The sequence below is a fragment of the Bacillus sp. 3G2 genome, assembly GCF_044324725.1.
GTDB lineage: Bacteria > Bacillota > Bacilli > Bacillales > Bacillaceae_G > Bacillus_A > Bacillus_A mobilis.
This window is the reverse complement of sequence record NZ_CP172246.1, coordinates 2,734,101-2,964,786: the sequence shown is the minus strand read 5'-3', so window position 1 is coordinate 2,964,786 and position 230,686 is coordinate 2,734,101. Positions and strand designations below refer to the sequence as shown.

Sequence of the window (230,686 nt, the reverse complement as noted above, 5' to 3'; positions counted from 1 at the left end):
AATTATGACTATGATTTTCGGGTTAGGTATGTTATTGCTAATCGTAATGGTATTCTCATTAATACCAAAGAGCACTTCGCTAGAGGATACAAACGAAATAATTAAAACACAAAGCATGTGGTTTGTTTTAATGAAAGCTATAACTCTTTCTTTCATTGCTCCTATCTGTGAAGAAATTTTGTTCAGAGGCTTTATTCTTAGTCGTTTTACATATAAATTCGGAATAAAAAAAGCAGTTATATTCTCTTCCATCTGCTTCGGTGTTTTGCATCTAAACAATGTATTTGGAACCACAATATTCGGGATTATTTCTTGTTTGATGTACTTAAAAACTAAAAGTTTATTCCCTTCTATAATAGCTCACATGGTTAATAATATAATTGTAGCTTTAAGAGATATCTTTTCTGCTTTAAAATCTACAACTACAAGCACATCTTCAGCACAACCTGAATTAACTATCATTCTTTTAATGTCTGTTGTGCTAATAACAATTGGATTAATGTGGATTATTCCTTTTATTAGAAGACATTCTGAACTATTAAGATATGATAGTTTACCGCCTTTAAAGTACACCACAACCTAATTAAATTTGTTATGGTGTATAAAAACAGTAATAGAAGTTTTGAGTAGTAAACGTAATCACTTGTAATACAGAAAAGGATAGATAAGGCTAAAATCCCTTTATCTATCCTTTTCTCTCATATATTATGTGAAGGATTTTTTTGTTTTGGGGTTAATTTGTTTTCTTAGGTTGATGGGGATGGGGTGGGACCCCTTTTAGCAAAAACGGGGTGGAAATGATGAGTATAAACAGTTTTGTGAGATTGATACAGGACGAATTATTAAAAGAGGTAAGTATTAGAAGTGAGGATGAATTCGAGCCTGTAGTAGTTAAAGATATTCCTAGACTTTGGAAGTGTTTAGGGATAGGTAATTATGCCGCAGTATTTATGCACAAAGAATATAAAGATTGGGTAGTGAAAGTTTACGCACGAGAAGGAGAAGGAATTGAAAAAGAGTCGGAAGTATATCGAAGAATCGGAAATCATCCTTCTTATTCGAAGCTTATATATAAAGGAGAAAATTTCATAGTATTGAAGCGTTTAAAAGAAATTACCTTATACGATGCCCTTCATAAGGGGATTAAAATTCCTAAGCAGGTGATCTTTGATATCAATGAAGCTTTAGAATATGCGAGGGAACAAGGATTAACACCTTGTGATGTTCACGGGAAAAATGTGATGATGGAAAACGGAAGAGGATATGTAGTCGATGTATCTGATTTTTTAAAAACAAAAGAAGATAGTAAGTGGAGAGACCTAGTAAAGGCATATTTTATATTTTATTTGCCTTTCATTTATAAATTTCCATTCCCTATTAAAATACCGTATTTTATGTTAAACATTGTTAGACATTCGTATAGAAAATATAAGAAGCTTAAAAAGAATTTCAAATGACTCAATCACCACATCTTTTGAATTCCCTGAACGTGCTAAACTTAAGCAAAAAATTAACCATCCTATGCAAGAAAGTTGAGGCAGCTAAAAGCATATGTTTTATTGAAAGGGTGTGATTGAATTATGGAACGGCCGAATTGGGGAATTGGAGGATTAGTATTTGTTGGCTGCATGTTTCTTGGCGGCGGAGTGGGATCTATATTAGGCGATACGCATGCTGGATGGCTAGTAGGGATGGGGGCTGGATTTATTGGGATGGCTTTAACGAGACTGATCAGAAAGTAATATAACGGGATTCTTCTTCGGGTAAATAAGGAAATATGTATGTAAGTAATTCATGGTATAGGAGCCCTATACATTATAGTTAGAAACTTCGCTTTTCTAAATTTCTCCATACATAGATATGATTCTCAAGTCGGAGGACGGCACCTTAGGGTGTTTTTTTTATGCTTTCTAAAAATGCCTTACCATATAATAGACTTCGTTAGATTCCGATAATCTTTTTTGTAATAGAATAGATTCATTACCGTTTCAGACTTAAGTATTCATTCATAACCTAATAGTAAAAGGGGGGATGATTCAAGGTATGGCGTGTAATGATGAATTAATTTGTCAACAGTTTGCAAGGATTATCGGTGGCCAAGAAGGATTTGCCGGTGGAAAATGCGTGGCAACAATAAATCGAGATGAAATACAAGCAACTATTTTAGGAAAACGTTTTAGAGTAACAAGTTCCTTCTCATTTGAATCAAGAGATAATAAAACTGGACGGGCATTATGTCTAGGCAGGGTAGCGCTCTTACAAAAAGAAGTCAATGGATTTGTTGCTACAATTATTAAACAAGGAATAATCGTTTCGTCTATACACAATGAGTGGTTATGTGATGATCCAAATTTGATTTACGTTAATATTGAAGACGTTGATGATCCGCTAAGTTTCGCCAGGAAAGTTAGAAGAGCGTTATGCAATTAATCGATTTATTTAGTTAAACGAGCGATATAAAAGGATCTTTAATCGAAAGATCCTTTCATACATAATATGAAGGTTTTTCCTTGTATTTCATTGATTGACTAGCAAACGAACGTAATTCCTTTGCATGAATCGATATAATAATGTCCGTTTTTATTGTAGTGTCAGTTTTTTAGTGGAAATTACATATATACGACAAATTTTGACAAAGAAATACATGTACTTTTGTTATGCTATGAAAGTTATTGATTTGTAATATATACAGGAGGATTTTTTAATGTTAAAGAAATTGTTATTATGTGCACTTATGAGCTTTTGTGTAATGGCTTTAAGTGCTTGTAAAGGTGATGAAGAAAAATTAAAAGTAGCAGAGGATGAGCAAAAAATAGATGAAGATAAAAAAGTAGCAGAGGAAGAAAAACGTAAACAAGAAGAGCAACAAAGAGTAGAAGAAGAGAAGCGTAAGCAAGAAGAGCAACAAAGGGTAGAAGAAGAGAAGCGTAAGCAAGAAGAGCAACAAAGGGTGGAAGAAGAAAAACGTAAGCAAGAAGAACAAAAAAGAGCAGAAGAAGAGAAGCGTAAGCAAGAAGAGCAACAAAGAGTAGAAGAAGAGAAGCGTAAACAAGAAGAGCAGCAAAGAGTAGAAGAAGAAAAACGTAAACAACAAGAGCAGAAGACTCAGCAACAACAGTCCATACAGCAAGAGAGAACACAAAAACAAGAAAAAACAACACAAGCAACAGGTGGGAAACCAACAAGATCACAAATTTCAGTTGGCTCACATGTAGTTATTCAATTGGATAATGACTATAGTAAAACTGTAAGTGGTGTTGTGAAAGACATTTTGACGCATAGTGAAACACATACGTATGGAATTAAAGTTCGATTACAAGATGGACAAATTGGCCGTGTTCAAAGTGTTAACTAGTGAAAAAAGATTTGACGACTTTTCAAATAAATAAAAACTACAAAAAACCGGTCCTTTCGTAAAGGTACCGGTTTTTTGTAGCATGTTGCTTAGCGTACGAAATTTGCGTTTTGTTGATGTCACCACACCTCTATCAAGTTATCACATACAAGGTAATAGATGTTTTTTATAATTTGAAAAACGAGGAAACGAACTTGGAGGGAGTATGTTTGAGAAGATTAAAAGGAAATGGTTTTTAATTCTTGGCTATGGACCTATCCACCTGCTCTAATTAACTAAAAGAAGAACTTTCCCATACCGATTAGACTACTAAGCATTCCGATTCCATTCATGGTGCCTTTTCCTACTGTCAGCAAGTTTCCAAGCATTCCAGGCTGACCGTTACCTCCGTTATTCCCCCATCCCATGGGACTTATTTGACCTCCCCATCCTGGAGAATTTCCAAAAATACCCCAGTGATTATTGGTATTAAAATGAAAAGGATTGGCTGGCGGTGATAGTAAAGCGGCAATATGACCTGGTGCGAACATCCCTGTATGATTGAATGGTTGGGGCCAGGGGAGGGAAGCTTTTTGAAAATTAAAACCTGCATGGCCTGGTAATGGAGCCCAATTAGCAGGATGTCCTTGGGGCATCATCCCTGCATAATGGATTGGCTGACCTAAAGAGAAAGGAGGGGGCTGGGGATTGAAACCCGTATAATTGGCAGGTGAATCCCAACCAAATGGATAGACTCGACAACTCCAATTCTCAGGAATCTTCAGACCATCCATTCCCTCAGCTTTAGTTATTTGAGGCTGTGAATGTAATGATGACATTGAAATTTGGTTATTATATTGCTCCCCGTTTCCATTTGAATTCAAATACCAATATTGGTGCATAAGCTTATTCCCCTCACTTTAAAAATGTAATGTTAAACTTAGCCTATGTAATATTCCTTTTTATGGATGGTTACATAACTAGATTTACAAGCCCGTATTTAAATGTTTATAACGGTTTAATCAATAAAAAAAATTAAAAAGTTATGTTGAGCAAGTTGAATTGCTAAAAAGAGAATATCTATTCGAAGAGTTTGGCAAAATACTGCAAGGACAATGTATTCTTGTGCAGATATGCAAACGATTTAAACGAATCAATGGAATTTATAATGAAGGGGAAAATGAATATATGAGTGAAACATTACATAAAAGACAACCACCATATTTAATGCTTGTAATCCTTTTTATTGGCGCATTTGTTTCATTTTTAAATAACTCGCTTTTAAATGTAGCCTTGCCATCAATAATGAAGGATTTAGACATTAAAGATTATTCAACGATCCAGTGGCTGTCTACAGGGTATATGCTTGTAAGTGGTATATTAATTCCGGCATCAGCATTTTTAATAACCCGCTTCTCCAATAGGAGCTTATTTATTACATCTATGTTGATTTTTATTTTTGGTACGGCCTTAGCAGCTTTAGCACCGAACTTTGGTTTATTACTTACTGGCCGGATGGTTCAAGCAGCAGGTTCTTCAGTCATGGGGCCTTTGTTAATGAATATTATGCTAGTAAGCTTTCCAAGAGAAAAAAGGGGAACAGCAATGGGGATTTTTGGGCTAGTTATGATTACAGCTCCAGCAATTGGACCGACACTATCGGGTTATATTGTAGAGTATTATGACTGGCGTTTGCTTTTTGAAATGATTTTACCGTTAGCGATCATTAGCTTACTGTTAGGGATTTGGAAATCGGAGAATGTCATGAAACAAAATAAAAATGCAAAACTTGATTATCTCTCATTACTATTATCTTCTATCGGTTTTGGTGGTTTGTTATATGGATTCAGTTCTGCAAGCTCCGATGGTTGGACGAATAAAGTTGTTTTAACAACTTTAAGCATAGGCGCTATTGCTCTAATTGCTTTTATTATCCGTCAATTAAAAATGAATGAACCGTTATTGGATTTACGTGTTTACAAGTACCCAATGTTTGCACTTGCGTCTGTAATTGCAATTGTCAACGCAGTGGCTATGTTTTCGGGTATGATTTTAACCCCAGCTTATGTACAAAACGTCCGCGGTATTTCACCGCTGAGCTCTGGGCTCATGATGCTTCCAGGTGCGGTAATAATGGGGATTATGTCACCAATTACAGGTAAACTATTTGATAAATATGGCCCTCGTATTCTTGGTATAGTAGGACTTTCCATTACAGCCGTTTCAACTTATATGCTGGCAAACCTCCAACTCGACTCTAGTCACACACATATTATTCTTATTTACACATTGCGGATGTTTGGGATGGCGATGGTAATGATGCCACTTATGACAAATGGTCTTAATCAATTGCCAACGCGCTTAAATCCGCATGGTACAGCTGTTAATAATACAGCTCAACAAGTGTCCGGTTCGATTGGTACCGCTATTCTTGTTACGATTATGAATTCTGTAACAAAAACAAAAGCTGAAAGTCTAATGGCTGATATAGATCCAACAACCTTCACTGAAACTACGAAGGCAATATTAACTCAGAAGGCTTTATTATCCGGAATTCAATATTCGTTCTATGTAGCGCTTGGCATGAATGTTGTTGCCTTACTATTAGTCTTTTTTGTTAAACGTGTAGATACAAGTGCGGAAGCTGTCGAGAGGTTAAATCGGTCAAGTGAAACAAAACTGTAGATAATGATTTCCACAAGTTTTTTGCTGCTAAGAAACTGATAATTAAAACGGGAAAAGAACTGAAAGAAACAGTGAAATAATTACACATAATGAAAAAGGGTCTGATATTCATATCAGATCCTTTTTCATTAGCAACACAGTATCCTTGCTTATCGTATTTGTTTGAATTGATATGAGAAACTACTGGATTTCCAAATACTACAATCTTTAGCTCTCAACTTCTCATAAACATTATAATAATACGCTTTATTTTAATGTAGTATTTTTTCTGGAAGTTAGAAATCTAATAGCAACAAACAACTTAGATTACCAACCTTATAAGTAATATCATAATCGTGAATAGTTAGGGAAAAGATAAAATAAGGTAATCAATTACATATCTTTATCCCAGGAGATTCATCGCTATCTTCTTTTTATTAAATGGGATATTTTATTTCATGCTTTTTGAAAGGGTGTTTTTAATGGATAAAAAAGTATCTGCCATTCCTCAACCGAAAACATATGGATTGCTGGGGAATCTCCCATTAATCGATAAAGATAAACCGACCCTATCCTTTATCAAGATAGCGGAAGAGTATGGTCCCATTTTTCAAATTCAAACTTTAAGTGATACCATCATTGTCGTTTCTGGACATGAACTGGTAGCAGAAGTCTGTGACGAAACACGATTTGATAAAAGTATAGAGGGTGCTTTAGCGAAAGTTCGCGCCTTTGCTGGAGACGGATTATTTACAAGTGAGACTCACGAGCCTAACTGGAAAAAAGCTCATAATATTTTGATGCCTACATTCAGCCAACGGGCAATGAAAGATTATCATGCTATGATGGTCGATCTTGCCGTACAACTCGTTCAAAAATGGGCACGGCTTAATCCGAATGAAAGCGTAGATGTACCGGAGGATATGACTCGCCTTACATTGGATACAATTGGTCTATGTGGTTTTAATTATCGATTTAATAGCTTTTATCGTGAGACCCCTCATCCTTTTATTACTAGCATGAGCCGTGCTCTAGATGAGGCGATGCACCAATTACAGCGGCTGGATATAGAAGACAAACTCATGTGGAGAACGAAACGTCAATTTCAGCATGATATTCAATCTATGTTTTCTTTAGTAGATAATATTATTGCTGAACGTAAAAGTAGTGGAAATCAGGAAGAAAATGATTTACTTTCCCGTATGTTAAATGTGCAGGATCCGGAAACTGGTGAAAAATTAGATGATGAAAATATTCGTTTCCAAATTATCACTTTTTTAATAGCTGGGCATGAAACAACAAGTGGATTATTATCTTTTGCAATCTATTTTTTATTAAAGAATCCAGATAAATTGAAAAAAGCCTATGAAGAAGTAGATAGGGTTTTGACAGATCCTACTCCAACATACCAACAAGTTATGAAACTAAAGTATATCCGGATGATTTTAAATGAATCGCTACGTCTATGGCCTACTGCTCCAGCATTCAGTCTCTATGCAAAAGAAGATACAGTGATTGGTGGGAAATATCCAATTAAGAAAGGAGAAGATCGTATTTCTGTTCTTATTCCACAGTTACATAGGGATAAAGAAGCGTGGGGAGATAACGTGGAAGAATTTCAACCTGAACGATTTGAAGATCTGGATAAGGTTCCTCATCATGCTTATAAGCCATTTGGAAATGGTCAACGGGCATGTATCGGTATGCAGTTTGCACTTCATGAAGCCACACTTGTAATGGGCATGCTTCTTCAACATTTTGAATTCATTGATTATCAAGACTATCAGCTGGACGTAAAACAAACATTAACGTTAAAGCCTGGTGATTTTAAAATTAGGATTCTACCCCGAGATCGAACTATTAGCCATACTACTGTTCTTGCGCCTATAGAGGAGAAACTGAAAAACCATGAAATCGAACAGCAAGTTCAGAAGACTCCTTCTATTATTGGAGCCGATAATCTTTCGCTGCTTGTTCTGTATGGCTCGGATACAGGGGTAGCAGAAGGTATTGCAAGAGAACTAGCAGATACAGCTAGTTTAGAAGGTGTTCAAACGGAAGTGGTAGCTCTTAACGATCGAATTGGAAGTCTACCGAAAGAAGGAGCGGTTCTTATTGTAACTTCTTCTTATAATGGAAAGCCGCCAAGTAATGCAGGACAGTTTGTGCAGTGGTTGGAGGAATTAAAACCAGATGAGCTAAAAGGTCTTCAATACGCAGTTTTTGGTTGTGGAGATCATAATTGGGCGAGTACCTATCAACGAATTCCAAGATACATTGATGAGCAAATGGCTGAAAAAGGAGCAACAAGATTTTCTACACGTGGAGAAGCGGATGCAAGTGGTGATTTCGAGGAACAGCTCGAGCAATGGAAACAAAGTATGTGGTCTGATGCGATGAAGGCATTTGGGTTGGAACTTAACAAAAACATGGAGAAAGAACGCAGTACATTAAGTTTACAATTTGTTAGTCGTCTTGGAGGATCTCCTCTTGCGCGAACATATGAAGCGGTTTATGCATCTATACTAGAAAATCGTGAGCTTCAATCATCTAGCAGCGAAAGAAGCACGCGACATATTGAGATATCCTTGCCAGAAGGCGCTACGTATAAAGAAGGAGACCACCTTGGGGTGCTGCCAATTAATAGTGAGAAAAATGTCAACCGAATTTTAAAACGCTTTGGATTAAACGGAAAGGATCAAGTCATATTGAGCGCAAGTGGGCGCAGTGTAAATCACATACCCTTAGACAGTCCTGTTAGTTTATATGACCTTCTTAGTTATAGTGTAGAAGTGCAAGAAGCAGCCACTCGAGCACAAATACGAGAAATGGTGACATTCACAGCATGCCCTCCTCATAAAAAGGAATTGGAATCATTATTGGAAGAGGGAGTTTATCATGAACAAATATTAAAGAAACGTATGTCAATGTTGGATCTTCTTGAAAAGTATGAGGCTTGTGAAATCCGATTTGAACGCTTTTTAGAACTTCTTCCTGCGCTCAAACCGCGTTACTATTCTATTTCAAGCTCTCCACTCGTTGCACAGGATTGTCTGAGCATTACGGTTGGTGTTGTTAATGCACCTGCATGGAGTGGGGTAGGGACATATGAAGGAGTCGCTTCTAATTATTTAGCTCAGCGCCATAATAAAGATGAGATTATTTGTTTCATTCGAACGCCACAATCAAACTTTCAATTACCTGAAAATCCAGAAACACCAATTATCATGGTTGGACCAGGTACTGGAATTGCACCATTCCGTGGATTCTTGCAAGCGCGTCGTGTTCAAAAGCAAAAAGGTATGAACTTAGGAGAAGCACATCTATACTTTGGTTGTCGTCATCCTGAAAAGGATTATCTTTATCGTACAGAACTAGAAAATGATGAAAGAGATGGATTAATCTCTTTACATACAGCTTTTTCTCGCCTAGAAGGATATCCTAAAACATATGTACAGCATTTAATAAAAAAAGATAGAATCAATATAATTTCGTTATTAGATAATGGAGCTCATCTTTATATATGTGGTGATGGAAGTAAAATGGCCCCTGATGTAGAAGATACCCTTTGTCAAGCATATCAAGAAATTCATGAAGTTAGTGAACAAGAAGCAAGGGATTGGTTGGAACGTGTGCAAGATGAAGGGCGATATGGAAAAGATGTTTGGGCTGGTATATGAATTTTTCTTAATTAGATAAGTAATATGTGACGAATGAACTTCTTTCGAGTAAGTGAATAAGCTTATTTATATAAATCCCGTGTTTTTATTGAATACGGGATTTTTTATTTTTAATAAGCTCGGCTGATACTGTAGAGAAATAGGTAATTCATTTGACAATTAAAATGACCTACTATAATATATATGCCATAGCATATAATTAGTGAAACAAGCAAATTCACTGTGAAGAATTGACTGGTATGCGATACGCTTTTATATCTTAATTTATAGAGGTGAAACATGAACTTACATGATTTAATAGGCTATCTTGTTCATCGTACTGATGTGAAAATGACTAATTATTTTACGAAGAAATTAAAGCCGTTTGGAGTTACGCCAGAGCAGTGGGGGATTATTAGTGTTCTTTGTAGCCAAAGGGCCACTACTCAAAAAGAGTTAGCAGAAGCGATTGATAAAGATCAAACTACTGTCGTAAGAATGATTCAGTCAATGGAGAGAAAAGGGATTGTAAAGAAGGCTTTGAATGACCAAGATAGGCGTTCACACAACCTTTTTTTAACTGAAAAAGGTGACGAGTTAAAAAAAGAAATCTTGCCTGTAGTGAAAGATGCTCACCATTTTGTGACGAGTAATTTGAGCGAGGAAGAGATTAAAGTATTACAATCATTATTAAACAAATTGTATGATACACGCTATTAATATTTGTTCCTTATTGATGCTATGCTATTTATAAGGAATAAATATTGTTTTAGGTATTATACATGCTATAGCATGTAATATCTTTTTTTCGAGGGATGGGGAGACAGCTTTATTTTGTATGATATCTGATTCAGGATCACTTTTTTCCTGGTACCAGTCAAATTTTCGTATTATATATGCTATAGCATATAAATCTATCAAATAAATAAGAAAGATGTGATTGCTATTTTAATATTAATCAATGTAGTAAAAGTTGTATTATTTCTGTTCTTTTTAATGACAGGAACGAAAATTATATCTGGGAAAATGGCAGATGAGTTCAAACGATTTGGTTTACCTTCGTTTTTTAATTTCTTAACTGGAGCTTTTGAGATTGTAGGAGCGATTGGGATGTTGATAGGAATTTGGGTTCCAACAGTAGCTTTATTAGCAGGATTATTGTTAGGCGGTACGATGCTTGCAGCTGCATTAACTCTTATTGTATTAGCGAAAGATCCCTTTAAGAAAGCAATACCTGCACTTGTTTTGTTTGTTCTTAGTTTAGGGATAAGTTTGTATCACATTTTTTAAACATAGCCAAACTTTATGCGTTCAAGTTGATATTATTTTATAGATAGGGGTGTGAAAATGTATGAATGAGTTATTACTTTTCAAATTCTTAGCGTTTTTTGCTATATTGACAACAAGTATTGTGGCTGGAACAGTTTTTGCTTACTCTAATTCTGTCATGCCTGGTCTGCGTAATTCGGATGATCGTACTTTCGTTCTTTCGGTTAGACACTTTACCTCATCAGTGGCTAATCCGATTTTTCTCTTCATTTCAAACGGAGCTCTTATAGCGCAGATTGGTTTTGTTGTATTAGCCGTTTACCTACAGCAATTTGATAAAGTTATTTTAGGATCAATAGCATTGATTAGTTATGTTGCTACTTTACTGATTACTTTCACAGGAAACCTTCCGATGAATAGAGCGATTATCTCAGCTACACTACCTGTACAGGATTCTGGCTGGGAGGAACTTAGAGTCGAATTTGAATCCCGTTGGACGTTGCTGAATCACACGCGTACCTTAACATGCATTTTGAGTGTGTCGGCACTACTAGTAGCGTTACTCATTAATTAGTAGTATGGATATATTTAGATAAACAGTAAGTAACCAGACAATTCTTAAGGAATACGTCCTTGGAAAATAACTTATCGTTCCAGATAAAAAACTCATGTGGAGAAAAATGGACGATTACTACATTAACAGAGACAAACGATTCCATTTGGTCTTTCAATATATAGGCAAGAATCTCAAGTCTTAATAAATCTCTTTTTTATTCAATAAAGAATAGGGGAAGCCTTACATTAGTACTGGAATAATAGCAGTACTAACTTAAGACATTCCTATCATTCGAATCAAAATAATTATAATTAGTAAAAGAATAGGAAGAATTTTATATTAAAAATAGGAGTGAGTGAAAATGGCATATTTACTACAAGTAGATTTTCCGTTTGAAGGTCCTTTTGGTGAAGAAATGGAAAAAGCATTTCGGGATTTAGCAAAAAGTATTAACGAAGAAGAAGGGTTCCATTGGAAAATATGGACAGAGAATGAAGAAACGAAAGAAGCTGGAGGCATCTATGTATTTGAAGAAAAACAAGATGCTGAAAAATACGCGGAAATGCACAAGAACAGACTTCAAGCATCTGGTGTTAAAGATATTAGAGCAAGAATTTTTAACATCAATGAAAAGTTAACGGAACTGAATCGTGGTTATACTAAATAATTCCGACAGTCGGAGCAAGATTAAAAAGGAGGGGGATGCCCCCCTTCTTTTTTTGAATTCTTAAATTGATGGTGAGGGGGATCTCGCACAAAAAATCCCTATATAGATAGGGATTCACGTATCAGCATATAGTTCCTTGGAAAAGGATGTATTAAGTGTAACATCTGAGAGTTCTTGAATTTGTGAAATTGACGTGAAAGTACCGTGAAAAAAGTTGTATTGAAATAGTTATGTATAAAAGGGTAGGCCCCTTACTGGGAGGTAAGGGGCACAGGAAATGCAAATTTATTTGTAATTTGCTAAGTTCATTATAACATATATACCTGTCTATACATGTTACAAAATTATGAACATAACCAATGTTTAGTAACTAGGAGTAACGAAGGTTGTAGGGCTTAAGTTATTTTAATAAATCCTTGCTTTTCGTGAGATAATACTTTTTGATGAGTCATTTTGTGCATTGCATTGATTATATGACGATCAGAATTGAGGTCAAGTATTACCTCTTCACCTTTAATTCTATCAGTCTGCTTTTCCTTAATGCCTGAACCTGCACACGTACCGACTTTGTAACCAGTAAAAATACCAACTGCTATAGCAATAACTAAGCTTGATGTGATTTTAATCCACTTTTTCAAACCTCGTATCCCCTTTACTGAAGTGTACCATAAAAGAAGAGATCTATCTGTTTAATCTACATAAAGCGTCATTATCAGTAGTCAGTGATACTTTACGAGGAACTCCTTGGTCTGGCATTCTCAAAAAAGAATGAGACTGGTGCGATGATTAAACTAGAGGATTTTGCTCTATTATTCACTCCTGATTATATTCTTAATGAAAAGCTTCAATAACATATGATCATTCTTAAGAATGTCATTAAAATGTTAGTGCAGCAAAATAAATTATGTTATGATGTGAGCAAATATAAAGCTATCTAACGGAGGGATTCACATGCCGCATGTTGTGTTTCGTGGAATTACTATTGAACAATTAAAAAGCATAAGCAAGCCATTAGTAGAAGAGCTCGCAGATATCTGTGAGTGTGGTACGGATAATTTCACCTTGGAACTACCAAGTTCTACGTTTGTATTCAATGGAGAAGAAATAGAAGCGTTTCCTCTTATTGAAGTGAAATGGTTCGAGCGTGGACAGGAAATTCGGGATCGATTTGCCAAGGCCATTACTACATTTGTAATGGATTTTGGACTTCCAGAAGTAGAGGTTGTATTTACGGTTTTCACAGAATCAGCGTATTATATTAATGGGAAGCATTGTGCAAGTTAGAGCTATTTGAAAGATTTTTACCCCGCATTAACGGACAGTAAGACCCCACCTCAAAATTCAGAGGAAGCAGAGAAGTTAGGTAGGGGATCAACTGCCCGTAAAAGCCCGATTGGTTCAACTAATAATCAGTGGGGATGAACAAAACCCCCACTGATTAAAGTTTCACTTTATCTCTCCGTTTCAAAAAACTCAATCCATTCTCCGTCAGGACCAGCGAAGAATATGTAACGTGTTCCATCTGGTAATGTTTCGATTTCTTCTCCTAGTAAAAAGGTTATTTCGTGTTTCTTGAGTCTTGTGATTTCATCCACTAATGAATCCACTTTAAAGCAAATGTGATGTACTTTTCCTTCTGCCGGAAGAGAGGGGTTATAGCCTTCAATGAGTTCTAGTATCGTTTCCTTCGATTCTTCTACACCTAAAAAAGCGAGTTTTAAGTCGGGATTCGGGTGACCCATACGTTTAATGAGCTGTAAGCCAACTACTTCTTCATAAAATGAAATAGATGTTTCTAAGTTTGCGACCATAAGTCCAACGTGTTCGATTCTTCTAACTGGCATGTAGATTCCTTCTTTCTGAAAATTATATACAATATGTTATTGAAAATTAAGAAAATAAGCAAGATAAAAACCTTACAAATTTTAGCGTGTTATATGGTATAGTGAGAAAGTATGTTTGGGGAGAAGGAAGGAGATTATACGATGAATACACCTACTCAAACTCCTTCATTATCGGCAACGATGAAAGAGTGGCATTATGCATTAGCGTATGAAATTAAACATTGGAAAACGATAGGTGGTAGTAAAATTTCTATCATGAACGGTCGTTTTTTATATACAGATTATGAAAGTACAGTATACGTATTTCAGCTTATTTCGGAAGTAAGCTTACCTGAAGGTTCACCGATTCGAATTGAGTTTGATGGTGAGGAAGCGACAGGAGAAGTATTATCTGTACACGGATTAGAAATAGAACTGAAATTAAATGATTATATACAAGGTGAAATACGAGAGGCTGTTTTATACAGTGAACCGTGGCAATTGCTAGAGCAACTACAAGAGCGATTGAAAGAGGCACATAAAGATAAGTTAAAACGTAATCGTATAAAGCGTCTTGTTGATGGGACGAGCAGTCCAAAACATATTGAGAAGATGAAAAATCCGAAAAATGAATTGGCGTATCGTTCGTTTTACAATCCGACAACGTACGTGTGGGGACCACCTGGAACAGGGAAGTCTTACAATTTATCACGTATTATTTCAGCGCATTATCAAAAGGGAAAATCGGTACTTGTGCTAGCTCATAGTAATGCGGCAGTGGACGTATTAATGAGTGAAGTAACGAAGCAAATTGAGAAGAAAAAGAAATGGACGCCTGGCGAAATTGTTCGTTACGGTTATAGCCAACATGATCATATACGAAATCATGAAACGTTGCTTGCATCGAAGTTAGTTGAAACGACGAACGGATCATGGGGAGAAGAAAGACTCTATTTAGAGGAAACACGACAAGATCTTCGTGAAAAGATTTTATCATATAAAGCGACTTCTGCTGATAAGAAGCGTATACAAGAGATTGAAAGTGATCTTCGAAAGCAAAAAGCGAAAATTAAAGAAGTAGAAAAAGAATACATTGAAAATGCGAAAGTAATCGGCGCAACTTTATCGAAATGTGCCATTGATTCACTGATTTATGAGCGTACATTTGATTTAGTTGTCGTAGATGAAGTGAGTATGGCATATGTTCCGCAAATTGCATTAGCTGCATCACTTGGAAAACGCATCGTCGTATGTGGTGATTTTTTACAGTTACCTCCAATTGCGATGGCGAACCATGAACTCGTTCGAAAATGGCTCGGGGAAGATATGTTTTACCATGCCGGGATTGTTGAGTCTGTCAATAAATCAGAAGCACATCCAAACCTCTTTATGTTACAGGAACAAAGACGTATGCATGCGGATATATCGAAGTTTACAAACTCATTTATTTATAAAAATAGAGTATATGACCATCCGTCTGTTTCGGAGCGAAAAGAACTTGCGAAACTACAGCCGTTTGCAAATGAGGCGAGTGTTTTATTTGATACGAGCTTAATGGGGGCCTTTTCGTTAAAAGACGCTGCTTCAGGTTCTCGTTTTAATATTATGTCTGGTTTAGTAGCGATGCAAATGATGTTAATCGGACTGTTAGATGGCGTTCAATCGATCGGTGTTGTTACACCTTACAGAGCACAATCCCGCTTTTTATCAACGTGCATTAGAGAAATGTTGCAGAGAACGAAATATCAAAACATACCAGTTTTAGCAGCGACGGTTCATAAGTTTCAAGGTTCTGAAAGAGATATGATGATTTTTGATACGGTTGATAGCTATCCGCAAGAACGACCAGGCGTGTTATTCTTTGACCATAAAAATCATCGCCTCGTCAATGTTGCAGTGACAAGGGCGAGAGGGAAGTTCATTCAATTATCAGATTGTCATTATATGCGTAAAAATCTTTCGAGAAAACAGGCGTTGTCACAATTAACAGCTCATATAGAACGTCACGGAGATGTGTATGATCGCACGACATCAAGACAATTGTGGGAACGAAAAATATCGAAACGATTACGCTGGTTTATGGAAATGAATCTTGAGGAAACGAAAGGGCTATTAAAAGATATTTTAGCCGCAAAACGAAAAATCATAATCTCACTTCCAAGTACAAAACAAGTGGATAAACGAGTATGGCAAGCGTTAATGCGTACAAATGCGCAAATAACAGTGTATAGTGATGGACCAGTTCCGTTAAAAAATGTAAAGTTACAAAGACAAAACAAAGCATTCCCGTTTATCGTAATCGATGATGAAATCTTCTGGGCAGGGGCACCGCTCACATCTCAAATGATGTTTGAAGGTAGTACAGAATTTCCGTACGTATGTGCAAGACTGCAAGCACCCGAAACAATAGGTGTATTAAAAGGATTTTTAGATATTCGGTAAATTCGGATAGGAATTCCTTGACTTTTAATCGGAATGAACTTAGAATGAATGTAATTTAATATAATTTTATGAAAATTCTTATCACGAGAGGTGGAGGGACTGGCCCTATGATACCTCGGCAGCGGATTCGTTATGAATACTGTGCCAATTCCAGCAAGGTAACTTGAAAGATAAGAAAGAAGCTCATTTTGACTGTATATGCAGAAGCCTCTTTCTATCTTTTAGAAAGAGGCTTTTTTATGTGAAAATATAAGGGGGAAGAAAAATGGGAGCGACAGGAGTAACGTCACAAAGAAAAACAATTGAAGAGAGTATTGAAAGAAATAAGGAAAAGTACATAGAAACAAGTCACGATATTCATGCGAATCCGGAGATTGGTAACCAAGAGTTTTACGCATCAAGAACGTTGAGTTTATTACTAGGAAGCGCAGGTTTTCAATTACAACACAATATAGCTGGACATGAAACAGGTTTTATCGCGCGAAAAAGTTCAGGAAAACAAGGACCAGTTATCGCATTTTTAGCTGAGTATGACGCTTTACCAGGACTAGGTCATGCGTGTGGTCACAATTTAATTGGCACAATTAGCGTTGCGGCTGCAATCGCATTATCAGAAACGCTTGAAGAAATTGGCGGGGAAGTTGTCGTATTCGGAACGCCAGCAGAAGAAGGCGGGCCAAACGGTAGCGCAAAATCGAGTTATGTAAAAGCTGGTTTATTTAAAGATGTTGATGCGGCACTTATGATTCATCCGAGCGGAAAAACAGCGACAACGAGTCCGTCACTAGCAGTCGATCCACTTGATTTTCACTTTTACGGAAAAACAGCTCACGCCGCAGCTTCACCAGAAGAAGGAATTAACGCATTAGATGCAATTATCCAGCTGTATAACAGCATTAATGCACTTCGCCAACAACTTCCGTCAGACGTGAAAATTCATGGCGTTATTACTGAGGGCGGAAAAGCGCCTAACATTATTCCTGACTATGCCGCAGCAAGGTTCTTCATTCGCGCAGCAACAAGAAAAAGATGTGCGGAAGTAACAGAAAAAGTAAAAAATATCGCACAAGGAGCAGCGCTAGCAACAGGTGCGAAAGTAAAAATCCATCAATTCCAAAATGAAATCGATGAACTACTCGTAACAAAAATATATAACGACATCGTAGCTGAAGAACTAGAATTACTAGGTGAAGATGTAAATCGTAAAGAAAGAATCGGCATCGGCTCAACCGACGCAGGAAACGTAAGTCAAGTCGTACCAACAATTCACCCATACATTAAAATCGGTCCAGACAATTTAATTGCGCATACGAATGAATTTAGAGAAGCAGCACGTTCAGAACTTGGAGATAAAGCATTAATTACATCAGCAAAAGCACTAGCAAATACGGCGTATCGATTAATTACGGAAGAAGGACTGTTAGAGAAGGTGAAGGAAGAGTTTAGAGAGGCGCAGAGGAATCAAGGGTAAGGGGATTAAGGTGCTTTTTTCGAATACAATCTAATTAATAAGTAGAGATATAAAAAAGAACATTGAAAATCAATGTTCTTTTTTTTGTTTACTAATCATTGATTTTGTTGGTTTTTCTCACAAAGAAAAAACTTTTACTGTTAGCGGAGGATAATACGTATCCCTTTATCAGAACGACAATTTCTCCTCAAACTCACTCTTTAAAACAATTAAAGGAGACGATAATCCAAATTGCATTAAAGAGTCTAAAAATGCAGCTAGAGAATCCATCGAATCGCTCATGACCTTCATCATATAATTAAATTCCCCGCTAATTCGATATAAATCTGTTACTTCAGGAGCGGCATTACAATATTGGATAAAATCAGAGCATTGGCTCGTTTTAAACATGATGAATGCTTGAATGTTTTTATTAATTTTAGAAGGCTCAAATTTCGTTCGGTATGCAGCTATAACACCTTGATCTTCAAGTTTATTAATACGTTCTTTTACAGCAGGTTGCGTCATGGATATAATTCGCCCTATTTCTGAAACAGAAATTCTCGCATTTTCATATAACAAGTTCATTATTTTATGGTCAATTTCATCCAGTTTTACTGCATTTTGCATTGGGTTATCTCCCTTGATTTATTTTCTAAAGTAAATTGTGATTTATAACTATAATATCATAAGTGAAGGAACTAAATTACCTATAAATTTATATTTAAAATGATTGGTGTTTACATGAAAATATAAGTATAGATTTTTATTAAACGGAAATTTAGGAAGGATGGAAAAAATGAAGAATCTTGATGGGAAAGTAGCGTTAGTAACAGGGGCGAGTCGCGGTATTGGTCGGGCGATTGCGATGAGATTGGCAAACGACGGTGCATTAGTTGCAATTCACTACGGCCGAAATAAAGTAGCTGCAGATGAAACAATTCGTGAGATTGAATCTAATGGAGGAGAGGCATTCTTAATTGAAGCAGACCTCAATTCAATGGATGGTGTTAAAAAGCTAGTAGAACAATTAAAGAATGAATTACAAATAAGAGTTGGTACAGCAGAGATTGATATTTTAGTAAATAATGCAGGGATAGGTACACAAGGGACGATTGAAAATACGACAGAAGAAATTTTTGATGAAATTATGTCTGTAAATATGAAAGCACCATTCTTCTTAATTCAGCAAACATTACCGTTACTACGAGTAGAAGGGCGCATTATTAACATTTCATCAGCTGAAGTACGACTTGGTTTTACAGGGTCTATTGCATACGGTTTAAGTAAAGGTGCACTAAATACGATGACACTTCCTCTAGCTAAACATCTTGGTGAAAGAGGTATAACAGTGAATACAATTATGCCTGGATATACGAAGACAGATATAAATGCGAAATTGCTAGATGATCCTGAAATACGAAGTTTTGCTACGAATTCATCTGTTTTCGGGCGAATAGGGCAAGTTGAAGATGTTGCAGATGCAGTAGCATTCCTTGCTTCTTCTGATAGTCGCTGGGTAACGGGGCAAATTTTAGATGTTTCTGGAGGGTTTTGTTTATAGGGGCACTACTTCATACACATCAAGCTAATCAAGTGAATTACTAGTTATGAAACGATCCTTGTTTCATAACTAGTAATTTATAGAAAGGTAGGGATGATAAAGAAGTCTATTAAAACGTGATTTTTTCGCTAGGAAACTTGAATAAGGGGGCTATTTTTCATTATTCGTAATCTAAAATAATCAAATTTTATTTTACAGTAACATTAAAATAAAATTATTGACCGTGTGGTACAAAATGGAGTATTCTATTCATGTTATCTTTAAAATGAGAGGAGGATACGATTGAATAAACGCGGCAGACCTCGAGAGTTTGATTATTCCTCAATTGTAGATGTTGCAATGAAAACATTTTGGTTAAGAGGATATGAAGGGTGTTCTACACAAGATTTATGCAGTGATACAGGACTTGGAAAAGGAAGTTTATACAATACTTTCGGTAGTAAACATGAACTGTATAAACAAGTATTAGAACGCTACCATGAAATTGGGATTAAGGAACAAAGGAAATTGTTACATACTCCAATTCCAGTTAAAGAACGATTAAGTAATTTTTTTGAATGGGCATTGAAAGAAGACTTTGAGAATATGGATCAAAAAGGATGTTTATTGATTAATGCCAGTATAGAAAGTGCTAAAAACGATTTAATGGTACAAGAAATTTTCTCGAAGCATGTTGAACTTCTTAAACAAGCTATTGAAACAGTGATGGAGGAAGGATTGCAAACAGGTGAAATTTCAAAGAAGCAATCAGCTGAGGAATTAGCTAGTCTGCTTTTAAGCAGTTATTACGGATTCCGTGTTCTTAATGTATCGATGCAAAATCGGATGTTGTCTGAACAAGTTATCAAAGGAACAGTAGAGTCTATTTGTGGCGCTTAGTGCGCTCTTTTTTTGCACTATTTTTGTACCAATCATTACAATAATAAACAAGGAGTGTTTTTATGCCATCGATTATTTATTTATTAGCTTTAGCAATCTTTTGTATGACTACATCAGAATTTATGGTTGCAGGTATGATGAATGAACTTGCTCTTGCATTCCAGGTTTCTGTATCATCTATTGGGTATTTAATTTCAGCTTATGCAGGAGCAATGGTAATAGGAGGCCCCATTTTAACTGCAATCCTCTTACGGATGCGCAGCAAACAAGCATTATTGTTTTTAATGTTCGTATTTTTAATTGGTCAATCGCTCGGAGCTATTGCTTGGAACTATGATATTATGATGATTTCACGTATTATAACTGGTATTGCTTCAGCTTCAGCTTTTGGAGTTGCGATTTCCTTTTCTGCAACATTGGTCCACTCTGATTCAAGGGGAAAAGCTGCATCAATTGTACTTGCAGGTTTAATGTTCGCAACTGTATTAGGTTTACCTATAACAACCGTTATTTCGCAATATTTTGGCTGGCGTATTAGTTTTGGGGCTGTTTCTGTTCTTGTGCTAGTATCAGGGATTATGATTCAACGGTTGTTACCATCCTCTTCAAATAAAGAGCAATTAAATTGGAAAGACGAACTTCTGCGATTTAAGAATATTCATCTTTGGGCAGCTTACGTAACAAGTATGTTCATTATTGGTGGTACGTTTGCAGCATTTAGTTATTTCACTCCGATCTTTATAAATGTTACAGGATTTTCAAGCACAAGCATTCCATATTTACTTGCTCTCTATGGTAGTGCGACGGTAATTGGGAATATAATAATTGGCAAGTTCGCTGATAAATTTACAATGAAAATACTTATGGGTGGATTAATTATATTAATCATAGCGTTGTCTTTATTTGCTTTAAGTGCAGAGAATAAATACATTGCAGTTATTTCTACGATTTTTATTGGTTTAACTGGTGTAGCATTGAATCCAGCTATGGTTGCGAGGGTGATGAAAACAGCTAGTAATGGAATAATGATAAATACCGTTCATAGTTCTTTTATTACGCTAGGTATTGTTATTGGTTCGTCACTAGGTGGTCTTGGGATTAGTAAAGGATATGGTTTTGTATCTCCGCTATGGATTGGAGCTTGTTTAGCTATCCTTGGGGTAATTTCATTATTCCCATATTTACATAAGGGAAAGGCAGATTAAGATGTTTAAAATTTCTTTATATGAGGTATCGCCACATCACCATCAAGCTAATACTTTCATATCTCCCTAAATTAAAATTTTCTTTCTCTACAGATAGCTATTATTAGAAGTCTCTCATTTTTTCGTTTTGGGTGCGTTTCTTTTTCTTAAGTTGAGGGGCATGGGGTCAGTTCAACTTTATCCCGCTTTAATGGGCAGTAAGACCCCCACCTCAAAATGCAGCGAAAGCAAAGAAGTTAGGTGGGGGATCAACTGCCCATAAAAGTCCGATTGGTTCAACTAATAATCATTGGGGGATGAAGAAAACCCCCAATGAATAAAGTTTCACTTTATTCAAAATAAGATTTTTTTGCAGTAAAATCAATGTTAGTGGAACTTTTTTAATTAAATTTTTTTCAAAATTAACATAAATGCTTGCAACATTTAAATTAGTACTATATAGTTCTAGTTATGACAAAGGTAAAATTAATGAATCAAAAACGTGTGATTGAAGTAGCTGCAACATTATTTTTAGAAAAAGGGTTTGCTTATACAAGTATGGATGAATTAGTACGTGTAAGTAAAGTTTCAAAGTCTAATGTGTATTATCACTTTTCTAATAAGGAAGTATTATTAGAAGGGGTCGTTGATTATTGGATTGAAATGTATCAATCTGCAATTGATGACGTACTTTCTCAGACCCAATTTTTAGTTGAAGATCGTATCCAACTGTTTTTAAAACAATTATCACAAGGAGTTCAGTCGAGAGAGTATAAGGGGAGCTGTCCATTTATTACTCTTTATATTCAAAGTCCTAAACAGGCCACGCAAATAAAAGAAAAAATAGGTCTTTTTTTTACAGGATTACAAAAGAAAGTTTCTCTATTACTTAAACAAGGGGTAGAGAATGGAGAATTCAGAAATACGATTAATATTGATGAGGTTGCATCACTTTTTATTACAAATCTTGAAGGAGCGTTATTTATTTCAGAAACATTGAAGGATGCAACTGTAATCACGAAAACAGCAGATCATTTTTTAAAATTGCTTCGATAAAAGAAGCATTTTTTTTACATTAAATTAGTACTGATTAGTACTAAAAGGGGGATTTTATATGAGAACAGTATTTTTAACTGGTGGAACAGGCTTTATTGGAAAGCAATTAGTGAAAGAATTAGCCAAAGAAGATGTTAAAATTCTTCTTTTAGTAAGGTCGAAAAGTAAAGCAATACGCATTTTTCAAGAAAGAGGCATCTTAAAAAAGGCAGTTATGCACTTTATTGAAGGTGATTTGACGAAAATAGATTTAGGTCTAAGTGCTGAAGATAAGGAGAGGGTATTGAAAACGGATGTGATTATTCACGCAGGAGGCCCCATGGATATTCAAACGACAAGTAAAGAGGCAGCGTCCGTATTTTTAAATGGCGCCAAACACATTAGTGAATTAGCTAAAAGTATTCATCAATTGAAGGGCTTGCAACAATTTATTCATGTTGTAGGTTATATGAGTCCCTTTGATGATAAAAATAGCAAGATTGCAATTGATGTGTTTCAAGAAGGAAATAATTATTTGAAAATAAAAAATCCATATGAGAGAACAAAATTTTTAGCAGATCTTTATATCCGTCAGCACGCATCAGCAGTAGGTTATCCGCTTTCGGTAATTAATCCGCCAACTGTAGTCGGTAGTAGTAAAACAGGGGGTACAGAGCAGATAGCAGGATTAGGTTTGCTTGTGATGAGTATGCGAAGAGGGCTCATGCCAGTGATTCCTGGAGGTAAGGGATATAGGTTACCACTTATTTCAAACGATGAGCTTGCGAAGTTTATTGTGCAGGTTTTCAGATTGGAACAACCGACTATTCAAACATATACACTTGTTGAAGACAAACAGCACGATCAGAACATTGCTGAATTATTAAGTATTATGTCGGAAAGTATGAATATGAGGGCACCAAAAATCTCTGTCCCAATGCCACTTATGAAAGCAATTATGAATAGTGGGGTAAGTAAAATAACAAAAATTCCTTCTGATGGACTGAATTTTATTACAAAACGAAAATTTTCAAATGTTTCAGCGAAAAAAATTATGGGAGTAGATTGGTTTAAGAAGACGAGTGTAATGAAATTTTTCCCTGCCGTAGTAGCTGATCTGGATTATCGAATGATGTATCAAAATGGCCAGCATAATCATTTATTTAAACGAACATTATGCGATAACAATACCCTTTACCAATTACAAGGAGAGGGTAAACCGTTTATTTTATTACATGGTTTATTGAGTGATGGAGAGGATTTATTTCCTTTAGCACAAGAGCTTCATGAAAAAACTGGTCAACCTGTATGGATCTTGGATCTTCCAGGTTTGGGACGCTCTCCTTTTAAACGAGAGAAAAATCTTCTAGATGTCTATTTGAATGTAGTGAAAAAGTTATTGGAGAAAGCTACGAATGGTGCACATCTAATTGGCCATTCATTCGGTGCGTTTATTCTTCTGGAGGCATTGGTACAAGAGTACATAGATGAGAAGTATTCAATCACTTTACTTCAGCCACCTGTTGCTAAAAAAAATGCTAAATCGCTAAATGTTCCTCAATTTATGAACAAATGGACATTAAAATTGGCAACTACTAATTTGATAGAGCGATATTTATTAAGTAATGGTTTGTTTGAAAGTATGGAAAGCATCCCTGAACATTATATTAAAAAAATAAGTAACAGTTTTACTTCTCCTAGAATTTTAAATACTACGGTTCAGCTTAACAGTTTACTACTGAAAAACGATCAAGGTGATTTCAATGAAGTAACAAAGTATAATCTTCACATTATTTGGGGGGATTATGACAGAGGCTACTCTGCTCCATCGCATCTTGGTAAGGTTGATTTTGTTCCATATGGCCATCATTTTCCTCTTAGCCATCCGAGTGAAACGGCAACATTAGTAATAAAAAATAGTAATACTAGCAGATGAGAGTGTGGGATAAATAAAAGTGTGTAGTAAGATCGTTGTGTCTTTGAAATAAAGTCGTACTGTTTGGGGGCCACCTGATCTGTTAGGTTGATGGACATGGAGTACCGCCAACAAGACGCGAATTTTGCAGGCTAAGAAAAAAACAATAAGCTGTCCACATGGACAGCTTATTTACATAATTCTCGTTATTGGAAGTCAATGTTTCTGAGAATCTATAAAGTTCTAGCGCTTATTTTCAATTAGTTTTTCCAGTTCCTTTAAATACATTTCCATTCTCTGTTCTAGAATATCCTTATTTCCCATTTGCTGTTCAACCTTATAACTTAAATCCTCTTGTTTTAACAGCATATAATGTTCATGAATTTCTAATAAGATCCACAAAAGATATTCATCAATTAGTCTTTTATATAGAGAGTGGTCATTGCCTGCATACCCTTTAACAAAACCCTCTGCTATTCTGTCTAATACGTCTACACTGTTATCATAACCCCTATCTATATATCTTGGAGCGTTGGAATAAGAAGGGAGAAGAAGTTTATAACAAAAGTAAAAGTAACCAGCATACTTTACATCAAAATCTAATCTAGGATATGGATCAATAATAGAAACATTATCCTGGTGGAATACTATATTCTCAGGAGTAACATCTTGATTAACTAAAGATATTTTTTGTATCTTTTTTCCTCGAATAGAAAGGATATCCTGTATTTTTAATTCAACCTGTTTCCGATTGAATGTTAACTCTGAGTTACTTAGCTTTTCTAATGCTTTAAGATAAAAGTCATTATCTTGCTCCCATCTCTTTTGAATATCTAATGCTTCCTCCCCTTCTATATTGTCTTCGTTCCATATTAAATTTCCATACCCCTTTAGCATAGGATCTTTATCGTGCATCTCTTTATAAAATTTTCCCAACAACTGTCCTAAATATAATGATTTGTTATAGTCTAAGCTATGTAACGGCAGACTACTTCCCATAAAGCTTTCTACATTAAATATTATTTTTTCATCAATAAAGTATTTAAATTCGGTGGGACATATTCTCCAAATGCATTTGTTGGCTTGGTTATAATATGTTTTGGTTGATTCATATTCTGTAAGAAGGTGCTGTCTGGTGTAAGTTTGAAGCTGATTATATACTTTCTTTTTTTTAATTCTTATAACAAAATCTTGATTTGAAAATGTTTTTATTCTATAAACTTCATGCCATGCACCTTCTCCAACATGTATCAATTCTTTCAAATCATTTATCATTAATTGTTTTAAAATATAATCAATTTCTTTGTTAGTTAACTTTTGCATACGATATTTTCACCTCCGGATATATTTTCAAATAATTCAATTTTATCATAACTTCAATTTTTTCGTATGTATATCCTATACACTAATAGTTAACATAACGTCCTATTATCGGTAGCAAGTTTTTCATAGAATCCTTGTTTTTACTAAATTTTTTGTCTCTATGTCTATCTATCACTTATACAAGATCTTATACATCATTGATATAGCGGGGATTCTAGGGATCTTCGCTATTCTTTTTTGCATAAAATCTTGTATAAAAAAATAGTTAGATTAGTGTGTTTTACTCCGGTTCATTTCAAAATATAATTGAAAATTCATCTTTAAATTAAAAAAAGAAGTTGTTACCTTTATATATTAATATCTTCGAAATATTGTATAACAGATAATTTTTATCCCGCTTTAATGGGCAGTAAGACCCCCACCTCAAAATTCAGCGACAGCAAAGAAGTTAGGTGGGGGATCAACTGCCCATAAAAGTCCGATTGGTGAGGGCTGATTAAGTTTCACTTTATGCAACTATTGATTAGCATTGCTTATTGTGCTAACGAATCAGGCTAGTGTGGCGACCGACAAACTAAATAGTTGCTTATCCTCAATTATTAGAAGGAAAGCTCTATCATTTCGAGAATTTATTAGACATAGACGAGTGCTATAATTTTCTATATCTACATATAAGAGGTGACTACGCATGAATCAAAGACCGTCAGAAGAAGAATACGCCGGGAACTCCGGCGAATATATCCGTTTGGTACCGGACGGTAACATCATCGACATTCTGCTTACCCAGGAAAAGCAAATGACCGAGCTCCTGGCATCGTTGACCGAAAGCCAGGCCGCATATCGGTATGCGGAAGGAAAATGGACTCTGAAAGAAGTCGTGGGCCACATTGCAGACGCGGAACGCGTCATGACCTACCGCCTGCTCCGGTTCGCAAGAGGGGACCAGACGTCTCTGACTGGTTTCGATCAGGAATTGTTCATGCCTCCTTTCGGAAGTTGGACAACCGAGCAATTGGCCAAAGACTACCGGGCCGTACGGCAATCAACGATCACATTGCTGCGCGGGCTACCGGCGGAGGCGTGGACCCGAAAGGGCACAGCCAACAACCTAAGCATTACGGTGCGCGCCCTCGCGTACGGTATTGCAGGACACGAACTTCATCACATGGGGGTCATCCGAAATCGGTACTTGAGTTAATCGTCGGCTGAGGCCTTTGGAATGGAACTAACACCTCTCATACAACCTTAGATACCGTTCTTATTGGGGTCTCGCCCCACAACCATCAACTTAAGGATTTAGATTATTTTTGAAATTAAAAGCACATTACTATTCTCTTATGTTAATGAGAAAGGGTGACGTGCTTTTTATGAATATGCACCAAAAACAAGAGTTATCTTTATTTGCCAAAGCGTTATATCGATTTTTTTCATTTGGGGGTATTTGTTTTTCTTAGCTTGATGGTGATGAAGCACTACTCTATAATGGTCAAATTAAAATTTAAAACAGTTATAGAGACTCCATTCCTCGGAAATATTGTAACTATTAAGTTGTAAAAAGAACCGTAGTTTTTCATTTTTGAAGAAGCTATGGTCTTTTTTAATTGTAACAAAGATAGGATGCGAGGAAGTTTTTTTAATAAATCAAAAAAACTTGATGAATTAGTTGCATAAAGAACTAAACAGCGTATATACTATAAATATCAAAAAAAGTTGATGAAGGGAAGTGAACTACAGTGACACAAGATTTTCAGTTATATGAGAAAAAATTCAAAGCGTTGGCGGATCAAAAGCGTTTAGAGATTATGTATGAACTTTGCCAGCGAGGCCAGACTTGTGTATGTGATTTAACAGAGATTTTTGAAATGACGCAATCTAAGTTGTCCTATCACTTAAAGATTTTATTAGATGCAGGTTTAATTGTAAAAGAAACAAAAGGTACGTGGAGTTATTATGATTTAAATGATGCGGAAGTAAATAATTTATTATCAGAAGAATTATGTTGTATCTTTAGAAAAACAGGCAAAGGTAGCTGTTGTTAAAATTTTGCACTATTAATCAAAAAAAATTGATTAATAACAAATAAAGAGGAGGAATAAGCTATGAGATATGTTCACGTTGGTATAAATGTTACAGATTTAGAGAAATCTATCGAATTCTACGAAAAGGTATTTGGTGTGTCAGCAGTTAAGGTGAAAGTAGATTATGCAAAATTTTTATTAGAGACGCCAGGACTTAATTTCACGCTGAACGTAAGAGATGAAGTGAAGGGAAATCAAGTAAATCATTTCGGTTTCCAAGTGGATACAGCTGAAGAAATTACATTTCATAAAGAAAGATTAGAAAAAGAAGGGTTCTTTGCGCGTGATGAGATGGATACGACTTGTTGCTATGCGGTTCAAGATAAGTTTTGGGTAACGGATCCTGACGGGAACGAGTGGGAATTCTTTTATACAAAAGCACAGAGTGATGTTCATAAAATTGAAGATCCATCTTGTTGCACGACTTCTAACGTAGTAGAAAAAAATTCTTGTTGTTAATAGGAGATGGAAAATAAAATGAAACGTTTATCTTTTCTAGATCGATATTTAACACTATGGATTTTTCTAGCTATGGCTGTTGGGATTGGTTTAGGGTTTGTATTTCCTAGTGTAGTAGACGGACTGAATACATTACAAGTTGGAACAACGTCTATCCCGCTAGCTGTCGGTTTAATTGTCATGATGTATCCACCATTAGCAAAGGTTCGTTACGAGGAAATGGGCCGAGTATTTAAAGATGTAAAAGTATTGGTTTTATCTTTAGTACAAAACTGGATTATTGGACCTGTACTTATGTTTGTTTTAGCAATTATTTTTCTTCCGGATAAGCCAGAATACATGGTCGGACTCATTATGATTGGTTTAGCACGTTGTATTGCAATGGTAATTGTTTGGAACGACCTTGCAGATGGGGATAAAGAGTATGCAGCAGGTTTAGTAGCTTTTAACTCAGTATTCCAAATGCTGTTCTTCTCCGTTTATGCATACGTGTTTGTAACAGTCATTCCAGAATGGTTAGGAATTGAAGGGGCTATTGTCGATATTACAATGGTAGAAGTGGCAAAATCCGTATTTATCTACTTGGGAATTCCTTTTATAGCAGGTATGTTAACACGTTTTGTACTTGTTAAGTTAAAAGGAAGACAATGGTATGAAAAGGTGTTTATACCGAAGATTAGTCCACTTACATTAGTTGCATTACTATTTACAATCATCGTTATGTTCTCTTTAAAAGGGGAAATGATTGTTAGCGTACCACTAGATGTAGTAAGAATAGCGATTCCATTATTAATCTATTTTATTGTGATGTTTTTTGTTTCTTTCTTTATGGGAAGAAAAATTGGTGCAAACTATCCAGTGACAACAACGTTAGCATTTACAGCAGGTAGTAATAACTTTGAGTTAGCGATTGCTGTAGCAGTTGGTGTGTTTGGTATTCATTCAGGCGCAGCATTTGCAGCTGTTATCGGGCCATTAGTTGAAGTACCTGTAATGATTGCACTTGTAAACGTCGCTTTTTGGTTTAAACGTAAATATTTTAATGATCAACCAGTATAATTTAAAAACAAAGGCGGAAAACAACATGGAAAACAAAAAGACAATTTATTTCTTATGCACAGGAAATTCATGCCGAAGCCAAATGGCAGAAGCATGGGGGAAACAATATTTAGGTGATAAGTGGAATGTATATTCTGCAGGTATTGAAGCACACGGAGTAAATCCAAATGCTATTAAAGCGATGAAAGAAGTAAATATTGATATAACGAATCAAACATCAGATATAATTGATGCAAACATTTTAAATAACGCTGACTTAGTCGTTACGCTTTGTAGTCATGCGGATTCTGTTTGTCCGTCTACACCTCCACACGTAAATCGTGTTCATTGGGGATTCGACGATCCAGCAGGAAAAGAGTGGTCTGAATTTCAACGTGTTCGTGATGAAATTGGAGAACGTATAAAACGATTTTCTAAAATAGGGGAGTAAATAAAGGAAAGAGCCAATCTTCTATTTTATAGGTATTGGCTCTTTTTTATTGATTTAAAACAAATGTTAAAATGAATAGAGAATATTCTGTCATGGTGGTAAAGTTAGAATAGAGCGGTTTCAGGAAGGTGGTTTAACATATGATTTCTGAATTAAACATGAATGATTTTTATAAATGTAACGGTTTAGTAAATGAAAAAGGGCAATTAGAAGTAAAGGCCGTAATTGCAGGGGTGAACCCTGGTCGTATATTTGTAGATAACATCTATTCTCCTAATTCAGGACTTATCTGGTTAGGGAATAATGATGGCTTCTTTTTTATAGGAAGTGCAGAAAATGAAAAGTTTAATAATGAAATGAATAGTTTTATTGATAATGTGATAGAACCTGAGGCGAGAAAGGCTGGACTAGATTGCTTTGAAGGAATCGGGAATCATTCAAAGTGGAATAAAACAATCGAAAGAATATTTCAGCATCGTAAATTAAAGAGTTGGAATCAAAGAGTGTATATGCTAAAGGAAGAGGATTATGAAGGTAATCATGAACCTAAAATTGAACAAGGGTACACAGTGCTGAAAATGAGCAAAACGCTTTATGAAAATCAAAGAGATTCATTGAAGAACATTGAGTTTTTACAATCAAAAATTTTAGAGTTTTGGTCTTCACCGGAGCGCTTTTTCAATGAGGGAATCGGTTATTGCATTGTCTACGATGATCTAATTGTGAGTGTTTGTTTTTCAGGGTTTGTATTTGAAAATATACATTGCATAGATATTGAAACAATAGAGGGGCACAAAGGGAAAAAATTAGCTCAAAAGATAGCTCATAGTTTTGTGAAAGATTGTTTGGAGAATGACATTATTCCATATTGGGACTGTATGGAATTGAACAAGCCTTCTGTCGCAGTTGTGGAAACTGTAGGGTTTACAAATGTTTTTAATTATGTAGGATATTATTTTCCTTTTGAGTAAATTAAGTGTATTTTACAAACCTATCATCGAGGATTTTTACATGTAAGGAGAATCGGATGAAACACATAATAAAAGACGTATTAATGAATTATTTTAAAGAAATTCATTCACTAGCAGTGGAGGAAGAATTACATAAGGATAGTTGGAATACCGATCTACACTATAAAATTATGGTGAATGGAAAGCGGTATTCCGCACGGTTTATGAATAGCAAGCGAACAATCAATCCAGCCTTTGGGGCGTTATCAAACGAACAACTGATAGAGCAAGTACGGTTTACCTATTATTTACGCGAACATGAAATTCCTTTTATGCAGATAAACAAGAATAGGGCAGGAGAGCCATTTACACTTGCCGCTTGGAATGATGAACAATACCGATTTGTATTGTCTAATTGGATTGAAGGAGAACATGTTACGCATTGTACAGAAGCTATCGCAAAAGCCTTCGGAAAGGAAGCAAGAAAGATTCATGATATTTCTAATGCATTTCAAAGCTCGATTTTTCAAAAGAAATCACATTTGGATGGGTATACCCAGTTTATTCATATGCTAGAAAGTAAGGCGAGCGCATGTAAGGAATTACGGGAGTATATAAATTTAGCTACATATCATATAGAGTGCGCATATACGAGTGAATTAGAGTTTATCGTACAGACAGATTTAAATCCTTTGAATGTTTTATGGGACTCAAGTCAACAGGTAAAAGGAATTGTAGATTTTGAATCTATTGGCTATGTAGACCGCATTGAAGGATTGTCCTTTTTAATAAAATGGTATTCTCGAACAGAAGGAATACATTCGCATGAAGTTTGTTCAAATATTGCTGGTGCATTTTTAGAAGGGTATAGGGCTCATAATATTGTAAGATCAAATGATTACAAAAGACTTTCTTCGTTACTATGGCTATCCGGTAGTTTGAATTGGAATTTTGTGAAGAAAACGCTAAATGTAATAAGTGATGAGAGGGAATTAGAAGAACATTTGGAAGTTTATAGAGTGAGAGGAGAAAGACTATCTTCATTATTAATTTGTACATAACATGTATGCTCCTAATTTGGGATTTAAAAAGAAACCATAGGAGGTGTTCAAAAAATGAAAATACAAATTGTATTGTTTGATGGTTTTGGAGAACTTGTCTCCTTTGCACCTTTTGAAGTATTAAACAGAGCGATAGAAGAAGGGGCTCCGTTTACAGTTGAATTCGTTTCCAATGAACCAAAACAAGAAGTTACTACTTCGTTTGGAGTTACAGTTAAATTACATGATTTTTTACGCATGGATAATCGTCCAGATTTGTTAATTGTACCTGGTGGTGGCTGGAATCATAAAGCTGAGAACGGGGCACGAAAGCAAGCAGAGATTGGTACTTTGACCAAAATGATTAGAGAGATGCACAATGAAGGAACGATTGTTGCTGGAGTTTGTACAGGAGGTATGCTACTAGCTGCTTCTGGTATATTGAATGGTAAAAAAGCGACGATGCACCATTTGGCGCAGAATGAAATGAGTGAATATGGGGCAGAGATTCTTCCTTACAGAATTGTGGATCAAGGGGATGTTATTACTGCAAGAGGAGTCACTTCAGGAGTTGATTTGGGACTTTGGATTACGGAAAAGTTCGCAAGTTCTAAAATTGCAGCTGCTGTTGAATATAGAATGGAATACGAGCGGCGAGGTGTTGTTTGGAAGTGATTTGACTGTAATCATAGTTTTACAGGTTTTAAAGAAAAAAGCCTACTCGTATGAGTGGGCTCTTTCGTTTATATACTACTATTTTTTACAGTAATATCCTTTCTGGAAGAGGATAGAATGGACAATGTATTTTGTTTCATAGTGATAATGATTTTTATTATATATTCATAAATTCGTAAAAAGTAGTTTACAAATTTGTATCCGGCTTATATAATTTGACTCATATAAAAAAGTTTCCTTGAGGAAACTTAATTGTGAATTTACATTCATATTATATTTTTTTGTTTAAAAGTTGCCTTTGTGCAAAATAATTATATGAATGAAAAAAAGAAGGAGGAACACATAAAAAATGGATAAGGCTATAATTGTCAAAGATTTGTTTGTATCCTATCAAGGGAATCAAGTAGTTCAAAATGTTTCTTTTGAAATTGGAAAAGGAAAACTCGTTGGAATTATTGGTCCAAATGGAGCGGGGAAATCTACTTTAATGAAAGCTGTATTAGATTTAATTCCGAATGATAAGGGATATGTTCAAATTCTTGGAGAGGGTATTCGAAGCGTTAGAAAGAGTGTCGCATATGTACCCCAAAGAAGTGATATAGATTGGGACTTCCCGATAACAGTTATAGATGTTGTGTTAATTGGAACATATCCATCTTTAGGGATGATGAAAAGACCGAAGAAAGGGGAGCGGGATTGGGCATTTGAATGTTTAAAGAAAGTCGGAATGGAAGAGTTTAAACATCGCCAAATTGGTGAGCTTTCAGGCGGACAACAGCAACGTGTCTTTTTGGCGAGAGCTTTAGCGCAAAAGGCGGAAATATTCTTCTTAGATGAACCGTTTGTTGGAATAGATGTAACAAGTGAAGAAACCATTATTAAAATCCTTAGGGAGTTACGTAAAGAAGGAAAAACAATTGTCGTTGTACATCATGATTTAAGTAAAGCAGAATCGTATTTTGATAAATTACTATTATTGAATAAAAGCTTAATTCATTATGGGGAAGTACGACAAGTATTAGAACCAACTGTTATGTCAAAAGCATATGTGAATCAAGGGATATTGTTTAATCATGCAACGGGGGTACATTCATCATGAAGATTGTAGAATTTATAGATGCGTTAACGCAGTACAGTTTTCTGCAGAAGGCGCTATTAACTTCCGTTATGGTAGGCGTGATTTGTGGGGTAATAGGATGTTTTATTATTTTACGAGGCATGGCATTAATGGGTGATGCAATCTCACATGCTGTTCTTCCCGGAGTAGCGCTTTCTTATATGATTGGTATGAACTATTTCATAGGGGCTGTTTTAACTGGTGTTATTACTGCAGTTGGAATTGGGTTTGTAAGTCAAAACAGTCGAATTAAGCATGATATGGCGATAGGGATTATGTTTACATCTGTTTTTGCCGTAGGGATTATTTTAATTACCTTTATGAAGAGTAGTTCTGATTTGTATCATATTTTATTCGGAAATGTCCTGTCAGTTCGTTCTTCTGATATGTGGATGACACTTATTATCGGAGTAGTCATTATTGGGCTTGTGATGCTGTTTTACAAAGAATTACTCGTATCCACTTTTGATCCAACGATGGCGCAAAGTTACGGATTACCGAATAAATGGATTCATTATGGCTTAATGATTCTACTTACAATGGTTACAGTAGCATCGCTTCAAACTGTAGGAATTATTTTAGTTGTCGCTATGCTTATTACACCAGCGGCTACAGCGTATTTATTAACAAATCGTTTATGGGTCATGATTTATTTAGCTGCAGGTATTGGTGCACTTTCATCTGTAGTAGGGCTATATTTTAGTTTCTCTTATAATCTTGCTTCAGGTGCAACAATTGTTCTTGTCGCAACATTCTTGTTCGCATTGGCATTCTTTTTCTCACCGTCACAAGGTTTGTTTTGGAGAGCTATCAAAATTAGAAAAAATAGAGCAGAGTTGTCATAATTGATTGGAGGATAAAGATGAAATTTAAAAATGTTTTATTATCGATACTTTGTATTTTCGTATTTGCATTAACAGCGTGTTCGAGTAACACCAATGGAAAAGAAGAGGGCAGTGGAAAATTAAAAGTTGTAACTACATACTCCATTATATATGATATGGTGAAGCAAATTGGTGGAGATAAAGTTGAGATTCATAGTCTTGTTCCGATTGGAGCTAACCCGCATGAATATGATCCACTACCAAAAGATGTTATGAAAATGACAGATGCAGATATGGTACTTTACAATGGATTAAACCTTGAAGAAGGCGGAGCATGGTTTAAAAAGCTATTAAAAACGGCAAATAAATCAGAGAAAGATGCACCTGTTTATAAAGTAAGTGAAGGTGTAGAAGCTATTTACTTAGAAACAAAAGGATTAGAAAAAGAACCAGACCCACATGCATGGATGAATATTAAAAATGGTATTGTATATGCTGAAAATGTGAAAAAGGCATTAATTAAAGAAGATCCTAAAAATAAAGAGTTCTATATTAAAAATGCCGACAAGTATGTAGCAGATCTTCAAAAGTTACACGATGAGACAGTGAATAGAATTCATCAAATTCCTGAAGAAAAACGTTTCTTAATCTCTAGTGAAGGTGCTTTTAAATACTTTGGAAAAGCATATGATATGAAGACGGGATACATTTGGGAAATTAACTCAGAAAACCAAGGTACGCCAGACCAAATTAGAGATGTTGTAAGTGTAATTCAAACAAACAAAGTGCCAGCGTTATTTGTTGAAACAAGTGTAGATCGACGTAGCATGGAAACTGTTTCAAAAGAAACAAACGTGCCGATTGCAGGGACAATTTTTACAGACTCACTAGGTAAATCAGGTGAGGATGGAGATACGTATTTGAAAATGATGAAATGGAATATAGATACAATTATTAATGGGTTACAAAAGTAAAATCTAGCTATTGAAGTTTTATCCCGCTTTAATGGGCAGTAAGACCCCCACCTCAAAATGCAGCGAAAGCAAAGAAAAGAAGTTAGGTGGGGGATCAACTGCCCATAAAAGTCCGATTGGTTCAACTAATAATCAATGTGGGATGAAGAAAACCCCCACTGATTAAAGTTTCACTTTATAAAATCAGAAAGAGCCAACTCATATGAATTGGCTCTTTCTTTTATGTATTATGTTTTATTAATAATTGGGCTGAATAGAACGTTGAAACATCACACATATGATAGACGTGTATTACAATTATTAAACTATATTAATTTCATAGGCGTGAAGATGTAATCTAACCATTAACTGAAATGATAAGTGTTTGGTGCTTTCTAACTCTCGTATTCTATAAAAATTATTTGCGAAAAAGGGAATTGGATAATTTTGTCGAATTCATTTATTCTGAAAAAACAATTTTGCATTGGAACTAATTTATATCTAACAATTAGAGGAGATTAAAAATGAATCACTTTTTTGTAGAATTTGGCGAATATGAAGCAAGTGTTTGTGAATGGGGAGATAAAAGTAATCCTCAAATCATTTGTTTTCATGGTTTAGGAAGTACAAAATTAAGTTTTATAGAAATAGCGGAACGTTTAAAAGGTAACTATCATATTGTATCGTTTGATCTACCGGGACATGGAAAAACACCAAATTTTGAGAAGGATGAAGATTACGGTGCATCCCATTTAACAAATTGGGTAGTAGCATTACTTGAGCACATAGGAAAAGAAACCTTTCATATATTAGCACATTCATGGGGCGCAAGCGTTGCGCTTCACTATGCAGCAGAATGTCCAGAAAAAGTGAATAACATGGTTTTGTTAGATGGTGGTTATCATCATGGTGAAATGAATGCAGATTATTTTGCGAAGCTATATAAAGATGCGAAAGAAGGAGAGTGCCCACCGCGGTCATTAGAAGAAGAAATCACCCATTACGAGAAAGATTTTAATGAATATACTTTTGACAGTAAAGAAGCGTTCATCCAATCAGAAAAAATGGTTTACACTAGATGGTCGCCATTAATAGAACGTGCGGTTTATGACTTAATGCGAGAAGAAGATAATAAAGTGAAATGGCATGCTACTGGCGATACCGCTAGAAGTGTGATTAAATTTCAATATACGGTGTATAAAACGTTGAAATCGCATAAAATTAAAAACGATATTTTATTATTGTATTGTGATCTTCCAGATAATTATTTAAAAATAAGAGAATTGCAAATTGCGGAATTTAAGAAGCATATTGATATTACGACTAAGCTTTACATAGATACAGGGCATTTAATGCATTGGGATAGACCAGAAGAGATTGCTGCGGATGTTTTACATTGGTTCATATAAAGAAGGTCCGTTGTTCGAATTTGAGCAACGGATTTTCTTTTGAAAGACTTAATGTAGTTGTTATGGCGAGTTCCTTGTAAATAGATACAATAAAACCTAGTTATAAGTTCAAAAGGTTGTAAGCCTAATATTCATGTATCTCGGCTGTACCACATCACCATCAAGCTAATATTTTAAAGTACCCACTAAACAAAAATAGCATCAAAGTTCACTTTTATCGTTTTAGGGGCAACCTGTTCTGTTAAGTTGATGGATATGTGATGCTAACCCAATTCATTTTTTTACTTTTGTTTAATGTTTTTATTTAATTTTTCTTTTATTATCATCATGGAAATACGAATCTCATTAATCTCACTATCACTTAGTCCGTTAAACAATTGATTTATTTGTTCATCTGACTGAATATGAATTAGATCTAGTAGTTCCTCTCCTTTTTTTGTCAAAAAGAGCAAGTTTTTTCTGTTGTCTTTTAGTGAGCTTCGTTTCTCTATTAATTCTTCCTTCTCAAATCTACGTAAAATTCTACTCATATAGCTTCTGTCAATATTAAGTTCTTGCACAAGAGTATTCGCAATACACTCTGTTCTTTCGCTTATTTCAAATAGTATTCGTGTTTCGGTTAATGAATAATCTGTATCTAGAATTTGATTATTAAATAAACCAAGTACCTTTGTATAAAATCGGTTGAATTGTCTGATGTCATAAATAATTTTTTTATCCATAGAGTCTCCTTTAGTTGACTAAGTCCACGTTTAATATTAATATAACTGTACCTTTAAAATGTGGACTTAGTCAACATTTCAAGGGGCCATTTTCAAAAATCTGTCGTAATCTTTAATAAAATTTAATTGAAGGAGATCGTATATGATGATTCGAGAAATGAAAAAAGAAGACAATGCAAAAGTAAAAGAAATTATACAAGATTCATTAAAATCACTTGGATTAGCGCTTCCTGGAACAGCTTATTTTGACCCTCAACTTAATGACCTACACCAATATTATAATAATCTAAAACATGCGAACTATTGGGTAGTAGAAATGGAAGGAGAAGTTGTTGGTGGAATTGGTATAGCACCGTTTAACGAACATGATAAAGTTTGCGAATTACAAAAGCTATACTTAAGTCCAAAAGCACAAGGTTTAGGGCTTTCCAAGAAACTAATGGAAACAGCTTTGTCATTTGCCGCTACACATTATGGAAAGTGCTATTTAGAAACAATGCATGAATTAAAAACTGCATGTCTATTATATGAAAAATTTGAATTTATACTTTTAAATGAACCCCTACCAGGTTCTGAACACTCTACTATGGATGCATGGTATATAAAATCTTTAAACGCCTCTATTTGAAAAGAAAGAGCAGGAGTTGAGCGAATACAAAGCGATTTTTATAATTAAAGATTACTTTCCGTTACTGTTTCAAGCGAACAAATCACGTTTTAATAGGCTTCTTTAGTATGCCTACTTATCTATCAATTATTAGATGCGAAACAAGGATCGTTTCATATCTAGTAATTTACTTTGTTAGCTTGATGAGCATGCGGCTGTACCTATTATTAGAAAAAACGATATTTTGATGCAAAGTTATGGTACAGGCAAGAGCATTAAAGTTCTATCGCCAATTCTTTTTTTGATATAATAGATGTGAAGCAGAAAATAGATAGAAAGATACTGCTAGTCATTTATATTTAAAATGTTGGGAGATTGAACAGAGTTATGGGGACAGAAAAAGAAATTAGTTCCGCTAAATTAATATGGAAGATGACGCGCCCGCATACATTAACGGCGACGTTTTCTCCTGTAATTTTAGGAACAGTAGCATCACTTTATGTTACAGACATTCATTGGCTTTTATTTATTGCGATGATGGTTGCATGTTTAGCATTGCAAATCGCAACGAACTTATTTAATGAGTACTATGATTTCAAACGTGGATTAGATACCGCTGATTCTGTTGGCATCGGTGGTGGAATTGTCCGTCACGGATTGAAACCGAAAAATGTGTTAACAGTTGCGCTTTTATTGTATGTAGTAGCAGCAATTATTGGAGTTTATATTTGTATGAATAGCAGCTGGTGGTTAGTCGTTATCGGTTTAATCGGGATGGCGGTTGGCTATTTATATACAGGTGGTCCATTACCAATTGCGTACACTCCGTTTGGAGAATTAGTTTCTGGATTGTTGATGGGGACATGTTTTGTACTTATTGCTTTCTTTATTCAAACGAATACGATAACGATTGAAAGTGTATTGATTTCCATTCCAATTGGAATTCTAGTCGGTGCAATCAACATGTCGAATAACATCCGAGATATCGAAGAAGATATTAAAGGTGGAAGAAAGACATTAGTAATCCTCCTTGGGAGAGAAAAAGCAATCGTAACACTAGCTGTAGCATTTTTCATTGCTTATTTATGGATCGCTGTAATTGTATTGATGGGTTATATAAGCCCTTGGGCATTAGTTATGTTCCTAGGTTTGAGAAAACCAATCTCTGCCATTCAAAGCTTCCAAAAAGGAGCAAAGGATCCCGGATATATGCGCATCGCAATGAAATCAACAGCGATGACAAATACGATTTTCGGCTTTTTATTATCAGCAGGGCTATTAATTAGTTACTTGTTTTAATAAAAATATTGTTAAATGACTTAACCCCGATTTCTCCATTTTAATGTAGAGAGATTGGGGTTTTATTTTGAGTTTTTTTACGTTACAAACTATTCTCATTTGAAATGAAAATACCAATAAATTCTTCTCAATAATTGAAAATAAAATCAATCCAGATTATTATATTGTTATTGTAAATTTATTTTATTGAAGGAGGATACATTGATGAAAAGCTCAAAAGGCTCTATTGAATCAGAGATAAGCAAAGCAATTACTCACTGGGAAAAGGACTACCTAGGACGCGGGTCTATATCAGTTAAGACAGACATATTACGGGATATGATTATCGTAAATTTACAAGGTATTTTAACACCAGCTGAATATACTGTTTGCGAAACAAAAGACGGTATGCTAACGATAAAGAAAAATCGTTCAGAGTTAGTTGAATCTGGAATCGAAGATCTAAAAGAGATTATACTAGAATTAACTGGAGAGAAAGTGAAAAGCTTTCATACAGATATAAGCTCCCGTACAGGTGAACGAGTAATGATTTTTAAATTACTTCATAATCTTGAGGAAAATTTTTAAAAATAAAAAACACCTTAAGGTTAGGAAAAGGAATAAGAAACCTACAAGTTTTGCACTTTATTAACATACTAATAATTAAAAGTTTGAAGTTATTTAAGTATAATAAATCTTAAAAACTGATAAAGAAATTGACAAACTGCTTAATATGGTTTATCTTATAATTGTTTTAAAAAATTGATAGATGCTCATTTTAACAGTTTGCTATAATTAAGGCTTTAGCATTTTTTTAATATGTAATATTGACTAAATGAAAAAGTTTCTTAATTGAAAGATAGCGCATAACATAAATTGATATATTGATTGCATAATCTAGGAGATCAGAAATATACTTTTCTTTTTAATAGGAGTAATACATACATTCCTTTATAAAATGGGAGCTCTTCAAAAAACTTTATTGAAGTTAGTTGAAGTGAAACCGACAATCTCCATAATTCAATGATGATATAAAATCATTGAATTATGGAAGTTGTCGGTTTTTTTTATGGGAAAAAACGATGTACTAAAAAGAGTGAATGAAAATTGAAATTAAAAAAATTATCGTAATGAAAAGGAATTCTTACAGTTTATTTTCGTTTAGAAGGGAGTATTTACATGTTAATTTCGCTAAGTTCATCAACACTGTTAACATTATTTTTTATGGCGCTTAGCGCTTCTTCGCTAAGTGGATTATTGTTTTTACATGCAAGGATGCCTTTACGTTTTGTTCATATCCATATTGGTATCGCTGCATTGCCTTCATTGGTTTCTTTACTCGCACTTGTTAATAAGAATGGAGATAGCGTTGTAGGGCCTTGGCATTTAGATACTTTAGCTTGGTTCATGGCTTTCTTTGTTCTTACAATTGGCTTAATCATTCAGCGTTTTTCTATACGTTACTTACTGGGAGATCGCTCATATCGAAAATACTTTGCACTTTTTACATGTACTACAGGTGTATCTTCGGTTGCATGGTTAAGTAATGATCTTCGTTTTATGATTATTTGTTGGGGAGCAACTCTTATAGGGTTGGTTCTACTCATAGGTCTAAATAAAGGGTGGAAAGTAGTTAGTGAAGCAACAAAAATTTCTAGTTATTTATTTACAATAAGCTGGATCGCCTTGCTAGCAGCTATCATTTGGCTTTTTCAAGTCACTGGACAGTGGCAGTTAACATCAGTTTTAACGAATGAAAATGTAGCTCAATTTGGAACATTGGAGAAAACAGGAATTAACTTATTGATTATAGTAGCTGTGATGATTCCAGCAGCACAATGGCCTTTTCAAAGATGGTTAATTGAGTCAGCTGTTGCTCCAACTCCTGTTTCTGCTATTATGCATGCTGGTTTAGTAAATGCTGGCGGTATCATGTTAACTAGATTTTCACCTCTTTTTCATAATGATATTGCACAAATCATTTTACTAATTTTCTCTAGTATTTCTATCTTAATAGGTACAGGAATTAGCCTAGTTCAAGTTGATTATAAACGTCAGCTAGTGGGATCAACTATTGCACAAATGGGGTTTATGCTTATTCAATGCGCATTAGGAGCCTATTTAGCGGCTGTTATTCATTTAATTTTACATGGTTTGTTTAAAGCTACACTGTTTTTACAAGCTGGTTCTTCCGTACAACGTTTTGGGGCAGTGAAGCAGTCTAATGAAGAGATATCTAATTTATGGATTATGGTCGGACGTGTTTTCGGATTATGTATAGCGATTGCTTTTTGGTTTACGACTTCTAGAGAAGGGTATCAATTAGTTAGTGCGTTTATCTTAGGGTGGTCATTGTACTTTTCATGGAAACAGCTTGTTGTTTTTGGAGAGGGAAGAATGGGACGAATTGTTGGCGTATTTATTTTAGCTGGATTTTCTCTCATTTACTTTACCGTTCATAACTCGCTTTATAAATGGTTGCATACTGACATGTATCAAAATGTTCAACCTTCAGCTTCAGCCGTTATTTTTGTTATATGTCTCTTATTATTTGGTAGTGCTATTAGTACTCTCGTTACTCGTAATCAATCCTCTACAATATTTGCTGTAATGTATCTTTGGTTCGTTCGAGTAGGTGAGGCGAGACAAAAGTCAGTAGAAAGTCATCCAAGCTATCTGAAACATTATGTATCAAAGGGAGGTAATCAGTGATGAGCATATCGTCAGTAACGAAAGAAACTTTAAAAAAGAAAGATACAAACATTGAAGTACAAGAAAAGAATATGAATAATTTAGTTGAATCTGCTAGCCGAGTTGTTGCACCACTTTGGCCGATCGCTACATTTGCAGCTCATCACCCTTGGATGGGACTTGAAAAGCAATCATTTGAACAAGTCGCAAATTGGTTAAAAGAAATTCGTAATGTGGATATATATCCTAGTGCTTCTATGATTCATTCGGCAAAGGCAAAAGGGGAGATTAAGGAATCATTTTTACAAAGAGGCTTGTCTCGTTGGCTTGATTCACAATCTTTTCATATCCCGCGAAAGAAAGCGGAGCAGTTTTGCCAAGCAGCTTTAAAATTAGAGGAATTACCTTCTAGTCTATTATCATTGCCACAATTAAATAAACTAGCAGAAGAAATGAGTTATATAAATACAGGAAGTATGAAAGACTCTTCTATGCAACCTGTAAGTTCACTTATAGAGAGGCAAAAGGGTGAAAACCTATCTGATATTCTTAATTATCATATCATTAAATGGTGTAAATTATATCTTGATGACTCTGGTTCAAATTGGACGATGCCAAATCGAGAGAAAGGTTTGTATCGTGCATGGCATCACCTTATTACATTTGATCCAGCGCTCAGTAAAAATGAGCGTAAAGTTTTAAAGGATTGGCCACAAGATGCCCAGGGAGCTTTAACAAAAGCATTATCTGAACTAGGAATTTCTGAATCTAACATGCAAGCTTACCTTGAAGGACACTTGCTTGCTTTGCCTGGGTGGGCAGGAATGATACTATGGCGTTCCCAACAGTCGACTCAGGAGCAGGAACTTCTCATAGAATATTTAGCAGTTCGAATTTCTATGGAGCTGGCCATTGTCAAACCGTATTTACCTATAAAAAATCAAAAGGCTGAGAAAAAAGTTGCGATTGTTCCACTTATAGCTTCTTGGACCTATTGGGGGAATATTTCAACCCGGGAATGGTCACAAATGTCTGCAGCTGAACAACGTGAATTCTTAGCATTTGCTTATCGTTTTGATGAAAATATTCGCAGGAAACTTTGGCTGGAAGCTTGGGAACAGACGCATGCAGAGCAATTAAGGGAAAAGATTGTTGCTAAACAACGTGCAACTAATGATAAAAAACGTGTATTAGCTCAATTAGCATTCTGTATTGATGTACGTTCAGAACCGTTTCGTCGCCACCTAGAAAAATTAGGTCCGTTCGAAACGTTTGGAATAGCTGGTTTCTTTGGGTTACCAATTGCGACTAGTGAACTAGGTAGTAAAGACAGTCATCCTTCTTTGCCAGTTATATTAAAACCGAAACATCAAATCAAAGAGCTCACGGATGAAAATGAATTTAAAAATTATCAACAACGCAAGAAGATAGACAGCTCAGTAAGTCATACGTTTAAAACGATGAAACAAAATGTACTGACAAGTATGTTACTACCTGAGGTAAGTGGCCCTGTACTTGGTTTACAAATGGTGACAAGGAGTTTTGTGCCAAGAAGAGTAGGTAGTTTCATTCGTAACCTTCGTAAAATGATGTTACAAAAGCCTGATACAACATTCTCGCTTAATCATGTTCGTGATACAAAATGTGAGATACCTATCGGTTTTACGAAAGAAGAAAAAGTGAACTATGTGCGCCAAGCTTTAAAAATGGTGGGATTGACAGAAAAATTCGCGCCTTTAGTTGTAATGTGCGGCCATAGTAGTCAAAGTACGAACAACCCTTATGCTGCAGCACTTGAATGTGGTGCTTGTGGCGGAGCGGCGGGGGGATTCAATGCAAGAGTTTTTGCTGCTTTATGTAATCTTCCAGAAGTGAGAGAGGCTTTGTCTGCTGAAGGTATTAACATTCCGGAGGATACCATTTTTGCAGCAGCTGAACATAAAACAACAGTGGATGAATTGGAATGGATTTACGTCCCAGAACTTTCGGAAACTGCGCAAGAAGCATTTGATAGTATTGAGTCGGTTATGCCAAATGTGAGCCAACATGCAAATAGAGAGCGTTTAACACAATTACCTAATTTTAAAACGAAAATAAAAAATCCGAGTAAAGAGGCACATCGATTTGCAGAAGATTGGAGTGAAATACGTCCAGAATGGGGACTAGCCCGTAATGCATCTTTTATTATCGGGCAACGAGAATTAACGCAGGATTGTGACTTAGAAGGAAGGGCTTTCCTTCATAATTATGATTGGAAACAGGATGAAAGTGGCGATATATTAACTAACATCATTGCAGGACCGGGAACGGTAGCTCAGTGGATAAATCTCCAATATTACGCTTCAACTGTAGCGCCTTATTATTATGGTAGTGGAAACAAAGCAACCCAAACCGTAACGGCAGGTCTCGGTGTTATGCAAGGAAATGCAAGTGACCTGTTGCCAGGCTTACCTTGGCAATCGGTTATGCAGTCAGATAGTGAGACGTATCATTCACCACTTCGTTTACTCATTGTAATTCAAGCGCCTATTGAATATATAGAGCGTTTGCTAAATACCAATCTCACATTTCGAGAAAAAGTTCAAAATGGATGGGTTAGACTGGCGAGTGTTGATCCAGAAGGACAATGGAAAAATTGGTCATAACCATGTAATGAATAATGAACTATCCTTACTAGTTTAAAAGTTCTATAAATACAATAATGAAGAAGGAGTGCTCCATATGAATTCAAAGAATAAAAAAGTATTATTATTAACAGACATTGAACATGGAATAGAGCCTATTATCCAACAAGAAACTAATATTCAACAAGAAAACATGTTGAATATACACAGCTATGATTCTGTAATTGTACATCCTTATGGAGATATAATGAGATCTATTATTATTGCTATTTATGAAGAAAATGTGGAAGAAATTTTTGTTGTAGGAATAGAGGATAAAGCAACAGATGTAGTTAATCTACAAATTCAACGTGATTCGATAAAAAATAACAGAGAAATAGACTATCTCTTTAAAAATTGCATGCCTGAATTTTCAAGTGGTAGCCTGAATGCATGGCTAAGTGGACAAGAAAATGTTGGTGAAAATATTGAGAAGAGTATAGATATGATCCGTAATCATCCGTTAGTACCTTCTGATATTAAAGTTCATGGTTTCATGATTGATCGAACAGGTGAAAAAGAAATGGTTGCTAAAATTTCTACTAATAAAATAGTTGAAAAAGTTAATTAATCTATGAAAGGCAAATAAATTTTTATGTATAAATCGCTGTAGTATAATAAATTTTATTATATTTTAAGAATTAGAAGAGGTAGTCATGCAAAATAAAATTATTGTTATGTTTCAAAAAGATTTTCGTTTATATGATAACCCAGCTCTATTTGAGGCTGTTCAGTCTGGTGAGGTTCTTCCGGTATATGTACAAGATGAAACTTTTTCAATAGGTAGTGCATCAAAGTGGTGGTTACACCATGCTATAATAGATGTCCAAAAGCAACTTGAAGCATTGGGCTCTACTTTAATAATTCGCAAAGGAAATACACAGGAAGAAATACTTTCTCTCATAGAACAGTTAGGTATCACGGCTGTATATTGGAATATTTGTTATGATCCGGACAGATTACAATCTAATGAAAAAATGAAAATGATGTTAGAAGGTAAAGGTATTGTCTGTAAGGAATTTAATTCGCATTTATTATTAGAACCGTGGATTATAAAAAAGAAGGATAACACTGAATATAAGGTGTTTACGCCTTTTTACAATGCATTTCAAAAGCAGGTAATACCTAAACCTATTAGTAAAGTGCAGAATATAAAGGGAGAAAGCTCTTTAACATTAAGCTTATCTGTTTCAGAATTACACTTGCTTCCGACAATACCGTGGACATCCCATATTGAATCAATATGGGATCCTACAGAAGAAGGGGCATACAAAACATGTAAGAAATTTTTCTCTAGCAAATTAGTCTCTTATAGTGAAGGAAGAGATTTTCCAAATGAAAATGCTCATTCGATGTTGGCACATTATCTTTCATTTGGCCAAATATCAGTGAGATGGATGTATCATTACTTAATCAATAAAAGTACCGAAAGACAATGTAGTCTTTTTGAAAAACAAGTGAATAGTTTTATCCGTCAATTAATTTGGCGAGAGTTTTCTTATTATTTACTATATCATTATCCATTTACAGTATATAAACCTCTTAATAAGAGCTTTGAACATTTTCCGTGGAATAATGACGAGGTGTTATTAACAGTATGGCAGAAGGGTAAAACTGGTTATCCGTTTATTGATGCGGGAATGCGTGAACTATGGCAAACAGGTTTTATGCATAATCGAGCAAGAATGGCTGTAGCCTCGTTTCTTGTAAAGCATTTGTTAATTCCGTGGCAGGAAGGAGCAAAATGGTTTATGGATACACTACTAGATGCTGATATTGCAAATAATACAATGGGATGGCAATGGGTTGCTGGAAGTGGAGCAGATGCATCACCGTACTTTCGTATTTTTAATCCCATCACACAAGGAGAAAAGTTTGATAAAGATGGGGAGTATATAAGAAAATGGGTACCAGAATTAAGAGATATGCCTAATAAATATATACATAAACCTTGGGAAGCACCTGAGCATATGTTACAAAATGCCAATATAGCGCTTGGTCATACATATCCTTTGCCAGTTGTTGATCATAAGGCGGCACGAGAGAGAGCACTTTGTGCATATAAAAGTATGAAAGAATTCGTATGAAATAGATTAAACAATATGTATTTGAAATTTAAATATTAGAATGTTATCCATTAAAGGGACAGAATAATCATATAGAGTTTCTAAAACCTTCTATTGAAAAAGGAGAATGTTTATGAAAAAGTCTAGTATTATAGTGTTCTTACTAACGTATGGTTTGTTTTATGTTTCTAGTATTTTATTTCCTATTGATCGTATGTGGTACGATGCGCTAGAAAAGCCGTCTTGGACACCTTCTGGTATGACAATCGGAATAGTTTGGGCTGTCTTATATGGACTTATTGCATTAGCGGTTGCAATTATTTACAACAAATATGGATGTAAGCCAAAAACATTTTGGTTTGTATTCCTTTTAAATTATATGTGCAATCAAGCATTCAGCTACTTTCAATTCAGTCAAAAAAATTTATTTTTAGCAACAGTAGATTGTTTACTAGTCGCTATTACTACGTTACTTCTCATAGCTGTTTCTTCCAAATTATCTAAAGTATCGGCATGGTTGCTAATTCCATATTTTTTATGGTCTACATTTGCTACATATTTATCTTGGACCATTTATAGTATAAATTAAAGACGTAAATAAAAACTTGAGCATAATAAAAATGCTCGAGTTTTTATGTTTACTAATGAAAATTTAAAATATAGAATATATACATCTTAGGGAGGTCATCTTTGTGAAGAAATGGATAAAAATTATGCTGTACTCTTTATTAGGTATTTTACTTATAGGAAGTATTAGTTTTTTTGCTTGGTCTCAGTTTACTTATAAACCAACGAAAGAGGCGTTGTCGTTAGTAGATGATAAAAAAGATGAAGATCATATCGTTTTTGGAGAGAAAGATGCTAAAGTAGGGGTTATTTTTTATCAAGGAGCTAAAGTAGAAGCTGAGGCTTATAGTTACTTAGGGGAAGCTCTTGCAAAAGATGGACATTTTGTAGTAATGCCTAAGTTGCCATTAAATTTAGCGATATTTGGAATCAATGCAGTAGATAGTGTAATGGAACAGTATCCTGAAGTTCAAAAATGGTATGTTGCAGGGCATTCAATGGGAGGAGCTATGATTTCTAAGTATGCCTTTCAACATGAAGACAAGGTAGACGGGATCATTTTCTTAGGTTCGTACCCTGCAGATGATTTCTCTACGAAATCGATGCCGATGTTATCTATTTATGGAGAAGTAGACGCTTTAGCAACTGTAGAAAAAATAGAAAACAATAAAAAGTTTATGTCAAAGAATACAACTATGCACATGATAAAAGGCGGAAACCATGCTCATTTTGGCATGTATGGTGAGCAAAAGGGTGATAATGCGAGTTTAATTACGGCAAAAGCACAACGAGATGAAACAGTGAAAGTAATGGAAGAATGGCTATTAAAACAGTGATAATTAATTTAATAAATTTACAGAAAGAACTCTCCTTCCTCAAGCGATAGCCCAACGGTAGAGTAGGTAAGAGAGAGAAAAACTGGAAACAAAGAGCCCACTCATATGAGCGGGCTCTTTGTTTATATACTATCTTCTACTTGTTTTCTTATTTTCTCCGGAATATCCTTTTCAGAAATAGCCTCGTACGAGTAAACATACCTACCTTTCACATGAATTCTCAAGTAAGTTTTTCTTATGAAATCATTAGGAGTATTCGTTCCTACTGTATACTCTTCTTCATTTCCAGATTCATCAATGCCTTTTAACGAGTACATAGCTCTACCGTTCGTATGGTAATCCGGAACACCATATCCTTCCGCAACGGCATATACATTTTTTTCTTCAGTGAGTGGATTTAATATGTCTAGATCCCCGCGTAACATGAAGGGGAGTAAGTATATAAGAAGGCCTATTCCTATTATGCAAAGTATAAATTTCTTCATGATTGTTTCTCCTTTTGTTCATTTACATGATTCAGTATAGAAAAAATTTCTTATGAATTTAGAAGTGAATTTCTTAAGTTTTTCTTAAATAGGTTTTTAAAGGAGGGATAACATTGTATGGTTATTCTCTTGTGCAAATCGTGTTATGAGCTTAGATTTGCAATGATAAGTGTTTTTTCATTAGATAATTACTTTACTAATAATCGAGATGTTTGCGGATACATTTATTTTTGGGATACATAATTATATTTAGAGAATACCCAGTTACAGTATTTGAATTTTTAATAAGAAGGGATGCGAAGGAATGAACTCACAGAGACAAGGCTATGGAGGCTGGTGGCAAGGCGGACACGGTGGTTGGCCGGGTGGACACGGTGGTTGGCAAGGTGGACACGGTGGTTGGCAAGGCGGACACGGTGGTTGGCAAGGCGGACACGGTGGTTGGCCGGGTGGACACGGTGGTTGGCAAGGCGGACATGGTGGTTGGCAAGGTGGACACGGTGGTTGGCAAGGCGGACACGGTGGTTGGCAAGGTGGACACGGTGGTTGGCAAGGTGGACATGGTGGTTGGCCGGGTGGACACGGTGGTTGGCAAAGTGGACATGGATATTAAAAAGATGCTATAAAATCATTTTTTTATGCAAAGTTTGTATATTTTCATTTGTATAGTAAGTATATAGTGAAAACAGCAAAAAAATCCTGTGAAGTAAGGATTCTATTGTGATATGAACCATAAGTTTGCCGGAACGGCAAGCTGATGGTTCTTTTTGTTTGCGGCAAACTTATGCTTCCAGGATTTGAAGAATATTTTTAATGTCTCTTTTAAATAAAGTCACAGTGTTTATAAAAAAGACGCGATGTTTTGTCCCTTTGGATCTGTTTATCTAAAGGGATGTTTTTATAGTGAAAAGAAGATCTGAACTGAAAGGCGGATTAAGGAACTGTTGAGTAGCAATAAAGTTACTCCACTAAAGGGCCAGATTGTGAAATAAGAAAGGACTATTGAGGATTATTCTTGAATTTGTAAGTTATTCCTTTAAAGGGAAAATCGGAGTTAAGATTACAAGGTAGAATCATGAAAGGGGTATTCCCGTATGTTACCAATGGATAAACCTGGACAAATTGTTATTATGAACGGCACCCCTAGATCTGGGAAATCCAGCATCGCCACTGTAATCCAGAGCACATTTAAAGGTGTGTGGATGAACTTAGGAGTAGATTGGTTCATGCAAATGACCCCAGAACGCTATCAGCCAGGTATTGGATTACGTCCTGGTGGCGAGCGCCCCGATATTGAGCCCTTGGTTATACTTATGTATAAAGCCATGTATGAGTCTAATGCTACACACAGTCGTTTAGGGATAAACGTCGTAGTTGATGTCGGTCATCATGACAATTATTCCGTCCCACGGGGAATTCTGCCCGAATGTGCACGGATACTAAAGGGACTGCCAGTTATGTTTGTGGGGGTACATTGTCCAATTGAAATTATTATGAAACGACGGATAGAAACATGGAAAGTTGGTTACTCAGAAGGTGGTTCAATCCCATTACCAGTAAAACTATGGCAAGAGTCCGTCCATGAGCCCGGTATTTATGACTTAGAAATCGATACTTCAGTACTAAACCCTGAAGAGTGTGCTAATTTAATTCGCTTGAGGCTCGAAAATGGTCCACCTCCGACAGCATTTCAATTAATTGAACAAATGGGAACTGGCTAATGCTTTGTTATGGCACGGATTACAGTATAAACCGGGGTTTTTCTATGAATCAGGTGACTACTTCACTCTGATATTGTAGATCAATCTTCCATTAAAGGGCGCGATTGTTGAGCAAACACAGGTAGAAAAATGATTAAACTTTTTTATAAAAAATTATTCACTAGCAACAAATAACCCAAGCATTTTGATCAAACTTTTTTCGAAATGTTTGGGTTTCTTCTGTTGAAAAATCAATTTTTGTAGCATGCTTTTGATCAAACTTTATTACAAACCAACAGCATTCACGGCAAGCTTATGGGTTAATAATTAATCCACGGCAAAGATATACTTCCTTTCCCCGCGAATAATCAACTAAATCTCCTCAAAAACATGTGATTTCCGGCAAAGATATGCTTCCTTTAGCGGCAACTTTATGGGTAAAGTTACATCTATCCGTAAAATTAAAGCAGTGGAAATGTCAAAAGAACAAAAGACACCGCTTTTTATTATTTAAGGAGAAAGAGACTATTAAGTTTAATCGAAAATCGAAATTCCTCTTTGGAAAGAACAGCTAAAAAGAACGAGATAACATTGATTATCGACTATATCCAAAGTTAAATCTCTTATTTATAGAAGGTTATGGAGAAATAAGTAGACCGGATGAATATTATAATTCTGCTAATATCCCTGAGTGTGTTATAAATGATAGTGCTGCTTGGGTGCAAGGAAGAACGAAATAAAATTAGCAACCATATGTTTTAATAACGACTTTCTTTCTGTAATCAAAATAGAAACATCTTTATTAGGTTATATGTTTTTTAAAAGCACTCTTTGAAAAGGAGTGCTTTTTTATTTTTCTAAATAGAAATTTTCTATAAAATAAGGGGCTTTTCTTTTAAATAAATCGTTATTTGTAACACTGCTATTAAAGGAAAGTGCTCGTGACATCTCGTTAATATTGAAAAACATTAATAACCTATCGTATTAAATTTTTTGAAAATTTAGGTTTAACATCTTTAAAGTAGGTGTATTACATATTACATAACAACTAAATAAAAAAATCTAAAGGAGGAAATATACAATGCATAAGAATGAAAGAAAACCGGTGGTTCATGAATATGAAAATGAACATGAAGTAGTTATGAAAGTAAAAGAGCTAGAATTGCAAGGGATTCACCAAGATGACATTTACGTCTTAGCACATGAAAAACATCTAACAAAAAAGATTGCGGATGATACAAACATAAATACGATTGGAGTAAAAGAACAAGGATTAGGAACAAGTATTATCAACTTTTTCTCCAAAAAAGGGGACGAGCTCCGAAATCAAATGGAGGAAATGGGGTTGTCGAAGGCGGAAGCTAATTTATATGAAGAAAAACTAGATCAAGGGAGAATTTTACTTCTAGTAACAGCTGAAACACCAACGGCGACTGATAGGCAGCTGCAAAACTATCATTCTCTCTAATAGATTGCAACTTCTGATAAATAGTTAAGGTAATTATTTTAGGTTGTAGCATGGAAGAAAATAAAAGTAGAGAAGGGTGAGAGAAATGAAACATACAATATTTAAATATGCTGTGATTGGAATTACGACCGGAGTCATGGTCTCCCTATTAAAAAAAGAAAATCGGAAAGCTATACAAACAACAGGAAAAAGCGTAAAAGACAAACTAAAAGAAGGAAGCATAAAGGAAACATTAGAGAAGGTAACGGAGACAAGTAAACAATTCTCTGTAACTGCAGCTAATGTTGCAAAACAAACATTACCACAACTGCTTACAGCCACACCGGTTGTCATTTCTACTATTAAAGACTTAACAGAAAACGAAAATAATAAAAAGAAAAAAGATGAAAAGGATTACGAAATAAATCAAAATAGTAAGGACATAGACGAGGGAAAAACGAAAAATGAAAAGCAATATATGAAAGAAGGGAAAGAAGAGAGTGCTTAGATTTAATTCTAAAAATAGAAAGTGAGGAAAAAAGTATGAAATCTCTGTATGCAATTGATGTAGGAATTGGTTTTACTAAGCGGGCATATCGACAGGATGTAGATTCTGAGGTGACGATTAAGAGTGAAGCTTCCACACTAGCCCCTGTACCTAATCATGTTGAAAGTGAAGATTTAACAAAGGTAAGTTTTATAGACTTAGACTTTGCATACTACATGGGAAATGAAGCACATCAATCGGACGCTTCATTTCTCCCTCCATTTGACGAAGAAATAGAAAATTATTATGAAAGCGAACAGTTTAAACAACAAATATTTGGTTGCATTGCAAAGGATTATAAAGAAAATGTCGTGTTACCTTTAGTTGTTACCGGGCTTCCCGTTACTTGTTTTGGTAGTCAGCATGAGCAATTACAACGTGCACTAAAAAAAGAAACTTCCGTGCAAATTGATGGGAAATTTATTAATATTACGGTGGAAAATACTTTGATTCTTCAGCAACCAGTCGCTTTACATGCCTATTTCTTAAAAGAGGGAATCATTCAGGAACAAGATCGTATCTTAATTATTGATGGTGGATTTCGTACATTAGAAATGACAGATATGAAACAGAATGTCATTTTAAATCATTATGAGACGGAACTAGGATGTAGCAAGCCTTTGAAAAATATTAAAAATATCCTGCAGAATCATGCAGGGGAAAGTGTTCACTTGCATATTAACGACATACCAAAAGTATTAGAAAAAGGATATGGAGGTCAAGAAGAAAATCATCAGACGAGTCAGGTTAATACTTTGATTCAAAAAGAGTTGGATACACATTTCCAAGACGTTATGCGTGTATTACAAGAACAATTTAAGTTAGACCAGTATGACACTATTATTTGGACAGGAGGAATAGTAGATATCCACAAAAAACGAATTGAAAAAATGCAAGGTGAAATTTCTTCTTTCCGTATGGTAGACGCTTCGAAAGAGGCTGCACTTCATGGATACTATATGATTGGAAGTCAAGTATTTGACGACATCACCAATCAATCTGCATATGAATCCAAATTATAATAACGACCGAAATGAAGTTCGTTGAATTGACTTGCCAAAGTATGTGGCTTCTTTTCCACATATAAATAAGAAAAGATGACAAGTGCTTGTATAGAGGAAATGTTTAAAATTTAGAATCCAAATAACTAATATATAGGGGGTCTTCCTTGTAATAGAAGAAGACCTCCTATGCCATTTAGTTTGTAATTTAGAGGATCTAAAAACTTTTCCTCCAAGACATGAATACCTACATATAAATTTCATATTACGGATATTATTCGATCAAACATTAAACTATTCAGAAAGGAAGAATAAGATGGAATGCATAAAAATGCCGAAATGGAATTGGTATCATGTGAAAACTAGTGAACTTGAAAAACTTTCTTCTATAATCTCTCCTGATGTAACATCTTATTTCTCTCAATTTGTAAAAAAAATAAGTTCTCCTTGTGAAAATGGATTATATGTTTATACGTTTTCCCCAAGTCAGACTTGTGTATATGGTTCGTTTTTATATGATCAAGATAAAAAGGACGCCAAAATCCAAAAGTTTCTTCATTATTTCGTAGCGCATGGAATACTGATAACAGTCCAGGAAAAAGAGGAAGAGGATTTACAAAAATTACTACATAATTTCCCTATAGGTATAAAAAATTGTAATAGTTCCGCTGAAGGATTATGTGCCATCTTATCAATGTTTATATCTCACTATTTACGAAAGGTTGACTATTTTGAAAACAATTTCAGAAATGTATTATGGGATTTTTATCATCATAATAACATAGCAGTTTTAGAAAGAATTTATCATATTCGTCATGAATTATTTATGAACACACATGTGTTTCGCTTAATACAAGAAGTGTTACAAGGCTTGGAGGAAGCTTGGCTAGAAAACCTAACAAACACCCTTTGTTATAAACAAACACACGTAAAATTAGAGCGTGGATTACAACTCGTTAAAGAGTACCAAGAAGAATTAGACACGATGATTCATTTACAAGAAGTTGTTTCTTCTCATCGTGGGAATGAAATTATGAAAGCTCTTACTGTATTAACTGCTGTAAGTACGCCGTTGACAGCTTTAGGAGCATTATGGGGTATGAACTTTAAATATATGCCTGAACTAGAATGGAAATATAGCTATTTAATCGCTCTCTTATTTATTATTTTCACAACAGGGGGTATGTATTTGTATATGCGATTCAAGGGATGGACAGGTGATTTATTACGAGTAAAGAAAAAGAAATCTTTTTTTAAATCTAATTAATCTTATTTTTAAAATATATGATAGATATTAACATAAATATGGTTAGTAATATTTATGAAAGATTAGAGCTCTTCTTTTTGTAGGAGGGCTCTAATCTTTTTTAAACTATATCATATACATAGGCAGGCGCATCATCTGCAATTTGTCCCGATTCAATTTAGAATATGACAAAAGAGAACTTGCGTTAGAAGACAAGCTCTCTTTAAAAGAAATAACGTAATTGAGATACTTATATAGTAACAATTGTTTTCTTTTAATTCCATATGTCTTATGTTGAGAAATAAATTATAAGTGGCTTGATAACGCTAAAACGGATTGTTGACATAATATTTTGACGATAATATAATGAATCTCGAATTCAAGATAACTTGTAAAGGATTGGGAATTGTGAGCGTGATTAAAGATGAAAGCTTATCTTTAAAGTTACTCGTTATATTATCAAGGGCAGTACAGTCAATCATTAAACGTAGTGAAAAGGTTACAAAAATTTATGGACTTAATCCAACTGAATTTGCAGTGCTTGAGCTATACTATGCAGTAAAAGTGATCAGCCTATACAAAAACTTAGAGAGAAGTAGTATTACGTATGCGTCAAATATTTCAGAAGGTATTGAATTGATGGATACTATTTTTCCTCAGCATAAAGAGGGATTCGGCAAATATTTGGTAGTTTGGACTATATTGAGAAAAAATGATAATTGAACAGTTGAAAAAGTTAAGATATTGCACGCAGGAATTGTAAGTTTTTAGAGGTTATTTCTGTTTATTGATATCCTAATTAAATATAAATTAAATAAATAGGAGGAAAAATTAATAAATGGTAGTAAATGTATTGTAATGCAAAATGAATAAATCATGTAATTACAATTGATATAGTAGGAAAGATAGTTGTCATGTATAACGTATACATATTGTCCTTTTCATTATAAATCTTTCATAAAGCGGAGAGTGGGTATCAAGAATGGAATTACGTCATTTAGAGTATTTTATTCAAGTTTGTAATAATAATAGTTTTACTAAAGCTGCGGAAGTTCTAGGTATTTCACAGCCGACTTTAAGTCAACAAATCCGTGTGTTAGAAGGGGAACTAGATACACCTTTGTTTCATCGAGTTGGAAGAGGTATCAAAATGACAGAAGCGGGTAAGCTGCTATTTGATAAAGGAAAATTTATCATGCAGCAATTTGATGACGTTTATAATGAAATTTTTGAATTAAAGGGTGTAAAAAGAGGTGTAATTACTATAGGAGGTTTATTAGAGGATCTCACCTATTTAACACCTTATATTATGAAGTTTCAACAACATTATCCCAACATCGTAGTAAAAATTATAGAATCCGAAGTTGCTGTAAATCAAATCGTTGATAAAAATATTGATATAGGCATCACACGTAGTGCTCAAATTCCAGACACATTAACAAGCACTCTTTTGTATAGCGAAGAGCTCGTCCTTGTCATTCCAAAAAATCATCCTTTGAATGAAACATCATCGGTTTCTTTTCGAGAATTAGTAGGGCTAAGTAGAATAATGGTTTCATGTAGTTGTCGTGAATCTATAAAAATATATTGTGAGAGTTTAGGGCTATCTTTATCTGAAGCAAATATAGAAACAAAATCTTCTATTTCTCTATTGAGCCTTGTATATAATGGACATGGGGTTGCCATAATACCTCTTTCACTAGTTGATTTTGTTAATAATGATACTTTGAGCATAGTTCATATTACTGATCCAACACCAAGTCAAGATATTAATCTTATTCACTTTGATGATAAATTTTTAAGTTTTGCAGCACGTATCTTTATGCAGAATTTAAATGATCCTGAAAAAGTATCAGTATAGTAGAAGCAATCATGATTCTAGTGTAACAATTAAAAAAATCTATAAGTTTTGAGATGAAATCTATATTAAAATCAAAGGGCAGTGGATTTATATGTGTGGTGTAGTCGACCAAAAGAGAAGACTGTCAAAAACAAGTCAAGTTAATCCATCAACTCTTCGGTCTTATCGTATAGTAATACATTCCATTAGGGATATACATATCCTTATTGCACAAAGAAAACCACCGGCATTATACCGGTGGTTTTGACTTAGAAAGCAAAGCAAGTACAACCAATACCCCATTTAGTTCCATCTTTTCCTATTACGGTATGAGTGTGTTGGTGGAGAGGGTTACTGCAACTATGTAACTTGTGATCATGGGCATCGTGAGAAAGTATAGTGTGGGCTATGTTAGCACCACCATAACCATAAACTCCCGTCGGTGCCCAATCAGGTGATGCTGGTGGTAATTCAGGTGATAAATTTTTAAATTCATCATTTCCATAAACAATCTGCCCACCCATAATGGTGAGTAATGATTCAAGGTTCTTGATTTCTTCTTCTGGCACAGTAAAGTAATCAGCAGACAATACAGCAAGATCAGCAAACTGACCTACTGCAAGGGTTCCTTTTTTACCTTCATCACCAGAGAACCACGCACTTCCTTTTGAATATAATTCCAGGGCTACTTTTCTATCAAGTTTATTTTTTTCATCGTATATTGAAAGTCCACCAATGGTTTTTCCGGCAACCATCCAGTAAAGAGCGACCCAAGGGTTATAGCTAGAAACCCTAGTTGCATCACTTCCAGCGCCAACAGGTATACCTAGGTCTAACATACGATAAATTGGAGGAGTACGCTTTGCAGCTTCCTTCCCGTATAAATCAACAAAGTACTCACCTTGAAAAGCCATGCGGTCTTGGATGGCAATACCGCCATTTAAAGCTTTAACACGCTCCATACTACGATCTGAGATTGTTTCTGCATGGTCAAACCACCATCGTAGACCATTAAAAGGAATTTCTTTATTGACTTCCTCAAATACATTTAAGAAACGTGTGATTGACTCGTCATAAGTTGCATGTAAACGGAATGGCCAACGGTTTTCCACCAATAAAGAAATTACTTTCTTTAAGTCAGCTTCCATCATCGTAGCTAGTTCAGGCCGTGGCATTTGAAATTTTTCAAAATCGGCTGCTGAGAATACTAACATTTCTCCGGCACCATTCATTTTATACTTATCAGTTCCTTGACCTGGAGAAACAATTTTTGCCCATGAAGCAAAATCTTCATATTCATGATTAGGATTTTGGGTAAATAGATTATAAGCAATACGCAAAGTTAATTGTTCCTTCTCGGCTAGATGTTCAACAACTTTGTAGTCATCAGGATAATTTTGGAACCCGCCACCTGCGTCAATAGCACTTGTAATACCTAATCTATTTAATTCGCGCATAAAATGGCGAGTTGAATTAATCTGGTCGTCAAAATTAAGTATTGGTGCTTTACCCAAACTTGAATAAAGAATAGAAGCGTTAGGATTTGCAATTAAAAGGCCCGTTGGATTCCCTCGTTTATCTCGCTCAATTAAGCAGCCTGGAGGGTCTGGGGTATCTTTTGTGTATCCCAGTGCACGCAGCCCAGCACGATTTACAAGTGCTCTATCGTAAAGATGTAGCACAAAGACAGGTGTGTCTTCAGAAACAGCATTAATCTCTTCCAAAGTTGGCAACCGTCTCTCTTTAAATTGAAATTCAGACCAACCTCCAACTACTCTTACCCACTGAGGAGCAGGTGTACGCCTTGCCTGTTCTTTGAGCATTTCGAGAGCTATGGCAAGTGAAGGTACACCTTCCCATCGTAATTCCATATTATAATGAAGACCGCCACGAATAACGTGTATATGAGAGTCATTCAGGCCTGGGATAACTCTCTTTCTTTTAAGGTTTATTTTTTTTGTTTTTTCTGTGGCACTATTAAGAATCTCATCTCCACCTACTGCAGTTATTAAACCATCAGTTATGGCGATAGCAGATACCTCAGGTTGAGAGGGATCAAGGGTAGTAATTTTTCCGTTATATAAGATCATATCCGGTACATTCATATTCACACCTCGTCTACTTCCTATTATTTTGTAACCACGGATGGAATAATTTACCAAAAATCGGCATAACTACCCATGATAGCAAGGACACTATACATACAGAAACGAAAAAAGCGGACATAATAGGATTCATATGTTTTATAATAGGTCCTATCAATTTAGGAACTAACATGCTAAGAGGCCATACACCCAGAAGGGTAACGATAGACATTTTCCATTTTGACGGTGGAACTGGCGTTTTCGGAGTAACAAACCAATAAGCCAAACTGCTTTCAGTTTTGTAACTCGGATTAGTAACTTGAAATTGTTCTGCCGTTTTTAACAAATCTCGGCGAACATCTGATTCTTGCCAAGCACGTAGATGCTCATACGTATCAAAGCGAAAAATAACAGTATACTCTCTGGATGCATTATTAGGGACTATTAGATTTACACCTAAATGCCCTGGGAATTTAGTAGCTGCAGCTTCGATTTCATGTCTCCATGTTTCAAACTGTTTTTCTTTACCTTGTTGAATTTCCCATGTAACAATCGTTGTTACTGGATCGGCAGCATCCATTGTGTTCTCTGTATGAGTCTCTTCGACAGCTACTCCTTCTTGTTTCATATTTTCCTACTTGGAAGCGCGCCATGCACCATAGTATATGCGTATTCTACACCTTGACCATACGCACCAGTATGTTCCTTTACAATCTCCATTACAGCATCATAAGTGTCTTTGTGTGCCCAGTCACGTTGGTATTCAAGTAAAACTTGAATTGCTGTCACTGGAATTGCGCCGGCTTGTTCTACACGACGCATAGCAGCGTTATGTGCTGTCAAACTAGTACCACCTGAAGCATCATCAACTGCATACACCTCATAGCCAGCTTTAATTGCTTCAAGCACAGGGAATGCAAGGCAAACTTCAGTCCAAAGTGCTGCAAATATTAATTTTTTTCTACCTGTTGCTTTAACTGCTTCAACAAATTTTGGATCTTCCCAAGAATTCATTGAACTGCGTTCTATAATTTCATGGTTTGGGAATATGTCAAGAATTTGCGGCCAAAAATAACCAGAAAAGCTGCGTGTCTCAACTGTAGTAAGAATAGTAGGTACGTTAAAAGTTTTTGCTGATTTAGCAAGCAGCATAACGTTATTAATCAATGTTTGTCTATCAATACTTGCAACGCCAAAAGTCATTTGGGGCTGAAAATCAATCAAAATTAAGGCACTGTTCTCCGGATTTAACAATTCTAAATTACTCATAATAAAACGCTCCTTTTTTAATTGTTTAAAATTATTTATTGAAAGTAATGTATCTTCTGTTAATTAAAGCTCTGCTGTACTTTTTAATGTAAAATTTAGTGCTGATTTAATCAGCACTAAATCTATACGGTCTACTTTTAAAAAGTAATTTAAAGCTATTTCTTTGGAATACATTTATGCATTTTGTTTACTAAGATCGCGCTGAGCTCCCCTATAGCTTCCAATTATATTTTGATAACCTGGAAGATTACTAGCAAGTAAATTGCCAAAACCTTCAACATCGTTGCGCCAATCTCGTTGTAATTCGCAAGCTACGCTAAACCAGTTCATAAGTTGCACACCATTATGTGCCATACGCGTATTGGCAGCATCTGCAACTTGTTTGCTGAAAGTTCCTGAAGCATCAGTAACAGCAAATACTTCATATCCAGCTTTTATAGCGGAAAGTGCCGGGAAAGCAACACAAACGTCCGTAACTACGCCTGCGATGATAAGTTGTTTTTTTCCAGTTTCTTCGATTGCTTTTACAAAATCATCATTATCCCATGCGTTAATTTGTCCAGGTCGAGCTATTTTGGGTGCGTGAGGAAAGAGATCAACCAATTCTTGCATTAAAGGCCCATTAGGTCCGTTTTCAAAGCTAGTTGTTAAAATAACTGGTAAATCAAAAAACTTAGCAGTGTGAGCAAGAGCTAAAACATTGTTCTTAAATTCATTAACACCATAGTCACGTACTAGTCCGGACATAAGACCAGTTTGATGATCTACTAAAAGCACGACAGCATCATCTTTGTTAATACGAGAATAGAGATCAGTCATTATGTATTCCTCCTAAAAATTAAGTAATCGAAGAAATTTTAAACAGTGGAATATTATCCTAAATTTCTTCGTTTGTTACGATTAGTTTGTAACTAAACTGAAAGTTAATATAAGTTATAGCAGCATTCACGGAACATGAAGCGCTATACAAATTTATAGTATTTGAAAACCAATTGGTTAATCAATTCTAAATTATCTATAATTTGCATAGGTGGTAACTATAGTTATTTTCACTATAAAATGAATTGGTTTTACCTATAGATTCTATAGATAGAACGATATTGATAGTCTCCTATTTTTGTTATTAGAATTGAATAGGAGGAATGTTCAGCAAATGCTTTGTGATGAAAAAGGTATGAGATGGGGAAGTGTTCCATAAACAAAAAATGAATTCATCGGAACAATAGAGTTTCATGCTTAGCGTTCACAATATAAATGTGCATAAATAGGTTATGAGATTCATCCGGATTATTGAAGAAAAGGATATATATTAAAGGAGGTAGGAGAATGGCAAAAATTACTGTAGGAACCGAAAATCAAGCGCCAATTGAGATATATTATGAGGATCATGGCATAGGAAAACCAGTTGTACTCATTCATGGTTGGCCGTTAAGTGGTCGATCTTGGGAATACCAAGTTCCCGCTCTTGTTGAGGCTGGATACAGAGTTATAACATATGATCGTCGTGGCTTTGGAAAATCATCTCAGCCGTGGGAAGGGTATGAATATGATACCTTTACTTCTGATTTACATCAATTATTAGAACAGTTAGAGCTTCAAAATGTCACACTTGTTGGTTTTTCTATGGGTGGAGGCGAGGTAGCACGATATATTGGGAAATATGGAACGAATAGAGTAGAGAAGGCTGTATTTGCAGGAGCTGTACCGCCATTCCTGTACAAGTCTGCAGATCATCCTGAGGGTGTATTAGATGATGTAGCAATTCAAGGATTTGAAAATGGAGTAAAAAGTGATCGCTTAGCATTTCTTGATGAGTTTACGAAAGGATTTTTTGCTGCTGGAGATCGAACTGACTTAGTTAGTGAACCATTTCGACTTTACAATAGGGATATCGCTGCGGGTGCATCACCTAAAGGAACACTAGATTGTATCGCTGCTTTCAGCAAAACAGACTTCAGGGGCGATTTAGCCAAGGTTAATATACCTACCCTTGTTATTCATGGTGATTCAGATGCAACTGTACCATTTGAATATAGTGGGAAGTTAACACATGAAGCAATTCCTAATTCTAAAGTAACGTTAATAAAGGGTGGTCCACATGGGCTAAATGCAACGCATGCCAAAGAATTTAATGAAGCACTCCTATCATTTTTAAAAGACTGATTACAACTATATAATTGTTAATTGATTATTATAAACAAGTTAAAATAAAGCTTTATAAAAGATGCTCTTGGATAAATCCAGGAGCATCTTTTTAAATAGTGATATTGGGATGTTAGGTTGATAAATCTCCATTAGTTTCGAATTGAATATTCTTCTTAATAGCTAAAATGTAAGGATTAGCTTTTTTAGGTCTCTTATATGTATTTATGTATTACTATATTAATATAAAAAAATAACTTGAATAACCCTCAAAACAAAGATTTTTTGTCAGAAAAAAATAAAACATTATTAATTTTTATAATTAGTTGAATTTTTATAGAAATAATTCTCTTAATATATTAAAATAACATTGTATTATGTCAGATTTTAATTAGGGAGAGAAATTTTATGTTGAAAAAAATCATTCCAGTTGCTTTAGCAATAAGTACAGTTACTTTTACTAGTGTATTTGCTGCGCCTTCAGCACAAGCAAGTACAGAACCAAACCGCTACATAGATGTGCAAATGCTCGGTATTAACGATTTTCATGGGCAACTAGACACTGTAAAAAAGATTAACAATAAAGATGCAGGGGGAATTGAGTACTTAGGGGCTTATTTACGTGATCGTGAAAAACAAAATCCGAATACATTAAAGGTACATGCGGGCGATGTTGTTGGAGCAAGTACTCCTGTTTCAGCATTATTACAAGACGAACCTACGATTGAATTTCTAAATGATTTGAAATTCGATGTTGGGACTATAGGAAATCATGAATTTGATGAAGGTGTTGCGGAAATGAACCGCCTTATTTATGGTGGATACCATGAGAAAACAGGAAATTTTAAAGGAGCAAAATTCCCATATGTTGCTGCAAATTTCTATAATAAATCCACCGGTCGTTTATTTTTACCACCATTCACGATAAAAAAGGTGCAAGGAGTTCCAGTTGGATTTATCGGAGTCGTAACAACGGATGTTCCTAACCTTGTTATGCCTACTATGCTAAAGAATGTAGAAATTACAGATGAAGTTGAGGCTATTAACAAATCCGTAAAGCAATTACAAAAGCTAGGCGTTAAATCTATCGTTGTTCTTGCACATAACGGAGGTACAACAGATGGGAACGGCGTAACAAATGGTGATATCGTCCGATTAGCAAATGAGACTGATCCAGAAGTTGATGTTATTTTTGGTGGGCATAGCCACACTTATGTAAATGGAACTGTTAATAATAAACTTGTCGTACAAGCAAATTCTTATGGTATGGCTTTTGCTGATGTTGATGTAAAGATTGATCGTAAGACACAAGATATTGTTGAGAAAAAAGCAGAAATTGTTACAACTTACCATGAAGGCATGGAGCCTGATAAAAAAATAAAGAAGAAGATGGAGAAATATCAAGCAAAAATCGCACCTCTTGTTAATGAAGTTGTAGGTAAGTCTATTGCGCCACTAGATCGTAAACTCAATACGGCTGGTGAATCTACTCTTGGAAATTTAGTTGCTGATGCTCAGCGCGCAACAATGCAATCTCAAATTGCACTTATGAATCCTGGTGGTATTCGTAATGACTTAGATGCTGGTGATATTACATGGGGAGAGATATATGGTATTCAACCATTCGGAAATCAATTAATAAAAGTAAATTTAACAGGCCAAGACATTCGTGATATCTTAAATCAACAATGGCAAAAAGACATAACAAGAATGCTTCAAATTTCAGGGATCCAATACACTTGGGATGCAAACAAACCTAATGGAGAAAAAGTAACAAGTATTCGCTTAACAAATGGAGAAGAAATTATTCCTTCTAAAACTTACAGCGTCGTTGCTAACGCATTTCTAGCTTCAGGTGGAGATGGATTTGTATCCTTTAAAAACGGTAAAGATGCTGAAACAGGACCAACTGATTTTGAAGCATTAGTAGATTATATAAAAAAATCAAAAGAACCAATTCAGTCTATTATTGATGGAAGAATTCAAAAAATAAATTAGTTTTTTATTAATCTCAAAAACAACTAGATTACCTGTGCGCTATACTTTTTAGTGTGCGGGTAATCTATTTTTGTGGGTTTGAAATAAAGTCTTACTGTGGCCAATGGGTATACCGTCTAGATGCAGAGTGCAGAAAACAATGAAGTAAACAAAAGCTGATATCTTGAACGTACATGGAGTTTTTTTTCGGATACAAAGTGAAATAATTTTATTATGTTCCCACATATGGCAAATGTAATGTGTAAATATACCCGAAACACCAATCATTGCGCCTCATTATTCGCGATAGGATAGCTACGTAAGGTCAAAAAAGAATGGGCTAACTTTTGTGCAAAATGTAATGGAGGCTCTACCGATTGGATATGAATATACATAATTAAGGGATCCATGTACAGCCAGTGATTATGTAAAGCACTTACAATAATTCCTTGTTGTACAATGGATTTCATAAATGCAGGAATTTCTTCTTGTAGAATAGCGATTTCGCCTAAATTTAATGCATTACCATTTGGATCTAACGATTCAAAACTTACTCCGACAGGCACTACAGAAGTACTCGGTTTTCCTTGAACAAGCACCCTAAAATCGCGGTGAAAAGACACCGAACAACCACCTTGAGTTCTTTTACCTTTCCCTTTAAGTATTGTAGCAAATTGTTCACAAAGGAAATTAAAATTGTGCATAAATTCAATTCCTTTCTTGTACAAAATTATGTAATTAGAGATTCGGTTGAGGAGATACAGATAAAGTGAAACTTTAATCAGTGGGGGTTTTGTTCATCTCCCACTGATTATTAGTTGAACCAATCGGGCTTTTACTGCCCGTTAATGCGGGATAAACAATCTTTCTTCAACATACAAAAAAACAGGCTGTGATTTTAATGTATCCAATGTTTATTTTCAAAGAAATACACGCGATATTACTTGGATATTCAGAATTTCATTGAAGATGATTCATGTATCCGGGTTAATAAATTTATAAAGTATGCAATTATACGCTTTTAGTTTATGTAGGTTAGATAAATAGGTGTCTAAATTTGAGTGATAAAACTAGAAAAACAATGTTGAGAAAATAACCAATAATAATTTATTTTCTATAAACAAGCACTGCTAAATAGTACTCTTTTTCGGAATAAGTCTTTTTTATATAAGTATATTGCTACTATGAAAATATCTATTTACATTTTAAGTATAGAAAACAGTTCTTATGAATATGGAGGAAAATTCTTCAAGTTTTTCTTAATAAGATTTTAATAACGGTTATTTTAACCAAAAATTTCATAAAAATACCTTTAAAAAGAACAAGGGTTCGTATATAATAAGAACAAATGTTCTTTTGTTAGGAGTGATAACCTTGTATGATTATTCTCTTTTACCGAATCGTATTATTTTATGTGTAGATCTTCGTAGCTTTTATGCAAGCGTGTCATGTATTAAAAAAGGACTTGATCCACGATATACAAAATTGGCTGTTGTAGGAGATGTAAACCGGAGTGGATCAATCGTATTAGCAGCAACACCGCCATTAAAAGGGTTAGGAATAAAGAAGATGGCAAGATTGTACGAAATACCGAAGCGGCCAGATATTATTATTGTGAATCCAATTATGCATACGTATATGAAGTGTTCAACCTATATAACAGGCTTAGCTTTACAGTATGTTGCGCCCGAAGATTTTCATCAATATAGTATCGATGAGTTTTTTATGGACATGACCGCAAGTATTCATTTGTTTGCGAGTAATCCGTGCGATTTCGCATTAAAGTTTAAGCGAGAAATATATGAACGTACACGGATCGAAAGTACGATTGGTATTGGACCAAATTTATTATTGAGTAAAGTAGCGATGGATGTGGAAGCGAAAAAGAATAACGATGGAATAGCGCAGTGGACGTATGACGATATACCCGAGAAGTTATGGAGTATTAGACCACTCAGTAAATTTTGGGGTATATCGTATAAAACGGAAATGAAGTTAAATCGAAAAGGTATACATACGATTGGGGATTTAGCACAATACCCGTTGAAGTATTTAAAACAATCATTTGGTGTAATAGGAGAAGAATTACACTTACATAGTAACGGGATTGATTTCAGTAGAATAGCAGAAAAATACGTTCCAGCAACAACATCTATAGCAAAAAGCCAAATATTATTTCGTGATTATTCAATAGAAGAGTTCATCGTTATTTTATTAGAGCATGTAGAAGAAGTTTGTTACAGATTGAGAAGCGAAAAGAAATACGCGCAAACGATTCATTTTTCAGTTGGATATAGTAAGGAATACGGAGGAGGAATAAAAAAAGCACATACGTTAAATAGAGCAACAAATTTGACGATGGATATTTACAATGTTTGTACCTATTTTTTATACGAGAGGCATACAGGAGAGCCGATTCGATCGATAAGTCTTTCATTAACAAATTTAATACATGAAGGGGAAGAGCAAATTTCGCTTTTCGATAACATTATACAAAGAGAAAAAGAAATGAGATTAACGAAGGTTATGGACGAAATTCGAACACGATTTGGTAAGAACAGTATTTTACGTGGAATTTCCTACACAAGCGTCGCAACAGCAAGATATAGAAACACATTATTAGGAGGACATAAATCGTGATGAATGCTAATATGCCAAAAGGAAGAGGAATGGTTAAGTGGCAACCGTTTGCTAGTATGCCAGAGCAGTTCGTCTGTATTAAAGACATGATACAGGAGCAAACAAAAATCTCGCGTCCAATCTTAACGCAAGATGCCAAAGAAAGGATTGAAAATAAGCTGTTAATTTCATATTTAGGTGAAGAAGAGGTTTTACTTACATATTATAAAAATGGCTATCTATATAAAAATTACATAACAGTAGCTGATATAAATCCATTAAATAAGACGATTACTTGTACCGATGTTTTTCGTAATCAAAGAATATTAAAGTTTTGTGATGTAATTGAGATTGATTAAATTATGCTTTTCTATGCAGCAGGCTTATTTTTTCGAGCTAGTCCAGCTGCATAGAAAGGTCCGTAGGTGTTTTTTAATGGCTATTAACAGCCCTTTCAGTGGTACGAATATAACATACAAAAATTATCCTTCTGCATAAGCAATAGTTAATTATTATGCCATTATTTTTATTCTTCACTAATAAAAGGAGTAATTATCTTTTTTTCATAAGAAGATAACACAATATTCGTTGATGGAGTACCATATTGCATTGAATCATCAATAAATTGTTCTAAACTTTCTACAGAATGTGTTGCTATTTTGACAATATAGCTAATTTCTCCTGCTACTCTGTAACACTCAAGTACATCTGGATGATTGTAGCAAAAGTTAGATAATGATTTACAATTTGTTGATTTAAACAGTATAAGTGCAGAAATTGGACGATTTATTTTTTTTAGAGAAACATGTGCATGGTAACCTTCAATAATTTGTTGTTCCTCTAACTTTCGTACTCGCTCAGTTACTGACGGGGAAGATAAATGAACCGCTTCCGCTAAATCCTTCATTGATATTTTTGCATTTGACTGTAATAGTCCAACGATTTTTTTATCAATTTGATCCATAAATTATCCAACCTTTTTTTATAAAATAGAATAACCTAAATTCTTTATAAAATAAAGCCGAACAATCAAATATCCTTATTGAACTTATTTATCAGCCTTCTATACTTGTATAAAATAAGGGTAGAAGGAGGCGGTTTACGATATGAAAAAGATTTTATTATTATTAGCTGACGGTTTTGAAGCAGTAGAAGCTAGTGTATTTACAGATGTACTAGGCTGGAATAAATGGGAGGGAGATGGATCAACCGAGGTCGTAACAGTTGGTCTTCGGAATAAATTAACTTGTACTTGGAATTTTACTGTCATACCCGAAAAAACAGTTGATGATATTCAATTAGATGAGTTTGATGCGCTAGCTATTCCAGGAGGGTTTGAAGAAGCTGGTTTTTATCGGGATGCATATAGTAGAGAATTCTTACATGTTATTCAACATTTTTATGCCAAGCAGAAGCCTATTGCCAGTATTTGTGTTGCATCATTAACGCTTGGAAAAAGTGGAATTCTTGTAGGTAAAAAAGCTACCACATACAGTCATCCAACGAGTAAACGAAAAGAGCAGTTAAAGAATTTCGGTGCAATAGTACAAAATGATTTAATTGTACAAGATGGAAACATTATTACATCATCAAATCCAGGCACAGCTTTTGATGTTGCGTTTTTATTACTTGAAAAATTAACATCTAAAAAGAATGCTGAACATGTAAAGGATCTTATGGGATTTTAGGCATTTATTCTTCTTGTGAGTTTTTGGTGCTTGCTAGAAGTAAGGTGAAAAGTCGCCGTGCTCTATTTACTGAACTAGAAAAAAAGAGAAAGGGTTAATTATTACAATACTTATAATAGGAGAATTTTTATGATTATAACACTTTTCACATATATTTTGTTAGGTCTATCTTTAGCGATACCTGCAGGTGCTATGACAGTTCAAATGACGAAACAAGGAATGAGAAATGGCTTCGTACATGGTTGGTTTGTAGGTATAGGAGGAATGACTGTAGATTTATCTTTAATAGTCCTGATTTATTTAGTGAAGAGTGTCGAGTATGTAATTTAGTTTAAAATTACATGTCCATCAATTTAAGAATTATATAACGCCTTCAAACAAAACTGTCCATTTTCACTTGGAGGGATAGCATCAACAAAACGTGAATTTCGTTCACTAAGCAATTTTTCACATAGAAAAGGCCGATTCCCTGTACGCTAAGGGAATTGGCCTTTTTTATCAGTGTAAGAAACATTCAACCGTTGTTACAAAGCATCATTAAAATACGAACGTATATACTTCAATAACAGCTAATCAAATGATAAGAAAACCACTGTAGTATATTTAACCGTTTGCTAGTATGCCAGAGCAGTTCGCATGTATTAATGACATGATACAGGAGCAAACAAAGATCCTGCGTCCAATCTTAACACAAGATGCAAAAGAAAGAATTGAAAATGAGCTGTTAATTTCATATTTAGGTGAGGAAGAGGTTTTACTTACATATTATAAAAATGGCTATCTATATAAAAATTACATAACAGTAGCTGATATAAATTCGTTAAATGAGACGATTACTTGTACGGACTTTTCATAATCAAAGAATGTTTAAGTTTGGGGATGTAATGGAAGTGGATTAAAGGGCGGAAATATCTCTTCCTAACTTAATTATATCATGTAAATCAAGTTCGAAATAGACTGTTTATTCATATTGACTACTGCTACAATCAAGAACACATGCAAAGTAAGGAGAGATGTTACATGAGTTCTTTCGTTCTCGATTTTCAGGAAATAGAAAACACGCAGCTTTCGCTCGTCGGTGGGAAAGGTTTGAATTTAGGGAAATTAACAAACATTCAAGGTATACAAGTACCTGAAGGTTTTTGTGTTACAACGGTAGGATATGAAAAGGCTAGCGAGCAAAATGAAGAGCTTCAAACTTTGTTGCAGCAGCTAACCAAGTTGAAAAAGGAAGAGCGAGCTCAAATTGGTGAAATAAGTACGAAGATTAGAGAAGTTATTATGCTAGTAGAAATCCCTTCTGATGTAGTGGAAGCGGTAACTCATTATCTCTCACGTTTTGGAAATGAACATGCGTATGCCGTGCGTTCTAGTGCTACGGCTGAAGATTTACCGTATGCCTCATTTGCTGGTCAACAAGATACGTATTTGAATGTTATCGGAGAAAACGCAATTTTACAGCATGTAAGAAAGTGCTGGGCTTCTTTATTTACAGAGCGAGCAGTTATGTACCGCATGCAAAATGGTTTTGAACATAATCAAGTTTCTATATGTGTTGTCGTTCAAAAAATGGTTTTCCCTGAGGCTTCGGGCATTTTATTTACGGCTGATCCGGTTACTTCTAACCGAAAGGTGCTATCAATTGATGCAAGTTTTGGACTTGGTGAGGCGTTAGTATCAGGACTGGTTTCTGCCGATAATTATAAAGTAAAAGAAGGCGAAATTACTGAAGCGATGATAGCGACTAAAAAAGTAGCTATTTATGCTGTAAAAGAGGGCGGAACAGAGACGAAACAGATTAATCCGGCACAGCAAAAGCTTCAAACATTGTCTGAACAACAAATTTTACAACTAGCAAGTATCGGAAGGCAGATTGAAGCTTATTTTGGCTGTCCGCAAGATATTGAATGGTGTTTAGCCCATGATACATTTTATATTGTCCAAAGTCGTCCCATTACGACGTTATATCCAATCCCTGAAGAAAATGATGGGGAAAATCATGTATATATATCAGTTGGTCACCAACAAATGATGACCGATGCGATGAAACCACTAGGGTTATCTTTTTTCCTGTTAACGACTAATGCCCCTATGCGTAAAGCGGGAGGAAGGCTATTTGTGGATGCTACACAAAGATTGGCTTCACCTGCTAGCAGGGATTACCTAATAAATACGTTAGGAAAATCAGATCCGCTTATAAGAGATGCATTAACGACTGTAGTCGAGCGAGATAATTTTATTACATTGTTACCGGATGAAGAAACGGAAAAGAGTGCTAGTAAAAGTAAGCCACCAGTAAGTTCGCAACCAGAAATTGAAAGTGATCCAGCAATCGTTACGGAATTAATACAGAATAGTGAAGCATCACTTGAAGAGTTAAAACAAAATATGCAACTGAAATCAGGAGTGGACATACTTGATTTTATTTTGGAAGATATTCAGCAATTAAAGAAAGTATTGTTTAATCCGCAAAGTATAGCAGTTATTATGGCAGGTATGAATGCTTCAACATGGATCAATGAAAAAATGGAGCAATGGCTGGGCGAAAAGAATGCAGCGGACACCCTTTCTCAATCGGTGCAAAATAATATTACGTCGGAAATGGGTTTAGCATTAATGGAAGTTGCTGATGTGATTCGGCCGTACGAAGAAGTTATTGCGTATTTACAACATGTAGAAAATGATAGCTTTTTAGATGAATTCGTTCAGTTTAAAGGCGGGGAAAAAGCTCGAGAGGCAATAGATGCTTTTCTAAATAAATACGGAATGAGATGTAGTGGCGAAATCGACATTACGAAAACGCGCTGGAGTGAGAAGCCAACAACCATTATCCCGATGATTTTAAATAATATAAGAGATTTTGAATATGGTGCAAGTAAACGGAAATTTGAAGAAGGACTGCAAGAAGCTTTGAAAAAAGAAGAAGAGTTAGTAGATCGATTGCAGCATTTACCAGATGGTACACAAAAAGTAGAAGAAACGAAGCGAATGATTCGCAACATCCGTAATTGTATCGGTTATCGTGAATATCCAAAATACGGCATGATTAATCGTTATTTCATATATAAGCAGGCGTTATTGAAAGAAGCTGAGCAACTTGTGCAGAGCGGTGTCATTCATGAAGTCGATGATATATACTATTTAACTTTTGAAGAACTTCACGAAGTTGTTCGCACGAATAAATTAGATTACGAGCTTATTCATAAACAAAAAAATGAGTACAAATTATATGAAAAACTAACGCCTCCGCGAATTATGACATCTGATGGAGAAATCATTACAGGTAAATATAAACGAGAAAATATCCCGGCTGACGCGGTTGTAGGTTTGCCTGTTTCATCTGGAGTTATAGAAGGAAGAGCTCGCGTTATTTTAAACATGGAAGAAGCGAATTTAGAAGAGGGAGATATATTAGTTACTGCTTTTACTGATCCGGGCTGGACACCGTTATTTGTTTCTATAAAAGGGTTAGTCACTGAAGTTGGCGGACTTATGACGCACGGAGCAGTGATTGCACGTGAATATGGATTACCAGCAGTCGTCGGAGTAGAGAATGCTACGAAACTAATAAAAGATGGGCAACGAATTCGGGTACATGGAACAGAAGGGTATATTGAAGTGTTGTAGTTGCACCATAGATAATAAAGAGATTAATCACTATAATTAGTGACTAATCTCTTTATTTTTGTAGCTAGCAATTACTACCTGGAACATTGATGAATCAGAATGTATACCAATTCGAACGAAAGAATATTTTCAAAAATATTACAAATTCAGACAATGTATTGTAAATTATCTGAATTTTCATTATTATATAAACGTTATAACGTATTTAATATTGGGGAGGAATAGGGATGAAGAAAAAACCTTTTAAGGTGCTGTCTACGCTTGCGGCGACAGCTGTGCTTAGTTGCACATTTGGATTTAGTAGTCAATCTGTTTATGCGGCAACGCCGTCTCATACAGGAACTGTAAGTCCAATTGATGAAAATTTAGTTCAAGAGGATCGTTTAGCAGATGCGCTCAAGAAACGGGGTGTAATTAGTGAATCTGCATCGAAAGAAGACACATTAAAAGCTGTTGAAAAATACGTAGAGAAGAAAAAAGGCGAAAATGCTGGAAAAGAACCAGCAGGGGATAGTGTCTCAAGAGAAGCTTTTGACTTTTTGAAAAAAGTTAAAGATGCCAAAGCAGATGCGCAAGAAAAAGTTGATCAACCTGCTGGTGGTCCAGTAGTCGGTGAAGCGCCGGTTAAAGGGGGATTAAACGGCAAAGTACCAACTACTTCAGCGAAGCAAAAACAATATAATGGTGATGTTCGTAAAGATAAGGTTTTAGTATTGCTAGTAGAGTTTGCTGATTTTAAACATAACAATATTGATCAAGTACCAGGTTATATGTATTCAAATGATTTTAATCCAGAACATTATCAAAAAATGTTATTTGGTGATGAGCCGTTTACACTCTTTGATGGTTCAAAAGTCCCAACATTTAAACAATATTATGAAGAGCAATCTGGTGGTAGTTATACAGTCGATGGGACAGTAACAAAGTGGCTTACAGTTCCTGGTAATGCGGCGGAGTATGGCGCAGATGCCGGAGATGGTGGTCATGATAATAAAGGACCAAAAGGACCACGTGATTTTGTAAAAGAGGCATTAAATGCAGCTGTAGAAAGTGGAATCGATTTATCTGAATTTGACCAATACGATCAATATGACAATAATGGCGATGGCAATAAAAATGAACCCGATGGTCTAATTGATCATTTAATGGTTATTCACGCGGGAGTTGGACAAGATGGAGGCGGCGGTAGACTAGGTGATGACGCAATTTGGTCACATCGATGGAACCTTGGAACACCATATCCAATTGAAGGAACAAAAGCAAAGGTTGATAACTGGGGCGGGAAAATGGCAGCATACGATTACACAATTGAGCCTGAAGACGGAGCAGTTGGTGTATTCGCACATGAGTTCGGTCATGATTTAGGCCTTCCAGATGAATATGATACGAAGTACTCAGGAGCAGGTGAGCCAATTAATTCTTGGTCTGTTATGAGCGGCGGTAGTTGGGCTGGTAAAATTGCAGGTACAACGCCACCAAGTTTTTCCCCGCAAAACAAAGAGTATTTTCAAAAGAACATGGGTGGAAACTGGGCAAATATTGTAGAGGTTGACTATGATAAATTAAATCGCGGTATCGGTTTTGCGACGTACTTAGATCAAAGTGTAACAAAATCCAATCGCCCTGGTTTGATTCGCGTTAACCTACCAGATAAAGATGTGAAAAATATCCAACCTGCATTCGGTAAGAAATATTACTATAGTACAAAAGGCGATAATCTTCATACAACATTAGAAACGCCGGTGTTTGATTTGAAAAATGCAACGAATGTGAAGTTTGATTACAAAACATTGTATGAAATTGAAACGGATTATGACTTCCTTGAAGTATATGCAGTGACAGAAGATGATAAGAAAACATTAGTGGATCGAATTGGCGAAAAGAATGTGAAAAATGGCCTAGATACAACGGATGGTAACTGGGTAGATAAGTCATATGACTTAAGCCAATTTAAAGGTCAAAAAATAAAACTAGCATTCGAGTACATTACAGATGTTGGTATAGCACCGAAAGGTTTTACTCTTGATAATGCCACATTAACTGTAGATGGAAATGTTGTGTTCTCTGATGATGCAGAAGGCGAAGCAAAATTAAAATTAAATGGTTTTGTTGTATCGAACGGTTTTGAGAAAAAGAAACATAACTACTATTTAGAGTGGAGAAACTACGCTGGTGCGGATCAAGCGTTAAAGTATAGCAGTGGTGTACCATATAATACAGGTCTTGTCGTATGGTATGCAGACTCTAGCTTTACAGATAATTGGGTTGGTCTACATCCAGGAGAAGGTTTCTTAGGAGTTGTAGACTCTCACCCAGAAGCAATTGTTGGCACGCTAAACGGCAAACCAACTGTAAAAAATAGTACACGATACCAAATCGCAGATGCGGCGTTCTCCTTTAACCAAGCGCCAGCATGGAAAGTCGTATCTCCAACACGCGGAACATATGATTATAAAGGATTACCAGGTGTAACGAAGTTTGATGATTCTAAATCGTATATGAATGATTTAATCCCAGATGCAGGACGTAAATTACCGAAGCTTGGCCTGAAATTTGAAGTAGTTGGACAAGCAGATGATAATACTGCAGGTGCAGTTCGCTTATATCGTTAATAATGGAGAAGCTGTTGAAGGGGATACCTTTCAACAGCTTCTTTTCATAGAAATATGAATTTCATCTAACAATTTGTTGCTGTTCAAATTGATCAAAAAATGTTTTTATGCTGGCCGACTTATTTCTTTAAACCAGCCGCATAAAAAGGTCCATGAACTGCGATTGTAGATAAAATACGAGCAATTTCCTCAGGTGTTTCTTTTTGCCCATTATTTAACCACTGCTGAATAACACCAATATGAGCAGATGCCATATAAGAAGCTAAGTATTGGCTTGGGACAAGTAAATTCTCCTTATTAATGAGAGCCCCATTCGTATCTTCAAATATTGTTTTCCACATAAAGTCTTTCAGTTTTGTTTGGAAAGATAAATCTCCTTTTGGGCTTAATATAGCTTTCATAAAATCACTATTTTCATTTAAAAATTCAAGAACAGAAGTGATAAGTAGAAACGGCATTGTTGGAGAAGGATTGGAACCAAGATCAGCAATAACTTCAGGCAATCTCTGTTTGGCGATGCTAGAAACCTCATACATAATTTCTTCTTGGCATTTCGTCATTAAATCAAATTTATCTTGATAATGCGCATAGAAAGTACCGCGATTTATGTTTGCTTTCGTTGTAATATCTTTCACCGTAATGGCGTCAAAACCTTTTTCTTCAATTAACTCAACCAATGCATTTCGTATGGCAGTTTTTGTACGAATAACACGTAAATCTAAATTACTATCACGCAAAGTATGCCCCTCCTTCATTTTAGCCAACACATTTCAAAGATGTGTCTTATAACCGACACATTCACGGTTTTTGATTATTGTATAAGGTTCAACTCGAACATATAATTCAAATATAAATAAACAACACGTTGTTGGTTATTATAAATCAAATGATAGGAGGAGAAAAGAAAATGTTTAAAAATAAACTGTTATATGTATCACCAGCTATTGCACTACTTGTTGTTTTTATTTTTTCATTAACATTATTTCCAACTGTTCAACCTCAGCCGAAAAACTTGCCAATCGCAATTGTAAATGAGGATCAAGGAGTAGAAATTCCGAATCAACCGAAGATGAATATGGGGCAGACGATTGTTGATAATATGAAAAAGACATCAAAATCAGAGGAAGAACCTGCGGTGAAGTGGGTAGAAGTAAAAAATAAAGAAGCTGTGCAAAAAGGATTAAATAATCAAGAGTATTACGCAGCATTAGTTATTCCGAAAGACTTTAGCACAAAACAAGCATCATTACGAACACCACAGCCATCTTCTCCAGAGCTAGAAATATTCATAAATCAAGGAATGAATACAGCGGCATCAACTATGGCAGGACAAATGTTAAATGGTGTAGTTGATAATATGAACAATACTGTTCGCGCGCAACTATTAGAAGGATTGAAAGCAAAAGGAGCTACAGTAACAGCAGATCAAGTTTCAAATGTAGTAACACCGATTGCAAAGAAAGTGACAAATGTGAATGAAACCGGCAAAAATAGCGCGAATGGTAACTCGCCAATGTCTTTATTTCAGCCGTTATGGATTGCAAGTTTAGCGAGCGCAGCAATTATCTTCATTGCGATAAGTAAAATGCCAGTAGGTACAAGAAAAGAAAACTTCGTATTAAAACTAAAACAGATCATAACAGGAGCAGTTGCGACACTTGTCATTGGGTTCGGTCTTACATGGATCGCGGATGGTATGGTAGGGCTAAATATTTCGAACTTCACAGATACGGCTTTATTTCTATCCATTACATCGTTTAGTTTCTTCTTAATGATATCAGCGGTACTTTCATTAGTTGGACTAAAGGGAATCGGTGTATTCGCCCTCTTACTATTCTTCGGTGCACCGTTATTATCATTAGCGCCTGAAATGTTATCGCCATTTTACCAAGACTGGGTGTACGCATGGTTGCCAATGCAATTTATGATTGAAGGACTTAGAGAAATCTTCTTCTTCGGGAAAGGGTTAAGCTGGAGTACACCTGTAACAGTGCTCGTGTGGATTGGCGTAGTAAGTATGATGATTATTTTAGCGACTGCATTCAAACGTAGTGTAGTAAAGGAACATAAAACGGAAGTAAATGCATAAAAGATAAAAACGTTTCACTAGGAGTGAAGCGTTTTTATCTTTTTATTAACTTATAGGTTAAAGGGAATAGAAGAATTCGGATTTGCGGTTCCTTATTTTATACATGCTCCTGCTATTTCAAATTGCATAAAATGTTATGTGAAATAATGGAGGGGATACGATGGATAATTCGAATTATTATGATTGGTATAGGCAAAATGATAAGTTGATTCGTGATATTGAGAAAGCAATTAATGGAGAGTTTAGTGCAATAAGTTGCTATGCGAAATTAGCTAACATGGCTCCAAATGCGGCGGAACGAAATCAAATTCTTGAAATTCGTAACGATGAAATAAAACATTTCCATCAGTTTGTACAAATCTATACAAATTTAACTGGTCAGCAGCCGAAACCACAAATTACGGAAGAATGTCCAAATACGTACTTACAAGGATTAGAATTCGCTATACAAGATGAACAGAAGACAGTAGATTTTTACTTGGAAATTTCAGATGAAACATCGGATGCGCAACTAAAAGAGTTATTGCGCAGAATAGCTGCAGATGAACAAAATCATGCGGTGTGGTTTTTATATTATTTTGTGAAGACGAAGTGAATGAATTGGAAAATAGAAAGGGAAGTACCTTGGTTTATATGTCACAACTGAGGTGCTTTTTCTTGTTTTTTAATGAATAATATGCTTGATTAGATAATAATCATCTATTTTGTATTCGGGAAAGAAATAAGAGTATTTATGGCTTATAAGGGAGGTACAAACAAATGAAACGAGGGGTTATTGTAGATATTCCAAATGAATATGATAATCTACTTTGGAAAGTGCTAAAGCCAATCGATATTACGTTATTTGATTGGCGAGTGGAAAATGAGGAATCTTATTTCGTATTATCTGATGGGCTAGGACCGGAATTATTTTCAGAAGATAACAAGGTAATGAGTGGATTAGAATTGAAAAAATTAATAAAAGACAATATATATTATCTCATTTTTGCAGATTTAAAAGCATACCCAATAGGAGAAGTACTAGAAGAGATTGAAACATATGAAGAGTTTAAAGAAAGTAAGTGTGAATTAGTTTTACTAGTTGCGGATTGTACATACGTCACAATTTACGCTAAAGATCAAAAAGCGATTGAATTGATGTATGAAAACGCACGGAATCAAGGTTTTTACGTTGAATATGTGACAGACGAAAATGACGGTAGAACACGATTATCAGTATGGTAGTAATTTGAAAGGGGAACAGCAATATGGAGAGAAATACAGTTAAAGAATATACAATTCGAACTGCTACTGAAGAGGAAAGCGATAGCATTATTACTCTATTAAAAGAAGTAGCAGAGTGGCTACAACATAAAGAAGTGGATCAGTGGCAGTATTTGTTAGGCGGAGAAGCTACGGCGGAAATACTAGAAGGTATAAGAGAGAAATATACATATGTGGTGATGAAAGAAGATGCAATTGTCGGTACAGTTACAGTATCTCCTAAACAAAATGAATGGGATGAGCGTATTTTTGGTAAGGAGGAAGTTTCAGATTCTTTATACATTCATAGATTTGCGGTGAAACGGAAGTATAAGGGGAATGGCATTGGAGAATGGATTTTACGGTGGGTAGAAGCGAATGTACAAAATGACAAAGAGTTTTTGAAACTAGATTGTGTTGGGCATAATCGTACGTTGAATGATTTTTATAAGAAAAATGGTTTTGAATATGTTGGGAGTACAGATGGCCTTAGTAAGTTTCAAAAGAAAAGGAGAAAGTAAATGACTCAAATACATACAGATTTAGCTAAAAGGTTGATAGGGGAACAGTTTCCTGAATGGGCACATTTAGAAGTGAAGCCTGTAAAGTTTAGTGGGCATGATAATAGAACGTTCCATCTGGGTGATGAAATGAGTGTAAGATTGCCAAGTGACGCGGCATATGCACCGCAAGTAGAGAAAGAAAATAAGTGGCTACCTATATTAAGTAAAGAGCTTTCTTTACCGATTTCTGCACCAGTTGCGAAAGGAAATCCAACTGAAGAGTATCCATTGCCTTGGTCTATTAATAAGTGGATAGAAGGAGATACTGTTACGAAACAAAATGTCCGTGACCTAAATGAATTTGCGGCGGACTTAGGTTCATTTTTAGTGGAATTGCAAGCTATTGATGCGAGTAACGGCCCAATAGCTGGAGCACATAATTTTTACCGAGGCGGGCTTATATCTATATATGATGAAGAGGCGAGAGGTGCGATCGAAAATAATAAGGACGTTTTTGATGAAACTGTATTAAAGCATCTTTGGGATTTAGCCCTTCAGTCAACGTGGGAGCGTAAACCAGTTTGGGTTCATGGAGATGTTGCACCAGGAAACTTACTCGTTAAGGACGGAAAGCTTTGTGCCGTAATTGATTTTGGTATTTTAGGAGTAGGCGATCCGGCTTGTGATGCAGCGATGGCATGGACATTTTTTGATAAGAATAGCAGAAACGTATTTAAAGAAGTATTGCGCATAGATGAAGAAACATGGAATAGAGCAAGAGGATGGGCGCTTTGGAAAGCGTTAATTACATATGATGCGAATAAGACTAGTAATAAAATAGTGGCAGACGAATTGTATCGTGTCATTCAAGTGATTGTGGATGATTATGAGAAGTAGTAGAAAAAGCCTATTTTAAAATAGGCTTTTTTCTATGCTGAAATATTAGAAATGGAAAGAAGGAATCTAACATTATTATACAGAATATTTAGATAATAGGAGGTGTCGAATTTTGAGTGAAATTGAATTAAAAAGGAATGTAATTAAGACTGGGAGTGAGAAGGGGGTTATTCTCCGGTTTATACTCGCTAGTCTAGTTGGGGTGTTTATGTTTTTCGTACCAGTTACGATAAATGGTGCTTCTTCCATTATGATTGATCATATCGTATCATGGATTCGGACTTCGGTTCCGAGCGTCGTACCTTATTACGCTCTACTCGTTATGATAATGGGTGCAATCTATCCGTTTTATACGAAAAAATGGAATGCATCTATCGTAGATATTTGTTTTTCTATTTTAAAAGTAGTTGGCGTCGTTTTTGGTGTATTATATTGTTTGAAAGTAGGGCCAGCTTGGTTTTTTGCACCAGATGTAGGGCCGTTTTTGTATGAGAAACTCGTAATATCGGTAAGTTTACTCGTGCCAATTGGCTCAGCCTTTTTAGCGTTATTAGTCGGGTACGGATTACTTGAATTTATCGGTACGTTTTGCCGTCCCATTATGAGACCGTTATGGAAAACACCAGGACGATCAGCAATTGATGCGGTTGCGTCCTTTGTGGGGAGTTATTCGTTGGCTTTATTAATTACAAATCGCGTGTATAAAGAAGGAAAGTATACGACAAAAGAAGCAGCTATTATCGCTACAGGTTTTTCTACAGTATCCGCAACATTTATGATCATCATCGCAAAAACATTAGACATTATGCATTTATGGAATGTTTATTTTTGGACTACTCTCGTTGTAACATTCATCGTAACTGCTATCACCGTAAGAATCCCACCACTTAGTAGAAAACCAGATACATATGTAACGAAAGAAGGGTTCCCAGAGCCTGTTTATAAAGAAAAAATGTTAGAACGCGCTTGGGAAGACGCGCTAGAAGTATCGAAATCTGCACCGAGTATTATGAAAAATATCGCAGTGAATTTAAAAGACGGTTTTATTATGACGATGGGAATTTTGCCATCTATTATGTCAGTAGGATTAATTGGTATCGTCTTAGCGAAATTCACGCCAATATTTGATTGGATCAGTTATATTTTCTATCCATTTACGTGGGCTTTACAATTACCAGAAGCAGAACTAGCTGCTAAAGCGGCATCTGTTGGTATTGCGGAAATGTTTTTACCTTCTCTTTTAGTTGTAAGTGCACCACTTGTGACAAAGTTTGTCATTGCGGTTGTTTCGGTATCATCTATATTGTTTTTCTCAGCTTCCATTCCTTGTATTTTATCAACAGACATTCCGCTAAAAGTATCGGAACTTATTATTCTCTATGTACAAAGAACGATATTAACGTTACTTATTATTACACCGATTGCATATTTGTTGCTGTAAATTTTTAAAAGATAAAGTTATAACAAAAGAAGCCTTCTGTAAAAGGAAGGCTTCTTTTGTTTAAAAGCGGGGTATTCCCACATCACTATCAAGCTAAGAAAATCAAATATCCTAAAACGTGAAAATGTACTATTTTCTGTTTTTGTGATGTTTTTATTTGTTTTTTGAATATGACGTCATGCTTCTTAAGAAGATTCCTAGTCCTGCAAAAAAGAAACCTAAGCATAATAAGCTGCCTGGCGTGCCCCAAGTAATTTGATCTAGCATTTTTATCCCCTCCCATTTATCATTATATAGTATTTATTGGTAATTATCTAAAAATTCTTTTTCGAATGGTGTGATAGTAACGATTATCGATGAGCATTCCCAACCTATAAGGGAAGAGTATATTCGAAAAGTGATTCTTTTATTTACATTTATTTATTATTATAATACGTTATTGTTGCGTATGTTATAGTAACAACAAAGGGGGCTTACAAATGGAAATGATTCATGAAAGAGTAAAGTTACGGTTAATAGATAGTGATGATGTCGAAACTTTGTTTTCGATTGTAGAAGGAAATCGGGATATTTGGGCGTATTTAATCTCTAAAATGGATACTGCGCAAGATATGCAGCAATATGTGCAAAAAGCGATACAGGGTTATGGAAAGGGTACTCAAATACCCTTCGTTGTAGTGGATCAACAGACGAATACGATTGTAGGAAGTACACGTCTATATAGTATTTCAGTAGAAGATAAAACAGTCGAGTTAGGACAAACGTGGTATCATCCAAGTGTGCAACGTACGAGTATCAATACAGAGTGTAAGTATATGCTTCTCGAGTATGCTTTTGAAAAACTGCATATACTGAGAGTACAAATTAAGACGGATGCAAGAAACGAAAAGGCACAACGAGCAATTGAAAGGTTAGGTGCAGTAAAAGAGGGTGTGCTTAGAAATGAAAGAAAATTGCCAAGTGGTCATGTGAGAGATGCAGTTGTGTATAGTATTATCGCAAGTGAATGGCCAGTTGTGAAAGCACGTTTATTGGAAAAATTAGAATTGTATAAAGAAAAGTTATAATTCGTGTTTTGAAAGGTATATTGTTCGTGATGTATGAAAAATATACCTTTTTTCTTACAAAATGCTACTTTATTTTAATTCCTTTTGTTTCATCGTTCCCTTCTGAGAAAAAATTCGTTACAATGTAGTTGTATGGTAATAAACTTATGAATTTAAAACATGTAATGAAAACCGCAAATAAAAATGAATTGATAATCCTCAATTTTAAATGAAAACCCTTTTATACATAAATAACAAGTAAAGTTCCTTCTTTTAAATAAACTCAAACAAAACGATTTGATATAAATGTTTTTTTATAGAAGTATGGATGATGTACGGAGGCAATTACAAATGAAAGAAAATAAGAAGAGTAAGAAAAGACGAATCTTTCAAGTATTTTTACTAATGATTTGTTCTGCTATTTTATATGTAAGTTATGCAGCTTACGATATTTGGAGTTATCGTTTTAAAACAAATGATGGCGTGAAAACGGATGCTGGTATCGTACTAGGAGCGGCTTCATGGAACGGAAAACCATCTCCTGTATTTAAAGAAAGAATTAATCATGCAATTTCTTTATATAAGAACGGAGATATTAAAAAGATTATTTTTACAGGTGGTACAAAGTTCGAGGCAGAGCTTGAGGAATCGCGTACTGCAAGAGTATATGCAATGAAACAAGGTGTAAAAGACGAAGATATTTTAATTGAAACAAAATCCCTATTCACTGAAGAAAATTTAAAGAATGCGAAGGAAGTTGGAACAGAGAACGGAATACGCACATACACGATTGTAAGTGATCCACTTCATATGAAACGCGCAATGAGAATCGCAAAACATATTAATATTGAAGCGTATGCTTCACCAACGCCGACATCAGCATATAAAACGTTAGACACAGAAATACCATTCTTCTTTAAAGAATTATTCTCGTACATTGGATATGTAACCTCTTTGCCATTAAAGGCATTGAAGGGAGACTAACATAAGAAAAGAACCTATCTTAAAATAGGAACTTTTCTTATTGGTCAAAAACATTGTATTTTTATCGGAATAGTGAAACAATAGAGAGGTAGCTTCATATAATCATAATGAAAAAGTGAGCGGTTGATGAATCGAACATAAAGGAGATTATAGTATGGCACTCTCATTTGTTGAAACAGAAGAACAATCTTTCATTATTGAACAAATAAATAAATTGATTCCGAAGTTCATGGAAAGGGAGCATCAACTAAGTGAATTAGGATCATTTCCGTATGAAAATATGAGTGATTTGAAAAATATCGGATATACGAAATTAACGTTACCGAAGGAATTTGATGGTAGTGCGATTTCTTTATATGACTTCGTTTTATTTCAAGAGAAAATCGCGGAAGGCTGCGGAGCTACGGCATTATCGATTGGCTGGCATCTGGGTATTGTGAAAGAGTTAGCGGAAAATCGCTCTTGGAATGATGAGATGTTCAAATGGTTTTGCGAAGAAGTGCGTAACGGTGCACTCTTTAACCGTGCAGCAACAGAGCCAAAAACAGGAAGTCCGACGCGTGGCGGTAAGCCAGAAACGATAGCGGTTCAACAAGGCGAGAAGTGGGTTATAAATGGAAGAAAAACTTTTACAACGATGGCGCCAATACTTGATTATTTTATTATTTCAGCAAGTATTGAAGGCCGAGAAGAAGTTGGTGAGTTTGTCATTCCAAGAAATACGCTCGGTGTATCTATTGAAGAAACGTGGGATAGCGTTGCGATGCGAGGGACTGCTAGTCATGACCTTGTCTTACAAAATGTAGAGATAGAAAGTCGCTTTTTTACGAATGTATCGGGCGGGAAAGTAAAACAAAAGGGTATTGGCTGGTTGCTACATATACCAGCATGTTATTTAGGAATTGCACAAGCAGCCAGAAATTATGCAGTTCAGTTTGCGGGATCATACAAGCCAAATAGTTTAAATCATTCTATTAGTTTATTGCCGAATGTTAGAAGATTAGTTGGAGAATTAGAACTTGAGCTTATGCAAGCTCGCGTCTTTTTATATCAAATTGCGAAAAAGTACGATGAGGCAGAGGATAAACTATCATTACAAGCCGAACTAGCGGCAGTAAAATATGCCGTAACGAATGCGGCAATATCTATTGTAGATAAAGCAATGCGCATCGTAGGAGCAAAAAGTTTATCAGAAAAAAATCCGCTTCATCGCTACTATTTAAACGTCAGAGCAGGATTGCACAATCCGCCGATGGATGATGCAACACTGTCTATATTAGCGGATGCGGCGTTTCGGTCGTAATTATTTTAAACTTACATTTTATCCCGCTTTAATGGGCAGTAAGACCCCCACCTCAAAATTCAGAGAAAACAAAGAAGTTAGGTGGGGATCAACTGCTCATAAAAGTCCGATTGGTTCAGCTAATAATCAGTGGGGGATGAAGAAAGCCCCCACTGATTAAAGTTTCACTTTATTGTTTATGGGTAATATAGTTGTTTTGAAAGCACATGTTTGGTTAGTAATCGAACACGTGCTTTTTATTTGTTTGCCATCCTAAATGCATTCTTTAGCGAAATGCCCCTTATTTTCATACAATGACTTTTTAAAATTTCTGACAATAAGGTGATTGACCGCTTAAACGAATGGATCAAAGGATAGAATGACAAATCGGTCAATTTTGTGAATAGAACCTTTATGATTTGCTTGATTTGTTATGTTAATTTCATAAGTCCGACTAAAGTGATAGAATCAACTAAATGTTCGTACTGGGAAGATAGTATATAGTAGTCCAGTATTCAAAATTATTCAAAATAATAAGTGATAGGGGATAAATTACAATGGAACGAATAACTAAAGGGCTTTTATTGAAGATGTTACAAAATACTGAAGATGACGCAGTTTTTAGTTGTAGAAGACATGATAAGGATTACTAGGAGGTGAAACTTGGAAAAAGAGATATAGAAGCATACCTACATAAAACGAAACATCTAGCATGGAACAACATAAACGAATTAACCTTAGATGATAATTTATACGTGTAATTATCTAATTTCTATAACAATATTAACTACAATACCACTCCAACTGAAGGGTATAAGGAACTATCGTATAGCAGGAATAAAAATTTCAACGTCTTTTACAAAATTGATAAAGAAAAAAAGCGGTTTTCCTTTAAATTAGGTGATTTTGAAAAAGAAATAGAGCTAGTTAATAGGGAAGAGTTAACATTAGGAGACTTAGAAAAACTTGACCAAAGAATACATGATAAAGATATGGAATTTTAGACTATATTCTATGGACGCTTGTTACTACAACTGCCAGTAGTGGCCTAGTATAATTTATAAAACCAGATGCATTTATTGCATCTGGTTTCTTATTTCAGCAACAATAAGTTTCAATTGTCCAATACATACATAAAAGGAGGAGCAGTTATATCTGCTCCTCTTTTATTAAGCCATTTTTCTAGCGGATTATAGGTATTACATTTTGTGATTGTTTGTAAACTGTAAGAAATTATCTTCTTGTTTTGGAGAAATAACAGTTTTAAGGAAAAACAATGGATAGATAAGCAAATATCCATTAAATATCCACCAAGTGACATCAAAATCATTGCTATAAGCCCAAAATGCAATAGCTTGCAGACCAGAACAAAATGTTAAAATGAGCGATATTAAAGCAAGGGAACTCCAAGAAGAACGTTTCTTGTTATATAGGTATATGCTGGTTAGGCCGGTAATAGAGATTAATATATCCAGAGGGAAAAACGACCAATTCCATGCTACGATGATTGGATTATCATAATCCTTAAATGCCCAACTTTCGGGGATAAGGTGGAACATAGTAACTAGCCAATAAATAATAAACCCAATATCAGTTACAAAGAAAAACGGTTTTAAATATCTCATTCTTTCCTCCTAAAAAATTAGTTTTTATTATTCCTTAATAATGATGTGAACTATATAATCTTGTTTACCTTAGGAATCCGGAGTAATAAAACACTTATCCCAAGTGATAAAGCAAACGTCAAACTTGTAACATAAATCGTTTTCAAAATAATATTCATTTCAAGCGTACTAGACATAAGTTGTAACGCAACAATAATAGGTCCCTGAATTATATATATAGAATAACTAGAACGGCTAATTGTACTAAGTAGGGGAGTAGTAAAGTTCAATTTCTTCTTAAACAGAACTAGCAACTTTAATATTATGCCTACAAAAGTAAATGGTTCCCAAAAAGAATAATACAGCGATTCTAGAGTAACCCCACCGTAGAAGTTATCTACGTTCCCTTCATTAAAGAGGAATACAATAGGCATTGTTATGAAAGAAACTATTGAAATTCTAAAATAGATCGATGCCGTTCTTTCACTTATTTGATTCAGCCAGTTATTCCTGTATGCAATGACTCCAATTATAAATAATGCTATGTATTGAGGGAAATACCCCAGTGTGAAGTCATGTATGTATAATCGATCAGTCGGAAAGAGTAATCGAACAATAAAGTTACAGATACCCATAAATAAAATGAAAAAGAATATTTTATTTATGCCGGGGAAACTATTCTGCGGCATTTTTATTGTCGTAGTCTTTCTGATAATTGCATATGCCACAGTAAAGTAGAATAAAGCCATTACAAACCATAAATTATAAAATCCTAGAGATGAGAGATAACTTTGTTTTTTTACAAGATTGATACTTATGGGGTTTAGCACAAAGAAGTAAACAAAAGCAGGGATAAGTAGTTTAGGAACTCTATCTCTCAAAAATTTTGAAAAGCCTTTATTGTCATAAGACCTTGGTGAGAAATATGCTGCGATAAAAAAGAAGAGACCCATAAAAAAGCTTTGGCATAGCGCGTTTATTAGAGTAAGTATCGATATGGAGATGGCATCATCCGATGGCTCTATATAATACCATCCTCCAGCTCCACCATAGGCGCTACTTGTATGAAACAAGACAACTAAAATAGCAAGAAAAGCTTTCAAGTTGTTTATATAATGGAGTTTTCCATTGCTCATTTACTTATCTTCCGCCTTTCATACACCGCTACCTTTAGATGCTATACCTGCAACAAATGTATGACTTAATTTAAATTCATTGCCCTGTTGAATAAAAACATTAATTTGGTCAGTGATTTTTTGTAAAATCTCTTCTTCTTTATCTCTATCTAGTACATCTAAAAAGCCAGCTGCGGCACCAGAACGGAAAACCCATTCCATCGCATCTTCAGCAGTTTCACAAGGTAGAATTTGTTCTCCTTCCCAGCGGTCAATTGTATTTAAGCTACCTTTAGTAAACCATTTTTGAAGAACAAGAGAATCTATTGGCAAGTTTATACTAATATAACGTTGCAAATATTCAGGATGATTATTAAGAACTTGATCAAATGCCTTCATCAGAATTTCCTCAGAATCACATCTTGTTTCTATAATTCCAACTTGGCCATTAGGCTTCAGAACTCGATGAATCTCTTTAAGAAAAATAGTTGGATTCGTATAGCAAATAGCCCAACCGCACACCACTGTATCGATACTTGAACTAGGGATTTGTTTTAAAAATTCCACCATATCACCTTGGTGCATATTTACTTCCAGTCCAGAATATTTAGATATCTTACCTCGTGCGACATTTAGCATACCAGCAGATTGATCGACAGTGGAAATAGTCCCTACACCGTTTAGTCGATTAGCTACTTCCTCAGTAATAAAACCTGTTCCACATGCCAGTTCCAATACGTGTTGCCCAGGATGTATATCCATTTTATTTAGTAAACCTAGTGAATGTTGTCCCATAATACTAGAAAAGAAAGAATCATAATCATCACTAGCTTTATCGTAATCTTTGGAGCTATCTGCATATTGATTTGAAACTTTGAACCAAGCAACTTTTGCTGCTAATTTTACTTTGTTTAACATGAAATTCCCTCCGTAAATAGTTGATTAGTGATTAAAACTGATTGGTACTAACGACACTGGGATTACTGAATAGTATGATATTTGTAAAAAAACGGAAATTTAATTCCAGAATTTATGCTATCACTGCGAGAAAATTTCGTCAAGTTGGATTTATTCAAATAAAAAAGTTTACTAATGTTTCACGAAAAGTAGGTTGTAAGATTAACAATTACACTAAATAAAAGTCTTAAACACAATAACATTGAGGGGTATATTACATTTTTCTAATTAATTAACTAGAAGTAATTGACAGATAATACCATGTTGTCATATCATAATTTTCAGACGAGTCAAAAACGTCAATTATTTCCAAAAAATAAATGGGAAGGAGGATAATTCTGAGTGACAAAGTTTCAAAGGCTGAAAAAAAATCCACTAACTGGTTTGCTTATAATCGCTATGGCGGTATTTATAGATATGCTTTTATATAGTTTAGTGGTTCCTATCGTACCGTTATATGTTTCTAAATTCGGAGCTTCGCAGACTACTGTTGGAATTTTGATAAGTTGTTATGCTTTCACTTTTATAGTTTTCACCCCGATTTTAGGAGTTGTTTCTGATAAGTACGGGAGACGAGGTTCTATGCTATGGGGAATGGTAGTACTAATAGCAAGTACTTTAATGTTCGCCTTTGCAAATAACATGTACATACTGATTCTCGCAAGGTTATTACAGGGGATTGCTGCTGCTGCCACATGGACGGCTGGTTTAGCCCTTATTACTGATTTATATCCAGCTAATAAAAGAGGGAAGGCTTTAGGTACCGTAATTACTTTCATGTCTGCTGGAACGCTTTTAGGCGCTCCTGTTGGTGGATTGTTATATGAATGGGGAGGCTATCAATTACCTTTTCTACTTGCAGCGGGTATTGCTTTATTAGATGGTTTAGCAAGGATGTTTTTACTAGAAGATCCACCAAAAGATAAAGAAGCAAGTAGTGTAGACATCGTGAAAATATTTAAGGACTTTGAAGTCCTAAAAATATTCGGTGTTGTTTTACTTGGGTCTTCAGCAATCAGTATCCTTGAACCAACCTTACCTATTTATCTCATGGAAAATCTAGGTGCAAGTACAGTACATATAGGTTTTCTGTTTGGGATTACAACTCTTGCATATGGGTTAGCAAGCCCAATAGCTGGTTGGTTATCAGATAAAAGTGGGACATTCCGTATTATGATGATAGGTTTACTCATTTTGGCTGCATGCTTACCTTTCGTAACAATCCCTAACACCTTGGTATTAGAAGGGGTTGTACTATTCTTTTTAGGGGCAGCGGCTGGTTTGGTTTTAACACCTACATTACCGGAACTAGCAAATTCCGTTGACCGCCTAGGTGGAGGAGCATATGCTACTGCCTTTGCCGTATTTAATGTTGCGTATTCAGTCGGAATGATGATTGGGCCAATATTCGGTGGCTTCTTTGCAGACATGTTTAATGTATCAATCGCCCTTTATATTTTAAGTGCCTTTTTGGTCTGTTACAGCATCTCGCTAAGAATAATGAAGAGTAAACCCAAAAAGATCGAACATAAAAATTCTTTATAATAAAGTAGCCTGTTAACTTAGTTTTTTAATCTTTTTTTAGAGAAAATGGAAAAAGCAATTAAAAAATGTAGGTTAGCAGGCATAAATGGAGGATAACAATGGACATATTTAAAAAGTGTTATGATTACGATTTCATAAAAGGATTACGAGCAAATGATATGTATCCTTATTTTCAAAATATACAAGATAAATTCGGGACAGAGATAGTTGTGAATTCCAATAAGTTATTGATGGTGGGTTCTAATGATTATTTAGGATTATCTAACGATCCCCGCTTAATAGAGGCAGCTGTGGAAGCAGCTACAAGATACGGTACTTCTTCATCTGGTTCTAGGCTTTTAAACGGAACTTTATCTATTCATGAAGAATTAGAGTCACGTCTAGCAAAATTTTTAAGAAGAGATAGAGCATTGGTGTTTTCAACAGGATTTCAGACGAATTTAGGAGCAATTGCCCCTCTGCTAGGACGAAACGATTACGCAATTATAGACCGAACAGTTCATGCTTCTATTGTGGACGGTATACGTCTAGGTTATGGAAAAATGAAACGCTTCCGTCATAATGATATGGAAGACCTTGAAAGACAACTTAAAAGTTGTCCTGAAAACGCAGGTAAACTAATTATCGTTGATGGGGTATTCAGTATGGAAGGTGACCTTGCAAAGCTCAAGGAAATCGTACAATTGAAAAAGAAATATGGTGCACGTTTATTAGTGGATGATGCGCATGGTATCGGAGTACTTGGTGAAAATGGCCGTGGTACATGTGAGCATTTCGGTGTTGAATCTGATATTGACCTTATCACTGGTACATTTAGTAAATCTTTTGGTAGTTTAGGAGGATTTGTTGTTGGAGATGCTGACATTATCGATTTTATTCAGCATAACGGAAGAAGTATGATCTTTAGTGCGAGTATGACTCCATCTAGCGTAGCTGCCACAATAAAAGCAGTGGATATTATGGAAACTGAGCCTGAAAGACGCGAAAGATTAATGCAAATTACTAACAAAGTGTGCGGTGAATTAACAAGATTAGGTTTCGATATAGGTGAAACAGAAACGCCTATTATACCAATTATTATAAGAGACACCGAAAAAGCATTTTCGTATTGGCGAGGCTTAATGCAGAATGGTTTATTTACAAACCCAGTTATCTCCCCAGCAGTACCAGAAGGGACCGAATTACTACGTACATCATTTATGGCTACCCATACAGATGACCAAGTTGACGAGATCCTAAATATTTTTGAGAAGGTTGGACACGAATTTAACATAATTAATAATAAAGTAGGTACATTATCCACCAACTAATGCAAATCACCTCATACAGACGTATATGGGTAAATTAGTAATTTCCCTAGAAAACTCATTGAACAACATGTAAATTTCTGGTAAAATAGTAATTGCCTTGTCCTACTACTTCGTAGTAGTAACAAAAAACTAGAGAATTCTTTTTCTCTAGTTTTTTGTTTAAGGAAATTTTGTATCTCTCATTTAGATGATGTGATTATCCAGAGATACGGTACTTAAGTGAATTCATATATCCATATGGAAGTCCTGATTTTTTACAGTTAATTTCAAACTTAAGGAATTTCTTAGGATTAAGTAAGATACTAGATAGGATTGTTCTGTATGATCAAAGTATATTGTATAAATCGGTTTTTAGAGTATAATCTCGAAAACTAATCGAAAGAAGGAGTAACACATGAAAGACCGTATAGCACTAGTCATTGAATCATCAGCAAGAAAAGATGAACTCATGATTGCGAAAGAATTTTACAAAGCTCCAAGGAACAGATGGATCAATAATATTATTTGATACATGGAGTCTAGAGAGTTTGATGAAAGCTCAATTTATTTCTTAAGCTTCTATAACCACAGAATTATTCCATATTTGAAATGTAGCGTTTTAATTTAAATGATTATCATGATTTGGTGAATGTTGCTTGAAGGAAAACATTTCAATGTAATGCCAGTTTGGAACCTTTGTAAATAATTACTGAATTTAATCCCAAATCAATGGTCTTTCCAAATCTACCATTCGCAAATATTGTAAAAACTGACCTGCATGGACCGCATCATGATAGGCAATTCGTAATAGCATGTCGCCTAAATATCTTTGATAGCCAACATCACTTCGATCAATAAGGCGTGAATCTAGCTCAGCGATGCTTATGGATTGAACGTATTCTATGAAGTCAGTAAAGTATAGTTGTGCCAATTCAATTTCTTTTTTTACACAAGTAATTGGCTCGTTATCATACGGGATATGTATGTCATGTATTGAGCCGTTGTTTTTTAAAATCATATGATAGTAAAAAGTTGAGGTCCAAACATGACGAATCATCTCACCAAAGGACATAGCCTCATGATCAGGCTTCCAATTAAGAAAATTATCGGGAAGAGAATTCCATAATTTTTCTGAGCGCCTTCTCGTTTCTTTCAAATTTAATATACTAAAATCAATTGCATTCATAATACATTCTCCTTTACTATTAAGCTTAAAATAATTGTATCAATTTAACAGTTAGGGTATCATCGAAATATGAATGTATATCCGAATATCTCATATATAGCTAAACTAATTGCTGAACCTACAAGAGCGATTATCTTAGATTGTTTAATGAACAATCAGGCACTACCTGCTAGCGAATTGGCTTATAAGGCAAAAGTGTCACATCCAACGATTAGTTCTCATCTTTCTAAATTAGTAGAGGGGAATCTACTTACAGTTGAACAACATGGTAGACATCGTTACTATCGACTTGCTAATCAAGAGGTAGCAGAAGTTCTTGAAAAGTTAGGAACAATTGCACCAACAGTCCAAGTTCGTTCTTTAAAACAATCGGATCAACTAAAACGAATTCGTTATGCTCGAACTTGCTATGATCATCTTGCAGGCAGGCTCGGTGTAGAGATAACTGAAAAATTACTACATAGGGAATTTATAATTTTAAAGGAAGGAGACTACATTGTAACGGAACAAGGTAAGCAGTGGTTTCTGAATTTTGGAATAAATATTGAAACGGCAAATATAAAGAGAAGGATATTTGCAAAACCTTGTCTTGATTGGAGTGAACGACGCTACCATATTTCTGGTTGGTTAGGATCTGCAATAGCAAAACTATTTTTTGAACAGGAATGGATTACAAAAACGGATAAAAATCGGGCTGTTCATCTTACCCAAAAAGGTATGAAGTTATTGAAAGACCAATTAGGCATTGACATGGAAGATAAAAAAGGCCATCAAAATACAGTGCCTCCTATCGAGTAAACAGTATTAAATAACCTGAGTTCTATATTTATATAGACTCAGGTTATTTAATTTTTAAAAAAATCCTTGATAATATTTGCGCACGGCAACTTTAACCTCATTTGCCTTACGGAAAGAGGTTAAATGAAAACATAGTAGTTGAGGCAATTCTATTAAATTAGTAATCATATTACTTAAAAATTATGCGTAAGAATATAGTAAATGAAGGGAGATATAAAATGAATAAAGTGAAACTGAAAGTATTGAATGTAAGATATGTAGTGATATGTATTTTATTCACGATTATATGTATCCTCACTTCATTCTTCATTTCTAGTAATTCCAGCGTATTTAAATCATTTTATATGAATCAGTTATTAGGAACGAATTCTACTAAAGGCCTTATGTATATGATAGGAAGTGAAAACCGTTATTTCGCTGAAGAATTTCATAAAGAAAAAGGACGAGCGTCTTTGGAATCTTTTTTACTGTCACTTTCTACAAACATTAATGTAAATGATCTTCGAAGTTTATTAACCCGGGAACTTCCTAATATGAATCAATTTTATTCGGAAATATTAATTGCTGGGGAAGGAACTGATTATACGAACATTCCGGAAGAATCCAGTGTTCCTTTAGATAACATTAAAGATAAAGGTACTGCTATTGAACATCCAAAGAGTGGGAAAGAAAACAATTCTACTGGTGAAAATTCAAATACACAAAATAACGGTGAAAATAAAGTTTTTATTTATCATACACATAGTTGGGAAGCGTTTATTCCTCTCATTCCAGGTGCTTCGATACCTGACGATGCTTCCAGTACAAATAATGAAGTGAATATTACGTTTGTTGGAAACTATTTAAAACAAAAGTTAGAAGAAAAAGGAATAGGTGTTTCACATGATACGACAAATATGAGGGATTTTCTGCGAAATAAAAATTTAAATTGGGCCCAATCCTACAAAGGTTCCCGTCAAATATTACAAGATAAATTGGCACAGGATAAAAATATTATGTTTCCAATGGATCTTCATAGAGATGATGCCCGAAAGAATACTACAACAAAAAATATTAACGGAAAGAATTATGCTCGGCTTTATTTTATTTTAGGACGAGAAAATCCTAACTATGAAAAAAACAAAAAAATAGTAACGGCAATAAATTCATATTTAGACGAGAAGTATTACGGTTTAAGCCGAGGGATTTTTATTAAAGATCGTAAAAGCGGGAACGGAGTATATAATCAAGACCTTTCTCCCAATGCATTACTTATTGAAATGGGAGGGGTAGATAATACACCAGAAGAATTGTATGCGTCAGTTGACGCATTAGTAGAAGCATTTAGCTACTATTATAATGGAGTAACGAAGAAAAATAATTAAAATAAAAAGGAGTGATACCTAGTCAAAAGTGCTAGGTGTTACTCTTTTTTTGTAGAATATAAAATCACCAATAAACGTCATCGAATGAAAAAAATCTTTCTTTTCATTCTTCTTTTTACAGATTTATAGGAGAATGCTAGGTTTCTTATTTTTACTAATGTTATAATAAGAAAAAAGCACGAAAAGAGGTCATCTCATGCTAGAGGTTATTGCAACATGTTTAGAAGATGTAAAGCGAATTGAACGAGCTGGCGGGAAGCGAATTGAATTAATTTCATCTTATACAGAAGGCGGTTTAACGCCGAGTTATGCATTTATTAAAAAAGCGGTAGAAGCGGTACATATACCGATTCACGTTATGATTCGTCCGCATGCGAAGTCTTTTACATATACGGAAGAAGAAATTGAAATGATGAAGGAAGATATCATCATGGCGCAGAAGTTAGGTGCAGCTGGTGTTGTATTAGGTGTATTAAACGAACGAAATGAAGTGGATGAAGAGAAATTAGCGGATTTACTATCTGTTGTAGATGGAATAAATGTAACGTACCACCGTGCGATAGATGATATAGAAAATCCAGTAGAAGCGATGAGGATTTTAAAGAAGTTTCATAAAGTGACTCACGTGTTAACTTCAGGTGGACAAGGAAATATAGTAGAGAATATTCCGGTGCTTGCAGAAATGCAAAAGGTAAGCGAAGGTCAAATTCAACTTGTTGCTGGAGCTGGTGTGACGAAAGAAAATATAAAGCGATTGCTAGATGAAACTGGAATTACGCAAGCGCATGTCGGTACAGCGGTAAGAGAAGGGAAATCATGTTTTTCTGAAATTGATCTTAATTTAGTACAAGAATTAGTTCAAATCATACAATAAACACGTAAGGAAGAGGAGAAACGATGAAGGAAAATACGAAGAAAGAATTATTCTCATGGGCTAAAACGATAGGATTTACACTAGTATTAATCGCTATTATTCGCGGTGTTTTATTTACACCTTCATTAGTACAAGGCGAATCGATGATGCCTACTTTAGAAAATAACGAACGAGTGCTCGTGAATAAGATTGGTTATAGTATAAGTGGATTAGAGCGCTTTGATATTATCGTCTTCCACGGTAAAGAAGGGTACGATTTAGTAAAACGAGTAATTGGTTTACCAGGCGATACAGTTGAGTATAAAAACGATGTGTTATATGTAAACGGAGAAGCGATGGAAGAACCATATTTAAAAGAGTTTAAAGAAAAAGCGGCAGGCCGTGTATTAACTCCAGACTTTACGTTAGAACAAATTACAGGAAAAACGAAAGTGCCAGAAGGCCAAGTGTTTGTTTTAGGAGATAATCGTGAAGTTTCGAAAGACGGTCGTATGTTTGGATTTATTTCAGAAGATGAGATTGTCGGAAAAGGACAAGCTGTTTTCTGGCCGTTGAAACAAGTAAGAGCGTTATAAAGCATATATGGGAGAAATATTCTTCCGGTGGATTTAAATCACATTTTTTGTAAAACTGAATGTTCATTTAAGAAAGAAAGAGGTCATTTTGATTATTATTTTTCAAAATGGCCTCTGTTTATTTGAAGATCGTATTGCAAGGAGGGAATTTAAATGATAATGAAAGAAACAGAAGTTATCTTAAACAGGAAAGGAGCCAGGAAAGTAAACGAAATTCCTAAAGAGGTCTTACAATTACTACAGCAAGGGAAAGTAGAAAGTGTAAATCTAACAGAATGGCTAGCAATAAATCATATTGAACTACTTAAAAATGTCTTACCTTCAATAGGACTCAAGAAAAGTTTGGAATGTATAGTAGCTGAATTAGAAAAACAGAACGTTGAAACAGGAATGAAAGTCATACGAATAACAGGAACTTTATTGGATGAAATTATACTCAAAGAGTATGAAGGAAATAAGGAAGACATACTGTTAAAATTATCTGATCATATTTCAGATAGTGTACGATGTTGGGCAGCGTTTATGAATAAAAAATCAAATAACACATTAAAAGATACATTAACGTACATTCAACCTTTTGCGGCGGATCATCATTTTGGTGTTCGAGAAATTGCTTGGATGTCTATTAGAGAAGATCTTTCACAAAATATAGAAGAAAGTGTGGAATTGTTAGTAGAATGGGCAAAAAGTGAGGATGAGAATATTCGTAGGTTCTCTGTAGAATCTATTCGTCCTCGAGGTGTATGGAGTAAACATATTGAAGTATTAAAACAAGAACCTGAAAAAGCACTTCCCATTCTTAATTTACTTAAATCAGATCCATCAAAATATGTACAAGATTCGGTTGGGAACTGGTTAAATGATGCAAGTAAAACGAAACCAGATTGGGTATTGAACCTGTGTGAAGAATGGGAAAAGGATACTGATATAAAATCAACTAGTAGAATTATTAAAAAAGCTAAAAGAACGATTTTGAAAAATAAGTAATATGTAACTAATAGACTTGTTAGTTGTACGAAGGAACAATCAATCGTATTAAAAAAAGAATATTTTGAATAACTAGGAGAAGAGCATGTATTAATCAATACATGCTCTTTATATATTTTTTTATATTAGTGTTATGAATGAAAGGTGATCAAATTTCATTTCAAGTCTAAACTTCCGTACTTTTTATTGAAACTTTTATTCTAATAGTTTTATGGCAACATGTACTTTGGAAAGTGAACCGTCTCTATTTCTAAAAATAATTTTATATTCACCGTCAGGAAGCCAATCAGTCCAGTGAATATCGAATTCGCTTATTGCTTGTTCCCCAGGTTTTAAAGTTCCGTCAATCATCCAAGCACCTTTAGCGTTATACAAAGTATAACTAAAAGGAGAATCACCTGTATTACGTACAAGAACGCTTAAGTTATCTCCATTAAAATAGTTGAAATTATAAGTGGTTGATCCGAAAAATGCAACGTCTTCGTTAGTTATGGCACGTTGTTCAATTTGAGAGTTTAGCTTCGTATCCTCATTTGTCGCAAATATTACATTATAACCTATACAAAAAGATAACATAATAGCGGGAATCATTAGCAACTTTTTCAAAAGAAACACTCCTTATATTTAGTTTTATGTATATTATGATAAACAAAATGCATTAAGAATGTAATAACTTGATGTAAAAATTTACAAATTAATGTAATTATTTACGTTTTTAAAATCACTGACAAATATATCGGATCATGAGCTTGAAAAAAATATTGATAGAATTGAAAGAATATTTTATAATTTTAAATTATATATTTGTTTCGAAATACGGAATTAAAGTTCCGAAATTCGGAACAAGAGGGAGATAGAATGAGTATAAATAAAACGGCAGTTAAGACAATGGATATTTTAGAGTTGTTTTATGAGCATGAAGAGCTAAGTTTAACAGAGATGGTCCAGCTTACGAGTATGCCGAAAACATCTGTTTATCGTTTAATTGGCTCGTTAGAAGAAATGGAGTTTTTACAAAAAAACGAGAAGGGGAAATATTGTCTCGGGGTCGTTTTTTTACGCTTCGGACAACTTGTTTCACAAAGATTATCCGTAAGAAATATTGCGATTCCCTATATGAAAGAGCTTAGAGATAGTTTAGGGCAGGCGGTTAATTTAATTATTCAAGATGGTAATGATGCGATTTATGTGGAAAAGATGGAAGGTGCTCAGCCTGTACGCGTGTATACAGCGGTGGGAAGAAGAGCACCACTTTATGCAGGTGCATGTCCGAGAATTTTACTATCGTATTTCTCTGAGGAAGAGAAAAGAAAATACATAGAGGAAACGGACTTAAAACAGTTTGCGGATGGAACCATTGTGGATAAGGAACAATTGCTAGAAGTGTTACAAATGGCGAAAAAGGAAGGACACACGATTAGCTACTCTGAGTTAGAAAATCATACAGCCGCTATAGCAGCGCCCATTTTTGCAAGTGATGGAACGGTTGTAGCGGGGATTAGTATTTCGGGATTAGCAATTGAGTACAGCGAAAGTAACATTTCATATTTTATTGCGAAGGTGAAAGAAACAGCACATCGCATTTCGAAAGAACTCGGCTTTTTGGCATAGAAAGAGGGAGTGGGATGAAATTTTCTGCGTTAGGGGATCAAGCAATTATTGTTACATTTGGTGAAGAAATGGGGATGGAGACATACGAAAAAGTGCAGCGATTGTTTCAAGCGTTAAGGCAGCATCCGTTTACAGGAATGGTTGAATGTGTGCCATCTTTCACTTCATTAGCTGTCTACTACAATGTATACGAAGTATGGAAGCGAAATGGGAGAAGTGAAGGGCCGTATCATTACGTTTGTCAATATATAAAAGAGCTGTGTGATTCGTATAAAGAAGAAGTGAACCAAGATGTGAAACATATTTCTATACCTGTTTGCTACGGGGGAGAATATGGACCTGATTTAGAAGAGGTCGCGCATTGTAGCGGATTACGAGCAGAGGATGTCATTCGTATACATAGTGAAACAACATATTTTGTGTATATGTTAGGTTTTACACCTGGATTCCCGTATTTAGGAGGACTATCAAAAGAACTAGAAACACCTAGAAAAGAAACGCCACGCTTACAAATACCTGCTGGTTCGGTAGGCATTGGTGGAAATCAAACAGGTATATATCCGCTTGAAACGCCGGGCGGATGGAATATTATTGGCCGAACACCCATTTCATTATTTAATCCAGAAGAAGAAACACCAACCTATATTCAAAGCGGTATGTATTTACGATTTATCCCAATAACGAAGGAAGAGTACGTATCACTTGAGGGGGCTAAAGAATGGATGTAGAGGTTTTACATGCAGGAATGTTTACAACAGTCCAAGATTTAGGGCGATCTCATTATCAACAATACGGTGTACCAGTTGGCGGGGCCATGGATCAAAGTGCACTTCGGATGATCAATATGTTGGTCGGTAATGAAGAGAATGAAGCAGGACTCGAAATGACAATTATGGGACCTAAATTGTTAATTAAAAAAACGACTTTACTTGCGGTTGGCGGAGCGGATATGGAACCTTTACTGAATGGGAAGCGTATTCCATTATGGCGTCCCATTTTAGCAGAAGAAGGTAGCATGCTTTGCTTCGGAAAAGTGAAAAGCGGTTGCAGAGCGTATGTGACTTTTGCAGGCGGTATACATATTGATCGTACGATGGGAAGCAAAAGTACTTACATACGTGCTGCGATTGGTGGTATAGAAGGAAGGATGCTGAAAAAAGGAGATTATTTTCAAATTGGTACGCACTCAGAATTAGCGAGTCGTTTCATTCAAGACTTACAAAAAGATGAGCGAATCAAAACAAAATGGGTAATTAGCAGCAGCGTACTGCCAAAGTATATGAAATATCCTAAGCTGCGTGTCATAACTGGTTTTGAATATGATCAATTTACAGAAGAAAGTATAAGGGCATTTTTTACGAAAGAGTATAAAGTATCTAATTACGCTGACCGAATGGGTTATAGAGTTGAGGGAGAAGTTTTAAATAGAGTGGAAGAAAAAGAGATTTTATCGAGTCCCGTTACATTTGGGACCATTCAAATTCCAAATGGTGGACAGCCAATTATATTAATGGCAGATAGGCAAACGACAGGTGGCTATCCGAGAATGGGCAATATTATTTCAGTAGATTTACCACTTCTTGCTCAATTAAAACCGGGGGACTATGTTTCTTTTGAGAAAATTACGCTGGAAGAAGCGGAACAATTGTACATAGAACAAGAAGTAAATATGAATCTATTAAAGAAATTCATCGCTTTACGAAGCTGACATTAGGAGGGGAATATCGTGACGACAATCGATTTAAACTGTGATTTAGGAGAAAGTTTTGGAGCTTATAAAATGGGGAATGATGATGAAATTCTTCCGTTCGTTTCCTCTATAAACGTTGCTTGTGGTTTTCATGCGGGTGATCCGACTGTAATGAGGCAAACGGTTGAAAAGGCACTGCAGCATAATGTAGCAATTGGCGCGCATCCTGGTTTTCCTGATTTAATTGGATTTGGAAGAAGAAATATGAACGTTTCACCAAATGAAATATACGACTATGTATTGTATCAAATCGGTGCATTAGACGCTTTTGTGAAAGCAGCAGGCGGGAAAATGCATCATGTGAAACCACACGGTGCTTTATATAATATGGCGGCGACTAATCCGGAAATTGCAGGTGCAATCGCAAAAGCAATTTATCATAGTAATCCAAATCTATTATTTTACGGATTAGCAAATAGTGAGGCGTTTATACAGGCTGCGGAAAAATACAATATAACCCTCGTACAAGAAGCTTTTGCTGATCGGACGTATAAGCAAGATGGGACATTAACGAGCCGGACAGAAGAAAATGCGCTCATAAAAAATGAAGACGAAGCGATAAAGCAAGTGCTTCAAATGGTGAGAGAGGGCTATGTAAACGCGGTGAATGGAGAGAAAGTGACAGTTCAAGCGCAAACGATTTGTTTACACGGCGATGGAGAGAAAGCGGTTCAATTTGCGGGAAGAATATACAGAACATTCGAACTTAATGGTGTTTCAATTTGTGCACCGAAATAAAGCGGGATAAAAAATAGGGGGAAGTGCTGGAATGATTAAATTAATCGGGATACTACTTGTTGCAGTGGGCTTTTTATTTAGATTAAATACACTATTAGTAGTTATGGTTGCAGGTATTGTTACTGGTATGGTTTCAGGATTAAGCTTTTATGATGTGATCAGCATGTTCGGTAAATTTTTCATAGAAAATAGATATATGTCTATGCCAATTATACTAACTTTACCGGTAATTGGAATTTTAGAGCGTTACGGTTTAAAAGAAAGAGCAGAAGCACTTATAACGAAATCAAAAGGAGCAACAACTGGAAGAGTATTAATGTCATATTTTACGATAAGAGAATCATCAGCAGCACTTGGACTGAATATTGGTGGTCATGCGCAAACAGTAAGACCGCTTGTTGCGCCAATGGCAGAGGGAGCTGCGCAAGGTAAATATGGTAAGCTACCTGAAAAGTTAAGAGAAAAGATTAAAGCAAACGCAGCAGCTGCGGAAAATACAGCTTGGTTTTTCGGAGAGGATATATTTATCGCGACTGGTGCGATTTTATTAATGAAAGGATTCTTCGATTCAGTAGGTATGCATGTTGGTGTATGGGATATGGCGCTTTGGGGTATTCCAACTGCAATATCAGCGCTTATTGTGAGCTGGATCAGATTTAGAAGATTTGATAAATATATAGAGAAAACGATGAAATCAAAAGAAAAAGAAGAGAAGGAGGCAATATAAAATGAACATTATCACAATGGATACAATTTATTACGTATTAGGTATAATCGTTGCCTTTATCGCTGTTCGTATTGCATTTGATCGGGAACATCCAAATCGATTTGGTTCTAGCTTATTTTGGGCGTTATTTGCAGTTACATTTTTATTCGGAAATGTAATCCCTTCGTTTTACGTTGGCTGTATCGTGCTAGCTATGGTCGTATTAGCTTCATTAAACAAAGTAACAAAATCAGAGGAGAAAGAAGTACCAGTACAAGAACGTGTAAAACATGCTGAGAAATTAAAAAATAAAGTTTTCATGCCTGCACTATTAATTCCTATATTTACAATTATCGGTACGTTAACGTTAGGAAAAATCAAATGGGGAAATGTTTCCCTTGTTGATCCAGATAAAGTAACGCTAGTAGCATTAGCACTAGGAGCATTACTTGCATTCGTTGCCGCGATGCGTATTACAAAGTCGAAAATAACAACGCCTGTACAAGAAGGAAGCAGATTATTACAAGCTGTCGGCTGGGCTGTTATATTACCACAAATGTTAGCAGCACTTGGCGGTATTTTCGCAAAGTCTGGCGTTGGACAAGTCGTTTCTGATTTAGTCGGACAAGTATTACCGACAGAGTATCCGTTCGTTGCTGTTATGGCATATTGTTTAGGAATGATGCTCTTTACAGTCGTAATGGGAAATGCATTCGCAGCGTTTGCCGTAATTACTGGCGGAATTGGTTTACCTTTAATTGTACAAATGCACGGAGGAAATCCGGCAATTATGGCAGCACTCGGTATGTTTGCTGGATATTGCGGAACGCTACTTACTCCAATGGCAGCAAACTTTAATATCGTTCCGGCAATGCTTTTAGAGCTAAAAGATAAGAATGCAGTTATTAAAGCGCAAGTACCAATTGCTCTTTCCATCTTTATTATCAATATGTTTATTATGTACGGCCTTGTATATCGTTTCTAATTAGGAGGGAAAACTATGAAAACAGTATTATTAACAGGGTTCGACCCGTTCGGCGGAGAAAGCATCAATCCAGCTTGGGAAGTCGCAAAAAGTTTGCATGAAAAAACAATCGGAGAATACAAGATTATTAGTAAACAAGTACCAACTGTATTTCATAAATCAATACAAGTTTTAAAAGAATATATAGAAGAACTAACACCGGAAATAATTATATGTATCGGACAAGCTGGGGGCAGACCAGATATTACGGTAGAGCGTGTCGCAATTAATATTGATGATGCAAGAATTGCTGACAATGAAGGGAATCAGCCAGTAGATGTGCCGGTTATAGAAGAAGGACCGGCTGCTTATTGGTCTACACTTCCGATGAAAGCAATTGTAAAAAGACTTCACGAAGAAGGGATACCAGCTTCCGTTTCACAAACAGCAGGTACATTCGTTTGTAATCATTTATTCTACGGTCTCATGCATGAACTAGAGAAACAGGATAAGAAAATAAAAGGCGGATTTATTCATATTCCGTTCCTACCAGAGCAAGCGAGTAACTATCCAGGCCAACCGAGTATGTCACTTTCTACTATTCGTAAAGGGATAGAATTGGCAGTTGAGATAACGACGACGGTTGAGGTGGATATTGTGGAAGTTGGGGGTACGACACATTAAGTAAGATGTTGGGGTAGTACCGAAGTGCGTATGTAGTTGTTATTTTTGTTTGAAGGAAAGATGTATCGTTAGGTTGATAATGATAGGATACATTGCACATTTTAAACTCTCCTATTTTCATGTATAATTATTATAAAAATCGGAATTTTTAAAAATGAGGTGGGTATCTTGAAAAGTTTTGGTATGTTAGTAATCTCTACCGTGCTTTCAGCGGGCCTATTATATTATAATGCTCAATCCTTTTATAATATGTTTGCCTCTGGAAATACATATTATTGGGTAAACGGTATCCTAGCAGTAATCTTCTTTGTATTCCTTTACAAAAATGCAAAAGATATCATCAAGAAAAACTATATAAAATAAGGAAGTTTAAAGAGTTCTTTATACAAAGACAACACCTCCTGTAAACAACTGGTATAATAAGTATAGCAATATACATAGAGGTGATTTTTGTGCAATTTGAAGAAGTACGTTCAATTTTAGAAAAAGCGAAGAAAATTACAGTGTTAACAGGTGCTGGTGCAAGTACGGAAAGTGGTATCCCAGATTTCCGTTCAGCAAATGGATTGTATGCCGATGCGAATGTGGAAATGTATTTATCAAGGGGATATTATAATAGGAGTCCGAAAGAATTTTGGAAGCATTATAAAGAAATCTTTCAAATTAATACGTTTCATCAATATAAACCAAATCACGGCCATCGCTTTTTAGCTGAATTAGAAGAACAAGGGAAAGATATTACGATTTTAACGCAAAATATTGACGGTTTACATCAATTAGGCGGTAGTAAGCATGTCATTGATTTACATGGAACACTTCAAACAGCACATTGTCCGAAGTGTAAAGCGGGATATGATTTGCAGTATATGATTGATCATGAAGTGCCTCGCTGCGAGAAGTGTAATTTCATTTTAAATCCAGACGTTGTTTTATATGGAGATACATTGCCGCAATATCAAAATGCGATAACACGTTTATATGAAACAGATGTATTTATCGTTATGGGAACGTCATTAAAAGTGCAACCCGTCGCTTCATTCCCGCAAATCGCAAAGAGGGAAATAGGGGCAACGACAATTTTAGTAAATGAAGAGTTAACAGGGCAAGAATATAACTTTGATTTTGTTTTTCAAAATAAGATTGGTGAGTTTGTTGACGGGGTATCTTCAATGAAATAAGTTATCGAAAAAACTGAGGTATTCACCTCAGTTTTTTATTTGGGTAATCACTGTTTAAAACATTTCAATAATGTAGCAACCACATCTCTATAACCTATAAAAAAGGTTTTGGTTGGCACAATAGCAGAATAGGAAGAAATGTTTTCTTTAGCGAATACACAGTCGTCATATAGTAAACTAATATGTAGCTGTTGTAAAGGTTCTATTTCGTTTTGCTTTAAGTATAAAACTAAGTCATTATAAAGTTGCGTGCTATACTCACTTACAGACCATTCTAATGAAAGCTGACCTGCTATGCTAGTCCACCATACTTTAAAACTACATACTAATTCTTTAAAGGAGTCTTCATTACATAATTGAGTGTCAAAAAGTTTTTCATAAAAGATATGGTTTTCCTCATGAAAAATTTGTAAATCATATCGGTCGTTAGCAATTTGTTTACGAAGTGTATGCCATAATTCTTTGAAATTATCTTCAAAGTCAGTAGAGAAATTTACTTGTTTTGCTATATAAGGAAATCTCAAATTTTCCTTTTTCTCTTTTTGGTTAAGATACATATTTTGAATATAAATCATAAAGTTTAAACAAAATGATGTATTAGTATGTATTGTAAATAAATCTGTCATTTCATTTTCTCCTTAGTAGTGTCTTTTATTGTAGTATACAAAGAAATGTAAATGAATGGTATGAAAAAACAATCTTATACACGCTTTCTTTCAGAAGAAAATTCATGTAATGGCGATTTAAGGGAATGGTAATAAATAGGTTATAAAATTAAAATACTGAAAATTAAATCTTTTATTTCTTTAGTAATTAATATAAAATTCTATATATATCATATAAATAAATTTGATACATAATGGTTCTGTGTAGAAATGTTAATAGAATGAAGCGAGGGAGCGAAATGAGACAGAAAAAGGAGCAGAAGAAACAATCGAAAAAGAAAAAGACTCATATTCCTTTTCGATTAAATGTACTATTTTTTATCGTCTTTCTTTTATTTTCAGCTATTATAATTCAATTAGGTAAAGTACAAATCATTGATGGAGAAACGTATAGAAATGAAGTGAACAAAAAGGAAGATGTAACGGTAAGCACTCCTGTTCCTAGAGGGAAAATGTTTGATCGGCAAGGTCAAGTGATTGTAAATAATAAACCACTACGAACCGTTACATATACGAAAATGAAAGGAGTAGATTCGAAAGAAGTTTTACAAGTAGCAAGACAGTTAGCTCAGCTAATAGAAATGTCGCCAGAAGATATAGCTAAGTTAACAGAAACCGATAAAAAAGATTTTTGGATGCAGTTAAATGAAAAACGAGCAGCAGAAAAAGTAACGAAAGAAGATGAGAGTGCATTTAGGAAGCAAGAGATTGAGGGGAAAGAATTAGATAAAAAAGTTGAAGAGTTGCGCCGTGAAAGAATTACGCCAGAAGAATTAAGCGAACTATCAAAAGAGGATCTAGAAGTACTAGCAATTAAAAGTAGGATGAATGCGGGATATAAAATGACGCCGCAAATTGTAAAAAAAGATGTAAGTCAAAATGAATATGCAATCGTAAGTGAAAGATTGGCAATTTTGCCAGGCGTGGATACGACAGTGGATTGGGAACGAGAATACCCAAATGATAAAATACTTCGTTCTATCCTTGGTAGCGTTTCTACTGAAAATGAGGGTTTGCCGAGAGAACAGTTAGATTATTATTTAGTGCGTGATTATAACCGAAATGATCGCATTGGTAAGAGTTATATCGAGAAACAGTACGAAGATGCATTACATGGAACGAAAGAACAGTCTAGAAATATTACGGATAAAGCGGGAAATATTATTCGGACAGAAAAAGTGACTGAAGGAAAAAGTGGAAATAATTTAATGTTAACAGTGGATATGGAGTTACAGAAAAAAGTAGAGGAAAGCCTTGAAAAGAATTTACGAGCATTTCATTCGGCAGAGCCAATGATGGATCGTGCGTTCGTTGTAATGATGAACCCGAAAAATGGGCAAATATTATCAATGGGTGGAAAGAAAATTGTAAATAAAGATGGCGGTATGCAAATAGAAGACTTTGCTTTAGGAACGATGACAAGTTCTTATGAGTTAGGGTCAACTGTGAAAGGGGCTACTTTATTAGCCGGATATCAAACTGAAACAATTAAGCCGTATACGCATTTCTTTGATGCACCAATGTATTTTAAAGGAAGTTCTAAGCCAAAGAAATCGTGGAAAGACTTTGGTGACATTGATGATTTAAGAGCTTTACAAGTTTCATCGAATGTGTACATGTTTAACACTGCTTTAAAAATGGCAGGTGTAAATTATGTACCAAACAATCCGTTAGACATTAAACGAGAGACATTTAATAAAATGCGTTACTACTTTAGACAGTTCGGATTAGGTGTACCGACTGGAATTGACTTACCGAATGAATCGATTGGTCAAATGGGGAGAACTGATAACATACCGGGTTTCTTACTTGATTATGCGATTGGACAGTACGATACATATACGCCGCTGCAACTTGCTCAATATATTTCAACAATTGCAAACGGCGGTTACCGAATGAAACCACAAATTGTACAAGAAGTGAGAGAGCAACCACATAAACCAGAGGATGTTGGAAAAGTTGTTCGCTCTATTGAACCGGTTATTTTAAATCGAGTGGATATGGACACTTCATATATTAATCATGTAAAAGAAGGATTTAGAAGAGTTTTTCAAGAAACTGACGGGACAGGTACTGCAACGTTTAAAGGATTACCGTATAAACCAGCTGGAAAAACAGGAACAGCTGAAACAGTATATGGTGGAGAAAGTGATATTGGAAGAGATGAAAACTATAACCGAAAAAAATGTTATAATTTAACTCTTGCCGGTTATGCACCATATGATGCTGATCCGGAAGTTGCTTTTTCAGTTGTTGTACCTTGGGTGAATGATGACAAATCAGGAATTAATTCCGCGATTGGTAAAGAGATTTTGGATGCGTATTTTGAATTGAAAGCGAAAAGAACGGGTGGAAATCCAGTCCCAGTAGAACAACAGAACAAGCCACAGTAAATATAGTATCACTGCATGGAGACTTATTGTGCAGTGATCTATTTTTTGAGTTAAAAAGCGTTTAAATAAGGTGGGAATGGATATGAAGCAGGAGATGAAAAGAGGCTGGGGGAAATACATACTCTTCGTGTTTGTTTTAGTAGTAGCTTATCACTCTTTTACTTTATGTAAAGTGGAAGGAAAATCAATGCAACCAACTTTATATGAAGAAGACTACGTATTTGTAAATAAAGCAGCAGTACATTTTTCTAATTTAGAGCACGGAGAAATTGTCATTATAAAGGAAGAGGATGAATCGAAATATTATGTAAAACGAGTAATAGGACTTCCTGGTGACGTAATTAGCATAACGAATGGATCAGTATATGTGAATGATAAAAAGCAAGAAGAACCGTATACAAATAAAGATTTATTCAATAATACGCAAGTGTTTTATAACTTTCAAAAGACAAAAATCCCGCCAAATAAGTTATTTGTAATGGGTGATAATCGTGAACTTAGTAGAGATAGTCGAAACGGCTTAGGGTATATTGAAGAAGATAACATAATAGGCAAAGTGGAATTTGTATATTATCCTTTTTCAAAAATGAAGATCATAGAATAAGTGGGGTTTTGTATAACCCCACTTATTAAAGTTTCACTTTATCTTCTTTAAATAACCTTTTGGATTAAATGATATGAAAAATTTATGTTTAGATTCATCGATTATGAAGTTGTTATTTTTAGCTAAAAACTCTTCTACAGCTTCCATTGGACCAGGGCCCCAATCAGGATAGAGTGGATTTCCGTTAATACTTGTATCTTCTACAATCAAGTAACTGCCTTTTGTTACAATAGATTTATAAAGTAACAGTTCTTTTGATACATGCTCTTTACTATGGTCTGAATCTAAAATAACTAAAATCACATCATCAGGTTTGCGCATATTTAATATAGTTTGAACGGCCTGTACAGAAACAGAAGAAGCTGTTACATACGTAATTCGGTCATGGGTTGGACGATTTGGTTGAGGGAATATATCAATAGTAACAACGTGTCCCTTTCCGATTAAATCTAATATAGAAGCTAAATACAATGCACTACCACCATAACATGTACCACATTCAATAATTAAATCTGGTTTTAATTCGTAAATAATTTCTTGATACAAAAAAAGATCAGAGGGAAGTTTGAAAATGGGGACACCGAGCCAGTGTGTATCATGTAACCAAACGTTGCTGTCGTAATAAAGTTTTAGAAACTCATTGCTTATACTTATAGTATCGATGTTAATTCTCCTTTCTAAAAAGGATTCTTTCGCTTTACGTAAAGTGTTTACGTATGAAAGTTGTACTATATATTATGTAGTAAGGAATTGTAAGGCGAGTGTTTTTACTTAAAAATAAGCTAAATAACTCATGTGTAACTGAAAGGAAATGGACGTATGTATAAGTACACAATTTTCTTCATTAGAAAAGGAAATGGAAATGATGTGAAGGAGATAATTTAAATTATGGTATTCAAAAGCGAGGAAGAACTAAATAAAGCTTTCGAGGCAGCTAAAGCGACTCTAGCAATAGAAGGTATGATTAGTACAAAAGAAATGGAAAAAATTAATAAAGCGAAGGTAACAGGAAAGATAACGCACGAGCAATTTATTACATTAGCTGATGCGATTGCGAGATGTGAACTTACTTAACAATCTAAAAGGCACCACAAACTTTTGCTAAATAAACGGGAAAAAAGAGAGGGTAGATCCAACTCTCAGACTGTAGACAAACTATGTTTGGAGAGTTCAGATGCTAAAAATAGTTTGTCACTTGCTTTATGGAGAATTTATCCAATAATATATATAATTAGTACGTTCTGTGCTACAATTTACTATAAGTGAGGAAGGTGTCTTATGAAAATATCTGTTTATGTTGCAAGTGCATTTAGCAAGGATCATAAAGGCGGAAATAAAGCAGGAGTGGTATTTATGGAGAATATATTGACCACTACTCAAAAAATGGCTATAGCCAAACAACTGGGCTATGCGGAAACCGCATTTATATCAGAATCTGAAATTGCTGATTATAAAATTGAGTATTTTACACCGAAAGAGGAAGTTGATTTATGTGGTCATGCGACAATTGGCTCTTTTGCGATACTGATGCATGTAAATAAACTTTTCAAGAATCGCTATACGATTGAAACGAACAGCGGTGTTCTTACTATTACCATAAAAGATGACATCATATTCATGGAACAAAATGAACCGATATTCTATGATGTTATATCTCCAAATGAGTTGATCGACTGCTTTGACATTAAAGATATAGACAATACATACCCAATTCAAATTGTCTCCACGGGCTTAAAAGATATTTTAGTTCCTATAAAAAGCGAAACACAATTACATACACTGGAACCTAATTTTGAAAAAATTAAAGAAATCAGCAAGTATTATAATGTTGTCGGGATGCATCTATATACTTTTAATGACAATCGAATTATATGCAGAAACTTTGCTCCGCTATACGACATCAATGAAGAAGCAGCGACTGGAACTTCAAATGGTGCATTAGCTTGCTATCTTTATGAACAGCAATACTTACAAAAAGAAGACTATGTATTTGAACAAGGTTATTCTTTACACTCGCCTTCCGAAATATTAGTTAAATTAGCAACCGATAGCGAGAATAAAATAGAAAAGGTTTATGTTGGCGGCAAAGGCTATTACTGTGAAACTAAGTATTTAAATTTAGAAAATATTGAGTGAAAATAAAAAAAGAGATGGTAGATCCATCTCTTTTTCATATGCTCCATGATTAACTACGAATCGCCTTAATCATAAAACGATGTTGCTTCACATCAAAATAACCTTTTTGTAAGATGATTTCATGTATACGATATAATTCCTCATAATACCTTTCAACAGTGAAATCAGGAATTTGCCACGGAATCGCTTTTAAATAATAGACGATAGCGCCAATGTCATAAAAGCGTTGAAAAGGGAACTCTCCTTTTTCTTCTAAAATAGTAAATCCATTTTCATTTAACTCACAACATGCAGTTTCAAGCGACCAACTTACAAATTCGCTATTTAGCGGTGAGCAAAACTGCTCATTAAGTTCCGCGCAATCGAGACCGCCAACTTGTTGGGTAAGAAATATTCCATTAGGAGCAAGGAGTCTGTTTACCTCAGAGGCAGCATATGATTCATGTTGATTTATGATCAAATCAAACTGACTATCTTGAAATGGTAAAGTAGTATCATCCGTTACCTCTACAACTGTAACCCCTAAAGGCTCTAATTTCTTTCGAGCAATTGGCACGTTTGGAGCGTAGCCCTCAGTAGCATAAATAGTTGACGGGAACGGTTGTAACATAGATAAAAACTCTCCGCCGCCAGTCCCCATATCAAGCATTGATTCTGCATACTGCATAAGCTGGAAAGCTGTACTGCCATATGACCACGATAAAGGCTCGCTCTTCATTCGACCCGTTTCTGAAATAAAAGAAAAATCCCAACCGCTAAAATTTGTATTAGCACTTTCTAATAAAGTTAAAAATAATGGATCACGTTTCATAATTGTATCCTCCTATTTTGTAAGTAAATGATATGGTGAGAAAAGAAAAAAGGAGGACCTCTTATGAAAGGGGAACGGTTTTACGTTTCGTGTTCGAATAGATTCATATAAATTCGCTCCTTGTGAGAATGGTAATTCATATATTCGGGATAACCGAGTGGAAATCCTTTGAAATTATGGGGGAAGGTAGTTGTTTAATGAAAGATCGGATGGAGTGTACAGAAAAAGGGTGCACTCAAACTTTAGAAAAGGTATTTAGTAAACTTAAATTTCCGCCAAGCCCTTTTATTAGATATGTGATATTTCTCACCATAAAGTCGTACTGTTTATAAAAGAAGCGACGTTGTTGTATCCCTTTTGATTTACTTATCTATGGGATAAGTAAGAAGTAGACATATAAACCGAATATAAAAACGTTTTAATTCTTTGAAAACATTCCATAATTTAGTATTGTTATATATGGAATAATTTATTAGCACGAAAAGAGGAATAAGATGTTTATACAAAAGTATAAGGGTTTGATACTAGGGATAGTTAGTAATATCCTTTATTTATTTTAAAGATTTAGATTATATAAGACGGGCCTTAAGTTATTATCTGTAACATTAATCATTATAGGTCGGGTTATTGCCTGTAATTCGACCCGTTTCAATAAAAAAGAGAATAATAACGTATAAGATTATTATTATATAAATTTAGCTTGTTGAGCATGGGGAATACTAATCTTACAAAATTGTAAGATTAGAAGTCACATAGTTAGATAGAAGTCATTAACTTATGAAAAAATCTCATCTATAATCCAGATATAAATTATTTATTAAAGGAGTATTCTAATGAAAAAAATTATAAGTTATACGGTTGTTATTGCTATTTTTATAGGAATAGGATTAGGAGTAAAACGTTATGTGCAAGGTCCAGGACAACCAGTCGATGGGATTCTAGTTAGTGGTACTGCAACTGACGTAGAAAAAGTTAAACAAGAGTTTAAAGATGACACTAAACAATCAATAGACTATAAGGTAAAGTACGTCACAACAACAAAAAGGATTCCATTATCAGAAGAAGATAAGAAACAAAATGATACAACAGAAGAATTTAATATCGATGCTAAAGAATATGCGGTTATTAATAGTTCTACCGCTGTAAAATTATTTAATAAGGGACTTCTAAGAGCTAGAAAAGATCCAAATTCAACGACTACTATTTCTGAGATGGTAAAAGATAAAAATAAAGTATCTAGTGATCAGAATCTATTATTTTCTTTTGCGGCTAAGGATTCTATGGTTGATAATTTTGAAAATAACCAGTTAAATTTGAACGGTAAGATGGTATCTGCCCAGTATGTGAAACAGCAAATTTGGATTGGGTATGCCCCAATGAATCTTGTTATCCTAAAAGACCAAGACTATAATGCAATTTCTGAATCAGAGTCAATAATGAAATTAATTCAATTTAAAAAACGTGATTTTGATTATAAAAACAAACAAGAAGTAGATAAAGTTTTACAAGAGATTGATAAGGTCTCATCGAATAATCAGCATAAAATAAACTTTGTAGAGGTACAAGACTAACTTAAAATGATAAGAAGGTGATATAAATGGAAATCGTAAGAATAGAGAATGTAGTCAAAAGTTATGGTGAAGGAAATAGTAGGGTAGATGCTTTGAAGGGCATAAATCTTTCTATACAGCAAGGGGAATTTGTCTCAATCGTAGGAGCTTCTGGCTCAGGTAAAAGTACATTACTGCATATTTTAGGAGGGTTGGACTGCCCAAGCTCAGGAAGCGTGTTTATTGGAGAGAATAATATTTATGATTATACAGATAATGAACTTTCGATATTTAGAAGAAGAAAAGTTGGTTTTATATTTCAGTTCTTCAATTTAATTCCTGTATTGAACGTGCAGGAGAATATAGCTTTACCTACTTTACTGGATAATGAACCTGTAGATAATCCTTATATGGACGAAATTATTGAAATTCTGGGACTTCATGAAAGAAAAAATCATTTACCATCTGAATTATCAGGAGGTCAGCAACAACGGGTTTCGATTGGGAGAGCACTTATAAATCGCCCACATTTGATTTTAGCTGATGAGCCTACAGGAAATCTGGATACTCAAAATACAAAAGAAGTCATGGATTTATTAAGATTGACAGCAAAGAAATATAATCAAACTATTGTATTGATTACCCACGATTTAAATATTGCATCAACTTCTGACCGTATTATTACAATTGAAGATGGCCAAATCGTTTCCGATCAGTGGCTATCCACGAATAAGTCTAAGACGGGAGGAAATTAATTTTGATTGGTCATTATAAACAATTAAGCAGGAGATACTTAAAGGGGAATATGAAACGAACAATTTTCACTTTGATCGGAATTATACTCTCTGTATCTTTAATTTCTACAATCGGCCTATTTATGAACGGCACTCAGATTTCTCAAATCGAGAATACGAAAAAGAATCAAGGGTATTCTTTTCATGCTGTTGTATTAAATTACGACGAATCGATATTGAAAAAAATTAAATATAACCCGCAAATTGAATCACTTGGTTTAATGTCACAGGGAGAAACAGTCAAAGTCGGAGAGGCTGCTGTACAAATGAATTTTGCTGATGATAACGCCTTGGAGTTTTTAAAATACAGTATTATTAAGGGGACAGTGCCGTCTAATGATCGAGAAGTTGCTGTGGATCCCTGGGTATTACCTTTTATAAAAGAAAATATCCAAATAGGTGATTCATTTGAATTGAATGAAAAAAAATACAAACTGGTTGGTTTTCTAAGTGATAGTGCATATACACAGGAAAATAAAGTGGGACGGGTACTAACCTATAAGCGTGAGTTTAGCGCTGGAGAAGGAAAAATATTAGTTGGAATTAACTCAAAAGCAAACTTTAATGAGGTTTTAGAGGGAATTAAGACCATTTCCGGAGAGAATAATATTAATATAAGCGAAAAATTAATTCAACTAGAGAAACCAGGTTACAATGATTCGATTATGGCTACGCTAATTATTACAATCAGCATTGTTGTGATAGCGACAGTTGTTGTGATTTACAACGCTTTTCAAATCAGTGTCGTGGAACGAACGAGGCAGTTTGGTTTGTTGAGAAGCATTGGTGCAACACGAAAGCAAATTAGACAAATCGTGCTGAGAGAAGCTACTTTTCTAGCTGTTATCGCTATACCTATTGGAATTATATGCAGCCTAATAGCGCTTGCCTCTCTTCAGTTTATTTTTTCACTTTTAATGGAAAATAGTAAAGAGGTCTCAATATTCCATGTTGATTGGAAGATTTTATTAATCAGTTCGATTATTACCTTCCTTTCTGTAATAGCGTCAAGTCTGTACCCAGCTTATTTTGCAGGCAAAATCTCCCCATTATTAGCAATCAGCAGCAGGTTGTCAATTAAAAAAGAGCGAATCAAAAAGCAAAAGAATTCCATGTTGAAAAAACCTTTATCTTTTCCTTTGAGCATGGCTATAAAAAATGTGAAGCGAAATAAAAATCGCTATACCATTACAATCTTATCAATTATTATAAGTAGTGTGTTATTTATTACTTTCTCGTATTTAATGAATGTTGCATTTGCATCTAAGTCTTTCAATGATTCATCTATTAAATCAGATATTACAATTCAAATAGAAGATAAGAATCCAGATCATTTAGCTGAAATTACACAAGTTTTGAATCAGTTAAAATCACTTGGAAATATATCTAATGCATATGAAAAGAAGGGCAATAAAATTGAAACTAAATTAAAGGATGTAACTCAATCTACCGCGACAGTTTTGGAAATAAAAAATACGATTGGAAAAAATCATACCATTACAATCGTAAATAATTATCAAGAAAATAAAACAAAAAAAGAAGGAAAACTTACTTTACAAGTGCTTGCATATGGTTTTATCACAGTCATTTCTTTAATTAGTAGTGTTAATATCTTTAATACTATAACTATAAGCATTATGACTAGACGAAAAGAACTGGCCGCGTTCAAATCCATTGGTATGTCACAAAAGGATTTGAAAAAAATGATTACCTATGAAGCTCTGATTTACGGTTTTTCTGGAAGTTTACAAGGAATCTTTTTTGGTTGTATATTGTCTTATATTATATATTTAGCTATATCTGATACGTTGAAAATGGCATGGACGATTCCCTATGAAGCTTGTATTATTACGTTTGTTTCAGCTTTAATAATTAGTTATTTATCAGTCTTAAATCCATTGAAAAAAATTCAACAAGATAATATCATTGATACTATCAGAGAAGAGTAATATTATAGGCCTGGCTAGATTATAGTCAGGCTATTCTGATTGGAGAAAAAGCTAGGGGAAGAAAAAGGAGAGGACATACTTGAATAAAAAAATATTACTAGTTGAAGATGATGAAGCTCTTGGTCTAGCCATCGAATTTTCATTGAGGAATGAAGGTTATGAGGTGATTAGAGCGTCCAGTGTAAAAGAAGCTAAACACCAGTTTGTTCACAATACATTTGATTTGTCCATCCTTGATATCGGCCTACCAGATGGTAATGGTTATGACTTATGTTTGTATTTTAAAAAGCAAAACGAGAATTCGATTATTATTTTCTTAACTGCACTAGATGAAGAAGCAAATGTGGTAATGGGGCTGGATATAGGCGGTGATGATTATATAACCAAACCTTTTCGGGTTAGGGAACTCATGGCCAGAGTGAAAGTACAATTGCGTAAACAAGCGTCGCTAGAAACACCATCTCAAATTTTAAAATCTGAGAATATAAGAATCGATACGAACCTAGTCAAGGTTTATAAAAATTGTGAAAGTATTACATTGACGAATTTAGAATACAAACTGCTATTGAATTTCATGAAGAATTCTCACAAAGCATTAAAAAGAGATGAACTCCTACAACAAATAACAGAAGGAGATAATGTTTTTTTTGATGAAAACACGTTATCTGTATACATAAAGCGTTTAAGAGCTAAAGTTGAAGACAATCCTCAAAAACCACAGTTTATCGTTACCGAAAGAGGATATGGTTATCGTTGGAGCAAGGATGTGATTGGGTGAGCAAGATAATGAAAAATACCGAGTTAAAAAGCTATATGGCGATACTGGCCGTCCTTTTATCTATATTTGTGATTTACCAATTTATTATTCAACAATTATTTTATGATCATTTGAAAAGAGACTCTATTGCAACATGGGGGGAAATTACAGCTAGGTTGGTAGAGCAGAATCCAGAAAATGAAGCGGAAATTATGAAAGTCTTATCAAGTCATTCGTCTCACTCAAGTGAATATCAGGAAAAAGGGACAGAGATCCTAAAGCAGTATGGATTATATGAAGACTTGGAATCAAAATTTTTTCCTCACTTAAATAATCTAATTATTAATCACAATCAATTTATGATTTGGGGATTGATTGCTTTTGGATTTTTACTTTTTGTTGCAAACTACATGCAACAAAAAATTATTTTCAATAAGATTAACCAGCTTACTAGAGCTGCAAAAAAGATAATCGAGGGAGATTACTCGGTTGTCATCAATGAAAATAAAGAAGGGGATTTCGCAAAACTGGCGATTTCATTTCGTTCAATGAGGGATATTATTAGAAAAAATATGCATGATTTGCTTGAAGAGAAGCGGTTTTTAGGAGAAATGTTGCAGGATATATCTCATCAGTTAAAAACGCCGCTTTCAACTATTTCTATCTATAATGAAATGTTGTTAAATGAGAAACTATCCCGAGAGCAACAAGCTCAATTGCTACAAAATAATGATACTCAGATTTCTAGAATGAATGTCTTAATTCAGAATTTGTTAAAAGTAGCAAAAATTGATGCTAAAGCGATTTCGTTTGATAAAGAGCCAGGGAATTTAGTAGATACGACTGAGGAAGTACTAAATCGCTTGCAAAGCATGATAAGTGATAAAAATATTTTGATTGATTGGAATGCACCAAGAGAAATAGTCGTTATTCATGACAAATTATGGATGCAGGAAGCTTTGTTAAACCTGTTGAAGAATGCAATCGAACATTCTAAACCCGGAGGTAAAATAATGATTCAGACCAAAAATTCCCCAATCTATACAGAACTAGTAATCCAAGACTTTGGAGAGGGAATTTCAGCTGAAGAATTACCTCATATTTTTGAACGATTCTATAAATCAAGTAGTTCTAAAAAACACGGCTCGACCGGAATTGGATTGGCACTTGTCAAAGCTATTATAGAGGCACATCACGCCTTAATTACAGTTGAAAGTGAAAAAAATGCCTATACAAAATTTACAATTATTTTTATGAAATTTTAATAACAGTTTGGTATATATTTTAATCTTTTTAATATAAAGGGGTTTTTTTATGTTTAATAGATTGAAGTGTTTTCTTTTATCTGAGAAAGAAATAGTTGATACTGTGAAAAAATACAAGGAGGAAAAAATACACGTTTCCATAATAAAAGATTTTTTAGGAGATTTAATCTTAATAAGAACTTTTATATTTTTAATGTTTGTTCCAGTATCAACTTTTATTTTTTCAGTTATAATTTATGGAGCTGTTTTCTTTTTATCAGGCATTAAGATTACTGTTTGGGGCATCACTATAATGTTATTAGTTCCAATAACATTACTTTTCTATATGAATATAACTAATACATCAATTATTATTACTGATTTAGTGAGAAAATTTTTAGTAACCATAAAATATCTAAATCCATTTTACTCAATAATAAATAAACCTTGGCTATTTATTTTTGAATTATTATTTGGTTTTTTATATGTATTTCTGCTATCTTTATTTTCTATTTGGATAGTATTACATTCATTAGAAATCGATTTTTCTGAATTTAGTTCGGAGGACAATCGAAGTTTCCAATTTTCAATTATTATTTTACATACAGCAATTTATTTGTTTATAAGAGTTCATGGCCAGTATTGTAAGACAACTAAGCAAAAAATTAAAAAGCTGAAAATGAAATTTTATTTATGGTTTTGTTCTATGATTGCAAGTATTGTATATATATTCGAATCACTCTTTAATTATATGAATGGAATCCAAGCAATTTATTTTATTTTTGTTTTAATGATTGCTTTAGAAAGAACAGTGACACATTATAAGAAATTTATAGATTTTTTAGAAGGTGAAAATTTGTATGAAAAATATTTTTAGAGGGAAAAGTCTTTTGAAATATAAAAAGTTATACCTACTAAGTACTGGACGAGTGAAAAAACGCTATTCTTTTTCTAGAATCATAGGAAAGGATAGCGTTTTTGTATAAAATACTCAAAAAGAAAAATCTTTTGGCAAAGTACCACTTTTTATCATCGTTCTTAACCCATGTTTTATAATCCAAGGGTTAACCGGATGCTGTTTATCACGTAATTGTTGTAACCATTGCAAAACGAGTTCTTTATCTTCTTACGTAATATCGTTAATATGATTGGCTACTGATTTTTGGACATATTTAGACGGATCATTCATTAATGGTTCAAGAAGTTGTAAATTGTTCTTAAAGTCACCTTTCAGAGCTCCTATTTTTTTAGCCCAAGGAAGTCTTGGTCTTGTACCTTCGGAAACTAATCTCCTAATGTGGCTGTTTTCGTCATGAATCCACTGTTGTAATATGTCTAGTGTGTCTTCATGGTATGTTTCAAGAAAAGGCCGAATGGCATATTCAGCAGTATTTCTTTTTGTTATTTCATACATGGCGTTGAAAGAGGATTCAAAATCGTTAAGCCATATTTTTCAACGTATTTTGCGATAGGCATGTACATATATCCGTTTGTAAATGTGCCTACTTCTGTTGTATTTTCTGGTCCCAATGTTTTCAGTAATATATGTATAGCTGCATTTAAATCTTTTTGTAAAGCATTGTGTAATTCATCTACCATTACTTCAATACGTTGCTTTAACTCTAAATTTTCAACTTTACATGTTACAGAATCTACAAAGATGCTTTTAGAGAAAGTAGGATCGTGTTTACAAATAGAATCAGCCATTTTTTCTGCTAATTCTTCATTAAATAAAAATTTTAACGGAACATATTTACCCATTTTTTCACCTCATTGGTCAGCTAAAATAATTTTTATTTTTTAATCGACAGCCCATAAACCAAAGTCTCACTCGGCGTCGTAATACTAAAGCCTGTCGTCTTATAATCAAGTTTCACCGTATCACCAATGTAGTCTTTCGTAAATAAATCCATTTGTACGGTAAAATCAGCGTCTTCATATACAACGTCATCCGCATTATATGTATCCCAAATTAAATCCACATCAACGAAAATACTACAAGAGTTTGTCATTGTCCCTCTAATGCGAATGATCTTTTTATCTTCACGTTCTAATCTATGTATAGCTGCTTTTGCTTCATCAGTAATGCGAATGTTCATCGTATCCCAACCTTTATATTTATATTTCCTTTATTATTGCAAAAACAGGAGCAATAGGGAAGGGAGAAGCATCGGAATAAAAAACGAGCAAACAAATTTGTTTGCTCGTTTTACTTTATTTTAGTTCACATTTATCAAGCGGAATCACTTTCGTTTTCTTCGTAAATTTATATCCTAACCATAATACTAAGAAAAGTGGTAAACCGATATAAGAAACGAGTACGCCGTTCCAATCGATTGCTTCGCCCATAAATGCGCCGTAGTTTTGACCTAAAATGACGATGACACAAAGTGCAAATGCGAAGATTGGACCGAATGGGAACCATTTTGCTCTATATGGTAAGTCTTTTAAATCTTTACCTTGTGCGATATATGCTTTACGGAAACGGTAATGACTTATTGCAATTCCGACCCATGCGATAAAGCCAGACATTCCAGATGCGTTTAATAACCAAATGTATACAACACCGTCACCGAATAAAGAAGCAATGAAAGCGATACTACCTACAATTGACGTTACGATTAATGCGTTAACAGGTACACCGCGGCTATCTAATTTGCCTAAGAATTTTGGTGCTTTTCCTTGGCGAGCTAAGTCCCAAAGCATACGAGTTGATGCATACATTCCAGAGTTACCAGCAGATAGTACTGCCGTTAAAATAACAGCGTTCATAACAGAAGCAGCAAAAGCAACACCAGCTTTTTCAAAAATAAGTGTAAATGGACTTACTGTTACATCACTTGCAGCAAGGCTTTCAGTTGTATAAGGAATTAATAAACCGATAACGAGAATCGCAAGAATATAGAATAAAAGAATACGCCAAAAGATTGAACGAATTGCTTTCGGAATATTACGCTCTGGATCAGCAGTTTCACCAGCAGCTACCCCTAATAATTCAGTTCCTTGGAATGAGAATCCAGCAGCCATAAATACACCGATAATTGCCATGATGCCGCCGTTAAATGGTGCATCTGCAACAGTGAAGTTTTTGAATCCAACAGTTTCGCCACCCATAATTCCGAAAATCATCATGAAGCCGACAATTAAAAAGATAATAATAGTAACTACTTTAATAAGTGCAAACCAATATTCAGATTCACCAAACCCTTTAACAGATAAATAGTTTAAAAGGAAAATAATAGCTAAACATAATCCGCTCCAAATGAGGGAAGGGGTATCTGGGAACCAAAATTTCATAATTAATGTTACAGCAGCTAGTTCAGCAGCAATTGTAATGGCCCAGTTATACCAATAGTTCCATCCAAGTGCAAACCCAAGGGACGGATCAACAAATTTTGTTGCGTATGTGCTAAAAGAACCGGTAACAGGCATGTAAGCTGCGAGTTCAGCTAAGCTTGTCATTAAAAAGTAAACCATAATCCCAATTGCGGCGTATGCAACTAATGCACCACCAGGTCCAGCTGAATGGATGACACCACCGCTGGCAAGAAATAATCCGGTACCAATTGTACCACCGAGAGAAATCATCGTAAGGTGTCTTGATTTTAAACTACGTTTTAATTCACCTTTTCCTTTTGTAGTTTGCGTTTCAGAGGTAGTTTGATTCGTTGCGCTATTCATGTTCAACACTCCTTTTCTTGTAAGATAGGAAGGAGCGGGGGAGAAAAATACAAAAAACCGCCAAAGGAATTTGGCGGAACGTTTCACAAATAACCACCCCATCATACCCTTCCGTTAAGATAGCACCCCACGTTTACACGGTAATTTTGTAAACGTGACAGTTCTGTTCCTTTCGGAGACAGCCCCAGCTCATATTTCCAGAGAAGAAATATAAACTTCGGCAACTTTTCCTTTCAAACGGAGTCGGTGACGTTCTCTGTGTCTCGTCCGTTTTACTCTTAAAAGTCGCAACCTCTACCTCATCGGATTGATGAGGATTTGATATATTGCTAAGATTTTTAATATATGGCAATTGTAATGACTTTCTGAATATATTGCAAGATATTTTGTTAGGAAAAGTCAAAAAATATCGGTTATTGTATAGGAAACGCTTGCAAAACTCCACCCGAACCTACTGTTATGTAACAAAAAATAAAGAAAGCAATTGTTATACAAATGTTTCGCAAAAAATATTGAAAAACCCTTTAAAAAATAAAGAAAATTCTGAAAATATAATTCGACATTCGTAATAAGGTCATATTTTTTGATATAATTAGAGTAACGTTTAATCAAAAAAGGGGAAATCAATATGAAATTAGAAACAGAAAGACTCTATATAGTACCGTGTACAGAAGAGGGGATGCAAGTTGCTAACGAGCAAGGATTTAATAGTGGTCCACATATTGTAGGGCATGTAGAAACTGTAAAACAAGATGCGGCTTTATTACCTTGGGGGGCGTGGTATGTCATTCGAAAAGAAGATGACATCGTTCTAGGTGATATAGGGTTTAAAGGGAAACCAAATGAGGAACATACAGTAGAAATTGGTTACGGATTTGTTGAGAAATATTGGAATAAAGGGTATGCGACAGAAGCTGTAAGAGAACTAATAAATTGGGCTTTTCAAACAGGAGAGGTAGAAGCGATTATTGCAGAGACACTTCTTGAAAATAACAGCTCGATTCGTGTATTAGAGAAATTACATATGAAGAGAATTGACACTACAGAAACAATGATCAATTGGAAAATAGAAAAATAAAAAATACCGCTCGAAGTATATCGAGCGGTATTTTTATCATTATGGTAGCATTTGTTTTTGATCATTCGGATATCCAGCTGTCGGTGTGTTTGAACGCTTGGAATGATTACGAACAGCAATGAAAATAGAAATAATAACGACGAGACCAACTGCGACGTAAGAAAGTGAAATAATAGTTGGATCCACTTTAAATGTAGTAAGTAGTGTACGAATGTTTGTAAAGATAATAAGGCCACCAACTAATACGCCAAGTAAATGAGAAGGAACGATGCGTACTAACCATGCAGCGATTGGTGCCGCAACGATGCCACCGAGCATGAGAGAAAATACCCAAACCCAACTTACTTGTTCCCAGCCAAGTGAAATGAAAAATCCGATTGTGGCAGCGAGTGAAACAGGAAACTCGCTCGTATCTACTGATCCGATAACTTTTCTAGCTTCATTTCCTCTTGCTAAAAGTACAGGTGTTGTAATCGGCCCCCAGCCACCGCCCCCAGTTGAATCAACGAATCCAGCGAATAAGCCAAGCGGAACAAGCTGTTTAGCAGACATACGTTTATTTGAAGTAACGATTTGTTTTTGAATGATGAATCGTAATAAAATATAAACCCCTAAAGTAAATAAAAATATGGAAATGTATGGTTTAATTACATCACCAGGTAAATTGCTCAAAAAACATGCCCCAATAAATGCGCCAATTGCTCCTGGTAATGTAAGCCTGGAAACGGTATATTTATCCACGTTTCCGAATTTGATGTGTGATGCACCAGAAGCGGCAGTTGTAACAACTTCAGCTAAATGAACTGATGCAGATGCAACGGCTGGTGCAATACCAAACATTAATAAAAGCGAGGTAGATGTTACCCCGTACGCCATTCCAAGCGCTCCATCAATTAATTGAGCGAAAAATCCAATAATAGCAAAGACAATTAATTTCTGCATAAATAATCCCCCTGTAATAATAAATGAAAAAGACACTTTTCCCGTATGAGAAAAGTGCCTTTGGTTTTTCCAATCAGCAATAATTAAATTTGTTTTATTATAATACATATTAATCGTATAAATCAACTGGGTTTTGAAGTTTTTGAATTGAATGAAAGAAAAATAAAATATACAATAAAAGGATGGAGGGAAAGGGGAGAAAGACATGTTACGATTTGATCATCTCGTACACGCAGTACATGGTACACCGGAGGAAGTGGCAAACCAAATGCAGAAGCATGGATTTCATACTGTAGTAGGCGGAGAGCATACGACTTGGGGTACTTGGAATAGTTTATGTTATTTTGATTTATCATATATAGAATTTTTAGCAGTTCAGCATGAAGAAAAAGCGAAGAAAGCAGAAAACCCATTAGTACAAGAAACGGTAGTGAAATTACAAGATGGAGAAGGGATGCTACAAATCGCCATTCGAACAGACGCAATTGAAGAACTAGCAGTTAAGTTTAATAAACATGGATTACATACGATAGGACCATTTGAAGGGAAACGAATGAGAAAAGATGGCCGCCTTTTAGAGTGGAAAATGTTATTTGTAAAGCAAGAAGAGAATGGGCCGAAATTGCCTTTCTTTATACAGTGGAACGAAACGGATGAAGAAAGAAGAAACGATTTACGTAACATAGGAACTATCACTGAACATAAAAACAACGTACAACAAATTGAAACGATCCATTATGCAGTGAAAAATGTTCGAGAAACAGTACAAAAGTGGAAAGAAGTAATGGCGCTAAATGCAAGTCCGGTCGTGAAAAATGAAGAATGGAATGCGGAATGTCAAAGTGTATTGTTTGGCGCCATTCATGTACAGTTTTGTGAAGCAATTGGAGAAGGGCTAGTACTAGAACGATTGAAGCATCATGGCGAAAATCCATTTGCAGTGGAGTTTACAGGAGAAAATAAACGAGAGCATGAAGTGTTAGGTAGTTTGTACATATTTTGATAGAGGTGAGTTTTGTGGAAGAAATGCTTAGAGCGATAGAGAGAAAACTAGAATGGCCTCGTATTGTAAAGTGTACAGCTATTTCAAAAGGTTTTTCACATGAAAAGAAATATAAAATAGAATTAGAAAACAGAGTAACATATTTTGTAAAAGTATGTGATGCTGTAAACTTTGAACGTAAACAAGAAGAATATACGTATATGAAACAATTAGAGTCATTACATATTTCAACGCCCAAGTTAATTCAATTCATAAAACTTGAAGAATTAAATAAATGTGTTCAAGTATTTGAATGGGTCCAAGGTGTAAACGGTGAAGAAGGTTTAGGGAAGCTATCAGTGGAAGAACAGTATCATGCGGGAAGAAAAGCAGGGGAAGTATTAAAGAAGATTCACTCAATTGAAAGAGAAAGTGCAAGTAATAAATGGGAAACGGTTCGATGGAATAAATACGAAAGATACGTAGAAGCGTTAGTAAACTATGAAATAGATTTCCTTGATTTGAAGCCAGTATTAAGATTTGTAGAGGAGCATAAACAATTATTGAAAAATCGTCCAATCACATTTTTACACGATGACTTCCATCCAGCAAATAGTATGATTCATAATAAGGAGTTTATCGTAATCGATTTTGGTGGATATGATTTTGGCGATCCAATACACGATTTTTATAATGTAGCGATTTTTACGACAAGAATAAGCAAACCCTTTGCGGTTGGGCAAGTTCACGGATATTGCGGAGGCGAACCATCGCTTCATTTTTGGAAACTGTATTCATTATACGCAGCAATGACATTCCCAGCTGATATCGTATGGACAAACCGAAGCACACCTCATTTAGTAGATGATATGAAGGAAAGATTGAACCGAATTATAGAAGATCATAATCATTTTTCATCCTATATTCCAAAATGGTATCAATCAAGTGAATTTATTAAATAACGGAGGAATTTAAATGGATAAAATAGCGATCATTTCAGATATACACGGGAATATCCCGGCATTAGAATCTGTACTGCAAGATATTAAAGTAAGAGGAATTGAGCGCATCATTTGTCTTGGGGATCTAGTGGGAAAAGGTCCTCATTCTAGCGAAGTGATTGAAATCATTCGTAAGAAATGTGAAGGCGTTGTAATGGGGAACTGGGATGATTTTATTACAAAACCGACTGAATTTGAAGCGTTAAAATGGCATCAAAAACAACTATCGGAAGAACAAAACGACTACTTAAGAAGCTTACCATTTTCAATCGAGTTTTATATGAGCGGTAAACTGATCCGTATGTTCCACGCTTCACCGAGAAGTTTATATGAAAGAATTCAACCACACGCTTCAAGAGAAGAACGAGTTAGTATGTTCGAAAACAGTGAGCTCACAGAGAATATAGAAGGAGAAAGAAAACCAGATGTCGTTTGCTACGGTGACGTTCACCAAGCATTCGTTCAAAATTTTAGAGGGAAAACGTTATGTAATGCAGGTAGTGTAGGCAATCCACTTGAAATTACACAAGCTTCCTATTTAATATTTGAAGGAACATACAATGAAAAAGAAGCCGCAAGCTTTTCCATTCAACTCGTACGTGTACCGTATGATATTGAATTAGCTATCAGGCTAGCAGAAGAACTCGATATGCCAGAAATAGAGGAATACAAGCAAGAATTACGGACAGCTTTATATCGAGGGTTTAAGGGAAAGTAAGCCAATCATAACTTAAAATATATCGGCGATTTTTTCGATATATCGATGATTCGACAAAGGATATCGACTTACCGACAAAAGTGACATTATTACTCATAATAATATTATGTAAACTGATTACGGGAGGAAATACTATGAATCGAAAACAACGAATCAAAGAAATTGCAGATGATATTTTAAAATTAAATGTAACCCATCCAACAAGAGTAGGAGTAAGTGGTATTACAGCTTCAGGAAAAACAACATTTGCAAACGAACTAGCAGAAGAAATAAAAGAACGAGGGGTACGAGTAATACGCGCCAGCATCGACGATTTTCATAATCCGAGAGCAATTCGATACGCGCAAGGAAAAGAATCGGCAAGAGGGTATTACGAAGATGCACACAATTATATAGCTTTCAAAGAAAGATTATTAAAGCCTTTAGGACCAACCGGAAATTTACTATATGAAACGATCTCTCATAACTTAATAACGGATATGCCTGTACATAATGAGCCGTTATTGGCTCAATCCAATATGGTATTAATAGTGGATGGAACGTTTCTATTGAAAAAAGATGTTGTGCATTTATTTGATTATAAAATCTTTGTAGATACAGATTTTGAGATTGCGAGGAAACGTGGTGCAAAGCGCGAGACTGAGGCTTTTGGAAGTTATGAAAAAGCTGAGAAAATATTTTTAAACAGATATCATGCGGCCTGTAAAATGTATATAGATGAGCATAACCCGAAAATCTGTGCGGATGTTGTATTTCGGAATAGTGATTTTGATGATTCGATAGTTGTATTTAAAGGAATATAAAATCATTTATATAACAAAAAAAATCGTGAAAGGAGATGCTTTGGATGGATAAAAAAGATAATCCGAACGATTGGCCTGTGTGGGCGAATGAGTTAGTAGAGATAGTTAATGCAAATCCTGATTGGCAAGATAAAGGCCGATGTGAAGAACAGCAACTATATGAACTGCTTGCTCCTCTCGGTATAAGCAAAGTAATACATATAGGAAGTACATCCATACCTGGTTTACCAGCAAAACCTATCATTGATTTAATGGGTGAAATAGACTCATTTGATAGAGTACAACATATTTCAGCGAAATTGGCCAAATATAATTGGCATTATGTAAGCCCAGAATTAGATGAAAGACCTTGGAGAAGGTTCTTTGTGAAAGTTAAGAATAATAGGCGTGTAGCGCACCTGCATTTGATGGTTAAAGGAACTGAGCGATGGGAGCAACAACTTTTATTTCGTAACCGCTTACGAGAAAATCCACAATTAGTTTATGAGTATTCAAATCTTAAACAAGATTTAGCTAAAAGATTTAACCAAGATAGAGAAGCCTACACAAAAGCTAAAACAGAATTTATAAAACAAGTTCTAAAATGATTTAATTCTTAATTGTAATTACGTTTGAATATAAAAGAAAAAACATACTTTATTTTACAACTTAAACTGACATGAAATGCATGTAAACAAAGTGAGAGACTGCGATGTTCTAATGTATTTCCTTTTATTTATCATGATAAATTTTATATAATTGAATCACGTTCATAGAAAGATAGGTACCAAAACGATTCTAAAAATCGACTTGATTTGATGAAAAAAATTAAAGGGAATAAGGCGAAAATATGTTAATAAAGTAAAAAGGGGACCAGAAATATAATGAATGAAGTACTAGAACTAAAAGAAGAACTACTACAAATTAAAAATAATAATTATGCTGTACCAGAAGACGTAGATGCATATCCATATGCGCAGTGGATGCTAGATTATATCGGATCACCTGATGCTGAATTACGTGATGATTTAATTTATAGTACGCTTCATACATGGATTACAAATGATGTGTTTAGACAAAAAGAATTACGAGGATTAATGCTACAAGCAATTAGTCCTGATTATTTATTTTATAAAATTGGTGAAAAGGGAACAGACTCTGTATTTAAACGTGCATTCTCCGTATTAATCCCACCACTTATTTTATCTGTTCATGAAAGAGAACCGTTGTTATCTGAAGAGCAACTGTACAGTGTGGCAGAACAAGTACTGGAATATGTATATTTAGAAGAAGATGTAAGAGGCTACGTAGAAGGAAAAGGTTGGGCACATTCTACTGCACATGCAGCGGATGCACTCGATGCTTTAGCGCGTACAATACAAAATCGTGAGTTTTCATATGCAATACTAGCTGCTGTTCGTCAGAAGGTTCGATTGAGTGATTACGTATATGTACACTTTGAGGATGAGAGATTAGTAAAACCAATTATGTCATTACGCAACCAAAATCTTTTAACAGAAGAAGAGTGGAGCAACTGGCTACATAGTATAGCAACTGTTGAAGATATCCGACATCCGCAGCATGCTATTTTAGTACAAAATATTAGAACTTTCTTAAGAAGTTTTTATTTCAGAGTTTTAGAGACAGAAGGTAGTACAGCCTTTACAGATGATATATTGGAGACTTTGAAGGGTTTGCGTAGGTATTAAAAATGGTCCATCCTTAGAAACAATGAATAGATATTAATTTTGAAAATTTATTAGAAATTTATTTTTATATTGTACCCTTTCATTATAGGTTGAAAGGGGTGTCAAATGAAAAAATTATTAAAGTCAGTGAAAATAATATTTTTAATGAGTGTTAGTATGATTTTCTTTGGAACAGGCGTTGTATTTATATATCATAACTATCAATTAAAAATGGAATCGAAATTAATGAAGAATGAAGGCGAATTTGTTAATTTCGATAATAAAAAAGTGAATGTTTATAATGAGGGGAGCGGGGAGGATACGTTTGTATTTATGGCCGGATCTGGAATTGCCGCTCCTGTTTATGAATTGAAAGGCCTATATAGTAAATTTTCGAAAGAAAACAAGATTTCTGTAATTGAGAGAGCCGGTTATGGATACAGTGATGTTTTTCAAGATGATAGAGATATTGATACGATATTAGAACAAACGAGAGAAGCGCTTATACGAAGTGGAAATAAACCACCTTACATTTTAGTACCACACTCTTTATCAGGTATAGAGGCTATTTATTGGGCACAAAAATATCCAAGTGAAGTAAAAGGGATTATTGCGTTAGATATTGGTTTACCTAAACAGTACGTGACTAATAAAATAGGTATGGTTGATTCATTAAAAATAAAAGGGATGAATATTTTAACGAAAATTGGTTTTCAGAGATTAGCTCCCTCTTTTACTTATAATCCCGAAGTCATTCGTCAATCTTTTTTAAACGAACAGGAAAAAGATATTTATAAAGCGCTTACGTTTAAGAGGGCTTTTAATGATGATATGAAGCAAGAACTTTTACAAAGCTACAATAACGGTAAAAAATCAAATTCTTTATCGATCCCAAAAGAAACACCTATGTTATTTATAGATGCGATTGCTAGGCAATATAAAGATTCGAAGTATACAAGGCAAAAAAATGCAGATTATAAGGAGTTTGCTAGCAACTTATTAATAGCTGATGTAAAAATAATTGAAGGTACACATAGTATTTATTTATATGCTCCTGATGAAATATACAAAATTGCTATGGATTTTATTAAGAATAAAGTAGTGAAGAACTAAACAATTGTAACTTTAGCGATGAAAGGCTTACATAATGAAAGTATATAACATATTAATGGTTATCAAATTACAAAGAAAATAAAAAATCTAGGATTAAATATTCCAATTATATTTCTATCAGCAAGGAATGATATGGATAGTAAATTAAAAGGTTTGACCATTGGAGAAGAATACATGATAAAACCTTTTGACCCTAGAGAGTTGTTGTTAAGGATTCAGAAAATGTTAGATAATCAATATGGTACGTTCACGCAAATTAACCATTTATTTATAGATGCAGAATATAAAAGAGTTTTTATTAATGATTTGCGTAATGAAGTTGCTTTGACAGCAATTGAAAGAAAAATATTCTTCTATTTATATGAAAATAGAGATAGAACTTTATCTAAAGAACACTTCTATGATTACCTATGGCAACTCGAAGATAGAAATCAAAATATCATGAACGTACATATAAAGAAAATCAGAACCAAAATTGATGATAAAACAGGTGATATTATTCAGAACATATATGGAGAAGGGTATAGATTAAATACCTATATGAAGAAATGAACTTAAAGAAAAAATATCAGTTACTATTATTCTCCGCTATTATTAGCGTACCACTGTTATTGTTGTCAATTAGTATCTTTGTATCAGTTATTTATAATGTTATCTTTAAAGCTAAAAATCAGAACATTCCTTTTCACGAATCCTATGCATATCCTACGATGTTAATCATATTTTTATTATCACTATTAATATTAGCTTTTGTATTTTCAAAATCGATTAACACAGTATTAAATAAAATTAATGTGTTAAATCAAACGATTCGAGATTTAGCTAGTGATAAAAAAATCCCTAATATTATAAATGTTAAAAGCGATGATGAAATGGGAGAGCTGATTAAATCAGTGAACTTGCTTATAGAAAGAACAACTTATCGAGAATTAGAACTACAACAACAGGAACAAATAAAAAAGGAACTATTAAATAAATTACGGCATGATATTAATACACCCTTAACAGCGGTCAGATTACAATTATATTATTTAGAAGATGAGTACAAGGAACAAGCACCAGTACTTGAATCAATGTATGAGCAGATACAATATATAAGTGATTTAACTAACGAATTTAATATTCAATCTACAGAGACCTTAGAGAATACTTATATTGTGAATGATGAAGTTAATATACATAATTTAATAGAAAATATGATTAAAAAATGGAGCTATTTGTATAGCATTCATAAAATTGAATTCGTATATAATCCACAAGATAAAGAGTTGATTTGGAATAGTAATGAGTTATGGATTCAAAGGTTATTTGATAATATTTTTCAAAATGTCCTTAAACATTCAAAAGCTAAAAAACTCAAAATTAAAATAGATGAAGATATTGTTTCCTTTAGAGATAATGGGACTGGGTTTGAAAAATATTGAAGATATATCAAAGATATTCGATATAAAATACACTTTACAATCAAATAGTGAGGGTACTATGTTTTCATTTGAAAATACAAAAGTTTAGAGAAAATTACATAAAACCAACACATCCCAACCATACTAATAAAATGTGTTGGAGGTGAATGTTATGGACAATAAAGACTTTGAAAAAGTGTATAATGATTACTTACATCAAGGAGAAGAGCAAGCTAAATTTGAAGTAGACCATGAAGTCAATTCAGGAGCAGAACAAATTGTTGCCGTTCGTAAAAATGATGATGGTGATTTAATAGCGTTTAAAACAAGTAGCGGGAGAGAGTTAGATTATATGACTGCTCTTAGTGAAGCGAAATCAGGGAAGTTAGCTCATGTGGACGTATTTCATAAGTATGGTAGAGATATTATACGTAGTGAAGCGGATGGAATAAAAGAAAATAACTTAGATAATTTACCTTCATTTTAAACGGGTAAACCTCAAGAAGAGAATGTTCATCCTGATATTCTCTTCTTTTTTTACAGCTTTCCCTACAAATGGAAGGTTCATTTTTATAGTGCAATTATACTTTTAAAGAGCGCTCTAAATTTCTCTTTATCTTCTGCTGTAAATGGTTTCGGTCCCTTTGTACGCTTACCGCTTTTTCGAACCATTGCACTTAAATACCGTGTTTGTAATAGTTGGTCAATGTTTTCATTCGTATACTTATAGCCTTTATGGTGTAATACGATACAGCCTTTTGCTAAAGCGAGCGAAGCAAGACCGTAATCTTGTGTTACGATTAAATCTTCTTTTTTTGCTAACTGCATTATACGGTAATCCGCAGCATCTGCTCCAGAATCAACATAAATCGTTTCTACACCTTTTGGTTGCTGAGCATTAGAGTAATGAGAAAAGCTAGTAACGAGGGTTACAGGGATTGCTGCATTCGTAGCCTCTAAAATAATCACATCTTTTACAGGACAAGCATCTGCATCAACGTAAATTTTCATTTTTATCGCTCCTATAAAGTGAAACTTTAATCAGTGGGGGAGTTCATCCTCCACTGATTATTAGTTGAACCAATCGGGCATTTACGGGCAGTTGATCTCCCACCTAACTTCTTTGTTACAGCTGAATTTTGAGGTGGGAGTTTTATTGCCCACAAATAGCGGGGAAACTAGGTTCGACTTGATGATAATGGTAGATTTTTCTTTTGTCAAACGAGAAAGCTTTATGTAAATTTATTTTCCACAAATTAAAATAGCCTCACGTAAACGAGAAATACCTTCCTCAATTTGATCAATATTCACTTTTCCATAAGATAAACGAATATAACCATCTTTCGCGCCGAAAATACTACCTGGCATAAATGCGATTTCTTGTTTTAAACTTTGCATAATGAGTTGTTTTTCGTTTATCGGTTCGTTTAATTTTCCCCATATGTATATACCGCCGGTCGGGTTTGAAAAAGAGATTTTATCGTGAAGTTGCTCGTTTAGGGCGCGAACGATAACGTCTCTTTTTTCTGCTAATTGTTTTCGTAACGGGACGATATGAGACTGAAATGGTACAGTTTCGAAAAATTGCTGCATAAGCCACTGCGGGAAAATGCTCATACCTAATTCCATTTGGTGCCTTGCGTCGGATAACCTTTCTACTACAGACTGCGGGGCGACAAGCCAGCCGACTCGTAAGCCTGGCGCAATCATTTTTGATAAGGAATGTACATAAATGACTGTTCCATTTTCATCAATTGATTTTAAAGTAGGGCAAGGTTGTTTCTTTTCTAGCGTAAGTAAACTGGACGGATCATCTTCCACAATCGCAATTCGTAAATCTGCGCAAAGTGATAACAGTTTTTTTCTACGGTTTGGATGCAGCATTGTGCCCGTAGGATTTTGGAAATTTGGATTTAAAAAGATCATTTTAATACGATGCTTTCTATATAATTCTTGCACATCGTCTGGATTAATACCGTTTTCATCGACAGGTAACGGGAAAATACGAATACCCGCTGATTGGAATAACGGTAAGGAATAACAGTGTGAAGGACTTTCGAAAGCGACCGCATCACCTGGATTTAATAAACATTGAACGATAAGGTGAAGTGCTTGCTGTGCGCCGGATGTAATCATAATGGATTGTTCAGTCGCTTCAACTTTTAAATATTCCTTCATATATTTTACGACGGCTTGTCTTAACGGGAGATACCCTTGCGGATGATCATAACTTAATGAATGCGTTAACGGTTGTTCTCGTAAAATCGTTTGTAGTTGATCGTGAGGATAGAGGTTACAACCGAGCTCCCCGTTTGCGAAATCAATGATGTTCTCATTTTGTTGTACTTCCGCACGAATATGGCGAAGTAACGGTAAGTTTGGTAAAAACGTACCACCTTCTACGAAATTTCTCCAGTTTGGCGTTAATGTTGGAGAGACGCCCCACATATGTGTACTTACACGTGTACCTTTACCAGTCGTACTTTCTACAATTCCCATAGCGCGTAGTTCATTATAAGCAGTCGTTACTGTACTACGGTTTACATTTAACTGCGTAGCTAATTTCCGTTCAGAAGGGAGGAAGCTACCAGGTGGAAGTTCTCCGTATGTAATACGTTTTTCAATAAAGTCAACAACTTGCTGATAAATTGGGATTTTACTGTCGTTATCTAGCTTCCATTCCATACAAACACCTCCGCATCTCTTATATACATTCAGTATAACAAATTGGCTGGGTAAAAAAACAGCCAATTGGACGGTGTTATATCCAGCCAATTTTACTATGCTAAATATGGAAGGGGAGATTCGGATGAAAAGATGGCAAATGGAATGGCTCCTAGTATCAGTAGCATTAGTATGGGGAGCAAATTATACAATAGGAAAGTATGGCGTGGCATATATGTCATCCATTCAATTTAATAGTTTACGATTTTTAGTAGCATCACCGGTATTATTACTTATTACATTTATGATGGAACGCTCATTACGTATTGAAAGAAAAGATTGGTTACGATTAGTAGCAGTCGGTATCGTTGGTACGGCGATGTATCAAACGATGTTTATGCTATCTGTGAAATATACTTCCGCAACGAATGCCTCATTATTAATTGCGATGTCACCTATATTTACAGGGATATTAGCAGTATTACACAAACAAGAACGTTTTTCGATGAAAGTACAAATTGGTTCAATAGTAGCGTTTATTGGTGCAGCATTCGTTCTATTAACAGGACATACAGGAGGAGCTACTTATGAATATGCGTGGCTCGGAAATGTAATTGGATTAGTCGCAGCAATTGCGTGGGGTTGGTATCCAATTTTAGCGCAACCTCTTATTACAAAATACTCCGCAATGAGAGTCACATCATGGTCTACTTTAATTGGAATTGTACCGCTAGTTATATACTGTTTATTCAACGTAAATACTTTAACGTGGCCAGTAGATGCGCCAAGCTGGGGGTCGCTTGCATATTCAATCATCTTTGCGACCATCTTCGGACTAGCAATGTGGTATGTTGGTATTAGTAGAATAGGCTCAACGAAAGTAATGGTTTATATGTATCTCGTACCATTATTCGCAGTTATCTTTGCGGCAGTAACAATTGGAGAGCAGATTAATATGATGCAACTCGTTGGCGGACTTATTATTTTCATCGGATTATATGTTGTAAAAAAAGGCGGAATGAAAAAGCCAGCTCTCAATTTGAAAAAAGTAAGTTAACAGTAAAAATGATCTCTTTCATATAGAAGGAGATCATTTTTGTTTTCGTAATAAAAGCGCTTGTTCAACAGCCCATCTTTGATGATCGTGAAGGAGAAGTTCTACAGCAAGTGAAGGAGACATCCACCTTAGAACATGATCCTCCTCACTGTTTTCAGTTTGTTTCTGCACCAAGTTCGCAATATAAAAGAACCCATCATTTAAGTAATATGTATCTTCCTTTTCAGCATAAAAATATCGAGCTGCATTACCGATATACTGATCAATTTCAATTGCCCATCCTAATTCCTCTAGTAGTTCACGGTGCACACATTCTTCTTTAGTTTCATTACCTTCGATACCGCCACCAGGTAAAAAGTAACGGTCACCTTTTTGGATAACGGCAACCTTTGAAGAAAATGAATGGAAAATGATCGCATAACAACTAGGTCTTAATACATAATGAACGGTAGATTTTTTTGAGCCAAACATGAGTTTGGAAATCATAAAGAACGACCTTTCTCTATAAAATACATAAAAGGAATATTAAGGTAAGTAAAGAATGATATAAGTATAATCTTAATAGATTGGAGTGGTAACAACATGATAAATCGAAAATGTTCAAGATGTAAAGAAATAACGGGTACAATACATGGGGGTAAAAAAATAAAGGAAGAATTTTTATGTGAAGACTGTTTGCAAAAAGGAATTGAAAGCGGGGAAATCGAATTATCACAAGTGGAGCAAGAACAAACTTCGTATCTTTCTATAAAAATATTAAAAATAATGAGTGTGATTTATTTAATAGGATCAATTTTAATGGCTTTTTCAACCGGTCCATTTATACATAATATAGGATTTGATGAAATGTCCATTTCAGGCTCAGAATTAGGTTTAATAAGTATTGTTATGTTAGGTTCTATATTCCAGTCTGTTCTTGTATTTTGCGGGATTTGGGTATTCATCCTTTTAGTAGAAACAGTCATTAAAATATATGAAAAAATGAAGTGAGCGAGAGGGAGAAATATATGCGAGTAAGAAACATCCAAGGGGAAGATTATGTAAAGATTCATTCTGTTTTAAATGATTGGTGGGGCGGAAGAGATATGGCTGACATGTTGCCAAAACTGTTTTTCGTTCACTTTCAAGAAACGAGTTTTATCATTGAAGAAGATGGCGAAACGTTAGGTTTCTTATGTGGATTCTTTTCGCAAACATATAAAGATGAAGCATACGTTCATTTTATCGGTGTAAATCCGAAGTATAGAAGAAGAGGAATCGCATCGACATTGTATTCTTATTTCTTTGATGCCGCTCGTGCAAATAATCGTAAAGTTGTAAAAGCAATTACGTCACCAATTAATAAAAAGTCGATACAGTTTCATCAAGAAATCGGTTTTCGAATTGATGCCGGGGATGATGAGATAGAGGGTGTATCGGTACATACAAATTATGATGGGAACGGCGGTAGTAGAGTTTTGTTTTTGAAAAATGTGTAAAAGTAGGCTAGCTTAACGTTAGCCTTTTTGTTGTGAGGAGATAAAAGTATGGAGAGTAAACAAAGTAGAAATGAGTACTTACGACGCATTTATAAAGTGCAAGATTATATAGAATCACACATAGATGATCCAATTTCAATTGAAAAGCTAGCGGATGTAGCAGGATTTTCAAAGTTTCATTTTCATCGTATTTTTAAAGGTATAGTAGACGAGCCATTATCACGGTATGTAAACCGATTAAAATTAGAAAGAGCAACACATCTACTTACATATCGCGCAGATATGACGATTACGGATATCGCTTACCATTTTGGTTTTACAGATTCAGCAGTTTTCTCTCGAACATTTAAAAGTCATTACGGAGTAAGTCCGTCTCAATATCGAAACGACAATAGCAAGAATTGCAAAGACGTAAGCAGAACTTCTCAATACAATGAGTGTAAGAAGGTTCGAGGAAATGTTGAAATTGTATCAGCGGACGATATACACGTCGCATATATAAGACATATCGGTACATATGAAGAGTTAACGATAGCTTTTCCAAAAATGATAGAGAAATTATTTCATTACGCAGCTGAGGGAAACTATCATGTATTTGAGGATACGAAAGTATTAACCATTTACCACGATCATCATGAATTTACTGAGGACAATCATTTAAGAACTAGTTTATGTATAACAATTCCGGATGGGTCCGTAGTAGAAACAAGCGACATTGGAATAATGGTAATACCTTCTGGAAAGTATGCGGTAGGTCATTTTGAAATATTTCAAGATGAATACAAAGGGGCATGGGATTTCTTATACGGTGAGTGGCTTCCAAACAGCGGATATAAACCGAGAGATTCGTATCCTTTTGAAATGTATAAAAATGACTCAAGGCAGCACCCGGAAAATAAACATATAGTTGATATATATGTACCTATCGAACCTTTTTAATCATGGGTTAAAGGGGAATGAATAATGAAAACTGCTGAAAAGTTAGATCTGATTATAAAAGAAGAATATAAAAATGTTAATGGGATGTTAGTAGTACAGAGAGGCAATGTTGTTTTTGAAAACTATTATAATGGTTACAGTCCAGATGATGCATTTCATATAGCCTCAGTCACAAAAACGATTATTTCTGCGTTAATTGGGATATGTGTAGATAAAAGGTATATAAAAAGCGTTGATCAAAAAGTAATAGAATTTTTCCCGGAATATAACGTTCATTCATCTGAAATAACAGTAGGGCATCTTCTTACGATGACAGCTTCACATCCTTTCGTAGACTGGCAGGAACCGTTAGAAGAGCTATGTACGCAACGAGATTGGGTACAGTATACGTTAAATAGGATAGGAGCAGGCGGAGAAGTCGGGGGTTTTAAATATTCATCTGCAGGAGTTCATTTACTATCAGCAATCATAACGAGTGTAACAGGAAAAAGTGCGCGTGAATTTGCGAATGAACACTTATTTCAGCCACTCTGCATGAGAGAAATTCCAAACTACAATATGAAAGCATTTGGATTTGATGACTTATTCGGAAAAGATGTAAAGGGATGGGTTCATGATCCAAATGGTATTTCGACAGGCGGTTGGGGACTAACGTTAACAGTTAAAGATATGACTAAGTTTGGACAGCTGTATTTGAGTGAAGGTATTCATAATGGAAAGCAAATACTATCAAAATCATGGATAAAAGAATCGACAGAAATGAACCAAAATCAATATGGTTACTTATGGTGGTTACGAGAAGAGGATGGAATCTTTTCATACTGTGCAATGGGCGATGGTGGGAATGTAATTTGCTGCGTACCAGAGAAGGAATTGGTGGTGGCGATTGCTTCTGGAGTCATACCAAATGCAGAGGATAGATGGAAGTTAATTAAAGAGTGCATACTTCCTTATTAAAAGATTAATATGGTTATTTTTATAAAAACAAGAATAAAAGGTTTGGTTAAACTTGTTTTGTTCTTCATGATAGAAAAAAAGTGTTATATTAACCAAGTTGAGCAACTAAGATTAGAAAACTTCAACACCTATACGATTATTGAATAGGTGTTGAAGTACATTATAATTTGTTTAGGTACTTTTAACTTTTCGATGTATTAGATACATCATGCCAAACACAATTACGAGCAAGATAAATTTAATTAATTCCATTAGGCTAATACCCCATGTTGTTGCTACTCCATCTGTTAAATAAAATACATTAAACATACCATGTAAAATTGCAGATGTTATCACAGAATGGCTATACTCTCTCGTATACGTCAAAATTATAGATAAAATAAATAATAACGAGAGATAGCTTAATATACCTACAAACCATAATTCATAGTTTTTATAAAAGATTGATACTGGTAAATGCCATAATGACCAAAGTGATGCAGTAATGATTGCTGTTTGTTTTAATGAATAATTTTTTCGTAAATGGTAATGAAAATTTCCACGCCATATGATTTCTTCTAAAAATGCAGACAAAGCGGCAATTGTAAGACCGATGAGCAAGAGAACTCCTAATTCATTCCAATGATGAAATAAGAAATTTATATTATAAATATAAAAATAAAAATGGAGACATAGTCCTAGAAGTATGGGGGATAAAATGGAGAAAATTAGTATTTTTATTTTTGGTCGTGAAATTCCAAATGTATGAACTATTTTTTGTTTCTTATATAATTTCTGATATAAAATAGCAGCTAAAAGCGGAATGACCATCGTAAACCCTAAATAATTACGACCATTTTCTATGTTCAGTAAGATGATATATACAAGTGATGTGAGGCAATACATACAAAATGTTGAATGATAAACTATGTTTCTATTCATATTGTTCACCTACTTACATGTATAAGTGATTAATCAAATATCCGATATTTTAATTATATATGAAATGGAAATTACATATGTTGAACTTGTAGAAAAAGTTAGACTAACCCCGTAACTTTTCACAGCAAAAAATCGTTTAACACAAGTAAGGATTTTCAATCACGAATGGGGGAGAACTATGAAGATTCTAATTTTAGGTGGTACACGATTTTTAGGAAGAGCTTTTGTAGAAGAGGCATTAAAAAGAGGGCATGAAGTTACATTATTTAATCGCGGAACGAATAAAGAAATTTTTCCTGAAGTAGAGCAGTTAATTGGTGACAGAAATGATGATGTTTCAAGTTTAGAAAATCGAAAATGGGACGCGGTAGTCGACACGTGTGGGTTTTCTCCGCATCACATTAGAAATGTTGGAGAAGCATTACACGATAATATAAAGCATTATATATTCATTTCCAGTCTTTCCGTATATAGAGACTGGATTCCGCATCATATAAAAGAAGATTATATATTACAAACCGAACCTACAGGTGATCAAATAAAGGCTGTAGAGAATGGTGAAGTTTCTCCTTATGAGTATTACGGTGCGCTGAAAGTATTGTGTGAAAAAGAAGCAGAGAAGTATTGGCCGGGGCGTGTTTTACACGTAAGAGCAGGACTTCTTTCAGGGATGTTTGATTATACAAATCGGCTTCCATACTGGATTGGGCGTGTAGCAAAGGGAGGAAAAGTGTTAGTTCCAGGAAGAAAAGACCGTTCAGTGCAGATAGTTGATATAAAAGACGTCGCAAACTGGGGATTAAACATGGCAGAAAACAATAAAGCAGGTACATTCAATGTAACAGGTCCAAATTATGAATTAACGATGGAAAAGCTATTAAATATGTGCAAAAAGGTTACGAATAGCGATGCTGCATTCGTTTGGGTAGATGAATCATTTATGAATGAACATAAAGTACAGCCTTGGACAGAGATGCCTTTATGGCTTCCAGAAACTTTTTCATTGGAAGGTGAGACGAAGCCGTGGAAAGGTGGTTTTTCTATTAATATTGAAAGAGCTATAAAAGAAGGACTTACTTTTAGAAGGTTAGAACATACAGTTACAGATGTGTATGAGTGGATGAAGAGTGTGGAGGAATGGGAATTAAAAGCAGGTATTTCAGGAGAGAGGGAGAAAGATTTGTTAGAAAAGTGGTATCAGTAAATTTAGATGAGCCCTTTGAATATACTTGATTGCACATAAGGAGGAGAAAAGGTGATGTGGAAAAACACAATTCACAGTATCTCACAAAACTTAAGTTTCAATAATCCAGCTACAAAGGATGAACTTACTGATATACAAAAATGTTTACATTTGGAATTTCCAAATGATTTGTATCAATTATTACAGGAAACAAACGGTGTAGAAGGTGAATACGGGGATTTTATTTGGTCTACTTCAAAAATTAAAACTGAAAATATGAATATGAGAAATATAGTTGATTTCAAGGATTTATATATGCCTTTTGATTGTTTATTATTTTTTGCTGATGGCGGAAATGGTGATTTGTTTGGTTATTCCATTTTGAATGGAATCGTGCAAAGAGAGGATATATATGTATGGAATCATGAAAATGATAGTAGAACTTGGGTTGCTTCTTCGTTAGAAACGTTTATGAAGTGGTGGGAAAGTGGGAAGATAAAAATTTAAACATAGTATCATGAAAAACGCCTTGTTACGAAAGAAACAAGGCGTTTTTGGCAATTAACAAATCTACGACTCTATCGATTCTTCCCCATACATGTTCCATAACTTAGGAAACATCTTTTTTTATCTTTCTTCGTCATCTTCATTCCAGTCTAACTTGATATCAACTTCCTCAGATTGTTCTTCTGTTTCAAACTCTTTTGCTTTCACATTACCAGCTGAGCCAATTTCTCCGTAAAACACAACGTAGTCTTTATACCGCATTAGATAGCAGTAAGACCTCCACCTCAAAATCGAGCAAATACGAGGAAGTTCCGTATAAATAAGTTGTATGAATTACATTTATTATTAGATTGTACTTACGACTGTATTTTGGGAATTTTCTGTTGATTTAAAATGTGCGATAGTATATATTGTATATAAAGTATATATACAATATTTTTTAAAAAGAGGTATTTGCATGCAAATCGTTATTACGAACACTTCAAAGGAACCTATTTATGAACAAATTGGTGTCCAAATAAAAAAACTTATTTTACTAGGTGATTTAAAGCAAGGAGATGCTCTTCCTTCAATGCGTCAGTTAGCAAAAGATTTAAGAGTAAGTATTATTACAACGAAAAGAGCATATGAAGAACTGGAAAAAGACGGTTTTATTTATTCAATTGTCGGAAGGGGGTCCTTTGTAGCAGAACAAAACATTGAAACTATGAAAGAAAAAAAATTAAAGACAGTTGAAGAAAAGTTGTGTGAAGCGATTCAAAATGCTAAACAAATGGATGTTTCTTTAAATGATCTAAAAGAAATGCTTACAATTTTATACGAGGAGGAGAACTCTTGGAAAATGTAATAGAACTTCAAAATGTCAGTAAATCTTTTAAAGGATTTCAAATTAAAAATTTTTCGATGGAAGTAAAAAAAGGATTTGTTACGGGTTTTATTGGGGGAAATGGATCAGGTAAATCTACAACGATTAAACTGATTATGAATCTACTGAACCCGGATAGTGGAAATGTCTCCTTATTTGGCATGAACTATTCGACTGATGCGAAGCGAATTAAAGAAAGAATTGGTTTCGTTTATGACGATAATGTGTTTTATGATGAACTCACATTAAAGGAAATTACTAAAATTATTGCGCCTGCTTATAAAAAATGGGATTTTAACCAATTTACATATTATAAAGATCTGTTCGAATTACCATTAAATAAAAAAATGAAAACATTCTCCAAAGGAATGAAAATGAAAGCCTCTCTTGCAATTGCTCTTTCACATCATGCTGAACTAATTATTATGGATGAGCCTACTTCCGGACTCGATCCGGTATTTAGGAGAGAATTATTGGATGTTTTACAAAATATTATGCAGGATGGTGAGAAAACTATCTTTTTCTCATCTCATATTACAACGGATTTAGACCGCATTGCCGATTATATTACATTTATTCAAAATGGGAAGCATATTTTTACAAAAGATATTTATGCCATTGCAGAAGATTATATTTTGGTCAAAGGACCACTAGATATGTTAGATTGTGATACTGAGCGTGAATTTATATCTGTATGTAAGGCAAATACAGGTTTCGAGGGATTGATTGAAAATGTAAATTCTATCGAAACTTTATTTAATAAAGAAGTGGTGATTGAAAAACCAAGTTTAGAGGATATTATGTATTTCATGAAAAAGGGGGAGTCAAGATGCTTAATTTAATTAAAAAGGATTTGATTTTACAAAAAACTTTTTTACCTGCTTATCTTTTATTTCTAGTTACCTATTTGTGGGCCGGTATGGATGTAGCATATGTCATAATCATTTGTAGTGCCGTTTTTGTAATTAACACATATCAATCTGATGATAAAGATAATGATAATATTTTAGTAAACTCATTACCGTATACTAGGAAGGAAATTATAAGTTCAAAATACGTTGGAACCTTATTTTTTACAATAGTAATCATCCCATTTTGTTTGGTTGGAAAATATTTCATTTTAGACAGCATGGAATTTCAACTTTCCTTAGAAAGTTACATTCTAGGCTTCTTGGCAGTCATGCTGATTACTGCATTTTACATCCCATTTTTTGTTGCATTTAAAGTGAAAACACTTGTACCAGTTTTTATATTTTTATCTATTGGAGTTATATATTTAATGCGAAATACTCCATATTTATTAAATAAATATGCTAATGGTGTACTGACCTTTTTAAAAGAGATTTCAGACTTGAAATTATTTCTTATATTTGCTGTCATAGCAGTGGGGTGCTATGGGGTTTCATGGATATTATCTATTCGTATCTATCAGAACAAGGCTCTTTAATAGCAAGTTCTAAAAGGAGGATCATTTAAATGACATCAAAAAAAGAGCATCCTATTCGAATACGAAATTGGCTGAAAACTCTTGGTGCATTTTTCGTTATGCAACTAATTTTTATCATCCTTGATATGAATTCGTGGATACCGAACTTCAAGGAAGGAGGAGTTGGGGAGCGTCTCGTTAATTCAGAGTTCTTTACGGAATGGTTCGCTCCTTATAAAACAAAGCAATTTAACGTATTAACGGCAGCTATGGCTATTTTATTATTCCTAAATGTATTAACAAGTGCAATAAAAGACGCTTTTTCTAGAAAAAGAATTAATTAGCACATAAGTTGACCTTGCGTTTTTTAATAATGTCTTAACAATATTTAAAAACAACAGGGGAAAGATAAAAACTCCACTTATCACTTATTGATGTTTCACTTTATCTTTACAATGATTCCTTGAAAATTATTTGATTTTTCAGTTTTCTATATTGATAGAGATGCATTCGTCCCCCATAATGCTTCCGAAGTGTGCGCAGTAATTGTGACATATGTATTTATACTTGTGATGACAAATGATGTGTATTGTTTTTGGAAAGTTCGAAAATTATTGAACGAACTAGAGAAATTTAGTAATCTTATTTGTACAGCACATACATATTAGTTTTGTAATGTTCGATATTTAAAAAATATGTAAGGGGGAATGGGTGTGGATCTTACGTTTAAAGTTGAGGAAACATGTTTTAATTACCGAGTCGGAGCAATTTGTAAACAAGGTAATAAAATCCTTATATTGCAAGGTGACGGTGAAGATTTTTGGTACGTACCAGGCGGAAGAGTGAAAATGCTAGAAAATAGTGAAGATGCGTTAAAGCGAGAACTTGCGGAAGAATTAGCAGTTCCTATTGAGGTGAAGAGATTAATATGGTCGGTAGAAAATTTCTTTACACTTTCTGAACGAAAGTTTCATGAAATTAGTTTTTACTATGAAGTAGAGCTGAAACAATTACCTGCAAATGGGGCAGACCAGTATATTCTTGAAGAAGAAGGTAGAACGTATTTCTTTAAGTGGGTGCCGGTAGAAGAGTTAGATATATATAACTTACAGCCAGCGTTTATAATAGAGAAAGTAAAGGATGTATTCGTTCATACAGAACATATCGTTTTACAAAAGTAAATGTATGCGGAGGGGAAAAGGATGAAGGGGACTAAAAAAGAGATTCATGTAGATAGCAAAGTAATTCCATATACACATATCGAAAAAGGTTCCAGTACGGTTTGCTTTATGTTCTCAGGTTCAGGATACAATTACGATAAACCGTTATTTTATTATGCGACGATGCTAATGCTCGAAAATAAAATAGATGTAGTACATATTCATTATTCTTATGACGAACAGGTAATGAATAAATCAATGGAAGAAATAACGAAAGTAATGATGGATGATATTAATCCTGTAATGAAGGAAGTATTAAAAGGTGAGCAATACAATCATACGATATTTTTAGGGAAGTCACTGGGAACAATTCCGATTGCAAATGATTTAATGAAGAGAGAAGAGTTTTTACAGTCAAAAATGATACTACTTACACCTTTACTAACTATTGATTCTATTTTTGATTCAATCCTACATAGTCATCATAAAGGGTTATTAGTAATTGGAGACAAAGATCATCAATATAATGCAAATCAAATGGTGCAATTAGAGAAATCTAAATTTAAGATAGAGGTTATTAAAAATGCTAACCATTCTGTGAACGTAGGAGAATTTGAAACCGAGAATTCAATCGAAGTAATAGCAAAAATAATAGGAAAACTTAAAGAAGTTGTTAGGACAAACTAACCAATTAATACATGCAAAAAGAGGTGCAATTTGCACCTCTTTTTATTTAATAAGCCCTCAACACATGAAGTAAATAATCCTTACGATTCAGCGGATTATAATCAACACGTTTTCGAGTAGGGAAGGGAGCCTTCAGTTTTGTGTAACCAGTGGGATTCACTGTAAATATACCGTCTCCTTCTGTAAATGAATGAAGCATTCGCTTAAAATGCTCTGTTTTTGCAACAGGTAATGAGCCTGTTAACTGGTAAGAATTAGTGTTTAATATAGGCTCACTAAAAGTTGCTGGAATAGCAGCGAGCTTATACATCGCGGTACTAATTGCGTACTCCGGTACATTCAATTCAAACTCGTTTACTGGCTCATATACACATGTCTTAGCTTGCTTTAAAGCATCCATTAAAACGAGTGGTGTTAAGTTTCTAAAGTCACTCGCTGTTGTAACAGGACTAGCATAACCTGTATGTGTTAACGTGACGATCATGTCCGTAACTTCCCAGCCGTATAAACCTTGTTTTAACGTTTGAAACACTGTATCTTCAATCGCTTTATGAAATGCTAATGGAAGTGAGCCCAGTTCAACACCTAACTTATATGTTATGCCAGAATTAAGTTCACCACGTTCGATATTAAAGCCGATTGTTGCGTAAAATGGATTCGCTTTTTCGCCCATTACTTCAACGCTATTCCCTATGCCAATGGGTTTCTCAATACATACGACACGCGTATTTGAGAAAGTCACCTGCAAATTATATTTCTCAAAAAGAGTTGTTTCAATTACTTCTTTTTGTACTTCACCGAAAAGGCGAATATATAGTTCATTATGAACATCATCTTTCCACACTTTAATGAGCGGATCTTCTTCACATAACTCCATAAGTGCAGCGTATAGATCATGAATTCGTTCTTTTAGTACTGCATCAATAGCAGCTTCTATTTGTGGTTCGGCAAAGTGAATGTCTTTTATATAATCCGTTCGTTCACCGATAATATCACCAATTTTAATATCACTCAGTCCCCACACTTTGCAAAATTCTCCGCTAGGAACGATTGAAGCTTGAACTGCATTTCCGTTATGAAACATGCATATTTTCTTAATCTTTTCTTTATGTGCCAGAGCGTCATCACGCTGTATATCAACATATTTTCTAACGTGTAAACGACCAGAAAAAACTCTTACATATGCAATCTTTTCACCAGAAGGTTCACGTTCAATTTTAAACACAACACCGGATAATGTTTCATTTTCAGCAGGCTTATTAGCTGGAAATAATGATGAAATATTTTCGAGCAGTTCAGTTACACCTATACCTGTCATGGCTGATCCGAAAAAGATAGGGAACACATTTGCTTGTTCTATTTGTGTAATGAGCTTTTCACTTAATAATGTATCCGGTACGATTTCGTCATTTACATATGATTCAAGTAATGATTCATTATATGGTACTAACAGTTCCATACAGTCGTCATATGATTTGTATTCAATGATCCGGGCTTCTTTCGTTCCTTCGTTTAGGACAGAATAGAAGGGAAATGCTTCATTTGAAAGAACCTCTTTTATTTGTTTCATAACTTTTTCAGTATTTGCACCACTACGATCAATTTTATTAACGAATAAAATAGTCGGTATGTTTAGTTTCTGTAATGTTCGCATTAAAATTTTTGTTTGTGCTTGCACACCTTCAACGGCAGAAATAACTAAAATTGCACCGTCTAGAACACGGAATGATCGCTCCACTTCAGCGATAAAATCAGCGTGTCCAGGTGTATCAATGACATTTACTTTTAAGTCATTGATACAGAAAGAGACGACAGATGCTTTAATCGTAATTCCGCGTTGTCTTTCTAATTCCATTGAGTCAGTTTGCGTATTACCACTATCTACTCGGCCAATTTCTTTAATCACATTCGTTTCATAAAGAATACGCTCAGTCAAACTCGTCTTGCCAGCGTCTACGTGCGCGACAATCCCTATATTTATTGTTGTCATATGTGAATATCCTCATTTCATTTTCCATTTTTAATTCCTCATTTCTATTTGTGTATTGCCGCATTACAATCACTCTCCAGTTCTTTAAATTAGTACTATTATAGTGCAATTAACATTATTTGTAACGCGACAAAGCGCCTTAATTTGGAAAAATAAAAATGAAAACAAAATGCTTGCATTCTAAATCGATATAGATTATATTAATTGACATATCAACTATTGATACATCAAACGTTTTTTACTTTGTATGTAAAGGAGGGATAGTTTGACAAGTTCATGCTCTAAAGAAGCGATTATTTTATATAAATTACACTTTTTAAATAAAGAAGTAAGTTCGAAATTTGAAGGGTGTACGGGTATGAGTCAATCTAGACTAGAACTTATACTTCAATTATATGAAGTAGGTGAAATTAGCCAAAAAGCACTTCAACAAGAAGTGAATATTGATAATGCTGCGATAACGAGGCATTTAAAGCAGCTTGAGGCAAATGAAATGATAGTAAGACGTAAAAATCCAGACGATAATAGAATTACATTAGTTTCTCTAACTGAAGAGGGACGGAATAAAATTCAAGCATTTCAAGAGGAAAAAGAACGTTTTGCAGCTTCAGCATTTAAAGGGTTAAGTGAAGAACAGCGCGATAATCTTTTAACTATGTTAAATCACATTCAAGAAAATATAAAAGAACTATAAAAAAGGGAGAATTCAACTATGACTAACTCAGTAAAAACAAATGATTTTAACGAAATTTTAACAGGACGCCGTTCAATTCGTAAGTACGATCCTTCAGTGAAAATTAGTAAAGAAGAAATGACAGAAATTCTTACAGAAGCAACACTTGCACCATCTTCTGTAAACATGCAACCATGGAGATTTTTAGTGATTGAAAGTGACGAAGCGAAAGCAACACTTGCGCCACTTGCGAAATTCAATCAATCACAAGTAGAAACATCTTCAGCGATGATCGCTTTATTTGGTGATTTAAACAACTTTGATAACGCAGAAGAAATTTACGGTACAGCAGTAGAGCGTGGTTTAATGCCAGCAGAAGTAAAAGAAGATCAAATGAAAAAACTTTCAGGTTACTTCTCAATGGTTACACCAGAAGTAATGAAAGACACAGTACTAATTGATGGTGGTCTTGTAGCAATGCAATTTATGCTAGCAGCTCGTGCACACGGTTATGATACTTGTCCAATTGGTGGATTTGAAAAAGACCAAATCGCAGAAGCATTCGGATTAGATAAAGAACGCTACGTACCAGTTATGTTAATTTCAATCGGAAAAGCTGCTGACAGTGGTTACCAATCAGTACGTCTTCCAGTTGAAAAAGTTGCCGAATGGAAGTAATTTCAAAGAAATAAGTGGAATATGAGAGGGGAAACACCATGATTATTATTCACGCAATATTTCAAGTAGATCCAGCAAAACAACAATCATTTTTAGAAGAAATTCGTCCGCTCATTCATAGTTCAAGAGAAGAAAGTGGAAATGTATCTTATGACCTTTATAAAGATACAGAAAAAGAAAATGTATATACAATGGTAGAAGTATGGAAAGATGCAGAGGCAGTTGCGAGTCATAATACGAGTGAACACTTCACATCTTTCGTTAGTAAAGTAAAAGAGTTTTTAACTGCTCCTCTTGATATAAAAGCTTATAATGGAGAGTTAGTAAAATAATTTGGTGAAAAAGATATCCTAAGCGCTTGCTATGGGTATCTTTTTTTCCTTTTCGGCAATAAGACTCCATCTGATTTGTGTTACGGGTGAAGCCCAACAATTCAGGTGGAGATGAATTGCCGTCAGAAGGTAGGCTGAACTCTTTTGTTTCTTTTGTCTTACGATACAATCTGCCCTTAGATAAGGAGGGAATAGATCGTAAGACAACGAAATTGAATAATTATAATCATTTTGTTACTTGAGCCAATAGGAATTTGCGATGAAGGCCCCAATATTAATGTGTCAAAAGTAATGAACTCTCTAAGAAAGGTGGTGAAAACAATGGCTAAAAAGAAAGCGGTGAAAGTATTACGTAAACAAAAGAAAAGAGAAAACATGCAACGATTCACTCAAAAACAGAATATCGGACGAGCTTGTCTCACAGCTAAAGAATTTCGGTTACTTCAGCGCATGTCACATAGTTCAAAAGCGTTGCGAAATGTTGGATTGTATACCATAAAACAAAGTTATTTGAACCATAATAAAATGGCTACTGTAAAAGAAGTGGACACTGCCATGCAAGCCGATACGAACTACTGGGGCATTCAATCAAACTCTGTTCAAGCGATTCGTAGAGCCTTATTTACAGAAGTGAAGAGCTTTTTTAAAGCACTGGAACAATGGAAGAAAAATCCTGAAACATTCACAGGTCGTCCTAAATTTCCTAATTATTCTCTTTCAACTGACAAACGAATTATTGAAATCTATCAAGTTCCAAAAGTGGATGAGAACGGGTATTGGACGATTCCAATGAGTGTTGCATTCAGAAAAAAATTCGGTTCTATTAAAATACGTATGCCGAAAAACGTAAGACATAAAAAAATCTCCTACATTGAGATTGTACCGAAGCAAAAAGGTCGGTTCTTTGAGGTGCATTACACATATGAAATGTACGTTTCTCAAATGAAGAAACAATCCACGACTACGAGTAACGCTTTGAGTTGCGATTTAGGTGTAGACAGATTATTAAGTTGCGTGACAAATACAGGTGATACATTCTTAATTGATGGGAAAAAATTAAAATCCATTAACCAATACTTCAACAAAATGATACGTAATCTAGGGCTGAAAAATATTGAAAACGGAATTTCAAAACGAGTTGTAACGAATCAAATGGCTGCACTTTGGCATAAAAGGGAAAGACAAATAAATGGTTACATTTCACAAACTGTAGGCTTGTTGTTCAAAAAAGTGAAAGAATGTAGCGTAGATACGGTTGTAGTAGGATATAACGTTGGTTGGAAACAAAAATCTGATATGGGGAAAAAGAATAATCAAAAGTTTGTTCAAATCCCGTTTCATAAACTGCTTGCGGCAATTGAGAATAAATGTATAAAAGAAGGCATCCAATTTTTAAAACAAGAAGAAAGCTATACTTCAAAAGCTAGTTTTCTGGATAAAGATCCGGTTCCAGTTTGGTCTAAGGGTGATAGGACCCATTATCGCTTTAGTGGCAAACGAATCACGCGTGGTCTGTATCGAAGTCAATCAGGAACATGTATTCACGCTGATATTAATGGTGCTTTGAATACATTGCAAAAATCAAAAGTTGTAGAATTGGATGAAAGTCTTAAAGTGAAAACGCCGATTCTATTAGAAGTGCAAAAACGTAAGGCTGTTGCTTCGCGCATAGCTTAGTGGGTGTGTCAACCATCCATGTGTACTCGACTTGTCGGGGCTTGTAGCACACGCCGGATTCATCTGAGTGGTGGCTTCTTCCATAAGGAAGAATTGCTCTTTTTCGAAAGGGTGGTGCAAGTGGGGAGAAACGATTGTTCGTTTCAAGTACTAACCAAAAACATACTTGGGGTGTTACCATAAGGTCGCATGAATGTTAGAGCGTCAAACTGTCTAGGGATAGACGAAAAGACCTAGCGTTCTAACTCAAGCCCCCACTGAAATGTTTCATCTCAGTGGGGGGAGTTGACAGGTGAAGCGAATGTGTGCAAAATGAAAATTTCAAACAAGTCTTTATTCCCTATTTTCAATATCGTATTTCGATTTAAATGTGAAAATAAGCTAACTTGGAATCATGATGAAATAAACAAAAATACGAATACAGGTTCAAATTATTATATGAATTTTAATTTAAAAGGAAGAGAGTCAGTTTCATTTGATTTGCAAGCTGTAGCTGTAAAGAGAGGAATTGCGAAATGGGAAAGAACTTTACCATTTCACGAACAGAGAAGGTCATATGAAACGATGCAACAATGGTTAAGTAGAATTTGTAGAACGCGAGATATTATTCCGATATATGAGTCTGTCCGTTATGGAGAAAAGACGTATACGGAGTTAGATGTAGAGAAGACTGTACGATGGATAGAGCGAGACGGGAAAGCGTGACATTAATATAAGTAAATGAAATTAACTGTAAATTAATTTCATTTACTTATATTTAATTACATGGTAATGTATACTTACTTTTTTATCCCGCTTTAATGGGCAGTAAGACCCCCACCTCAAAATGCAGCGAAAGCAAAGAATTTAGGTGGGGGATCAACTGCCCATAAAAGTCCGATTGGTGAGGGCTAATAATCAGTGGGGGATGGAGAAAACCCCCACTGATTAAAGTTTCACTTTATATCTCTACCAATGGAAAAAGGTTGCCTTAGTAGAGTATTGCGCGTTAAATTTATATGAGTTTATCTTCGTTTCATCAATATAGAATGAAAAAGAGATGAATCAATTACGGGTATCATGTAAATAAAAAATATAATTTATATTTAAATTTTTGTAAGGGTGTGAAAATAGAATGAAACCGGTATTAAAAAACATACTCCTTTCCTTTGTTTTTTCTGCAGCAGGGATGTGTTGGTTTCTGTTTATGTTAGTTAGAGGAGGCGGAGACTGGTTATTGTCTTGGATAGGTGTATTAATGGCCTTTTTATCTTTATACACGTTAATAGATTTATATTGTAAGTATACATACGATAAAAAATTAAGTAAATTGTTTATCAAAGCAACAATTACTACCTTTAGTTTTGCAGTATTGGGAATCACATTTGGTATTGTACACGAGCTATTACAGCCATGGAGTCTCAGTTTAATGGTTTGGTATTGGTTGTTAGTGTTACTTTTATTTGTAACGACTATAATATTATTAGTTTTTGTATTATTTGTTAATCGTAAAAATTATAATATTCCTGGGAGATATAGAATACTTATACTGCTTAATCTATTTCTTACGTTAGCACCAGTGCTGTGGCCATTACTACTTACTATTATCGGAAATGGCATGAACGCTAGTGCAGGATGGTAAAAGTGAATGAACTAAAAAGTTGATATAGGGTTTTAAGTATGTAAGAGAACGTGTTTTGATAAATTGAAAACACGTTCTTTTTTTTATTTCATACATTACTTTTTCCCATCTGATCGTCTAATTTTGAAAGTAAGTATTTCGTAAGGAATGGATAAGAAAAAAGAGAGTTTTATCATTTAGGATGAAAGTATAACTTGAATCAATACGATATGAATAGAGGAGAGAAAGCCTTATGAAAAAATGTTATTCTATTAAGTTAGCGAGTTTGGCAGTTTTATTAGCAGGTACTACTTTATTCACACCAGGTTTTACTGTGAAAGCAGAGTCTACTCAAAATATTTCTAATTCGTCAGAAGCACATGATCAAAAGAATCGGAATGGATGGAAACGAGTCATGCAGGAAACAATCCAAATTGGAGCGCCAGGGGTATTAGCTAAGACGTCTAATAAAGGGAAAATTAATAGTTATACTGCTGGCGTGGCGGATTTAAGTACAAAGAAACCGGTGAAATCGGATTATCGCTTTCGGATTGGTAGTGTGACGAAAACTTTTACCGCCACGACTGTTCTTCAATTAGTAGGAGAAAATCGCGTACAACTTGACGATCCAATTGAGAAGTGGCTACCAGGTCTTATTCAAGGAAATGGGTATGATGGTAATCAAATTACGATACGCCAACTTTTGAATCATACGAGTGGTATAGCTGAATATTTAAAATCAAAAGAAGCTGATATTATGAATTCGAAAAAAACATATACGGCAGAAGAAATAGTGAAAATAGGACTTTCTCTGCCTCCAGATTTTTCGCCGGGTAAAGGCTGGTTGTATTCAAACACAGGATATGTAATATTGGGAATGCTAATTGAAAAAATAACTGGTAATAGTTATGCGGAAGAAATTGAAAAGCGCATTATTGAACCTTTGGATCTATCAAATACGTTTTTACCAGGGAATTCACCTGTTATTCCAGGTAAGAATCATGCTAGTGGATATATGAAAATTGATGAAACAAGTGAATTGAAAGATATGACGTATTATAATCCGAGTTTAGCTAATGCAGCTGGAGATATGATTTCTAATGCGGACGATTTAAATAAGTTCTTTTCATCTTTACTCGGTGGTAAGTTACTGAAGGAACGAGAGCTAAAAGAAATGCTTACTACAGTTCCTGTAGAAGGAAAAGGGGTTGGTGATGGATATGGTCTTGGAATCTATGAGACTAAACTTCAAAATGGTGTCTCAGTTTGGGGGCACGGAGGGTCAATTCCTGGGTTTATGACTTTTGCTGGTGGAGTAATTGGAGGCAAGCATACATTTGCTGTCAATGTTAACTCTTTAGGTCCGGTTGATATTCTTACACAGTTTGATAAAATGATGCAAGTTGAATTTAATAAATAGATGAAAAGAAAGTGAATGACATTCTGCTGTAAAGGCCAGTATTAGCATTCATAGAATGACATCAAGTGTAATTCAACCTTATAGTTTAGTAGTAAAAAGGATGTCAGTTACACGACATCCTTTTTTTTATTGAGGATCAAAAAGGTATCTTTTTAATTCTGAAAATTGTCATTTTTAATATTATTTAATATAATGAAGTTTATAGGGGTTATACAGGGGAGTTATGAATGGAGAATACTTTAGTTTGTTAATTGTTTTAATTTTAATAAATAAAAGTAAATTGATTTGGAGTGAAATACATTGGGACAAAATCAGTTTAGATGGAGTAACAAGCAATTACGAGAACATGTTGAAGTAATAGATGGCAAAAGAAGTCCGCACATTTTATGTAAGAACGCAACATATTTAAATTCCTATATGCGCGAGTGGATGCAAGCAAATATTTGGATCTATGATGACCGCATTATATATGTAGGAGAAAAACTGCCAGAGCAATTACATGAATGTGAAATCATTGATTGTGATGGAAGGTATGTAGTTCCTAGTTATATAGAACCGCATGCACATCCATATCAATTATATAATCCTGAAACTTTGGCAAATTATGCGATGCAATTTGGAACGACGACATTTATTAATGATAATTTAACTTTATTTTTCACATTACAACGTGAAGAAGCATTTCGTTTATTAGATGAGTTTGAAAAGATTCCAGCAAGTATGTATTGGTGGTGCCGTTTTGATGGTCAGACTGAATTGCAAGACGGGGAATCTTTGTTTAATAGTGAAGAAATAATAGAGTGGCTTAAGCATAAAGCAGTTCTTCAAGGCGGCGAGCTAACAGCGTGGCCAAAGTTATTACATGGCGATGATGAAATGTTACAGTGGGTGCAGGAAACGAAACGATTACATAAAAAAGTAGAAGGGCACTTTCCAGGGGCATCTGAAACGACCTTAGCAAAGTTAAAGTTGTTAGGTACAGATTGTGATCATGAAGCGATGACAGGGCAAGAAGCTTTCACTCGTCTTATGCAAGGTTACACGGTTTCCTTAAGAAATTCTTCAATCCGCCCAGATTTAGAAGTGTTACTGAAAGAATTGTTGGAACTAGGAGTTAAACAGTTTGATAGATTCATTCTTACTACAGATGGCTCACATCCTTCATTTTATGAAAATGGAATGACAAACGTAATGATATCTACCGCGATAAAACAAGGAGTGCCAGTTATAGATGCTTATCATATGGCAAGCTATAATATCGCTCGTTATTATAATATGGAGCATCTACATGGTTCAATTGCGACAGGTAGAATTGCTAATATTAATATTTTGGAAAGTAAAGAAAACCCGGTTCCAATAAGTGTAATTGCAAAGGGGAAATGGGTGAAGCGTGACGGAGTAAATAAAAATGAATCATTACAAATAGACTGGAGTAAATTCAAAGTAACTCCATTATTATTAGATTGGTCCATAGAAAAAGAGGATATGATTTTTTCGCATAAAATGGGTATACAATTATTAAATAACGTTATAACTAAACCATACACGACTGAAATTGATTTAAACTGTGATGAACTTTCGCTAAATCATGATGAGTGTTTTCTTATGATGATTGCTCGTGACGGTACATGGCGAGTGAATACAGTTGTGAAAGGTTTTGCGAAAGAACTTGGTGGGCTTGCTAGCTCTTATTCTGGTACCGGTGACATCATTCTTATTGGGAAGAACAAAGAAGATATGCTTACAGCTTTTCGTAGAGTAAAAGAGTTTGGCGGGGGAATGGTAATAGCTGAAAAGAACGAAGTATTACACGAAATCGCATTACCATTGCTCGGGATTATGTCTAAGTTAAAAATGAGTGAATTAATACAGGAAGAGAAACAGTTGGTGAAATTATTGCAAGAGCGTGGCTACGCATATGACGATCCTGCATTTACCATTTTATTCTTTTCTGCGACGCACTTACCTTTTATACGAGTAACGCCTATAGGACTATATGATGTGAAAAATAGTAAGGTACTGGACTCACCGGTGAATTTAATAAAGCAGTTTTAGAAGGAACTCCCTTGCTCTAGTAGTTATGTAAAGTGGGGGAGTTTTATATTTTAAGTGTATTGTTATGAATGGAGTTACATATAAATAATCTAAAAAATATTAACAGGAAAAAAAACTTTAAAACCAACTTGACAGATAGGTATTAGTGGATTAATATGTGGATATTACTTATTTTACCACTCATTATTTTAACGCTAAAACAATTTGAATAGCTGATTGGATAACCAAAGGCACGTATACATTTCGTAATTTTGAAATGTGTTCGTGCCTTTTTGTATTATTCATAGAGCAAGGAGCGGAGGAGATATGAACAAAACGATGCCAACATTAATCGAAGAAACAGACTGGTTGTTTCGTAAAATGGTCCGTAAATTTGTGAAGGAGCGCGACAAAATAAAGATTGAAGGTATTATGTTGCCGGGCTTCTTAATATTAAACAAAATTATTCAAAATGGTGAGCAACGTCTAACTGATTTAGCAGAAGAACTTGATTTGACATCAGGAGCGATTACAGCATTATGCGATAAATTAGAAGAAAAAGGATTGGCTGTTCGGAAGCGGTATCAGGAAGATAGACGAATCATTTTACTTGATATTACTGAAGATGGCCTAAAATTTATAAAGCGAAATCATAATATGAGAACGAGCTTTATGTCCGTTTTATTTGATGGATTTTCACCAGAAGAATTACAATTGCAGATCGAAGTTTTTAAACGCTTAGCCCATAATTTAGAACATCTTTCTCATACGATTATGAAACAAAGTAATGAGAATACGGAGGAGTAACAAAGAATGTTATTACTCTAGTTGATTAGGTCTGAAAATTCAAAAATATAATTTGTTAATAATATGAATAGGAGTGGAAAGAATGGGACATCCAACAATTTATCCAACAGGAGCAACAGTATATAATCCTGGGAAAGCTTGGAGTGGTTATACAATTTATCAAGCTGCAGATCATGGCGCGCTATTAATTGATATGAATGGGAAGGAAGTACACTTATGGAAAGGACTACGCGGGTTTCCAAATAAGGTGTTACCAGGAGGCTATGTGTTTGGTCATACAGCACAAAGAGATCCTGAGTATGGTTTTCAGGATGAAGTCGATTTAGTTCAAGTTGACTGGGAGGGAAATATCGTCTGGAAATTTAACCGCCTGGAACATATTGAAGACCCAGGTCATGCTCCTGAGTGGATGGCTAGAGCTCATCATGATTACCAACGTGAAGGAAATCCTGTCGGTTACTATGTACCAGGATTAGAGCCAAAAACAGAAAGTGGAAATACGTTAATTTTAGCCCATAAAAATGTACATAATCCAAATATCTCCGATAAGCCGTTATTAGATGATGTAATTATTGAAGTAGATTGGGAAGGAAATATTGTTTGGGAATGGGCTGTTAGCGATCATTTTGAGGAACTTGGATTTGATGAAAGTGCTAAAAATGTATTGTTCCGTAATCCGAATGTAAGGTCCTTTGGTGCGAATTCTGATGGAGATTGGATGCATATAAATTCTATGTCTACAATTGGTCCGAATAAGTTTTATGATCAAGGAGATGAACGTTTTCATCCAGATAATATTATTTGGGATGCTAGGGAATCAAATATCATTGCTATTATCGATAAAAAGACTGGAAATATAGTTTGGAAACTTGGTCCAGATTATTCAAGTCCTGATGTTAAGCATTTAGGATGGATCATTGGACAACATCATGCACATATCATTCCGAAAGGATTGCCAGGAGAAGGAAATTTACTCGTATTTGATAATGGTGGTTGGGCAGGATATGGCCTTCCAAACCCAGCATCTCCATACGGTTCCAAAAATGCTGTTCGTGATCACTCGAGAATTTTAGAAATTAACCCAGTAACTTTAGAAATTGAATGGCAATATACGCCAACCGAAGCGGGATATCAAGCTCCTTTAGATTCGTACCGATTTTACAGTCCGTATATTAGCTCCGCCCAAAGGCTGCCAAACGGAAATACATTAATTACAGAAGGTGCTGATGGTCGAATTTTTGAAGTTACTCGTGAGCATGAGCTTGTATGGGAGTATATTTCACCTTATAAAAACAAAAGGAACTCAAATATGGTTTACCGCGCGTATCGTGTTCCGTATGAGTGGGTGCCTCAATTAGAGAAACCAGAGGAGAAAGAAATCATTCCTCTTGATATAGCTGCATTTAGAGTGCCAAATGCAGCAGAAGCTGGTACGGAATCTGTTGTGACAGTCGAAGGGACACAATCTTACGGCACTGGAGATTTTTGTGTAGCGACATTAGATGAAACAAATAAAAAACGAGATTAATGCTATGGGTTAAAAGTGTGGGGAGAGTAATTTCCCACACTTATAAAAATTAACTGGATAGGTTTGTTATATGAGAAAATGTTGCCATTTCTTTATTTGTAATAATTTAACGTGATATTTTAGTGGGACAAATCGTTATGGAGGAATGATAAATGGTGAAACTAAAGCCTTTATTTTTAAGTATATCAATGTTAACTAGTTTAGCTGTAGCAGGATGCTCGAATGAAAGTGCGGGAACGACAAAAAGTAATGAGAAAGAAACGACCACAGTAAAATTGGCTATAGATACAGCTGCGGGCGGATCTTTTCAATTTAGGGCTGCTGAGAAACAAGGCTATTTTGAGAAAAATGGTATTAAAGCTCAACTATCAAATTTTGCTTATGGCATTGATACAGTTAATGCGGTATTAACTGAACAGGCTGATACAGGTCTTGCTGCTGATTATGCACTTTTAAACTCTTTAGGAAAAGGGGATATGGTCGTAATTTCAACACTTACCCGTGGAAATGAAAAATCATCAAAAGATAATGAACTTCTAGTTAGAGAGGGCATTAAAACAGAAAATGATTTAAAAGGTAAAAAGTTAGGTGTACCTAAAGGGACAGTAACCGAGTATGTATGGGCGAAATATTTGGCAGCAAAACATATCAATGAGAAGGATATTACTTTCGTTCCATATAGTACACCAGACGAAGCTATTGTAGGAATGAAAAATGGTGATATTGATGCGGTTTGGAGTTCTGGTGCACTAAAAGATAAATTTAAAAATATAAAAGGTGTAACAAAATTAGGTGATTTAGAAAGTGCGGGTGTCACAATTGACAGCTATCTACTAGCAAAAAGATCATTTGTGGAGAAGAATCCAAAAGCTGTTGAAAATACACTTAAGGCTCTATCTGAAGGGATTAAATATGTAGATAACAATAAAAAAGAAACTGCTAAGCTAGCTTTTGAACAATTGAAACTACCAGAGAAAGATGCGTTAAAAGATATTGAAAGGCAAAACTATGTTCTCGGATTTACAAAGGAGGACGTGAAACATTTAGAAGATATGAAAGTATGGTTAGAAGAGAAAGGGAAACTAAAAGATAAATATGTATTGAAAGATAAAATTAATCTTGAAGCACTTAAGAAAGCTTTTCCTGAATCTGTTACTTATAAATAGAATAGGAGTGAAGTATGGTGAGCACAGTAAGTGAAAAAGAAGTATTGAAATCTCCTGTAGCTATTTCTATTTCTGGGTTATCTAAATCATTTAATAACGAACAATTTGTTTTAGAAAATGTAAATTTAACAATTGGGAATGGTGAATTTTTTATATTACTTGGTCCAAGCGGATGTGGAAAATCTACGTTACTCAGTATGGTTGCTGGATTTGTTGAAAAGACATCAGGAGAACTTATGGTAAATCATGAAGAAATAAAGAAGCCGGATAGAAATCGTGGTGTCGTTTTTCAACAAGCAGACGCAGCTCTTTTCCCGTGGCTGACAATTAAAGAAAATGTTGAATTTGGTTTAAAAATGAAAAAAATGATAAAGCACACCAGGAAAGAAATATCCTCTCACTATATAAAACTAGTTGGCCTAGATGGGCATGAAGGAAAATATCCGAGAGAACTTTCTGGAGGAATGAAACAAAGAGTTCAATTAGCACGTGTTTTAGCCAATGATTCGGAATTTTTATTAATGGATGAACCGTTTGGAGCACTCGATGCAATGACTCGAAGAACGATGCAAATAGAGCTAATTCGAATTTGGAAAGAAACGAACAAAACTATTATTTTTGTCACTCATGATATTCAAGAAGCGCTATTACTTGGGCAAAGAATTGGGGTAATGTCTAAGGGTCCCTCTTCTAAAATTGAAAAGATATATGATATTCCACTGCCATATCCAAGAACATTTACAGATAAAGAATTTAATTACTATTATCAAATGATTCAATCACATTTTGATTGAAAGGAAGTCCGAAAATGAGTACATTGAAAAATGAGATTGTAAACAAAGAGACGATTTATGCAAAAAGGAATTTCAAAGAGGGTTTACAAAAGAAGCTATTACAAAGTGGAGTTATCGCTTGGATCCTTATTCTTACAATATGGAGCGTAGTAGCAACTTTTTCTGACCCGCAATTTTTACCAAGTCCGATAGCAGTTTTGTATGGGGCAATTGAACTGAGTCAAAATGGCTCCTTATTTATATATATAGGCGTTAGTTTTTTAAGAGTAATAGCAGGGTGGGCTTTAGGAAATCTTGTAGCTATTCCAATAGGTTTATTAATTGGTCGGATACCATGGTTAAGAGCGCTTTTTGATCCGGTCATCAATTTTATCCGCTTTATTCCACCTCTTGCATTTATAACATTATTTATGCTTTGGTTTGGTATTGGAGAGCAATCGAAAATCTTCCTCATTATGTATGCAACTTTCTTTATCGTTACGATTAACACGATTACCGGTGTGCAAGCTGTTGAGGAAGATAAAATTCGTTCGGCGAGAAGTATGGGAGCATCGGAATGGCAAATTATGTTCCATGTCATCATACCCGCTGCACTTCCGTATATTTATACCGGCGCAAAACTTGCGATGGGATCATCTTTCATGGCGATTGTTGGTGCAGAAATGGTTGCAGCTAATGAAGGTATTGGCTATATGATTTGGAATGCTCGGTTATATTTCAAAACGGATTGGATTTTTGTCGGTCTTGTTGTCCTTGGACTAATGGGATTCCTTATGGATCGCATATTTAATCAATTTGGCAGAGTCGTCCTCAAACGATATAATGTTGTGAAAAAATGAAAAGAGCCCTTCGCCTAATCAAAACAGATTAGGCGAAGGGCTCTTTTGTTCAAATAAAAGTTGATGTATGTCACCTTTTAATTTCGATTTCAATTTTCTGCGCTAAATCAGCTGACACTTTATGAAAATACCCTAAAATGACCTTTCTAATATCTTCGGAGATAAATTTCAAATCACCAGCTAAATTTTCAGCAAGATGTTCTTTTTCAATCGGTTGTAACTGCGCATAAAATTCACCGGGCTGCGTAAAGTCATCCTGTTTCGTAATAGAAGTTCTTTCAAGTTTACCTTCAACGTATCTTCCGTCTCCGCTCGTAATTTGATTAGCAGGTGTCCAATTTTGCTGTTGGTTAATCGGTAATTTACGGAATTCAGATCCAATTCTTCTTCTTTGAGAATCACTATAAATGTTAGCGCGACCTTGCAACATTTTATCATCTGATAATTCAGCACCGTCCAGTAAATTAGAAGGGGAGAAGGCGACTTTTTCTACTTGCTCCATATAATTTTCAGGATTTTTATTTAATACCATTTTGCCTACTGGTATAAGAGGATACGACTTTTCATTCCATACTTTTGTATCATCTAAAGGGTCATAAGAAAGATGTTCTTCATCTTTCGGATCCATGAGCTGGACATATAAACCGTATTCCACTGGCTTACCATTTGCAATCGCATCATATAAATCTTTCCCGCTATAATCAGGGTTTTCGGCAGCTAGTTTATTCGCTTCCTCATTAGTAATGAATTGTACACCTTCAAATGGGTACCAATGATACTTTACATACTTGCGGTTACCTTCTGCATTTCTCCAAACATATGTATTTACACTATGTCCTGGGATACGTCGAAGACTTTTGGTCGTACCAGCATCAGAGTATAAATGGACAACGAAATGAATGGATTCAGGTGCTCTAGCGACAAATCTCCAAAATCTATTCGGGTCTAGTAAGTTATTTTTAGGTGAAGGTAATAACGCTTGAATTGTTTCTGGGAAACGCATTGGATCACGAACAGAAAAGACAGGGATGTGGTTACATAAAAGATCGAAAATGCCTTCCTTTGTATAAAATTTTGTAGCAAAACCGCGTACATTTCTTAAAGTGTCAGGTGTTCCTTTCGTACTAACAGCTAATGAAAATCGCACCATAACAGGAACTTTCTCATTAGAATTTTGTAGAAAGCTTAGTGTCGTATGTTCAGACATGGGATAGATCGTTTGAAAATAACCGAACGCACCAAATCCTTTTGCATGAACAGGTCTTTCTAAAATTTTTTCGTGAATAAATTCTTGTAACGTCTCGTGAAGTACACTATCTTGCTTTAGAACAGGTCCACGTGAACCAACTGTTTGAGAGTGAAGTGTAGCTTGTTCATTACGTTCTCCACTTTCATTAAAGTCTTTCCCTAGTAAAGGTTTCTCCTGTTTATCGTTGTTTTCATCCATCGATATAGCCTCCAAATTTTTTTGTCCATTGTTACTAAATATGATTTTATAGCGTTGATTATGAATGACACGCAAAGTTCAAAATGGCTACAGACCGCTAGATGAAAAAAACGAGTATGTAGTGGACCTGTTGGAATAGAAGAAATTATGGAAAAATGAATATCGTGAAGAAAATTACTATTAAAATTTCAATCTTAAAAATGAATTTATACATGACTTTATAGAAAATGAACATAAATAAACAGGGAAAATAACTAGGAGGAATTTAAAATGTCGGATTGGTTTCAATTAGATAAAGAATATATGATGCCTACTTACTGTCGTACGAAGGTTGCGATAGAAAGAGGAGAAGGATGTAAGCTTTATGATGTGGATGGTAAAGAGTATGTAGACTTATTTTCTGGTGTCGGAGTGAATGTATTAGGATATAATCACCCGAAAATCGTGCAAACGACAATGGAACAAGTTACGAAATCGTTGCATCTACCGTTTCATTTTTTAAACCCAGTTGCAATTGAATATGCAAAGAAATTAGTTGATTGCTCTTTAAAAAACGGAAAAGTCTTCTTTACAAACTCTGGTACAGAAGCGACAGAAACGACATTAAAATTAATTGATAAATATAGAGCTAATAAGGGTGAAGAACGTGAAGGAATTGTTGTGCTGAAGAATAGTTTCCACGGGCGTACGTTAGGAGCACTTCATTTTACGAGACAGGAAAGTGTATATCAAAACTTCCCTAAAACATCGATTCCAGTATATGAAGTAGAGCGCGAGAATATAGAGCAATTAGAAGAAACAATTGTTAAAGAAAATCCAATTGCGATTATGCTAGAGCCTGTTTTAGGAAGCGGGGGAATTTATCCTTTATCAGGTGAATATTTACATGGTGTTCAAAAATTATGTGATAAATATAATGTCATTCTTATCGTTGATGAAGTTCAAAGTGGTATGGGGAGAACTGGTAAACTATTTGCTTATCAAAATTTCAATATTACACCAGATATTATTCAAATTGGTAAAGGTGCAGGAGGCGGGATACCGCTTGGCGGAATTATTGTAGGTGAAAAGTTATGTGATGTATTCGCACCAGGAGATCACGGCACAACATTTGCGCATTCATCAATGGGAACGGCTTTAGGGTTAACGGTATTAAACACATTGATTGACGATAGTTTAATGCAAGAAGCGTATGAAACGTCACTTTATTTGAATGATAAATTGCAAGAAATTCAGAAAGAAAATTCTTATTATATTGGGGAAGTACGTCATGCTGGCATGATGTTTGGAATTAGTTTGAATGATACGAATGAAAATGTGAAGAAATTACAGGTAGAGCTAATGGAGAAAGGCATGTTAGTTGACGTTACACAAGGGAACATCATTCGTTTACTTCCTCCATATATAATTACAAAAGAAGAAATTGATGCATTTGTTAAGGAGTTTATTTCTTGTATGCAAAGTTTAGCAGCTACAAGTGTTTAAAAAATTTAATGAAAAAGTACCTTGTTTTCTATTCAAATAAGAAGAAAATAAGGGAGAAAAAAATAAATTTACAAATTAAATTAAAAAGCTGAAAAAGGTACTCATATAGCGCCTTCTTCAGCTTTTAATTTTTAATAAATTACTTAACCTAGAGAGCATCTCATTGGACAAATAATTAATTATGTGAAACAATAATAACAGATAAGGAGACGTTGATTTTCCTTAAGTGCTTCGAATTAATTTTATTCAATAAGAGAAGGTGTGCTTAAAGAAGTTAAATTAAATAAGGAGCTGTTTTATTATATGCAACAAAATAATGATTTAAATTTTGAACCTCAAGACGTTAATATTGTCAATCCTAAACAAGCCAGGAAAGCAGTAATTGCTACTGGTATTGGGAATGCAATGGAGTGGTTTGACTTCGGATTATACGCGTATTTAGCGGTAATGTTAAGTCAATTATTCTTCTCAGGTGTTGATAATAGTGGATTGCAACTTGTACTTACATTCGGTACATTTGCAGCAGCCTTTCTCGTTCGACCAATCGGAGGTGTATTCTTTGGTAGAATAGGAGATAAGTACGGCCGAAAAATCGTGCTAAGTACTACTATTATTTTAATGGCACTTTCTACATTATTCATCGCATTACTACCAACCTATGAACAAATTGGTGTATGGGCACCAATACTACTTTTAGTTGCCCGAATGATTCAAGGCTTCTCTACAGGCGGTGAATATTCAGGTGCAATGGTTTATATCGCAGAATCTTCTCCAGATAAAAAGCGTGGTATACTCGGTAGTGGTCTTGAAATTGGAACACTCTCAGGTTACATTGCTGCATCGGTAGTTGTTACCATTTTAACGTTATTATTAACAGATGAGCAAATGCTCAGCTGGGGCTGGCGTATTCCTTTCTTAATAGCTGCACCAATTGGTTTGGTCGGTTTATATTTACGCCGTCATTTAGATGAATCTCCCATCTTTGAAGAGATGGAAAAAGCACAAGAAGAATCTGAAGACAACGAACAATTTTCATTTATGGATATATTAAAATATCACAAAAAAGACTTCTTATTAAGCACAGTAATTGTCGCCTTCTTTAATATTACGAACTATATGATTCTTTCGTATATTCCTTCTTATCTAACTCAAGTACTTAAAGTCAAAGAAACAACTGGCTTATTAATTATTTCTATTACGATGGCACTTATGATTCCACTGGCACTTTATTTCGGTAAATTAAGTGATAAAATTGGTAATAAACGTGTCGTGCAAATTGGTTTACTCGGTTTAACTGTATTCGCAATTCCAGCATTTTTACTAATAGGTAACGGACATATTGCAGCTATATTTGCAGGTATTTTCGTATTAGGTTTCTTCCTAAGTGTGTATGAGGGAACATTACCTTCATTATTACCATCACTCTTTTTCACTGATGTACGTTATCGAGCACTTTCGATCTCCTTTAATATTTCTGTATCGATATTCGGTGGAACAACACCGCTCGTATGTTCATACTTAGTTCATGCAACCGGTAACCCGCTTGCACCGGCATTCTATTTAACAGGTGTAAGTATTATTGGATTAGTCGTGTTTAGTGTACTATTCGTTACAACATCAGGACGTGCGCTAAAAGGTTCATATCCTACAGTAGAATCGAAAAAAGAAGCACACCAAATTGCTAAAGAAGATCCTGAAGAAACACTTTGGTGGCATGAAGAGTCATTAGAGATTGAAGCAGGGAAAAACGCTTCAATTTAAAAAGTAACGTAGAAGTATAGGAAGACTCCTATGAAAATAGGAGTCTTTTTGTTATGTTATTTCTTTCTTTTCTTCAAACTCTTCTGATACACATAAAGCTTATGAACCTCTTCCTTAAATTCCTGAAGTAGAATCATATTTTCACCATTTGAATAACGCACTGTATTATAAGCATCTATAATAATATGACTCTCAATATTTACATCTTCTTCAATATTTATTCTATCTAACCATGCTTCAATAGTTTCTCCTCGATTTCTATTTAAAGGGGGAGTTAACTTACTTTCAAGCTTAAAAATCTCTTTTCGAATTTCGTTATGTGGTGGTTTGTTTCGTTTCAAACGTTTTTGGCTCATTCCTTCTTTATCAGTGATAATAGTAGATTCGAAGGCAGGCATATTTGGTAAACTAATTTGTTTTCGTCTTTTTATTATTTTCCAAACGACGTAAATAGCAATAGTTGTACATACTAAAATTGTAATGCTATTTATGAGAGTTGGATCAAAATCACGCTGACCAAATTCCTCCTTAATTTGAGGGTCTTTTAGATTTCCTTTATTCGACCAAAAATCGTCTGTCTCTTTTGATTCAGCTGCTGAAAATAACGGATTGATCGCATATCCGAATCCTAATGCAACTACTTGGACAATATAAGAAAAAATAAGACGTACATAAGGAAATACTAGAATAAGTAAAGCGCTAAATGTTCCAATTGTAATAATAGAAGTAAAACGTAATAACTGTTGATTACGATTGGAACCTGTTAACCAAAATGCAATCATAATGTGTAAGACTAATAGTAACAATTTCCATAATGGTGGAAAAGGTGCATAAAATATAGCTGAAAAGACGAAACATACTATACCACCTAATGACTTTTGAACTGGATATCCAGGACCGACTACATGTACGATAAAGAAGAAAAGCGGTAACATAATTGTGCCAAATAGAGAGAAAGGGAGAAAGATTGAGCAACCAATTATTTGAGTAATTAACAGTATGACAAAACCTGTTGTTTTTTTCTTCATTAGTTTATAGATAAGAAGTACTCCTACATATCCTGTTGCTATAAATATAGCAACAGCAACAAGTTCATCTCTTTCCGTTAATAATGAAAGGAGGAGCAGCAGAATAAAGTCATGAACGTGATAGAGCCAAGTTTTCAAGCTGTTCCACCATCCCTTCATTATTTATGAAAAACGTAGGTTGAGAGAGAAGAGGGAGTTCATTTCTTTGTAAACCAATATATATCATTGTAGACGAACGTTCCCTTTTTCTCTCTACGTAGTGAAGGAATCCTTGTTTCGGAAGTAACGTACTATCATCTGAAATACGCGCTAATTCCTCTAAAGATATTCCGTAATGTGTTTGCCCTGCGTTTAATGGTAAATGCAGAGGACCACCTTCAGCTAATACACTAATAAATAATTCAAATGGTATTTGATGCTTCGTTGCGTATTGGCAAATGTATGTAGCAAATGATATAAGATCTTCTATATTATCCTTCCAACCAAATCCGCGATCAGCAGCTAAAGAAAGACAGATCGTCCAACTATAATTTTTTACAGGTTCATATTGCTTTGCCTGTAATGCCTGCATTTTAGCAGATGCTTTCCAATGAATAGAACGGAAAGATTCACGCTCATATCGTTTAACACCGATAATAGATGTTTCATCATTGTAAAAAGAAAAATTCGTTCGATAAGATCCTGTTAAAAGTTGCTGAAGTTCTTGCAAACCTGCTACTTCTTTAGGAGAAGGGTACACAATAATTTCAGTCCGTAATTTATCGAAAATAGGTAAATGTACAGTTAAAAGATGAAAAGGATCTTTCAAAACGCATTCGAACTGTTCAATTTGAAACACACCACGCTTCGTTGCGGTTAATGTTAAATCCCACTTTTGCCCCGAATGAGCAGGTTGTGAAAATGGAAAAGAAAATAACGTTTTTGATATTTGTTCAATTCCTTGATCTTTTTGTGGTAGTAATGTCGGACTTAAATGAAAATAACAAACACCGTTAACGAGTGGTATATTTGCACCATTTTTTAAATGAATAAAAAACTGTCCAGATTCATTAGGGAATAACCGAGTTATTTGTTTCTCGTTTATCACTTGAAACCTTTTCTCTATATAAGCGACATATTTATAAATGAAAATCGCAAGTAAATAATAGAAGAAAAAGAGAAACATAATAATTCGTTGCGGCATAAAAAATGTAAATAGTATAGCGCCTGGGACAGTTAATTGAATAATATGAAGTTGGAAAAATAACGGTACAGTTACAACGCGCTGTCCATTCATGTTTGCTCAATCTCCACTGGTACGTCAACTTCTTTTAAAATCCTTTGCATAATTTCATTTTTTGTCGTACGTAATGCACCTTCCATTGATAAGACGATACGGTGATTCCAAATAGAAGGAACTAAAAATTGTATATCTTCAGGCGTACAATATTCTCTGCCGCGTAAAAAGGCTAACGCCTGTACTGCGCGCACTAAAGCAAGTGTGGCACGTGGACTTACACCGTTAGCGATGTAATCATGATTTCTTGTAGCATGAGCAAGTTTAATAATGTAATGTTCTAACGGCTCTGATACGAAAATTTCTTTTACTCGTTTCTGTGCCTCTAAAATGTCTTCTAAAGAAATAACAGACTTGATGCTTTCTAGTGGTACGTCGCTACGGAAACGTCGCATCATTTGTAGTTCATTCTCTGGAGATGGATAACCAATTGAAATTGTCATTAAAAAACGATCAAGCTGTGCATCTGGAAGAGGAAAAGTTCCTTGTGATTCAATTGGATTTTGCGTGGCAATAACAAAGAACGGTTTCGGAAGAGGAGTAGATTGCTTTTCAAGCGTTACTTGTCGTTCTTCCATCGATTCTAATAAACTAGACTGTGTTCTCGGCATAGCGCGGTTAATTTCATCGGCAAGCAAAATATTGGTCATGACGGGTCCAAGTCTTAATTCGAATTCACTCGTTTTCGGATTGAAATATTCAATACCTGTTACATCACTCGGAAGTACATCCGGTGTAAATTGAACGCGAGAAAACTTACCACCTATACTTTTAGAAAGTGTTTTCGCAAGTAACGTTTTCCCCGTACCAGGCACATCCTCAAGCAGTACATGTCCATCAGCAAGCAATGAAACGAGTAATAAATCAATAACATTTTCTTTACCGACAAAAACTGATCCTATGTTTTCTTTCAATTTATTTATCATATGTATCATTCCTTTCAAAATAAAAACGGATATTTCTATATTTTAACAAATTATTCAGAAAATTGATATGATTTTTTAATTCGAAGAAATAAATATCCAATTATTAAATTATACTTGCATATTTTGGAATGTAATTATACAATATCGGTATACGATGTATCGTAGGTCGATATATCACAAAGCGATGTATCGGAGGTGGTTATAATGAATACGAAAGCGAAAAAATATATTCCGTTAACAGAGGCGACATATTACATATTGTTATCACTAGTGAAACCAATGCACGGATATGGAATAATGCAAATGGTAGAAGAAATGACAAATGGGGAAGTAAAGCTCGGTCCAGGTACTTTATACGGGAATACGACAAAGTTACTAAAAGAGAAGTTAATAGTTGAAGTGGCTTCTACAGATAGAAAAAAGTGCTATGAATTAACTCCGTTTGGGAGAGAAGTGTTGGAGCTAGAGTACAACAGATTACAGCGTTCGGTTAAAAATGGGAATAGTATATTAGGGCAGTGAATGGAAGATGGAGACAAAAAGGGTATTCAAATTTTTTACGGCATGGAATTTAGAAAAAGAAGAAGCTTTTTTACGAAATATGCATCAACAAGGTTGGGCATTACAAAAATACAATTTAATGTATACGTTTAAGAAAACTGAGCCAAAAGATGTAATATATAAAGCTGATTTTAGATTGGTTTATAGGGATTCGAAAGAACAACAACAAGAGTACTTCGAAATATACGAAATGTCAGGTTGGGAACGCGTAACAAGTTTTACAAGCTGGAATTATTTTTGTAAAGAAGTAGAAGAGATAAATGAATTACCTGATATATACTCAGAAAAGGAGACGAGGGTACAAAAACTAAATGAGTTATTGCTATTCCTTCTTATTATATCAGCAAGTATATTACCATCGATGTATAACCTATTTTTAAGCCCGATGGAATCAAGAGTGCCAATTTGGGCGAAAGTTATGACAGGTCTTACAGGTTGCATGTGGATATACTTCTTTATAAGACTCTTTTGGAAAATTAAGAAATTAAAAAGTGAAATATTATAATAAAAAGCAAAGTTAAAAAGAAGTTGATTTTGTAGGGCGAGAATTATCGGGATCAACTTCTTTTGTCTCTATATTATTGTATTTTTGTTCACTCTTTTTTACATAATAAAAATTTATATAAAGGCGCAAAATTAACTATTATGAAGAACCAACCCGGAAATAATAAATGAAGTAAAAACGATTCATATCGAAGATCAAAAAATAAAAGATGACTAAAAAGGCGTGGGGTGTAACTTATAATAAGGAAGAAAAACATTTTTGATTAACATATTAAATGGAAAACCCCCCTATAAAAATTCCATAGGGGGGAATAAAAATGTTTAAGAAAAAGATTGATTTTGCGCAGGTTTAATAAATTGCTCCGGGTTTTCAACAAGTCCGCATACAGCGCATTGGACGCGATAAGTAGGTCCTTGATAGGCCATATGAAAAGCATTCATCGTTTCATTTGTGTATTCTTCTTCTACTTGACCAGTTTGTGGATTTAACTTGACTGGTTTTACTTGTTGCTCAAGAATATTAAAGCGAGTACGGTTCGTTTTACAGCTTGGACATAGCATTGGTTCCATATGTATACACCTCCATTTGTAGCATTTCTTAAACTTATTAATTTTATGCAAGCAAAAAACTTTCTCAATATAAATGGGCATTTAAAGTATTCAAAATTCAGAAAAAATAAAATATAATAAGGGTACGAACTGGTTATGTCCAAACCAAATCTCCTGTTTTATGCCAATAAGCTGGGGGGCCGAGAAATCGGCCTCATTTTTTTGTGCTCATTACTATAGGAAACAAGGTTTTTATGAGACTTTTGTCGAAATTTTAGGGATAGATATAAAGGGGGATGTAAAATGAATATAAAAATGAAGTATATCATTTTATACGTAGAAAAGTTTGAGGAATGTCTAAGATTCTATAAAGATGTATTACAGTTACCTATAAAAGCAGAGCATGGTACATATATTGAGTTTAATACTGGTTCTACAATTTTAGCGATGAACACGAGGCAAGATGTGAAAGAATTAACAGGACTACCACTTACAGAAGGTGAGTTACAATCTTCTCATTTTGAATTGGGATTCGTTGTTGATCATGTACAAGAAACAATCGAACAATTTAGAGAGCAAGGAATTAAGATTTTAGTTGAACCAATTGTGAAACCATGGGGACAAACAATTGCATACATTGCCGATCCAGATGGAAATTATATTGAAATTTGCAGTTCATTAGAATAGAAGGAGAAAAAGAGATGGGGTTTCCGAAACTAGAAACAGAACGTTTATTATTAAGAGAACTAACACTGTTAGATGCAGAAACGATGTTCCGTTATTTTTCGAAAGAATCTGTTATACGTTATTTCGGAATGGATTCTTTCGAAAATATTGAGCAAGCGAAAACAACAATTCAAACGTTTAAAAATCGTTATGAAGAGGGAACAGTATTTCGCTGGGGAATTGAGAAAAAGGGCACGGGCCAATTAATCGGAACGTGCGGATTTCATTTAATAAATAATCATCATAAGCGAGCTGAAATTGGTTATGAATTAGACGATACATATTGGGGACAAGGGTATGCAACGGAAGCGTTACAGGCAATTTTAACTTACGGATTTGAAACGCTGCAACTGATAAGAATTGCAGCTGTTGTATATGTAGAAAATAAAGCTTCTCAAAAATTATTAAGTAAAGCAGGGTTTCAAGAAGAAGGATTACTTCGAAAACATATGATTCAAAATGAAGTTGCTCATGATACGATTTTATATTCGTTATTAAAAGAAGAGTGGAAGAAGTAATGAATACAAATGAGCTTATAAATATAATGAAGAAACATAAAGAAAATCGATTTATTTTAGGTATTGATGGCTTAAGTCGATCAGGAAAAACAACGTTTGTAACAAACTTAAAGGAAAATATGAAAGAAGAAAGCATTCCGTTTCATATTTTTCATATTGACGATCACATAGTAGAGCGTAATAAACGGTATCATACTGGTTATGAAGAATGGCATGAGTATTATTATTTACAATGGGATATTGAGTGGATTCGGCAGAAGTTTTTTCAAAAGTTACAAACTGAAACAAAACTGACTTTACCGTTCTATTATGATGAGACAGACTCAAGTGAAATGAAAAAAGTACAGATTCCTATAGTAGGTGTAATTGTAATTGAAGGTGTTTTTCTACAGCGAAAAGAATGGAGAGATTTCTTTCATTATATGGTGTACTTGGATTGTCCAAGAGAGACAAGATTTCTGCGCGAGAGTGAGGAAACGCAGAAAAACCTTTCAAAGTTTGAGAATAGGTATTGGAAAGCAGAGGATTATTACTTAGAAACGGAATTGCCGAAGGACCGGGCGGATTTAGTCATACAATGATTGGAAAATAGAAGGTGAACAGAATGAATATTTTATGGGATTTTGATGGGACGTTATTTGATACGTATCCAGTTTATACAAAAATTCTTTCTCAAGTTTTAGGGAAGGAAATAAGTGAAGAAGAAATCTATACAAAGTTAAAGGTTTCATTTTCACACGCAATTGATTATTATGAAATATCTAAAAAACAATTAAGTAAAATTGATGTATTAGAGAGTTGTATTAGGATAGAAGATATTAAACCATTTGAAAAGGTGGAAGAGGTTTTAAAGTTTGCTGATAAAAATGTAATTATGACTCACAAAGATAGAGCCGGGGTATTATCAATATTAAATCATTACGGCTGGGACAAATACTTCGTAGACATGGTTACAATTGACGATGGCTTCCCCCGAAAACCGAACGCTTTATCTTATGATCATTTGCATAAAAAGCACAATATAGACTTAGCTATTGGTGATAGAGAATTAGATTTACTACCTGCAAAAGAATTAGATATTTCAACATGTATGTTTCAAGGGAATTGTGATGTAGCAGATTATTCTCTATCGCATTACTCGGAATTTTTTAATGTAATAATTGATAGAGAGGTTATTTTATAGATGAATTAAATAAAACCTCTACTTTTTGCTTGAAAGTAGAGGTTATTTTCTATGCTTTATAAAAACGATAGAAAATTAATACTTACAAATATTTAGAAGAGGATTGGTATAAAGATTTGAATTATATATTTATAGATAAATCTATAAATAAAAAGATTTCTATAAAGCGAGTGATCACATGAGTATTTTCATTTTAGAAGATGATGTCATACAAGCGCAGCAAATGAAACGGCTAGTTGAAGAGATTTGCGAGAAATATATGTTGCCTTTTGATTTTATAGAGGTAACTAGTAAAAGTGAAAACATCATTACTAACATTTCTAAGGCGAAGTATATCCCAATCTATTTTTTAGATATAGAGATAAAAAGAGAAGAACGGAAAGGGTTACAAGTGGCGCAAGAAATACGAAAGTATGATACGCAAGGGATTATTGTGTTTGTAACGACACATTCTGAATTTGCACCTATTTCGTATCAATACATGGTATCAGCTTTAACATTTATTGATAAAGGATTGCCATATGAGGAGAGGCATAACGTTTTTGAGCAATGTTTACTCCAATATGAAGCGCGTAATAAGCATCTTATTCCGTCCGATGACTTTATCGTTGAAAATAGTAATGCGACTGTGCGGGTTCCGTTTCATGAAGTTGAATATGTTATGACTGATGAACCGCACCGTTTAGCATTAGTGACGTTAGATCGAATCGTTTCTTTTTACGGGACTTTAAAAGAAATTGAAATAATAGATGAACGTTTATTTCGCTGTCATCAATCATATATTGTGAATACGAAGCAATTGTCTTCTTACGATGCGAAGCAAAAAATGATAGTTTTAAAAAGCGGGAAACGTATTCCAGTATCACGTCGTTTAGTGAGTAAAGTACGTAACATATTAAAGGGTGAGATGTAATGTATATTTATGATCTATTTGCAATACTGCTTACTAGTATAAGTCATACGTTTTTATATATTCAATTAATCCGGTACAATAGATTGTCAGTTAGAATGTTAATAGCTTTAAGTGCAGTATTCATTCTTTTACTTGCAGTTGTTGTAACGGTAACTAGATATCCAGAGTTGAATAGTACGATTGTGTTATTTTTAATAAGTTTAGGATTAATGCAAAATGAATTGCAATTTAAGCATAATGTATATTTTGCACTTGTGAGTATGGTAATTATTACGTTAGTGAAAATGCTGCTATTTGATTTAGGGATGAAAATCTTTATGTTAACGCCATTCAATTTATATTTATGGACAGGTAGTATTATTCATCTTATCGTATCAATCCTTACTTTTATCGGTATTTTAGTAGCTCGTAAAAGAATCCAAAAAATTGCTCAATATATAGTAGGTAGTCCGCTATACTATGTAACTTATATTTTATTAATTGCCGGATTTATTATTGAACTAATCTTAACTCAGCCATCTTCTGCGTTATTAGCACAATTAAATCAACAATACAGTGAAGTAAGTTATATTTCAGCGATTATTATATTTTTATTATTACTAATCATTGTGTTAATAAGTTCACACTTATCGAAAGAAAAATTACAAGAAGAGCATGAAAAACGCTTAGATAAAGAGTTATTAGATTATGTGGAGAGGTTAGAGGATATGCATGACGAGCTTACTAGTTTCCGTCATGATTATATGAATGTATTACTATCGTTAGAGGAGGGCATACGTACAAAAAATGTGAAAGAAATTGAGCAAGTGTATTATGACGTGATAGCTCCTACATTAAAAACAATAAATGATCATGAACTTGATATTGCGAAATTATCTCGCATACATATTCCTGAAGTGAGAAGTGTATTAAGGGCGAAAGTTAGCACTGCCCAGCACCAACAAATAAAAGTAATGCTCGATATACCAGAGAACATCGAAAGTGTTTCGATGACGATTATTTCATTTATTCGTATCATTTCAGTTTTAGTAGACAATGCAATTGAAGAAGCAGTACATAGTGAGGAAAAGATATTGCAAATCGCATTCTTTGAAATGGATTCACGACAATATTTTATCGTGCGTAATAGTTCAAAGAGTGAAGCGATTGATTTGCAAAAAATTTATGAGAAGAACTATTCAAGTAAAGAAGGTACTCGAGGATACGGGTTATTTTCGTTAAAACGGATTATGAATAAAACAAATAACGCGACGTTAGAAACAACTTATGTAAGTCCTTATTTCACGCAAACATTCATTTTAAAAGAGATGAAATGACCATCTAAGATGAAAATGAAACCGAATAGGAAAGAACTACATACTTCCTTCACTCGTTTATATACACTTTAAGTAAGAGGTGAAGCGAGATGAATGGTCTTATTTTTACAACAATGATTAGCTTTGGTTTACCGCTTGTAGCACTTTTATATGCTTTTTGGAAGAAACGCTATATTCCATATATGTTAGGTGTATTGGCTTTTGTTGTATCACAAATATTGATCCGCATACCAATACTGAATTATGTAAATGGAACTAGCACAAATTTTCAAATGTTTTCTGTTATGCAGCCTGTACTATTTGTACTTTTGCTTAGTTTATCAGCTGGAATTTTTGAAGAGGTAGCTCGTTTTATTGCAATGCATTATTTTATGAAGCAACGAGATTGGCAGTCTGGCTTTTTATTTGGAGCAGGGCATGGTGGTATTGAGGCGGTGTTGATAGTTGGAATTCCGGTAATATCTCTATTATTTTCACAAACAGTCATTCAAAATGGCGACAGTTACTATTTCGCCGGTATTGAGCGCATCTTCGCGATGGTATTGCATATTGGGCTTTCCTTCATTGTATTGCATGCTGTCGTCCAAAAGAAATTTCGTTATGTTGTATATGCAATTCTCATCCATGGGACTGCAAATGCAATAGCTAGCATTATATTGTTATATGTACCAGGAAAAAGCGGGATCATTATGTCAGAAGTTTCAATAGCAATTTGTGCTGTACTCGTTTTTAGTTATAGTTTTATTTTAAAAAGAAAGGGTGTATGAAAATGAGAAGAATGTTACTAATTATAATAAGTGCTATCGCGGCGTTCGCACTCGCAGCTTGTACCGGTAATAAAGTAGATGAAAGTACGTCAAAAAAGTTTATTCCGAAGGCGGAAGAAATTGTAACATTATTAAATGAGGCGAAGTATAAAGACGTGCATGAAAAATTTGATAGTAAAATGAAAGCTGGATTGCCAGAAGAAAAAATGAAAGATCTTACACCTGTAATTGAGAAAGCCGGTACGTTCGAAAAAATTGAAAAACAATCGATTGAAGAAAAAGATGGTCTATATACTGTTATTCTTGTAGCAAAGTATAGCAAGGAACAACGGACATATATTATAACTTATAATGATAAAGAAGAAATAGCAGGTTTATTTATTAAATAAAAACAGATGCAGTGGAGGTTTCCGCTGTATCTGTTTTTTTGATTTTAACCAAATTATGGTTATTTGTGTTAATATGAACACATAGCTATAGAGAAGGGTGGATGAGTATGAAAACTGAAATAGTTCCTAAAAAGAAGTACAGCATAATAAGTTACATATCTTTACTAATCGGTATTTTATGTTTTCTGTTCGTTTTTATTACACCGACAAGGATAGCGAATGTAGGTAATGTAGTGGGAGATTATATTACAGTTGCCCTCACAGTTGGAGGTATCATACTTTCTAGCATTACGATGACGAAACAAACAGAGAAGAAGGGGATTGCTATTATTTCAATAATATTGTCCTTATCATTACTTATATTTTGGATGATCACGATTATATTATTATTTACTGGTCAAATTAGTTTTGCGCCGTAATGTGCAATAAAAAGAGTCCTTCTTGTAGGAAGGACTCTTTTTATTCGCTGTCTTCCGGCTGATATTCTAAAATATCCCCTGGTTGGCATTCTAACGCTTTACAAATAGCATCTAAAGTTGTAATTCTAATTGCTTTTGCTTTTCCATTTTTTAATATAGAAAGGTTAGCCATTGTAATTCCAACCTTCTCTGAAAGTTCAGTTACACTCATTTTTCTTTTCGCTAACATTACATCAATATTAATTATTATTGCCATGTTATTCACCTCAGACCGTTAAATCATTTTCTGATTTTATATCTATCGCATCTTTTAAAAGTCTTTGGAGAACGGCAGCAAAGACTGCGATAACCATTGAAGCAAAGATAAGGATCATCCCAATTATAATAATACCTGGTGCATCATCTCTCTCTGCTACAAGATAGAAAAGTGGCATGCCTACTGCATATAATATACTAATTGTAACAGCACATTGTTTTATTTTCTTTAAAGCTCTAACAGATAATTTCGAGAAGGCGTTACCATTGTCAATGTAGCTTACAAGTTTAAAGGCTTGATATAGAGCAAAATAAAAAGGTATCACTGTTGCATATAGATTGATTAAAACAAGATATTTTATATATGCGACATCCGGGTACAATTTCGCTGTATAATTCCCGATATTAGGAATTAAAAATATACACAAAGCAAAAACAGGAATACCGATAAGGATGATTGCTGTCTTTAAAAAGAGTGTTGATCCTTGTTTCATATAAAGCACCTCATTTTTAAATTATCTCTTTAATTTAACATGAAATTTATCGTTTAACAATAAATTCTTATTCATTTTAATCGGATTTTTATTGAGAAATACAATTTAGGGAAGAGGATGATAAGACGATTTTATAAAAAGGTGTGGTCTCTAGTTATTTGAACATAAAAAGCTATGATATGTACGGTTATTTTACTAATAAAAGAAAGTGAAAGTAATGATTGTTAGCTTCATGAAAATTGGGGACTAATAAAACATATATAAATGAATGTAAAACATACGGAGGAACAACAATGTCGAATTTGGGTTTACTGATGAAGAAGTTACTGTTAGTAGGAACAATCACACTAAGTATTTTATGTACGGAAAGCATGATGAATTATTATTCGGTGGAAGCGAAAGTGAAAAAAGTAGAACGTCAACCAAAAAATATCATCATAATGGTTATGGACGGAACGAGCTCCTCAGCAACGACATTAGCTCGTTTGTATAAAGGGAAACCACTTGCATTAGATGAAATGGTAACAGGAGGGGTTCGTACATATTCGGCGGAATCAGCTATTACAGACTCAGCCCCAGCAGCTACAGCTTTAGCGACGGGGAATAAATCGAATTCAGGATATGTAGGTGTATTACCTTCTATTGTAAGTTCACCTGGTTTAAAACCAATAAAAGAAGAGGACAAGTTACGGCCAGTTTCCAATGTTTTAGAAGGTGCAAAACGTACTGGTCGTGCAACTGGAATTGTTGCTACAGCTGAAATTCAGCATGCTACTCCGGCCGGGTTTTCTGCTCACCATGTCAACCGCAAGCGTTTTGACGTAATTGCAGAGCAACAAGTATATCAAAATATAGATGTCGTATTAGGCGGGGGAAAATCGGCGTTACTATCTATAAATAGAAAAGATGGTGAGGATTTAGTAAAGGTGATTCAAGACAAAGGGTACGATTTTGTTGAAACGAAAAATGCATTATTGAACTCTAAATCTAAGAAGATTTGGGGCTCTTTTTCACATAACGCTTTAGCGTTCGATATGGATCGTGAAGCAACAAACCCGGAGCAACCGACACTTTCTCAAATGACGGAAAAAGCAATTCAAACGTTATCAAAAGATAAAGATGGTTTCTTTTTATTTGTGGAAGGAAGTAAGCCAGATTGGGCAGCTCATGTGAATGATCCAATTGGGATGATTAGTGATGTATTAGCATTTGATCAAGCGGTAGCAAAAGCATTACAATTTGCAAAAAATGATGAGAATACACTGCTCATCGCTTTAACTGACCATGGTAATAGTGGGATTTCTATTGGAAATATGAATACGACAAAGGGATATAATATAACACCAGTAAATGCTTACATAGGGCCATTAAAAAAAGCGAAAATGACACTTGAAGGGGTAACCCAAAAAATAAATAATGATTTATCAAATATAGTAGAAGTTGCTTCACTTTACGGTTTAAATAACTTAACGGAAGCTGAAAAAGGAAAATTAAAAGTTGTACAAAAGAAATCGGATATTGGTCCAATACTTACTACATTACTAGCTAACCGTGCAAATATTGGCTTCACAACAGGAGGGCATACAGGTGAGGATGTGTTTTTATATTCTTACGGTCCTCAAAAGCCATACGGTTTGATCCAAAACACAGACGTTGCGAAGACGATGGCGAAAGCGATGGGCTTTAACTTAGAAGAAGTAACAAACAAATTATTTGTAGAGAGTGAATCAGGCTTTAAACAAAACGGTACAACTGTAACAATAGACAAAACGGATGCAGAAAACCCGGTGCTCATAGTAAAACGTAATCATGTAAAAGCTCAATTATTTGTAAATAAAAATATAATTCGTATTAAGAATAAAGAATATGAATTAGGTAGTGTAGTTGTAGAAAGTAATGGCAAGTTCTATGTACCAGAAGAAGCAATCCGTTTATTCATAAAGCATTCTCGTTAAAGAAATGTCAATTCCTTAGCTAGTACTTAGGAATTGGCATTTTTTGTGTAGCTGAAATTTCATTTGAAAACAAGAGTAAAGAGAATCACAACTTCTAAAATGGACTTCTTGTAAGTTTATTTATCTTATATTTTTCACCCTAAAAAATATTTCTCAACATTTTAGCTCTTTAAAAAGATTGAATATTCGTATTATAACGAATATTATGTTCCTATCGGCAAAAAAACGATAATTTGCAACCACTGGGGAGGAAGAGCATTGAAAAAGAATAAGAAGTTAAAACCATTATCAGTTTTAGCAACAGCGGCAGTGCTAAGTAGTACGTTTGCTTTTGGAAGTCATGCAGCGTATGCTGATACGCCACCATCTCTACCAATTGATGAGCATTTAATACCAGAGGAGCGTTTGGCAGAAGCGTTGAAACAAAGGGGAGTAATTGATCAATCTGCATCACAAGCTGAGACATCAAAGGCTGTCGAAAACTATGTTGAGAAAAAGAAAGGGGAAAACCCTGGAAAAGAAATCATAACAGGTGATAACCTTACGCAAGAAGCTTCAGATTTTATGAAAAAAGTAAAAGATGCAAAAATGAAGGAAAATGAACAGGCACAGCAGCCCGAAGTAGGACCGGTAGCTGGACAAGGTGCAGGATTGAACCCTGGAAAATTAAATGGAAAAGTACCGACTACACCAGCGAAGCAAGCTGAGTACAATGGAGCTGTTCGAAAAGATAAAGTACTTGTTTTACTCGTAGAATTTAGCGATTTTAAGCATAATAATATTGATCAAGAACCAGGTTACATGTATTCTAAGGACTTTAATCGTGAACATTATCAAAAAATGTTATTTGGTGATGAGCCATTTACGTTATTTGATGGATCGAAGATTAATACATTTAAACAGTATTATGAGGAACAATCTGGCGGTAGCTACACAGTTGATGGAACTGTAACAGAATGGCTTACTGTTCCAGGAAAAGCATCAGATTATGGTGCGGATGCGGGAACTGGTCATGATAACAAAGGTCCTTTAGGGCCACGTGATCTTGTGAAAGAGGCATTAAAAGCAGCTGTAGCAAAAGGTATCAATTTAGCAGATTATGATCAATTTGATCAATACGATCAAAATGGTGATGGAAATAAAAACGAGCCAGATGGAATTATTGACCACTTAATGGTTGTACATGCGGGCGTGGGTCAAGAAGCTGGCGGTGGTAAATTAAAAGATGATGCGATTTGGTCTCATCGTTCAAAACTAGGATCAAAACCATATGCGATTGATGGTACGAAATCTTCTGTTTCGAACTGGGGCGGCAAGATGGCTGCATACGATTATACAATTGAGCCTGAAGATGGAGCAGTTGGTGTGTTTGCCCATGAGTACGGTCATGATTTAGGATTACCGGATGAATATGATACAAAGTACTCTGGACAAGGTGAACCTGTTGAATCATGGTCTATTATGAGTGGTGGTAGCTGGGCTGGAAAAATTGCAGGAACAGAGCCAACGAGTTTCTCACCACAAAATAAAGAATTTTTCCAAAAGAATATGCAGGGTAACTGGGCGAATATCGTTGAGGTAGATTACGATAAACTACGCACAGGAATCGGTACTGCAACATATTTAGATCAAAGTGTTACAAAATCAAAACGACCAGGAATTATTCGAGTTAACTTACCAGACAAAGATATAAAAAATATCGAATCGGCATTTGGTAAGAAGTTTTATTACAGCACAAAAGGAAATGATATTCATACAACACTTGAGACACCAGTATTTGACTTAACAAATGCAAAAGACGCTAAGTTTGATTATAAGGCATTTTATGAACTGGAAGCGAAGTATGATTTCCTTGACGTAAATGCGATTGCAGAAGATGGAACGAAGACGCGAATTGATCGAATGGGCGAAAAAGATGTAAAAGCCGGCGTAGATACAACGGATGGTAAGTGGGTTGATAAATCATACGATTTAAGTCAATTCAAAGGAAAGAAAGTAAAACTGCAATTTGAGTATGTAACAGATATTGCAGTAGCTTATAAAGGATTTGCGTTAGACAATGCAGCATTAACTGTAGATGGAAAAGTTGTATTCTCTGATGATGCAGAAGGCCAGCCAGCAATGACGCTAAAAGGATTTACTGTGTCAAACGGATTTGAACAGAAAAAAAATAACTACTATATTGAGTGGCGAAATTATGCTGGATCTGACACGGCGTTACAACATGCACGTGGTCCAGTATTTAATACAGGAATGGTCGTGTGGTATGCGGATCAAAGCTTTACAGATAACTGGGTAGGTGTTCATCCAGGCGAAGGATTCCTTGGGGTAGTAGATTCTCATCCAGAGGCAATTGTAGGAACATTAAACGGTCAACCAACTGTGAAGAGCAGTACGCGTTATCAAATTGCCGATGCGGCATTCTCATTTGATCAAACGCCAGCATGGAGAGTAGATTCACCAACTCGCGGCATCTTTGATTATAAAGGATTACCAGGAGTGGCGAAATTTGATGATTCTAAGCAATACATCAATAGCGTTATTCCAGATGCCGGACGTAAATTGCCGAGACTAGGATTGAAGTTTGAAGTAGTAGGTCAAGCTGATGATAAGTCTGCAGGTGCAGTTTGGATCCATCGCTAAAATAAAGTGAAAAGGAGCTGTCATAAGTCGGTGAAATCTGACTTGTGGCAGCTCTTTTCTTCTTGTGAGAAAGAAATTGCTACAGAAATACAAATTGAAAAATCATTTGCCAATTAAAGGGATAAAAAGATGTGCAAAAGTGAAAAAGTTCTCTGTTTTTATATATATTTATTGGAAAAAATATAAGCTTCTTTCATAAATGAAATGCTTTATTTTCCTGATTATATAAGCTATTTTGGACGTAAGTAAATTGTAAGTAATGAGTAAGAAAAAAGAGATTTTTATAATATATAATATTTATTACATCTACTTTTAACACCTGATACTAATAGTATGCTATAATGTGAATTAGCAACATAAAGGAAAGGAATTAGACCAATGACATTAGAAAATACTAAAAATTTAAAAAAACAAGTTGCTCCGTATGAAAAATCAACGATTAAAAAAAGTGTGTGGCAACTTTTTAACACAATTGTGCCATTCATTATTTTATGGTACCTTGCTTATAAAAGTTTGTCCGTTTCTTATTTGTTATCAGTAGTTCCATCTCTGTTAGCCGCTGGTTTTATGACGCGAATTTTCATTATTTTTCATGATTGTACTCACTATTCATTCTTTAAAAGCCGTCGTACAAATAGAATAGTAGGGACATGTATGGGTGTTTTAACTTTATTCCCATTTGATCAATGGGGGCATGAACATTCTATTCATCACGCTACAAGTGGTAATTTGGATAAGCGAGGTACAGGAGATATTTGGACGCTTACTGTGGATGAATATGCAGCTGCGCCATTTAGACTTCGTTTAGCATATCGCTTATATCGCAATCCATTTGTTATGTTTGGATTAGGGCCGATTTATGTTTTCTTGCTTAAAAATAGATTTAACCGAAAAGGTGCTAGACAGAAAGAACGTATGAATACTTATTTGACGAATATTATAATCGTTGCTTTAATCGCTATACTTTGCTGGGCAATTGGATGGCAATCGTTCTTACTAGTACACGGTACGATATTCTTAATAGCAGGTTCAGTAGGGATTTGGCTGTTTTACGTACAACATACATTCGAGGATTCTTATTTTGAAGAGGATAAAGATTGGGAATATGTGAAAGCTGCAGTGGAAGGAAGTTCATTCTATAAACTTCCAAAAATCTTGCAATTCCTAACTGGTAATATTGGATTCCATCATGTTCATCATTTAAGCCCAAGGGTACCTAACTATAAATTAGAAGAGGCACACAATAATACGCTTCCGTTAAAAAATGTACCTACGATTACTCTTGCTACAAGCTTGCGTTCACTTCGCTTCCGACTATGGGATGAGAAAAGTAACAATTTTGTTAGCTTTAAAGAGTTCAAAAATATAATTAAAAACAATGTTTCTGTTCGAGTGAAATCTGAACTATAATTTTATCTTATATAAAACTCCCCTTAATCATTTTCGATGTAAGGGGAGTTTTTGTTTAAATAATATATGGACTATATTGAGGGTGAGGGAAGCTCATGTATAGGTATAAATCCAAGAAGACAATAATTATATTATGCAAACAATTTAAATCATAATAATTTTTTATTATTGTGAAGGACATCGTACATATATAATGGAAAGCAGAAGGTGGATGATAGTAAATATAAGAACAGAAACAACGTAATAAAATAATTCTTTCAAAAGGAAGGGGAAATGAAAGATGTTGAAATTACAAGGGAAATACAATGAAGCGAAAGTATTTACGAATAACGTTGATGAGACTGCGACTGGGCAGATTATTGATCTTTGTAACCAAGAATTCGTAAAGAATAGTCAAATTCGTATTATGCCAGATACACATGCAGGAGCAGGTTGTACGATTGGGACAACAATGACAATACAAGATAAAATTGTTCCTAATCTTGTAGGGGTAGACATTGGGTGTGGAATGGAAGTTGCTGTGATTGATAAGAAAAAAGAAGAAATTAATTTCGATTGTTTAGACGAAACAATTCGTAAATTTGTTCCAAGTGGTTTTCGTATCCGAGATAAAGAACATCGATTCTCAAAAATGATTGATTTTGATGGTGTAAAGGCGCCATATACATTACAAAGGGCTCAAAAAAGTATAGGTACTCTTGGAGGTGGAAATCATTTCATTGAATTAAATGAAGATGAAAAAGGGAATGTATATATTGTCATTCATAGTGGTTCTCGTAATTTAGGTAAACAAATAGCAGAGTATTACCAAAATTTCGCATATGAACAATTAATTGATGTCACATCAATGAAAGATGAGATTATTAAGAGATTAACTGAAGAAGGGAGAGCAAAAGAAATACAAGAAACTTTACGAGGAATTCAGAAGCCTAAGATTCGTAAAGAACTAGCTTATTTAGAAGGGCAAGGATTCAAAGATTATATGAATGACATGAATATTGCCCAAAAGTATGCTGCGTTAAATCGAAAAGCAATGATTGATGAAATTGTTACGAAAATGGACTGGAAAATTACGGATCAATTTACTACAATACATAACTATATTGACATAGAAAATATGATTCTACGAAAAGGTGCTATTTCAGCTCAGAAAGATGAACGAGTCATTATTCCAATTAACATGAGAGATGGTTCAATTATTGCATTTGGAAAAGGTAATCCAGACTGGAACTTTTCTGGTCCGCACGGGGCAGGACGTATTATGAGTCGTAAGAAGGCTAAAGAATTATTGAGTCTAGAGGACTTCCAAAATACGATGACAGAGGTTTGGACTACATCAGTAGTAGAAAGCACAATTGATGAGGCACCAATGGTTTACAAGCCAATGGATGAAATTATCGAAAATACGAAAGAAACAATAGATATAAAGCACATTATTAAGCCATTATATAATTTTAAAGCGAATTAGTATGATAAAAGACCGCACATAACGTGAAAGCTATGCACGGTCTTTTATATATAAGTATAGTATTACATAGTCTTGCTAATTTTAGTTTCACTTTGAGTGTTAGTAGTAATTCTTTTCTTAACTTTAAAGTGATAGTACGTGTAGCAAAAGATGATAAATGGTACAGTGCAATAGATTCCAAGTCGTTGTTCAGGGATAAAGATAAGACTGATTAATATAATGCCATACAATCCAAAACCAAGAATTGGTACAAGTGGATAAAGTGGAGTTTTAAATTTTAAGTCTTCTAGTCTTCCACCGTCTGCTAAATAATGTTTACGGAAAAAGAATTGAGAGACACAAATTGACATCCAAACAATGATTGTTATGACGCCAGAAATGGAAATTAACCATAAGTAAACCGTTTCAGCAGCTACAACGCTTGTCAAAAGGGAAAAAGCAGAAATAGAAATTGTCAAAATTAAAGCGTTTAGAGGTATTCCTCGTGATGATAATTTCTTTAAAAAGGCAGGAGCCATTTCATTTTTTGATAACGACCAAAGCATGCGAGTTGCGGCATACAGTCCAGAGTTTGCGACAGAAAGAACAGCAGTAAGAATAACAAAGTTCATAATATCAGCTGCATATGGAATACCGATATTATCAAATACAGCAACGAATGGACTTTTTGTTAACCCTGCTTCTTCCCAAGGAATTAAAGCAACGAGAACAAAGATTGCTAAGACGAAGAAAAACATCGTGCGCCATATAATATTTCTAATAGAACGTGGTAAAGTTTTTGCTGGATCTTCACTTTCACCTGCTGCGATTCCGACAAGTTCTGTACCTTGGAAGGAATAATTAACTGTAACCATTGTTAATAGGATTGCTGCAAGTCCATTTGGGAATAAACCACCATGATTCACGAAATTTGAAAATAGCGGAGCTGGTTCGTCGCCTTTTAAATCAATAAAACCGAACATAGCGGCGCCGCCAAGAATAATAAAAGCTATAATGGCAGATACTTTTATACTTGAAAACCAAAATTCTGTTTCTGCATAACTACGAGCAGATAATGCGTTTATAGTGAAGATTGTAACGCCAAATATTAAACACCAAACCCAAACAGGAATATCAGGAAACCAGCGCTGCATTGTAATGCCGGCCGTTGTAAATTCAAGACCGGTCGTATTTGCCCAGCTTAACCAATATAACCATCCGATTGTAAATCCAGTTGCAGGATTAATGAACTTAGTGGCATATTCCTGGAACGAACCTGAAACGGGCATAGCTACAGCAAGTTCACCAAGACAAAGCATAACGAAATACATTAATAATCCACCAGCCATAAAGGCAAGTACGGATCCACCAGGTCCAGCTTGACTTATAATAAAGCCAGATCCGTTAAATAACCCCGTTCCAATCACACCACCGAGTGCAATCATGAATAAGTGTCTACTTTTCATCGTACGTTTTAATTCATTGTTTGTATTGTTTACTTGCGACATTGTTTTCCTCACTTTCGTAGTTGATAGATTAAAGTTTAATATTTTTCCGTATTGTGGAATGTATTCCGTGATGTGAAATCTTGTTATAATTTTCAGATAATTAAAAAGAAAAGTCAATATTTTTTTGTTTGCGCTTTCAAATTATTATTAGCGACATATTTTTATTTTTAGAAAATTGAATAAACAGATTGATTTCATTTTGAATTTTTGTTAAATTGATAGGTAATTGAGCGTACTAACATATTACAAGTCAAGTTGAGGTGAGTTATGGTACAGTCCATTGATCGAGCGATAAGTATTATAAAGTTGTTAAATTCTACTAATGAAAAAGAGTATTGGGCTATTTCTGATATAGCGGATAGAACACATCTCCCAGTTAGTACAGTACATAGATTACTTAATTCTCTAATCGAGCATGGGTTAGTTACGCAAATTTCAGAAACGAAACAGTACAAAATTGGGCCAATGTGGATGGAAATAGGATTACGTCAATTGGAGAAAGTAGACTACAGATCTGTAGCAAGAGAAGTGATGAAGCGGTTAGCTTCTGAGGTCGAAGAAAGTGTGTATTTGAACATTCCAAATGGAACACATTCTATTATCATTGAAAGAATTGATAGTCCTTTAAAAATTCGAGTTATCGATAACTTAGGGGAACAGATTCCACTTTCAATTGGTGCTGCAAATAAAACGATGCTTGCCAATATGAAAACGAATGAAACGGAACATATTGTAGAACATTTACTTTCTTCTTTACCAGAACAAAAGCGCATTCTTTTAGAGCAAATAAAGCAAATAAGAAATGAAGGATATGCGGTAAGTTATGGTGAAAAAACAGAAGGGACAGCTTCAGTAGCTGCACCTATTATCGGATTTAATCATAAAGTAGTAGGAGCATTAAGTGTTGGGTTAATTAGTCATCGCATTAATGATGATCGACTATCTTTTCTTATTAGTAAGGTAAAACAAGCAGCTCATGAAATATCAATAAAAATCGGCAGTACATCAGAATTATAATTTTGATAGCTGTCGTCATTTTTTATTCATATACTGGAATTCATTTTCATAATGCGGAAAAATAGGGGGATTACTATGTCAAAGTGGCAATCAAAAGAACAATTGATTCAATTATTAAGCGGTCTTGTTGAAATTCCTAGTATTACAGGTACAGAAGCTGAAGTTATATTGCCAGATTTTGTTGTGGAACAATTATCTGATTTACAGTACTTCAAAGAAAACCCGCATCATTTGCAAAAAAATCCGACAGGAGACGGACGATATTTTGTTACAGCCCTCGTAAAGAAAAGCGATAGTACAAAAAATACAGTAATTCTAGTTAGTCACTTTGATGTTGTAGATGTACAAGATTACGGCGTGTGGAAAGAAGATGCATTCAATCCTAAAAAGTTAACGTCTATGTTTTATTCTCATAAAGATGAACTACCAGATCATGTACGTGAGGATATAGAACAAGGAGATTGGTTATTTGGTAGAGGAACAATGGACATGAAATGCGGCCTTGCGTTACAAATAGCGATGATTGAGCAAGCTTGTGAAGGAAGATTTGACGGGAATGTTCTTTTGTTAGCTGTTCCAGATGAAGAAGTGAACTCTGTAGGGATGAGAGCTGCTGTTCCAAGACTACTAGAGTTAGCAAGAGAACATAACTTGGATTATAAAACGGTATTAAATTCAGAGCCTATGTTTTCACGACACCCTGGTGACCAAAATAAGTATATTTATACTGGTACTATTGGTAAAGTGTTACCTGGATTTCTTTGCTACGGAAAAGAGACACATGTAGGTGAACCATTTGCAGGCTTAAATGGGAGTTATATGGCTTCATTAATAACAGCAGAATTAGAGTTGAATACAGACCTTTGTGATATTGTAGAAGGGGAAGCGAGTCCTCCGCCAACTAACTTACTTCAAAGGGACTTAAAGGAGGATTATTCTGTCCAAATTCCGCATCGTGCTGTTACATTATTTAATTTGTTTTTACTAGAAAAATCAATGACAGATGTCGTTTCATTGTTACGTCAAAAAGTAACGAAAGTAGCAGAGAAAATAGAAGAATCATATGAAAAGCAAGCATATCGTTTTTCTAAATATAATCCGTTTATACCGCCTAATATGAAAGTAAATGTATTAACATATGAAGAGCTTATCGCTTATGCAATTGAACAATATGGGCAAGAGAAAATAGATGATATTCAATCTAGTATAATAGAAAATAGGGAAGATAAAGATGATCGTGCGGTAACAATTGATTTAGTAGATAAACTAGCTATTTTATGTAAAGAAAAGGCGCCGATGATTGTAGTTTTCTTTGCTCCGCCATATTATCCAGCTGTAAGTTCCCGTAACAACCCGTTAATTAAAGAAGTAGTTGCAGAAATGGAAAAGTATGCACATTACAATCATAACATTACATTTGAAAACCAAAATTATTTTGGAGGAATTTCAGATTTGAGCTATGTGGGCTTACAAAATCCACTAGATTCAATGAGTTCACTTGTAGACAATATGCCATTATGGGATAAAGGTTACTCGATTCCGCTTCAGGAATTAGAAGAGTTTGATGTTCCAGTATTAAATATGGGGCCGGTAGGAAAAGATGCACATCAATGGACAGAACGTCTAGATGTAAATTACGCATTTGAAACATTATTAGATATGTTACCGAAATGTATTGAAAAATTACTTATTTCTAATAAAATTACACAATCATAGTAGGGAATAAGGAAGGGATAAAACTAAAATCTCAAAAGAAGAGATAAATAAAATTATCTCAATATAACCAAAAGAACGGACAAACTCAAGTATCTATGAGTTTGTCCGTTTATCATTTAGTGAAAGCGAGAGAGTACGTAATACACTATTTTTTAACTAAATTCATAACAAATGTAATCTCTTTTATCGTTTTATTTTTTTGTTTGACCAGACAGTTCAACAGACTTTTGTGTACAGCGTTTCATTGCTGAAATGATAGCTGTTCGTAAGCCTTTTTCCTCTAATGTTGCTACAGCTTCTATCGTTGTTCCACCAGGAGAACAAACCATATCTTTCAATTCACCTGGATGTATTCCTGTTTCTAGTACCATTTTAGCAGAGCCTAATACAGCTTGAGCTGCGAATTTATATGCTTGACTTCTTGGCATACCGTCTAGTACAGCAGCATCTGCCATCGCCTCTATAATCATATATACGTATGCTGGTGAAGAACCACTTACTGATGTAACAACATCCATTAATTTTTCACTTACGATCTCTGCTTGACCAAAGCTATTGAAAATGTTTAGCACATCTTCTAAATCTTTTTCTGTCACCATTTCATTAGGACATAATGCAGACATTCCTTCTCCAACAAGAGCAGGGGTATTAGGCATTACACGTACAACTTTTAATTTCTTATCAAAAGATTCCTCTGTACTTTTGATGCTTTTTCCAGCAGCGATTGTTACGATGATAACATCGTTTTTGATTACTTCTTTGATTTCGTTAATGATTGATGCGTATAGGTCTGGTTTAATTGATAAAATTAAAATATCAGCATTTTTAGCTACTTCATTATTGTCAGTAGTCGTAGTTAGCCCATATTTTTCGCTAGCGTGTTTTAAATTCGTAGTGTTTAAATCCGAACAAATAACATGATTTGCAGACACTATCTTTTTGTTTAGCATCCCGCCAATGATAGCCATCCCCATATTTCCGCATCCGATGAATCCAATTTGTTTGTCCATAATTACTCAATCTTGCTCCTTTTATAATAAATTATATCCTTTTGAAATTATTATCTTAAAATAACAATAACATCTACATGCAATATAAAGAAACATTCTAAGAGAATATATTCCTTTTTGCAACACCAAAAGTTAAAAATCAATTATATTCGACATTATGTAAATATATACACTTTAATTTAAGGTACTATGTTGATGAATCTGAGTTAAATTTATATCGATTTGTATTTTCATTCAGTAGGGTAATAATCTCATACAAATAATTTGCCGCTCTATTTATTTTTATAATACCTCTTGACACCAAATTAAATTATATCGCATAATATAAAAAATTAAACCGAAAATCGTTGAAGGGAAATAGTACATATGTCTTCTTGCGAAAGAGAGTGGAATTCACCGGCTGAAAGATTCCTCGTATAGAATATATCGAACCTATCCCTGAGTCTTAAATGAAAGTTTAAGCGTTCGCCTGCGTTATAGGCGCCAAGTGGATATCTATGTATATCAATTAAGGTGGTACCGCGGAACAATGACCGTTTCGTCCTTTTTATTTTATTAAGGGCGAAGCGGTCATTTTTATTTTGCTCTTTAATAGGCTAGGTGCAGCATTTGTGAGAATAGAAGTCGCTGCAAGCCGAATGAATAAAAGTGTAATCTATAAAAAACTTTGATTTTAGACTTGGGGGATATAAAAGTGAAAAAACAACGAATTGTTGTAAAGATTGGGAGCAGTTCCTTGGCAGATAGTCACGGAGGCATTTCTAAAGAACAACTTTCAGATCACGTTGCTGCATTGGCTCGATTGAAAGAAGAAGGGCATGAAGTTTTGTTAATTACATCTGGGGCCGTCGCTGCAGGTTTTTCTGCTCTAGGCTATCCTAGCAGACCTGTGACGATTAAAGGAAAACAGGCTGCTGCTGCTGTTGGACAAAGTTTGTTAATGCAGGCGTACACGGAGGAATTTCGTAAATATGACATCGTTACTGCGCAACTATTGCTGACGAGAAGTGATTTTTCTAGAAAAGAACAATATAGTAATGCTTACGCTACTTTAGGAGAGTTACTAAACCGTTCTGCTCTTCCAATCATTAATGAAAATGATTCCATCTCATTAGAGGAGCTGACGTTTGGTGATAACGATATGCTGTCAGCTTTAGTAGGCGGGCTTGTTTCAGCAGATATGCTAATGATTTTTACGGATGTGAACGGTTTATACGACAAAAATCCTCAGAAAAATGTGGATGCGAAAAAGTATTATTTCCTTCCTGAAGTTACAGAAGAAATCGCTTCTCTTGCAGGAGATGCTGGGTCCAAACTTGGGACTGGCGGTATGAAATCAAAAATTGATGCTGCGAAGACGGCACTTTCTCTGGGCGTGAGTGTATTTATCGGAACAGGGCGTGGACAAGAGAAATTTGTAGATGTTTTAAAGGGCAAAGGTGATGGAACGTATGTCGGAAATGCTCCTCAAAAAGAAATGAAGATGAACAAGCAATGGATTGCTTTGCATTCGCTTGTTAGCGGACAAATTGAAATAGATGCTGGAGCAGCTACTGCTATCATTCAGCATGGTAAGAGTCTTCTTCCTGCTGGCGTTACAAATGTGTCAGGATTTTTCAAAGTTGGCGATGTCGTAGAAGTTATGACACAACAAGGGCGCGTCATTGGAAAAGGGCAATGCACATATAGCGCAGAGGAACTAAGAGATGTAAAAGGTATGCAAAGCCAAGATATTCAAGCAAGAGGCGATAGGCATAATTATGAAGTCATTCACAGAGATTATTGGGTTTCACTTTAAGAATAGTGATTTTAAAAAGGAGGAAATAAAAATGAATGAAGTGTTGGCAAAAGGAAAAAAAGCGAAAGAAATTGCTAGAGAACTTGTACTAAAATCTACAAATCAAAAAAATGAAGCACTTGCTGCAATTGCGGATCAGTTAAGAGTAGAAGTAGCTTATATTTTAGAGGAAAACAAACGTGATTTAGAAGAAGGTAAGGCAAAAGGATTTTCTGATTCACTTCTAGATCGTCTAATGTTGAATGAACAGCGTATTATTGATATGGCAGAGGGGATTAAGCAGTTAATTGAATTACGTGATCCTGTTGGAGGATGTGTAAGTGAATGGGAGCGACCAAATGGATTATTTATTCAGGAGATACGTGTACCACTGGGTGTTGTTGGTATGATATACGAAGCAAGGCCGAATGTAACAGTAGATGCTGCTACCATTTGTTTGAAGACAGGAAACGCAGTAATATTACGCGGTAGTTCTTCTGCTATCAATTCTAACAAAGCTATCGTTGCTGTTATTCACCGAGCGCTCAAACAAACAAGCTTGCCTCCAGAAAGTGTACAGCTTATAGAAGATACAACGCGGGATAGCGCAAAGCAGTTGTTTACATTAAACGATTACCTAGATGTTCTTATTCCAAGAGGTGGCAAACAATTAATTGATACTGTAGTGAGAGAAGCGTCTGTTCCAGTACTTGAAACGGGTGCAGGAAATTGTCATATTTTCATTGATGAAACAGCGAATAAACAAATGGCAATTGATATTATTATAAATGCAAAAACGCAGCGTCCATCTGTATGTAATGCAATTGAAACGATTGTACTTCATGAGAAGTGGGCGCAGCAATTTGGTAGCGAATTGTTTTCATCATTGAAGGAAAAAGGCGTGGAGTTACGTGGTGATCAAAAAGCACTGGCGATTGATTCTTCAATTGTACTTGCTTCAGAAGAAGACTGGGGTACTGAATTTTTATCACTCACGCTGGCAGTGAAAGTAGTTTCTTCTATAGAAGAAGCGATTCATCACATAAATACGTATGGATCTATGCATTCTGAAGCAATTATTACAGAAGACGAGGAAAACGTCGGTAAATTCTTCACAGCTGTAGATGCGGCTGCACTGTATCATAATGCATCAACTCGTTTTACTGATGGATCTGAATTCGGATTCGGCGCAGAAATTGGCATCAGTACACAAAAGCTACATGTAAGGGGACCGATGGGACTTCCTGCATTAACTTCTACTAAATACGTGATTCGTGGAAATGGACAAATTCGATAATAATAATAAAAGACACTCAATTACCTTGAGTGTCTTTTATATATTTACCATACAAATAGTCCAACGAGCATAGCACTTAATAAGGATACAGCCATTCCGCTAACAAGAAGCTTCCAAACATTTTTACCGATTATGGATGATTTTTCTCCGCCAAATAATGAATTGTAAGTTCCGTAAATCATACCTACTGTACTAAAGTTAGCAAAAGAAGCTAGAAATGTCGTTGCAACCGCAATCGTATGTGGTTGTAACGACTTTAGATTCGATTTTAAATCCATCATGGCAACAAATTCATTCGTGGTTATTTTGATCCCCATTAATTCAGCTACATACATAGCATCATTGCCTGATAAGCCGAGTAAGAAAGCAAAGGGACTAAAGATAATAGAAAAGATTTTTTGAATTGTTAGGCCTGTTATGAAAAAGCTTAAAATACCGTTTAAACATGCAGTTAGTGCCACGTAACCAATTACCATAGCTAAAATAACGATAACCATATTCATCCCGACTAACATACTGTTTGAAATAGTAGAAAAGAAATCTTTTTTTTCATCTTTTGAAGGTGTATATACGACATCATCTTCTTTCGTAACTTCCACAGGATTTAATACATTGGCCAAAATTAATGCGTTAATACAGTTTAAAGGGATTGCGCTGAAAATATATGTTGCCGGAACCATTGATAAATAAGCACCAAGAATGGATCCGCTAACGCTACTCATACTCATAATTCCAAAAGTTAATAAACGATTTTCTTTTAAAACAGATAATTGATCACGGACAACGGCAAGTGCTTCAGTGTTTCCTAAAAACATCATTTGAATCGAAAAGAAACTTTCTAACTTTGGTAAACGAGAAATCTTTGAAATAATTGCACCTACTTTATCAATAATCCAAGTTAAGATTCCAAAATAAGAAAGAATATCAAAGAACGTGATAACAAAAATGATAGGAAGTAATGCACTAAAGAAGAAATCAACAGTTTGATTTTCCATAGCGGAAGGAAATGCAAACCGAATACCTTCATTCGCGCATGATAGTAACCAACTGAAAAATGAAGCAATTTTATTAATGATAATACTGCCAAGCTTCGTACCTAACATAAACCACGTAATAAAGAGCTCCAATATGATGAGAATAACGATTGGTCTCCATTTTATTTGTTTTTTATTAGGCGAACATAGGAAAACGAATAAGATTACAATGAAAATCCCTAACATATTTAATATGAAATGCATCTCAACAACTCCTTGAGAGTTATTATTTGTATATAAAAAAGCTCCTATTCTTCCTAATTTAGATTACAACGAAAAGTTATGAAGAATGTAAATGATGTTAGGGATCCATTCATATTGTTTTTAAATACTGAAAAAGAACCATAGCAAACAAGCAGGTAGAATTGAAAGGTTTTTAAGTAACGAGTAGAAAAGGGAAACTAATAACTAAATCCATTTTTAAATTGTTTAGGTGAAACACCTGTATGTTTTTTAAAGACTTTTGTAAAATGGCTCTGGTCATGGAAATTTAATAGTGTAGAAATTTCGGATATAGAATGTTTTGTGTAGGTCATTAAACTTTTTGACTCATCGATTTTAGCGCGCTGTATATATTCGCCTAGTGACATTCCGATTTCTTTTTTGAAAAGAGAAGATAGATAACTAGGATTTAATCCGACTATTTGTGCAAGTTGAGATAGTGTAATTTCTTCGTAAAGATGAGTAAATATATAATTTTGACATACGTTTATAGGTTTTGAGTGTTTTTGTATCGTTCCATTCTTTACTCGTTCTGAGAACTCAAGTAAAGCAGTCTCCAAAAATGGAAAAATGGCTTCACTTTTATTTATTTCTTCGAGTTTTTGAATAAATAAATCACTAAGTGTATATGCGATTTCAGGAAATAGTCCACCATCTATAGCTGACCTTGTCGCAAGTGTAATTGCTGCGATGGCAGAGTTTTTCTGGCTGCGCAAGTGACTTGTTTTTGACAATACCCCAAGATCTCCTGATTCAGGTAGACTCCTTAAATTTTTAATTAAATCATCTTTTTTTCCCTGCTTAATACATTCAAATATTTTTCTTTCAGCCTGAGGGTCAATATGAGTTAATGTACTTTGACGTTGCGTCGATATATGTATATCGGGTTGTTCAATTTCAAATTCTGTTTTTTTTACTAGTATATTTTTTTGCAGAATATCAGCAATGTCTAATTTTTGTTGATACAACATGTAATATAAAATCATACTTACATTTATAAATTTCAAACTGCTTAAAATAGGGAGGGATTGATAATATTGAACCATTTCCTCCGTGTTTATTTTTAGATGAAGATCATTTATGAGACCTTTAATGGAGGCTTCCGATAGTTTGGAATAAAGTACGGGTCCAACGATAATGTTCCCACTAAGTTGATCATTCAAACGTAAGTTAATGGAGAAAAAATTTTCAAGAAAAGAAGTTTCTTCTAGTACCGGGAAATTATAAGCGGAATTTTCTTTGAATAGTTGATTACATAACTGCTCTTTTGAAGAATAGAAAGGGTGCTGCTGAAAATTAGGCGAGATTTCAAATGCCAAATTGCCTTTGTTATCAATAAAAAAGATAGGTGTTTTATGTATGTCAAAGACTAACTTACAAATATAATATAAATCTTCTAGTTTGGAGCCATTCATGATTTTAACCTCTATTCTATAAAAATTAGCCAGTGTGAGTGCGGATAGTCATAAATAATTAACTGAAATTTTTACAAGTATTCTAAAGAATATACCATAATATCTAAAAAATAATAACTATAATAACGTTAGGAAAGCGTTTACTTAATTGCTTTTTAGGAGGGCTATCTATTATGACAAGAGATATCAAGAGAATTATTTCGCAAATGACATTAGAAGAGAAGGCAAGTCTATGTTCTGGATTAGACTTTTGGAATACAAAAGGAATTGAGCGATTAGGAATTCCTTCTATTATGGTAACTGACGGACCACATGGTCTTAGAAAACAAGCAGAGGGAGCAGATCACTTAGGGATTTATAACAGCATCCCGTCGACTTGTTTCCCATCGGCAGTAGGGTTAGCAAGTACATGGAATAAAGAGCTAATCAATCAAGTAGGGGTTGCATTAGGAGAAGAATGTCAGGCTGAAAATGTAGGGGTTCTTCTTGGTCCAGGTGCAAATATAAAACGTTCGCCACTATGTGGAAGAAACTTCGAATATTTTTCAGAGGATCCATATTTATCATCACAAATGGCTGCAAACCATGTTAAAGGTGTACAAAGTCAAGGGGTTGGAACATCATTAAAACATTTCGCTGCTAATAACCAGGAGCATCGCAGAATGTCTGTAGATGCAATTGTTGATGAAAGAACATTGCGTGAAATTTATCTTGCTAGTTTTGAAGATGTTATTAAGGAAGCACAGCCTTGGACAGTAATGAGTGCTTACAACAAAATAAATGGAGAATACGCTTCGGAAAATACGTATTTATTAAATGATATTTTAAAAGATGAATGGGGATTTGAAGGCTTTGTTGTATCTGATTGGGGCGCAGTAAATGAGCGTGTTGCAAGTTTAGCGAACGGCTTGGAGTTAGAAATGCCTTCAAGCTTTGGGATTGGTGAGAAGAAAATTATTGATGCAGTTAACGGTGGTGAGTTATCTGAAGAAAAGCTTGATCAATCAGTAGAGCGTCTTCTCAACATTATTTTTAAAGCCGTGGATAATCAATTAGAAAATGCTGTGTATAGTAAGGAAGCGCATCATCAGCTTGCAAGAGAAGTTGCAAGTGAAAGTATGGTGATGTTACAAAATGAAGATTCCATCCTTCCGTTGAAAAAAGAAGGAACAGTAGCAGTAATTGGCGAGTTTGCAAAGCAACCACGTTATCAAGGCGGTGGAAGCTCTCATATTAATCCAACAAAGCTTGAAAGTATTCTTGAAGAAATTGAAATGGTATCAGGTGAAAAAACGAATATTTTATTTGCACAAGGCTATGACCTTGCAAGTGATGATGTGGATGAAAACATGATTAATGAAGCGAAAAAAGTAGCAGAGAGTGCAGATACAGCTGTTCTTTTCGTTGGACTTCCAGATCGTTATGAATCAGAAGGATTTGATCGAAAACATTTACAAATGCCAAAAAATCACGTGCAATTAATTGAAGCTATCGCTAAAGTACAAAATAATATCGTTATAGTTTTAAGTAACGGTGCGCCAATTGAAATGCCATGGATAGGCAAAGTAAAAGGAATACTTGAAGGCTATTTAGGAGGGCAAGCGTTAGGCGGAGCGATTGCTGATATATTATTTGGGGACGCGAACCCAAGTGGGAAACTAGCAGAAACATTCCCGAAAGTGTTAAGCGATAACCCATCTTACTTAAACTTCCCTGGTGAAGGTGACAAAGTGGAATATAAAGAAGGTGTGTTCGTCGGCTATCGTTATTACGATAAGAAAAAGATTGAACCATTGTTCCCATTTGGTTTTGGATTAAGCTATACAAACTTTGAATATAGTAATCTTTCAATCGATAAGAAAGAAATAAAAGATACGGATACGGTTTCTGTTCGTGTAAACGTGAAAAATACTGGTAGTATAGCAGGGAAAGAAATTGTTCAGCTTTATATAAAAGATGTTGAAAGCAGTATGATTCGTCCTGAAAAAGAATTAAAAGGGTTTGAAAAAGTAGAATTGCAACCGGGAGAAGAAAAAACGGTTAGTTTTATTCTAAATAAACGATCATTTGCTTATTACAATGTTGAATGGAAGGACTGGCATGTTGAAACTGGTGAATTCGAAATTTTAGTAGGGAAATCTTCAAAAGAGATTGTTTTACATGATAGCATTTTTGTTCAATCAACAACTATAATTCGAAAACCTGTACATCGTAATACGTTACTAGGGGAAATATTTATGGCCCCAACCTTAGCGCCAATCGCAAAAGAGCTTATGGAAAAAGCATTAAAAGACAGCCCGTTTAGTAGTATGGCTGAAGGGGATAGTGATGCCTCTGAAATGATGGAGGCTATGCTGAACTATATGCCGTTACGAGCGTTAGTGAACTTTAGCGCCGGTGCTTTTACTGAAGAAATGTTGAGTGAAATCATTGGGCTATTAAACGATGCGCAAATGAATCAATAAGTAACGAATAACATAAAAAACGCAGCTTGCAACTAAACTGCGTTTTTTTTACATTCGATAAAGTTTTAAAATTCTAAAAAAATAGAAGGTATAATTCGATAAAAATAGAATTTAATACGTAGTAAAATAAGGAGGGGATAAAATGGAAGTCTTTCACGTAGCGAGTAGAAAGAGGGAAACGTACAATGTTCAAATAAAGTATTCGATACTATTCGAATGTGCACTAGGCATTGCGGCAATTACTCATAAAAGGTTAATCGATACTCTTGAAAAGAATCAAAATGAATGGGAAGAAATTAAGGAATCATTAACAGAAGAAATGAGAGAGCACTTACTGTTTGTAGAAGAACATAATACGTGGAAAGCGTTGCTTCAGTTATTGTACGAAAGAGAGTTTCAGGACTTATCACAGTTTCATGCTACAATCGATTCGCTTTCAGAAGAAGATTTGAAGTATATATGTTTACCGTTTTTAGGTGAGAAGTATGAAGAGAAAAGACATTTAGCAGCAAGTGGAGACGTAACTGCAATACATGAACTAATGGAACTGACACATGATCATCAGTTTTTCTCCGCGTATATTCGTTTTATATGTGATGTTCATGTACAAGCGCTGAAATCTCATTTAATCGCTGTTATGACAGGATGGTATGAAAGTGTTATTCAGAAAGAGGAAGAGCAAATACTATCTATATTAAAACGGGATTATGAAGCGAAAAATGAAATGAATAAAAAGATGAAACCAGAGGAGTTTGTCGAGTGGGCGACCGGTGGTGTGCACTATATGCCAGAGCCAAGTGTTCATTACGTACTTCTTATCCCGCAAATGATATACAGACCGTGGAATATTGAGGCGGATATTGAAGATACGAAAGTATTTCATTACCCAGTCGCAAACGAAAGTATCCATCCTGAAGATCTGTATGAACCGAATTATTTTTTAGTTCAAAAACATAAAGCACTTGGGGATGAAGCGAGATTACGCATTGTAAAAATGTTGTTCGAAAAAGAACGAACATTGCAGGAAATTACAGAAAGACTGCAACTCGGTAAATCGACAGTACACCATCATTTGAAATTGTTGCGTGCAGCGAAGTTAGTTGATATACATGACGGGAAATATGTATTAAGAAAGAAAGCAGTACAGTCGTTAGCGAAAGAATTAGATGCGTTTTTAAATAGATAATATGCAACTAGAGAATGTACATAAAGGGAGGAATTTAATAGAAAAGTTGGTGTATGAAATTGAAAAATCGTTCGTTTTTTTTTATGTGGATTGGAAGCGCGATTTCAGAATTGGGCGGGGCTTTCGGAACGATATGTAATTCGATTCTTGTTTACGAATTAACAGGGTCAAAAACAGCATTAAGTAGTATGTGGTTACTATATTTTATCCCATCGCTCATACTGCAACTTATAAGTGGTCCATTTATTGATAAATGGAGCCGGAAGTGGATTATGATATTTTCGCAATGGATACGGGCTTCAGTTTTTTTACTACCGTTAGTCATGCTACTTACTAGTAGTATAGAAGTTTGGCATGTGTATGTCGTACAAATTATAATCGGGCTTATTACGCCGCTGTATACACCTGCAAGTCAAGCGATTACACCGAGCATTGTAAATGAAGAACAACTTCAAGACGCAAATGCATATATTGATGGGATGGCTCGACTTATGATGTTTCTTGGACCAATATTAGGCGGAGTGACCATTCATTTGATTGGAGTAGAACTTACACTATCTTTCGTATGTATTTGTCTATTTGTTAGTGGCGCTTTTTTACTTTATATAAAAGAAAAGCGAACAACACAATCCATTCGGAAAACGTGGCTAGAACAGTTTCTTCACGGTTTTACATATTTTTTCACAAAACCAGTTATCGTTTGGCTCGGTTTCTTTCTTACTTTCGTGCAATTTGGGGTGGGGGTAACGCTGGTTACAAATCTTCCTTATATAAAAGATGAGCTGTCAGCAGGGTATGCGGAGTTTGGTTATTTTATGGCTGGTTTCCCGTTTGGCTATGTAATTGGATCTATACTAGTCGGAAAAGTAGCATATAAAAGCCGGCGTATACTTATGCTTGGTGGATTGTTTATAGGAGGACTAACATACATTTCTCTAGGGTTCAATCATAGTATAGTAATTGCGGTGTTCATTGAAGTAGTTGCAGGCATTTGTATTTCATTTTTCAATGTTCATAACACAACAATTTGCCAACAAACAGTACCAAACAATATGATAGGACAAATATTTTCAGTGCGTTTATTTTTCATAAGATCCGCTATGCCGTTAGGTGTGTTATTAGGAGGCATTTTAAGTGAAATATGGGGAATAAGAGCACTATACTTTATTATCGGTGCGATTATATGTGTTACTTCTTTAATAGGATTATTCCTTCCATATTTCAAATTTTTAGATGAAGCTGTTGAAGAGAAAACAGCATAATTCAAACAATTAAAACTTTTTAATTGAAAATAATTATCATAATCAACTATAATAGAAGAATACTAGTATTCGTATTAAAAAGAGGGAGTGGAATATATGTTTATCGAAACGAAAACATTTACAGTAAAAGAAGGTACATCAAATATAGTTGTAGAACGTTTCACTGGAGAAGGTATTATTGAAAAATTTGAAGGATTCATCGACTTAAGTGTTCTTGTGAAAAAAGTAAGACGCGGAGATGAAGAAGTTGTCGTTATGATTCGCTGGGAATCTGAAGAAGCATGGAAAAACTGGGAAACAAGTGAAGAACATTTAGCAGGGCATAGAGCGAGTCGTGGTAAACCAAAACCAGATCATATCATTAACGTTGATCACGCAGTTTATTATGTAAAATCATCGAAAGCGGCTTATCAACAGTCGTAATATATATGTAAAGGTAGAGGATATTTGTTTAGTAATAAACAAATATCCTCTTTTTTTGATTTATAGTAAAATATGGATGTGATATATGTTTTATTGTTTCGTTATAAATGGAGGTAAATGAAGTGAAAAAAATGTTTGGAGGTTACAAATGTTAGAAGCACAAACATCTATTAAACATGAACAACATAAAAAATTAGTACAAACAATAGTAGCTGAAATCTTATCAATAGATAAGGTAACTGGGTGTATGCTTATCGGTTCTGTCGCAAGAGGCGATGCATATCCTGATTCGGATTTAGACTTATATATTCTGTTAGAGGACGGACAAAAGAAGAAATTTCATTCTGAAACTAGAGAAGATATTTTAGTTGAATATAAGTATGCAGACGTTAATCAAATACTAGTAAACTTTAAAAACAATCCGATGGAACTATACTCATTTTTAGAAGGGAAAATTTTATTTGATAAAAGCGGCGAGTTGAAAAGGTTAAAGGAGATAGCTACCTATGAATTTGAAAACTATCGTGTTTCTAGTGGCAAAGTGAAAGGTATTTCTCATTGGTTGCATAGTTCGCTCATTAAAATTCAATCTGCTTTGAAAGCAAATGATGAGTTAAAAGCTTCATACATCGTTCATACGTCAACGTGGACATTGTTAGAAGGGATATGGGCTATTAATAACCAACCCACGCCGCCAGCGGGTTCGGTTTTAAGGTATATTCAAGCGTTGCCTAATAAACCAATTCAATTGGAGGTATTGCTTCAAAAACTATTTTTAGGTGCTACGAAAGAACGTACCTCTTCAGCAATTTTCTTGATTGAGTGGGTTTTACATAATTTGAAAAGTAAATAATGCGGCTATTTTATATAGTACATTAATATTTCACGTTGAATGGTTCATGTAATTGCATTCATTAAAAAATGTTCTAGGTCATAGAGAAAAGTATTAGACTATAAAGCATAGTCTTAGATGGAACGCTTGAATATCTTACCTTGCATATTTAAGTGTTACGAAAATGAGTCTACATACCCTGTGCTTAAAAGGAGATGAGTGAATGAAGTTAAATCATTTGAATCTATGTGTTGATGATTTATCAGAAGCGAGACATTTCTTTGAAACATTTTTTGATTTTCAATTTTTGGAGCAAAAGGGAAAGGCACTAGTAGTGATGAGTGATGAGAGTGGATTTCTACTTGTACTAAGCGACCCAAAAGCATTTAAGGGAAATAAGGAAGTTATGTATCCTGAAGCTTTTCATATTGGTTTTTTAGTGGATACTTCAAATGAAGTTGATCAAGCATATAATCGTTTAGTATCTGGCGGCATTGAAATAGAAAAGGCACCGTATTCTATGAGAGGTAGTAGTTACGGTTTTTATTTTACAATGTTTAACGGATTGTTAATTGAAGTGTCCTGCCTTGACTATAAAGATGGTAAGAAAATTCAATAGCAACCAACAAGAGTAATTATTTAATGTTGTAAATATAGCCCCTTATCCAGTTTGGAAAGGGGCTTAATCATTTTAAGGGACATAAAAGTAAAAATAAACGAATTTTAGTCAGGAAAAGGGTTTGTGAGACAGCCTTTTTATTAATCTATCTGAATCTCAAATTCAATCACAGCTTGATCTTTCCTAAACGGTAGATTAAGTTCTTTAAATCGTAAGCTTATTCCAGAAAAATTATCAGAAAGGGCAGGAGATATAACGAAATGATGACTAAAATGTCCATCAGTTCCTCCACCACATTCTGGCCAGCAATCATATGTATCATCTATTGATAATTGGAAGAAACTATGAGGTTTATTTTCATTAAAAACTTCATCAGTGGAATCCCAATCGCTATATAAATAAACTACACTAGCATTTGCATATTGCCGAATAAAAGTTACTGTATACATGATACCATTATGTTCATGTGTTTTAAAAACCGGTATATATTTTTGGAATGTAGTTGGTTCAACGCGAGGTTTAAATTCCCCTTCGTCCATCATGGATGAGAAAAGTGAATTTAGATAATCTAGATAGAATCCGTATTGCTTTGCCCATTTGTAAATCGCTTCATCATGTGGAAAACCTGGATCACCACCTGAAAGTTCTTTCCGTTCTTTTAATAGGGCACAAATTTTTTCATCGATAGTATATAATCTTTCATCGTAATAATCAGTAGGGCGCTCAAAACTCATTCTTTTCATAATTATTCCTCCTTTTCTTTATTTTAACAAAAAGGAAAGGGCGATACATTTTTAAATATAAATATTAATTGTAAATGTAAGATCATTCATAACTCAAATATTGTAGATTTAAAATGAAGTCTGATAACAAGGTCTATTTTGCAGAGGAATTGCTTATGCATAAAATAATAATAATGTATGAATCAAGCAGGTTTCCCATATGGTAAAGTACGAAACTATTATAAGTAGTACAGTGATATGAATAGGAGGTTACCGCTATGACAGCTGTATTTAAAGCTATGGCATTCCAGCTAAAAACGGAACGACTCGACCTGAATATGTGGGAGGAATCAGATGCAGTCTGGCTGAGGAAATTAATTGGTGAACGTGGTGTGGACATGCCAACCATTGAATCTGTTCGTAGCTCTCTTATCGAAATGCGCAAGAAAGCAACTGAAAATGGTATTTCTCTACTTACTATACGTAGGCGAGAAGAAGGGGATTTCATCGGATATTGCGGCTTAATCATCGGTCGTTCCACGCTTGAAGAGCCGGAGATTGCATATGAGTTGTTCCAAAGTGCTCATCGCAAAGGTTATGCGACAGAGGCAGCATCAGCAGTGCTTGAGGCTGCGATTGCTACGGGTCGTCATAGACTTTGGTCTACTGTAGGTGCTTGGAATACAGCGTCTTTCCGAGTATTAGAAAAGATAGGATTTAAGCGACATCACAGTACGTTTGGTGAACGCGGTGAGATTGTTTGGAATGTGCGCGATCTGTAGATTAAATTCAAAACAATGAAAAATGTAAAAGAAAGCCCATATGTTAGATTACTGAGTAATCTAACATATGGGCTTTTCCTTTAAATGCAATAGTTTGTTCGTTTGTTTTAATTTTTTACATCTTCATATAATTGGAGTGCCTCTTTCACATTCATTCCATTCTTCACAATGCCATGAATCGCTTGAATCATGGCAGCAGGATGTTCAGATTGCCATATGTTTCGGCCCATGTCTACGCCGATTGCGCCTTCTTGCAGTGCATTGTACGTAATGTTTAATGCGTCTTCAATTGAATCTAGTTTTGGACCACCAGCGATTACAACAGGGGCAGGGCAAGTGCTTGTTATTTTTTCGAATCCTTCGCAGTAATACGTTTTAATAATGTCAGCACCCATTTCAACACATACACGGGAAGCGAGTGCTAGAAAGCGTGCTTCACGTTTTTGTAATTCTTTCGCAACAGCAGTAATACCGAGAACTGGTAGACCGTAATCGTGAGCTTCTGAAACTACATTTGCGAGATTTGATACGGTTTGTGTTTCATAGTCTGATCCGACGAAAACAGAAACACCGACGCCAATTGCGTTTTGTTTTACTGCTTCTTTTACTGGTGTAACAATTGTTTCATTCGCTAAATCTTTACCGACGACAGTAGCTCCGCCTGATACACGCATAACCATTGGTGTGCTGCAGTTTTCAGGAATACAGGAGCTAAGTACACCACGCGTTAAAAAGAGGGAATCTGTGTAAGGAAGTAAGTTTTTAACTGTTTCAAGTGGCTGTTCTAGCCCATGAATTGGTCCTAAAAAGTAGCCGTGATCTATCGCTAACATAACCGCTCTTCCATCAGGTAAAATTGTATTTAATCGATTTTTAAATCCCCAAGTCATTAGAAATCACTCCTTCGTTAATGTTGGATTTTCCGTTTGTACCGTATCCTTATTTGGTAAATGTGGTGACTTAATAAAAACTGCTTTAAAAGGTTTGTCAGAATGGTTAATAAGATAGTGAGATTCATGAGGGCGGACTTGCAACACATCGCCTTGTTTAATCGGAACTCTTTCGTTATTCACATAGAAATCAATTTCACCTTCTAATGCATAAAAGACTTCCTCGCACGTCGTATGGTAGTGATTTTGAAACTCTTGCCCAGGCTGAATGACAACAAGGCCAAGATCAATATTCGGCCCTTGTATTAAATATTTCGGCCCATTATCACCGAAGCGATAAGAGAAGTCATTTTCATTCGCTTTTAACATACTTTTCACTCCCTTATGTAATGTGTTAAAGAGCACCAGGCGCAATCCACATATGTGAGGTGAGCCCTTTATCAGCTAAAGCGAGTTGACTGTCATACACAGTTTTCCATGTTTCATAGAATTCTTTATATAGTTCATGATTTTCAGTAATTGGCTCGAATGTGTGCTCCCACTGTACAAACTGTTCAGCAGTTTCTTCCATAGATGAATATATACCAGCGCCAACTCCAGCAGCAATCGCAGTTCCTAAAGCAGCTGCTTCTTTCACAACAGGTACATTCACAGGAATACCAAGGACGTCCGATAAAATTTGTGGCCATAGTTTTCCTTTAGCAGCACCGCCAGCAAAAATGACTTCAGAAGGGAATGTTCCTGTGAGATTTTCTATTAATTTTAAGTTACCAAGTGTAACGAAGGCAGCGTTTTCTTCAATAGCACGGAACAGTTCTTTTTTTCCGCATTTGTCTGCATCTAAACTTAAATTTAAAAAAGAAGGTGCGGCATGACGCCAAGAAATGTAGTTCATTACGTTTGAAAAAGTAGGGATAATACCATGTGAGCCGACAGGTACGTCTTTCGCTTGTTCTTCTAATAAGGCATAAGCATCTACCCCGAGCTTGTCAGCAAGTTTCTTTTCCTCGTGGCAAAAAGCGTCTCGAAACCAGCGCATAACAAGGCCTGGAAAAAAGGCAATCGTTTCATATTGCCAAAGGTTAGGTACGACGTGACAATTTACCCGAATGGAAGCATGTGGATCTGTTTTTGGTTCTGTAACATTTACTTCTTGCTGCCAGAAACTACCGCCGCATATTAATGTTTGATTAGATCTAACTACTCCTGTTCCAAGTGATGCCATTTGTGCATCTCCGCCCCCGGCGACGACAGGAATTCCTTCACATAATCCAGTTAATGCTGCACAGTCTTTTGTGACGGTGCCAATTACTGTACCAGCTTCATTTACTGTTGGTGAAAATGGCAACGTTAAACCGCACTCGATAGCGACATCGTTATCCCATACTCTATTTTGTAGGTCAAAAATACCGGATGTACATCCATTTGAAGGATCGATTTGTAGTACGCCGCTTAGTTTATATAAAATCCAATCGTTTAACATCGTAAAAGAATGAATATTGCTATAGACGTCTGGTTCATGTTTTTTAATCCAAAGTAGGCGAGGTAAAGCACCTAATGAAAAAGTTTGACCAGATCTAGTATATAAATCTTCTTCAAGATGTGACCGTATTTCTTTTAGCTCACTAACTTCAGCGGATGCACGCCCATCAACATTTGCGCAAGCCCATATTTCTTGCCCACCTTTATCATATAAAACAAAACCTTCTCGCATACTAGTAGCGCTAATAGCTAGAATAGAAGAGGGCGTGACATTACTTCTGTGTAAAACTTCTTTCGTGCACTGTTGTACTAGCTTCCAGTTTTCTATTACATCAAAATTCATAGAACCTGGGTAACGAGGATCTGTGTTATGAACCCATTCTTTTTGACTGACCGCAATTTGATTACCTAATAAATCAAAAAGAACAGCTCGAATGCTTCCTGTACCAGCATCAAAAGCTAATAAATGAGACATTAACAATCACCATCCTTTCGTAATAATGAGAGGGCCGTTTCCTCGTCGGTAATTAATGTATGAATGAACTTTCCTTTTAAGGCACCATAAATTGCATCTATCTTTTCTATACCTCCAGCAACACCAACAACATGTTTCATTTTGCGCAGAATTGTGAGCGGCGTACCAATTAGTCGATTATGATGCGGGAGGTTTAATAAATCACCATCCGTATTATAAAACTGCCCTAAAATATCGCCAGCACCGTTTTGACTACGAATATACGTCATCTCACGTAGCGTTAATTTTTCTTCTTTTACAATCGTAGCGTCTTGAGATAATCCTCCAATACCGACAACTGCCGTATGTGCAAGTGAAGCGACATGAAGCATATCTTTTACACTCGGTTCCGATAGAATACTTTGTGCCATTTCGGTTGTAGATGCTAGAAACGGCGTAGGGATAATGTGAAGATCGCCTTGCATGTAGTGTAAATAGTTTTGTTTTCTTGGGAGATAGTGATTTACTCCGCCAGTTAGCGTTACGATTGAAAGATTAATAGAACTTTCAAAATGAATATTTTCTAGCATTTTGCTAATCGTTTCGCCCCAGCCAATACCGAGTAAATCGCCTTGCTGGAGTTGAGTCTCTAAATATTGTGCAGCAGCTTTTCCGAGTGAGGCGGCATAATTGTCTATTGGAGTAGGGATAATGAAAGCATCTTTTAAGTGGAACTTTTTCATTAGGTCACGTTCAATACTTAAACAGTGCAAGCCAGTACCTTTTACGTGAAATGTAACGATACCTTCACTGCGTGCCTTTTCTAATAACCGGACGACTTTATTTCTAGAAATATGAAGAAGTGAAGCGATCTCCTGTTGTGTTAATTGATCTTTATAATAGTACCAAGCTACTTTAGTTAATAAATTCTCTTCAAAGTTCAGCTGTGTCATACTCGTCATCCCTTTCAACAATTGACCAATGCTTAAACATATGTGCCGTATATTTTGTTTATTCCAGTTGAAAATTGAATAGGTGGGGGTTTTATTCATTACCGTTAATTAATAGTATGACTCCCACTTAACTTCTTTGGCCAAGATGTATATTGAGATGGGAGTCATACTGAACGTTAATGTGCGTGAAAAAAATGTACAAAGTCTTTATCGGTAGGGGATAGCTTAGAAGTAAAGAGAATTGGAAATATGTATGTCGAGGAGAGTTCTATTAGTGAGGATAAATTTCAGTTGAGAGCTAATATTTATTTGTCGTTTTTTGTAGGTAAGTCGATATTCATTGTCGCATCGTTGATATATTGAAAAAATCGTCGATATAATTTCATTCACAATACTTTTTCGCCAGAGAAATTAAAAAACGTCCGAATATATCGGACGTTTTTTCTTTAGTTATGAACCGTTTCTTTTTCATTTAATCCAAGTGTACGACCAGTCGAAGTGTGAAGGTCTTGGAACAATCTTGGGTTTTCAGTTAATGAAATGCCGTAAGAAGGAATCATTTCTTTTATTTTTCCTTCCCATTCTACCATGCGGCTTGGGAAACATTTTTCTAATACTTCAAGCATGACGTGAACAGCAGTAGAAGCACCTGGTGAGGCACCAAGTAACGCAGCGATTGATCCATCAGCCGCACTAACAACTTCTGTACCGAATTGAAGTGTACCTTTACCGCCAGCATCAGTATCTTTAATTACTTGCACACGTTGCCCAGCAACTACAATATCCCAATCTTCACTTTTCGCGTTCGGAATGAATTCGCGTAATTCTTCCATACGCTTTTCATGTGATAACATAACTTGCTGAATTAAGTATTTTGTTAGTCCCATTTCTTTTACACCAGCTGCTAACATCGTTAAGACGTTATTCGGTTTTACAGAACCGATTAAGTCAAGGTTTGAGCCGGTTTTTAAGAACTTAGGAGAGAACCCTGCGAACGGTCCAAATAGTAAAGCTTTTTTATTGTCTATATATCTCGTATCAAGGTGAGGTACAGACATTGGCGGAGCGCCAACTTTAGCTTTACCGTATACTTTCGCATGATGTTGCTCTACAACTTTTTGGTTTTTACATACCATAAATAGTCCACTTACTGGGAATCCACCGATATGTTTTGATTCAGGAATGCCAGTCTTTTGTAGTAGAGGTAGACTACCACCGCCGCCGCCAATAAAGACGAATTTTGCAGTATGATGTTCAATTTTACCACTATTCATATCGTGTACTTTTACTTCCCACAAACCATTCTTTGTGCGTTTAATATTTTCGACACTATGTTTGTAGTTTAGCTCGACATTTTTCGTTTGTAAGTAATCAAACAACATACGAGTTAATGCACCGAAGTTAACATCTGTTCCAGAGTCAATCTTCGTTGCAGCCATCGGTTCGTTAGGTGTACGTCCTTCCATAATGAGTGGAAGCCATTTTTTTAATGTTTCAGGAGCATCGGAAAATTCCATACCTTGAAACAGTGGATTTTTTGAAAGCGCTTCAAAACGGTTTTTTAGAAACTCAACATTTTTTTCACCTTGTACTAAACTCATATGAGGTAGAGGCATAATAAAATCTTGTGGATTACGAATTAATTTACTTTTTACAAGATATGCCCAAAATTGTCTTGAAAGCTGGAATTGCTCATTCACTTTTACAGCCTTACCAATATCTATAGATCCGTCAGATTTTTCGGAAGTATAGTTCAGTTCGCATAGCGCAGAATGCCCTGTACCTGCATTATTCCATTCATTAGAGCTTTCTTCCCCGGCACTTGCGAGTTTTTCAAAAACTTTAATTTCCCATTCAGGTGCTAATTCTTTTAGTAATGAGCCTAACGTTGCACTCATAATTCCTGCACCAATTAAGATAACGTCTGTTTTTTGCTGCATGTTGCTCATGATAATCTCTCCATCCCCTATATTGGCAAAAAAGAGTAGGTGTTTACTGTGTCTAAGCCGTAAAAAGAAAACACCGCCTAGGCCCCACCTAGGTATTTACCTTTTTTGTCTCAATTGTATAACCATCTCATACTCTATTATAATAATTAATAGACTAAAATATCTAGTGTTATCTGATAATTTTAAACTATTTAACGTTTTATTCGCCAAAAATCTTATTTAACAAGCTCTTTTAAGGTGATAAATAGAAAAAAATTACAGTTTGAAATTATCTCGAAAAAGCTTACGTATCCAAAAGCGGGTAGAAAGTATACCTTTTTATGGGATTTTTTGCTCTGTTTATTGTATGATTATTCTGAAATTTAAAAAGGAGGGATACACATGCGTACACAAGAACAAATCGCAAACTTATTTCGAAATTTTTCAATAAAGGAATGTAAAGGGTCAAGTGACTTATATGAATACTTAGCAATACAAATTGCTGAAGATGAGGAAGTACTTACACTATCTTCCTACGCTCAAGCAGGTCAACCAGTCCCAAACTTATTATTAGGTGCTGTACATTATTTATTACTAGCAGGGAAAGAACATCATTTAAAAACGTATTATAGTAGCTTAGTTGAACATGCCAATACGAATTTAAATCAAGCTTTTGATCATTTTAAAGATTTCTGTAAAATGTACAGAGAAGAAATTATTAATTTATTACAAACGAAACTTGTTCAAACGAATGAAGTAAGACGATGTGCGTACTTATATCCAAGTTTCAGTTACATATTTAACAAAGTGAATAAACCGTTAGCGTTAATAGAAATTGGGACAAGTTCTGGATTACAACTATTTTGGGACCAATATAGCTATTCGTACGGTACAGATGAAACATACGGAAATATAAATTCGAATGTACATGTAACTTCTGAAATAAGAGGGGAGAATGTGCCTCAACTTTTAAAAGAAAGTCCACCTGTCGTAGAAAGAATCGGATTAGATTTACATGTAAATGATTTACATAGTAACGAAGATTATTTATGGCTACGTGCACTTGTTTGGCCAGAACATAAGGAAAGGCTTGAACTCTTTGACAAAGCTGCATCTTTAGTAAAAAATGAATCTGTTCAATTAGTAGAAGGAGACGGTGTGGAGCTATTACCATCTATTATTGAACGAATAAGTAGCGATGCTGTTATCTGTATTTTCCATACACACGTCGCCAATCAAATACCTGAACAAGTAAAACGTAAGTTAGAAAAACAAATCCAAGAAATTGGCGCAAAACGTGATGTATTCCACCTGTATAACAACATGTGGGATCGTGACCTTCATATTGATTATTATATTAACGGAAACGAATATCGTGAAACGGTTGGAGAAACAGAAGGGCATGGGAGATGGTTTAGCTGGAAACTTGGGAATGAGACGCTTTGTTAATATTTGAGAAATTTTTATTTTCAAGAAATTAGATAATGAAATTCCAGAAAAATGAAAGTAACTAGTTACTTTCATTTTTCTTTTGTGATAATATGTTAGTAATTACTTACTAACATATTGGATGGAGGAATAAAGATGGGGAAATTAACAGCACGAGAAAAAGTTATGGAAGCTGCTACGTTATTATTCGGGGAAAAGGGGTATACAGCGACAACAATTCGTGAAGTGGCAGAAAAAGCTGGGGTAAGCGAGTTAACGATATTCCGTAATTTTAAAAATAAGGAAAATTTATTTAGAGAGAGTATTATTTTACGGACGACACCAGTGGCTTTGTTAGAGGAAATTGAAGAACAATTTACTGGTGATTTACATAAGGACCTTACGAAAGTGGCAGAAACATATATTCAAACCAATTTGCCAAAGCTGAACTATATTTGGGCTGCATTAATAGAATCAAGACAAAATAGTGAAATGAAAACATTACTACACGAGTTGAATTCACATTTAGTAGATCACCTAGAAAATTATTTAAAGCAACTTGGAGAGAAAGGACACATTTCCCCGTGTAATTACCGTGTAATAGCGAATATGTTTTACGGACAACTGTTTTTATACATTATGAACGTTAGTATAACGGAAGAAGAAATTCAGTTAGAAGAATATATAGAGACGTGTGTAAATTTATTTATGAATGGAATTTCAAATAAAGAAAACGAATAGGGGTGGGAGAATTGCGGAATACATTTGCATTAATAGCTTTAATTGCAGGTTTTTTTATGGCAATTTTAGATTCAAATATTGTGAATATCGCATTACCAGAAATGACAAAGACATTTCATTCGTCAATTGATACAATTTCATGGATTGCTAATAGTTATAACGTCGCCTTTGTATCGTGTTTATTAATTGCAGCACGTCTTGCGGACCAGTTTGGTCGCAAGAAGCTGTATATTATTGGTTTATTGGGGTTTTCTGTTAGTTCGTTTATGTGTGGTATAGCCACTTCTTTTCATACATTAGTAGCTTTTAGGGTAATACAAGGAATTTCAGCCGCAGTTATCGTACCAGTTGCTATGCCATTAGGCCTTAATTTAGTACCGAAAGAGAAACAAGGTATGATAGGAGGTATCATGGGAGCTTTTGGGGGATTAGCAGCGGCAATTGGCCCTTCACTTGGAGGTATTTTAACTCACAAATTGAATTGGAGTTGGGTGTTTTTTATTAATATACCAGTTGGTATTTTATCTTTCATCTTCGTGATTCTTTGTATTAAGGAATCCTATGATCATGCTGCAAGCTCTAAAATAGATTGGGCAGGTATGATTACTTCTGCATCTGCACTATGCTTACTCGTATATGCACTCATACAAGTAAATACAAATCATTTAAGCATGATAAGCTTAATACTTCTTTTTATGCTCTCACTCATAGGTTTTATATTATTTTTTATTATTGAAAAGAAAAGTGAAAATCCAATGTTGCCATTAAAGTTATTCACAAATAAAGAGTTTTCAATCTCGAATTTTTCTTTATTCTTTGTTGGAATGGGATTAATGAACTTTTTGTTTATACTTGCTTTTTATTTCGTTCAAGTAGGAGGTATGACTGAATTACAGTCAGGTTTAATAATTAGCACGCTAGCGATAGTTTCAATGATTGTTACATCAGTAGTGACACCAATTGCAGCAAAGCGGGGAAGTTCATTAATAGGTAGTGTAGGACTACTAATATTTATCATAGCATCATATTTATTTAGTCAAATAGACTCCACCTTTACTACATGGGATTATATTTGGCGATTAATGATTGTGGGGATTGGAACTGGCTGTACAATAGCACCGTATACAACAACGGCAGTTTTAAGTGTGCCAATTGAAAATTCAGGCGTTGCTACAAGTGTATGTAATATTTCTAGAACAGTTGGAGGTATTGTTGGGGTAGCGATTCTGGTGATGTTTTTGAATCATCAGTTGTTAGTTGAAAAAGAGAAGATAAATAAGGAAGTAGTGACTATGATTAAAAATAGTGATTTGTCAAATTTAGAAAAGGTACAAGTAGTGCAAGCGATAAATAAAAAACAGCAAATCGACTTAAAAACTGATGAGGAGGGCAAAATTTACAAACAACTAAATGCGGAATATAAGAAAGGAATTATTCGTAGTTATAATTTAGCATTTTTAATCGGAGCTACTATATTTTGTCTCGCATTGATTTTTAATATAGTAAGATTCTTAATAGATAAGAAAATAAGTAAAGAAGTAAAATCTTATGTTTCGTAAATGTTATTATATAAATTAAAAGATATTGTTCAAACTGCTAAATATAACATGAATGTTTATTTAGCAGTTTGAACAATATTAAAGCAGTTAAAAAGGCGGAATACTTTGCGGGAAGTTAAAAACATTTTTCGGATCATATTTTGCTTTTACTTCCATTAATCGGTCAAAGTTGCAACTGAAGTATGCATCTGGCCAATCTTTAATGGATAGGTCGGGAGTATTAACATAGACACCTTTTGTAAATGGCAGCATTGCTAAGCGAAAGTCTTCCACCCATCGAATACTTGCAGCAGCACCTTCTGGTTGCCCCCAAGTGGCGAAGATTGACATATTTGATAGTGCTTTTCGGTAAAAGTAAGCAGTTGCCTCATTTGGCACCTCAGCAACAGCCCCGCCTAATCCGTGGAAAAATACGGAGGTGGTGGCATGGGGAGGTGAATTTTTAATAAAGTGATCAATTATGGATAGGCCTTCTTCTGGTAGGAGTTCATATACATATGGACCAACACTTTTAAAGGGTAAAGGTGTTGCAGGTTGCTTTTCGGCTATTTTCGCTGCTGCTTCTGCCCATGGTATTTCTTCTATAGTTACTTGTAATGCTGAACCGGCGTTTAATAATGGCTGTAGCAGTACCTGCAATTCTTGAACAGAGCCGAGAAATACACCTTGCATTAATAAAGATGGTTCGAACTCTGCAGACATGAAAAGAGTAGTTGTAAGTCGTTTATCAGCGCAAGGTAGTGTGTAAGTTTGCCAAGTGTTTATTACGTCTTTTAAATCGGATATTCCCCAGCTTATTTCTGCAAAGCCTACCGTATTAATTTTATGCGTTCGAAATTTGAACGAAGTACATATGCCAAAGTTTCCACCACCAGCACCTCGTGAAGCCCAAAAAAGGTCAGAGTTACACTTTGTATTAGCACGTATTACACAGCCGTTTGCGTCTACCATTTCAAATTCAATTAAATGATCGAGAGTTAATCCAAACGGACGGGAGAGAATGCTATGTCCGCCTCCTAAAGTAACACCTGCAATACCAGGTGTCGGACAAACTCCACTTGGCACAACTAATCCTTCAGCTGCAAGTGTTTCAATTAAAGAAATGTTCCTCCAGCCTGTTCCGATTGTTACAGTCTCACTTTTGTGATCTATTTCTAATTGTTTCATTTCACTTACATCAATTACAAGGCCAGCATTACTAACGGATAATGCCTCATAATTATGACGTCCAGAGCGCATACGCATAGGGATGTTATGTAGCCTCGACCAGCGAACAGCATTCACTACATCTTGCGTATTTTGAGCAAAGACAATGATTAACGGGAATTTGTTAAAGAATGTGTTGAACTCTTCACGAGCTGAATTATAGTCCGGATCATTAGGTGTAACGATACGACCAGTAAGTTCGATTTTTGGATTACTCATTTTCTCTTTCTCTCCTTGTTACAAAATAAAATGCTTACAATTTGGAAAAGCAGTAAGTAAACAATGACTATACTTTAAGATTAAATGAAGAAAGGAAGGGGAATATTCCGATAAAGAAAAAGGCAGTGCTTCATATATGTAGCACTGCCTTTTTGTAATTATATATATGTACTCAAAATCTCCCCAGGCAATACATCAATCTCCCAAACTTTTTCAGATATAAAAACTACATTTATAAAAGATTAACAAAAGTAATTGTTAATCTTTGGTTAGTATCGTACATACAATATGTAATTAAGTAAGTGTACTATGGAGCGAATACAGAAAAGGGTGAATGAAGCATATGAATTCATTTGAGCAAATGATGTACGTTGGTATCATCATGTCTATTGTACTATCTGTAATGATTTTAGGATCTTTATATTATAATCCGCGTCTTTCGTTAACTGATTATCCAAAAGATATTCAAAAGGTAGTTTTTCCAAAATCGATTTATGAAAAAAAGCAAACAATCTACTTTAATATTGCATATCATGCGATTCTTTTCGGTACACCTTTCGTTTCTACATATATACTTCATAAACATGAAAAATTATTGTATATAGATGCCTATTTACATACTTTTGGTATTTTAATGATTTTTAATTTAGTAGATTTGTTTATACTGGATTGGCTAATCTTTTGCTGGATTACTCCAAGATTTGTTGTTATTCCTAGTACAGAAGGGATGAAAGGATATAAAGATTATAAGTTTCATTTAAGAGGTGCTATAGTAGGCACAAAATTTTTAGCAATCGTAAGTTTGTTTTTGGCGGGAATTGCGACAACGATTTAGTATGCAAAAGGGCATGAAGAGTTTATAGAAGATGAAGAGATTGATAATGTATAGAATTAGAAATGAGAATTTGATACTATTGAAGTAGGAAGTTTTAAAAACAGTATATTAAGCGGTATTAATATACTATTGCAAATGTTTTGATACGCTGTGGAATTTCCTGGTTTTATGGAAATTTTTCATAGAATACAAAAAACGTAATGGAGGCTAATATGAAAAAAGTAATTGGAGCAGCAACAGCAACTGTTTTTGGGTTGGGGGCTTTTACCACAACTGCTATCGCAGAAACGATCGTAACAGCAGATGTACTCAACGTACGTGAAAAACCGACAACGGAATCAAAAGTTGTTGAAAAGGTAAAAGAGGGACAAGAGTTAAAAGTAATAAATACCGAAGATGGATGGTCAAAAATTGATTTAAACGGTAAAGAAGTGTTTGTAAGCTCAGAGTTTACAAAAGATGTGTATCATGTAACAGCGAATTTGTTAAATGTCCGTTCTGATGCAAATACAGAATCAGAAATTCTTGGCAGACTGAAAAAAGATGATGTAATTGAATCAACGCATCAAGTAAAAGACGGTTGGCTACAATTTGAGTATAAAGGAAAAACAGCTTATGCAAATGTTTCTTTCCTATCAAGTACAGCACCAGTTGAAAAAAAAGCTGAAGAGAAAACGAAGCAAGTAGCGAAAGTCCAAAAAACGGTTAAAGCTAAGGGAGAAGTAAAAACACAAAAAGTAGCAAAAGTGCAAGAAGTAGCAAAGCCTAAGGAAGAAGTGAAAGTGCAAGAAGTAGCAAAGCCTAAGGAAGAAGTGAAAGTGCAAGAAGTAGCAAAGCCTAAGGAAGAAGTGAAAGTGCAAGAAGTAGCAAAGCCTAAGGAAGAAGTGAAAGTGCAAGAAGTAGCAAAGCCTAAGGAAGAAGTGAAAGTGCAAGAAGTAGCAAAGCCTAAGGAAGAAGTGAAAGTCCAAGAAGTAGCAAAGCCTAAGGAAGAAGTGAAAGTCCAAGAAGTAGTAAAACCTAAGGAAGAAGTGAAAGTACAAGAAGAGAAAGCCCAAGAGATAGCAAAGGCTAAAGAAGAAGCAAAAGCCCAAGAGATAGCGAAAGCTAAGGAAGAGGCAAAAGCTAAGGAAGAAGCAAAAGCCCAAGAAATAGCGAAGGCTAAAGAAGAAGCAAAAGCCCAAGAGATAGCAAAGGCTAAGGAAGAAGCAAAAGCCCAAGAGATAGCAAAGGCTAAAGAAGAGGCTAAAGCAAGAGAAATAGCAAAGGCTAAGGAAGAAGAGAAAGCAAGAGAAATAGCAAAGGCTAAAGAAGAAGAGAAAGCAAAAGAAGAGTCTAAAAATAACATACAGTCTGCTAAACGTGAATTAACGGTAGTAGCGACAGCATATACTGCTGATCCAAGTGAAAATGGTACATATGGTGGACGCGTTTTAACTGCGATGGGGCATGATTTAACGGCTAATCCGAATATGAGAATTATCGCAGTTGATCCGAAAGTAATCCCATTAGGATCTAAAGTATGGGTAGAAGGTTATGGCGAAGCTATCGCTGGTGATACTGGAAGTGCTATTAAAGGAAATCGTATTGATGTTTTAATGGGCACAAAAAGTAAAGCTATGAATTGGGGAAGACAAACTGTTAAAGTTAAAATTTTATAATAAATATAGTTAACTAGATAGAAGTCAGTTCTCTTTATTGAGACTGGCTTTTATTTTTGAGTTAATATGATTGATTCATGGAAAGAAAAAGTAAATTTATTATATATCAAATCATTTACTATGTATTTTCACTTGTAATAGTGTAATTATGTTTAAAGTATAGGTGTATTCTAGTGTTAATTCTTTTTTAATGAAGTGGATTAGATTTATGTAAAGCGAGGATGGAATATGACAATGGAATTATATGGGGAACAGTACAATGATATGAAAGGGTATAGGGTAGTAGAAGGTAAAGAATCCTACAATCATTACTTTGGTGGTGAAGAGTGTAATTTACCATTTTGTAAGTTATGTGGTGAGAATATGCATCAAATTCTCTGTTTTGATTTAAAAGATGAGAGGATTGCTGAACTTAAAAGTAGTGAGCTAGACATTTTACCTTTAGTTTCATGCTTGAACTGCGCAATGGTGTGGGGTCCACAATATTTCCAGCTAAGTGATGGAGGTAAGACAGTTCAAATGATAAGGCAAGGTAATTCAGAAGAATGGATAATGGAAGAGGAAGATAATTTACCAGTTGCATTACCAAAAACAGCGGTAATGCTTATAAATATGGAAAATGGAGATATACCTACAGATGAAGATAGTTACTGGGAAGCTTTCGATTTGTTCGGTTCGGAATATGTATGTAGATTATTAGGGGCACCATTATATGGTGATCTTCCAGAGGATTTGGCGTGTCCAACTTGTTCTAAAGAGATGAAATATGTTGCTACAATTACACAAGATATTGAGGAACGTGAACTTATTTCAGTTGTTGATTTCCAGTTCGGGGAAATGAATATCTATTTTTATTTATGTAAAGATTGTTCAATTATAAAAACTGAAATGCAAAGTACATAATAAAAATAAGACTGACATATTCTGTCGGTCTTATTTTCGTACCATAATATCATTAAGAATCGCATCAAATATATCTTTTTGCGTGAAGTTATCTGTAAAAATAGTTTCGCTAGCAACTTCAATTGTATCGTGTGGATTATACCATTTTTCTAGGGAATCCTCACCAAATTCATGCCGCTTTTCCCTTGTGTTATGTCGTCGAATCGTTTCTTTTAACGATAAATCAAAGTAATATGTATAAGCGTTTCCTTCAAAATAATGTATTAATTCTTTTAACATTTCACCGTATCTTCGACTGTTTAAAATACCTTCTAAAATAACAAACTCACATTTTCCTTTTCCGTACTTTGTAATTTCAAATAGTAAATCATGTGATAAATTCCCCATCGTGTCGTGTACTCTAAGCATATCTCTACGTACAACATCCTGTGATACTAAAAGTGTACCTTGTCCGAAATGTTCTTGTAGTTGCTTTGCGATTGTTGTTTTACCACTTGCGGAGTTGCCTCTAAGAATGATTAAAGTTGATTTAAGTAAAGGATTAGACATAATGTATTCCCCCATCGTGAATGAGTATATAGAAAATTTTAACAAAAAAAGTGCGGAAAGTGTATAATTAATAGGATTGAAATAAAAAGGTGGGAGTTAGATGGAACATGAATTAAATAAGGCGCAGCCGATTTGGAAACGGACATGGTTTCGCTATCTAGGGGTATTTATAATTGTTCAATTACTATTTATTATTTGTGAGATTACAGGATGGGCACCAAATTTTAAGCCAAGTGGAGAGTTTTTAAATAGAATTTTACATTCTGAATTTTTCACGGAATGGTTCACTCCATATGAAATTCCTCATTTTAATGTGTTTACAGCATTTTTTGCGATTACATTGTTACCATACGCATTAATAGGTGCAATGAAAGATTTTACAACAAGGAAAAATATAAATAATTAAAAAGAGGTATTATATGCTATTTCAAAAAGATCATGTATCGGTACGGTACGTAAAAGAAGAGGATGCACAGGTCATTTCAAAATGGTTAACAGCCCCAGAAGTCTTGCAGTATTACGAAGGGCGAGATAATCCGCAATCTGTAGAAATGGTACTGGATCATTTCATACATAATCCCAATAGTCATGAAAAAAGGTGTGTAATAGAGTTTGATAATATGCCGATTGGTTATATTCAAATGTATCCAGTTGATTCTGAGTGGAAAGCATTATATGGCTATGAAGAATCTCAAAATATTTGGGGAATGGATCAATTTATCGGTGAGCCGACTTATTGGGAAAAAGGAATTGGAACGAAACTCGTTCAGGCAGCAATTACATATATTATGGAGAACATGGGAGCAGAAGCAATCGCAATGGACCCGAAAGTAAATAATGAACGCGCAATAAACTGTTATGAAAAATGCGGATTTAAAAAGGTGAAGATATTAAAGGAACATGAGCTGCATGAGGGGAAATTAGAAGATTGTTGGATGATGGAATATAAACGTATAGAGGATAGGTGATAAAGGTGAAGGCGCTACTTGTATTAGATATGCAGAAGGGGATTTTAGAGTGTAAGGATTTTTCTATTGAAAAAGAGTTAATTGCAAATGTTTTAAAACAATTTAAAGCTGAGAATGAACCTATTATTTTCTTAAAACACAGAGATCATAATCCAGAAAGTACGTTGTATTATGAATCAACTGGAAGTGAATTAGTAGAAGAATTTACTGGGTTTGCGGATTATATAGCCGAGAAGACGACACCTAGTGCGTTTAAAGATACAAGTGTTGAAGAAATATTAACGAAACATAAAGTTGATCATGTTGTTATCGTTGGATTTAATACGGAATTTTGTTGTTTATTTACAAGTATCGCTGCTTTTGAAAAAGGATATAAAGTTACGGTTATTGAAGATGCGACGGGAACGGCTAATGATGAAGAAGTATATGAAATGCCTGGGCTAGATATAAAGGACTTCGTCGGATCAATCTTGAATTGGTCCAGTGTAATTGAAGTACTATATTATGATGAATATGTAGAGGCCTATACAAACAAAGGGAGCTATGCGAAATGAAAAAAGCATTAATTGTAATCGATGTGCAAACGGGAATGTATACAGTAGGAATGCCTGTACATAATGGGGAAAAGTTTTTACAAACATTACAAGAGCTTATCGGGGAATGCCGTTTAAATGATATACCGGTTATTTATGTACAACATAACGGACCGAAAGATCATCCTTTGGAAAAAGGTACAGATGGTTGGAAAATTCATGCGGCAATTGCTCCGCAAGATGGTGACAGTATCGTTGAAAAGACGACGCCAGATTCATTCCATAAAACCAATTTAAACGAAGTATTACGAGAAAAAGGAATTGAGCAGGTTATTCTTTCAGGAATGCAAACAGAGTACTGTGTGGATACGACAACGCGTAGAGCGTTTAGTGAAGGGTATAAAGTAACATTAGTAAGTGATGCGCATAGTACGTTTAATACAGAGGTGTTACGTGCAGAAGAAATTGTGAAACATCATAACGCAGTATTAGGAGCGTTTGCGGATGTCATTACATTAAAAGATTTGAAAGGAGCTGTCTCTAAATAAGAGGCAGTTTTTTATTAGAGGAAATCGTGTCAAATATTGTCGGTAAGTGGATATATTGAAATAATCGTTGATATAATTTCACGTACCATATTGAAAACATAAAAAAGGAGCACCACAAAATTAAAAAGGGCGCTCCTGCATCAAAATGTTACTTCTTCTTATCTTTATCCAATATATTCTGCTCTTCCGCAAATTCCGTACCATATGCAAAGCGGCGATTAATATGAATGTTATCATTGTTGTGCCTTGTGTGTGAGCTAGAAAAGCGATGAACGATTACTTCAGATAATGTAAAGACTGTAGCGGAAAGGAAGCTGCCCCATGCTATTTGCATGTAATTGTCTAATAAAATATTACCGAAAATCCATACGCTTAAATACGGTAGTAAGAAATCCGACATAATGGCACCAGTATTGCCAATTCGGTTTAATATGATTTTATCGACGAACATATAGGATACGATTGTAACAAAGAGACTAAATGAAATAATTTGGACGAATGTTGCAGGGAAAAATAAAGCAAGTCCAATACTAAATGCGATAATGCACGATATAAACTTAATAAGAACTACAGTAAAACCATTCAATATTTACACCTCCGATTTATACATAGTTTTACAATAAATTTAGGAGTTCATACATTGTAACAAATATATTTACATAAAACTTTTTCACGTTCGTTTTTGTCTAAATATTAAAAAAACAAAGAAAAAATGTTATAGTAAAATGAGAGTATATGACATTTTTAGGTAAGGGGGAATCCATGGTGTGGATTACTTCAGAAGTAGAAATTCCAGATGAGTTAATTGATCATCTTGAACAAGGAAAGTTAGTACTATTTGTTGGAGCGGGAGTTTCTATGAAAGGGAAATCAAACTTACCGAATTTTGATGATCTAGTTGATGAAATTGCGAAAACGTTATATGTGGAAACGCGTGAGATAACAGAACCACATGATTATTATCTTGGTAAAATTGCGAAAACAAAAGATGTACATCAAGTTGCAAGAGATTTAGTTCATACTGAAAAATCAAAACCGAATCCGCTTCATTATGCGATTCCGAGGTTGTTTCCTTTAGATACAGAAGTCCGTATTGTAACGACAAATTTTGATCGGCATTTTACAACTGCGATGAAAGAAATGAATAGAGAATTAAACGTATATTACGCACCTGCGTTACCTACAGGTCGAGCGTTTAAAGGACTCGCTTACATACATGGCAATATAGAACAAGAGAAAGAAGCATTAATATTAACAGATGGTGATTTTGGAAGGGCTTACTTGACGGAAGGATGGGCAAGAAGATTTTTAGTTGATTTATTTTCGAATTATACCGTTTTATTCGTTGGATATAGCCATAATGACCCCGTAATGAAATATTTAGCGACAGGTTTACCGCCAAGTACAAGGCGTTTTGCATTTGTTGCACAAGGGGAAAATACGTACCACTGGGAGCATTTAGGAATACGGCCGATTGTATATCCGAATAAAGGCAATAATCATCAATCTCTCGTTAAAGCAGTGAAGCGATGGGCGGAATTAATGGGAGATAATTATATTACAAAACGAATGCGGATTCGTGACATAGTAACAGTTCCACCGTCAGTAGAGCAGGAACAATTATCATACATAAAACAATCCATAAAAAAAATTGAAACAGTCCGCTACTTTGTTGAATTTGCTCATGATTATGAATGGGTGGAATGGCTTGAAGCAGAAGGGAAATTACAAAATTTATTTTTAGTTACATCAAATGATAATGAGGTAGATGAATTACTTGCAGAATGGTTAGTGGAACAATTTCTTTTTAGTCATCAAAAAGAATTATTTCAATTAATTTTTAAAAATCATTCTAAACTATCTCCGTTATTATGGAAAACAATTTGTAGCTACTTAAACGAGACGAAAATTGAGATGGACCCGTTGTTGTTTGCAAGATGGACACTTCTTTTATTAGAAACAGCTGAAAAAGATAGTAAATCAATTGAAAAAATTTCTTACTTACTGCAAAAATGTTCTTTTCCTGAGCACAAAGAGATTGCTTTATTATTACTAACGTTTATTTTGGATGGAAAGCTTAAGTTGAAGCGGGAAAGAAAATGGGGAAATGATACACAAGAATCGATAGAACTTGAGGAATCGAGTCGTTTACCATTGTCTACATTTTCTTATGTGGAGCAAATGTGGAATGAGAAGATGAAACCGTATATTGCCTATTATGCCGTACCCATTATGATGATGGGAATAGAAAAGATGCGACTGTTATCACTACGACAAACGGCTTTGAAAAAAAAGGATAAGGAAAATGTTGAAAAAGAGTTTCAGCAAAATGATCTTGCCTTTTTAATTCAAATTGTAAAAGAGTGTTTAGCTTATTTATGTGAAAACAATGAGAAAAAAGCAAATTATTATATTACAGAAATGATAGAAGCAAACAGCGTGCTTCAGACCCGAATTGCAATTGATGCAATGAATAAAAATATATTTGTTAGCGCTGATGACAAAATAAAATGGTTGTTACAGGAAGGACTTCTTTTAGATGTCACGTATAAACACGAAGTTTTTCAACTTATAAAAAATCATTTCGCATCTTCTTTAGAAAAAACAAAGGAAGAAGTCATTCAAATTGTACTGAAAGACCTTGCAAAGGAGAGAGCATTTGATGTTTGTTTAGTATTAGATTTATTATTCACTTGTGATTCAAATAGTCCATCTACAGCAAAAGGTTATGAGGTAATGAAGCAAAAACACCCGCACTTTCATTCTGAGCGATACAGTTTACAAAAGAAAGAAACTACAGAACAAAGTATTACTTGTAATGTAACTGCTGATGGATTATTACAGCTGAAAGACGATGAAATTATGAAACAAGTTCGGCAATTTTCTCAAGACGGAGTTTTTGAACAACGTCATTTTTTAGAGATGTTATCGAAAGCATGTAAAATGAATACAGAATGGAGTATTTCATTTGCTTATCAATTAGTTAGCATGCATGAAATAAGTAATGAAGTATGGTTTGTTTGTATTAGAGAGTGGCGAAATAACCGAGGACTGACAAATGAACAAATCCAAAAAGTTATTCCGCTATTGCAGAAATTTGTTAGAAATACTGCTTTTCATTGGTTAATTAGTAGTTTTCTATATGAAATTAGTAATCGATTAGAGGAGTTAGAGGAAAATAGCATACGCAATGTGAAACGGTTTGCTTTTTCGGTATTCCCTCAAGTAATGAAAAGTAATACAGATTTTAAGCTTGGAAAACAAGATTTTTACAATGAATCAATCCAGCATCCTGTTGGGAAAATGACAGCTGTATTATTAAAACTGTTATCATATGATCATTTATACGATCGAAACGTGTATGAATATTTATTTTTATTTGAAGAACAAGTAAGAGTTAGTTCAGAGCGGACAAATTACATGTTAGCTCGTTTAGTAGCAGATATAACATTTCTTTATCATATTGAGAAACAATGGTGCCGCAAATATTTGTTACCGTACTTAGATTTAAAGAAGGAAAATGAAATTACGAAATATGCATGGGCAGGCTTATGTTACACGCAAATCAATTTGCCTTTATTTACAGAAATGAAGCGATTTATTAAGTATGCGGTAGAACATTTGGAAGTATTGCACCCGCATACGAGGGAAGCTTTCTTGAAATGGCTTAGTTTTGTATTTATTAAATGTGTACTGTATTGGGAGCAAAAAACAGATTGGTTATACCCGTTACTTATACAAGAAAATGAAGAAAATAAAATTAAATTTATGCAGTTTTTATGCTATTACGTCAAAACGTTAAGTGCAAAAGAACAACAAAAATTTTGGGCATCTTGGCTCAGTATATTTTTGCGAGAGCGACCGAAAATGGGTGAAATCACAGCTAGAGAATATGTAATGCTTTTACGTATTATTTTATTTATGGATGAAATAGTAGAAAGAGGATTATCGATAATATGTAAATCATTTTCGGACGTGGGTGGAAAAGGGAATCAAACGGAGATAAAACAGTTATTGAACGAAATACTTGAAAAGACAGAGCGTATAAAAATGTCCAAAGATTTGTATGCAAATGTATTTTTTACTTTACTGCAAACGCTTCAGGAAGCCGATTTACTTGAAACGGAAATCATTCGAATAAAAGAAGTATTAATCCGGTATGGAGTAGAAAAGTATGTATTAAATGCAATAGATAATGAGATAATTCGCATCGGAATTGTTATGGAGAATTTACAAGAAGAAATGTAGGGCGAAAGTGGAATTTTAAAAAATATATAAAAAGTTGTTGACAGTGTTTTGAAAAGCGTTCTATAATACGAATCATACTTATTCAATTTCAAAAAACATTTGAATAAACAAAGTGCAATGAAGAGATCACAGTAGTGGTTAGTCTTACTGTAACAGAGAGCTGGTGGTTGGTGTGAACCAGTACAGGGATAATCATGAATTACAGTCTTGGAGCATCTTTTTCGTAATAAAGATAGTTTCGTCTTTATGAAGAAAAAGCGGTCAATTGATCGTTAACAGTGAAGAGAGGTAGACGGAAAGTTAGTCTACAACTAGGGTGGTACCGCGATAAATATCGTCCCTACTGATTTATTCAGTAGGGACTTTTTGTATTTTAGTGGTCCAACTTGAAAATTAAATATACATGCGTTGAAAGGAAAAGCAGTAGTTGTTGTTTCCCTGTAACAGAGAGCTGGTGGTTGGTGCGAACCAGTACAAAAACAAGAGCGAATTACAGTCCTAGAGCATCTTTTTCGTAGTAAAGATAATATTGTCTTTATGAAGGGAAAGACGGTCAGATGATCGTTAACAATGAAGAGAGGTAGACGAAAGAAGTCTACAACTAGGGTGGTACCGCGATAAATATCGTCCCTACTGATTGAATCAGTAGGGATTTTTTGTACAAAAAAGTGGGTTTTTATCTAGTAGATAGTGTCCTTATGATAAGTATTCGTTTAAAATAAGAAGAGGTATCGATTCCACTTAAAATTTGTATAATTTATCAGTTCAGAAAATAGAGAATTTTTCATTCTCTTACTATACTTTTAAAACATTAGAGGAGGATTTCCAAATGGCAAATCATGAATTAGATCAATTACGTAAACAGGTAGATGAAATTAACTTACAACTATTACACCTTTTAAACAAACGTGGTGAAATCGTTCAAAAAATTGGGGAGCAAAAGCAGGTACAAGGTACGAAACGCTTTGATCCAGTACGTGAGCGTGAAGTACTTGATATGATCGCAGAGCATAATGAAGGACCATTCGAAACGTCAACAGTTCAACACATTTTCAAAACAATCTTCAAAGCTAGCTTAGAATTACAAGAAGATGATAACCGTAAAGCATTACTAGTATCACGTAAAAAGAAACAAGAAAATACAATCGTTGATGTAAAAGGTGAATTGATTGGAAACGGAACACAAACGTTCATTATGGGACCTTGTGCGGTAGAAAGCTTAGAACAAGTTCGCCAAGTAGGGCAAGCGATGAAAGACCAAGGCTTAAAATTAATGCGCGGTGGTGCTTTCAAACCGAGAACATCTCCTTACGATTTCCAAGGTTTAGGAGTAGAAGGATTACAAATTTTACGCCAAGTAGCAGATGAGTTCGACTTAGCAATCATTAGTGAAATTTTAAATCCGAACGATGTTGAAATGGCATTAGACTATGTTGATGTAATTCAAGTTGGCGCACGTAACATGCAAAACTTCGATTTATTACGAGCTGTAGGTAAAGTTAACAAGCCAGTATTATTAAAACGTGGATTAGCAGCAACAATTGATGAGTTCATTAACGCAGCTGAATACATCATTGCACAAGGTAACGACCAAATTATTCTATGTGAGCGCGGTATCCGCACATACGAAAGAGCAACACGTAACACATTAGATATTTCAGCAGTACCGATTTTAAAGAAAGAAACACATTTACCAGTTATCGTTGACGTAACGCATTCAACTGGGCGTAGAGACTTATTATTACCAACAGCGAAAGCAGCACTTGCAATTGGCGCAGATGCAGTAATGGCTGAAGTACATCCAGACCCAGCAGTTGCATTATCAGATTCTGCACAACAAATGGATATTCCAGAATTCCATAGATTCATGGATGAGTTAAAAGGTTTCAAAAATAAATTATCTTAATTCAATATCATATATGCGCTGAAGAGGAAACAGTAGTGCTTATCTCCCTGTTAAAGAGAGCTGATGGTCGGTGTGAATCAGTACAAAGGTAAGCATGAATTACAGCCTTGGAGCATCTTTTCCGCCAACTGTTGGAGGGAAGGACGGTCGAATGATCGTTAAAGAAGAAGAGAGGTAGACGATAGTTGTCTACAACTAGGGTGGTACCGCGATAAACATCGTCCCTACTGAGCGCTCAGTAGGGATTTTTTTGTACAAAAAATAGTAAAGGGGCAAGAGAAATGAGATACATTACAGCTGGAGAATCACATGGGCCGCAGTTAACAGTTATTTTAGAAGGTGTACCAGCAGGTTTAACATTAACAGCGGAACATATTAATAAAGAATTATTAAGAAGACAAAAAGGGCACGGACGCGGAAGACGTATGCAAATTGAAACTGATACAGTTGAAATTGTAAGTGGTGTTCGTCATGGGATGACACTTGGCTCGCCGATAACGTTAATCGTAAAAAACGATGATTTCAAACATTGGACGAAAGTAATGGGTGCAGAGCCAATTTCGGAAAAAGAAAGTAAAGAAATGAAACGTACAATTACAAAACCACGTCCAGGACATGCGGATTTAAACGGAGCAATTAAATACGGTCACCGTGATATAAGAAACGTGCTAGAGCGCTCATCTGCAAGAGAAACGACAGTTCGTGTAGCTGCTGGTGCAGTTGCGAAACAAATTTTAAAAGAATTAGGCGTAGAAATTGCAGGGCATGTACTTGAAATTGGCGGAGTAAAAGCAAAACATATTTCAAACTTATCAATTGAAGAGATTCAAACAATTACTGAAAACTCACCAGTTCGATGTTTAGATAAAGAAGTAGAACAAGAGATGATGGATGCGATAGATAACGCTAAAAGTAGCGGAGATTCAATCGGCGGCATTGTTGAAGTCATTGTAGAAGGCATGCCAATAGGTGTTGGTAGTTACGTTCATTACGATCGTAAATTAGATGCAAAACTAGCTGGTGCAATTATGAGTATAAATGCTTTTAAAGGTGCTGAAATTGGTGTTGGTTTTGAAGCAGCAAGACAGCCAGGAAGTAAAGTGCATGATGAAATTTTATGGGATGAAGAACAAGGATACACGAGAAAAACGAATAATGCCGGCGGTTTAGAAGGCGGTATGACAACAGGCATGCCAATTGTCGTAAGAGGTGTTATGAAACCAATACCTACATTATACAAACCGTTAGCAAGTGTTGATATTGATACGAAAGAATCATTCCAAGCGAGTATTGAAAGATCTGATAGTTGTGCAGTACCAGCAGCAGGTGTAGTAGCTGAATCTGTTGTAGCATGGGAACTTGCACATGCACTAGTCGAACAATTCGGAAAAGATCGTATAGAATTAATTCAGCAAAACATTACGCAACATAACAAATATGCAAAAGAATTTTAATAAAAAGGTGGTTTTAACATGCAAGTAAAAGATCAACTCTCATCATTACAACCATATACACCAGGTAAATCACCTGAACAAATGAAAGAAGTGTACGGAAATCATGAATTTGTGAAATTAGCATCGAATGAAAACCCATTCGGCTGCTCACCACGTGTTTTAGATGAGTTGCAAAAATCGTGGTTGGAACATGCTTTATATCCTGACGGAGGTGCTACAACGCTCCGTCAAACAATTGCAAATAAGTTACATGTTCAAATGGAACAAGTACTTTGCGGTAGTGGATTAGATGAAGTCATTCAAATAATAAGCCGTGCAGTACTTAAAGCAGGAGAGAATATCGTGACGGCTGGTGCGACATTTCCTCAGTACCGTCATCATGCAATTATTGAAGGCTGTGAAGTGAAAGAAATTCCTTTAAATAACGGAGTATACGATTTAGACGAAATTTCGTTAGCGGTAAATAATAATACGAAAATCGTATGGATTTGTAATCCAAATAACCCGACAGGCACATATGTGAATGATCAAAAATTGTCTCAATTTATTGAAGGTATTAGTGAAAATACGTTAATTGTCATTGATGAAGCGTACTATGAATACGTAACAGCAAAAGATTTCCCAGAGACATTACCGCTTTTAGAAAAACATAAAAACATTCTTGTACTTAGAACGTTTTCTAAAGCATACGGATTAGCTTCTTTCCGCGTTGGATATGCGATTGGACACGAAGAGCTAATCGAGAAATTAAATGTCGTACGTTTGCCATTTAACGTATCTTCATTAGCGCAAAAAGCAGCGACGATTGCTTTTGGTGATGACGAGTTTATTGAAGAAATAGTTCGTGTGAATACAGAAGGATTACAACAATACGAAAGCTTTTGTAAGGAAAAAGAAATTCCATTTTATCCATCGCAAACAAATTTCATCTTCATGCCAGTGGAGAATGCTGGGGAGATTTATGAGGCTTGTGCACACGCAGGATTTATTATTCGTCCGTTCCCAAATGGTGTCCGTATTACAGTCGGAACAAGGGAACAAAATGAAGGAGTGATTTCAGTGTTACAACAACACTTTGAAAATAAAAAAAGAAAGTCTCGAGATGAGGCAAATGTGTAAAAAGGTAGTTTTAATTGGTACGGGTTTAATCGGAGGCTCACTTGCATTAGCAATTAAGAAAGAGCATGATGTAACGATAACAGGTTATGATATTTTTCAAGAACAAGTAGAGCGTGCAAAAGAATTACACGTAGTAGATGAAGTAGCGGTAGATTTACAGCATGCGTGTGAAGAGGCGCATTTAATTGTTTTTGCTTCTCCAGTTGAAGAAACGAAGAAGTTATTACACAAATTAGCGTCATTTCGTTTACGAGAAGATGTTATTGTAACCGATGTTGGTAGTACAAAAGGGACGATTATGAATGAAGCGGAAGCTTTATTTTCAAAGGAAGTTTCTTTCATTGGTGGACATCCAATGGCAGGTTCTCATAAAACGGGCGTTGAAAGTGCAAAAGCACATTTATTTGAAAATGCATTTTACATTTTGACACCGATGAATCATGTGCCAAATGAACATGTGGAAGAACTAAAGCGTTGGTTACAAGGGACAGGATCTCATTTTCTCGTTTTAAATACGGAAGAACATGATTATGTAACAGGAATTGTAAGTCATTTTCCGCATCTTATTGCAGCAGGATTAGTAAAGCAAGTGGAGAAACATGCAGGAGATAATCCACTTATTCATCAACTAGCTGCTGGAGGTTTTAAAGACATTACACGTATCGCATCTAGTAGCCCAAAAATGTGGAGTGATATTGTTAAGCAAAATCGTGAGCATTTAATGGTATTATTAAAAGAGTGGATCTCTGAAATGGAAGATTTATATGATACAGTTTCTACCGGAGATGCAGGCGAGATTCAAAACTATTTTGCAGATGCGAAAGAATACCGTGACTCTTTACCAGTACGAAAAAGAGGGGCAATTCCTGCCTATCACGACTTATACGTCGATGTTTTAGATAAAGTAGGAGCATTGGCTCACATTACGAGCATTTTAGCGCGCGAAGAAATTAGTATTACGAACTTGCAAATATTAGAAGCGCGTGAAGGATTGCTTGGGGTATTACGTATTAGCTTCCAAAGAGAAGAAGATCGTATGAAAGCAAAGCTAGCGCTTGGAGAAGAAAAATACCAAACTTATGAAACAATTTAAATGAGAAGGTGAAAACGTGAAGGAAAGAACGATACACCCTGTTAATAACGGATTAAATGGAAACATTACAATTCCAGGTGATAAATCCATTTCACACCGCGCTGTTATGTTCGGCGCGATTGCAGAAGGAAAAACAACAATTAAAGGTTTCTTACCCGGTGCAGACTGTTTAAGTACGATCTCTTGCTTTAAAGAAATGGGAGTAGACATCGTGCAAAATGGTGATGAAGTCACTGTAGTTGGTAAAGGATTAGATGGTTTACAAGAACCGAAAGCTGTATTAGATGTTGGTAATTCTGGTACAACAATACGTTTAATGTCAGGAATTTTGGCGAATACACCATTTTTCTCTTGTGTACAAGGTGATGCATCTATCGCAAAAAGACCGATGAAACGTGTTACAAATCCATTAAAACAAATGGGTGCAAACATTGATGGCCGCGAAGAAGGAACGTTTACACCGTTAACGATACGTGGCGGAGATTTAAAAGCAATTGAATACACTTCACCTGTAGCAAGTGCACAAGTTAAGTCAGCTATTTTACTTGCAGGACTTCGAGCAGAAGGTGTAACAGCTGTTACAGAACCACATATTTCACGCGATCATACGGAAAGAATGCTTGAAGCATTTGGCGTTAAAGTAACGCGCGAAGGAAAAACAGTAAAACTTGCAGGTGGACAAAAGCTAACAGCAACAGACGTTCAAGTGCCAGGTGACGTATCGTCAGCAGCATTTTTCCTAGTAGCGGGCGCAATCATTCCAAATAGTAAACTAGTATTACAAAATGTAGGGATGAATCCAACTCGTACTGGTATTATTGATGTATTAGAGAAAATGGGTGCTACGTTTACTGTAGAACCAATTAACGAAGGAGCATCAGAACCAGCTGCAAACATTACAATTGAAACATCCTCATTAAAAGGAACTGAAATTGGCGGAGATATTATCCCAAGATTAATTGATGAAATTCCTGTAATTGCTTTAGCAGCAACACAAGCAGAAGGAATTACAGTTATTAAAGATGCGCACGAATTAAAAGTTAAAGAAACGAACCGTATTGATACAGTCGTTGCAGAATTAACGAAGCTAGGAGCTCGCATAGAAGCAACTGACGACGGAATGATTATTTACGGTAAATCAGCTCTAAAAGGTAGTACAGTAAATAGTTACGGTGACCACCGCATCGGAATGATGCTTG

The 230,686-nt window shown here is 34.9% G+C and carries 218 protein-coding genes, 11 pseudogenes, 2 riboswitches and 4 other annotated features (2 of these 235 only partly in view); of the genes and pseudogenes, 175 read left to right on the top strand and 54 right to left on the bottom strand.

Going from position 1 to position 230,686, the window contains the following annotated elements; genetic code table 11:
- From ACHZK0_RS15215 to ACHZK0_RS15195, 5 genes are all read left to right on the top strand, one after another.
- Positions 1–583, top strand: the 3' portion of a protein-coding gene (locus ACHZK0_RS15215; RefSeq protein ID WP_395760591.1) for a lysostaphin resistance A-like protein. 260 nt of this gene lie to the left of the window's left edge; the window shows 583 of its 843 coding nt (coding positions 261–843); its start codon lies off the left edge, out of view; it ends in the stop codon at positions 581–583.
- A gap of 217 nt (positions 584–800) precedes the next feature.
- A complete protein-coding gene (locus ACHZK0_RS15210; RefSeq protein ID WP_262742773.1) occupies positions 801–1,457 on the top strand; it encodes a serine/threonine protein kinase in 657 nt (218 codons plus the stop codon).
- Positions 1,458–1,580: 123 nt separating this feature from the next.
- On the top strand, positions 1,581–1,742 hold the full coding sequence (locus ACHZK0_RS15205) for a hypothetical protein (RefSeq protein ID WP_175562458.1): 162 nt from the start codon (positions 1,581–1,583) through the stop codon (positions 1,740–1,742).
- A gap of 301 nt (positions 1,743–2,043) precedes the next feature.
- Positions 2,044–2,430, top strand: coding sequence for a DUF1259 domain-containing protein (locus ACHZK0_RS15200; RefSeq protein ID WP_144535834.1), 387 nt, complete (start codon positions 2,044–2,046; stop codon positions 2,428–2,430).
- A 274-nt stretch (positions 2,431–2,704) separates the two neighbouring features.
- A complete protein-coding gene (locus ACHZK0_RS15195) occupies positions 2,705–3,355 on the top strand; it encodes a YwbE family protein (protein WP_395760590.1) in 651 nt (216 codons plus the stop codon).
- A 275-nt stretch (positions 3,356–3,630) separates the two neighbouring features.
- On the opposite strand, the gene ACHZK0_RS15190 is transcribed toward ACHZK0_RS15195, so the two are convergent.
- Complete coding sequence (locus tag ACHZK0_RS15190) at positions 3,631–4,236, bottom strand: hypothetical protein (protein ID WP_262742765.1); 606 nt, start codon at positions 4,234–4,236, stop codon at positions 3,631–3,633.
- A gap of 286 nt (positions 4,237–4,522) precedes the next feature.
- Here ACHZK0_RS15190 and ACHZK0_RS15185 point away from each other — a divergent pair, with 286 nt between their 5' ends.
- The 6 genes from ACHZK0_RS15185 to ACHZK0_RS15160 all read left to right on the top strand — a co-directional run bounded on the left by ACHZK0_RS15185 (position 4,523) and on the right by ACHZK0_RS15160 (position 12,149).
- Complete coding sequence (locus ACHZK0_RS15185; RefSeq protein WP_262742766.1) at positions 4,523–6,019, top strand: MDR family MFS transporter; 1,497 nt, start codon at positions 4,523–4,525, stop codon at positions 6,017–6,019.
- A 461-nt stretch (positions 6,020–6,480) separates the two neighbouring features.
- Complete coding sequence (gene cypD / locus ACHZK0_RS15180) at positions 6,481–9,678, top strand: bifunctional P-450/NADPH--P450 reductase (RefSeq protein WP_395760589.1); 3,198 nt, start codon at positions 6,481–6,483, stop codon at positions 9,676–9,678.
- Between the two features lie 279 nt (positions 9,679–9,957).
- The gene (locus ACHZK0_RS15175) at positions 9,958–10,377 is read left to right on the top strand and encodes a MarR family winged helix-turn-helix transcriptional regulator (RefSeq protein ID WP_262742768.1); all 420 of its coding nucleotides are present in this window, start codon (positions 9,958–9,960) and stop codon (positions 10,375–10,377) included.
- Between the two features lie 219 nt (positions 10,378–10,596).
- Positions 10,597–10,947, top strand: a complete 351-nt coding sequence (locus ACHZK0_RS15170) for a DoxX family protein (protein ID WP_262742774.1) — start codon at positions 10,597–10,599, stop codon at positions 10,945–10,947.
- Positions 10,948–11,008: 61 nt separating this feature from the next.
- Positions 11,009–11,500, top strand: coding sequence for a DUF1772 domain-containing protein (locus ACHZK0_RS15165; RefSeq protein WP_395760588.1), 492 nt, complete (start codon positions 11,009–11,011; stop codon positions 11,498–11,500).
- A gap of 343 nt (positions 11,501–11,843) precedes the next feature.
- A complete protein-coding gene (locus tag ACHZK0_RS15160; protein WP_262742770.1) occupies positions 11,844–12,149 on the top strand; it encodes a monooxygenase in 306 nt (101 codons plus the stop codon).
- 398 nt (positions 12,150–12,547) lie between these two features.
- Here ACHZK0_RS15160 and ACHZK0_RS15155 read toward each other — a convergent pair.
- Positions 12,548–12,787: pseudogene (locus ACHZK0_RS15155) on the bottom strand (hypothetical protein); the annotation flags it as partial.
- A gap of 313 nt (positions 12,788–13,100) precedes the next feature.
- Here ACHZK0_RS15155 and ACHZK0_RS15150 point away from each other — a divergent pair.
- Positions 13,101–13,433 (top strand): DUF1904 family protein, encoded by a 333-nt coding sequence (locus ACHZK0_RS15150; RefSeq protein ID WP_270341726.1) that lies wholly within the window; start codon positions 13,101–13,103, stop codon positions 13,431–13,433.
- Between the two features lie 167 nt (positions 13,434–13,600).
- On the opposite strand, the gene ACHZK0_RS15145 is transcribed toward ACHZK0_RS15150, so the two are convergent.
- Positions 13,601–13,993 (bottom strand): VOC family protein, encoded by a 393-nt coding sequence (locus tag ACHZK0_RS15145; RefSeq protein WP_262743440.1) that lies wholly within the window; start codon positions 13,991–13,993, stop codon positions 13,601–13,603.
- A 111-nt stretch (positions 13,994–14,104) separates the two neighbouring features.
- Between ACHZK0_RS15145 and ACHZK0_RS15140 the strand changes: the two genes are divergently transcribed.
- Both ACHZK0_RS15140 and ACHZK0_RS15135 read left to right on the top strand, forming a co-directional pair.
- Positions 14,105–16,414 (top strand): AAA domain-containing protein, encoded by a 2,310-nt coding sequence (locus ACHZK0_RS15140; protein WP_262743441.1) that lies wholly within the window; start codon positions 14,105–14,107, stop codon positions 16,412–16,414.
- Positions 16,415–16,489: 75 nt separating this feature from the next.
- A riboswitch (SAM riboswitch) is annotated at positions 16,490–16,591 on the top strand.
- Between the two features lie 88 nt (positions 16,592–16,679).
- A complete protein-coding gene (locus ACHZK0_RS15135) occupies positions 16,680–17,885 on the top strand; it encodes a M20 family metallopeptidase (RefSeq protein ID WP_395760587.1) in 1,206 nt (401 codons plus the stop codon).
- A gap of 168 nt (positions 17,886–18,053) precedes the next feature.
- Here the strand turns inward: ACHZK0_RS15135 and ACHZK0_RS15130 are convergent, their stop codons facing one another.
- On the bottom strand, positions 18,054–18,494 hold the full coding sequence (locus tag ACHZK0_RS15130) for an Lrp/AsnC family transcriptional regulator (protein WP_001178569.1): 441 nt from the start codon (positions 18,492–18,494) through the stop codon (positions 18,054–18,056).
- A gap of 169 nt (positions 18,495–18,663) precedes the next feature.
- On the opposite strand from ACHZK0_RS15130, the gene ACHZK0_RS15125 reads away from it, so the two are divergent.
- From ACHZK0_RS15125 to ACHZK0_RS15105, 5 genes are all read left to right on the top strand, one after another.
- Positions 18,664–19,428, top strand: coding sequence for an SDR family oxidoreductase (locus ACHZK0_RS15125; protein WP_270606452.1), 765 nt, complete (start codon positions 18,664–18,666; stop codon positions 19,426–19,428).
- 282 nt (positions 19,429–19,710) lie between these two features.
- Entirely contained in the window at positions 19,711–20,307 is a 597-nt protein-coding gene (locus ACHZK0_RS15120) for a TetR/AcrR family transcriptional regulator (protein ID WP_395760586.1), read from the top strand.
- A 62-nt stretch (positions 20,308–20,369) separates the two neighbouring features.
- A complete protein-coding gene (locus ACHZK0_RS15115; RefSeq protein WP_395760585.1) occupies positions 20,370–21,512 on the top strand; it encodes an MFS transporter in 1,143 nt (380 codons plus the stop codon).
- 468 nt (positions 21,513–21,980) lie between these two features.
- Entirely contained in the window at positions 21,981–22,547 is a 567-nt protein-coding gene (locus ACHZK0_RS15110; RefSeq protein WP_063259541.1) for a TetR/AcrR family transcriptional regulator, read from the top strand.
- Between the two features lie 58 nt (positions 22,548–22,605).
- Complete coding sequence (locus tag ACHZK0_RS15105; RefSeq protein WP_395760584.1) at positions 22,606–24,462, top strand: alpha/beta fold hydrolase; 1,857 nt, start codon at positions 22,606–22,608, stop codon at positions 24,460–24,462.
- A 222-nt stretch (positions 24,463–24,684) separates the two neighbouring features.
- Here the strand turns inward: ACHZK0_RS15105 and ACHZK0_RS15100 are convergent, their stop codons facing one another.
- Positions 24,685–25,764 (bottom strand): hypothetical protein, encoded by a 1,080-nt coding sequence (locus ACHZK0_RS15100; protein ID WP_270341742.1) that lies wholly within the window; start codon positions 25,762–25,764, stop codon positions 24,685–24,687.
- A 688-nt stretch (positions 25,765–26,452) separates the two neighbouring features.
- On the opposite strand from ACHZK0_RS15100, the gene ACHZK0_RS15095 reads away from it, so the two are divergent.
- The 12 genes from ACHZK0_RS15095 (at position 26,453) to ACHZK0_RS15040 (ending at position 36,758) form a co-directional block, all read left to right on the top strand.
- On the top strand, positions 26,453–26,962 hold the full coding sequence (locus ACHZK0_RS15095; RefSeq protein ID WP_395760583.1) for a DinB family protein: 510 nt from the start codon (positions 26,453–26,455) through the stop codon (positions 26,960–26,962).
- 535 nt (positions 26,963–27,497) lie between these two features.
- Positions 27,498–27,803, top strand: a complete 306-nt coding sequence (gene arsR, locus ACHZK0_RS15090; protein WP_076870433.1) for an arsenical resistance operon transcriptional regulator ArsR — start codon at positions 27,498–27,500, stop codon at positions 27,801–27,803.
- Positions 27,804–27,863: 60 nt separating this feature from the next.
- Positions 27,864–28,301, top strand: coding sequence for an ArsI/CadI family heavy metal resistance metalloenzyme (locus ACHZK0_RS15085; RefSeq protein ID WP_270607841.1), 438 nt, complete (start codon positions 27,864–27,866; stop codon positions 28,299–28,301).
- 18 nt (positions 28,302–28,319) lie between these two features.
- Positions 28,320–29,360, top strand: a complete 1,041-nt coding sequence (gene arsB, locus ACHZK0_RS15080) for an ACR3 family arsenite efflux transporter (RefSeq protein ID WP_098363902.1) — start codon at positions 28,320–28,322, stop codon at positions 29,358–29,360.
- A gap of 25 nt (positions 29,361–29,385) precedes the next feature.
- Positions 29,386–29,790 carry an arsenate reductase (thioredoxin) gene (arsC, locus tag ACHZK0_RS15075; RefSeq protein WP_270607838.1) on the top strand — a complete coding sequence of 135 codons (405 nt, stop codon included), beginning with the start codon at positions 29,386–29,388 and terminating at the stop codon, positions 29,788–29,790.
- Positions 29,791–29,930: 140 nt separating this feature from the next.
- The gene (locus ACHZK0_RS15070; protein ID WP_270607837.1) at positions 29,931–30,761 is read left to right on the top strand and encodes a GNAT family N-acetyltransferase; all 831 of its coding nucleotides are present in this window, start codon (positions 29,931–29,933) and stop codon (positions 30,759–30,761) included.
- A gap of 56 nt (positions 30,762–30,817) precedes the next feature.
- Positions 30,818–31,801, top strand: coding sequence for a phosphotransferase (locus ACHZK0_RS15065; protein WP_395760582.1), 984 nt, complete (start codon positions 30,818–30,820; stop codon positions 31,799–31,801).
- Between the two features lie 54 nt (positions 31,802–31,855).
- Positions 31,856–32,455: a DJ-1/PfpI family protein gene (locus ACHZK0_RS15060; RefSeq protein WP_262742750.1), complete on the top strand. Its 600-nt coding sequence runs from the start codon at positions 31,856–31,858 to the stop codon at positions 32,453–32,455.
- 349 nt (positions 32,456–32,804) lie between these two features.
- Positions 32,805–33,554, top strand: a complete 750-nt coding sequence (locus tag ACHZK0_RS15055) for a metal ABC transporter ATP-binding protein (protein ID WP_395760581.1) — start codon at positions 32,805–32,807, stop codon at positions 33,552–33,554.
- The gene (locus ACHZK0_RS15050) at positions 33,551–34,417 is read left to right on the top strand and encodes a metal ABC transporter permease (RefSeq protein WP_000706185.1); all 867 of its coding nucleotides are present in this window, start codon (positions 33,551–33,553) and stop codon (positions 34,415–34,417) included. Before ACHZK0_RS15055 ends, ACHZK0_RS15050 begins: the two co-directional genes overlap by 4 nt.
- Positions 34,418–34,434: 17 nt before the next feature.
- Positions 34,435–35,370 carry a manganese ABC transporter substrate-binding protein/adhesin MntA gene (gene mntA, locus ACHZK0_RS15045; RefSeq protein WP_395760580.1) on the top strand — a complete coding sequence of 312 codons (936 nt, stop codon included), beginning with the start codon at positions 34,435–34,437 and terminating at the stop codon, positions 35,368–35,370.
- A gap of 503 nt (positions 35,371–35,873) precedes the next feature.
- Positions 35,874–36,758, top strand: a complete 885-nt coding sequence (locus ACHZK0_RS15040; protein WP_395760579.1) for an alpha/beta fold hydrolase — start codon at positions 35,874–35,876, stop codon at positions 36,756–36,758.
- Between the two features lie 281 nt (positions 36,759–37,039).
- Here ACHZK0_RS15040 and ACHZK0_RS15035 read toward each other — a convergent pair whose 3' ends face one another.
- Positions 37,040–37,480 (bottom strand): MarR family winged helix-turn-helix transcriptional regulator, encoded by a 441-nt coding sequence (locus ACHZK0_RS15035; RefSeq protein ID WP_270607830.1) that lies wholly within the window; start codon positions 37,478–37,480, stop codon positions 37,040–37,042.
- A 142-nt stretch (positions 37,481–37,622) separates the two neighbouring features.
- Here ACHZK0_RS15035 and ACHZK0_RS15030 point away from each other — a divergent pair, with 142 nt between their 5' ends.
- From ACHZK0_RS15030 to ACHZK0_RS14990, 9 genes are all read left to right on the top strand, one after another.
- Positions 37,623–38,108: a GNAT family N-acetyltransferase gene (locus tag ACHZK0_RS15030; protein WP_327803225.1), complete on the top strand. Its 486-nt coding sequence runs from the start codon at positions 37,623–37,625 to the stop codon at positions 38,106–38,108.
- A gap of 366 nt (positions 38,109–38,474) precedes the next feature.
- Positions 38,475–39,386: a 1,4-dihydroxy-2-naphthoate polyprenyltransferase gene (gene menA, locus ACHZK0_RS15025; RefSeq protein WP_000536390.1), complete on the top strand. Its 912-nt coding sequence runs from the start codon at positions 38,475–38,477 to the stop codon at positions 39,384–39,386.
- Positions 39,387–39,590: 204 nt separating this feature from the next.
- Positions 39,591–39,953: a DUF2294 domain-containing protein gene (locus tag ACHZK0_RS15020; RefSeq protein ID WP_395760578.1), complete on the top strand. Its 363-nt coding sequence runs from the start codon at positions 39,591–39,593 to the stop codon at positions 39,951–39,953.
- A gap of 591 nt (positions 39,954–40,544) precedes the next feature.
- On the top strand, positions 40,545–42,077 hold the full coding sequence (locus tag ACHZK0_RS15015; protein WP_395760577.1) for an NADH dehydrogenase subunit 5: 1,533 nt from the start codon (positions 40,545–40,547) through the stop codon (positions 42,075–42,077).
- The gene (locus ACHZK0_RS15010) at positions 42,077–44,701 is read left to right on the top strand and encodes a DUF2309 domain-containing protein (protein ID WP_395760576.1); all 2,625 of its coding nucleotides are present in this window, start codon (positions 42,077–42,079) and stop codon (positions 44,699–44,701) included. The genes ACHZK0_RS15015 and ACHZK0_RS15010 overlap by 1 nt, the downstream gene beginning before the upstream one ends.
- A gap of 76 nt (positions 44,702–44,777) precedes the next feature.
- Entirely contained in the window at positions 44,778–45,290 is a 513-nt protein-coding gene (locus tag ACHZK0_RS15005) for a carbonic anhydrase (RefSeq protein ID WP_270607923.1), read from the top strand.
- A gap of 85 nt (positions 45,291–45,375) precedes the next feature.
- Positions 45,376–46,806, top strand: a complete 1,431-nt coding sequence (locus tag ACHZK0_RS15000) for a cryptochrome/photolyase family protein (RefSeq protein WP_395760575.1) — start codon at positions 45,376–45,378, stop codon at positions 46,804–46,806.
- A 112-nt stretch (positions 46,807–46,918) separates the two neighbouring features.
- Complete coding sequence (locus ACHZK0_RS14995; protein WP_061678352.1) at positions 46,919–47,374, top strand: TspO/MBR family protein; 456 nt, start codon at positions 46,919–46,921, stop codon at positions 47,372–47,374.
- 103 nt (positions 47,375–47,477) lie between these two features.
- Positions 47,478–48,188, top strand: a complete 711-nt coding sequence (locus ACHZK0_RS14990; protein WP_395760574.1) for an alpha/beta hydrolase — start codon at positions 47,478–47,480, stop codon at positions 48,186–48,188.
- 122 nt (positions 48,189–48,310) lie between these two features.
- On the opposite strand, the gene ACHZK0_RS14985 is transcribed toward ACHZK0_RS14990, so the two are convergent.
- A complete protein-coding gene (locus ACHZK0_RS14985) occupies positions 48,311–48,673 on the bottom strand; it encodes a YxeA family protein (RefSeq protein ID WP_262742739.1) in 363 nt (120 codons plus the stop codon).
- Positions 48,674–48,977: 304 nt separating this feature from the next.
- Between ACHZK0_RS14985 and ACHZK0_RS14980 the strand changes: the two genes are divergently transcribed.
- From ACHZK0_RS14980 to ACHZK0_RS14970, 3 genes and pseudogenes are all read left to right on the top strand, one after another.
- The gene (locus ACHZK0_RS14980) at positions 48,978–49,286 is read left to right on the top strand and encodes a hypothetical protein (protein WP_395760573.1); all 309 of its coding nucleotides are present in this window, start codon (positions 48,978–48,980) and stop codon (positions 49,284–49,286) included.
- Between the two features lie 481 nt (positions 49,287–49,767).
- A complete protein-coding gene (locus tag ACHZK0_RS14975) occupies positions 49,768–50,394 on the top strand; it encodes a chloramphenicol phosphotransferase CPT family protein (protein ID WP_395760572.1) in 627 nt (208 codons plus the stop codon).
- Positions 50,395–50,821: 427 nt separating this feature from the next.
- Positions 50,822–51,113, top strand: a pseudogene (locus ACHZK0_RS14970) (hydrolase); the annotation flags it as partial.
- A gap of 109 nt (positions 51,114–51,222) precedes the next feature.
- Here the strand turns inward: ACHZK0_RS14970 and ACHZK0_RS14965 are convergent.
- Entirely contained in the window at positions 51,223–51,321 is a 99-nt protein-coding gene (locus ACHZK0_RS14965; RefSeq protein ID WP_395761723.1) for an acyl dehydratase, read from the bottom strand.
- 133 nt (positions 51,322–51,454) lie between these two features.
- Here ACHZK0_RS14965 and ACHZK0_RS14960 point away from each other — a divergent pair, with 133 nt between their 5' ends.
- The 6 genes and pseudogenes from ACHZK0_RS14960 (at position 51,455) to ACHZK0_RS14935 (ending at position 56,475) form a co-directional block, all read left to right on the top strand.
- The gene (locus tag ACHZK0_RS14960; RefSeq protein WP_095690602.1) at positions 51,455–51,841 is read left to right on the top strand and encodes a general stress protein; all 387 of its coding nucleotides are present in this window, start codon (positions 51,455–51,457) and stop codon (positions 51,839–51,841) included.
- Positions 51,842–51,926: 85 nt separating this feature from the next.
- Positions 51,927–52,328, top strand: a complete 402-nt coding sequence (locus ACHZK0_RS14955; protein ID WP_262743362.1) for a peptidase U61 — start codon at positions 51,927–51,929, stop codon at positions 52,326–52,328.
- Between the two features lie 35 nt (positions 52,329–52,363).
- Positions 52,364–53,389 (top strand): hypothetical protein, encoded by a 1,026-nt coding sequence (locus ACHZK0_RS14950; protein ID WP_395760571.1) that lies wholly within the window; start codon positions 52,364–52,366, stop codon positions 53,387–53,389.
- A gap of 295 nt (positions 53,390–53,684) precedes the next feature.
- Positions 53,685–54,635 (top strand): magnesium transporter CorA family protein, encoded by a 951-nt coding sequence (locus ACHZK0_RS14945; protein ID WP_262743360.1) that lies wholly within the window; start codon positions 53,685–53,687, stop codon positions 54,633–54,635.
- Between the two features lie 387 nt (positions 54,636–55,022).
- A pseudogene (locus tag ACHZK0_RS14940) lies at positions 55,023–55,377 on the top strand (MarR family transcriptional regulator).
- 219 nt (positions 55,378–55,596) lie between these two features.
- Positions 55,597–56,475, top strand: coding sequence for a LysR family transcriptional regulator (locus tag ACHZK0_RS14935; protein ID WP_262743359.1), 879 nt, complete (start codon positions 55,597–55,599; stop codon positions 56,473–56,475).
- A 248-nt stretch (positions 56,476–56,723) separates the two neighbouring features.
- Here the strand turns inward: ACHZK0_RS14935 and ACHZK0_RS14930 are convergent, their stop codons facing one another.
- From ACHZK0_RS14930 to ycaC, 4 genes are all read right to left on the bottom strand, one after another.
- Positions 56,724–58,559 carry an amidohydrolase gene (locus ACHZK0_RS14930; protein WP_395760570.1) on the bottom strand — a complete coding sequence of 612 codons (1,836 nt, stop codon included), beginning with the start codon at positions 58,557–58,559 and terminating at the stop codon, positions 56,724–56,726.
- A 13-nt stretch (positions 58,560–58,572) separates the two neighbouring features.
- Complete coding sequence (locus tag ACHZK0_RS14925; protein ID WP_395760569.1) at positions 58,573–59,166, bottom strand: antibiotic biosynthesis monooxygenase; 594 nt, start codon at positions 59,164–59,166, stop codon at positions 58,573–58,575.
- Positions 59,163–59,807: a hydrolase gene (locus tag ACHZK0_RS14920; protein ID WP_000067162.1), complete on the bottom strand. Its 645-nt coding sequence runs from the start codon at positions 59,805–59,807 to the stop codon at positions 59,163–59,165. The genes ACHZK0_RS14925 and ACHZK0_RS14920 overlap by 4 nt, the downstream gene beginning before the upstream one ends.
- 174 nt (positions 59,808–59,981) lie before the next feature.
- Complete coding sequence (gene ycaC, locus ACHZK0_RS14915; protein ID WP_377921974.1) at positions 59,982–60,626, bottom strand: isochorismate family cysteine hydrolase YcaC; 645 nt, start codon at positions 60,624–60,626, stop codon at positions 59,982–59,984.
- Positions 60,627–61,133: 507 nt separating this feature from the next.
- On the opposite strand from ycaC, the gene ACHZK0_RS14910 reads away from it, so the two are divergent.
- Both ACHZK0_RS14910 and ACHZK0_RS14905 read left to right on the top strand, forming a co-directional pair.
- Complete coding sequence (locus ACHZK0_RS14910) at positions 61,134–61,970, top strand: alpha/beta fold hydrolase (protein WP_262743356.1); 837 nt, start codon at positions 61,134–61,136, stop codon at positions 61,968–61,970.
- Between the two features lie 387 nt (positions 61,971–62,357).
- Positions 62,358–63,947, top strand: coding sequence for a bifunctional metallophosphatase/5'-nucleotidase (locus tag ACHZK0_RS14905; RefSeq protein WP_395760568.1), 1,590 nt, complete (start codon positions 62,358–62,360; stop codon positions 63,945–63,947).
- Positions 63,948–64,210: 263 nt separating this feature from the next.
- On the opposite strand, the gene ACHZK0_RS14900 is transcribed toward ACHZK0_RS14905, so the two are convergent.
- A complete protein-coding gene (locus tag ACHZK0_RS14900; RefSeq protein WP_395760567.1) occupies positions 64,211–64,630 on the bottom strand; it encodes a DUF1259 domain-containing protein in 420 nt (139 codons plus the stop codon).
- Between the two features lie 670 nt (positions 64,631–65,300).
- On the opposite strand from ACHZK0_RS14900, the gene ACHZK0_RS14895 reads away from it, so the two are divergent.
- Together ACHZK0_RS14895 and ACHZK0_RS14890 are read left to right on the top strand one after the other, a co-directional pair.
- Positions 65,301–66,566 carry a Y-family DNA polymerase gene (locus ACHZK0_RS14895; protein ID WP_395760566.1) on the top strand — a complete coding sequence of 422 codons (1,266 nt, stop codon included), beginning with the start codon at positions 65,301–65,303 and terminating at the stop codon, positions 66,564–66,566.
- Entirely contained in the window at positions 66,563–66,904 is a 342-nt protein-coding gene (locus ACHZK0_RS14890) for a YolD-like family protein (protein ID WP_395760565.1), read from the top strand. Before ACHZK0_RS14895 ends, ACHZK0_RS14890 begins: the two co-directional genes overlap by 4 nt.
- 167 nt (positions 66,905–67,071) lie before the next feature.
- On the opposite strand, the gene ACHZK0_RS14885 is transcribed toward ACHZK0_RS14890, so the two are convergent.
- Positions 67,072–67,509, bottom strand: coding sequence for an Lrp/AsnC family transcriptional regulator (locus ACHZK0_RS14885; RefSeq protein WP_000372089.1), 438 nt, complete (start codon positions 67,507–67,509; stop codon positions 67,072–67,074).
- Positions 67,510–67,651: 142 nt separating this feature from the next.
- Here ACHZK0_RS14885 and ACHZK0_RS14880 point away from each other — a divergent pair, with 142 nt between their 5' ends.
- The 5 genes and pseudogenes from ACHZK0_RS14880 to ACHZK0_RS14860 all read left to right on the top strand — a co-directional run bounded on the left by ACHZK0_RS14880 (position 67,652) and on the right by ACHZK0_RS14860 (position 74,472).
- The gene (locus ACHZK0_RS14880; RefSeq protein WP_000722336.1) at positions 67,652–68,233 is read left to right on the top strand and encodes a DJ-1/PfpI family protein; all 582 of its coding nucleotides are present in this window, start codon (positions 67,652–67,654) and stop codon (positions 68,231–68,233) included.
- 129 nt (positions 68,234–68,362) lie between these two features.
- Positions 68,363–68,536, top strand: a pseudogene (locus ACHZK0_RS14875) (LysE family translocator); the annotation flags it as partial.
- A gap of 316 nt (positions 68,537–68,852) precedes the next feature.
- Positions 68,853–69,132, top strand: a pseudogene (locus ACHZK0_RS14870) (YolD-like family protein).
- A 121-nt stretch (positions 69,133–69,253) separates the two neighbouring features.
- Complete coding sequence (ppsA, locus tag ACHZK0_RS14865) at positions 69,254–71,860, top strand: phosphoenolpyruvate synthase (protein ID WP_395760564.1); 2,607 nt, start codon at positions 69,254–69,256, stop codon at positions 71,858–71,860.
- A 227-nt stretch (positions 71,861–72,087) separates the two neighbouring features.
- Positions 72,088–74,472 (top strand): immune inhibitor A domain-containing protein, encoded by a 2,385-nt coding sequence (locus ACHZK0_RS14860; RefSeq protein ID WP_395760563.1) that lies wholly within the window; start codon positions 72,088–72,090, stop codon positions 74,470–74,472.
- Positions 74,473–74,591: 119 nt separating this feature from the next.
- Here ACHZK0_RS14860 and ACHZK0_RS14855 read toward each other — a convergent pair whose 3' ends face one another.
- On the bottom strand, positions 74,592–75,209 hold the full coding sequence (locus ACHZK0_RS14855; protein WP_262743146.1) for a TetR/AcrR family transcriptional regulator: 618 nt from the start codon (positions 75,207–75,209) through the stop codon (positions 74,592–74,594).
- A gap of 131 nt (positions 75,210–75,340) precedes the next feature.
- Between ACHZK0_RS14855 and ACHZK0_RS14850 the strand changes: the two genes are divergently transcribed.
- From ACHZK0_RS14850 to ACHZK0_RS14810, 9 genes are all read left to right on the top strand, one after another.
- Positions 75,341–76,561, top strand: coding sequence for a YhgE/Pip domain-containing protein (locus ACHZK0_RS14850; protein ID WP_395761722.1), 1,221 nt, complete (start codon positions 75,341–75,343; stop codon positions 76,559–76,561).
- 160 nt (positions 76,562–76,721) lie between these two features.
- Positions 76,722–77,156 (top strand): ferritin-like domain-containing protein, encoded by a 435-nt coding sequence (locus ACHZK0_RS14845; protein ID WP_262743147.1) that lies wholly within the window; start codon positions 76,722–76,724, stop codon positions 77,154–77,156.
- Between the two features lie 164 nt (positions 77,157–77,320).
- Positions 77,321–77,785, top strand: a complete 465-nt coding sequence (locus ACHZK0_RS14840) for a DUF2691 family protein (RefSeq protein ID WP_262743148.1) — start codon at positions 77,321–77,323, stop codon at positions 77,783–77,785.
- Between the two features lie 23 nt (positions 77,786–77,808).
- Positions 77,809–78,324, top strand: a complete 516-nt coding sequence (locus ACHZK0_RS14835) for a GNAT family N-acetyltransferase (protein WP_262743149.1) — start codon at positions 77,809–77,811, stop codon at positions 78,322–78,324.
- Positions 78,325–79,203, top strand: coding sequence for an aminoglycoside phosphotransferase family protein (locus tag ACHZK0_RS14830; protein WP_395760562.1), 879 nt, complete (start codon positions 78,325–78,327; stop codon positions 79,201–79,203).
- Between the two features lie 112 nt (positions 79,204–79,315).
- A complete protein-coding gene (locus ACHZK0_RS14825) occupies positions 79,316–80,644 on the top strand; it encodes a YjiH family protein (protein ID WP_242243163.1) in 1,329 nt (442 codons plus the stop codon).
- Between the two features lie 479 nt (positions 80,645–81,123).
- Complete coding sequence (locus tag ACHZK0_RS14820) at positions 81,124–81,711, top strand: GNAT family N-acetyltransferase (RefSeq protein WP_395760561.1); 588 nt, start codon at positions 81,124–81,126, stop codon at positions 81,709–81,711.
- A gap of 330 nt (positions 81,712–82,041) precedes the next feature.
- Positions 82,042–82,674, top strand: coding sequence for a YdcF family protein (locus ACHZK0_RS14815; protein ID WP_097818921.1), 633 nt, complete (start codon positions 82,042–82,044; stop codon positions 82,672–82,674).
- A 154-nt stretch (positions 82,675–82,828) separates the two neighbouring features.
- A complete protein-coding gene (locus ACHZK0_RS14810; RefSeq protein WP_262742589.1) occupies positions 82,829–83,977 on the top strand; it encodes an acyl-CoA dehydrogenase family protein in 1,149 nt (382 codons plus the stop codon).
- Positions 83,978–85,155: 1,178 nt separating this feature from the next.
- On the opposite strand, the gene ACHZK0_RS14805 is transcribed toward ACHZK0_RS14810, so the two are convergent.
- Genes ACHZK0_RS14805 through ACHZK0_RS14795 form a run of 3 tightly spaced genes read right to left on the bottom strand, consistent with a single transcriptional unit; the run spans position 85,156 to position 87,593 of the window.
- Positions 85,156–85,581, bottom strand: a complete 426-nt coding sequence (locus ACHZK0_RS14805; RefSeq protein WP_242251684.1) for a YvaD family protein — start codon at positions 85,579–85,581, stop codon at positions 85,156–85,158.
- Between the two features lie 50 nt (positions 85,582–85,631).
- On the bottom strand, positions 85,632–86,696 hold the full coding sequence (locus ACHZK0_RS14800) for an acyltransferase family protein (RefSeq protein ID WP_242251686.1): 1,065 nt from the start codon (positions 86,694–86,696) through the stop codon (positions 85,632–85,634).
- Positions 86,697–86,714: 18 nt separating this feature from the next.
- Entirely contained in the window at positions 86,715–87,593 is an 879-nt protein-coding gene (locus ACHZK0_RS14795) for a class I SAM-dependent methyltransferase (protein ID WP_262742597.1), read from the bottom strand.
- A gap of 381 nt (positions 87,594–87,974) precedes the next feature.
- On the opposite strand from ACHZK0_RS14795, the gene ACHZK0_RS14790 reads away from it, so the two are divergent.
- Together ACHZK0_RS14790 and ACHZK0_RS14785 are read left to right on the top strand one after the other, a co-directional pair.
- Positions 87,975–89,177 carry an MFS transporter gene (locus ACHZK0_RS14790; protein ID WP_395760560.1) on the top strand — a complete coding sequence of 401 codons (1,203 nt, stop codon included), beginning with the start codon at positions 87,975–87,977 and terminating at the stop codon, positions 89,175–89,177.
- A gap of 98 nt (positions 89,178–89,275) precedes the next feature.
- On the top strand, positions 89,276–90,487 hold the full coding sequence (locus tag ACHZK0_RS14785) for an aminotransferase class I/II-fold pyridoxal phosphate-dependent enzyme (RefSeq protein ID WP_262742599.1): 1,212 nt from the start codon (positions 89,276–89,278) through the stop codon (positions 90,485–90,487).
- A 694-nt stretch (positions 90,488–91,181) separates the two neighbouring features.
- Here ACHZK0_RS14785 and ACHZK0_RS14780 read toward each other — a convergent pair.
- Positions 91,182–91,652 (bottom strand): DinB family protein, encoded by a 471-nt coding sequence (locus ACHZK0_RS14780; RefSeq protein WP_395760559.1) that lies wholly within the window; start codon positions 91,650–91,652, stop codon positions 91,182–91,184.
- A 69-nt stretch (positions 91,653–91,721) separates the two neighbouring features.
- Here ACHZK0_RS14780 and ACHZK0_RS14775 point away from each other — a divergent pair, with 69 nt between their 5' ends.
- The 5 genes from ACHZK0_RS14775 (at position 91,722) to ACHZK0_RS14755 (ending at position 96,250) form a co-directional block, all read left to right on the top strand.
- The gene (locus ACHZK0_RS14775; RefSeq protein WP_395760558.1) at positions 91,722–92,450 is read left to right on the top strand and encodes an ArsR/SmtB family transcription factor; all 729 of its coding nucleotides are present in this window, start codon (positions 91,722–91,724) and stop codon (positions 92,448–92,450) included.
- Positions 92,451–92,668: 218 nt separating this feature from the next.
- The gene (locus ACHZK0_RS14770; protein ID WP_395760557.1) at positions 92,669–93,814 is read left to right on the top strand and encodes a stage II sporulation protein P; all 1,146 of its coding nucleotides are present in this window, start codon (positions 92,669–92,671) and stop codon (positions 93,812–93,814) included.
- A 196-nt stretch (positions 93,815–94,010) separates the two neighbouring features.
- Positions 94,011–94,688, top strand: coding sequence for a copper homeostasis protein CutC (locus ACHZK0_RS14765; RefSeq protein WP_061676961.1), 678 nt, complete (start codon positions 94,011–94,013; stop codon positions 94,686–94,688).
- 23 nt (positions 94,689–94,711) lie between these two features.
- Positions 94,712–95,263, top strand: a complete 552-nt coding sequence (gene lepB / locus ACHZK0_RS14760) for a signal peptidase I (protein ID WP_061676960.1) — start codon at positions 94,712–94,714, stop codon at positions 95,261–95,263.
- A 153-nt stretch (positions 95,264–95,416) separates the two neighbouring features.
- Entirely contained in the window at positions 95,417–96,250 is an 834-nt protein-coding gene (locus tag ACHZK0_RS14755) for a DNA alkylation repair protein (RefSeq protein WP_395760556.1), read from the top strand.
- Positions 96,251–96,445: 195 nt separating this feature from the next.
- On the opposite strand, the gene ACHZK0_RS14750 is transcribed toward ACHZK0_RS14755, so the two are convergent.
- Positions 96,446–96,856: a hypothetical protein gene (locus tag ACHZK0_RS14750; protein ID WP_395760555.1), complete on the bottom strand. Its 411-nt coding sequence runs from the start codon at positions 96,854–96,856 to the stop codon at positions 96,446–96,448.
- A gap of 252 nt (positions 96,857–97,108) precedes the next feature.
- Between ACHZK0_RS14750 and ACHZK0_RS14745 the strand changes: the two genes are divergently transcribed.
- The 9 genes from ACHZK0_RS14745 (at position 97,109) to ACHZK0_RS14705 (ending at position 103,881) form a co-directional block, all read left to right on the top strand.
- Complete coding sequence (locus ACHZK0_RS14745) at positions 97,109–97,861, top strand: IclR family transcriptional regulator (RefSeq protein ID WP_395760554.1); 753 nt, start codon at positions 97,109–97,111, stop codon at positions 97,859–97,861.
- A 14-nt stretch (positions 97,862–97,875) separates the two neighbouring features.
- Positions 97,876–98,589 (top strand): 5-oxoprolinase subunit PxpB, encoded by a 714-nt coding sequence (pxpB, locus tag ACHZK0_RS14740; protein ID WP_395760553.1) that lies wholly within the window; start codon positions 97,876–97,878, stop codon positions 98,587–98,589.
- Positions 98,580–99,569, top strand: coding sequence for a biotin-dependent carboxyltransferase family protein (locus ACHZK0_RS14735; RefSeq protein ID WP_395760552.1), 990 nt, complete (start codon positions 98,580–98,582; stop codon positions 99,567–99,569). Before pxpB ends, ACHZK0_RS14735 begins: the two co-directional genes overlap by 10 nt.
- Before the next feature lie 18 nt (positions 99,570–99,587).
- The gene (gene pxpA, locus ACHZK0_RS14730; protein ID WP_395760551.1) at positions 99,588–100,349 is read left to right on the top strand and encodes a 5-oxoprolinase subunit PxpA; all 762 of its coding nucleotides are present in this window, start codon (positions 99,588–99,590) and stop codon (positions 100,347–100,349) included.
- A gap of 31 nt (positions 100,350–100,380) precedes the next feature.
- Positions 100,381–101,076: a DUF969 domain-containing protein gene (locus tag ACHZK0_RS14725; RefSeq protein ID WP_097818907.1), complete on the top strand. Its 696-nt coding sequence runs from the start codon at positions 100,381–100,383 to the stop codon at positions 101,074–101,076.
- Position 101,077: 1 nt separating this feature from the next.
- The gene (locus ACHZK0_RS14720; RefSeq protein WP_097864136.1) at positions 101,078–102,040 is read left to right on the top strand and encodes a DUF979 domain-containing protein; all 963 of its coding nucleotides are present in this window, start codon (positions 101,078–101,080) and stop codon (positions 102,038–102,040) included.
- Between the two features lie 15 nt (positions 102,041–102,055).
- Positions 102,056–102,703, top strand: a complete 648-nt coding sequence (gene pcp, locus ACHZK0_RS14715) for a pyroglutamyl-peptidase I (protein WP_270343260.1) — start codon at positions 102,056–102,058, stop codon at positions 102,701–102,703.
- 168 nt (positions 102,704–102,871) lie between these two features.
- The gene (locus ACHZK0_RS14710) at positions 102,872–103,066 is read left to right on the top strand and encodes a hypothetical protein (protein WP_395760550.1); all 195 of its coding nucleotides are present in this window, start codon (positions 102,872–102,874) and stop codon (positions 103,064–103,066) included.
- Between the two features lie 80 nt (positions 103,067–103,146).
- A complete protein-coding gene (locus ACHZK0_RS14705) occupies positions 103,147–103,881 on the top strand; it encodes an NAD-dependent protein deacylase (protein WP_262742615.1) in 735 nt (244 codons plus the stop codon).
- Positions 103,882–103,928: 47 nt separating this feature from the next.
- Here ACHZK0_RS14705 and ACHZK0_RS14700 read toward each other — a convergent pair whose 3' ends face one another.
- Complete coding sequence (locus ACHZK0_RS14700; RefSeq protein WP_395760549.1) at positions 103,929–104,507, bottom strand: hypothetical protein; 579 nt, start codon at positions 104,505–104,507, stop codon at positions 103,929–103,931.
- 278 nt (positions 104,508–104,785) lie between these two features.
- Between ACHZK0_RS14700 and ACHZK0_RS14695 the strand changes: the two genes are divergently transcribed.
- Entirely contained in the window at positions 104,786–106,939 is a 2,154-nt protein-coding gene (locus ACHZK0_RS14695) for a peptidoglycan D,D-transpeptidase FtsI family protein (protein WP_270606786.1), read from the top strand.
- A gap of 82 nt (positions 106,940–107,021) precedes the next feature.
- Complete coding sequence (lepB, locus tag ACHZK0_RS14690) at positions 107,022–107,543, top strand: signal peptidase I (RefSeq protein WP_061676949.1); 522 nt, start codon at positions 107,022–107,024, stop codon at positions 107,541–107,543.
- Positions 107,544–107,576: 33 nt separating this feature from the next.
- Here the strand turns inward: lepB (ACHZK0_RS14690) and ACHZK0_RS14685 are convergent, their stop codons facing one another.
- Positions 107,577–108,206 carry a CmcI family methyltransferase gene (locus tag ACHZK0_RS14685; protein ID WP_395761721.1) on the bottom strand — a complete coding sequence of 210 codons (630 nt, stop codon included), beginning with the start codon at positions 108,204–108,206 and terminating at the stop codon, positions 107,577–107,579.
- Between the two features lie 225 nt (positions 108,207–108,431).
- Here ACHZK0_RS14685 and ACHZK0_RS14680 point away from each other — a divergent pair, with 225 nt between their 5' ends.
- Both ACHZK0_RS14680 and ACHZK0_RS14675 read left to right on the top strand, forming a co-directional pair.
- Positions 108,432–108,617, top strand: coding sequence for an antitoxin VbhA family protein (locus ACHZK0_RS14680; protein ID WP_270606787.1), 186 nt, complete (start codon positions 108,432–108,434; stop codon positions 108,615–108,617).
- Positions 108,618–108,821: 204 nt separating this feature from the next.
- Entirely contained in the window at positions 108,822–109,679 is an 858-nt protein-coding gene (locus ACHZK0_RS14675) for a PhzF family phenazine biosynthesis protein (RefSeq protein ID WP_270606788.1), read from the top strand.
- Between the two features lie 49 nt (positions 109,680–109,728).
- Here the strand turns inward: ACHZK0_RS14675 and ACHZK0_RS14670 are convergent, their stop codons facing one another.
- Positions 109,729–110,490: a class I SAM-dependent methyltransferase gene (locus ACHZK0_RS14670; protein ID WP_395760548.1), complete on the bottom strand. Its 762-nt coding sequence runs from the start codon at positions 110,488–110,490 to the stop codon at positions 109,729–109,731.
- Between the two features lie 833 nt (positions 110,491–111,323).
- Between ACHZK0_RS14670 and ACHZK0_RS14665 the strand changes: the two genes are divergently transcribed.
- From ACHZK0_RS14665 to ACHZK0_RS14640, 6 genes are all read left to right on the top strand, one after another.
- Positions 111,324–112,061 (top strand): lipoprotein BA_5634 family protein, encoded by a 738-nt coding sequence (locus ACHZK0_RS14665; RefSeq protein WP_262743574.1) that lies wholly within the window; start codon positions 111,324–111,326, stop codon positions 112,059–112,061.
- 26 nt (positions 112,062–112,087) lie between these two features.
- Positions 112,088–112,795 (top strand): ABC transporter ATP-binding protein, encoded by a 708-nt coding sequence (locus ACHZK0_RS14660; RefSeq protein WP_237980054.1) that lies wholly within the window; start codon positions 112,088–112,090, stop codon positions 112,793–112,795.
- Positions 112,796–112,797: 2 nt separating this feature from the next.
- A complete protein-coding gene (locus tag ACHZK0_RS14655) occupies positions 112,798–114,783 on the top strand; it encodes an ABC transporter permease (protein WP_395760547.1) in 1,986 nt (661 codons plus the stop codon).
- Positions 114,784–114,862: 79 nt separating this feature from the next.
- On the top strand, positions 114,863–115,561 hold the full coding sequence (locus tag ACHZK0_RS14650; RefSeq protein WP_088096857.1) for a response regulator transcription factor: 699 nt from the start codon (positions 114,863–114,865) through the stop codon (positions 115,559–115,561).
- 8 nt (positions 115,562–115,569) lie between these two features.
- Entirely contained in the window at positions 115,570–116,805 is a 1,236-nt protein-coding gene (locus ACHZK0_RS14645) for a HAMP domain-containing sensor histidine kinase (RefSeq protein ID WP_395761720.1), read from the top strand.
- A gap of 49 nt (positions 116,806–116,854) precedes the next feature.
- Positions 116,855–117,661 carry a hypothetical protein gene (locus tag ACHZK0_RS14640; protein ID WP_395760546.1) on the top strand — a complete coding sequence of 269 codons (807 nt, stop codon included), beginning with the start codon at positions 116,855–116,857 and terminating at the stop codon, positions 117,659–117,661.
- 114 nt (positions 117,662–117,775) lie between these two features.
- On the opposite strand, the pseudogene ACHZK0_RS14635 reads toward ACHZK0_RS14640, so the two are convergent.
- From ACHZK0_RS14635 to ACHZK0_RS14625, 3 genes and pseudogenes are all read right to left on the bottom strand, one after another.
- Positions 117,776–118,545, bottom strand: a pseudogene (locus tag ACHZK0_RS14635) (DNA alkylation repair protein).
- A 32-nt stretch (positions 118,546–118,577) separates the two neighbouring features.
- On the bottom strand, positions 118,578–118,883 hold the full coding sequence (locus ACHZK0_RS14630) for an iron-sulfur cluster biosynthesis family protein (protein ID WP_395760545.1): 306 nt from the start codon (positions 118,881–118,883) through the stop codon (positions 118,578–118,580).
- Between the two features lie 115 nt (positions 118,884–118,998).
- The gene (locus tag ACHZK0_RS14625) at positions 118,999–120,465 is read right to left on the bottom strand and encodes an amino acid permease (RefSeq protein ID WP_262742529.1); all 1,467 of its coding nucleotides are present in this window, start codon (positions 120,463–120,465) and stop codon (positions 118,999–119,001) included.
- A gap of 112 nt (positions 120,466–120,577) precedes the next feature.
- Positions 120,578–120,770: riboswitch (Lysine riboswitch) on the bottom strand.
- Between the two features lie 323 nt (positions 120,771–121,093).
- Here ACHZK0_RS14625 and ACHZK0_RS14620 point away from each other — a divergent pair.
- Complete coding sequence (locus tag ACHZK0_RS14620) at positions 121,094–121,543, top strand: GNAT family N-acetyltransferase (protein WP_270343269.1); 450 nt, start codon at positions 121,094–121,096, stop codon at positions 121,541–121,543.
- Between the two features lie 39 nt (positions 121,544–121,582).
- Here the strand turns inward: ACHZK0_RS14620 and ACHZK0_RS14615 are convergent, their stop codons facing one another.
- On the bottom strand, positions 121,583–122,593 hold the full coding sequence (locus ACHZK0_RS14615; protein ID WP_270343271.1) for a sulfite exporter TauE/SafE family protein: 1,011 nt from the start codon (positions 122,591–122,593) through the stop codon (positions 121,583–121,585).
- A gap of 97 nt (positions 122,594–122,690) precedes the next feature.
- Here ACHZK0_RS14615 and ACHZK0_RS14610 point away from each other — a divergent pair, with 97 nt between their 5' ends.
- From ACHZK0_RS14610 to ACHZK0_RS14565, 10 genes and pseudogenes are all read left to right on the top strand, one after another.
- Positions 122,691–123,488: a VOC family protein gene (locus tag ACHZK0_RS14610; protein ID WP_262742524.1), complete on the top strand. Its 798-nt coding sequence runs from the start codon at positions 122,691–122,693 to the stop codon at positions 123,486–123,488.
- A 14-nt stretch (positions 123,489–123,502) separates the two neighbouring features.
- Positions 123,503–124,429 carry an aminoglycoside phosphotransferase family protein gene (locus ACHZK0_RS14605; RefSeq protein ID WP_270606794.1) on the top strand — a complete coding sequence of 309 codons (927 nt, stop codon included), beginning with the start codon at positions 123,503–123,505 and terminating at the stop codon, positions 124,427–124,429.
- Positions 124,430–124,442: 13 nt separating this feature from the next.
- Positions 124,443–125,186 (top strand): metallophosphoesterase family protein, encoded by a 744-nt coding sequence (locus ACHZK0_RS14600; RefSeq protein ID WP_395760544.1) that lies wholly within the window; start codon positions 124,443–124,445, stop codon positions 125,184–125,186.
- Positions 125,187–125,320: 134 nt separating this feature from the next.
- Positions 125,321–125,989 (top strand): hypothetical protein, encoded by a 669-nt coding sequence (locus ACHZK0_RS14595; protein ID WP_262742520.1) that lies wholly within the window; start codon positions 125,321–125,323, stop codon positions 125,987–125,989.
- A 44-nt stretch (positions 125,990–126,033) separates the two neighbouring features.
- Complete coding sequence (locus ACHZK0_RS14590; protein WP_395760543.1) at positions 126,034–126,576, top strand: GrpB family protein; 543 nt, start codon at positions 126,034–126,036, stop codon at positions 126,574–126,576.
- Positions 126,577–126,852: 276 nt separating this feature from the next.
- Positions 126,853–127,677: a DUF2785 domain-containing protein gene (locus ACHZK0_RS14585; RefSeq protein WP_088081003.1), complete on the top strand. Its 825-nt coding sequence runs from the start codon at positions 126,853–126,855 to the stop codon at positions 127,675–127,677.
- Between the two features lie 105 nt (positions 127,678–127,782).
- Positions 127,783–128,769: an alpha/beta fold hydrolase gene (locus tag ACHZK0_RS14580; RefSeq protein WP_395760542.1), complete on the top strand. Its 987-nt coding sequence runs from the start codon at positions 127,783–127,785 to the stop codon at positions 128,767–128,769.
- Between the two features lie 54 nt (positions 128,770–128,823).
- A pseudogene (locus ACHZK0_RS14575) lies at positions 128,824–129,321 on the top strand (response regulator transcription factor); the annotation flags it as partial.
- A pseudogene (locus ACHZK0_RS14570) lies at positions 129,318–130,281 on the top strand (sensor histidine kinase). The pseudogenes ACHZK0_RS14575 and ACHZK0_RS14570, both read left to right, overlap by 4 nt.
- A 63-nt stretch (positions 130,282–130,344) precedes the next feature.
- Positions 130,345–130,659: a DUF3892 domain-containing protein gene (locus tag ACHZK0_RS14565; RefSeq protein WP_262742517.1), complete on the top strand. Its 315-nt coding sequence runs from the start codon at positions 130,345–130,347 to the stop codon at positions 130,657–130,659.
- Between the two features lie 83 nt (positions 130,660–130,742).
- Here the strand turns inward: ACHZK0_RS14565 and ACHZK0_RS14560 are convergent, their stop codons facing one another.
- A complete protein-coding gene (locus ACHZK0_RS14560) occupies positions 130,743–131,183 on the bottom strand; it encodes a YaiI/YqxD family protein (protein WP_395760541.1) in 441 nt (146 codons plus the stop codon).
- Between the two features lie 231 nt (positions 131,184–131,414).
- Entirely contained in the window at positions 131,415–132,857 is a 1,443-nt protein-coding gene (locus ACHZK0_RS14555) for a PLP-dependent aminotransferase family protein (protein ID WP_395760540.1), read from the bottom strand.
- A 124-nt stretch (positions 132,858–132,981) separates the two neighbouring features.
- Between ACHZK0_RS14555 and ACHZK0_RS14550 the strand changes: the two genes are divergently transcribed.
- Complete coding sequence (locus tag ACHZK0_RS14550; RefSeq protein ID WP_262742511.1) at positions 132,982–133,893, top strand: DMT family transporter; 912 nt, start codon at positions 132,982–132,984, stop codon at positions 133,891–133,893.
- Between the two features lie 33 nt (positions 133,894–133,926).
- Here the strand turns inward: ACHZK0_RS14550 and ACHZK0_RS14545 are convergent, their stop codons facing one another.
- Positions 133,927–134,379, bottom strand: coding sequence for an NUDIX hydrolase (locus tag ACHZK0_RS14545; RefSeq protein WP_395760539.1), 453 nt, complete (start codon positions 134,377–134,379; stop codon positions 133,927–133,929).
- Between the two features lie 96 nt (positions 134,380–134,475).
- Between ACHZK0_RS14545 and ACHZK0_RS14540 the strand changes: the two genes are divergently transcribed.
- Genes ACHZK0_RS14540 through ACHZK0_RS14525 form a run of 4 tightly spaced genes read left to right on the top strand, consistent with a single transcriptional unit; the run spans position 134,476 to position 137,267 of the window.
- Positions 134,476–134,883, top strand: a complete 408-nt coding sequence (locus tag ACHZK0_RS14540; RefSeq protein ID WP_262742508.1) for a DUF3980 domain-containing protein — start codon at positions 134,476–134,478, stop codon at positions 134,881–134,883.
- A gap of 17 nt (positions 134,884–134,900) precedes the next feature.
- The gene (locus ACHZK0_RS14535) at positions 134,901–135,371 is read left to right on the top strand and encodes a GNAT family N-acetyltransferase (protein WP_262742507.1); all 471 of its coding nucleotides are present in this window, start codon (positions 134,901–134,903) and stop codon (positions 135,369–135,371) included.
- A gap of 48 nt (positions 135,372–135,419) precedes the next feature.
- Positions 135,420–136,310, top strand: a complete 891-nt coding sequence (locus ACHZK0_RS14530) for an AraC family transcriptional regulator (protein ID WP_270607184.1) — start codon at positions 135,420–135,422, stop codon at positions 136,308–136,310.
- Positions 136,311–136,334: 24 nt separating this feature from the next.
- On the top strand, positions 136,335–137,267 hold the full coding sequence (locus ACHZK0_RS14525) for a serine hydrolase domain-containing protein (RefSeq protein WP_262742504.1): 933 nt from the start codon (positions 136,335–136,337) through the stop codon (positions 137,265–137,267).
- A 171-nt stretch (positions 137,268–137,438) separates the two neighbouring features.
- Here the strand turns inward: ACHZK0_RS14525 and ACHZK0_RS14520 are convergent, their stop codons facing one another.
- The gene (locus tag ACHZK0_RS14520; protein ID WP_395761719.1) at positions 137,439–138,077 is read right to left on the bottom strand and encodes a CPBP family intramembrane glutamic endopeptidase; all 639 of its coding nucleotides are present in this window, start codon (positions 138,075–138,077) and stop codon (positions 137,439–137,441) included.
- A 289-nt stretch (positions 138,078–138,366) separates the two neighbouring features.
- Between ACHZK0_RS14520 and ACHZK0_RS14515 the strand changes: the two genes are divergently transcribed.
- Positions 138,367–139,392, top strand: a complete 1,026-nt coding sequence (locus tag ACHZK0_RS14515) for an SDR family oxidoreductase (protein ID WP_395760538.1) — start codon at positions 138,367–138,369, stop codon at positions 139,390–139,392.
- Between the two features lie 54 nt (positions 139,393–139,446).
- Positions 139,447–139,878 (top strand): SMI1/KNR4 family protein, encoded by a 432-nt coding sequence (locus ACHZK0_RS14510; protein WP_262742533.1) that lies wholly within the window; start codon positions 139,447–139,449, stop codon positions 139,876–139,878.
- A 120-nt stretch (positions 139,879–139,998) separates the two neighbouring features.
- Here ACHZK0_RS14510 and ACHZK0_RS14505 read toward each other — a convergent pair whose 3' ends face one another.
- Entirely contained in the window at positions 139,999–140,139 is a 141-nt protein-coding gene (locus ACHZK0_RS14505) for a hypothetical protein (protein ID WP_204335682.1), read from the bottom strand.
- Between the two features lie 196 nt (positions 140,140–140,335).
- Here ACHZK0_RS14505 and ACHZK0_RS14500 point away from each other — a divergent pair, with 196 nt between their 5' ends.
- The 6 genes from ACHZK0_RS14500 (at position 140,336) to ACHZK0_RS14475 (ending at position 144,016) form a co-directional block, all read left to right on the top strand.
- Positions 140,336–140,725 (top strand): GntR family transcriptional regulator, encoded by a 390-nt coding sequence (locus ACHZK0_RS14500; RefSeq protein ID WP_088029875.1) that lies wholly within the window; start codon positions 140,336–140,338, stop codon positions 140,723–140,725.
- Positions 140,713–141,585: an ABC transporter ATP-binding protein gene (locus tag ACHZK0_RS14495; RefSeq protein ID WP_262742498.1), complete on the top strand. Its 873-nt coding sequence runs from the start codon at positions 140,713–140,715 to the stop codon at positions 141,583–141,585. Before ACHZK0_RS14500 ends, ACHZK0_RS14495 begins: the two co-directional genes overlap by 13 nt.
- The gene (locus ACHZK0_RS14490; protein ID WP_395760537.1) at positions 141,573–142,190 is read left to right on the top strand and encodes an ABC-2 transporter permease; all 618 of its coding nucleotides are present in this window, start codon (positions 141,573–141,575) and stop codon (positions 142,188–142,190) included. Before ACHZK0_RS14495 ends, ACHZK0_RS14490 begins: the two co-directional genes overlap by 13 nt.
- A gap of 29 nt (positions 142,191–142,219) precedes the next feature.
- Positions 142,220–142,513: a YfzA family protein gene (locus ACHZK0_RS14485; RefSeq protein ID WP_262742497.1), complete on the top strand. Its 294-nt coding sequence runs from the start codon at positions 142,220–142,222 to the stop codon at positions 142,511–142,513.
- Positions 142,514–142,882: 369 nt separating this feature from the next.
- A complete protein-coding gene (locus ACHZK0_RS14480) occupies positions 142,883–143,350 on the top strand; it encodes an NUDIX hydrolase (protein WP_395760536.1) in 468 nt (155 codons plus the stop codon).
- Positions 143,351–143,371: 21 nt separating this feature from the next.
- Positions 143,372–144,016, top strand: coding sequence for an alpha/beta hydrolase (locus ACHZK0_RS14475; protein ID WP_270343890.1), 645 nt, complete (start codon positions 143,372–143,374; stop codon positions 144,014–144,016).
- Positions 144,017–144,062: 46 nt separating this feature from the next.
- Here the strand turns inward: ACHZK0_RS14475 and ACHZK0_RS14470 are convergent, their stop codons facing one another.
- Complete coding sequence (locus ACHZK0_RS14470; protein ID WP_395760535.1) at positions 144,063–146,006, bottom strand: GTP-binding protein; 1,944 nt, start codon at positions 146,004–146,006, stop codon at positions 144,063–144,065.
- Positions 146,007–146,271: 265 nt separating this feature from the next.
- Between ACHZK0_RS14470 and ACHZK0_RS14465 the strand changes: the two genes are divergently transcribed.
- From ACHZK0_RS14465 to ACHZK0_RS14400, 14 genes and pseudogenes are all read left to right on the top strand, one after another.
- A complete protein-coding gene (locus tag ACHZK0_RS14465) occupies positions 146,272–146,700 on the top strand; it encodes a MarR family winged helix-turn-helix transcriptional regulator (protein WP_100910167.1) in 429 nt (142 codons plus the stop codon).
- 18 nt (positions 146,701–146,718) lie between these two features.
- Positions 146,719–147,357, top strand: a complete 639-nt coding sequence (locus ACHZK0_RS14460) for a nitroreductase family protein (RefSeq protein ID WP_242251823.1) — start codon at positions 146,719–146,721, stop codon at positions 147,355–147,357.
- A gap of 38 nt (positions 147,358–147,395) precedes the next feature.
- Positions 147,396–147,689 (top strand): putative quinol monooxygenase, encoded by a 294-nt coding sequence (locus tag ACHZK0_RS14455; RefSeq protein ID WP_098870699.1) that lies wholly within the window; start codon positions 147,396–147,398, stop codon positions 147,687–147,689.
- A 321-nt stretch (positions 147,690–148,010) separates the two neighbouring features.
- A complete protein-coding gene (locus tag ACHZK0_RS14450) occupies positions 148,011–149,366 on the top strand; it encodes an RNA-guided endonuclease TnpB family protein (RefSeq protein WP_395760534.1) in 1,356 nt (451 codons plus the stop codon).
- Between the two features lie 291 nt (positions 149,367–149,657).
- Positions 149,658–149,888, top strand: a pseudogene (locus ACHZK0_RS14445) (hypothetical protein); the annotation flags it as partial.
- Positions 149,880–150,071, top strand: a pseudogene (locus ACHZK0_RS14440) (signal peptidase II); the annotation flags it as partial. The pseudogenes ACHZK0_RS14445 and ACHZK0_RS14440, both read left to right, overlap by 9 nt.
- A gap of 409 nt (positions 150,072–150,480) precedes the next feature.
- Positions 150,481–150,987: a DUF3902 family protein gene (locus ACHZK0_RS14435; RefSeq protein ID WP_270607193.1), complete on the top strand. Its 507-nt coding sequence runs from the start codon at positions 150,481–150,483 to the stop codon at positions 150,985–150,987.
- Positions 150,988–151,219: 232 nt separating this feature from the next.
- A complete protein-coding gene (locus ACHZK0_RS14430; protein WP_395760533.1) occupies positions 151,220–152,386 on the top strand; it encodes a serine hydrolase domain-containing protein in 1,167 nt (388 codons plus the stop codon).
- 300 nt (positions 152,387–152,686) lie between these two features.
- Entirely contained in the window at positions 152,687–154,441 is a 1,755-nt protein-coding gene (locus ACHZK0_RS14425; protein WP_395760532.1) for an adenine deaminase C-terminal domain-containing protein, read from the top strand.
- Between the two features lie 306 nt (positions 154,442–154,747).
- Positions 154,748–155,227, top strand: a complete 480-nt coding sequence (locus tag ACHZK0_RS14420) for a MarR family winged helix-turn-helix transcriptional regulator (RefSeq protein WP_395760531.1) — start codon at positions 154,748–154,750, stop codon at positions 155,225–155,227.
- Between the two features lie 82 nt (positions 155,228–155,309).
- Positions 155,310–156,755, top strand: coding sequence for an aryl-sulfate sulfotransferase (locus ACHZK0_RS14415; RefSeq protein WP_262743012.1), 1,446 nt, complete (start codon positions 155,310–155,312; stop codon positions 156,753–156,755).
- 152 nt (positions 156,756–156,907) lie between these two features.
- Entirely contained in the window at positions 156,908–157,921 is a 1,014-nt protein-coding gene (locus ACHZK0_RS14410; protein WP_262743011.1) for an ABC transporter substrate-binding protein, read from the top strand.
- Positions 157,922–157,935: 14 nt separating this feature from the next.
- Positions 157,936–158,715 carry an ABC transporter ATP-binding protein gene (locus tag ACHZK0_RS14405; protein WP_262743010.1) on the top strand — a complete coding sequence of 260 codons (780 nt, stop codon included), beginning with the start codon at positions 157,936–157,938 and terminating at the stop codon, positions 158,713–158,715.
- Between the two features lie 14 nt (positions 158,716–158,729).
- Positions 158,730–159,554: an ABC transporter permease gene (locus ACHZK0_RS14400; RefSeq protein ID WP_262743009.1), complete on the top strand. Its 825-nt coding sequence runs from the start codon at positions 158,730–158,732 to the stop codon at positions 159,552–159,554.
- 70 nt (positions 159,555–159,624) lie between these two features.
- On the opposite strand, the gene ACHZK0_RS14395 is transcribed toward ACHZK0_RS14400, so the two are convergent.
- On the bottom strand, positions 159,625–161,001 hold the full coding sequence (locus ACHZK0_RS14395) for a catalase (RefSeq protein WP_395760530.1): 1,377 nt from the start codon (positions 160,999–161,001) through the stop codon (positions 159,625–159,627).
- A 270-nt stretch (positions 161,002–161,271) separates the two neighbouring features.
- Here ACHZK0_RS14395 and ACHZK0_RS14390 point away from each other — a divergent pair, with 270 nt between their 5' ends.
- Together ACHZK0_RS14390 and ACHZK0_RS14385 are read left to right on the top strand one after the other, a co-directional pair.
- On the top strand, positions 161,272–162,486 hold the full coding sequence (locus tag ACHZK0_RS14390; protein ID WP_262743007.1) for an aspartate aminotransferase family protein: 1,215 nt from the start codon (positions 161,272–161,274) through the stop codon (positions 162,484–162,486).
- A gap of 303 nt (positions 162,487–162,789) precedes the next feature.
- Positions 162,790–164,247, top strand: coding sequence for an MFS transporter (locus ACHZK0_RS14385; RefSeq protein ID WP_270343874.1), 1,458 nt, complete (start codon positions 162,790–162,792; stop codon positions 164,245–164,247).
- Between the two features lie 56 nt (positions 164,248–164,303).
- Here ACHZK0_RS14385 and ACHZK0_RS14380 read toward each other — a convergent pair whose 3' ends face one another.
- From ACHZK0_RS14380 to ACHZK0_RS14370, 3 genes are read right to left on the bottom strand one after another with little or no spacing between them, the layout of a single operon-like run.
- The gene (locus tag ACHZK0_RS14380) at positions 164,304–165,413 is read right to left on the bottom strand and encodes a DUF4018 domain-containing protein (protein ID WP_270607964.1); all 1,110 of its coding nucleotides are present in this window, start codon (positions 165,411–165,413) and stop codon (positions 164,304–164,306) included.
- Complete coding sequence (locus ACHZK0_RS14375) at positions 165,385–166,551, bottom strand: DUF58 domain-containing protein (RefSeq protein ID WP_395760529.1); 1,167 nt, start codon at positions 166,549–166,551, stop codon at positions 165,385–165,387. Before ACHZK0_RS14375 ends, ACHZK0_RS14380 begins: the two co-directional genes overlap by 29 nt.
- Entirely contained in the window at positions 166,548–167,477 is a 930-nt protein-coding gene (locus tag ACHZK0_RS14370; protein WP_270343870.1) for an AAA family ATPase, read from the bottom strand. The genes ACHZK0_RS14375 and ACHZK0_RS14370 overlap by 4 nt, the downstream gene beginning before the upstream one ends.
- Positions 167,478–167,681: 204 nt before the next feature.
- On the opposite strand from ACHZK0_RS14370, the gene ACHZK0_RS14365 reads away from it, so the two are divergent.
- Together ACHZK0_RS14365 and ACHZK0_RS14360 are read left to right on the top strand one after the other, a co-directional pair.
- Positions 167,682–167,999, top strand: a complete 318-nt coding sequence (locus tag ACHZK0_RS14365; RefSeq protein ID WP_395760528.1) for a PadR family transcriptional regulator — start codon at positions 167,682–167,684, stop codon at positions 167,997–167,999.
- A 7-nt stretch (positions 168,000–168,006) separates the two neighbouring features.
- The gene (locus ACHZK0_RS14360; RefSeq protein ID WP_262743002.1) at positions 168,007–168,543 is read left to right on the top strand and encodes a DUF2812 domain-containing protein; all 537 of its coding nucleotides are present in this window, start codon (positions 168,007–168,009) and stop codon (positions 168,541–168,543) included.
- A 320-nt stretch (positions 168,544–168,863) separates the two neighbouring features.
- Here the strand turns inward: ACHZK0_RS14360 and ACHZK0_RS14355 are convergent, their stop codons facing one another.
- Complete coding sequence (locus tag ACHZK0_RS14355; protein ID WP_000433610.1) at positions 168,864–169,112, bottom strand: hypothetical protein; 249 nt, start codon at positions 169,110–169,112, stop codon at positions 168,864–168,866.
- Positions 169,113–169,394: 282 nt separating this feature from the next.
- On the opposite strand from ACHZK0_RS14355, the gene ACHZK0_RS14350 reads away from it, so the two are divergent.
- The 9 genes from ACHZK0_RS14350 to ACHZK0_RS14310 all read left to right on the top strand — a co-directional run bounded on the left by ACHZK0_RS14350 (position 169,395) and on the right by ACHZK0_RS14310 (position 175,322).
- Positions 169,395–169,778: a VOC family protein gene (locus ACHZK0_RS14350; protein ID WP_061676897.1), complete on the top strand. Its 384-nt coding sequence runs from the start codon at positions 169,395–169,397 to the stop codon at positions 169,776–169,778.
- A gap of 14 nt (positions 169,779–169,792) precedes the next feature.
- A complete protein-coding gene (locus ACHZK0_RS14345; RefSeq protein WP_061676896.1) occupies positions 169,793–170,335 on the top strand; it encodes a GNAT family N-acetyltransferase in 543 nt (180 codons plus the stop codon).
- The gene (locus ACHZK0_RS14340) at positions 170,335–170,916 is read left to right on the top strand and encodes a kinase (protein ID WP_262743001.1); all 582 of its coding nucleotides are present in this window, start codon (positions 170,335–170,337) and stop codon (positions 170,914–170,916) included. The genes ACHZK0_RS14345 and ACHZK0_RS14340 overlap by 1 nt, the downstream gene beginning before the upstream one ends.
- 23 nt (positions 170,917–170,939) lie before the next feature.
- Positions 170,940–171,518 (top strand): HAD-IA family hydrolase, encoded by a 579-nt coding sequence (locus ACHZK0_RS14335; RefSeq protein ID WP_395760527.1) that lies wholly within the window; start codon positions 170,940–170,942, stop codon positions 171,516–171,518.
- A 178-nt stretch (positions 171,519–171,696) separates the two neighbouring features.
- Complete coding sequence (locus tag ACHZK0_RS14330) at positions 171,697–172,431, top strand: LytR/AlgR family response regulator transcription factor (protein WP_262742829.1); 735 nt, start codon at positions 171,697–171,699, stop codon at positions 172,429–172,431.
- Entirely contained in the window at positions 172,431–173,747 is a 1,317-nt protein-coding gene (locus ACHZK0_RS14325) for a GHKL domain-containing protein (RefSeq protein ID WP_262742830.1), read from the top strand. The genes ACHZK0_RS14330 and ACHZK0_RS14325 overlap by 1 nt, the downstream gene beginning before the upstream one ends.
- 89 nt (positions 173,748–173,836) lie before the next feature.
- A complete protein-coding gene (locus ACHZK0_RS14320; protein WP_262742831.1) occupies positions 173,837–174,514 on the top strand; it encodes a YhfC family intramembrane metalloprotease in 678 nt (225 codons plus the stop codon).
- A 2-nt stretch (positions 174,515–174,516) separates the two neighbouring features.
- Positions 174,517–174,903: a DUF3887 domain-containing protein gene (locus ACHZK0_RS14315; RefSeq protein WP_262742832.1), complete on the top strand. Its 387-nt coding sequence runs from the start codon at positions 174,517–174,519 to the stop codon at positions 174,901–174,903.
- A gap of 107 nt (positions 174,904–175,010) precedes the next feature.
- The gene (locus tag ACHZK0_RS14310) at positions 175,011–175,322 is read left to right on the top strand and encodes a hypothetical protein (protein ID WP_098374019.1); all 312 of its coding nucleotides are present in this window, start codon (positions 175,011–175,013) and stop codon (positions 175,320–175,322) included.
- 40 nt (positions 175,323–175,362) lie between these two features.
- On the opposite strand, the gene ACHZK0_RS14305 is transcribed toward ACHZK0_RS14310, so the two are convergent.
- Both ACHZK0_RS14305 and ACHZK0_RS14300 read right to left on the bottom strand, forming a co-directional pair.
- Entirely contained in the window at positions 175,363–175,578 is a 216-nt protein-coding gene (locus ACHZK0_RS14305; RefSeq protein WP_002084833.1) for a helix-turn-helix domain-containing protein, read from the bottom strand.
- A gap of 10 nt (positions 175,579–175,588) precedes the next feature.
- Complete coding sequence (locus ACHZK0_RS14300; RefSeq protein ID WP_262742833.1) at positions 175,589–176,071, bottom strand: DUF2975 domain-containing protein; 483 nt, start codon at positions 176,069–176,071, stop codon at positions 175,589–175,591.
- 293 nt (positions 176,072–176,364) lie between these two features.
- Between ACHZK0_RS14300 and ACHZK0_RS14295 the strand changes: the two genes are divergently transcribed.
- The 4 genes from ACHZK0_RS14295 to ACHZK0_RS14280 all read left to right on the top strand — a co-directional run bounded on the left by ACHZK0_RS14295 (position 176,365) and on the right by ACHZK0_RS14280 (position 183,547).
- Positions 176,365–178,026, top strand: a complete 1,662-nt coding sequence (locus tag ACHZK0_RS14295) for an alkaline phosphatase (protein WP_395760526.1) — start codon at positions 176,365–176,367, stop codon at positions 178,024–178,026.
- A gap of 258 nt (positions 178,027–178,284) precedes the next feature.
- Complete coding sequence (locus ACHZK0_RS14290) at positions 178,285–180,669, top strand: immune inhibitor A (RefSeq protein WP_262742835.1); 2,385 nt, start codon at positions 178,285–178,287, stop codon at positions 180,667–180,669.
- A 378-nt stretch (positions 180,670–181,047) separates the two neighbouring features.
- Positions 181,048–182,079, top strand: a complete 1,032-nt coding sequence (locus ACHZK0_RS14285) for a fatty acid desaturase (RefSeq protein WP_061679885.1) — start codon at positions 181,048–181,050, stop codon at positions 182,077–182,079.
- Positions 182,080–182,359: 280 nt separating this feature from the next.
- Positions 182,360–183,547 carry an RtcB family protein gene (locus ACHZK0_RS14280; protein ID WP_395760525.1) on the top strand — a complete coding sequence of 396 codons (1,188 nt, stop codon included), beginning with the start codon at positions 182,360–182,362 and terminating at the stop codon, positions 183,545–183,547.
- A 62-nt stretch (positions 183,548–183,609) separates the two neighbouring features.
- On the opposite strand, the gene ACHZK0_RS14275 is transcribed toward ACHZK0_RS14280, so the two are convergent.
- Positions 183,610–185,034, bottom strand: a complete 1,425-nt coding sequence (locus tag ACHZK0_RS14275; protein ID WP_262742838.1) for an amino acid permease — start codon at positions 185,032–185,034, stop codon at positions 183,610–183,612.
- A gap of 267 nt (positions 185,035–185,301) precedes the next feature.
- Here ACHZK0_RS14275 and ACHZK0_RS14270 point away from each other — a divergent pair, with 267 nt between their 5' ends.
- Positions 185,302–186,051: an IclR family transcriptional regulator gene (locus ACHZK0_RS14270; protein WP_262742839.1), complete on the top strand. Its 750-nt coding sequence runs from the start codon at positions 185,302–185,304 to the stop codon at positions 186,049–186,051.
- A 51-nt stretch (positions 186,052–186,102) separates the two neighbouring features.
- Entirely contained in the window at positions 186,103–187,767 is a 1,665-nt protein-coding gene (locus tag ACHZK0_RS14265) for a M20/M25/M40 family metallo-hydrolase (protein WP_395760524.1), read from the top strand.
- A gap of 191 nt (positions 187,768–187,958) precedes the next feature.
- On the opposite strand, the gene proC is transcribed toward ACHZK0_RS14265, so the two are convergent.
- The gene (gene proC / locus ACHZK0_RS14260; RefSeq protein ID WP_395760523.1) at positions 187,959–188,777 is read right to left on the bottom strand and encodes a pyrroline-5-carboxylate reductase; all 819 of its coding nucleotides are present in this window, start codon (positions 188,775–188,777) and stop codon (positions 187,959–187,961) included.
- Positions 188,778–189,115: 338 nt separating this feature from the next.
- Positions 189,116–189,326: a binding site (T-box leader), on the top strand.
- A gap of 145 nt (positions 189,327–189,471) precedes the next feature.
- Between proC and proB the strand changes: the two genes are divergently transcribed.
- Both proB and ACHZK0_RS14250 read left to right on the top strand, forming a co-directional pair.
- Positions 189,472–190,575, top strand: coding sequence for a glutamate 5-kinase (gene proB / locus ACHZK0_RS14255; protein WP_262742842.1), 1,104 nt, complete (start codon positions 189,472–189,474; stop codon positions 190,573–190,575).
- A 31-nt stretch (positions 190,576–190,606) separates the two neighbouring features.
- Positions 190,607–191,851 (top strand): glutamate-5-semialdehyde dehydrogenase, encoded by a 1,245-nt coding sequence (locus ACHZK0_RS14250; RefSeq protein WP_270343758.1) that lies wholly within the window; start codon positions 190,607–190,609, stop codon positions 191,849–191,851.
- Between the two features lie 44 nt (positions 191,852–191,895).
- On the opposite strand, the gene ACHZK0_RS14245 is transcribed toward ACHZK0_RS14250, so the two are convergent.
- Positions 191,896–193,089, bottom strand: coding sequence for a nucleoside transporter C-terminal domain-containing protein (locus ACHZK0_RS14245; RefSeq protein ID WP_262742844.1), 1,194 nt, complete (start codon positions 193,087–193,089; stop codon positions 191,896–191,898).
- Positions 193,090–193,286: 197 nt separating this feature from the next.
- Positions 193,287–194,522 (bottom strand): helix-turn-helix domain-containing protein, encoded by a 1,236-nt coding sequence (locus ACHZK0_RS14240; protein WP_395760522.1) that lies wholly within the window; start codon positions 194,520–194,522, stop codon positions 193,287–193,289.
- Between the two features lie 173 nt (positions 194,523–194,695).
- On the opposite strand from ACHZK0_RS14240, the gene ACHZK0_RS14235 reads away from it, so the two are divergent.
- The 6 genes from ACHZK0_RS14235 (at position 194,696) to ACHZK0_RS14210 (ending at position 201,309) form a co-directional block, all read left to right on the top strand.
- Positions 194,696–196,987 (top strand): glycoside hydrolase family 3 C-terminal domain-containing protein, encoded by a 2,292-nt coding sequence (locus ACHZK0_RS14235; RefSeq protein WP_395760521.1) that lies wholly within the window; start codon positions 194,696–194,698, stop codon positions 196,985–196,987.
- Positions 196,988–197,129: 142 nt separating this feature from the next.
- Complete coding sequence (locus ACHZK0_RS14230; protein ID WP_270343763.1) at positions 197,130–198,173, top strand: ArsR/SmtB family transcription factor; 1,044 nt, start codon at positions 197,130–197,132, stop codon at positions 198,171–198,173.
- A 53-nt stretch (positions 198,174–198,226) separates the two neighbouring features.
- Positions 198,227–199,435: an MFS transporter gene (locus ACHZK0_RS14225; protein ID WP_395760520.1), complete on the top strand. Its 1,209-nt coding sequence runs from the start codon at positions 198,227–198,229 to the stop codon at positions 199,433–199,435.
- A gap of 96 nt (positions 199,436–199,531) precedes the next feature.
- A complete protein-coding gene (gene hmoA, locus ACHZK0_RS14220; RefSeq protein ID WP_000469503.1) occupies positions 199,532–199,858 on the top strand; it encodes a heme-degrading monooxygenase HmoA in 327 nt (108 codons plus the stop codon).
- Between the two features lie 148 nt (positions 199,859–200,006).
- Positions 200,007–200,711, top strand: a complete 705-nt coding sequence (locus ACHZK0_RS14215) for a nucleotidyltransferase domain-containing protein (RefSeq protein WP_270343765.1) — start codon at positions 200,007–200,009, stop codon at positions 200,709–200,711.
- A gap of 202 nt (positions 200,712–200,913) precedes the next feature.
- Positions 200,914–201,309: a VOC family protein gene (locus ACHZK0_RS14210; RefSeq protein WP_262743209.1), complete on the top strand. Its 396-nt coding sequence runs from the start codon at positions 200,914–200,916 to the stop codon at positions 201,307–201,309.
- Positions 201,310–201,449: 140 nt separating this feature from the next.
- On the opposite strand, the gene ACHZK0_RS14205 is transcribed toward ACHZK0_RS14210, so the two are convergent.
- A complete protein-coding gene (locus tag ACHZK0_RS14205) occupies positions 201,450–202,052 on the bottom strand; it encodes a hypothetical protein (protein ID WP_395760519.1) in 603 nt (200 codons plus the stop codon).
- 257 nt (positions 202,053–202,309) lie between these two features.
- Here ACHZK0_RS14205 and ACHZK0_RS14200 point away from each other — a divergent pair, with 257 nt between their 5' ends.
- Positions 202,310–202,813 carry a GNAT family N-acetyltransferase gene (locus tag ACHZK0_RS14200; RefSeq protein ID WP_262743207.1) on the top strand — a complete coding sequence of 168 codons (504 nt, stop codon included), beginning with the start codon at positions 202,310–202,312 and terminating at the stop codon, positions 202,811–202,813.
- Between the two features lie 107 nt (positions 202,814–202,920).
- Here the strand turns inward: ACHZK0_RS14200 and lsrF are convergent, their stop codons facing one another.
- From lsrF to ACHZK0_RS14175, 5 genes are all read right to left on the bottom strand, one after another.
- Complete coding sequence (gene lsrF, locus ACHZK0_RS14195) at positions 202,921–203,703, bottom strand: 3-hydroxy-5-phosphonooxypentane-2,4-dione thiolase (protein ID WP_061679973.1); 783 nt, start codon at positions 203,701–203,703, stop codon at positions 202,921–202,923.
- A 6-nt stretch (positions 203,704–203,709) separates the two neighbouring features.
- Positions 203,710–204,072: a cupin domain-containing protein gene (locus tag ACHZK0_RS14190; protein WP_000909986.1), complete on the bottom strand. Its 363-nt coding sequence runs from the start codon at positions 204,070–204,072 to the stop codon at positions 203,710–203,712.
- A 25-nt stretch (positions 204,073–204,097) separates the two neighbouring features.
- A complete protein-coding gene (gene lsrK / locus ACHZK0_RS14185) occupies positions 204,098–205,660 on the bottom strand; it encodes an autoinducer-2 kinase (protein WP_262743206.1) in 1,563 nt (520 codons plus the stop codon).
- Positions 205,660–206,592 carry a sugar-binding transcriptional regulator gene (locus ACHZK0_RS14180; protein ID WP_395760518.1) on the bottom strand — a complete coding sequence of 311 codons (933 nt, stop codon included), beginning with the start codon at positions 206,590–206,592 and terminating at the stop codon, positions 205,660–205,662. Before ACHZK0_RS14180 ends, lsrK begins: the two co-directional genes overlap by 1 nt.
- Positions 206,593–207,038: 446 nt before the next feature.
- Complete coding sequence (locus ACHZK0_RS14175) at positions 207,039–208,541, bottom strand: malate:quinone oxidoreductase (RefSeq protein WP_061679966.1); 1,503 nt, start codon at positions 208,539–208,541, stop codon at positions 207,039–207,041.
- 381 nt (positions 208,542–208,922) lie between these two features.
- On the opposite strand from ACHZK0_RS14175, the gene ACHZK0_RS14170 reads away from it, so the two are divergent.
- The 3 genes from ACHZK0_RS14170 (at position 208,923) to ACHZK0_RS14160 (ending at position 212,248) form a co-directional block, all read left to right on the top strand.
- Entirely contained in the window at positions 208,923–209,969 is a 1,047-nt protein-coding gene (locus ACHZK0_RS14170) for a DUF2332 domain-containing protein (protein WP_395760517.1), read from the top strand.
- A gap of 135 nt (positions 209,970–210,104) precedes the next feature.
- A complete protein-coding gene (locus ACHZK0_RS14165) occupies positions 210,105–210,689 on the top strand; it encodes a TetR/AcrR family transcriptional regulator (RefSeq protein ID WP_073515438.1) in 585 nt (194 codons plus the stop codon).
- Between the two features lie 11 nt (positions 210,690–210,700).
- Complete coding sequence (locus ACHZK0_RS14160) at positions 210,701–212,248, top strand: MFS transporter (RefSeq protein WP_395760516.1); 1,548 nt, start codon at positions 210,701–210,703, stop codon at positions 212,246–212,248.
- Between the two features lie 87 nt (positions 212,249–212,335).
- Here ACHZK0_RS14160 and ACHZK0_RS14155 read toward each other — a convergent pair whose 3' ends face one another.
- Positions 212,336–213,673: an FAD-binding oxidoreductase gene (locus ACHZK0_RS14155; protein WP_395760515.1), complete on the bottom strand. Its 1,338-nt coding sequence runs from the start codon at positions 213,671–213,673 to the stop codon at positions 212,336–212,338.
- A 158-nt stretch (positions 213,674–213,831) separates the two neighbouring features.
- Positions 213,832–213,909 (bottom strand): annotated as a pseudogene (locus ACHZK0_RS14150) (N-acetyltransferase); the annotation flags it as partial.
- Positions 213,910–214,016: 107 nt separating this feature from the next.
- On the opposite strand from ACHZK0_RS14150, the gene ACHZK0_RS14145 reads away from it, so the two are divergent.
- The 3 genes from ACHZK0_RS14145 to ACHZK0_RS14135 all read left to right on the top strand — a co-directional run bounded on the left by ACHZK0_RS14145 (position 214,017) and on the right by ACHZK0_RS14135 (position 217,069).
- Positions 214,017–214,508 (top strand): nitroreductase, encoded by a 492-nt coding sequence (locus ACHZK0_RS14145; RefSeq protein ID WP_395760514.1) that lies wholly within the window; start codon positions 214,017–214,019, stop codon positions 214,506–214,508.
- A gap of 212 nt (positions 214,509–214,720) precedes the next feature.
- Positions 214,721–216,166 carry a cell wall-binding protein EntB gene (gene entB / locus ACHZK0_RS14140; protein ID WP_395760513.1) on the top strand — a complete coding sequence of 482 codons (1,446 nt, stop codon included), beginning with the start codon at positions 214,721–214,723 and terminating at the stop codon, positions 216,164–216,166.
- 228 nt (positions 216,167–216,394) lie between these two features.
- Complete coding sequence (locus ACHZK0_RS14135) at positions 216,395–217,069, top strand: hypothetical protein (protein ID WP_395760512.1); 675 nt, start codon at positions 216,395–216,397, stop codon at positions 217,067–217,069.
- 30 nt (positions 217,070–217,099) lie between these two features.
- Here ACHZK0_RS14135 and ACHZK0_RS14130 read toward each other — a convergent pair whose 3' ends face one another.
- Positions 217,100–217,618 carry a kinase gene (locus ACHZK0_RS14130; RefSeq protein ID WP_270343137.1) on the bottom strand — a complete coding sequence of 173 codons (519 nt, stop codon included), beginning with the start codon at positions 217,616–217,618 and terminating at the stop codon, positions 217,100–217,102.
- Between the two features lie 100 nt (positions 217,619–217,718).
- On the opposite strand from ACHZK0_RS14130, the gene ACHZK0_RS14125 reads away from it, so the two are divergent.
- Genes ACHZK0_RS14125 through ACHZK0_RS14110 form a run of 4 tightly spaced genes read left to right on the top strand, consistent with a single transcriptional unit; the run spans position 217,719 to position 219,667 of the window.
- Complete coding sequence (locus ACHZK0_RS14125) at positions 217,719–218,024, top strand: YfzA family protein (protein WP_237980150.1); 306 nt, start codon at positions 217,719–217,721, stop codon at positions 218,022–218,024.
- 13 nt (positions 218,025–218,037) lie between these two features.
- Complete coding sequence (locus ACHZK0_RS14120) at positions 218,038–218,586, top strand: GNAT family N-acetyltransferase (RefSeq protein WP_395760511.1); 549 nt, start codon at positions 218,038–218,040, stop codon at positions 218,584–218,586.
- Positions 218,587–218,591: 5 nt separating this feature from the next.
- On the top strand, positions 218,592–219,140 hold the full coding sequence (locus ACHZK0_RS14115; protein ID WP_087953332.1) for an isochorismatase family protein: 549 nt from the start codon (positions 218,592–218,594) through the stop codon (positions 219,138–219,140).
- Complete coding sequence (locus tag ACHZK0_RS14110; RefSeq protein WP_395760510.1) at positions 219,137–219,667, top strand: cysteine hydrolase family protein; 531 nt, start codon at positions 219,137–219,139, stop codon at positions 219,665–219,667. Before ACHZK0_RS14115 ends, ACHZK0_RS14110 begins: the two co-directional genes overlap by 4 nt.
- A 148-nt stretch (positions 219,668–219,815) precedes the next feature.
- Here ACHZK0_RS14110 and ACHZK0_RS14105 read toward each other — a convergent pair whose 3' ends face one another.
- Positions 219,816–220,253 (bottom strand): YndM family protein, encoded by a 438-nt coding sequence (locus ACHZK0_RS14105; protein ID WP_395760509.1) that lies wholly within the window; start codon positions 220,251–220,253, stop codon positions 219,816–219,818.
- Positions 220,254–220,402: 149 nt separating this feature from the next.
- On the opposite strand from ACHZK0_RS14105, the gene ACHZK0_RS14100 reads away from it, so the two are divergent.
- From ACHZK0_RS14100 to aroA, 6 genes are all read left to right on the top strand, one after another.
- Complete coding sequence (locus ACHZK0_RS14100; protein WP_270607610.1) at positions 220,403–223,915, top strand: DUF4020 domain-containing protein; 3,513 nt, start codon at positions 220,403–220,405, stop codon at positions 223,913–223,915.
- Positions 223,916–224,023: 108 nt separating this feature from the next.
- Positions 224,024–224,260: a binding site (T-box leader), on the top strand.
- A 54-nt stretch (positions 224,261–224,314) separates the two neighbouring features.
- Positions 224,315–224,550: a binding site (T-box leader), on the top strand.
- A 194-nt stretch (positions 224,551–224,744) separates the two neighbouring features.
- Positions 224,745–225,821, top strand: coding sequence for a bifunctional 3-deoxy-7-phosphoheptulonate synthase/chorismate mutase (locus tag ACHZK0_RS14095; RefSeq protein ID WP_001273575.1), 1,077 nt, complete (start codon positions 224,745–224,747; stop codon positions 225,819–225,821).
- Positions 225,822–225,830: 9 nt separating this feature from the next.
- Positions 225,831–226,050, top strand: a binding site (T-box leader).
- 52 nt (positions 226,051–226,102) lie between these two features.
- The gene (gene aroC, locus ACHZK0_RS14090; RefSeq protein ID WP_262742867.1) at positions 226,103–227,275 is read left to right on the top strand and encodes a chorismate synthase; all 1,173 of its coding nucleotides are present in this window, start codon (positions 226,103–226,105) and stop codon (positions 227,273–227,275) included.
- A gap of 18 nt (positions 227,276–227,293) precedes the next feature.
- Positions 227,294–228,394 carry a histidinol-phosphate transaminase gene (hisC, locus tag ACHZK0_RS14085; protein WP_395760508.1) on the top strand — a complete coding sequence of 367 codons (1,101 nt, stop codon included), beginning with the start codon at positions 227,294–227,296 and terminating at the stop codon, positions 228,392–228,394.
- Positions 228,387–229,487 (top strand): prephenate dehydrogenase, encoded by a 1,101-nt coding sequence (gene tyrA / locus ACHZK0_RS14080; protein ID WP_270343116.1) that lies wholly within the window; start codon positions 228,387–228,389, stop codon positions 229,485–229,487. Before hisC ends, tyrA begins: the two co-directional genes overlap by 8 nt.
- 16 nt (positions 229,488–229,503) lie before the next feature.
- Positions 229,504–230,686: the 5' portion of a 3-phosphoshikimate 1-carboxyvinyltransferase gene (gene aroA / locus ACHZK0_RS14075; protein WP_395760507.1), read on the top strand. The gene runs 107 nt beyond the window's last position; 1,183 of the gene's 1,290 nt are visible here — the first part of the coding sequence; its start codon is at positions 229,504–229,506; its stop codon lies beyond the right edge, outside the window.

What these genes read in the sequence shown, in the direction of transcription:
- ACHZK0_RS15210 (WP_262742773.1), top strand. Translation starts at nt 801, where the DNA reads ATGAGTATAAACAGTTTTGTGAGATTGATACAGGACGAATTATTAAAA.
- ACHZK0_RS15205 (WP_175562458.1), top strand. Translation starts at nt 1,581, where the DNA reads ATGGAACGGCCGAATTGGGGAATTGGAGGATTAGTATTTGTTGGCTGC.
- ACHZK0_RS15200 (WP_144535834.1), top strand. Translation starts at nt 2,044, where the DNA reads ATGGCGTGTAATGATGAATTAATTTGTCAACAGTTTGCAAGGATTATC.
- ACHZK0_RS15195 (WP_395760590.1), top strand. Translation starts at nt 2,705, where the DNA reads ATGTTAAAGAAATTGTTATTATGTGCACTTATGAGCTTTTGTGTAATG.
- ACHZK0_RS15190 (WP_262742765.1), bottom strand. Translation starts at nt 4,236, where the DNA reads ATGCACCAATATTGGTATTTGAATTCAAATGGAAACGGGGAGCAATAT.
- ACHZK0_RS15185 (WP_262742766.1), top strand. Translation starts at nt 4,523, where the DNA reads ATGAGTGAAACATTACATAAAAGACAACCACCATATTTAATGCTTGTA.
- cypD (WP_395760589.1), top strand. Translation starts at nt 6,481, where the DNA reads ATGGATAAAAAAGTATCTGCCATTCCTCAACCGAAAACATATGGATTG.
- ACHZK0_RS15175 (WP_262742768.1), top strand. Translation starts at nt 9,958, where the DNA reads ATGAACTTACATGATTTAATAGGCTATCTTGTTCATCGTACTGATGTG.
- ACHZK0_RS15165 (WP_395760588.1), top strand. Translation starts at nt 11,009, where the DNA reads ATGAATGAGTTATTACTTTTCAAATTCTTAGCGTTTTTTGCTATATTG.
- ACHZK0_RS15160 (WP_262742770.1), top strand. Translation starts at nt 11,844, where the DNA reads ATGGCATATTTACTACAAGTAGATTTTCCGTTTGAAGGTCCTTTTGGT.
- ACHZK0_RS15150 (WP_270341726.1), top strand. Translation starts at nt 13,101, where the DNA reads ATGCCGCATGTTGTGTTTCGTGGAATTACTATTGAACAATTAAAAAGC.
- ACHZK0_RS15145 (WP_262743440.1), bottom strand. Translation starts at nt 13,993, where the DNA reads ATGCCAGTTAGAAGAATCGAACACGTTGGACTTATGGTCGCAAACTTA.
- ACHZK0_RS15140 (WP_262743441.1), top strand. Translation starts at nt 14,105, where the DNA reads ATGTTTGGGGAGAAGGAAGGAGATTATACGATGAATACACCTACTCAA.
- ACHZK0_RS15135 (WP_395760587.1), top strand. Translation starts at nt 16,680, where the DNA reads ATGGGAGCGACAGGAGTAACGTCACAAAGAAAAACAATTGAAGAGAGT.
- ACHZK0_RS15130 (WP_001178569.1), bottom strand. Translation starts at nt 18,494, where the DNA reads ATGCAAAATGCAGTAAAACTGGATGAAATTGACCATAAAATAATGAAC.
- ACHZK0_RS15125 (WP_270606452.1), top strand. Translation starts at nt 18,664, where the DNA reads ATGAAGAATCTTGATGGGAAAGTAGCGTTAGTAACAGGGGCGAGTCGC.
- ACHZK0_RS15115 (WP_395760585.1), top strand. Translation starts at nt 20,370, where the DNA reads ATGCCATCGATTATTTATTTATTAGCTTTAGCAATCTTTTGTATGACT.
- ACHZK0_RS15110 (WP_063259541.1), top strand. Translation starts at nt 21,981, where the DNA reads ATGAATCAAAAACGTGTGATTGAAGTAGCTGCAACATTATTTTTAGAA.
- ACHZK0_RS15105 (WP_395760584.1), top strand. Translation starts at nt 22,606, where the DNA reads ATGAGAACAGTATTTTTAACTGGTGGAACAGGCTTTATTGGAAAGCAA.
- ACHZK0_RS15100 (WP_270341742.1), bottom strand. Translation starts at nt 25,764, where the DNA reads ATGCAAAAGTTAACTAACAAAGAAATTGATTATATTTTAAAACAATTA.
- ACHZK0_RS15095 (WP_395760583.1), top strand. Translation starts at nt 26,453, where the DNA reads ATGAATCAAAGACCGTCAGAAGAAGAATACGCCGGGAACTCCGGCGAA.
- ACHZK0_RS15085 (WP_270607841.1), top strand. Translation starts at nt 27,864, where the DNA reads ATGAGATATGTTCACGTTGGTATAAATGTTACAGATTTAGAGAAATCT.
- arsB (WP_098363902.1), top strand. Translation starts at nt 28,320, where the DNA reads ATGAAACGTTTATCTTTTCTAGATCGATATTTAACACTATGGATTTTT.
- arsC (WP_270607838.1), top strand. Translation starts at nt 29,386, where the DNA reads ATGGAAAACAAAAAGACAATTTATTTCTTATGCACAGGAAATTCATGC.
- ACHZK0_RS15070 (WP_270607837.1), top strand. Translation starts at nt 29,931, where the DNA reads ATGATTTCTGAATTAAACATGAATGATTTTTATAAATGTAACGGTTTA.
- ACHZK0_RS15065 (WP_395760582.1), top strand. Translation starts at nt 30,818, where the DNA reads ATGAAACACATAATAAAAGACGTATTAATGAATTATTTTAAAGAAATT.
- ACHZK0_RS15060 (WP_262742750.1), top strand. Translation starts at nt 31,856, where the DNA reads ATGAAAATACAAATTGTATTGTTTGATGGTTTTGGAGAACTTGTCTCC.
- ACHZK0_RS15055 (WP_395760581.1), top strand. Translation starts at nt 32,805, where the DNA reads ATGGATAAGGCTATAATTGTCAAAGATTTGTTTGTATCCTATCAAGGG.
- ACHZK0_RS15050 (WP_000706185.1), top strand. Translation starts at nt 33,551, where the DNA reads ATGAAGATTGTAGAATTTATAGATGCGTTAACGCAGTACAGTTTTCTG.
- mntA (WP_395760580.1), top strand. Translation starts at nt 34,435, where the DNA reads ATGAAATTTAAAAATGTTTTATTATCGATACTTTGTATTTTCGTATTT.
- ACHZK0_RS15040 (WP_395760579.1), top strand. Translation starts at nt 35,874, where the DNA reads ATGAATCACTTTTTTGTAGAATTTGGCGAATATGAAGCAAGTGTTTGT.
- ACHZK0_RS15035 (WP_270607830.1), bottom strand. Translation starts at nt 37,480, where the DNA reads ATGGATAAAAAAATTATTTATGACATCAGACAATTCAACCGATTTTAT.
- ACHZK0_RS15030 (WP_327803225.1), top strand. Translation starts at nt 37,623, where the DNA reads ATGATGATTCGAGAAATGAAAAAAGAAGACAATGCAAAAGTAAAAGAA.
- menA (WP_000536390.1), top strand. Translation starts at nt 38,475, where the DNA reads ATGGGGACAGAAAAAGAAATTAGTTCCGCTAAATTAATATGGAAGATG.
- ACHZK0_RS15020 (WP_395760578.1), top strand. Translation starts at nt 39,591, where the DNA reads ATGAAAAGCTCAAAAGGCTCTATTGAATCAGAGATAAGCAAAGCAATT.
- ACHZK0_RS15015 (WP_395760577.1), top strand. Translation starts at nt 40,545, where the DNA reads ATGTTAATTTCGCTAAGTTCATCAACACTGTTAACATTATTTTTTATG.
- ACHZK0_RS15010 (WP_395760576.1), top strand. Translation starts at nt 42,077, where the DNA reads ATGAGCATATCGTCAGTAACGAAAGAAACTTTAAAAAAGAAAGATACA.
- ACHZK0_RS15005 (WP_270607923.1), top strand. Translation starts at nt 44,778, where the DNA reads ATGAATTCAAAGAATAAAAAAGTATTATTATTAACAGACATTGAACAT.
- ACHZK0_RS15000 (WP_395760575.1), top strand. Translation starts at nt 45,376, where the DNA reads ATGCAAAATAAAATTATTGTTATGTTTCAAAAAGATTTTCGTTTATAT.
- ACHZK0_RS14995 (WP_061678352.1), top strand. Translation starts at nt 46,919, where the DNA reads ATGAAAAAGTCTAGTATTATAGTGTTCTTACTAACGTATGGTTTGTTT.
- ACHZK0_RS14985 (WP_262742739.1), bottom strand. Translation starts at nt 48,673, where the DNA reads ATGAAGAAATTTATACTTTGCATAATAGGAATAGGCCTTCTTATATAC.
- ACHZK0_RS14980 (WP_395760573.1), top strand. Translation starts at nt 48,978, where the DNA reads ATGAACTCACAGAGACAAGGCTATGGAGGCTGGTGGCAAGGCGGACAC.
- ACHZK0_RS14975 (WP_395760572.1), top strand. Translation starts at nt 49,768, where the DNA reads ATGTTACCAATGGATAAACCTGGACAAATTGTTATTATGAACGGCACC.
- ACHZK0_RS14965 (WP_395761723.1), bottom strand. Translation starts at nt 51,321, where the DNA reads ATGTCACGAGCACTTTCCTTTAATAGCAGTGTTACAAATAACGATTTA.
- ACHZK0_RS14960 (WP_095690602.1), top strand. Translation starts at nt 51,455, where the DNA reads ATGCATAAGAATGAAAGAAAACCGGTGGTTCATGAATATGAAAATGAA.
- ACHZK0_RS14955 (WP_262743362.1), top strand. Translation starts at nt 51,927, where the DNA reads ATGAAACATACAATATTTAAATATGCTGTGATTGGAATTACGACCGGA.
- ACHZK0_RS14950 (WP_395760571.1), top strand. Translation starts at nt 52,364, where the DNA reads ATGAAATCTCTGTATGCAATTGATGTAGGAATTGGTTTTACTAAGCGG.
- ACHZK0_RS14945 (WP_262743360.1), top strand. Translation starts at nt 53,685, where the DNA reads ATGGAATGCATAAAAATGCCGAAATGGAATTGGTATCATGTGAAAACT.
- ACHZK0_RS14935 (WP_262743359.1), top strand. Translation starts at nt 55,597, where the DNA reads ATGGAATTACGTCATTTAGAGTATTTTATTCAAGTTTGTAATAATAAT.
- ACHZK0_RS14930 (WP_395760570.1), bottom strand. Translation starts at nt 58,559, where the DNA reads ATGAATGTACCGGATATGATCTTATATAACGGAAAAATTACTACCCTT.
- ACHZK0_RS14925 (WP_395760569.1), bottom strand. Translation starts at nt 59,166, where the DNA reads ATGAAACAAGAAGGAGTAGCTGTCGAAGAGACTCATACAGAGAACACA.
- ACHZK0_RS14920 (WP_000067162.1), bottom strand. Translation starts at nt 59,807, where the DNA reads ATGAGTAATTTAGAATTGTTAAATCCGGAGAACAGTGCCTTAATTTTG.
- ycaC (WP_377921974.1), bottom strand. Translation starts at nt 60,626, where the DNA reads ATGACTGATCTCTATTCTCGTATTAACAAAGATGATGCTGTCGTGCTT.
- ACHZK0_RS14910 (WP_262743356.1), top strand. Translation starts at nt 61,134, where the DNA reads ATGGCAAAAATTACTGTAGGAACCGAAAATCAAGCGCCAATTGAGATA.
- ACHZK0_RS14905 (WP_395760568.1), top strand. Translation starts at nt 62,358, where the DNA reads ATGTTGAAAAAAATCATTCCAGTTGCTTTAGCAATAAGTACAGTTACT.
- ACHZK0_RS14900 (WP_395760567.1), bottom strand. Translation starts at nt 64,630, where the DNA reads ATGCACAATTTTAATTTCCTTTGTGAACAATTTGCTACAATACTTAAA.
- ACHZK0_RS14885 (WP_000372089.1), bottom strand. Translation starts at nt 67,509, where the DNA reads ATGGATCAAATTGATAAAAAAATCGTTGGACTATTACAGTCAAATGCA.
- ACHZK0_RS14880 (WP_000722336.1), top strand. Translation starts at nt 67,652, where the DNA reads ATGAAAAAGATTTTATTATTATTAGCTGACGGTTTTGAAGCAGTAGAA.
- ppsA (WP_395760564.1), top strand. Translation starts at nt 69,254, where the DNA reads ATGAGTTCTTTCGTTCTCGATTTTCAGGAAATAGAAAACACGCAGCTT.
- ACHZK0_RS14860 (WP_395760563.1), top strand. Translation starts at nt 72,088, where the DNA reads ATGAAGAAAAAACCTTTTAAGGTGCTGTCTACGCTTGCGGCGACAGCT.
- ACHZK0_RS14845 (WP_262743147.1), top strand. Translation starts at nt 76,722, where the DNA reads ATGGATAATTCGAATTATTATGATTGGTATAGGCAAAATGATAAGTTG.
- ACHZK0_RS14840 (WP_262743148.1), top strand. Translation starts at nt 77,321, where the DNA reads ATGAAACGAGGGGTTATTGTAGATATTCCAAATGAATATGATAATCTA.
- ACHZK0_RS14835 (WP_262743149.1), top strand. Translation starts at nt 77,809, where the DNA reads ATGGAGAGAAATACAGTTAAAGAATATACAATTCGAACTGCTACTGAA.
- ACHZK0_RS14830 (WP_395760562.1), top strand. Translation starts at nt 78,325, where the DNA reads ATGACTCAAATACATACAGATTTAGCTAAAAGGTTGATAGGGGAACAG.
- ACHZK0_RS14820 (WP_395760561.1), top strand. Translation starts at nt 81,124, where the DNA reads ATGGAAATGATTCATGAAAGAGTAAAGTTACGGTTAATAGATAGTGAT.
- ACHZK0_RS14815 (WP_097818921.1), top strand. Translation starts at nt 82,042, where the DNA reads ATGAAAGAAAATAAGAAGAGTAAGAAAAGACGAATCTTTCAAGTATTT.
- ACHZK0_RS14810 (WP_262742589.1), top strand. Translation starts at nt 82,829, where the DNA reads ATGGCACTCTCATTTGTTGAAACAGAAGAACAATCTTTCATTATTGAA.
- ACHZK0_RS14805 (WP_242251684.1), bottom strand. Translation starts at nt 85,581, where the DNA reads ATGAGATATTTAAAACCGTTTTTCTTTGTAACTGATATTGGGTTTATT.
- ACHZK0_RS14800 (WP_242251686.1), bottom strand. Translation starts at nt 86,696, where the DNA reads ATGAGCAATGGAAAACTCCATTATATAAACAACTTGAAAGCTTTTCTT.
- ACHZK0_RS14795 (WP_262742597.1), bottom strand. Translation starts at nt 87,593, where the DNA reads ATGTTAAACAAAGTAAAATTAGCAGCAAAAGTTGCTTGGTTCAAAGTT.
- ACHZK0_RS14785 (WP_262742599.1), top strand. Translation starts at nt 89,276, where the DNA reads ATGGACATATTTAAAAAGTGTTATGATTACGATTTCATAAAAGGATTA.
- ACHZK0_RS14780 (WP_395760559.1), bottom strand. Translation starts at nt 91,652, where the DNA reads ATGAATGCAATTGATTTTAGTATATTAAATTTGAAAGAAACGAGAAGG.
- ACHZK0_RS14775 (WP_395760558.1), top strand. Translation starts at nt 91,722, where the DNA reads ATGAATGTATATCCGAATATCTCATATATAGCTAAACTAATTGCTGAA.
- ACHZK0_RS14770 (WP_395760557.1), top strand. Translation starts at nt 92,669, where the DNA reads ATGAATAAAGTGAAACTGAAAGTATTGAATGTAAGATATGTAGTGATA.
- ACHZK0_RS14765 (WP_061676961.1), top strand. Translation starts at nt 94,011, where the DNA reads ATGCTAGAGGTTATTGCAACATGTTTAGAAGATGTAAAGCGAATTGAA.
- lepB (WP_061676960.1), top strand. Translation starts at nt 94,712, where the DNA reads ATGAAGGAAAATACGAAGAAAGAATTATTCTCATGGGCTAAAACGATA.
- ACHZK0_RS14755 (WP_395760556.1), top strand. Translation starts at nt 95,417, where the DNA reads ATGATAATGAAAGAAACAGAAGTTATCTTAAACAGGAAAGGAGCCAGG.
- ACHZK0_RS14745 (WP_395760554.1), top strand. Translation starts at nt 97,109, where the DNA reads ATGAGTATAAATAAAACGGCAGTTAAGACAATGGATATTTTAGAGTTG.
- pxpB (WP_395760553.1), top strand. Translation starts at nt 97,876, where the DNA reads ATGAAATTTTCTGCGTTAGGGGATCAAGCAATTATTGTTACATTTGGT.
- ACHZK0_RS14735 (WP_395760552.1), top strand. Translation starts at nt 98,580, where the DNA reads ATGGATGTAGAGGTTTTACATGCAGGAATGTTTACAACAGTCCAAGAT.
- ACHZK0_RS14725 (WP_097818907.1), top strand. Translation starts at nt 100,381, where the DNA reads ATGATTAAATTAATCGGGATACTACTTGTTGCAGTGGGCTTTTTATTT.
- ACHZK0_RS14720 (WP_097864136.1), top strand. Translation starts at nt 101,078, where the DNA reads ATGAACATTATCACAATGGATACAATTTATTACGTATTAGGTATAATC.
- pcp (WP_270343260.1), top strand. Translation starts at nt 102,056, where the DNA reads ATGAAAACAGTATTATTAACAGGGTTCGACCCGTTCGGCGGAGAAAGC.
- ACHZK0_RS14700 (WP_395760549.1), bottom strand. Translation starts at nt 104,507, where the DNA reads ATGACAGATTTATTTACAATACATACTAATACATCATTTTGTTTAAAC.
- ACHZK0_RS14695 (WP_270606786.1), top strand. Translation starts at nt 104,786, where the DNA reads ATGAGACAGAAAAAGGAGCAGAAGAAACAATCGAAAAAGAAAAAGACT.
- lepB (WP_061676949.1), top strand. Translation starts at nt 107,022, where the DNA reads ATGAAGCAGGAGATGAAAAGAGGCTGGGGGAAATACATACTCTTCGTG.
- ACHZK0_RS14680 (WP_270606787.1), top strand. Translation starts at nt 108,432, where the DNA reads ATGGTATTCAAAAGCGAGGAAGAACTAAATAAAGCTTTCGAGGCAGCT.
- ACHZK0_RS14675 (WP_270606788.1), top strand. Translation starts at nt 108,822, where the DNA reads ATGAAAATATCTGTTTATGTTGCAAGTGCATTTAGCAAGGATCATAAA.
- ACHZK0_RS14670 (WP_395760548.1), bottom strand. Translation starts at nt 110,490, where the DNA reads ATGAAACGTGATCCATTATTTTTAACTTTATTAGAAAGTGCTAATACA.
- ACHZK0_RS14665 (WP_262743574.1), top strand. Translation starts at nt 111,324, where the DNA reads ATGAAAAAAATTATAAGTTATACGGTTGTTATTGCTATTTTTATAGGA.
- ACHZK0_RS14660 (WP_237980054.1), top strand. Translation starts at nt 112,088, where the DNA reads ATGGAAATCGTAAGAATAGAGAATGTAGTCAAAAGTTATGGTGAAGGA.
- ACHZK0_RS14645 (WP_395761720.1), top strand. Translation starts at nt 115,570, where the DNA reads ATGAAAAATACCGAGTTAAAAAGCTATATGGCGATACTGGCCGTCCTT.
- ACHZK0_RS14640 (WP_395760546.1), top strand. Translation starts at nt 116,855, where the DNA reads ATGTTTAATAGATTGAAGTGTTTTCTTTTATCTGAGAAAGAAATAGTT.
- ACHZK0_RS14630 (WP_395760545.1), bottom strand. Translation starts at nt 118,883, where the DNA reads ATGAACATTCGCATTACTGATGAAGCAAAAGCAGCTATACATAGATTA.
- ACHZK0_RS14625 (WP_262742529.1), bottom strand. Translation starts at nt 120,465, where the DNA reads ATGAATAGCGCAACGAATCAAACTACCTCTGAAACGCAAACTACAAAA.
- ACHZK0_RS14620 (WP_270343269.1), top strand. Translation starts at nt 121,094, where the DNA reads ATGAAATTAGAAACAGAAAGACTCTATATAGTACCGTGTACAGAAGAG.
- ACHZK0_RS14615 (WP_270343271.1), bottom strand. Translation starts at nt 122,593, where the DNA reads ATGTATTATAATAAAACAAATTTAATTATTGCTGATTGGAAAAACCAA.
- ACHZK0_RS14610 (WP_262742524.1), top strand. Translation starts at nt 122,691, where the DNA reads ATGTTACGATTTGATCATCTCGTACACGCAGTACATGGTACACCGGAG.
- ACHZK0_RS14600 (WP_395760544.1), top strand. Translation starts at nt 124,443, where the DNA reads ATGGATAAAATAGCGATCATTTCAGATATACACGGGAATATCCCGGCA.
- ACHZK0_RS14595 (WP_262742520.1), top strand. Translation starts at nt 125,321, where the DNA reads ATGAATCGAAAACAACGAATCAAAGAAATTGCAGATGATATTTTAAAA.
- ACHZK0_RS14590 (WP_395760543.1), top strand. Translation starts at nt 126,034, where the DNA reads ATGGATAAAAAAGATAATCCGAACGATTGGCCTGTGTGGGCGAATGAG.
- ACHZK0_RS14585 (WP_088081003.1), top strand. Translation starts at nt 126,853, where the DNA reads ATGAATGAAGTACTAGAACTAAAAGAAGAACTACTACAAATTAAAAAT.
- ACHZK0_RS14580 (WP_395760542.1), top strand. Translation starts at nt 127,783, where the DNA reads ATGAAAAAATTATTAAAGTCAGTGAAAATAATATTTTTAATGAGTGTT.
- ACHZK0_RS14565 (WP_262742517.1), top strand. Translation starts at nt 130,345, where the DNA reads ATGGACAATAAAGACTTTGAAAAAGTGTATAATGATTACTTACATCAA.
- ACHZK0_RS14560 (WP_395760541.1), bottom strand. Translation starts at nt 131,183, where the DNA reads ATGAAAATTTACGTTGATGCAGATGCTTGTCCTGTAAAAGATGTGATT.
- ACHZK0_RS14555 (WP_395760540.1), bottom strand. Translation starts at nt 132,857, where the DNA reads ATGGAATGGAAGCTAGATAACGACAGTAAAATCCCAATTTATCAGCAA.
- ACHZK0_RS14550 (WP_262742511.1), top strand. Translation starts at nt 132,982, where the DNA reads ATGAAAAGATGGCAAATGGAATGGCTCCTAGTATCAGTAGCATTAGTA.
- ACHZK0_RS14545 (WP_395760539.1), bottom strand. Translation starts at nt 134,379, where the DNA reads ATGATTTCCAAACTCATGTTTGGCTCAAAAAAATCTACCGTTCATTAT.
- ACHZK0_RS14540 (WP_262742508.1), top strand. Translation starts at nt 134,476, where the DNA reads ATGATAAATCGAAAATGTTCAAGATGTAAAGAAATAACGGGTACAATA.
- ACHZK0_RS14535 (WP_262742507.1), top strand. Translation starts at nt 134,901, where the DNA reads ATGCGAGTAAGAAACATCCAAGGGGAAGATTATGTAAAGATTCATTCT.
- ACHZK0_RS14530 (WP_270607184.1), top strand. Translation starts at nt 135,420, where the DNA reads ATGGAGAGTAAACAAAGTAGAAATGAGTACTTACGACGCATTTATAAA.
- ACHZK0_RS14525 (WP_262742504.1), top strand. Translation starts at nt 136,335, where the DNA reads ATGAAAACTGCTGAAAAGTTAGATCTGATTATAAAAGAAGAATATAAA.
- ACHZK0_RS14520 (WP_395761719.1), bottom strand. Translation starts at nt 138,077, where the DNA reads ATGGTCATTCCGCTTTTAGCTGCTATTTTATATCAGAAATTATATAAG.
- ACHZK0_RS14515 (WP_395760538.1), top strand. Translation starts at nt 138,367, where the DNA reads ATGAAGATTCTAATTTTAGGTGGTACACGATTTTTAGGAAGAGCTTTT.
- ACHZK0_RS14510 (WP_262742533.1), top strand. Translation starts at nt 139,447, where the DNA reads ATGTGGAAAAACACAATTCACAGTATCTCACAAAACTTAAGTTTCAAT.
- ACHZK0_RS14505 (WP_204335682.1), bottom strand. Translation starts at nt 140,139, where the DNA reads ATGCGGTATAAAGACTACGTTGTGTTTTACGGAGAAATTGGCTCAGCT.
- ACHZK0_RS14500 (WP_088029875.1), top strand. Translation starts at nt 140,336, where the DNA reads ATGCAAATCGTTATTACGAACACTTCAAAGGAACCTATTTATGAACAA.
- ACHZK0_RS14490 (WP_395760537.1), top strand. Translation starts at nt 141,573, where the DNA reads ATGCTTAATTTAATTAAAAAGGATTTGATTTTACAAAAAACTTTTTTA.
- ACHZK0_RS14485 (WP_262742497.1), top strand. Translation starts at nt 142,220, where the DNA reads ATGACATCAAAAAAAGAGCATCCTATTCGAATACGAAATTGGCTGAAA.
- ACHZK0_RS14475 (WP_270343890.1), top strand. Translation starts at nt 143,372, where the DNA reads ATGAAGGGGACTAAAAAAGAGATTCATGTAGATAGCAAAGTAATTCCA.
- ACHZK0_RS14470 (WP_395760535.1), bottom strand. Translation starts at nt 146,006, where the DNA reads ATGACAACAATAAATATAGGGATTGTCGCGCACGTAGACGCTGGCAAG.
- ACHZK0_RS14460 (WP_242251823.1), top strand. Translation starts at nt 146,719, where the DNA reads ATGACTAACTCAGTAAAAACAAATGATTTTAACGAAATTTTAACAGGA.
- ACHZK0_RS14455 (WP_098870699.1), top strand. Translation starts at nt 147,396, where the DNA reads ATGATTATTATTCACGCAATATTTCAAGTAGATCCAGCAAAACAACAA.
- ACHZK0_RS14450 (WP_395760534.1), top strand. Translation starts at nt 148,011, where the DNA reads ATGGCTAAAAAGAAAGCGGTGAAAGTATTACGTAAACAAAAGAAAAGA.
- ACHZK0_RS14435 (WP_270607193.1), top strand. Translation starts at nt 150,481, where the DNA reads ATGAAACCGGTATTAAAAAACATACTCCTTTCCTTTGTTTTTTCTGCA.
- ACHZK0_RS14430 (WP_395760533.1), top strand. Translation starts at nt 151,220, where the DNA reads ATGAAAAAATGTTATTCTATTAAGTTAGCGAGTTTGGCAGTTTTATTA.
- ACHZK0_RS14420 (WP_395760531.1), top strand. Translation starts at nt 154,748, where the DNA reads ATGAACAAAACGATGCCAACATTAATCGAAGAAACAGACTGGTTGTTT.
- ACHZK0_RS14415 (WP_262743012.1), top strand. Translation starts at nt 155,310, where the DNA reads ATGGGACATCCAACAATTTATCCAACAGGAGCAACAGTATATAATCCT.
- ACHZK0_RS14410 (WP_262743011.1), top strand. Translation starts at nt 156,908, where the DNA reads ATGGTGAAACTAAAGCCTTTATTTTTAAGTATATCAATGTTAACTAGT.
- ACHZK0_RS14405 (WP_262743010.1), top strand. Translation starts at nt 157,936, where the DNA reads ATGGTGAGCACAGTAAGTGAAAAAGAAGTATTGAAATCTCCTGTAGCT.
- ACHZK0_RS14400 (WP_262743009.1), top strand. Translation starts at nt 158,730, where the DNA reads ATGAGTACATTGAAAAATGAGATTGTAAACAAAGAGACGATTTATGCA.
- ACHZK0_RS14395 (WP_395760530.1), bottom strand. Translation starts at nt 161,001, where the DNA reads ATGGATGAAAACAACGATAAACAGGAGAAACCTTTACTAGGGAAAGAC.
- ACHZK0_RS14390 (WP_262743007.1), top strand. Translation starts at nt 161,272, where the DNA reads ATGTCGGATTGGTTTCAATTAGATAAAGAATATATGATGCCTACTTAC.
- ACHZK0_RS14385 (WP_270343874.1), top strand. Translation starts at nt 162,790, where the DNA reads ATGCAACAAAATAATGATTTAAATTTTGAACCTCAAGACGTTAATATT.
- ACHZK0_RS14375 (WP_395760529.1), bottom strand. Translation starts at nt 166,551, where the DNA reads ATGAATGGACAGCGCGTTGTAACTGTACCGTTATTTTTCCAACTTCAT.
- ACHZK0_RS14370 (WP_270343870.1), bottom strand. Translation starts at nt 167,477, where the DNA reads ATGATAAATAAATTGAAAGAAAACATAGGATCAGTTTTTGTCGGTAAA.
- ACHZK0_RS14365 (WP_395760528.1), top strand. Translation starts at nt 167,682, where the DNA reads ATGAATACGAAAGCGAAAAAATATATTCCGTTAACAGAGGCGACATAT.
- ACHZK0_RS14360 (WP_262743002.1), top strand. Translation starts at nt 168,007, where the DNA reads ATGGAGACAAAAAGGGTATTCAAATTTTTTACGGCATGGAATTTAGAA.
- ACHZK0_RS14355 (WP_000433610.1), bottom strand. Translation starts at nt 169,112, where the DNA reads ATGGAACCAATGCTATGTCCAAGCTGTAAAACGAACCGTACTCGCTTT.
- ACHZK0_RS14350 (WP_061676897.1), top strand. Translation starts at nt 169,395, where the DNA reads ATGAATATAAAAATGAAGTATATCATTTTATACGTAGAAAAGTTTGAG.
- ACHZK0_RS14345 (WP_061676896.1), top strand. Translation starts at nt 169,793, where the DNA reads ATGGGGTTTCCGAAACTAGAAACAGAACGTTTATTATTAAGAGAACTA.
- ACHZK0_RS14340 (WP_262743001.1), top strand. Translation starts at nt 170,335, where the DNA reads ATGAATACAAATGAGCTTATAAATATAATGAAGAAACATAAAGAAAAT.
- ACHZK0_RS14335 (WP_395760527.1), top strand. Translation starts at nt 170,940, where the DNA reads ATGAATATTTTATGGGATTTTGATGGGACGTTATTTGATACGTATCCA.
- ACHZK0_RS14330 (WP_262742829.1), top strand. Translation starts at nt 171,697, where the DNA reads ATGAGTATTTTCATTTTAGAAGATGATGTCATACAAGCGCAGCAAATG.
- ACHZK0_RS14325 (WP_262742830.1), top strand. Translation starts at nt 172,431, where the DNA reads ATGTATATTTATGATCTATTTGCAATACTGCTTACTAGTATAAGTCAT.
- ACHZK0_RS14320 (WP_262742831.1), top strand. Translation starts at nt 173,837, where the DNA reads ATGAATGGTCTTATTTTTACAACAATGATTAGCTTTGGTTTACCGCTT.
- ACHZK0_RS14315 (WP_262742832.1), top strand. Translation starts at nt 174,517, where the DNA reads ATGAGAAGAATGTTACTAATTATAATAAGTGCTATCGCGGCGTTCGCA.
- ACHZK0_RS14310 (WP_098374019.1), top strand. Translation starts at nt 175,011, where the DNA reads ATGAAAACTGAAATAGTTCCTAAAAAGAAGTACAGCATAATAAGTTAC.
- ACHZK0_RS14305 (WP_002084833.1), bottom strand. Translation starts at nt 175,578, where the DNA reads ATGGCAATAATAATTAATATTGATGTAATGTTAGCGAAAAGAAAAATG.
- ACHZK0_RS14300 (WP_262742833.1), bottom strand. Translation starts at nt 176,071, where the DNA reads ATGAAACAAGGATCAACACTCTTTTTAAAGACAGCAATCATCCTTATC.
- ACHZK0_RS14295 (WP_395760526.1), top strand. Translation starts at nt 176,365, where the DNA reads ATGTCGAATTTGGGTTTACTGATGAAGAAGTTACTGTTAGTAGGAACA.
- ACHZK0_RS14285 (WP_061679885.1), top strand. Translation starts at nt 181,048, where the DNA reads ATGACATTAGAAAATACTAAAAATTTAAAAAAACAAGTTGCTCCGTAT.
- ACHZK0_RS14280 (WP_395760525.1), top strand. Translation starts at nt 182,360, where the DNA reads ATGTTGAAATTACAAGGGAAATACAATGAAGCGAAAGTATTTACGAAT.
- ACHZK0_RS14275 (WP_262742838.1), bottom strand. Translation starts at nt 185,034, where the DNA reads ATGTCGCAAGTAAACAATACAAACAATGAATTAAAACGTACGATGAAA.
- ACHZK0_RS14270 (WP_262742839.1), top strand. Translation starts at nt 185,302, where the DNA reads ATGGTACAGTCCATTGATCGAGCGATAAGTATTATAAAGTTGTTAAAT.
- ACHZK0_RS14265 (WP_395760524.1), top strand. Translation starts at nt 186,103, where the DNA reads ATGCGGAAAAATAGGGGGATTACTATGTCAAAGTGGCAATCAAAAGAA.
- proC (WP_395760523.1), bottom strand. Translation starts at nt 188,777, where the DNA reads ATGGACAAACAAATTGGATTCATCGGATGCGGAAATATGGGGATGGCT.
- ACHZK0_RS14250 (WP_270343758.1), top strand. Translation starts at nt 190,607, where the DNA reads ATGAATGAAGTGTTGGCAAAAGGAAAAAAAGCGAAAGAAATTGCTAGA.
- ACHZK0_RS14245 (WP_262742844.1), bottom strand. Translation starts at nt 193,089, where the DNA reads ATGCATTTCATATTAAATATGTTAGGGATTTTCATTGTAATCTTATTC.
- ACHZK0_RS14240 (WP_395760522.1), bottom strand. Translation starts at nt 194,522, where the DNA reads ATGAATGGCTCCAAACTAGAAGATTTATATTATATTTGTAAGTTAGTC.
- ACHZK0_RS14235 (WP_395760521.1), top strand. Translation starts at nt 194,696, where the DNA reads ATGACAAGAGATATCAAGAGAATTATTTCGCAAATGACATTAGAAGAG.
- ACHZK0_RS14230 (WP_270343763.1), top strand. Translation starts at nt 197,130, where the DNA reads ATGGAAGTCTTTCACGTAGCGAGTAGAAAGAGGGAAACGTACAATGTT.
- ACHZK0_RS14225 (WP_395760520.1), top strand. Translation starts at nt 198,227, where the DNA reads ATGAAATTGAAAAATCGTTCGTTTTTTTTTATGTGGATTGGAAGCGCG.
- hmoA (WP_000469503.1), top strand. Translation starts at nt 199,532, where the DNA reads ATGTTTATCGAAACGAAAACATTTACAGTAAAAGAAGGTACATCAAAT.
- ACHZK0_RS14215 (WP_270343765.1), top strand. Translation starts at nt 200,007, where the DNA reads ATGTTAGAAGCACAAACATCTATTAAACATGAACAACATAAAAAATTA.
- ACHZK0_RS14210 (WP_262743209.1), top strand. Translation starts at nt 200,914, where the DNA reads ATGAAGTTAAATCATTTGAATCTATGTGTTGATGATTTATCAGAAGCG.
- ACHZK0_RS14205 (WP_395760519.1), bottom strand. Translation starts at nt 202,052, where the DNA reads ATGAAAAGAATGAGTTTTGAGCGCCCTACTGATTATTACGATGAAAGA.
- ACHZK0_RS14200 (WP_262743207.1), top strand. Translation starts at nt 202,310, where the DNA reads ATGACAGCTGTATTTAAAGCTATGGCATTCCAGCTAAAAACGGAACGA.
- lsrF (WP_061679973.1), bottom strand. Translation starts at nt 203,703, where the DNA reads ATGACTTGGGGATTTAAAAATCGATTAAATACAATTTTACCTGATGGA.
- ACHZK0_RS14190 (WP_000909986.1), bottom strand. Translation starts at nt 204,072, where the DNA reads ATGTTAAAAGCGAATGAAAATGACTTCTCTTATCGCTTCGGTGATAAT.
- lsrK (WP_262743206.1), bottom strand. Translation starts at nt 205,660, where the DNA reads ATGTCTCATTTATTAGCTTTTGATGCTGGTACAGGAAGCATTCGAGCT.
- ACHZK0_RS14180 (WP_395760518.1), bottom strand. Translation starts at nt 206,592, where the DNA reads ATGACACAGCTGAACTTTGAAGAGAATTTATTAACTAAAGTAGCTTGG.
- ACHZK0_RS14175 (WP_061679966.1), bottom strand. Translation starts at nt 208,541, where the DNA reads ATGAGCAACATGCAGCAAAAAACAGACGTTATCTTAATTGGTGCAGGA.
- ACHZK0_RS14170 (WP_395760517.1), top strand. Translation starts at nt 208,923, where the DNA reads ATGCGTACACAAGAACAAATCGCAAACTTATTTCGAAATTTTTCAATA.
- ACHZK0_RS14165 (WP_073515438.1), top strand. Translation starts at nt 210,105, where the DNA reads ATGGGGAAATTAACAGCACGAGAAAAAGTTATGGAAGCTGCTACGTTA.
- ACHZK0_RS14155 (WP_395760515.1), bottom strand. Translation starts at nt 213,673, where the DNA reads ATGAGTAATCCAAAAATCGAACTTACTGGTCGTATCGTTACACCTAAT.
- ACHZK0_RS14145 (WP_395760514.1), top strand. Translation starts at nt 214,017, where the DNA reads ATGAATTCATTTGAGCAAATGATGTACGTTGGTATCATCATGTCTATT.
- entB (WP_395760513.1), top strand. Translation starts at nt 214,721, where the DNA reads ATGAAAAAAGTAATTGGAGCAGCAACAGCAACTGTTTTTGGGTTGGGG.
- ACHZK0_RS14135 (WP_395760512.1), top strand. Translation starts at nt 216,395, where the DNA reads ATGACAATGGAATTATATGGGGAACAGTACAATGATATGAAAGGGTAT.
- ACHZK0_RS14130 (WP_270343137.1), bottom strand. Translation starts at nt 217,618, where the DNA reads ATGTCTAATCCTTTACTTAAATCAACTTTAATCATTCTTAGAGGCAAC.
- ACHZK0_RS14125 (WP_237980150.1), top strand. Translation starts at nt 217,719, where the DNA reads ATGGAACATGAATTAAATAAGGCGCAGCCGATTTGGAAACGGACATGG.
- ACHZK0_RS14120 (WP_395760511.1), top strand. Translation starts at nt 218,038, where the DNA reads ATGCTATTTCAAAAAGATCATGTATCGGTACGGTACGTAAAAGAAGAG.
- ACHZK0_RS14110 (WP_395760510.1), top strand. Translation starts at nt 219,137, where the DNA reads ATGAAAAAAGCATTAATTGTAATCGATGTGCAAACGGGAATGTATACA.
- ACHZK0_RS14100 (WP_270607610.1), top strand. Translation starts at nt 220,403, where the DNA reads ATGACATTTTTAGGTAAGGGGGAATCCATGGTGTGGATTACTTCAGAA.
- ACHZK0_RS14095 (WP_001273575.1), top strand. Translation starts at nt 224,745, where the DNA reads ATGGCAAATCATGAATTAGATCAATTACGTAAACAGGTAGATGAAATT.
- aroC (WP_262742867.1), top strand. Translation starts at nt 226,103, where the DNA reads ATGAGATACATTACAGCTGGAGAATCACATGGGCCGCAGTTAACAGTT.
- hisC (WP_395760508.1), top strand. Translation starts at nt 227,294, where the DNA reads ATGCAAGTAAAAGATCAACTCTCATCATTACAACCATATACACCAGGT.
- tyrA (WP_270343116.1), top strand. Translation starts at nt 228,387, where the DNA reads ATGTGTAAAAAGGTAGTTTTAATTGGTACGGGTTTAATCGGAGGCTCA.